Source organism: Polaribacter sp. KT25b (genome assembly GCF_900105145.1).
Taxonomy (GTDB): domain Bacteria; phylum Bacteroidota; class Bacteroidia; order Flavobacteriales; family Flavobacteriaceae; genus Polaribacter.
In genome coordinates this window covers 3,434,214-3,664,899 of record NZ_LT629752.1, presented here as the reverse complement: position 1 = coordinate 3,664,899, position 230,686 = coordinate 3,434,214, and the positions used below count along the sequence as shown (strand labels likewise).

Annotated in this window: 209 protein-coding genes, 3 tRNA genes and 1 pseudogene (2 of these 213 only partly in view); 129 read left to right on the top strand and 84 right to left on the bottom strand. The window is 28.7% G+C overall.

What is annotated here, in order from left to right; translation table 11 throughout:
* The 3 genes in view from BLT70_RS15880 to BLT70_RS15870 are tightly spaced (at most 2 nt apart) and all read left to right on the top strand, a layout consistent with a single transcriptional unit that may run on beyond the window.
* Nucleotides 1–296, top strand: partial view of a hypothetical protein gene (locus tag BLT70_RS15880; RefSeq protein ID WP_172824428.1) — the final stretch only. The gene continues 385 nt to the left of window position 1, outside the view; only the last 296 of its 681 coding nucleotides appear in the window; its start codon lies beyond the left edge, outside the window; its stop codon occupies nucleotides 294–296.
* Between the two features lie 2 nt (nucleotides 297–298).
* Complete coding sequence (locus tag BLT70_RS15875; protein ID WP_172824427.1) at nucleotides 299–868, top strand: hypothetical protein; 570 nt, start codon at nucleotides 299–301, stop codon at nucleotides 866–868.
* A complete protein-coding gene (locus tag BLT70_RS15870) occupies nucleotides 865–1,704 on the top strand; it encodes a S9 family peptidase (RefSeq protein ID WP_091896617.1) in 840 nt (279 codons plus the stop codon). The genes BLT70_RS15875 and BLT70_RS15870 overlap by 4 nt, the downstream gene beginning before the upstream one ends.
* 5 nt (nucleotides 1,705–1,709) lie before the next feature.
* Here BLT70_RS15870 and BLT70_RS15865 read toward each other — a convergent pair whose 3' ends face one another.
* The 3 genes from BLT70_RS15865 to BLT70_RS15855 all read right to left on the bottom strand — a co-directional run bounded on the left by BLT70_RS15865 (nucleotide 1,710) and on the right by BLT70_RS15855 (nucleotide 5,004).
* The gene (locus BLT70_RS15865) at nucleotides 1,710–3,344 is read right to left on the bottom strand and encodes a serine hydrolase (RefSeq protein WP_091896614.1); all 1,635 of its coding nucleotides are present in this window, start codon (nucleotides 3,342–3,344) and stop codon (nucleotides 1,710–1,712) included.
* Nucleotides 3,345–3,598: 254 nt separating this feature from the next.
* On the bottom strand, nucleotides 3,599–4,345 hold the full coding sequence (locus BLT70_RS15860) for a uroporphyrinogen-III synthase (RefSeq protein ID WP_091896612.1): 747 nt from the start codon (nucleotides 4,343–4,345) through the stop codon (nucleotides 3,599–3,601).
* A 17-nt stretch (nucleotides 4,346–4,362) separates the two neighbouring features.
* On the bottom strand, nucleotides 4,363–5,004 hold the full coding sequence (locus tag BLT70_RS15855; RefSeq protein ID WP_091896609.1) for a DUF4271 domain-containing protein: 642 nt from the start codon (nucleotides 5,002–5,004) through the stop codon (nucleotides 4,363–4,365).
* 80 nt (nucleotides 5,005–5,084) lie between these two features.
* Between BLT70_RS15855 and BLT70_RS15850 the strand changes: the two genes are divergently transcribed.
* The 4 genes from BLT70_RS15850 to BLT70_RS15835 all read left to right on the top strand — a co-directional run bounded on the left by BLT70_RS15850 (nucleotide 5,085) and on the right by BLT70_RS15835 (nucleotide 8,143).
* Complete coding sequence (locus BLT70_RS15850; protein ID WP_091896606.1) at nucleotides 5,085–5,804, top strand: polyprenol monophosphomannose synthase; 720 nt, start codon at nucleotides 5,085–5,087, stop codon at nucleotides 5,802–5,804.
* A 1-nt stretch (nucleotide 5,805) separates the two neighbouring features.
* Nucleotides 5,806–6,270 carry a GNAT family N-acetyltransferase gene (locus BLT70_RS15845; RefSeq protein ID WP_091896603.1) on the top strand — a complete coding sequence of 155 codons (465 nt, stop codon included), beginning with the start codon at nucleotides 5,806–5,808 and terminating at the stop codon, nucleotides 6,268–6,270.
* Between the two features lie 72 nt (nucleotides 6,271–6,342).
* On the top strand, nucleotides 6,343–7,683 hold the full coding sequence (locus BLT70_RS15840; protein WP_091896600.1) for a dihydroorotase: 1,341 nt from the start codon (nucleotides 6,343–6,345) through the stop codon (nucleotides 7,681–7,683).
* Nucleotide 7,684: 1 nt separating this feature from the next.
* Entirely contained in the window at nucleotides 7,685–8,143 is a 459-nt protein-coding gene (locus BLT70_RS15835) for a DUF4296 domain-containing protein (RefSeq protein ID WP_091897773.1), read from the top strand.
* Here BLT70_RS15835 and BLT70_RS15830 read toward each other — a convergent pair.
* A complete protein-coding gene (locus BLT70_RS15830; protein WP_091896597.1) occupies nucleotides 8,127–9,134 on the bottom strand; it encodes an SDR family oxidoreductase in 1,008 nt (335 codons plus the stop codon). The two genes, BLT70_RS15835 and BLT70_RS15830, sit on opposite strands and share 17 nt — an antisense overlap.
* A gap of 168 nt (nucleotides 9,135–9,302) precedes the next feature.
* On the opposite strand from BLT70_RS15830, the gene tyrS reads away from it, so the two are divergent.
* On the top strand, nucleotides 9,303–10,595 hold the full coding sequence (tyrS, locus tag BLT70_RS15825) for a tyrosine--tRNA ligase (RefSeq protein ID WP_091896594.1): 1,293 nt from the start codon (nucleotides 9,303–9,305) through the stop codon (nucleotides 10,593–10,595).
* Nucleotides 10,596–10,684: 89 nt separating this feature from the next.
* Here tyrS and BLT70_RS15820 read toward each other — a convergent pair whose 3' ends face one another.
* The 3 genes from BLT70_RS15820 to BLT70_RS15810 are packed head-to-tail and all read right to left on the bottom strand — an operon-like array spanning nucleotide 10,685 to nucleotide 12,613.
* Complete coding sequence (locus BLT70_RS15820) at nucleotides 10,685–11,125, bottom strand: YHS domain-containing (seleno)protein (RefSeq protein ID WP_091896591.1); 441 nt, start codon at nucleotides 11,123–11,125, stop codon at nucleotides 10,685–10,687.
* 40 nt (nucleotides 11,126–11,165) lie between these two features.
* Nucleotides 11,166–11,624, bottom strand: a complete 459-nt coding sequence (gene mscL, locus BLT70_RS15815) for a large conductance mechanosensitive channel protein MscL (protein ID WP_091896588.1) — start codon at nucleotides 11,622–11,624, stop codon at nucleotides 11,166–11,168.
* Nucleotides 11,625–11,638: 14 nt separating this feature from the next.
* Complete coding sequence (locus BLT70_RS15810) at nucleotides 11,639–12,613, bottom strand: acyl transferase (RefSeq protein ID WP_091896585.1); 975 nt, start codon at nucleotides 12,611–12,613, stop codon at nucleotides 11,639–11,641.
* Nucleotides 12,614–12,689: 76 nt separating this feature from the next.
* Here BLT70_RS15810 and BLT70_RS15805 point away from each other — a divergent pair, with 76 nt between their 5' ends.
* From BLT70_RS15805 to BLT70_RS15785, 5 genes are all read left to right on the top strand, one after another.
* A complete protein-coding gene (locus BLT70_RS15805; RefSeq protein WP_091896582.1) occupies nucleotides 12,690–13,403 on the top strand; it encodes a hypothetical protein in 714 nt (237 codons plus the stop codon).
* A gap of 19 nt (nucleotides 13,404–13,422) precedes the next feature.
* Nucleotides 13,423–13,830, top strand: coding sequence for a hypothetical protein (locus BLT70_RS15800; protein ID WP_091896579.1), 408 nt, complete (start codon nucleotides 13,423–13,425; stop codon nucleotides 13,828–13,830).
* Nucleotides 13,826–14,377 (top strand): RNA polymerase sigma factor, encoded by a 552-nt coding sequence (locus BLT70_RS15795; protein WP_368086358.1) that lies wholly within the window; start codon nucleotides 13,826–13,828, stop codon nucleotides 14,375–14,377. Before BLT70_RS15800 ends, BLT70_RS15795 begins: the two co-directional genes overlap by 5 nt.
* Before the next feature lie 3 nt (nucleotides 14,378–14,380).
* The gene (locus BLT70_RS15790) at nucleotides 14,381–15,721 is read left to right on the top strand and encodes an outer membrane beta-barrel protein (protein ID WP_091896572.1); all 1,341 of its coding nucleotides are present in this window, start codon (nucleotides 14,381–14,383) and stop codon (nucleotides 15,719–15,721) included.
* Between the two features lie 188 nt (nucleotides 15,722–15,909).
* The gene (locus tag BLT70_RS15785; RefSeq protein WP_091896569.1) at nucleotides 15,910–16,254 is read left to right on the top strand and encodes a hypothetical protein; all 345 of its coding nucleotides are present in this window, start codon (nucleotides 15,910–15,912) and stop codon (nucleotides 16,252–16,254) included.
* On the opposite strand, the gene BLT70_RS15780 is transcribed toward BLT70_RS15785, so the two are convergent.
* On the bottom strand, nucleotides 16,242–17,300 hold the full coding sequence (locus BLT70_RS15780; protein WP_091896566.1) for an isoaspartyl peptidase/L-asparaginase family protein: 1,059 nt from the start codon (nucleotides 17,298–17,300) through the stop codon (nucleotides 16,242–16,244). The genes BLT70_RS15785 and BLT70_RS15780 overlap by 13 nt on opposite strands.
* 112 nt (nucleotides 17,301–17,412) lie before the next feature.
* On the opposite strand from BLT70_RS15780, the gene BLT70_RS15775 reads away from it, so the two are divergent.
* Nucleotides 17,413–18,954, top strand: a complete 1,542-nt coding sequence (locus BLT70_RS15775) for an aldehyde dehydrogenase family protein (RefSeq protein ID WP_091897771.1) — start codon at nucleotides 17,413–17,415, stop codon at nucleotides 18,952–18,954.
* Between the two features lie 105 nt (nucleotides 18,955–19,059).
* Here BLT70_RS15775 and BLT70_RS15770 read toward each other — a convergent pair whose 3' ends face one another.
* A complete protein-coding gene (locus BLT70_RS15770; protein ID WP_091896563.1) occupies nucleotides 19,060–19,488 on the bottom strand; it encodes a peptidylprolyl isomerase in 429 nt (142 codons plus the stop codon).
* A 406-nt stretch (nucleotides 19,489–19,894) separates the two neighbouring features.
* On the opposite strand from BLT70_RS15770, the gene BLT70_RS15765 reads away from it, so the two are divergent.
* From BLT70_RS15765 to BLT70_RS15750, 4 genes are all read left to right on the top strand, one after another.
* Nucleotides 19,895–21,268, top strand: coding sequence for a DUF1800 family protein (locus BLT70_RS15765; RefSeq protein WP_091896560.1), 1,374 nt, complete (start codon nucleotides 19,895–19,897; stop codon nucleotides 21,266–21,268).
* 12 nt (nucleotides 21,269–21,280) lie between these two features.
* Nucleotides 21,281–22,471: a DUF1501 domain-containing protein gene (locus tag BLT70_RS15760; RefSeq protein ID WP_091896557.1), complete on the top strand. Its 1,191-nt coding sequence runs from the start codon at nucleotides 21,281–21,283 to the stop codon at nucleotides 22,469–22,471.
* 98 nt (nucleotides 22,472–22,569) lie between these two features.
* On the top strand, nucleotides 22,570–23,043 hold the full coding sequence (locus BLT70_RS15755; RefSeq protein WP_172824426.1) for an SRPBCC family protein: 474 nt from the start codon (nucleotides 22,570–22,572) through the stop codon (nucleotides 23,041–23,043).
* On the top strand, nucleotides 23,022–23,579 hold the full coding sequence (locus BLT70_RS15750; protein WP_231962749.1) for a YgcG family protein: 558 nt from the start codon (nucleotides 23,022–23,024) through the stop codon (nucleotides 23,577–23,579). Before BLT70_RS15755 ends, BLT70_RS15750 begins: the two co-directional genes overlap by 22 nt.
* A 149-nt stretch (nucleotides 23,580–23,728) precedes the next feature.
* On the opposite strand, the gene BLT70_RS15745 is transcribed toward BLT70_RS15750, so the two are convergent.
* The 23 genes from BLT70_RS15745 to BLT70_RS15635 form a co-directional block, all read right to left on the bottom strand.
* Nucleotides 23,729–24,868, bottom strand: a complete 1,140-nt coding sequence (locus BLT70_RS15745; protein WP_091896554.1) for an ATP-binding protein — start codon at nucleotides 24,866–24,868, stop codon at nucleotides 23,729–23,731.
* Between the two features lie 3 nt (nucleotides 24,869–24,871).
* Entirely contained in the window at nucleotides 24,872–25,735 is an 864-nt protein-coding gene (locus tag BLT70_RS15740) for an aldo/keto reductase family oxidoreductase (protein WP_091896551.1), read from the bottom strand.
* The gene (locus BLT70_RS15735; RefSeq protein WP_091897762.1) at nucleotides 25,736–26,488 is read right to left on the bottom strand and encodes an SDR family NAD(P)-dependent oxidoreductase; all 753 of its coding nucleotides are present in this window, start codon (nucleotides 26,486–26,488) and stop codon (nucleotides 25,736–25,738) included.
* A 174-nt stretch (nucleotides 26,489–26,662) separates the two neighbouring features.
* Nucleotides 26,663–27,595 carry a hypothetical protein gene (locus BLT70_RS15730; protein WP_091896549.1) on the bottom strand — a complete coding sequence of 311 codons (933 nt, stop codon included), beginning with the start codon at nucleotides 27,593–27,595 and terminating at the stop codon, nucleotides 26,663–26,665.
* Between the two features lie 473 nt (nucleotides 27,596–28,068).
* Entirely contained in the window at nucleotides 28,069–28,935 is an 867-nt protein-coding gene (gene atpG / locus BLT70_RS15725; protein WP_091896546.1) for an ATP synthase F1 subunit gamma, read from the bottom strand.
* Nucleotides 28,936–29,000: 65 nt separating this feature from the next.
* On the bottom strand, nucleotides 29,001–30,578 hold the full coding sequence (gene atpA / locus BLT70_RS15720; protein WP_091896543.1) for a F0F1 ATP synthase subunit alpha: 1,578 nt from the start codon (nucleotides 30,576–30,578) through the stop codon (nucleotides 29,001–29,003).
* A 74-nt stretch (nucleotides 30,579–30,652) separates the two neighbouring features.
* The gene (gene atpH / locus BLT70_RS15715; RefSeq protein ID WP_091896540.1) at nucleotides 30,653–31,210 is read right to left on the bottom strand and encodes an ATP synthase F1 subunit delta; all 558 of its coding nucleotides are present in this window, start codon (nucleotides 31,208–31,210) and stop codon (nucleotides 30,653–30,655) included.
* 7 nt (nucleotides 31,211–31,217) lie between these two features.
* Nucleotides 31,218–31,718 (bottom strand): F0F1 ATP synthase subunit B, encoded by a 501-nt coding sequence (locus BLT70_RS15710; RefSeq protein WP_091896537.1) that lies wholly within the window; start codon nucleotides 31,716–31,718, stop codon nucleotides 31,218–31,220.
* A gap of 99 nt (nucleotides 31,719–31,817) precedes the next feature.
* Nucleotides 31,818–32,009 carry an ATP synthase F0 subunit C gene (gene atpE / locus BLT70_RS15705; RefSeq protein WP_089258428.1) on the bottom strand — a complete coding sequence of 64 codons (192 nt, stop codon included), beginning with the start codon at nucleotides 32,007–32,009 and terminating at the stop codon, nucleotides 31,818–31,820.
* Between the two features lie 35 nt (nucleotides 32,010–32,044).
* Nucleotides 32,045–33,181: a F0F1 ATP synthase subunit A gene (gene atpB, locus BLT70_RS15700; protein WP_091896534.1), complete on the bottom strand. Its 1,137-nt coding sequence runs from the start codon at nucleotides 33,179–33,181 to the stop codon at nucleotides 32,045–32,047.
* Nucleotides 33,182–33,261: 80 nt separating this feature from the next.
* Complete coding sequence (locus BLT70_RS17460) at nucleotides 33,262–33,651, bottom strand: DUF6168 family protein (protein ID WP_091896529.1); 390 nt, start codon at nucleotides 33,649–33,651, stop codon at nucleotides 33,262–33,264.
* Nucleotides 33,644–33,862, bottom strand: a complete 219-nt coding sequence (locus BLT70_RS15690; protein WP_091896527.1) for an AtpZ/AtpI family protein — start codon at nucleotides 33,860–33,862, stop codon at nucleotides 33,644–33,646. Before BLT70_RS15690 ends, BLT70_RS17460 begins: the two co-directional genes overlap by 8 nt.
* Nucleotides 33,825–34,199 carry a polymer-forming cytoskeletal protein gene (locus BLT70_RS15685; protein ID WP_091896524.1) on the bottom strand — a complete coding sequence of 125 codons (375 nt, stop codon included), beginning with the start codon at nucleotides 34,197–34,199 and terminating at the stop codon, nucleotides 33,825–33,827. Before BLT70_RS15685 ends, BLT70_RS15690 begins: the two co-directional genes overlap by 38 nt.
* A 24-nt stretch (nucleotides 34,200–34,223) precedes the next feature.
* Nucleotides 34,224–36,449 carry a hypothetical protein gene (locus BLT70_RS15680; RefSeq protein ID WP_091896522.1) on the bottom strand — a complete coding sequence of 742 codons (2,226 nt, stop codon included), beginning with the start codon at nucleotides 36,447–36,449 and terminating at the stop codon, nucleotides 34,224–34,226.
* A gap of 121 nt (nucleotides 36,450–36,570) precedes the next feature.
* Nucleotides 36,571–37,266 (bottom strand): ABC transporter ATP-binding protein, encoded by a 696-nt coding sequence (locus tag BLT70_RS15675; protein WP_091896520.1) that lies wholly within the window; start codon nucleotides 37,264–37,266, stop codon nucleotides 36,571–36,573.
* A gap of 10 nt (nucleotides 37,267–37,276) precedes the next feature.
* Complete coding sequence (locus BLT70_RS15670) at nucleotides 37,277–38,743, bottom strand: DUF5687 family protein (protein ID WP_091896518.1); 1,467 nt, start codon at nucleotides 38,741–38,743, stop codon at nucleotides 37,277–37,279.
* Nucleotides 38,744–38,795: 52 nt separating this feature from the next.
* The gene (locus BLT70_RS15665) at nucleotides 38,796–39,503 is read right to left on the bottom strand and encodes a hypothetical protein (RefSeq protein ID WP_091896515.1); all 708 of its coding nucleotides are present in this window, start codon (nucleotides 39,501–39,503) and stop codon (nucleotides 38,796–38,798) included.
* 11 nt (nucleotides 39,504–39,514) lie between these two features.
* The gene (locus BLT70_RS15660) at nucleotides 39,515–40,213 is read right to left on the bottom strand and encodes a hypothetical protein (protein WP_091896513.1); all 699 of its coding nucleotides are present in this window, start codon (nucleotides 40,211–40,213) and stop codon (nucleotides 39,515–39,517) included.
* A complete protein-coding gene (locus BLT70_RS15655) occupies nucleotides 40,210–40,908 on the bottom strand; it encodes a hypothetical protein (RefSeq protein ID WP_091896510.1) in 699 nt (232 codons plus the stop codon). The genes BLT70_RS15660 and BLT70_RS15655 overlap by 4 nt, the downstream gene beginning before the upstream one ends.
* Nucleotides 40,909–40,910: 2 nt before the next feature.
* Complete coding sequence (locus BLT70_RS15650) at nucleotides 40,911–41,588, bottom strand: hypothetical protein (protein WP_091896508.1); 678 nt, start codon at nucleotides 41,586–41,588, stop codon at nucleotides 40,911–40,913.
* A 2-nt stretch (nucleotides 41,589–41,590) separates the two neighbouring features.
* Nucleotides 41,591–42,244: a hypothetical protein gene (locus BLT70_RS15645; RefSeq protein ID WP_091896505.1), complete on the bottom strand. Its 654-nt coding sequence runs from the start codon at nucleotides 42,242–42,244 to the stop codon at nucleotides 41,591–41,593.
* A 4-nt stretch (nucleotides 42,245–42,248) separates the two neighbouring features.
* Nucleotides 42,249–42,908 (bottom strand): hypothetical protein, encoded by a 660-nt coding sequence (locus BLT70_RS15640; RefSeq protein ID WP_091896502.1) that lies wholly within the window; start codon nucleotides 42,906–42,908, stop codon nucleotides 42,249–42,251.
* A 1-nt stretch (nucleotide 42,909) separates the two neighbouring features.
* On the bottom strand, nucleotides 42,910–43,248 hold the full coding sequence (locus BLT70_RS15635) for a PadR family transcriptional regulator (protein WP_091896499.1): 339 nt from the start codon (nucleotides 43,246–43,248) through the stop codon (nucleotides 42,910–42,912).
* Between the two features lie 298 nt (nucleotides 43,249–43,546).
* On the opposite strand from BLT70_RS15635, the gene dinB reads away from it, so the two are divergent.
* The 4 genes from dinB to BLT70_RS15615 are packed head-to-tail and all read left to right on the top strand — an operon-like array spanning nucleotide 43,547 to nucleotide 47,174.
* Nucleotides 43,547–44,638, top strand: a complete 1,092-nt coding sequence (dinB, locus tag BLT70_RS15630) for a DNA polymerase IV (protein ID WP_091896496.1) — start codon at nucleotides 43,547–43,549, stop codon at nucleotides 44,636–44,638.
* A gap of 54 nt (nucleotides 44,639–44,692) precedes the next feature.
* On the top strand, nucleotides 44,693–45,814 hold the full coding sequence (locus BLT70_RS15625) for an FAD-binding oxidoreductase (RefSeq protein ID WP_091896493.1): 1,122 nt from the start codon (nucleotides 44,693–44,695) through the stop codon (nucleotides 45,812–45,814).
* On the top strand, nucleotides 45,811–46,260 hold the full coding sequence (locus BLT70_RS15620; RefSeq protein WP_091896490.1) for a 3-oxoacyl-ACP synthase: 450 nt from the start codon (nucleotides 45,811–45,813) through the stop codon (nucleotides 46,258–46,260). Before BLT70_RS15625 ends, BLT70_RS15620 begins: the two co-directional genes overlap by 4 nt.
* Nucleotides 46,261–46,298: 38 nt before the next feature.
* Nucleotides 46,299–47,174, top strand: coding sequence for a helix-turn-helix transcriptional regulator (locus tag BLT70_RS15615; protein WP_091896487.1), 876 nt, complete (start codon nucleotides 46,299–46,301; stop codon nucleotides 47,172–47,174).
* 179 nt (nucleotides 47,175–47,353) lie between these two features.
* Here the strand turns inward: BLT70_RS15615 and BLT70_RS15610 are convergent, their stop codons facing one another.
* From BLT70_RS15610 to BLT70_RS15600, 3 genes are all read right to left on the bottom strand, one after another.
* Nucleotides 47,354–48,292 (bottom strand): ABC transporter ATP-binding protein, encoded by a 939-nt coding sequence (locus tag BLT70_RS15610; protein WP_091896484.1) that lies wholly within the window; start codon nucleotides 48,290–48,292, stop codon nucleotides 47,354–47,356.
* A 6-nt stretch (nucleotides 48,293–48,298) separates the two neighbouring features.
* Nucleotides 48,299–48,781 (bottom strand): ABC transporter ATPase, encoded by a 483-nt coding sequence (locus tag BLT70_RS15605; protein ID WP_091896482.1) that lies wholly within the window; start codon nucleotides 48,779–48,781, stop codon nucleotides 48,299–48,301.
* A gap of 95 nt (nucleotides 48,782–48,876) precedes the next feature.
* A complete protein-coding gene (locus BLT70_RS15600; RefSeq protein ID WP_091896479.1) occupies nucleotides 48,877–49,473 on the bottom strand; it encodes a thioredoxin family protein in 597 nt (198 codons plus the stop codon).
* A 131-nt stretch (nucleotides 49,474–49,604) separates the two neighbouring features.
* On the opposite strand from BLT70_RS15600, the gene BLT70_RS15595 reads away from it, so the two are divergent.
* Together BLT70_RS15595 and BLT70_RS15590 are read left to right on the top strand one after the other, a co-directional pair.
* Nucleotides 49,605–50,219, top strand: coding sequence for a hypothetical protein (locus tag BLT70_RS15595; protein ID WP_091896476.1), 615 nt, complete (start codon nucleotides 49,605–49,607; stop codon nucleotides 50,217–50,219).
* Between the two features lie 10 nt (nucleotides 50,220–50,229).
* Nucleotides 50,230–50,748 (top strand): nuclear transport factor 2 family protein, encoded by a 519-nt coding sequence (locus BLT70_RS15590; protein ID WP_091896473.1) that lies wholly within the window; start codon nucleotides 50,230–50,232, stop codon nucleotides 50,746–50,748.
* On the opposite strand, the gene BLT70_RS15585 is transcribed toward BLT70_RS15590, so the two are convergent.
* The 5 genes from BLT70_RS15585 to BLT70_RS15565 all read right to left on the bottom strand — a co-directional run bounded on the left by BLT70_RS15585 (nucleotide 50,741) and on the right by BLT70_RS15565 (nucleotide 57,901).
* Nucleotides 50,741–51,211, bottom strand: a complete 471-nt coding sequence (locus BLT70_RS15585; protein WP_091896470.1) for a regulatory protein RecX — start codon at nucleotides 51,209–51,211, stop codon at nucleotides 50,741–50,743. The genes BLT70_RS15590 and BLT70_RS15585 overlap by 8 nt on opposite strands.
* Before the next feature lie 91 nt (nucleotides 51,212–51,302).
* Nucleotides 51,303–54,770 carry an efflux RND transporter permease subunit gene (locus BLT70_RS15580; RefSeq protein WP_091896468.1) on the bottom strand — a complete coding sequence of 1,156 codons (3,468 nt, stop codon included), beginning with the start codon at nucleotides 54,768–54,770 and terminating at the stop codon, nucleotides 51,303–51,305.
* 11 nt (nucleotides 54,771–54,781) lie between these two features.
* Complete coding sequence (locus BLT70_RS15575; RefSeq protein WP_091896465.1) at nucleotides 54,782–55,954, bottom strand: efflux RND transporter periplasmic adaptor subunit; 1,173 nt, start codon at nucleotides 55,952–55,954, stop codon at nucleotides 54,782–54,784.
* A gap of 6 nt (nucleotides 55,955–55,960) precedes the next feature.
* Nucleotides 55,961–57,295: a TolC family protein gene (locus tag BLT70_RS15570; protein ID WP_091896462.1), complete on the bottom strand. Its 1,335-nt coding sequence runs from the start codon at nucleotides 57,293–57,295 to the stop codon at nucleotides 55,961–55,963.
* The gene (locus BLT70_RS15565; protein WP_091896459.1) at nucleotides 57,296–57,901 is read right to left on the bottom strand and encodes a TetR/AcrR family transcriptional regulator; all 606 of its coding nucleotides are present in this window, start codon (nucleotides 57,899–57,901) and stop codon (nucleotides 57,296–57,298) included.
* Nucleotides 57,902–58,028: 127 nt separating this feature from the next.
* Here BLT70_RS15565 and BLT70_RS15560 point away from each other — a divergent pair, with 127 nt between their 5' ends.
* The 10 genes from BLT70_RS15560 to BLT70_RS15515 all read left to right on the top strand — a co-directional run bounded on the left by BLT70_RS15560 (nucleotide 58,029) and on the right by BLT70_RS15515 (nucleotide 73,283).
* A complete protein-coding gene (locus tag BLT70_RS15560) occupies nucleotides 58,029–59,000 on the top strand; it encodes a polyprenyl synthetase family protein (RefSeq protein ID WP_172824425.1) in 972 nt (323 codons plus the stop codon).
* Nucleotides 59,001–59,063: 63 nt separating this feature from the next.
* Nucleotides 59,064–59,137: transfer RNA gene (locus tag BLT70_RS15555), tRNA-Ile, on the top strand.
* A gap of 160 nt (nucleotides 59,138–59,297) precedes the next feature.
* Nucleotides 59,298–60,068 carry a LytTR family DNA-binding domain-containing protein gene (locus BLT70_RS15550; protein WP_091896453.1) on the top strand — a complete coding sequence of 257 codons (771 nt, stop codon included), beginning with the start codon at nucleotides 59,298–59,300 and terminating at the stop codon, nucleotides 60,066–60,068.
* A gap of 1 nt (nucleotide 60,069) precedes the next feature.
* Nucleotides 60,070–61,707 (top strand): histidine kinase, encoded by a 1,638-nt coding sequence (locus tag BLT70_RS15545; RefSeq protein ID WP_091896450.1) that lies wholly within the window; start codon nucleotides 60,070–60,072, stop codon nucleotides 61,705–61,707.
* Nucleotides 61,708–61,796: 89 nt separating this feature from the next.
* Complete coding sequence (locus BLT70_RS15540; protein ID WP_091896447.1) at nucleotides 61,797–64,334, top strand: zinc-dependent metalloprotease; 2,538 nt, start codon at nucleotides 61,797–61,799, stop codon at nucleotides 64,332–64,334.
* 3 nt (nucleotides 64,335–64,337) lie between these two features.
* Nucleotides 64,338–67,631, top strand: a complete 3,294-nt coding sequence (locus tag BLT70_RS15535) for a SusC/RagA family TonB-linked outer membrane protein (protein ID WP_091896444.1) — start codon at nucleotides 64,338–64,340, stop codon at nucleotides 67,629–67,631.
* Between the two features lie 12 nt (nucleotides 67,632–67,643).
* The gene (locus tag BLT70_RS15530) at nucleotides 67,644–68,960 is read left to right on the top strand and encodes a RagB/SusD family nutrient uptake outer membrane protein (RefSeq protein ID WP_091896442.1); all 1,317 of its coding nucleotides are present in this window, start codon (nucleotides 67,644–67,646) and stop codon (nucleotides 68,958–68,960) included.
* Between the two features lie 32 nt (nucleotides 68,961–68,992).
* A complete protein-coding gene (locus BLT70_RS15525; RefSeq protein ID WP_091896439.1) occupies nucleotides 68,993–70,018 on the top strand; it encodes a hypothetical protein in 1,026 nt (341 codons plus the stop codon).
* A gap of 91 nt (nucleotides 70,019–70,109) precedes the next feature.
* Entirely contained in the window at nucleotides 70,110–70,751 is a 642-nt protein-coding gene (locus BLT70_RS15520) for a hypothetical protein (RefSeq protein ID WP_157691923.1), read from the top strand.
* Nucleotides 70,752–71,969: 1,218 nt separating this feature from the next.
* Nucleotides 71,970–73,283 (top strand): sugar MFS transporter, encoded by a 1,314-nt coding sequence (locus tag BLT70_RS15515; RefSeq protein ID WP_091896434.1) that lies wholly within the window; start codon nucleotides 71,970–71,972, stop codon nucleotides 73,281–73,283.
* A gap of 109 nt (nucleotides 73,284–73,392) precedes the next feature.
* Here the strand turns inward: BLT70_RS15515 and BLT70_RS15510 are convergent, their stop codons facing one another.
* Together BLT70_RS15510 and BLT70_RS15505 are read right to left on the bottom strand one after the other, a co-directional pair.
* Nucleotides 73,393–75,468 (bottom strand): M13 family metallopeptidase, encoded by a 2,076-nt coding sequence (locus tag BLT70_RS15510; RefSeq protein WP_091896431.1) that lies wholly within the window; start codon nucleotides 75,466–75,468, stop codon nucleotides 73,393–73,395.
* A gap of 76 nt (nucleotides 75,469–75,544) precedes the next feature.
* Nucleotides 75,545–77,652 (bottom strand): annotated as a pseudogene (locus BLT70_RS15505) (prolyl oligopeptidase family protein).
* 801 nt (nucleotides 77,653–78,453) lie between these two features.
* Here BLT70_RS15505 and trxA point away from each other — a divergent pair.
* On the top strand, nucleotides 78,454–78,813 hold the full coding sequence (trxA, locus tag BLT70_RS15500) for a thioredoxin (RefSeq protein ID WP_091896429.1): 360 nt from the start codon (nucleotides 78,454–78,456) through the stop codon (nucleotides 78,811–78,813).
* Between the two features lie 70 nt (nucleotides 78,814–78,883).
* Here trxA and radA read toward each other — a convergent pair whose 3' ends face one another.
* The 5 genes from radA to panC all read right to left on the bottom strand — a co-directional run bounded on the left by radA (nucleotide 78,884) and on the right by panC (nucleotide 82,933).
* Nucleotides 78,884–80,245, bottom strand: a complete 1,362-nt coding sequence (gene radA, locus BLT70_RS15495) for a DNA repair protein RadA (RefSeq protein ID WP_091896426.1) — start codon at nucleotides 80,243–80,245, stop codon at nucleotides 78,884–78,886.
* Between the two features lie 139 nt (nucleotides 80,246–80,384).
* Nucleotides 80,385–80,549: a hypothetical protein gene (locus BLT70_RS17185; RefSeq protein ID WP_157691922.1), complete on the bottom strand. Its 165-nt coding sequence runs from the start codon at nucleotides 80,547–80,549 to the stop codon at nucleotides 80,385–80,387.
* Between the two features lie 207 nt (nucleotides 80,550–80,756).
* A complete protein-coding gene (locus BLT70_RS15490; protein ID WP_091896424.1) occupies nucleotides 80,757–81,701 on the bottom strand; it encodes a lysylphosphatidylglycerol synthase transmembrane domain-containing protein in 945 nt (314 codons plus the stop codon).
* A gap of 5 nt (nucleotides 81,702–81,706) precedes the next feature.
* On the bottom strand, nucleotides 81,707–82,057 hold the full coding sequence (panD, locus tag BLT70_RS15485) for an aspartate 1-decarboxylase (protein ID WP_091896421.1): 351 nt from the start codon (nucleotides 82,055–82,057) through the stop codon (nucleotides 81,707–81,709).
* Between the two features lie 27 nt (nucleotides 82,058–82,084).
* Nucleotides 82,085–82,933, bottom strand: a complete 849-nt coding sequence (gene panC / locus BLT70_RS15480; protein WP_091896418.1) for a pantoate--beta-alanine ligase — start codon at nucleotides 82,931–82,933, stop codon at nucleotides 82,085–82,087.
* 97 nt (nucleotides 82,934–83,030) lie between these two features.
* On the opposite strand from panC, the gene BLT70_RS15475 reads away from it, so the two are divergent.
* The 7 genes from BLT70_RS15475 (at nucleotide 83,031) to BLT70_RS15445 (ending at nucleotide 96,356) form a co-directional block, all read left to right on the top strand.
* Nucleotides 83,031–83,843: a glycogen/starch synthase gene (locus tag BLT70_RS15475; protein ID WP_091896415.1), complete on the top strand. Its 813-nt coding sequence runs from the start codon at nucleotides 83,031–83,033 to the stop codon at nucleotides 83,841–83,843.
* A gap of 11 nt (nucleotides 83,844–83,854) precedes the next feature.
* Entirely contained in the window at nucleotides 83,855–85,453 is a 1,599-nt protein-coding gene (locus tag BLT70_RS15470; RefSeq protein ID WP_091896412.1) for a DUF4270 family protein, read from the top strand.
* 31 nt (nucleotides 85,454–85,484) lie between these two features.
* Nucleotides 85,485–87,341, top strand: coding sequence for a glutamine--fructose-6-phosphate transaminase (isomerizing) (gene glmS, locus BLT70_RS15465; protein ID WP_091896409.1), 1,857 nt, complete (start codon nucleotides 85,485–85,487; stop codon nucleotides 87,339–87,341).
* A gap of 132 nt (nucleotides 87,342–87,473) precedes the next feature.
* Nucleotides 87,474–88,211, top strand: coding sequence for a hypothetical protein (locus BLT70_RS15460; protein ID WP_157691921.1), 738 nt, complete (start codon nucleotides 87,474–87,476; stop codon nucleotides 88,209–88,211).
* Between the two features lie 346 nt (nucleotides 88,212–88,557).
* Nucleotides 88,558–95,214, top strand: coding sequence for a PAS domain-containing protein (locus tag BLT70_RS15455; protein WP_091896403.1), 6,657 nt, complete (start codon nucleotides 88,558–88,560; stop codon nucleotides 95,212–95,214).
* A 9-nt stretch (nucleotides 95,215–95,223) separates the two neighbouring features.
* On the top strand, nucleotides 95,224–95,868 hold the full coding sequence (locus tag BLT70_RS15450) for a response regulator transcription factor (protein ID WP_197678367.1): 645 nt from the start codon (nucleotides 95,224–95,226) through the stop codon (nucleotides 95,866–95,868).
* A 125-nt stretch (nucleotides 95,869–95,993) separates the two neighbouring features.
* Nucleotides 95,994–96,356 carry a response regulator gene (locus tag BLT70_RS15445; RefSeq protein ID WP_157691920.1) on the top strand — a complete coding sequence of 121 codons (363 nt, stop codon included), beginning with the start codon at nucleotides 95,994–95,996 and terminating at the stop codon, nucleotides 96,354–96,356.
* Between the two features lie 999 nt (nucleotides 96,357–97,355).
* Here BLT70_RS15445 and BLT70_RS15440 read toward each other — a convergent pair.
* The 3 genes from BLT70_RS15440 to BLT70_RS15430 all read right to left on the bottom strand — a co-directional run bounded on the left by BLT70_RS15440 (nucleotide 97,356) and on the right by BLT70_RS15430 (nucleotide 99,390).
* Entirely contained in the window at nucleotides 97,356–98,087 is a 732-nt protein-coding gene (locus BLT70_RS15440) for an energy transducer TonB (RefSeq protein ID WP_091896397.1), read from the bottom strand.
* Nucleotides 98,088–98,199: 112 nt separating this feature from the next.
* Nucleotides 98,200–98,805 carry an NAD(P)/FAD-dependent oxidoreductase gene (locus BLT70_RS15435; protein ID WP_091896395.1) on the bottom strand — a complete coding sequence of 202 codons (606 nt, stop codon included), beginning with the start codon at nucleotides 98,803–98,805 and terminating at the stop codon, nucleotides 98,200–98,202.
* Nucleotides 98,806–99,390, bottom strand: coding sequence for a MarC family protein (locus BLT70_RS15430; protein ID WP_091896392.1), 585 nt, complete (start codon nucleotides 99,388–99,390; stop codon nucleotides 98,806–98,808). It abuts the gene before it with no gap.
* 92 nt (nucleotides 99,391–99,482) lie between these two features.
* Here BLT70_RS15430 and BLT70_RS15425 point away from each other — a divergent pair, with 92 nt between their 5' ends.
* The 6 genes from BLT70_RS15425 (at nucleotide 99,483) to BLT70_RS15400 (ending at nucleotide 103,306) form a co-directional block, all read left to right on the top strand.
* The gene (locus BLT70_RS15425) at nucleotides 99,483–100,046 is read left to right on the top strand and encodes a DUF3109 family protein (RefSeq protein WP_091896389.1); all 564 of its coding nucleotides are present in this window, start codon (nucleotides 99,483–99,485) and stop codon (nucleotides 100,044–100,046) included.
* Between the two features lie 112 nt (nucleotides 100,047–100,158).
* A complete protein-coding gene (locus tag BLT70_RS15420) occupies nucleotides 100,159–100,902 on the top strand; it encodes an energy transducer TonB (protein ID WP_091896386.1) in 744 nt (247 codons plus the stop codon).
* 55 nt (nucleotides 100,903–100,957) lie between these two features.
* The gene (gene deoC / locus BLT70_RS15415) at nucleotides 100,958–101,704 is read left to right on the top strand and encodes a deoxyribose-phosphate aldolase (protein WP_091896384.1); all 747 of its coding nucleotides are present in this window, start codon (nucleotides 100,958–100,960) and stop codon (nucleotides 101,702–101,704) included.
* Nucleotides 101,705–101,710: 6 nt separating this feature from the next.
* The gene (locus BLT70_RS15410) at nucleotides 101,711–102,280 is read left to right on the top strand and encodes an acyltransferase (protein WP_091896382.1); all 570 of its coding nucleotides are present in this window, start codon (nucleotides 101,711–101,713) and stop codon (nucleotides 102,278–102,280) included.
* A gap of 9 nt (nucleotides 102,281–102,289) precedes the next feature.
* Nucleotides 102,290–102,472, top strand: a complete 183-nt coding sequence (locus BLT70_RS15405) for a hypothetical protein (RefSeq protein WP_091896380.1) — start codon at nucleotides 102,290–102,292, stop codon at nucleotides 102,470–102,472.
* Nucleotides 102,473–102,538: 66 nt separating this feature from the next.
* Entirely contained in the window at nucleotides 102,539–103,306 is a 768-nt protein-coding gene (locus tag BLT70_RS15400) for a YoaK family protein (RefSeq protein WP_091896377.1), read from the top strand.
* A 72-nt stretch (nucleotides 103,307–103,378) separates the two neighbouring features.
* Here the strand turns inward: BLT70_RS15400 and BLT70_RS15395 are convergent, their stop codons facing one another.
* Complete coding sequence (locus BLT70_RS15395; RefSeq protein ID WP_091896375.1) at nucleotides 103,379–104,419, bottom strand: aldo/keto reductase; 1,041 nt, start codon at nucleotides 104,417–104,419, stop codon at nucleotides 103,379–103,381.
* A gap of 272 nt (nucleotides 104,420–104,691) precedes the next feature.
* Nucleotides 104,692–105,879, bottom strand: a complete 1,188-nt coding sequence (pgk, locus tag BLT70_RS15390; protein WP_091896372.1) for a phosphoglycerate kinase — start codon at nucleotides 105,877–105,879, stop codon at nucleotides 104,692–104,694.
* A 150-nt stretch (nucleotides 105,880–106,029) separates the two neighbouring features.
* Between pgk and BLT70_RS15385 the strand changes: the two genes are divergently transcribed.
* On the top strand, nucleotides 106,030–107,172 hold the full coding sequence (locus BLT70_RS15385; RefSeq protein WP_091896369.1) for a DNA polymerase III subunit delta': 1,143 nt from the start codon (nucleotides 106,030–106,032) through the stop codon (nucleotides 107,170–107,172).
* Between the two features lie 90 nt (nucleotides 107,173–107,262).
* On the opposite strand, the gene BLT70_RS15380 is transcribed toward BLT70_RS15385, so the two are convergent.
* Nucleotides 107,263–107,847: a riboflavin synthase gene (locus BLT70_RS15380; RefSeq protein WP_091896366.1), complete on the bottom strand. Its 585-nt coding sequence runs from the start codon at nucleotides 107,845–107,847 to the stop codon at nucleotides 107,263–107,265.
* A 58-nt stretch (nucleotides 107,848–107,905) separates the two neighbouring features.
* On the opposite strand from BLT70_RS15380, the gene pdxA reads away from it, so the two are divergent.
* The 9 genes from pdxA to BLT70_RS15335 all read left to right on the top strand — a co-directional run bounded on the left by pdxA (nucleotide 107,906) and on the right by BLT70_RS15335 (nucleotide 114,587).
* The gene (gene pdxA, locus BLT70_RS15375; RefSeq protein ID WP_091896363.1) at nucleotides 107,906–108,940 is read left to right on the top strand and encodes a 4-hydroxythreonine-4-phosphate dehydrogenase PdxA; all 1,035 of its coding nucleotides are present in this window, start codon (nucleotides 107,906–107,908) and stop codon (nucleotides 108,938–108,940) included.
* Between the two features lie 84 nt (nucleotides 108,941–109,024).
* Nucleotides 109,025–109,561 (top strand): DUF177 domain-containing protein, encoded by a 537-nt coding sequence (locus BLT70_RS15370; RefSeq protein ID WP_091896360.1) that lies wholly within the window; start codon nucleotides 109,025–109,027, stop codon nucleotides 109,559–109,561.
* Between the two features lies 1 nt (nucleotide 109,562).
* Nucleotides 109,563–109,757 (top strand): 50S ribosomal protein L32, encoded by a 195-nt coding sequence (rpmF, locus tag BLT70_RS15365; RefSeq protein ID WP_091896357.1) that lies wholly within the window; start codon nucleotides 109,563–109,565, stop codon nucleotides 109,755–109,757.
* A gap of 156 nt (nucleotides 109,758–109,913) precedes the next feature.
* A complete protein-coding gene (locus BLT70_RS15360) occupies nucleotides 109,914–110,909 on the top strand; it encodes a beta-ketoacyl-ACP synthase III (protein ID WP_091896354.1) in 996 nt (331 codons plus the stop codon).
* 27 nt (nucleotides 110,910–110,936) lie between these two features.
* Nucleotides 110,937–111,416, top strand: a complete 480-nt coding sequence (gene accB, locus BLT70_RS15355) for an acetyl-CoA carboxylase biotin carboxyl carrier protein (RefSeq protein WP_091896351.1) — start codon at nucleotides 110,937–110,939, stop codon at nucleotides 111,414–111,416.
* A gap of 108 nt (nucleotides 111,417–111,524) precedes the next feature.
* Nucleotides 111,525–112,865, top strand: a complete 1,341-nt coding sequence (gene accC, locus BLT70_RS15350) for an acetyl-CoA carboxylase biotin carboxylase subunit (protein ID WP_091896348.1) — start codon at nucleotides 111,525–111,527, stop codon at nucleotides 112,863–112,865.
* Nucleotides 112,866–112,947: 82 nt separating this feature from the next.
* Nucleotides 112,948–113,397: an Lrp/AsnC ligand binding domain-containing protein gene (locus BLT70_RS15345; RefSeq protein WP_091896345.1), complete on the top strand. Its 450-nt coding sequence runs from the start codon at nucleotides 112,948–112,950 to the stop codon at nucleotides 113,395–113,397.
* 154 nt (nucleotides 113,398–113,551) lie between these two features.
* Entirely contained in the window at nucleotides 113,552–113,866 is a 315-nt protein-coding gene (locus tag BLT70_RS15340; RefSeq protein ID WP_091896342.1) for an Hpt domain-containing protein, read from the top strand.
* Nucleotides 113,867–113,888: 22 nt separating this feature from the next.
* Nucleotides 113,889–114,587: a LytTR family DNA-binding domain-containing protein gene (locus BLT70_RS15335; protein WP_091896339.1), complete on the top strand. Its 699-nt coding sequence runs from the start codon at nucleotides 113,889–113,891 to the stop codon at nucleotides 114,585–114,587.
* A gap of 281 nt (nucleotides 114,588–114,868) precedes the next feature.
* On the opposite strand, the gene BLT70_RS15330 is transcribed toward BLT70_RS15335, so the two are convergent.
* Nucleotides 114,869–115,276 (bottom strand): response regulator, encoded by a 408-nt coding sequence (locus BLT70_RS15330; RefSeq protein ID WP_091896336.1) that lies wholly within the window; start codon nucleotides 115,274–115,276, stop codon nucleotides 114,869–114,871.
* Between the two features lie 390 nt (nucleotides 115,277–115,666).
* Between BLT70_RS15330 and BLT70_RS15325 the strand changes: the two genes are divergently transcribed.
* The 18 genes from BLT70_RS15325 to BLT70_RS15240 all read left to right on the top strand — a co-directional run bounded on the left by BLT70_RS15325 (nucleotide 115,667) and on the right by BLT70_RS15240 (nucleotide 137,835).
* Nucleotides 115,667–117,016, top strand: coding sequence for a UDP-glucose/GDP-mannose dehydrogenase family protein (locus BLT70_RS15325; protein WP_091896333.1), 1,350 nt, complete (start codon nucleotides 115,667–115,669; stop codon nucleotides 117,014–117,016).
* Between the two features lie 21 nt (nucleotides 117,017–117,037).
* Complete coding sequence (locus BLT70_RS15320; protein WP_091896330.1) at nucleotides 117,038–117,961, top strand: UDP-glucuronic acid decarboxylase family protein; 924 nt, start codon at nucleotides 117,038–117,040, stop codon at nucleotides 117,959–117,961.
* A gap of 468 nt (nucleotides 117,962–118,429) precedes the next feature.
* Complete coding sequence (locus tag BLT70_RS15315; protein WP_157691919.1) at nucleotides 118,430–118,813, top strand: hypothetical protein; 384 nt, start codon at nucleotides 118,430–118,432, stop codon at nucleotides 118,811–118,813.
* Between the two features lie 4 nt (nucleotides 118,814–118,817).
* Nucleotides 118,818–119,204, top strand: a complete 387-nt coding sequence (locus BLT70_RS15310) for a response regulator (RefSeq protein ID WP_091897756.1) — start codon at nucleotides 118,818–118,820, stop codon at nucleotides 119,202–119,204.
* A gap of 157 nt (nucleotides 119,205–119,361) precedes the next feature.
* Nucleotides 119,362–120,558, top strand: a complete 1,197-nt coding sequence (locus BLT70_RS15305) for a sugar transferase (protein WP_091896325.1) — start codon at nucleotides 119,362–119,364, stop codon at nucleotides 120,556–120,558.
* A 25-nt stretch (nucleotides 120,559–120,583) separates the two neighbouring features.
* Entirely contained in the window at nucleotides 120,584–121,321 is a 738-nt protein-coding gene (locus tag BLT70_RS15300; RefSeq protein WP_091896322.1) for a TolC family protein, read from the top strand.
* 15 nt (nucleotides 121,322–121,336) lie between these two features.
* Nucleotides 121,337–123,715, top strand: coding sequence for a hypothetical protein (locus BLT70_RS15295; protein ID WP_157691918.1), 2,379 nt, complete (start codon nucleotides 121,337–121,339; stop codon nucleotides 123,713–123,715).
* Between the two features lie 10 nt (nucleotides 123,716–123,725).
* Entirely contained in the window at nucleotides 123,726–125,114 is a 1,389-nt protein-coding gene (locus BLT70_RS15290) for a lipopolysaccharide biosynthesis protein (RefSeq protein ID WP_091896316.1), read from the top strand.
* Entirely contained in the window at nucleotides 125,114–126,595 is a 1,482-nt protein-coding gene (locus BLT70_RS15285; RefSeq protein ID WP_091896313.1) for an O-antigen ligase, read from the top strand. Before BLT70_RS15290 ends, BLT70_RS15285 begins: the two co-directional genes overlap by 1 nt.
* 40 nt (nucleotides 126,596–126,635) lie before the next feature.
* A complete protein-coding gene (locus tag BLT70_RS15280) occupies nucleotides 126,636–127,577 on the top strand; it encodes a phosphoribosyltransferase (protein ID WP_091896310.1) in 942 nt (313 codons plus the stop codon).
* Between the two features lie 175 nt (nucleotides 127,578–127,752).
* The gene (locus tag BLT70_RS15275; RefSeq protein ID WP_157691917.1) at nucleotides 127,753–128,829 is read left to right on the top strand and encodes a glycosyltransferase family 2 protein; all 1,077 of its coding nucleotides are present in this window, start codon (nucleotides 127,753–127,755) and stop codon (nucleotides 128,827–128,829) included.
* Between the two features lie 30 nt (nucleotides 128,830–128,859).
* On the top strand, nucleotides 128,860–129,933 hold the full coding sequence (locus tag BLT70_RS15270; RefSeq protein ID WP_091896305.1) for an acyltransferase: 1,074 nt from the start codon (nucleotides 128,860–128,862) through the stop codon (nucleotides 129,931–129,933).
* An 11-nt stretch (nucleotides 129,934–129,944) separates the two neighbouring features.
* Complete coding sequence (locus BLT70_RS15265) at nucleotides 129,945–131,105, top strand: glycosyltransferase family 1 protein (protein ID WP_091896303.1); 1,161 nt, start codon at nucleotides 129,945–129,947, stop codon at nucleotides 131,103–131,105.
* Nucleotides 131,106–131,111: 6 nt separating this feature from the next.
* Nucleotides 131,112–132,311 (top strand): glycosyltransferase, encoded by a 1,200-nt coding sequence (locus BLT70_RS15260; RefSeq protein ID WP_091896300.1) that lies wholly within the window; start codon nucleotides 131,112–131,114, stop codon nucleotides 132,309–132,311.
* Between the two features lie 10 nt (nucleotides 132,312–132,321).
* Nucleotides 132,322–133,512: a glycosyltransferase family 2 protein gene (locus tag BLT70_RS15255; RefSeq protein WP_091897753.1), complete on the top strand. Its 1,191-nt coding sequence runs from the start codon at nucleotides 132,322–132,324 to the stop codon at nucleotides 133,510–133,512.
* A 175-nt stretch (nucleotides 133,513–133,687) separates the two neighbouring features.
* Entirely contained in the window at nucleotides 133,688–134,728 is a 1,041-nt protein-coding gene (locus BLT70_RS15250) for a YncE family protein (protein WP_091896297.1), read from the top strand.
* A gap of 207 nt (nucleotides 134,729–134,935) precedes the next feature.
* Nucleotides 134,936–136,933, top strand: coding sequence for an LruC domain-containing protein (locus tag BLT70_RS15245; RefSeq protein ID WP_091896294.1), 1,998 nt, complete (start codon nucleotides 134,936–134,938; stop codon nucleotides 136,931–136,933).
* A gap of 281 nt (nucleotides 136,934–137,214) precedes the next feature.
* Nucleotides 137,215–137,835 carry an HAD family phosphatase gene (locus BLT70_RS15240; protein ID WP_091896292.1) on the top strand — a complete coding sequence of 207 codons (621 nt, stop codon included), beginning with the start codon at nucleotides 137,215–137,217 and terminating at the stop codon, nucleotides 137,833–137,835.
* Between the two features lie 86 nt (nucleotides 137,836–137,921).
* Here BLT70_RS15240 and BLT70_RS15235 read toward each other — a convergent pair.
* The 9 genes from BLT70_RS15235 to BLT70_RS15195 all read right to left on the bottom strand — a co-directional run bounded on the left by BLT70_RS15235 (nucleotide 137,922) and on the right by BLT70_RS15195 (nucleotide 144,565).
* Nucleotides 137,922–138,007, bottom strand: a tRNA-Leu gene (locus tag BLT70_RS15235).
* 17 nt (nucleotides 138,008–138,024) lie between these two features.
* A tRNA-Gly gene (locus BLT70_RS15230) sits at nucleotides 138,025–138,096 on the bottom strand.
* Between the two features lie 285 nt (nucleotides 138,097–138,381).
* On the bottom strand, nucleotides 138,382–138,831 hold the full coding sequence (locus BLT70_RS15225; protein ID WP_091896289.1) for a 6-carboxytetrahydropterin synthase: 450 nt from the start codon (nucleotides 138,829–138,831) through the stop codon (nucleotides 138,382–138,384).
* A gap of 100 nt (nucleotides 138,832–138,931) precedes the next feature.
* Nucleotides 138,932–140,428, bottom strand: coding sequence for a GH3 auxin-responsive promoter family protein (locus BLT70_RS15220; protein WP_091896286.1), 1,497 nt, complete (start codon nucleotides 140,426–140,428; stop codon nucleotides 138,932–138,934).
* Between the two features lie 2 nt (nucleotides 140,429–140,430).
* The gene (locus BLT70_RS15215) at nucleotides 140,431–141,291 is read right to left on the bottom strand and encodes a M23 family metallopeptidase (protein WP_091896283.1); all 861 of its coding nucleotides are present in this window, start codon (nucleotides 141,289–141,291) and stop codon (nucleotides 140,431–140,433) included.
* Nucleotides 141,292–141,341: 50 nt separating this feature from the next.
* The gene (nadD, locus tag BLT70_RS15210; RefSeq protein ID WP_091896280.1) at nucleotides 141,342–141,923 is read right to left on the bottom strand and encodes a nicotinate (nicotinamide) nucleotide adenylyltransferase; all 582 of its coding nucleotides are present in this window, start codon (nucleotides 141,921–141,923) and stop codon (nucleotides 141,342–141,344) included.
* A 131-nt stretch (nucleotides 141,924–142,054) separates the two neighbouring features.
* Complete coding sequence (gene gmk / locus BLT70_RS15205; RefSeq protein ID WP_231962747.1) at nucleotides 142,055–142,654, bottom strand: guanylate kinase; 600 nt, start codon at nucleotides 142,652–142,654, stop codon at nucleotides 142,055–142,057.
* A gap of 65 nt (nucleotides 142,655–142,719) precedes the next feature.
* Nucleotides 142,720–143,586, bottom strand: a complete 867-nt coding sequence (locus tag BLT70_RS15200; RefSeq protein WP_231962746.1) for a YicC/YloC family endoribonuclease — start codon at nucleotides 143,584–143,586, stop codon at nucleotides 142,720–142,722.
* Between the two features lie 79 nt (nucleotides 143,587–143,665).
* On the bottom strand, nucleotides 143,666–144,565 hold the full coding sequence (locus BLT70_RS15195) for a DMT family transporter (protein WP_091896278.1): 900 nt from the start codon (nucleotides 144,563–144,565) through the stop codon (nucleotides 143,666–143,668).
* A 272-nt stretch (nucleotides 144,566–144,837) separates the two neighbouring features.
* On the opposite strand from BLT70_RS15195, the gene upp reads away from it, so the two are divergent.
* Nucleotides 144,838–145,491, top strand: a complete 654-nt coding sequence (gene upp, locus BLT70_RS15190; RefSeq protein WP_091897744.1) for a uracil phosphoribosyltransferase — start codon at nucleotides 144,838–144,840, stop codon at nucleotides 145,489–145,491.
* Here upp and BLT70_RS15185 read toward each other — a convergent pair.
* Entirely contained in the window at nucleotides 145,486–146,415 is a 930-nt protein-coding gene (locus tag BLT70_RS15185; protein ID WP_091896275.1) for a DUF6427 family protein, read from the bottom strand. The genes upp and BLT70_RS15185 overlap by 6 nt on opposite strands.
* A gap of 41 nt (nucleotides 146,416–146,456) precedes the next feature.
* Between BLT70_RS15185 and BLT70_RS15180 the strand changes: the two genes are divergently transcribed.
* From BLT70_RS15180 to BLT70_RS15105, 16 genes are all read left to right on the top strand, one after another.
* Nucleotides 146,457–146,678, top strand: a complete 222-nt coding sequence (locus BLT70_RS15180) for a hypothetical protein (protein WP_091896273.1) — start codon at nucleotides 146,457–146,459, stop codon at nucleotides 146,676–146,678.
* 9 nt (nucleotides 146,679–146,687) lie between these two features.
* The gene (gene trmB / locus BLT70_RS15175) at nucleotides 146,688–147,359 is read left to right on the top strand and encodes a tRNA (guanosine(46)-N7)-methyltransferase TrmB (RefSeq protein WP_091896270.1); all 672 of its coding nucleotides are present in this window, start codon (nucleotides 146,688–146,690) and stop codon (nucleotides 147,357–147,359) included.
* A gap of 155 nt (nucleotides 147,360–147,514) precedes the next feature.
* Nucleotides 147,515–147,847 carry an MGMT family protein gene (locus tag BLT70_RS15170; RefSeq protein ID WP_091896267.1) on the top strand — a complete coding sequence of 111 codons (333 nt, stop codon included), beginning with the start codon at nucleotides 147,515–147,517 and terminating at the stop codon, nucleotides 147,845–147,847.
* Between the two features lie 209 nt (nucleotides 147,848–148,056).
* Entirely contained in the window at nucleotides 148,057–149,190 is a 1,134-nt protein-coding gene (locus BLT70_RS15165; protein WP_091896264.1) for an Mrp/NBP35 family ATP-binding protein, read from the top strand.
* Between the two features lie 9 nt (nucleotides 149,191–149,199).
* Entirely contained in the window at nucleotides 149,200–149,436 is a 237-nt protein-coding gene (locus tag BLT70_RS15160; RefSeq protein ID WP_091896261.1) for a NifU family protein, read from the top strand.
* Nucleotides 149,437–150,389: 953 nt separating this feature from the next.
* On the top strand, nucleotides 150,390–151,544 hold the full coding sequence (locus BLT70_RS15155; RefSeq protein ID WP_091896258.1) for a homogentisate 1,2-dioxygenase: 1,155 nt from the start codon (nucleotides 150,390–150,392) through the stop codon (nucleotides 151,542–151,544).
* Nucleotides 151,545–151,852: 308 nt separating this feature from the next.
* Nucleotides 151,853–152,989, top strand: a complete 1,137-nt coding sequence (hppD, locus tag BLT70_RS15150; protein ID WP_091896255.1) for a 4-hydroxyphenylpyruvate dioxygenase — start codon at nucleotides 151,853–151,855, stop codon at nucleotides 152,987–152,989.
* Nucleotides 152,990–153,177: 188 nt separating this feature from the next.
* Nucleotides 153,178–154,095 carry a tryptophan 2,3-dioxygenase family protein gene (locus BLT70_RS15145; RefSeq protein WP_091896252.1) on the top strand — a complete coding sequence of 306 codons (918 nt, stop codon included), beginning with the start codon at nucleotides 153,178–153,180 and terminating at the stop codon, nucleotides 154,093–154,095.
* A 91-nt stretch (nucleotides 154,096–154,186) separates the two neighbouring features.
* Nucleotides 154,187–154,957 (top strand): DUF3108 domain-containing protein, encoded by a 771-nt coding sequence (locus BLT70_RS15140; RefSeq protein WP_091896249.1) that lies wholly within the window; start codon nucleotides 154,187–154,189, stop codon nucleotides 154,955–154,957.
* A 99-nt stretch (nucleotides 154,958–155,056) separates the two neighbouring features.
* On the top strand, nucleotides 155,057–156,334 hold the full coding sequence (locus BLT70_RS15135; protein WP_091896246.1) for a peptidoglycan DD-metalloendopeptidase family protein: 1,278 nt from the start codon (nucleotides 155,057–155,059) through the stop codon (nucleotides 156,332–156,334).
* Nucleotides 156,335–156,337: 3 nt separating this feature from the next.
* On the top strand, nucleotides 156,338–157,906 hold the full coding sequence (gene pgi, locus BLT70_RS15130; protein ID WP_091896244.1) for a glucose-6-phosphate isomerase: 1,569 nt from the start codon (nucleotides 156,338–156,340) through the stop codon (nucleotides 157,904–157,906).
* 204 nt (nucleotides 157,907–158,110) lie between these two features.
* Nucleotides 158,111–160,660: a carboxypeptidase-like regulatory domain-containing protein gene (locus BLT70_RS15125; protein ID WP_091896241.1), complete on the top strand. Its 2,550-nt coding sequence runs from the start codon at nucleotides 158,111–158,113 to the stop codon at nucleotides 160,658–160,660.
* 12 nt (nucleotides 160,661–160,672) lie between these two features.
* Entirely contained in the window at nucleotides 160,673–162,277 is a 1,605-nt protein-coding gene (locus BLT70_RS15120; RefSeq protein ID WP_091896239.1) for a choice-of-anchor J domain-containing protein, read from the top strand.
* Between the two features lie 101 nt (nucleotides 162,278–162,378).
* Nucleotides 162,379–162,801, top strand: a complete 423-nt coding sequence (locus BLT70_RS15115) for a hypothetical protein (RefSeq protein WP_091896236.1) — start codon at nucleotides 162,379–162,381, stop codon at nucleotides 162,799–162,801.
* Between the two features lie 2 nt (nucleotides 162,802–162,803).
* On the top strand, nucleotides 162,804–163,532 hold the full coding sequence (locus BLT70_RS15110) for a 1-acyl-sn-glycerol-3-phosphate acyltransferase (protein ID WP_091896233.1): 729 nt from the start codon (nucleotides 162,804–162,806) through the stop codon (nucleotides 163,530–163,532).
* 7 nt (nucleotides 163,533–163,539) lie between these two features.
* Complete coding sequence (locus tag BLT70_RS15105) at nucleotides 163,540–164,520, top strand: acyl-ACP desaturase (protein ID WP_091896230.1); 981 nt, start codon at nucleotides 163,540–163,542, stop codon at nucleotides 164,518–164,520.
* A gap of 202 nt (nucleotides 164,521–164,722) precedes the next feature.
* On the opposite strand, the gene BLT70_RS15100 is transcribed toward BLT70_RS15105, so the two are convergent.
* Nucleotides 164,723–165,505, bottom strand: coding sequence for an amidohydrolase (locus BLT70_RS15100; RefSeq protein ID WP_091896228.1), 783 nt, complete (start codon nucleotides 165,503–165,505; stop codon nucleotides 164,723–164,725).
* 69 nt (nucleotides 165,506–165,574) lie between these two features.
* Here BLT70_RS15100 and BLT70_RS15095 point away from each other — a divergent pair, with 69 nt between their 5' ends.
* Nucleotides 165,575–168,313 (top strand): PD-(D/E)XK nuclease family protein, encoded by a 2,739-nt coding sequence (locus tag BLT70_RS15095; protein WP_091896225.1) that lies wholly within the window; start codon nucleotides 165,575–165,577, stop codon nucleotides 168,311–168,313.
* 1 nt (nucleotide 168,314) lies between these two features.
* Here BLT70_RS15095 and BLT70_RS15090 read toward each other — a convergent pair whose 3' ends face one another.
* Nucleotides 168,315–169,106, bottom strand: coding sequence for a universal stress protein (locus tag BLT70_RS15090; RefSeq protein WP_091896222.1), 792 nt, complete (start codon nucleotides 169,104–169,106; stop codon nucleotides 168,315–168,317).
* Between the two features lie 95 nt (nucleotides 169,107–169,201).
* Between BLT70_RS15090 and BLT70_RS15085 the strand changes: the two genes are divergently transcribed.
* The 4 genes from BLT70_RS15085 (at nucleotide 169,202) to BLT70_RS15070 (ending at nucleotide 173,351) form a co-directional block, all read left to right on the top strand.
* On the top strand, nucleotides 169,202–170,533 hold the full coding sequence (locus BLT70_RS15085) for an MATE family efflux transporter (protein ID WP_091896201.1): 1,332 nt from the start codon (nucleotides 169,202–169,204) through the stop codon (nucleotides 170,531–170,533).
* A gap of 79 nt (nucleotides 170,534–170,612) precedes the next feature.
* Nucleotides 170,613–171,077 carry a hypothetical protein gene (locus tag BLT70_RS15080; protein ID WP_091896198.1) on the top strand — a complete coding sequence of 155 codons (465 nt, stop codon included), beginning with the start codon at nucleotides 170,613–170,615 and terminating at the stop codon, nucleotides 171,075–171,077.
* A gap of 51 nt (nucleotides 171,078–171,128) precedes the next feature.
* Entirely contained in the window at nucleotides 171,129–172,538 is a 1,410-nt protein-coding gene (locus BLT70_RS15075) for a PAS domain-containing sensor histidine kinase (protein ID WP_091896195.1), read from the top strand.
* A gap of 30 nt (nucleotides 172,539–172,568) precedes the next feature.
* Entirely contained in the window at nucleotides 172,569–173,351 is a 783-nt protein-coding gene (locus tag BLT70_RS15070; protein WP_091896192.1) for an enoyl-CoA hydratase/isomerase family protein, read from the top strand.
* Nucleotides 173,352–173,439: 88 nt separating this feature from the next.
* Here the strand turns inward: BLT70_RS15070 and BLT70_RS15065 are convergent, their stop codons facing one another.
* The 4 genes from BLT70_RS15065 to BLT70_RS15050 form a co-directional block, all read right to left on the bottom strand.
* Nucleotides 173,440–174,027, bottom strand: a complete 588-nt coding sequence (locus BLT70_RS15065; RefSeq protein ID WP_091896189.1) for a hypothetical protein — start codon at nucleotides 174,025–174,027, stop codon at nucleotides 173,440–173,442.
* 329 nt (nucleotides 174,028–174,356) lie between these two features.
* Nucleotides 174,357–174,941 (bottom strand): hypothetical protein, encoded by a 585-nt coding sequence (locus BLT70_RS15060; RefSeq protein WP_091896186.1) that lies wholly within the window; start codon nucleotides 174,939–174,941, stop codon nucleotides 174,357–174,359.
* A gap of 362 nt (nucleotides 174,942–175,303) precedes the next feature.
* The gene (locus BLT70_RS15055; protein WP_091896183.1) at nucleotides 175,304–175,888 is read right to left on the bottom strand and encodes a hypothetical protein; all 585 of its coding nucleotides are present in this window, start codon (nucleotides 175,886–175,888) and stop codon (nucleotides 175,304–175,306) included.
* A 408-nt stretch (nucleotides 175,889–176,296) separates the two neighbouring features.
* Entirely contained in the window at nucleotides 176,297–176,872 is a 576-nt protein-coding gene (locus BLT70_RS15050; RefSeq protein ID WP_231962744.1) for a hypothetical protein, read from the bottom strand.
* A gap of 202 nt (nucleotides 176,873–177,074) precedes the next feature.
* Here BLT70_RS15050 and BLT70_RS15045 point away from each other — a divergent pair, with 202 nt between their 5' ends.
* Both BLT70_RS15045 and BLT70_RS17270 read left to right on the top strand, forming a co-directional pair.
* The gene (locus BLT70_RS15045) at nucleotides 177,075–177,947 is read left to right on the top strand and encodes an AraC family transcriptional regulator (RefSeq protein ID WP_091896177.1); all 873 of its coding nucleotides are present in this window, start codon (nucleotides 177,075–177,077) and stop codon (nucleotides 177,945–177,947) included.
* Nucleotides 177,948–177,952: 5 nt separating this feature from the next.
* On the top strand, nucleotides 177,953–178,126 hold the full coding sequence (locus BLT70_RS17270; RefSeq protein WP_172824424.1) for a hypothetical protein: 174 nt from the start codon (nucleotides 177,953–177,955) through the stop codon (nucleotides 178,124–178,126).
* A gap of 56 nt (nucleotides 178,127–178,182) precedes the next feature.
* Here BLT70_RS17270 and BLT70_RS15040 read toward each other — a convergent pair whose 3' ends face one another.
* From BLT70_RS15040 to BLT70_RS15030, 3 genes are all read right to left on the bottom strand, one after another.
* On the bottom strand, nucleotides 178,183–178,842 hold the full coding sequence (locus BLT70_RS15040; RefSeq protein ID WP_091896174.1) for an HD domain-containing protein: 660 nt from the start codon (nucleotides 178,840–178,842) through the stop codon (nucleotides 178,183–178,185).
* A gap of 1 nt (nucleotide 178,843) precedes the next feature.
* Nucleotides 178,844–179,083, bottom strand: coding sequence for a hypothetical protein (locus BLT70_RS15035; protein WP_091896172.1), 240 nt, complete (start codon nucleotides 179,081–179,083; stop codon nucleotides 178,844–178,846).
* A gap of 97 nt (nucleotides 179,084–179,180) precedes the next feature.
* On the bottom strand, nucleotides 179,181–179,591 hold the full coding sequence (locus BLT70_RS15030) for a BrxA/BrxB family bacilliredoxin (protein ID WP_091896168.1): 411 nt from the start codon (nucleotides 179,589–179,591) through the stop codon (nucleotides 179,181–179,183).
* A gap of 341 nt (nucleotides 179,592–179,932) precedes the next feature.
* Here BLT70_RS15030 and BLT70_RS15025 point away from each other — a divergent pair, with 341 nt between their 5' ends.
* The 9 genes from BLT70_RS15025 (at nucleotide 179,933) to BLT70_RS14985 (ending at nucleotide 194,849) form a co-directional block, all read left to right on the top strand.
* Entirely contained in the window at nucleotides 179,933–180,697 is a 765-nt protein-coding gene (locus BLT70_RS15025) for a TerB family tellurite resistance protein (protein WP_091896165.1), read from the top strand.
* Nucleotides 180,698–180,829: 132 nt separating this feature from the next.
* A complete protein-coding gene (gene ileS / locus BLT70_RS15020) occupies nucleotides 180,830–184,237 on the top strand; it encodes an isoleucine--tRNA ligase (protein WP_091896162.1) in 3,408 nt (1,135 codons plus the stop codon).
* Nucleotides 184,238–184,240: 3 nt separating this feature from the next.
* Nucleotides 184,241–184,618, top strand: a complete 378-nt coding sequence (locus BLT70_RS15015) for a TraR/DksA C4-type zinc finger protein (protein WP_091896159.1) — start codon at nucleotides 184,241–184,243, stop codon at nucleotides 184,616–184,618.
* Nucleotides 184,619–184,741: 123 nt separating this feature from the next.
* Nucleotides 184,742–188,785: a T9SS type A sorting domain-containing protein gene (locus BLT70_RS15010; RefSeq protein ID WP_091896156.1), complete on the top strand. Its 4,044-nt coding sequence runs from the start codon at nucleotides 184,742–184,744 to the stop codon at nucleotides 188,783–188,785.
* 26 nt (nucleotides 188,786–188,811) lie between these two features.
* Entirely contained in the window at nucleotides 188,812–189,465 is a 654-nt protein-coding gene (locus BLT70_RS15005) for a hypothetical protein (protein ID WP_157691916.1), read from the top strand.
* Nucleotides 189,466–189,499: 34 nt separating this feature from the next.
* A complete protein-coding gene (locus BLT70_RS15000) occupies nucleotides 189,500–190,126 on the top strand; it encodes a lipoprotein signal peptidase (RefSeq protein ID WP_091896150.1) in 627 nt (208 codons plus the stop codon).
* A gap of 95 nt (nucleotides 190,127–190,221) precedes the next feature.
* Nucleotides 190,222–190,818 (top strand): DUF4230 domain-containing protein, encoded by a 597-nt coding sequence (locus tag BLT70_RS14995; RefSeq protein ID WP_091896147.1) that lies wholly within the window; start codon nucleotides 190,222–190,224, stop codon nucleotides 190,816–190,818.
* Nucleotides 190,819–190,857: 39 nt separating this feature from the next.
* Nucleotides 190,858–192,654, top strand: coding sequence for an excinuclease ABC subunit UvrC (gene uvrC / locus BLT70_RS14990; RefSeq protein ID WP_091896144.1), 1,797 nt, complete (start codon nucleotides 190,858–190,860; stop codon nucleotides 192,652–192,654).
* Nucleotides 192,651–194,849: a patatin-like phospholipase family protein gene (locus BLT70_RS14985; RefSeq protein ID WP_091896141.1), complete on the top strand. Its 2,199-nt coding sequence runs from the start codon at nucleotides 192,651–192,653 to the stop codon at nucleotides 194,847–194,849. Before uvrC ends, BLT70_RS14985 begins: the two co-directional genes overlap by 4 nt.
* 55 nt (nucleotides 194,850–194,904) lie before the next feature.
* Here the strand turns inward: BLT70_RS14985 and BLT70_RS14980 are convergent, their stop codons facing one another.
* Nucleotides 194,905–197,160: an inorganic phosphate transporter gene (locus tag BLT70_RS14980; RefSeq protein WP_091896138.1), complete on the bottom strand. Its 2,256-nt coding sequence runs from the start codon at nucleotides 197,158–197,160 to the stop codon at nucleotides 194,905–194,907.
* A gap of 79 nt (nucleotides 197,161–197,239) precedes the next feature.
* Nucleotides 197,240–198,436, bottom strand: coding sequence for a porin (locus BLT70_RS14975; protein ID WP_091896135.1), 1,197 nt, complete (start codon nucleotides 198,434–198,436; stop codon nucleotides 197,240–197,242).
* Nucleotides 198,437–198,783: 347 nt separating this feature from the next.
* Between BLT70_RS14975 and BLT70_RS14970 the strand changes: the two genes are divergently transcribed.
* Together BLT70_RS14970 and BLT70_RS14965 are read left to right on the top strand one after the other, a co-directional pair.
* Nucleotides 198,784–201,582 carry a TonB-dependent receptor gene (locus tag BLT70_RS14970; protein ID WP_091896132.1) on the top strand — a complete coding sequence of 933 codons (2,799 nt, stop codon included), beginning with the start codon at nucleotides 198,784–198,786 and terminating at the stop codon, nucleotides 201,580–201,582.
* Between the two features lie 130 nt (nucleotides 201,583–201,712).
* The gene (locus tag BLT70_RS14965) at nucleotides 201,713–203,677 is read left to right on the top strand and encodes a hypothetical protein (protein WP_091896130.1); all 1,965 of its coding nucleotides are present in this window, start codon (nucleotides 201,713–201,715) and stop codon (nucleotides 203,675–203,677) included.
* 67 nt (nucleotides 203,678–203,744) lie between these two features.
* On the opposite strand, the gene BLT70_RS14960 is transcribed toward BLT70_RS14965, so the two are convergent.
* On the bottom strand, nucleotides 203,745–204,023 hold the full coding sequence (locus tag BLT70_RS14960; protein WP_091896127.1) for a hypothetical protein: 279 nt from the start codon (nucleotides 204,021–204,023) through the stop codon (nucleotides 203,745–203,747).
* Between the two features lie 185 nt (nucleotides 204,024–204,208).
* Entirely contained in the window at nucleotides 204,209–204,655 is a 447-nt protein-coding gene (locus tag BLT70_RS14955) for a cation transporter (RefSeq protein WP_091896124.1), read from the bottom strand.
* A 157-nt stretch (nucleotides 204,656–204,812) separates the two neighbouring features.
* Here BLT70_RS14955 and BLT70_RS14950 point away from each other — a divergent pair, with 157 nt between their 5' ends.
* Nucleotides 204,813–205,685 carry a DMT family transporter gene (locus BLT70_RS14950; protein WP_091896121.1) on the top strand — a complete coding sequence of 291 codons (873 nt, stop codon included), beginning with the start codon at nucleotides 204,813–204,815 and terminating at the stop codon, nucleotides 205,683–205,685.
* A gap of 85 nt (nucleotides 205,686–205,770) precedes the next feature.
* On the opposite strand, the gene BLT70_RS14945 is transcribed toward BLT70_RS14950, so the two are convergent.
* Both BLT70_RS14945 and BLT70_RS14940 read right to left on the bottom strand, forming a co-directional pair.
* Complete coding sequence (locus BLT70_RS14945; protein ID WP_091896118.1) at nucleotides 205,771–207,819, bottom strand: pitrilysin family protein; 2,049 nt, start codon at nucleotides 207,817–207,819, stop codon at nucleotides 205,771–205,773.
* A gap of 45 nt (nucleotides 207,820–207,864) precedes the next feature.
* Nucleotides 207,865–209,178 carry a pitrilysin family protein gene (locus tag BLT70_RS14940; RefSeq protein ID WP_091896116.1) on the bottom strand — a complete coding sequence of 438 codons (1,314 nt, stop codon included), beginning with the start codon at nucleotides 209,176–209,178 and terminating at the stop codon, nucleotides 207,865–207,867.
* Nucleotides 209,179–209,449: 271 nt separating this feature from the next.
* Here BLT70_RS14940 and rplU point away from each other — a divergent pair, with 271 nt between their 5' ends.
* From rplU to BLT70_RS14870, 14 genes are all read left to right on the top strand, one after another.
* Complete coding sequence (rplU, locus tag BLT70_RS14935) at nucleotides 209,450–210,079, top strand: 50S ribosomal protein L21 (RefSeq protein ID WP_091896113.1); 630 nt, start codon at nucleotides 209,450–209,452, stop codon at nucleotides 210,077–210,079.
* 43 nt (nucleotides 210,080–210,122) lie between these two features.
* Nucleotides 210,123–210,383, top strand: a complete 261-nt coding sequence (gene rpmA, locus BLT70_RS14930; protein WP_036824185.1) for a 50S ribosomal protein L27 — start codon at nucleotides 210,123–210,125, stop codon at nucleotides 210,381–210,383.
* A 109-nt stretch (nucleotides 210,384–210,492) separates the two neighbouring features.
* The gene (locus BLT70_RS14925; RefSeq protein ID WP_172824423.1) at nucleotides 210,493–212,421 is read left to right on the top strand and encodes a sensor histidine kinase; all 1,929 of its coding nucleotides are present in this window, start codon (nucleotides 210,493–210,495) and stop codon (nucleotides 212,419–212,421) included.
* Between the two features lie 11 nt (nucleotides 212,422–212,432).
* Nucleotides 212,433–213,164 (top strand): LytTR family DNA-binding domain-containing protein, encoded by a 732-nt coding sequence (locus BLT70_RS14920; protein ID WP_091896106.1) that lies wholly within the window; start codon nucleotides 212,433–212,435, stop codon nucleotides 213,162–213,164.
* 196 nt (nucleotides 213,165–213,360) lie between these two features.
* Nucleotides 213,361–214,593: a 3-deoxy-D-manno-octulosonic acid transferase gene (locus tag BLT70_RS14915; protein ID WP_091896103.1), complete on the top strand. Its 1,233-nt coding sequence runs from the start codon at nucleotides 213,361–213,363 to the stop codon at nucleotides 214,591–214,593.
* Between the two features lie 65 nt (nucleotides 214,594–214,658).
* Nucleotides 214,659–215,216: a YeeE/YedE family protein gene (locus tag BLT70_RS14910; protein WP_091896100.1), complete on the top strand. Its 558-nt coding sequence runs from the start codon at nucleotides 214,659–214,661 to the stop codon at nucleotides 215,214–215,216.
* Between the two features lie 92 nt (nucleotides 215,217–215,308).
* Nucleotides 215,309–215,722, top strand: coding sequence for a YeeE/YedE thiosulfate transporter family protein (locus BLT70_RS14905; RefSeq protein WP_091896097.1), 414 nt, complete (start codon nucleotides 215,309–215,311; stop codon nucleotides 215,720–215,722).
* A complete protein-coding gene (gene moaA, locus BLT70_RS14900; RefSeq protein ID WP_091896094.1) occupies nucleotides 215,723–216,715 on the top strand; it encodes a GTP 3',8-cyclase MoaA in 993 nt (330 codons plus the stop codon).
* 182 nt (nucleotides 216,716–216,897) lie between these two features.
* A complete protein-coding gene (locus BLT70_RS14895; protein ID WP_091896091.1) occupies nucleotides 216,898–218,085 on the top strand; it encodes a molybdopterin molybdotransferase MoeA in 1,188 nt (395 codons plus the stop codon).
* A 240-nt stretch (nucleotides 218,086–218,325) separates the two neighbouring features.
* Nucleotides 218,326–218,619 carry a GIY-YIG nuclease family protein gene (locus BLT70_RS14890; RefSeq protein WP_091896088.1) on the top strand — a complete coding sequence of 98 codons (294 nt, stop codon included), beginning with the start codon at nucleotides 218,326–218,328 and terminating at the stop codon, nucleotides 218,617–218,619.
* Nucleotides 218,620–218,760: 141 nt separating this feature from the next.
* Entirely contained in the window at nucleotides 218,761–219,237 is a 477-nt protein-coding gene (gene moaC / locus BLT70_RS14885) for a cyclic pyranopterin monophosphate synthase MoaC (protein ID WP_091896085.1), read from the top strand.
* Entirely contained in the window at nucleotides 219,230–220,363 is a 1,134-nt protein-coding gene (locus tag BLT70_RS14880; protein WP_091896082.1) for an NTP transferase domain-containing protein, read from the top strand. Before moaC ends, BLT70_RS14880 begins: the two co-directional genes overlap by 8 nt.
* A gap of 62 nt (nucleotides 220,364–220,425) precedes the next feature.
* Entirely contained in the window at nucleotides 220,426–221,517 is a 1,092-nt protein-coding gene (locus BLT70_RS14875) for a HesA/MoeB/ThiF family protein (protein WP_091896080.1), read from the top strand.
* Between the two features lie 6 nt (nucleotides 221,518–221,523).
* Entirely contained in the window at nucleotides 221,524–223,293 is a 1,770-nt protein-coding gene (locus BLT70_RS14870; RefSeq protein WP_091896077.1) for a DNA mismatch repair protein MutS, read from the top strand.
* 170 nt (nucleotides 223,294–223,463) lie between these two features.
* Here BLT70_RS14870 and gldD read toward each other — a convergent pair whose 3' ends face one another.
* Genes gldD through mutY form a run of 4 tightly spaced genes read right to left on the bottom strand, consistent with a single transcriptional unit; the run spans nucleotide 223,464 to nucleotide 226,865 of the window.
* Entirely contained in the window at nucleotides 223,464–224,012 is a 549-nt protein-coding gene (gene gldD / locus BLT70_RS14865) for a gliding motility lipoprotein GldD (RefSeq protein ID WP_091896074.1), read from the bottom strand.
* Nucleotides 224,005–225,333: a gliding motility-associated protein GldE gene (gene gldE / locus BLT70_RS14860; RefSeq protein WP_091896071.1), complete on the bottom strand. Its 1,329-nt coding sequence runs from the start codon at nucleotides 225,331–225,333 to the stop codon at nucleotides 224,005–224,007. The genes gldD and gldE overlap by 8 nt, the downstream gene beginning before the upstream one ends.
* An 18-nt stretch (nucleotides 225,334–225,351) precedes the next feature.
* On the bottom strand, nucleotides 225,352–225,783 hold the full coding sequence (locus BLT70_RS14855; RefSeq protein ID WP_091896068.1) for a single-stranded DNA-binding protein: 432 nt from the start codon (nucleotides 225,781–225,783) through the stop codon (nucleotides 225,352–225,354).
* Nucleotides 225,784–225,818: 35 nt separating this feature from the next.
* The gene (mutY, locus tag BLT70_RS14850; RefSeq protein ID WP_091896065.1) at nucleotides 225,819–226,865 is read right to left on the bottom strand and encodes an A/G-specific adenine glycosylase; all 1,047 of its coding nucleotides are present in this window, start codon (nucleotides 226,863–226,865) and stop codon (nucleotides 225,819–225,821) included.
* Between the two features lie 141 nt (nucleotides 226,866–227,006).
* On the opposite strand from mutY, the gene BLT70_RS14845 reads away from it, so the two are divergent.
* Both BLT70_RS14845 and BLT70_RS14840 read left to right on the top strand, forming a co-directional pair.
* Entirely contained in the window at nucleotides 227,007–227,297 is a 291-nt protein-coding gene (locus tag BLT70_RS14845) for an HU family DNA-binding protein (RefSeq protein WP_091896062.1), read from the top strand.
* A gap of 319 nt (nucleotides 227,298–227,616) precedes the next feature.
* A complete protein-coding gene (locus BLT70_RS14840) occupies nucleotides 227,617–229,149 on the top strand; it encodes a ribonuclease E/G (protein WP_091896060.1) in 1,533 nt (510 codons plus the stop codon).
* 115 nt (nucleotides 229,150–229,264) lie between these two features.
* Here BLT70_RS14840 and BLT70_RS14835 read toward each other — a convergent pair whose 3' ends face one another.
* A complete protein-coding gene (locus BLT70_RS14835; protein WP_091896057.1) occupies nucleotides 229,265–230,320 on the bottom strand; it encodes an endonuclease in 1,056 nt (351 codons plus the stop codon).
* A gap of 118 nt (nucleotides 230,321–230,438) precedes the next feature.
* Between BLT70_RS14835 and BLT70_RS14830 the strand changes: the two genes are divergently transcribed.
* Nucleotides 230,439–230,686 carry the 5' portion of a carboxypeptidase-like regulatory domain-containing protein gene (locus tag BLT70_RS14830; RefSeq protein WP_091896054.1) on the top strand. Its footprint extends 2,503 nt past the window's final position, so the window shows 248 of its 2,751 coding nt (coding positions 1–248); it begins with the start codon at nucleotides 230,439–230,441; the stop codon falls past the right edge of the window.

The window sequence follows — 230,686 nt, the reverse complement described above, 5'->3', positions numbered from 1 at the left end:
ATTTAGAAGGAAGAGATTTTTATTCAAATGTTCGTTGTGGATTACTACACGAAACCCAAACAAAAGGTAATTGGATTATAAGGGTTGATACGGAGGATACTAAAAAGTGTTATAAATATGATGATGGTAATTACATAATCTATAGAAATAATTTTCAAGAAAAATTAGAACAACTACTTGAAGAGTATAGAAAAGCCATTGTCGATGGGAAAAAGTTTAAAGAAATAGGAATATCAACAGAAGATTTAAGAGATAATTTTATAGCAAAGTTTAACCATATTTGTGAACAATCGTAATTATGAAAATAGCAGTATTAGGTTGGGGGTCGTTAATTTGGCAACCCAAAGAATTAGCATTTGATAAAGAGTTTAGGTGGAAAGAAGATGGACCAACTTTACCAATAGAATTTGCTAGAATTTCAAAAGATGGTAGATTAACATTAGTAATTACTTCCGAGGGGACAGAAGTACTAACTTTATATACTTTATCAACCTATAAAGTTTTAGAAGAAGCTGTCTTAAATTTGGCTGTAAGAGAAGGTTCAGGTAGAAAAAGCATTGGATATTATGATAAGACGTCAGATGATTTCATGCCAGAAAAATTTCAATTCAAAACAAAGATTAGAGAATGGATTCATAAAACTAATTTCGATGCAGTTATTTGGACAAATTTAGGAGAGAAATGGAAAATAGAAGAAAAAGTAAATGAAAGATTAATTTCCCCAGAAAAAAGAATAGAATATTTACGAGAATTTAAAGGAAACAAAAAGGCTTTAGCTGAAGAATATATTAGAAAAACACCGATACAGATTAGAACTAAATATAGAAAATTAATTGAAAAGGAATTAAACTGGACACCAATTATATGAACATCAGTAAAAACACAATCATTCAGGGGAAACATAACAAACCAATTTTAGTTGATGTTTTTTATAAGGAAACTCACCAACCTAAAAAAGTAATTATTTTTTGTCATGGTTACAAAGGATTTAAAGATTGGGGAGCTTGGAATATGATGGCAGAATCTTTTGCAAATGCAGGATTTTTCTTCATAAAATTTAATTTTTCGCACAATGGAGGAACTGTTGAAAATCCAATAGATTTTCCTGATTTAGAAGCTTTTGGTAATAATAATTACACCAAAGAATTGGATGATTTAGAAACAGTAATTGATTGGATTTCTACAAATTCTGATTTTAAAAATGAAGCAGATAATGAGGAAATTGCTTTGATTGGACATAGTAGAGGAGGAGGTATAGTGTTGTTAAAAGCCAATGAAGATGCCAAAATAAAAAAGGTAATTACACTTGCTGGAGTTTGTGAATTTGAGAAAAGAACAGCTAAAATTGGCAATTTAGAACAATGGAAAAATGACGGTGTAAAATATGTTGAAAACGGAAGAACAAAACAGCAAATGCCTCATTTTTATCAGTTTTATGAAGATTTCATCAAAAATAAAGAACGTTTTAATGTGGAAAAAGCGACTAAGAATTTAAAAATTTCGCAGTTAATACTTCATGGAAATGCTGATACTTCTGTTTTGATTGACGAAGCAGAGAATTTACATAAATGGAATCCAAAAGCTGAGTATCAAATTATTGAAAATGCAAATCATGTCTTTAATACTTCACATCCGTGGAACGAAAAACAATTATCTAAAGAATTAGAAATTACAGTAAATTTTTGTGTTGACTTTTTGAAATAATAGTATTATTTATCCAAAATTGCAGGTAAAATATAATCTGTCATTATTTTATCTGCGTCTGCTTGTGCATTTGGTGAATTATATGCAGAAGAGGTAATTACAATTACGAATGGAATATCTTTAAAGATGAAAATTTTATTTCCTCCATTACCACTGCAAAAAGAGACTTCATATTCTTTGTTATTTACTTTAAATATTTTGTTCCAGAATAAATATCCATAATAACCTTTATCGAGTGATTGTTTTATGTGTTTATCCAAACTTTTTTCTACCCATTGTTTGCTTAAAATTTGTTGTCCGTTCCACAAACCTTTGTTTTTATATAATTGTCCGTATTTAGCAAAATCAAGCGCTCTTAAACGGATTCCACCAGCAGTATTTCCCACTTTTTGAGGTGTGTATTCCCACTTATAATTGGTAATATTTAATGGTTTAAATAGTTTTTTATCTGCGTAAGAAACTAATCCTTCAGGAACAGATTTATCAATAATATCACCTAAAACTACAACTCCAGCTGTAAAATATGCAAAATCTTTACCAATTTCTTTTTCTTTATCCATTGGTAAATCAAGTGTGAATTTTACCCAATTTTCTGTTGGATACATATTTTCTTCATTTCCAGGACTACTAAAATCGCTATCATCACCTAGAAAACCAGAACTCATTGTTACTAATGATTTTAAGGTAACTACTTCTTTTTTATTGCTATAATTAGAAAACTTTTTTAAATCGTAAAAATCTTTAAGCAATTCGTTTTCATTTTTGATGAATTTTTCATCAATAGCAATTCCCAACATTGTAGAAGCAATAGATTTCCCAACAGATCTTGGGTCGTGTAAACTATTTCTATTTTCATCATTAAAATATTCTTCTAATAAAAGTTTATTATCTTTTATAACAACAATTCCGTTAATATTTTCAAACCTATTTTCTGCTATTTTTCTGTTTAAAGCTTCAATTTTATTTTTATCAAAAGTATCTTTAGAAATTTCCCATCCACTATTTTCTTGTATTTTTTGAACAGGAATTAAGTTTTCATCAACAGAAATTTTCGCAACTTCTACTGTAATTTTTCCTTTGGCTAAAAGAGGTCCAACTTTTAGAATATCTTGTTTTATATAAGGTCTCACTTCTATACTTAACAAATGTTTCCCTGTTACAAGCGCATCTTGACCGCCGCCTAATTTCATGAATTTTAACCACATAAACCAACCCCAATAATCTAATTGTTTTGGCGCTACTAAACGTATAGAATGCTGAATTTGTGTTGTTTTTGATTCTTTTAAACCTGCTCCTTTGTTTAAGTTTTCTACATAAATTATTTTACCATCAACTAAAAATGAGAATTGAAAACTTCCTATTTCTAATAGCTGATTTTCCGTTAAATTTGGCGCTAATAATTGTAGATTTTCAACGAGTGGTTTATTTAAAGTAAAATGAATAGTTAAAAATTCGTCTTTGTTTAAAGCAAAATTATTTATGTAGTTTTTTGTTTTTGAGTTATTTTTTTCTACATCTTCTTTAGAGAAGAATAAATTGTTTAATTCTTCTTTGTAGTCGTTTTTTAACTTTAAGTTACTACTGTTTTTACAAGATATTAAGAAACAAGTAATCGCTATTAATAGGTAATTCAATTTCATGTTATTCGTTTTTTTAAAGCAAATTTTCTTTTTGTTATTTCTGTAATTATATAGAATTAACAAAATGATTATTTTAATAAATAAAGCTGTTTTTTTTATATCGACGAATAAATGATAATGTTGTTACATAGAAGAATAATTTACAAGAATATAAAGTGTATGCTTTTTAAAAATAGGATTTTAAATCAATTTTTACAACAAAAAAAAATCGAACATTTCTGCTCGATTTTTATATAGTTTATAAAGGTAAATAGTTACTTTTTATTTACTTCTTTAATATATTTATCTAAAGCCATTGTCATAGAAGGTGTATCTGGCGTTGGCGCTTCAATATCGCACTTTAAACCAGCTTCTGTAACTGCTTTTACTGTAGAATTACCAAAGGCAGCAATTCTTGTTTCATTTTGTTTGAAGTTAGGAAAATTTTGAAATAATGATTCTATTCCCGATGGGCTAAAAAACACTAATACATCATAAAAAACATCTTCTAAATCAGATAAATCACTAACTACAGTTTTGTATAAGTCTGCACGTTGCCAGTTAATACCTAAAGCATCTAATTCTGCAGGGATTAATGGCTTTAATTTATCAGAAGAAGGTAGTAAAAACTTTTCTGTTTTATGTTTTTTAATTAATCTGGTTAAATCTGTAAATGTTCTTGTACCAACATAAATTTTACGTTTTCTATACACAACATATTTTTGTAAATAATAAGCTACAGCTTCAGATTGGCAGAAATATTTCATAGAATCTGGCACTTTAAAGCGCATTTCTTCGGCAACTCTAAAAAAGTGATCTACAGCGTTTCTACTTGTTAAAATAATTGCTGTAAAATTTTTAAAATCAATTTTTTGTAGCCTAACATCTTTAACGGTAATTCCTTCAACATGAATAAAAGAGCGAAAATCAATTTTCACTTTTTGTTTATCAGATAAATCAAAATAAGGATTGGTTTCTGTCTTAGGTGCAGGTTGTGATACTAAAATCGTTTTCACTTTCATATACATTCGTTTTATAATTAAAACATCAGTTTAAACAGTATAAATAGCGGTGCTATTTCAAAGGCGCAAATGTACAAAATAAAATAAAACAACTTATTAAATATCAGCTTTTTGTTACTAACAACATGAATTACAAATCTTACAATAAATAATAAGGCAGCAAAATAGAATAAATAGAGTTTTTTTAAACTAGAGTATTCGGTTAAAACTACTGCTATATATAGTAAAAACGTAATAGTATGTAAATAATTAATTTTTGAAATGATAAAAAAACGAACCTCATTTTTAATTAAAAATAAGTAAAAAAGTAAGTATTCTAAAACTCTTTTAATAATAAAATATGATAACAAACCTAAAAAAATAGGCAAATAGGAAGAGAAATTAACAATATTTGTAGATAAATAGTATGTTTTAAAACTATAAATTACAAGTGATAATACTACTACAGTAAATGTAAAAATCACAAATCGAAAGGGATTAAAAAAGTTTGAATTTTTATCAGATTCGTTCTCTACAAAATGAATATTAAACAAGCTTAATGCATTGCTTTTTAGTCGGTTTGCGTCTAAGATTTTTAATAAAACAATACAGAGGAACAACAGCATTAATACTGCAGTTATCCAACTATTAGTAGCTGTTATTTTTTCTATTGCTTGCAACTAGTTTTTTTTTGAAATGATTAACACAAAATTAGTAATTAAATAATGTATATTTGTTTACTTACCTGTATAATTTATATATGTCAGACGCTTTAGTAATTATTCCTACTTATAACGAAAAAGAAAATATTGAAACCATCATTAGAGCTACCTTTAATCAAAAAAAAGTGTTTCATATTTTAATTGTTGATGATAATTCTCCTGATGGAACATCAGAAATTGTAAAAAAATTAATTACAGAATTTCCCGAACAGCTTTTTTTAGAAAAACGAATTGGAAAAAACGGATTAGGAACAGCTTATATTCATGGTTTTAAATGGGCGCTTTCAAAAAAATATAATTATATTTTAGAAATGGATGCTGATTTTTCTCACAATCCAAAAGATTTAGTTCGTTTATATAATGCTTGCCATAAAGATGGCGCAGATGTTTCTGTTGGTTCAAGATATTCGCAAGGTGTAAATGTTGTAAATTGGCCAATGAAAAGAGTTCTTTTATCTTATTTTGCCTCAAAATATGTGCGTTTTATTACTAGAATTCCTGTTTTTGATACAACTGCAGGTTTTGTTTGTTGGAAAAGAAATGTGCTAGAAACTATTAATCTTGATAAAATTAAATTTGTTGGTTATGCTTTTCAAATTGAAATGAAATTTAAAGCTTGGAAACATAAATTTAATATAAAAGAAGTTTCAGTTATTTTTACTGATAGAACTTTAGGAGCTTCTAAAATGAGTGGAAATATTATTTCTGAAGCACTTTTTGGTGTAATTAAAATGCGTTTAAAAGGATTGCCAAAATAAAATGAATAAATCAATTTCTCTTAGAACTGCAAATCTTGATGATTTAGAAACCTTGCTACAATTTGAGCAAGGAGTTGTTGAGGCAGAAAGACCTTTAGATCCTTTTTTAGCGGATAGAGATATTTGTTATTATAATATTCCCGAGCTAATTACTGCAGAACATATTAATTTTGTCGTTGCAATTTTTAATGAAGAAATTGTAGCTTGTGGATATGTTAGAATAGATAATTCTAAAATATATCAAAAAAATCCTCAACATGGTTATGTTGGTTTTTTATATGTAAAACCAAACTTTAGAGGACAAAAAATTAGTACTATAATTTTAGAATCGTTAAAAGAATGGGCAACCAAAAAAGGTCTTAAAGAATTAAGATTAGATGTCTATAACAATAATATTGCAGCAATAAAACCTTACGAAAAATTTGGATTTACCAAAATTTTAGTAAATATGAGAATGGATATTTAAAAGGTGTATAGTAGTTTATAATAGATAAAATCAAAAAAAACTCTGTGTTTTTGCTGTTAAATAAAAATAAGAATGAAGAAATTAATTTTAATAAAAAACGCAACAATTGTTAACGAAAACAACACTTTTAAAGGTGATGTTTTAATTGAAAACGAAATTATAAAAGAAATTGCATCAGAAATAAAAGCAACAGAAAATACCACTATTATTGATGCTAAAGGTAAATATCTTATCCCTGGTTTTATTGATGATCAAGTGCATTTTAGAGAACCTGGTTTAACGCACAAAGCGAATATTGCAACAGAAAGTAGGGCAGCAGTTGCTGGCGGAATTACTACTTTTATAGAAATGCCAAACACAGTTCCGCAAGCTACAACGCAAGATTTATTAGAAGATAAATTTACAATTGCTAGCAAAGATTCATACGCAAACTATTCTTTTATGTTTGGTGGAACGAACGATAATTTAGAAGAATTATTAAAAACAGATCCTAAAAAAGTAGCTGGAATTAAATTATTCTTGGGTTCATCTACAGGAAATATGTTGGTTGATAATGAAGAAATTTTAGAGAAAATTTTCTCATCAACCAAAATGATAATTTCTGTGCATTGTGAAGATGAAGCAACCATCAGAAAAAATACACAAGAGTTTATTGACAAATATGGCGAAGATATTCCTGTAAAATATCATCCAATTATTAGAAGCGAAGAAGCGTGTTATTTATCGTCTTCAAAAGCAATTGCTTTGGCAAAGAAAACAGGAGCAAGGTTGCATATTTTTCATGTATCAACAGCAAAAGAAACTGAGCTTTTTAGAAACGATATTCCTTTAGAAGAAAAGCAAATTACAGCGGAAGTTTGTGTGCATCATTTATGGTTTTCTGATAAAGATTACGAAGAGAAAGGAACACATATAAAATGGAATCCTGCTGTAAAAACAGAAAAAGACAGATTAGGTTTATGGGAAGCTTTGTTAGATGACAGAATTGATGTTTTAGCAACAGATCATGCGCCGCATACTTTAGAAGAAAAAACAAATGTGTACACAAAAGCACCAAGTGGAGGACCATTGGTACAACATGCTGTAACAGCTATTTTAGAAAAAGTAAAAGAAGGTGTAATTAGCATTGAAAAAGCGGTTGAAAAAATGAGCCATAATCCGGCAAAATTATTTCAAATAGAGAAACGTGGTTTTGTAAAAGAAGGTTTTTATGCCGATTTAGTTTTAATTGATACCAACAAACCGCAAACCGTTTCTAAAGAAAATATTTTGTACAAATGTGGTTGGTCTCCTTTTGAAGGAACTACATTTTCATCAACCATAACTCACACGTTTGTGAATGGAAATTTAATTTATAATAATGGCGTTTTTAATGATGAAATTAAAGGAAAACGCATCACTTTTAATCGTTAAAATGAAGAATATAAGCTACTTACTGATTTTTGTTTTTTTGATTTCTTGTACAAGTAATACTATTTTAGAAAAGCCAAAAGACTTGATTCCTAAAGATACAATGCGTCTTTTAATTCAAGAAATGATGATTGCTTCTTCGGCTAAATATGTGAAAAATAAAAACATGGAAACGAAGATTGAATACATGGCTTTAGTGTACGATGAATTTAAAATTGATAGCACTCGTTTTCAAACTAGCAACTTGTATTATATGTCTAAAATAGACGATTATCAAGAAATTTTTGAAGATGCAAAAGCAGACTTAGAAAAGCAAAAAAAAGTGTATGATGATATAATTGCTATAAAAGATTCTTTAAGAAAAGACTCTATTAATAAGCTAAAAAAAGTTAAGAAAAGAGTAGCAATAGGAGATAGTTTAGATATAAATAAAAAAGAACTTAACTTTAAAAAAAATCGTTAAGATAGTTTTTACAAATTCTTTCTATTGATTTCTCTGTTTTTTCAAATTTAAAAGCAATTGATTTTTCTATTTTTTCTGATGAATATTCAGAAATAGAATGCGCAGATCTTGCAGAATATTTACTTAGTAAAGGTTCTTTTCCTGTAATTTTTGATAGGAGCCAAGCAACTCGCCAAAAGATATTTGTTTGCCAAGGTTTTATTTTTTTTGATGGTCGTTTTTTACTAAAACCATCTGCAATTAAAAAGAAGATTTCTTTGAATATTTTGTTTTCTGATACTAAAATAAAACGTTCGTTTTTTATAGCAGAATTCATCAACAAAATCATTGATTTTACAACATCTTGTTCAGAAACAAAACCGGTAATTCCTTCTGTGTAAAATTGAAAACCGTTATAAACTTGTGAGAATAATTTACCAGAACCAGCGTTCCAAAAACCACTCCCTAAAATAACACCAGGATTTACAATTACTACATCAATTCCTTCTTGACTTGCGCGCCAAACTTCCATTTCTGCGCCAAATTTGGTAATAGAATACCCACTATTATCTAGCTCTTTATTCCATTCATCTTCTTCCGTTGTAAAATTCGAATTTAAAGAATTTCCAACAGCAGCAATAGAACTTACAAAACACAATTTATCAATTTTTGCATCAATACAAAGATTTACAATAATTGCTGTTCCGTGAATATTAACTTTGCGCATTTGTCTATAATCCTTCGGATTAAAAGAAATAAATGCGGCACAATGATACACGTGTTTTACGTTAATAAAAGCAGGAATCATTGCAGGAACATCAGTAATATCAGCTAAAAACCATTCTATTTTATTGAAAAAAGTTTCATCATCAGTATAATAAGAAAAGACATTTTTCACCTTTTCTAAAGATGATTTTGTTCTATAAATAGCTCTAATTGCATCATTTTGTAAACTTAAATGATATAATAAATGCGAACCTACTAAACCTGTGCCTCCAGTAACTAAAATCATGTTGCTAATTTATGATTTTTTCATTGATAAGTTTATCTTTGCCCCGTTAAAAAGCACTTATTTAAACTTGTTTAACATTGTTAAATTCAACTTGTAGAAATTGATTAAAAATTTAGATAAGTACAGTTTAACAAACATTTTTTAAATTGAATTAATTATAGATTTATAATGACAAATTTTGTTGAAGAATTACGCTGGCGTGGATTATTGCATGATATTATGCCAGATACAGAAGAATATTTATTAAAAAATAAAACTGCAGGATATATTGGTTTCGATCCAACAGCAGACTCGCTACATATTGGGAGTTTGGTGCAAATTTTTATTTTAAAACACTTTCAAAATGCAGGGCATAATCCTATTGCTTTAATTGGTGGCGCAACTGGTATGGTTGGCGATCCTTCTGGAAAATCTGCAGAACGTAATTTGTTAGATGAAGCAACTTTAGCTAAAAATATTGCTGGTGTTAGAGAAAATTTAGAACGTTTTTTAGATTTTGATGCATCCGTAGAAAATAAAGCGGAATTGGTAAACAATTACGATTGGATGAAAGATATTTCTTTAATCGATTTTGTTAGAGATACCGGTAAACATATTACTGTAAATTACATGATGGCAAAAGATTCTGTTAAGAAACGTTTGAGTTCTGAATCTTCTGAAGGTATGAGTTTTACAGAATTTACATACCAATTATTTCAAGGCTACGATTTTTATCACTTGTACACAGAAAAGAATTGTAAGTTGCAAATGGGTGGTTCTGATCAGTGGGGAAATATTACAACGGGTACAGAATTAATCCGTAGAAAAGCACAAGGAAAAGCATATGCAATTACAGTTCCTTTGGTTACAAAAGCAGACGGAACAAAATTTGGAAAAACTGAAGGAGGAAATGTTTGGTTAAATGCAGACAGAACATCACCTTATAAATTTTATCAATATTGGTTAAATTCTTCGGATGAAGATGCAGAAAACTTTATTAAAAAGTTTACATTTTTAGACAAAGAAACGATAGAAAATTTAATTACAGAACATTCAGAAAATCCGCATTTACGTTTATTACAAAAGAAATTAGGAGAAGAAGTTACTATTTTAACACATGGTAAAGAAGCTTACGAAAATGCTTTAAAAGCTTCTTCTATTTTATTTGGAAAATCTACAGCTTCTGATTTAAAATCTTTAGACGAACAAACATTTTTAGATGTGTTTGATGGTGTGCCACAAGCTACCGTTTCTATTGCTGATATTGAAGAAGGCTTAGATATGATTGGTGCTTTAGCTGCAAAAAATAACTTTTTGAATTCTAACGGAGAGGCTAGAAGAGCGTTAAAAGAAAATGCAATTTCTGTAAATAAAGAAAAAGTAAAAGATGATTTTACAATTACTAAAGAAGATTTAATTGCAAATAAATATGTGTTATTACAACGTGGTAAAAAAACATATTATTTACTAGTTGTTGAGTAACAATAACTTTATAAAATTAAGAAAGAGCTGAATTAACTAATTCAGCTCTTTTTTTTGTTATGAATTATACGCTCATAACAGTGAGAATATTAATTAGCTATTATTTTTTTCCAGTTTTTATCTGCTTGTTTTTGCAACTTTTCAGGGCCTTCTTTTTGCCAAAGTTCTAAGGTATTTGTTCCCCAAGAATTGTAGAAAAGATATAATTTACCATCTCTAATTTCATAAGTCTTCGGATTTATAGTTACCTTTTCACCTTTTAATCCTATTGCATACGCACAATAACCACCATATTGAGGGGCGTATTTCTTCGGATTTTCTTTAAATTTCGCTAAATTCTCTTTTGATGAAAACTTGAATTTTACACCATCAAATTCTGTGGTAAACTCTTTATTCCCTTTTTCTGCTTTGTTATTAAAATAAGAAACTACATCATAACCTTCTGCAACAAAACCATTTTTAGTATTGTAATTTTGGGCAGAAAAAGTGATTGAAATTAGTAGTAATAATAAGGTAGTATATTGTTTCATCTGTTTTCAGTCGAAAACACACACAAAAAATTACATTAGTTTAAATATCCTTGGAAATAAGTTTCTTTAAATACTCGTTTTGTTTCTCTAGAAGTTCATTGGTTTTATTCATTAATTCAATGTTTTTAGGTGTAACTACTTTTTCATTTTTAGGATCTTCAGCTTTTTTCTTCATTGAATTCATCACTTTTACAACCACAAAAACAGAAAAAGTAATTATTAAAAAATCTACTCCTGTTTCTAAAAATTTACCGTAACCAATAGCTATTTGTTCTAGAGTAATTTTGTTGTCAACAATAACTGCTTCTCTTAAAATAATTTTCTTGCTCTCCCAATTTGAACCATTGGTCATAAAAGATAATGGTGGCATTAAAATTTCTTTTACTAAAACATTTACTACTTTATTAAAAGCTGCGCCAATAATTACACCAATCGCAATATCAATCATGTTTCCTTTAACAGCAAACTCTTTAAAATCTTGTATTAATTTTAATCTCATAATTATTTTAGTTTCTATAACACCATTAAATTACAACCTCTAATATCAGAATCATCAAAACGACCAATAATTTCAAAGGTGTCATTTTTATGTACTTTTCCTAAATCTTGCGTAGCAATAAATGAACAAGAATTATAGTTTGCCAAATCAATTATATTTATGCCGCCTGTTTTTTCTTTAGGCAAAATTGTCAAAGCATCTTCTGTATCTCTGGTTAAAATTTTCATCCAAGGTGGTGTTTCAAAAATTCCGTTTCCTTTAGAATAAGCTTGACTTAACAGTTCTGTCATTCCGTATTCTGAGTGAATTTCATCAACCCCAAAACCGTCTTGTAATAGCTGATGTAATTCGTTTCTTATCAATTCTTTTCTTCTGCCTTTCATACCACCAGTTTCCATAATGATGGTGTTTTTAAGTTTAAATTGATGTTTTTCAATCAAATCTAACAACGCAAAAGAAACGCCAATCAACAATACTTTTTGTCCATTTTTATCAAGATTGATGAGTTTTTGTGCTAATTCATCTAAATTGTTGAGGTAAAATCCACTTTCAGAGTTTTTAGATTTTGCAATTAAATCATCCACCATAAAAACCAAAGAAGAGCCATTTCTTTCTAAATAATTTGGCAATAAAGCGAGTACCACAAAGTCTTCTATGTTTCCATAAAAATGAGAAAATCCGGATAAATAACTTTGTTTATAAAGGTTGATATCGGTTACAAAATGTTTGCTAGTAACACTTCCTGTTGTACCAGAACTTGTAAAAATTTCTTCAACTTTTTCTGTGGATGAAAGTATTTCTCTCAACTTAAAAAACTGAATTGGTAAAAACGGAATTTCATCAATCTTAGTAACATCCGAAGGATGAATGTATAGTAAATCGCAAAAAGAACGATATACTTTATTGTTTTTAAATTGATGTTTAAAAACTTCAAGTGCAGCTTTTGCAAACTGCTCATTAGACTTTATGTTAAAAATAGTTTCTTGCATATATTATTGCAAAAATAAGATTATTAGACGCAACCATCTCAAAGTTTTTGCATCTTGTAAAAAAGAACTCAATATTATGAAAACTAAAACAGCCTTTTTATCATTATTTCTTACGGTTTTTCTTTTTTCTTGCGAAATTAACAATCAAAGCAATGAATTAATTATAGATCCTAACGATAGTTTATTATTTGGCTATTGGGCAGAGACTAGTTATGAAGATGAACAAATAACTTTTACACGAGTAAATTCTTTACCAAATGATTCTTATGGAATATCATTTGTAGAAAAAGGTGTTTTTATAGAACGTTCTTCGGGTTGGTGTGGAACTCCTCCTTTAACATTTACTGATTATACAGGAACTTGGGAATTTGTAGAAGATAGTCTCGTTAAAATTAGCACAACTTCTTTTATAGGAGATTTTCAATGGCGAATTTTAGAAGTATCAGAAGAAAAATTAGTCGTAAAAAGAGAACTTTCAGAAAAAGAATTAGAGCATAGAAGTTTAATGGATTTATTTAATGAAATTCAAAATTTGTCTTATAGTATTTCTTGCTCAGATGCTGCTGATTGGAATTTTGTTGCTTACGGATCAAAAGCTTGTGGAGGTCCTAAAGGTTATATCGCTTATTCATCGAAAATAGATACTACTGCTTTTCTACAGAAAATAGAAACATATACGCAAACAGAAAAAGATTTTAACATTAAATGGGGTGTAATTTCAGATTGTTCAATTACAAATCCTCCAACTTCAGTAGAATGCCAAAACGGATTTCCAAAACTTATTTATTAACTAAAATACATTAAAAAAAATGAAAAAATTTACACTACTTTTATTCGGATTACTTGTTTTTTCCGCTTGTTTAAACACAGATAATGATGAACTAAATTACACTTTTGAGTATTTACCAATTGATGAAGCAATAACGCCAGCAAGTTTTACGTATGGTCAAATAGATACAATTGCAGTAAAATATTCTTTGCCAAATGGATGTTATCATTTTAATCAAATTTATTATGAACCTCAAGACACTACAAGAATTGTTGCTATTTCTGCCTTTGTAGAATTAGATTCTCCTTGTACAGAAGCTATTATACAAGAAGAAAAGAAGATTCCGGTAAAAGCATCACAGCTAGAAGACTATGTTTTTAAGTTTTATAAAGGAAAAGATAGTAATGGCGAAAATATTTTTGAGGAAGTTGTAGTTCCTGTAAATTAGAACCATCAAACTAGAAGAACTCATAAAGGAATGTTGCAAACAAAAAATTGCAGCACAAGCACAGGTTTATCAGCTTTTTTCTGATAAACTGTTTGCTGTTTGTTTAAAATATTCTCGTAATTATCAAGATGCAGAAGATAATTTACAAGATAGTTTTATCACTATTTTCAATAAAATTGAACAATATAAAAATAAAGGTTCTTTTGAAGGTTGGCTAAAACGAATTACGATACATACAGCTTTACAAAAATATAGAGAAAAAGCTCCTTTACAAATTGTAAAAGAAATTTCTGATGAGGATGAGATGGAAGAATTCGATATAGATACTACCATTTTTAGTGTGGATGTTTTGTTAAATTATATTCAGCAATTACCAGATAGATATAGATTGATTTTTAATCTATATGTTTTAGATAATTATACGCATAAAGAAATTGCAGAAATGCTAAATATCTCTGTAGGAACATCCAAATCTAACTTGTCTAGAGCTAGAAAAATTTTAAAAGAACAGTTAGAAAATCATCAGAAAAAAGCACAAAAAAATTAATTAATGGATCATAATAATTTAGATAAATTGTTTCAAGAACAGCTTAAAAATTTGGAGGCAACTCCAAATAAAAGAGTTTGGAACAATATTGAATCTAAACTTAAAAAGAAGAAGAGGAGAGTAGTTCCTGTTTGGTGGTTTGCAAGCGGAATTGCAGCAATGTTACTTTTAGGAATTTTGTTGTTTCCTTTTTCTGATGATAAAGATGTTTTTAATAAAACAGATTCAGACATTATAATTACAGAAAGCCCTAAGAAAGAAATAAAATTGAAAACTATTTATAAGACCAAAATAGATACTATAATTCAGGATGAAAAGAGTGAGGAAAAAATTCTTATTTCTGATAAACAAATAAATAGAAGACCTAGTAATCAACAAAAAATAAACCCTAAAAATACAGATATTATTAAGAAGTTAGTTAGCAAAAAAAACGAGAAAGAAAAGACTTTTTTTGCTGATAATTCTAACAAAGAAAATATAGATTCAATACATAAGAAAGAGATTATTATAATTGATAACACAACGTTTTTTTCTGATAAAAAGAAAGAACTTACTAAAGTTGAAAAAGAATCAATTACAAATAAAGTTGATTTAAACAAGTTTGTAGAAAAAAAAGATAGTCTTTTTTCACCTAAATCATCAAAAGAAAAATGGTCTATTGCACCTGTTTTTGCAGTATTAAATTCTAATTCGTTTTCTAATACATCGCCAATAGATAAAAGTTTATCAAACTCCACAAAAGGGCAAAGTTCGTATTCTTACGGTTTGCAAATCGGATATAAAATAAATAAAAAATGGAGTATTCAATCTGGAATACATTTACAAGAAATGAGTTTTTCAAATCGTCAAGTAACTGCTGTTGTCACAATTTCTACAAGTTCGTCGTCGGTTGCATTTAATAGTGGAGATTCTTTTTCTTTTAATGAAATTAGTACTCAAAGCTCAGATTTTGCTAGTAGTTCAGTAATATCTAGAACTAGTTTAAGTGGAGAGTTAAATCAACAATATGGTTATATAGAAATTCCAATTGAAGTAAAATATAATTTTTTAAGCAGTAAAAAGTTTAATACAGAAATAGTAGCAGGATTTAGTTCTTTGTTTTTAAATAAAAATGAAATTAATTTAGAGAGCCAATTTCTATCTAAATCAGGAAAAGCAAACAATTTAAATACCATTAATTTTAGTGGAAATTTAGGATTTGACTTTAATTATTCATTAAATAAAAAATGGTCTTTAAATTTAAACCCGATGTTAAAAGCTCAACTACATACGTTTAGTGAAAATTCTAATGGTTTTGCTCCTTTTAACTTAGGAATTTATTCAGGAATTAAATATAAATTTTAGTATAATAAGGGCCTTTTTTTTAATTACGTTTAAAGAGTTTTATTGTCATTTAATCGAAATAAAAAATGTAATTAGAATAAATTGATTATTTTTGTAGGCTGTTAATATTTCAATATAAAGGCAGTATATACAAGTAAATTGTGACATTTAATAAAAAAATGTGTCATAATTTATGTAAAATACAAAATATGAAATTTAAACTTTCTACATACAGAACTTTTAGCGGAACCAAACAGGTTGTAGAACTCATAAAAAAGAAGGATACGCAATGGGTTATTTATCAAGATGATAAACCCAAATTTTTTGTAGATTTTTTTGATTTAGAAAAGGAATCTAATGCTATGATGAATAGCTTGGTTTTGTGTGGTAAAAGATCAATAGAAGAAGTATTAGAATTGATAAATAAAAGAAATAACATCAATTTATCAATTCCTAAGATTACTAAATTAGGTTTAAAAAAGAAATTAAAATCAGAAAGTATAGAACTCAATTTAGAGTCTTTACCAGAAGAATGGTTAGATTATTCTTTGTAAATTTTCAGTATTAAATTCCCTTTGTCATCCATCGATGCTCTGTACATTCCTGCAGTATTAAACTCAAAAGACATATTCCCATTTTTGTCTAAAGCAACAACTCCACCAGTTCCACCAAGTTTAGTAAGTTTATTTTGAATAACATCTTTTGTTGCTTCTTTCAACGTTTTTTGCTGATATTCCATTTGTGCAGAAATATCATACGCAACTTGACTTCGTATAAAATATTCTCCCCAACCAGTTGATGAAACTCCACAGGTTTTATTATTTGCATACGTACCAGAACCAATAATTGGTGCATCGCCAATTCTCCCCCAACGTTTGTTAGTCATTCCTCCTGTGGAAGTTCCTGCAGCAATATTTCCATTTTTATCTAAAGCTACACAACCTACTGTTCCAAATTTGCTATTTTTAATGTCGGCATCATAAAAAACTGCTTTTTTATCATCATGATCAAGCGCAGTTTTTTCTTTGTCTTTAATTCTTTGAAGCGATTTAAAACGTTTTTCTGTATAAAAATAACTTGGATCAACAATTTCTAGTCCTTTTTCTTTGGCAAATTCACTAGCTCCTGATCCAGAAAGCATTACATGATCAGAATCTGTCATTATTTTTATAGCTAATTCTATTGGGCTTTTTACGTTTGTAACTCCTGCAACAGCACCAGCATTTAATGTTTTTCCATCCATAAAAGAAGCATCTAATTCATTTTTTTCTTCATGTGTAAAAACAGCTCCTTTTCCAGCGTTAAACAAAGGTGATTCTTCCATAACTTGAATCGTTTTCATCACAGCTTCTTGGCTTGTTCCACCATTTTTTAAAATAGTATAACCAATCTTAATTGCATCTTCTAGTTTAGATTTATAGGCTGCTTCTTTTTCATCAGACATATTTTTCTTTAAAATTGTGCCTGCTCCACCATGAATTATAATTGCAAATTTGTTTTTTTTAATATTAGTTTGTGTTTCTTCGGATGAGTTTTTAGTTTCATTTTTACATCCTAAGAAAACAATTAAAAGGGAAAGAAGAGTTATAATTTTTTTCATAATTAAAGTGTTTAATTTTAAACAAAATACAATGTTTTTGTTTAATTTACAAATTGATAAAAAAATTGTAAATTCGTTCTTCGAATTTAAACAACAAAAACGGAACAACAAAATGATAGACTTTGGAATTAAAGAATCTTTAAAAGAATTAGGAATAAAAGATTTAAACGAAGGAACTTCTACAGGTTCAAATAGTTTTTCTAACGGAGAAATTATTGAAAGCTATTCTCCCGTTGATGGTAAATTGATTGGAAAAGTAAAATCTACTACAAAAGAAGATTACGAAAAAGTGATGGAAACGGCAACTAAAGCTTTTTTATCTTTTAGAAACATGCCAGCTCCACAAAGAGGAGAAATTGTTCGTCAATTCGGAAATAAATTAAGAGATTTAAAAGAACCTTTAGGAAAATTAGTTTCCTATGAAATGGGAAAATCTTTGCAAGAAGGTTATGGAGAAGTACAAGAAATGATAGACATCTGTGATTTTGCTGTAGGTTTATCTCGTCAATTAAACGGACAAACAATTCCGTCTGAAAGACCAGGACATGTAATGAGAGAACAATGGCATCCAATTGGTGTCGTCGGTATAATTTCTGCATTTAATTTTCCTGTTGCAGTTTGGGCTTGGAACACTGCTTTAGCTTGGATTTGTGGCGATGTTTGTGTTTGGAAAGCATCAGAAAAAGCACCTTTATGTTCTATTGCTTGTCAAAATATTATTGCAGAAATTTTAAAAGAAAATAACTTACCAGAAGGAATTTCTTGTATTATAAATGGAGATTATAAAGTTGGTGAAATGATGACTTCTGATATTAGAATTCCGTTAATTTCAGCAACAGGATCTACAAGAATGGGAAGAATTGTTGGCGCAACAGTTGCACAACGTTTTGGAAAATCTTTACTAGAATTAGGAGGAAATAATGCAATTATTATTACACCAACTGCAGATTTAAAAGTAGTTGTACCAGGAGCAGTTTTTGGAGCTATAGGAACTTGCGGACAACGTTGTACATCTACAAGGAGATTAATTATTCATGAATCTGTGTATGATAAAGTTAGAGATGCAATTGTTGGTGCTTACAAACAATTAACTATTGGAAATCCTTTAGATGAAAAAAATCATATTGGTCCTTTAATTGATCATGATTCTGTAAATACATATTTAGCTGCTATTGAAAAAGCAAAAGCTGAAGGTGGAAAAGTTTTAGTTGAAGGTGGCGTTTTAGAAGGAGAAGGTTATGAATCTGGTTGTTATGTAAAACCTGCAATTATTGAAGCAGAAAATCATTTTGAAATTGTACAGCATGAAACTTTTGCACCAATTTTATATGTAATGAAATATGCTGGAGAAGTAGAAAATGCGATTGAAAAACAAAATGGTGTTGCACAAGGATTATCATCTGCAATTATGACAAATGAAATGAAAGAAGCAGAGAAATTCTTGTCTTTTGCTGGTTCAGATTGTGGAATTGCAAACGTAAATATTGGAACTTCTGGTGCAGAAATTGGTGGTGCTTTTGGAGGTGAAAAAGAAACTGGTGGAGGTAGAGAATCTGGTTCTGATGCTTGGAAAGTGTATATGCGTAGACAAACTAATACCATAAATTATTCTGATGAATTACCTTTAGCACAAGGAATAAAGTTTGATATTTAATGAACTAATTATTTTATAAAAATATAAAAACCCAACTTTTTAAAAGTTGGGTTTTTTATGAAATAGTATTTATTTTAATATAAATTTTCTATATAAAAATGCGTTTTATGAAATTTCTAAAACTTCAATATCAAAAACTAAATCTTTACCTGCTAAAGGATGATTACCATCAATAACAATAGTTTCTTCTTTAACTTCAACAACCATTAAGTTCATTTCTTGTCCGTCTGGAGTTTTAGACACTAAGCCCATTCCAACTTTTGGTTCCATGTCTTGTGGAAGATCAGCTTTATTTACTTCTTGAATTAAAGCTTTATTTACTTCTCCGTAAGCTTCTTCTTTGGCGATAGTAATGGTTTTCTTTTCGTTAACCTCCATGTCAATCAACCCTTTTTCAAAACCAGGAATTATCTGTCCTTGACCTAAAGTAAATTGTATTGGTTCTCTTCCTTCTGAAGTATCAAAAATTTGCCCGTCGGTTAATTTACCTGTGTAGTTTACTTTAACTGTATTGTTCTCTTTAACTTGACTCATACTGTATTATTTATTTTAAAAATATTTTTTTGTATAATTTTTACACATCAAATATTTTAATTTTAACTGATGAATTATCAAACCGCGAAAATCAAGCCAAAAGGATAAAAAACTGGTATGAAAATGTATAAACTTATAAATTGAAGAGGATAAAAATTAAAAAATTGTTCTCTATCCCTTTGATGGTAGTGAAACATAACTTTTAAAAATAATTTAAAAAAATATTATCAAAAATAATCCAATCAGTAAAAATGTCAGTTAAAGTATAAAATCTTTGACAAATATGTAATAAAACGTATATAATTAATGAATCTTTATTTTCAAAAATTAAAAATGTATCGTTTTATTTAAAAGTATATTTTTATAATAAAATTAAACTATCTTTAATTATTTTAGTCTAAAGCTCATGAAATCAGCACACATACAGCATTTATATAATAGAGTTGGTTTTGGTATTACGCCAAAAGAACTAGTGCGTTTATCAAAAAAAAGCAAGAAAAATGTGATAAACGAGTTATTTATTTCTTCGGATAAAACAACTCTTTTAACAGTTGATACTTCTTTTTTAAAGAATATAACTCCTAAAGATTATAAGGATCAAAAACAGCGAAGAGAACTACAAAAAATCAGCAGAAAAAAAATACAAGAGTTTTCTATAAATTGGGTTGAGCGTTTAAAAAATCCTAGTGAAATTTTACGTGAAAAAATGACCTTATTTTGGGCTAATCATTTTGTTTGCGAAAGTAAAAATATCTTATTTGTAGAAAATTACAACAATGCTTTGCGTAAAAATGCACTTGGAAACTTTGGCGATTTTACTAAAATTATTGCCAAAGAAGCTGCAATGCTTGGTTATTTAAACAATAAACAGAACAAGAAAAAAAGCCCTAATGAGAATTTTGCTCGTGAATTAATGGAACTTTTTACTTTGGGGCAAGACAATTATACAGAGCAAGATATTAAAGAATCTGCAAGAGCTTTTACCGGATATAATCATAATTTTAAAGGAGAATTTTCATTTAAAGTTAGAAATCATGATGAGAATGAAAAAACATTTTTTGGAAAATCTGGTAATTTTAAAGGAGATGATATTATAGATTTAATTCTAGAGAAAAAGGAATGTGCTAAATTTATATCAGAAAAAATTTATACTTATTTTGTAAATGATAACCTCAATGAAGATCATATAAACGAAATGACAGCAGTTTTCTATAAAGATTATAATATTGAAAACTTAATGCGTTTTGTGTTACTTTCAGATTGGTTTTATGCAGATGAAAATATAGGAACTAAAATAAAATCGCCAATCGAATTTTTAATAGGCATCAACACAATTGTACCTTATACGATAGAAAAATCAAAACAAATTTTATTGTTACAAAAATTATTAGGTCAGGTTTTAATGAGTCCGCCAAATGTTGCAGGTTGGAAAACTGGCAGAAATTGGATTGATAGTAATACAATTGTTACACGTTTGCGTTTACCATCGGTTTTACTAAATAATGCAGAAATTACATATTCTGATAAAGGAGATGAGGAATCTATAGATACTAATTTTGATGAAAAAAAATTACGTAGAAAAGCATTTATAAAAACAAAAACAGATTGGGAAACCTTTAATGAAAACTATAAAAAAAGTTCTCATCAAGAATTGATTAAGCATGTAATTACCACAAAATTAAATCTTGGAACATCAAAAATGTTAATGAATAATATGCAAATGCCAAAGCAAGATTTTTGTGTACAATTAATGAGTTTACCAGAATATCAACTTTGCTAATTTTTATCATTTATGAAACGTAGAGATTTTTTAAAACAAACTACTTTTGCATCCGGAATGTTTTTTGTTCCGCAGTTTCTAAAAGCTTTTGAGAACAATACAATGAAAGCTTTTAGCAATAAAAAAGTAGTAATTATTCAGTTAAAAGGTGGTAATGATGGTTTAAATACTGTTGTACCTTTTAACAACGATATTTATTATCAGCAAAGAAATAATATTGCTCTAAAGCAAAACGATTTATTTAGAATTTCTGATGAAGTTGGGCTTCATAAAAGCTTAAAACCATTACAAGATTTATACAATAAAGGTTTTGTAAGTATTATAAATAATGTTGGATATCCGAACCCAAATTTGTCTCATTTTAGAGCTACAGATATTTGGCAAACTGCCAGTGATAGCAATGAATATTTGCAAAATGGTTGGGTTGGCAGATATTTAGATTACACAAAAGGAAACCCTTATAATGCCATTGAAGTTGATGAAAGTTTGTCTTTAATGCTAAAAGGAAAAACCCAAAATGGCTTGGCAATAACAGATCCTAATTTGTTTTATAAATCGATGCGCGAACCATTTTTTAATAATGTTATAAAGAGTTATTCTGATGCGCATTTAAATGAACATAATTTAGGATATTTATACAATACTATGATTGATGCAAAATCATCTGCAAAACATATTTTCGAAAAAAGTAAAACAAAATCTTCTAGTTCAGATTATCCTAAAAATATTTTTGGTAGACAGCTAAAAACGATTGCTGAGTTTATAAATTCTGGCTTAGAAACGCAAGTGTATTATGCAGGTTTAAGCGGCTTTGATACACACGCAAATCAAGCAGGAACACAAGAAAGATTATTAAAAATTTATGCAGAAAGCATGGAGGTTTTTGTAAACGATTTAGAAAAAAATAATGCTTTTGATGATGTTATTATTCTTACTTTTTCTGAGTTTGGTAGACGTGTAAAACAAAATGAATCTAAAGGTACAGATCACGGAACCGCAAATAATGTGTTTGTGATGGGAAATAACTTAAAGAAACAAGGTTTGTATAATAACTTACCAAATTTAGGAGATTTAGATAAAAATGGAAACCTAAAATACGAGATAGATTTTAGAGAAATTTATGCAACCATTTTAGATAAATGGTTGCAAGTTGATGATGTTTCTATTCTAAATAAATCTTTTTCTAAGTTGAGTTTTGTGTAAACTTGACCTTCTCAAAAAAAACCGCTAACTTCGTTTAACTTATGATAAAATAAATTAAAACTTAGCTTATCATTATAGTTGTACACAATACCCGAAAAATGCCGAGAATTGAACTTCAAACTGAAATAAAAGCTGATAGAAATATCGTGTTTGACCTATCTCGAAGTATCGATTTGCACAAAATATCGACCGAACAAACTAATGAAGAAGCAATCGCTGGAAAAACAAGTGGATTAATTGGAATAGATGAAAGCGTAACTTGGCGAGCAAAACACTTTGGAATCTATCAAAAACTAACTTCCAAAATAACGGAATTTGATAAACCGAATTACTTTGCGGACGAAATGGTTAAAGGAGCATTTGCGGAATTTAAACACGAACATCACTTTGCTGAATCGAATGGTGGAACTTTGATGACCGACTTTTTCGATTATAAATCACCTTTTGGAATTTTAGGAAAGTTAGCGGACAAACTCTTTCTGGAAAAATATATGACTGAATTACTAACTGAAAGAAACCGAATTGTAAAAGAGTTTGCGGAATCTGACAAATGGAAAGAAGTGATAAAATGAAAATCGGAACTAAAATATTAATCCTATTTCTAACCTTGAATTTTCTTTCTTGTAAGGGTTCAGCACAGGAAATAGAAACTAAAGAATCAAAAACTGAAGTTGAATCTTCAGGAACGATAAAAAGTACTTTTCCTAAACCAATTGGAATTATAAACGATTATGGGAAAGTATTCACAGAATTACAGCGTACTGAATTATCGAAATTGCTTTATTACTATGATATTGAAACTACGAGACAAATCGTTATCATAACAATTGACAGCATAAAACCATATCAAAATATCCAAAAATATGCTGTTGACATAGGAAACGAATGGGGAATTGGAAATGCGGAAAAAAATAACGGATTGACAATAGTTGTATGCAATCCTTGTCGACAAATCGGAATTGCAACTGGAACAGGAACGGAACTGATTTTGACGGACGAAATCTGTAAAAACGTAATTGAAGAAACCATAATTCCCGAATTTAAAAATGGAGACTTTTATGACGGAATTAAAAAAGGTGTGACTGAATTAATAAAAAAATGGAAATAAAAGTACTGTGTACAACAATGTGTATAATTCATTGCTAGTTAAAGCCTACTTACGAAAGTCCTCGCGGACTTTCTATCGGTGATTTATTTGCTAACTTTAGTGCTTAAACATGCAACGAAATCATACACTATACCGTTAAACGAACTTCTCTAACCATACTTCACTTTTCTAATTACTCTCAGTGCCTCTTTATAAGAGATATAAGTTGTTTTATCATCTAAGTTTTTGATGTAGTCTTTGGCATTTTTTAGCAGATCTGCAGCATCTAAAAAACCATATAAAAAACAGATTAAAGAATTGGTTGGTAATCGTAAAACATCTTCATGTTCTGTTACAGAAAGTGGAATTCCTTTTTCAATTTTTTTGATGATTGCCTTATTATTTAAAAAAATATGCTGAATTATTGTTCCATCAAATTTTGGTGGTTGAAACAAGAATTCTTTAATAATATCATGCTTTCCATTATTTTTAAAATTGATAATCGTTTTTTCTAACGGATACAATTTCTCTTGCTTTTCTAGACCTAAATAAATGAATTCTGTTACAATAAATGAATGGTTATTAAAACTAATTTGAACATCATCTAAAGCAGAAAAAAATAGTTTTACTTGCTCGTTTATCAATTCAATATCTACTCTAGAAAAGAATTCTTCACCATTTAAAACTTTCTTTTCTCCTGCCCAACACAACACAAACTGTTCATTAAAAACTTTGTATTTTGGGTTGTATTCTGTTTTGTGATTATTAATAAAATCGAAAACGCCATCTAAAGTTAATTCGATATTATTACGTGCATTTTTTTCTATAGCAGCAACAATTTCTTTGTTGGTGTTTAGTAACTCAAAATTTGAATTTGCTGGTATTGAGTTGCTTCCTCGTCTATAAAAAGTGGTTCCTTTTCTATATTTCCAAGCATTTTTTAAAAGTGATGTTATTTTATTATTTGGATGAATAGTTACCAAACCAATTACTTTATGACGAGGTAATCTTGGAAAAGGAACATTTTCATACTCAATTTTTGGTGGATTTTTTAAATATGCATTTACCAAATTTTGAATTTTGCTATCATCATAAAAATCTACACCAATAATCTTGTTTTCCTCGTCTTCAATACCAATTACGATGTAAGAATTATTTTCTGGATTTGAATTTGAAAGCGCACAAATATGCTTTAAAAACTTTGCTTTTCCATCTTTTGTACTTAATGATAATTTTTGCTTTTTATCATAAAAACTGTTCTCATCATTGTGAGAAAGTAGATTTTTAATAAGTAAGCGTTTGTTAATCATTTTTTATGGCATTTCTTCTCCTTTACTTGCTTCTAAAAGTAAAAACCAATCTTGTAAATCTAAATCAATTTCTAAAGCTTTATTTGCATTTAAGATTCGTTCTTTATTTGTAGTACCAATAACTGGATAAATTTTTGCTGGATGTTTTAAAATCCAAGCCAATAAAAGCACATCATTAGAAACTGCATATTTTTTTGATAAAATGTTTAGAATTTTTCTTATTCTAAAAGATTGAGGAGTTTCATTTTTAAAAACATTTCCTAAAGGACTCCAACACATTGGCTGAATTTGTTTCTGTAACATTTGATCTAAACTGCCATTTTGCATTGCAGCATAATGTGTTAAAGAAAATTCTATTTGATTTATAGAAACCGGAATTTTATCAGCAATTAAATCAACCTGAGAAGGTGTAAAGTTTGAAACTCCAAAATTTATTATTTTACCACTTTCTTTCAATTCAGAAATAGCTTCTGCAATTTCATCAGGTTGCATTAACGGACTTGGTCTGTGCAATAAAAGCGTGTCTAAATAATCAGTTTTAAAATTTTGTAAAGAATTTTCTACACTCCAAATAATATATTCTTTAGCATAATTATAATGCTTTAATTTATTGTTTCTAGCTTCGCCAACAAGTTGGATACCACATTTAGAAATTAACTGAATATCTTCACGAGCAATTCCACTTTCCACAAACGCTTTTCCAAATTCGGCTTCCGTAGAATAATCGCCATAAATATCTGCATGATCAAAAGTTGAATTCCCGTTTTCTAAACAAAACTGAATTAGTTCAACTTGTTCTTTGGTAGAAAATTGTTTTCCCCATTTTCCCCAAGACATACATCCAATTATTATTTCTGATGTTGGCATTTAATTTCTATTTAAAATTGTTGCTGTTGCTTGTGCTGTTGGATACACCACTAAATCTTCAATATTTACGTGATAAGGTCTTGTTACCACAAAATGAATGATATCTGCAATATCTTCTGCTTGCAAAGCTTTATAACCCGCATAAACGGTTTTTGCTTTTTCTGTGTCACCTTTAAAACGAACATCAGAAAACTCAGTTTCTACAGCACCTGGATGAATTGCAGAAACACGAATGTTATGTTTGTTTAAATCAATTCTCATGGCTTTATTTAAAGCATCTACAGCATGTTTTGATGCACAATATACATTTCCATTAGGATATACAGCTTTTGCAGCAATTGAGCCAATATTTACAATAAATCCGTTATTATTTGAAACCATTTTTGGAATGATTGCTTTAGAAACATACAACAAACCTTTTACGTTAATATCTAACATTGCATCCCAATCATCTAAATGGCCATCTTGAATACTTGATAAGCCATGTGCATTTCCTGCATTATTAATCAAAATATCTATTTCCTTAAAGTTTTCTGGAAGTGAATTGATTGCAGTTGCAACTTCTTCTCTTTTAGAAACATCAAATTGCAGTGTTATTACTTTTGTAAGTTTACTTAATTCTTCTTTGAGTTTTTCTAACCGTGCTGACCTTCTTCCACAAAGAATTAATCTGATATTATTTTTGGCAAACAATTCTGCGGTAGCTTTACCAATTCCTGAAGTTGCGCCAGTTATAAATGCTGTTTTTTTCATTAATTTTAGTATTGTTTTTCTAGTGCTTAAAATTATGAAAACTAGCGGTTTATTTTGTTTATAAATCAATATTTTTTCATCAATAATAAGCAAAGAAAAAACCGTCCTCCTCAGGACGGTTCTCCTTTCAATTGGTTATTGAGAAATAACCAACCAAAAATCAACTAACCAAACTTATTTTAAATTTCTTCTAATCTTTGTCTTTCTTTCTACTTTAGTACGTTTTCTGTTGTTGTTTCTTACAGTTGGTGTTTCAGTTTTAACATTTTTTTCACCTTTTAAATACTGTACAAATCCTCTACCAGAAAAATCGTATGTCGTGTCTGAGTTTATATGATACAAACGAATCTTACTATCATTGATAACGCTCAATTCAAATTCTTCTATATCTCCGCCATCATAATTAAGTGTTAAAAATTTTAGGTCTTCATAACCAGTAACATCATACACTTCATATCCACCTATATAATCCCAATTAATATAATCAACTTGTGTGCCAAAGTTATCTTGAGAACTATAAAACGTTGTTATATTTTCTGGAGTAAAAGCTAAAAAATGTTCATTATCAAAAGCATTTGGAGTTCCGCCAAATACATCTGTATTTTCCCAAGCAATGTATTCTTGTAAAAAATATTCTATGTTTTCATAGAACAATTTATCATAATCAAAATTGTTAATATTGTAGCCTATTAAATAATAGTTCACATTTTGTCTTTGGTTGTATAATCTAATTTCGTTGTTAGATAGAATGGTAACTTCAAAATTATTTACACCATCTAGATCATGATTCGTTTTTAGTAAACCACTAAAAGTATTGTATGTTCCAACATCAATTCCTAAACCATTTCCCGTTTTTCCAATATCAACAATGTTATTATTAGCGTATAAAACTCCGTTGATAAATGATAAAGTAAATGCTCTAGAAACATAAGGAATATCTCCATTTCCAGATGTTCTATGATAATCTACATACCATAAATCATATTCTGAAACAACTTCTTCTAATGTTGGTTCGTATTCATAATAAGAATCTTGATATACTGTTGTACACGAATTAAGAAGAGTTCCTGTAATAATAATTGCGAAAAGTAATTTTAGAGTCTTCATAAGCTTTCAATTTAATGGTTATGCTTATGAATATTCAAATTGCGTGCCAAAAAATATGTTCTGAATAACTATTGTTAACTAAATAATAATGAGGTTTTTAGATTTTTGGGTAAAATACAGAATTCTATTTTTTGATAGATTATATTTTGAAGTATTTTGTTTTTCCTTTTACAATGTAACTAATTAATGCTTCATTTGTTTTCAAGTCAAAAGTAAATTTTTTTAATTTCTGATGACCTTAAGTCTAATTATTATTGATTGCTGATGTAATTATAAATGGTAGAATTCTTCAAACTTTATATTTTCAAATTTATAAAATAGAATCATAATTACAAATATTGATATAATTTTTAGGGTTTAATTTTTACAGGTTCTTAAATAATTTTAAATGTTAAGATATAAAAAAAGAGCTTATCAAAATTTTGATAAGCTCTTTGTACTTTATAAGATTCTGTGTTTACAGAAGTATAAATCTAATTATTTAATGCTTCTGCACCACCAACAATCTCTAAGATTTCGTTGGTAATTGCCGCTTGACGTGCTTTGTTGTAAGTTAACAGTAAATCGTCTCTTAAATCTTGTGCGTTATCAGTTGCTTTATGCATTGCTGTCATACGAGCACCATGTTCTGAAGCAAAACTATCTCTAATTGCTTTATATAATTGAGTTTTTAAAGATTTAGGAATTAATGCTAAAACTATTTCTTCTTTAGATGGCTCAAAGATATAATCAGAATTTACAGCTGATGTTTCAATATCATCAATAGGTTTAATAGGTAAAAATTGCTCAACTTGTGTAATTTGAGTTGCCGCATTTTTAAATTGATTATAAACTAATTCAATTCTATCGTAAGTACCGTTAGTAAAAAGACTCATTAACTTTTCTGCAATTACAGAAATATTATCAAAAGTTAAATTATCATAAACATCATTTCTGCTTTCAATAATATTAAATTTTCTACCTAAAATATCTGCTCCTTTTTTACCAATAGATAATATGTCAACATTAACATCACTGTATTTCTCTTGAACAGTGTTAATAACTTCTTTAGTTATTGACGAGTTAAAACCACCACATAAACCTCTGTTAGAAGTTATAGCTACAATTAAAACTTTAGAAATTTCTTTTTGATTAGAATATGCTCCACTAGCATCACTATCTAAAGTTGCACTTAAACTTTGCAATAATTCAGTTAGTTTAGATGAATAAGGGCGCATTGCCGTAATTGCATCTTGTGCTTTTTTCAACTTTGCAGCAGATACCATTTTCATGGCAGATGTAATCTGCATAGTTGATTTTATAGAAGTAATTCTATTACGTATTTCTTTTAAGTTTGCCATTTCTTAGTTGTTAGTTAATAGTTACTAGTCGTTAGTTTTATTTTTTAACGTCTACAAACTAATTTCTAATTAAAATGTTTAGAAATTTCTTCAGCTGCTGATTCTAATGTTGCAGTAACTTCAGGTGTTAATTTACCTGATTTTAAAATATCTAAAGCATCTCTATGCTTTGCGTTTAAATAATCGATATAATCTTTCTCGAATTTCTTAACTTGATTTACAGGAACATCCTTTAATAAGTTTTTAGAACCTGCATAAATAATAGCAACTTGATCTTCTACTGTAAATGGATCATTTTGAGCTTGTTTTAAGATTTCAACGTTACGCTGTCCTTTAGATATTACACTCATAGTAGCTGCATCTAAATCAGAACCAAATTTAGCAAATGCTTCTAATTCACGAAACTGTGCTTGATCTAGTTTTAAAGTACCAGATACTTTTTTCATAGATTTAATCTGTGCATTACCACCAACACGAGATACAGAAATACCTACGTTAATTGCTGGACGAACACCAGAGTTAAATAAATCTCCATCTAAGAAAATTTGACCATCTGTAATCGAAATTACGTTTGTTGGAATATATGCAGAAACGTCTCCTGCTTGAGTTTCAATAATTGGTAATGCAGTTAAAGAACCTCCACCTTTTACAATTCCTTTTAAAGAATCTGGTAAATCGTTCATTTCACTTGCAATTTTATCATCATTAATAACTTTTGCAGCACGCTCTAATAATCTTGAGTGTAAGTAAAATACATCTCCAGGATATGCCTCACGTCCTGGTGGTCTTCTTAATAATAAAGAAATTTCACGGTAGGCAACTGCTTGTTTAGATAAATCATCAAAAACAATTAAAGCTGGTCTTCCAGAATCTCTAAAATATTCTCCAATTGCAGCTCCAGCAAATGGTGCATAAACTTGCATTGCAGCAGGATCTGATGCATTTGCAGCAACAATTGTTGTGTAAGCTAATGCGCCTCTTTCTTCTAACATGTTTGCAATTGCAGCAACAGTAGAAGCTTTTTGACCAATAGCTACATATATACAATATACTGGGTTACCAGCATCGTAAAATTCTTTTTGATTTAAAATAGTATCTAAAGCAACTGTAGATTTACCTGTTTGTCTATCTCCAATTATCAACTCACGTTGACCTCTACCAACAGGAATCATTGCATCAATAGATTTAATACCAGTTTGTAATGGCTCTGTAACTGGCTCTCTATAAATAACTCCAGGAGCTCTACGCTCTAAAGGCATTTCGTAAGTTTTACCTGTAATTGGTCCTTTACCATCAATTGGGCTTCCTAAAGTATCTACAACTCTACCAACAATTCCTTCTCCTGCTTTTAGAGAAGCAATACGATCTGTACGTTTTACATTAGAACCTTCTCTAATAGAAGTAGAAGCTCCTAATAATACAACACCTACGTTGTCTTCTTCTAAATTTAATACGATACCTTCTAATCCGTTATCGAATTCTACTAATTCACCATATTGAACATTAGAAAGACCGTAAACACGAGCAATTCCATCTCCTACTTGTAAAACAGTTCCTACTTCATTTAAAGTAGCTTTAGCTTCAAAACTTGTTAACTGTTGCTTTAAAATTGCTGATACTTCAGCTGGTTTAATACTTGCCATCTTTTTAAAATTTGCTTTAGGCTTTGGGCTTTAAGCTTTATGCACAACACATAGAGCTTATAGCTTACTGCTACTTATATTTTTGGAATATAATGACTATTGTCAAATTCCTTTTTCAATTCGTTTAAATAATTAGAGATACTTGCATCGTATTGCATATCTCCTACACGCAAAATAAATCCGCCTAATATATTTGGATTAACTTCGTTTTCTAGGTTTGCTTTATCGCCAGTTAAAGTAACGATTTTTGCTAAAACTTTTGTTTCAATTTCTTTTGTTAAAGGCACTGCTGTAGTAACCTTAGCAACTTGCATATGCTTATCAAAATCATAAATTATTGCATATTGTTTTGCAATAGAATATAACATTGATATTCTTTTATTGTCTTGTAATAAATGAAATAGGCCAAGAGTAATATTGTTTACTTTTCCTTTAAATATTGCATTTAAAATATTTATTTTATCAGAAATTTTAACAATAGGGCTATTTAACATCACCTCAAATTCATCATTTTCAGAAATTGTTTTGCTAATAAATAACATATCGTCATTTACCGCAGTTTCTTCTTTAGAATCTTTAGCTAGATTTAAAATTGCTTTTGCATAACGTATTGCTGCTCTTGCGTCTTTCATACTCTACTTAGTTTAAAGTAACATCTTTTAAGATTCCTTCAACTAAGTCTAGTTGATCTTTCTTGTTAGATAATTCTTTTTTAATTACTGATTCTGCAATACTAATAGATAATTCTGCAACGCTCTTTTTAATTTCAGCTAATGCAGCTTGCTTTTCTTGCTGAATAGAAGCTTGTGCTTTTTCAATTAATGTAGCTGTAACTTCTTTTGCATCTTCTTTAGCTTCTGCAATCATATTATCGCTAATATGTCTAGCTTCTTTCATCATTGCGTCTCTTTCTTCTCTTGCTTCTTTTAATAATCTTTCGTTGTCTGCATTTAAGTTTTGCATTTCTTTACGTGCATTTTCTGCAGCAGCCAATGCGTCTTCAATTCCAGACTCTCTTTCTTCTAAAGAATTCATAATTGGTTTCCAAGCAAACTTTACCATTAAACCAATTAAGATTAACAATAAGATTGTTTGAACTATAAATAACCCAGGTGAAAAATCGTTTAACAATGCTTCCATACTATTAAATAATTACTTTTTATTTTTTTGATTTGTTTAATTTTAAAACACAATTTATAACCAACCGTTATAAATTGTGTTTTTTTTCTTTTGATTCTATTAACCTTTTCCTAAGATTAACGCACCAAATGCTAACCCTTCTAAAAGTGCTGCAACAATAATCATAGCTGTTTGGATTTTTCCAGTCGCTTCTGGCTGACGAGCAATACCTTCCATTGCTTTTCCACCAATTTGACCTAATCCAATTCCTGCTCCAATTACTACTAATCCTGCTCCAATTAAATTGTACATAATGATTGTATTTATATTAAATTAAACAAATTTGATTAATGAGCCTCTTCATGTTCTTCTACTGCCATACCAATAAATAATGCTGAAAGCATTGTAAAGATATATGCTTGCAAGAAAGCCACTAAAATCTCAATTAATATTATTAAAAATGATAACACTACAGAAAGGAATGTTGCTCCTGCAACTCCCATAGTTTCTTTTAGTGTAAACATTATTGCTATTAAACTCATAACCACAATGTGACCTGCAGTAATATTTGCGAACAAACGCACTAATAATGAAAATGGTTTGATTAATAATGCTCCAGCCAATTCTATAATTGCTAAAACTGGACGAATTAACACAGGAACCCCTGGCATCCATAGCATATGCATCCAATATCCTTTATTTCCACTAAACGAATAAATTACTAAAGTAAAAATAGCTAAGGCTGCTGTAATTGCTATTTGACCAGTAATATTAAAACCAAATGGCATTAAACCCAATAAATTTGAAGCCCAAATAAAGAAAAATACAGTTAGTAAATATCCAGTGAATCTTCTATAATGTTTATTTCCAATATTAGGTCTAGCAATCTCATCTCTAACGTATAAGACCAAAGGCTCTAGAACTCTTGCAAAACCGGTTGGTATTTGTTTTGTTTTGTATTGTTTTGCTAATCTAACAAAACCTAAAAACATTAACAAACCGATTAGTAAGACACCTACAACACTTTTGGTAATTGAAAAATCCAAAACCTTGTGTGCGTTTATTGGATGATGCGTTTCATCAAAAGAAACACTTGCTGCACCTTCATCTAATTCTAATATTTTACTATGAACTTTTACGAATTTCAATCCTTTTTTCTCTACGATTACGTGACCATCATCATTGTGATGAAACTCTGAAGACATAAATGTTACTAAACCTTCGCTTGTCCATAAAATAACTGGTAAAGGAAAACCTTTATGATGTCTTTCTCCATCATCACCTGTATATGAATACAGAGAAAAGTCGTGAGAATCTTTTACGTGATGTTTTATGTAGGCATCAACTTTCTCTTTCGTATTTACACGCCCACCATCGTTTTGCTTGTCGTGTTTCTTGTCTGTTCCACTAGCAAAGCTCGTAGCCGTAAAGAGGGCTATTGCTGCAATTGTAAGGAATTTGATTGTTTTTTGTGCAATCTTCATTGTTAAAATACGCTTTCTAAATTCGGCGCAAAAATACGTAATTAATCAAAACTACAAACCCTTTTTTAATATATTTTTTATTATTGCTTATTATTCAAAATTTTAGAAACAAAAATCGCTTCTGTTAATAAAAAAATAATCATCGGAATAAATAGTGATATTCTAGCTGTTTGAGATAGGTTGTCTCCCGTAAATATTGATGTATAGAAGAAAGCGCTAAATAGCACAATTTTTAAAAAAATGGTCCCTAAATAGATAAAACCAAGTTGTGGAAAGATTTTATCAACAGAAGAAAACACTTTAAAGTTAATACAAATTAGTAGCGAAAATCCTAAGTGAAAAAGGTAGATTTTACGTAAAGAAAAAGGTAAAATAATTGCTGCTTTTTCAATGTAATTTTCATGTAGAAAAAAGCTTATAAAAAAAAGAGAAAAGAAAATTACGGTATACAGAAAAATTGTTTTAATCATTAATTCTGTTTGCTTGTTTTATTAACGAATACATAGCTAAAAAAATAGCAAGGAGTGTAACTGTTTCTTTTAAAAAAGCAGTTTCAAAAATTTTATCTAGCCATTTTCCTAAAAGAAAACCAAGATAAATAGTTAACCCCATTTGTAAACCCGCTCCAGAAAGTTGAATAGCTTTATTTAAAGGTTTTTTTGATTTTGGATTCTTTTCCATCAATGCTTTCCGTTTTATTTATATCTCCTTTCATAACACAACTTGCGTTAAAATCTGCACCTGGTTCTATAGAAAGTTTTCCTACAATAACATTTCCAGAAATTTTTGCAATAGCTTTTACTGTTAAGGTTTTTTCTATAATTAAGTTTCCAGAACTTGTACCTTCTATATTTGCAGTAGTTGCTGTAAGATCTCCTTTCACAATACCTGTAGCGCCAATAATAATTTTTCCTTTAGTTGTTAAATTACCTTCTAAAGTGCCATCAATTCTAAAATCTCCATCAGATTTTATTTCTCCAACAATAACGGTATTTTTAGCTATTACATTTCTTTCCATAGTTTTCGGTTCGTTTTATTAAAACTATTTTCCTATCTGAATTATAATTTCTTTTGCTTTTTTGCCCTCTTCTGTGTTACCATAACTTACAGCAACAAACTCTAATGCAGTTTTATAAGTTTTTATGTCTTTAAATTTACCAATTGCGTATGCTTTTAAAAGTTCAAACTTAGGAACTAAATTAGAATTTGGTATGGTAATAATAAACGCATCAATATTTAAAACTGCTTCTTCAAATTTACCTTCTTTGTACAAATAGTACATTTCTTTGTAAGTTTTTTCTATTTCATTAATGGCAGTTTTTTCTTCTTGTTCAACGTTTTTATTCGGATTTAAAATTATTTGTGCAAACTTAGTATCTGGATATTTTGTAAGAATTACATTTTTATAAATTTCAGATGTTTCTGTATCACCTAAATTGTTATAAATTTGATATAAATGCCAGTTTATGGGTAAAATTAATTCTTCCTTCGGATTTAAAGTTGCCAATCTTTCTAATCGTAATCTTGCTAAATTCTGATTTTTAAATTGTTCTTTATAAATTAAACCGAGTTCATATAAAGCTTGATTTCTATCAATTTTTAAACTGTCTATAGTTTCTTTTTTATCAGGAATGGTGCTTAAATAGGTATCTAAATCGTATCTTAAATTTACTGCATTAGTTTGCGCAGCATCTTCTACGGATGTTTTACCAGAAGTTGCTTTTTCGGACCATCTCCAATTATCTTCTAATCTTCTGTTTCCCCAAACTTTTTTAAATTCGGTTTTACCAAAAGATAACGATTGATTATTGTAAAAATACCAGTTTCCTTTTTTGCCAGATTGTAAACCAATAGCAGCATTACCAAATGCCATTTGATTTAAACGTAGTTGTGCAGCATCTTCATCAATCTTCTTTAACTTTTTTATATAGTTTTCAAAGTATTGTTTTTGTTCGTCTTTAGATAAAGATGCAATTTTTACAATACTATCGTTTATAGTAACAATTTCTTCGAACTTAATTAAGGATGCTAAGTTTCTGTGTTTTCTTTTAATTCGTCTAATTCTAATATCTAAACTATCTTTAGAGACTTGTAAAACGCTATCATAATAAGCACTTGCATATTGATATTCTGAATTTTTAAAATACAAATCACCTAAATTTTCATAAGTAAATGTTTTCTGTTTATCACTTCCGTTATTTGCTCTTAACGAATTATTATAATTCTCTAAAGCCAACGTAATACTATCATTATTTTGATGTAAAACAGCTGTTTGATAATACAATTCGTCTAAATAAGGTCTATTATCTCTGTTTTTAATCAACTTTTGCATTCTTTCTAATAAAGTTGTTGATAAAGAATCTTTAGAGAAATTTTTTGCCAATTCTATATTTGCGTGAATTTTATATTTGTAAGGTGCTTTTTTAAAGTTTGCCAACTTATTAAAAACATAAAAAGCAGAATCTTTTTTATTTTCATCACTAAACATTTGCCCTAAAACAAAAAGGTTTCTTGCGCCTTGATCTCTATCTTTTAAAGTTCTAGTTGCTAATTGTAAGTGTTTTTTAGCTTTTTGCATACTATCGCTTTTTACATATGCCATTGCTAAAGTTGTATGCGCTTGTTCTTTAATTCTATCTGGCAAATTAGCTTCAAAAGTGTCTCTAACAAACAACAATAATTTCATTGCTTCAATAGCGGTTTCTTCATTATCAATTCTTGTATTTGCTTTTGCTCTCCATATTTTAGTTTCTGCAATTAAATCCGCTTGCGGATAATTTGCAATTACATAATTAAAAGCATCAATTGCCGGAACAAAACGTTGAGAATAATAGCGAGATTTACCTAACAATAAATAAGCGTTGTCTATTTGTCTATTATGTTCTGTTCCGTTAATATTCATGCCATGTTTTTGAATGGCTTTTACGGCTTTTTCTTCGGCTCTTTCAAAGGTGGTTAGTTCTTTTTCTTCTTTTGGCGCTCCGCCAAAACCAGCTCCAGGCCCAGAATTAAAAGAAGCCATTACAATTTTGTCTTCTTCAAAAACAATTGGTTCTATTGGTAAACGGCTAAACCAATCGTCTTTATAATTATTGTTAATATTTTCAATACCTTTATTAAACGACTCTTGGCCATTGAATAAAACATTGTATTTTGTGGTTATAGCATGAAAATTTCTGCTGATAACAGTATCTTTTTTTGTACTACAAGAATAAGCAGCAACAAAAATAAAAAGGATGACAATTATTTTTTGAATGTATTTTTTCACGCAGATAAATCTAAATTAAAAAATTCTTTAAAGTAACTAAAAACTCTTATCTAAAACTATTTTCTAAAGAAAAAAGTATACATAAGAGTGTAAAAATAGTAATAAAATAAGAATAGTTTCTTTAAACTGAAAAATAGCTTTCTAATTCTTTTAAAGTTTCTGCAGATGTTTGGATATCTTTTACCACATTTCCTTTATCTAAAACCACAATTCTTTCGCAAACTTCTGTTACGTGTGTTAAATCGTGACTAGAAATTAAAACGGTAATTTCTTTATTTTCAGTTAATTCTTTAATTAATGTTTTTAATCTAATTTGTGTTGTTGGATCTAAATTTGCAAAAGGTTCATCTAAAATAACCAATTTTGGCTTTCCCATCATTGCAGCAACAATTCCTGCCTTTTTCTGATTTCCTTTACTTAAATCTCTTAAATATTTTTTCTTTCCTATAATTTCTCCGTTAAAAAATTCATCGAACTGACCTAAATATTTTGCAACATCGGCTTTGTTCATTCCTCTTAAATCGCCCACAAACTCAAAATATTCTTCTGGGGTTAAGTAACCAATTAAAAAAGATTCATCAATAAAAGAACCTGTAAAAGATTTCCATTCTTCGCTTCTATTTACTTGAATATTATGATTTATAATTGATCCAGAAGTTGGTCTTACCAAATCTAATAGAATATTAAAATAGGTTGTTTTTCCTGCTCCGTTATTACCAACCAAACCAAAACTTTGACCTGTAGGAATTTCTAAAGAATCTATATGTAAAACTTCCGTTTTTCCGTATTTTTTTGAAAGTTGTTTTGTTACTATCATTGTGTAAAGTTTAGTTTTCTTGATTAAATGCGTGAATCATTACATATTTGTTTGTAATGTATTTTTTGGTGATAAAAGCCATTAATTTTTGATGAAAAGCAATACCGATAAAGCCTAAAATTGCTAAAACTAATGTTGCAATTTCGAAACTTACCAACCAATTTACGAGTGCAAAAATAGCCATTGGTAATAGCATTAAAGGCAAACCAATTAGCCATTGTACAGCGCCAGTTCCTTGAAGATTAAAGGCGGCTTTTTCATCTAAATTTATTTTTTTTCTATTAAAAGTTCCGCCATATAAAATAACATGAGCGTTTACACCAATATTGTAAATCATGGCAGCAAAATGAACTGCCAAAACTTTCCAGCCAAAATAAACATACGGAATTCCTAATACAAAAAGTGCCACTACAGTAATTGCCATCATGGTAAATTTAGATTCTAAATAACGATGATATTTAAAATTCTGACTCATAAACATTTTGTAATAACCAGAATCCCAAGCAGGAATAAATTGTCCAAAATTGATTAAAAAAGTTCCTGTAGAAAATATACCAACTAAAACATACATAAAAACCATGTCTTTATACATTGGTTGCGGATAGAAAAACAGACCATAACCTAAACCCATTAAAATCATCCAAGTAGACGATTTTGTTCGTTTATTACGCCAAATTAATCGTAAATCGTTTTTAATAAAAGGCGCTAAATCTCCTAATTTATCTGCAAAAGATAAGTCTGATGCATTTGCTTCTTTTGTTTTTTCTGATATTAATGCATCTAAATATACTTCGTTTCTTAATTGTTTATAATTTAATAGATAAAGTGCAATCAGAACTATTAAAAATGCAACAGCAGTTATTGGGTTTTGATAAATAAAATCAAAACCTTCGCCAACAAAACCTGCTAAATTAAAAATATCGAAATGTTGTACAAGATAACCACCAACTAAAAGTGTTATCAATCCGCCAAAGGCGATATTATTTTTATTGATTAAAAAGTTTAAAAAATTAGCAGATTGAATCAATAAAATCATGGTTGCTAACCAACCTAAAACACCTGTAACATTATAACCTTCTTTGATTAAAACTATCGAAAACGGAATGTAAAAAAACAAGCTCATAATATTAAAAAATGAGAACGACGATTTTACCAAAATAAAGTGTACAATTTTATTTCTAGGAATGTTTAAGGTTAGTAATGGTTTTATGTTCATTACTGGTAATTTTTGCATAATGTATCTAAAAATTAGATCGCCAACTATTGCAAAAAGTAAAAACGAATTAACTAAAAAGAGTGGGTCTTTATCTGGAAATTGTTCTTTTAGAATGAAGAAACCTCCAATACCAATTGCTAAAAAAGAAAGCATAAAATAGAGTGCAAATAAGACCAAAAGAATATTTAAGAAAATACTTTTTTGCCAATTTGCAGATCTAAAATATTGTTTCCATTCTAATTTTAAAAAATGTGAAATCATAAGTTTGGTAAATTAGTTAGATAATTTATAAGTAGTTGTACAATTGTTTTTGTTACAGTTTTTTTACTAATTTATATTCTGGGTAGGTTTCTTGTAGTAATTCTTCTGCTTTTTGTGGAATAACTTTATTGTTGATATAGATAGAAATTACTGCAATTGTAAAAAAGAGTGCTAATAAAAGAAGCCAATGAAAAGCTAAATCATTAAAATGATATCTAAAAATAAAACTCATATTAAGGATGTTTAGCAGATTTAGTCCTGTAAAATTAGATCGAGTATCTCTAATCATAGCTTCTAACAAAAATATTTTCTCCTGTTTTTCTATCTTTTTTTTATTTCTTTTTCTTGCTCTTGCTAAATAAAATAGATCATACAAAATGTAAATAAATGTAATGCCTAAAATAAAATAAATAGCAATAGTGTTTTTTAAAATAATGATAAAAGCAAGAAATAAAGAAATCGTTAAAAGAATTTTAGGAACTGTAAACCATTCTTTAAAAAACCGCCAGTAGATTTTTCGATACCGTTTATTCATTTGTTTTTGTTTGGCTTCAATCACATCCATAAAACCAAATATTCCGAATTTTTTAAATGATTTTTCACGAGCTTGTTCAAAAGATAAATTAGAATATTCTACCCAAATTTCTTCAATATCGTTTGCCAAATGATCTACCAATTCGCTTTGTACATCATAATGATATACATAATGTTGGCGCGTAAATTTGTAAAGCTCGTCTATTTGGATTTCTGATAATTTCATCAAAAAATAATTTATGATAATTTAAATTCTGGATACGTTTCTTGTAATAATTTGTCTGCTTTTTTTGGTATAACAATTAAAGTGATATAACCAATAATTACCAAAAAAGTAATTAATAATGCTGAAAATACTTTTCTAAAATCGCCCATTACTAAAAAATCTTGGGTGTGGGAAAAAGGAAAATCAAAAAAGTAAAAAAACAGTAGTGCATTACTCCCTAAACCTTGAATATTAATAACGTTTTCGAACAACCATTTTTTCTTAGTTATTTTGAATTTCTTTTTTAGTTTTCTACTATTAATTATTAGTAAAATTATTTGGGATAAAAGAGTACATACAAAAACACCATTGTAAATTACATCTGCATTTGGTATGTTTTGCAATTGATAAAACCCAACAAAAAGTACTATTGTTAATATAATTTTAGGCAATTGAAACCATTGTTTTGTAAACTTTAAAATGAGTTTAAAATACTTTTTGGTCATTTGAGATTCTTTTGAATTTACAACATCCATAAAGCCAAAAATGCCAAATTTTTTGAAAGATTTATTACGAGCTTCATCAAAAGATAAGTTTGGATATTCTTCCCAAATGCTTTCTATATCATTAGCTAAATGATCTACCAATTCTGTTTGCACATCATAATATTCTACATAATGTTTACGTGTAAAAATGTAAAGTTCTTCTATTTGTGCTTTGGTTAGTTTCATGATAGTAATTCTTTACGCATTTGTTCAAGTTCTCTAATTGACTTTTTATAAACCTGATAACCAGAAAAAGATAGTATTAAATGAAATGGTATTGTAAAAAGAAGTATAGTTTTATGATACTCTATTGGCATTTCAAATAAACTATCATTTGTAACACTTTGTATTATAAAATTAAATATCAGAAAAGACATTGTTAAATAAGTTACACCAAAATCTCTATGAATTGATTTCCCGTATTTATTTCTACTTGTTTTAAATAATTCAAAAAGACTACCAATTAAAGGTAAAATAAAAAAAACAATACTAACTCTTTTAAATGTCTTTAAATTTAGAAACTCTGATAAACTAAAAAGTATCAAACAGAATAATGTAAATAAAAAAAAGTTTAAAGGTTTTTTAAAAAAGTTAATAAATCCTTGAAGATACATTTTTCTGTATTCGTTATTTACGTTTTTGAAAGTATCTTTATCGTTATTTGGAAAACTACTTCCGTTAAAATTTTCTTTCCAACCTAAAGTAACAAATGCGTTTTGCACTAATTCTTTAAATTGATAATCTGTGTTTTCTGGTTGTAAGTTTTTCTCAACATCAGAAACAATATGATCTAACATTTCTATTCTAATTTCCCAGTATTTTACGCCATCATTTTCTAAACGATGGTCTATATATTGTATTTGCTCTTTTGATAATTCCATAGTTACACAATTACATTTGGGTATTGTTCTTTTACTTGTTTTTTATTTTGATAAAACACATTAGAAGCAGACCATAAAAACAATATAAATAATACAAAAAAAGTTAATTGAATAATATTATGTATCGGATTAAAAAAACTTTCTGAAGTTCTGAGAGACGTAATAACGTTTAACCAAATAACGGTATTGTTAATAATATTAAAAAAATTAGTATTCATATCTAAAACTAAAAAGAGCTCTTTCTTTTTTTTCTTTTTGATAAATAGACTAAAGAAGAAAATAAAAATGTATAAGAAACCAAATCCAGTTAAAACCTGAAAAAAAAATTCTTTATCCTCAAATAAATTCATTATTAAAAATAAAGTATAAAACAACGCGCCAGAAATAATAATTTTAGGAAGTTTAAAAAACGTAATTAAATGTTTTAAAGACTGTTTGTAAAACTTTTTCTGAACAGATTTTGTTTTCTCTTTTAGTAATTTGCTAAAACCTCTATCAGAAAAATTTCTATGGATATTTTCTATTTCTTTTTTAAAATCTAAATCAGGATTTTTAATCAGTTTTTGCTCTAAGATATTTGCAAAATGATCTACAATTTCTGCACGTACATCATAAAATTTTATGCCACAAGCAGAAATGTAATTGTCTATTTGTAAAAGTTGTTCTTTTGATAATTCCATAATTATGAAATTTTATATTTTTTGATCGCTTCTTCGTGCTTTTTATAGAAATAATGACAGATATACGTTACTGCAAAACCGGCCAAAAGAAAACCTGTAAAAACTGGATTTAACTTTTTATCATCATCAAAATGATTTCCCGTCAATAAAGGAATAATCAGAAAAATGATACCTAAGTATTGCGTTTTTAAAATAAAACGATAGGTTGTTTTTACTTTGGATGTGATCACTTTTACAATTATAAAAATCAAATAGCATAAAAAAGTGATTGTAAATCCGTTTAAGAATCCGTTAATTATATTTATGGAAGTTTCAGAAAATACAAATGAAAAATTCATCAAAATAATTACAGGTAAAATATAAGACGCTAAATACAAAAAGTAAAAAGGTTTAAAAATTTTTACTGCTTTTTTTACCACAATTTTAGAATCTGAATACATCAACCCAAAAAAGAAACTAGATGTTTCCCTAAAATGAGTATTCCATTTTAAAATGGTCATTTTAAGAGCGTTTTCGAAAGAGATATTTTTACTGATTAAGCTTTCAATATCAGAAATCATATGATCTAAAACTTCTACTTTTAAATCAATAAAATCGAATCTTTTATTTTTAAGATAGCTTTCTACTTGTTGTATTTGTGTTTTTGTTAATTCCATAGCGTTAGTTTAACAAGTGTTTGTATTTTTCTGTTATTATGTTTTTCTTTTTATGCATTACTATTAAAGCAGCAATACTTAATGAAAATGCAAAAAACCAGTAAAATGAAAATAAAATACTATTTTCTAATAGTACAGTTTTAATATCAGGAAAAAAGATAACCATGCACATTAAATAAGGAATTCCCATTGTAATTCCTTTACCTAACAACTGCAATTCTGGAAGTTTTCTTATTTCTATAGGGATTTTACTTGTTTGTGCAAATAATGAATAACCATAAACTCCAAAAACTGAAAAGAAAAAGCTCAACCAAACAAACTTATTATTTAAGTTTACAGATAAAAAGTAAATTAAAAAGTAAGTAAATATAGAAATTGGTACCTTTTTTATACTTGTATAATAACTTAAATATTCTTGCCATACATCTCTATTATAATTAACTCCAAGTAATTTAACTCTAGTAGATACAAACTTTCTTATAAACTCTAATTCATTAGATAAATATTGAGATAAATTTCCGTTTTCTGTAGTTGCTTCAAAGTCAGAAATTAAATGATCTGTTAATTCAATTTTAGTTTCGTCAGTAATACTTGGGTATTTTCTTTTTAGAAAACCTTCTAAGAAATCCAACTGTTTTTCTGTTATTTCATAGGACTTTTCCATATTACTCCAAACTAAATTTAGGATTCACCAAATGTTGCATTGTTTTTAAAAACTCTTGCATTTCTTCCAATTTATTGGCAGTTTCTTTGGTTCCGCTTTCTGTTAATTTGTAATATTTTCGAAGTCTGTTACCCACTTTTGCAACTTCAACATCTAGCAAACCATCAGCTTCTAATTTGTGCAAAGCAGGATACAAAGCGCCTTCTGTAATTTGTAATTCGCCTTTGGTTAATTCTTTAACTTTTTGCGTAATTTCGTAACCATACATTTTATCATTCGTTTCTAATAATTTTAAAATGATGGTTTGTAAAGAACCTTTGTATAATTTCTGATTTCCCATATTTTGATGTGTAATCGGTTATGTGTTTAATTTTGAAACTGAACCTAAACTATTTGACTGTCACTTCGAGTAATTTCGATTTTTCATCGAAATTGTATCGAGAAGTCAATTTTTTATCGATTCAAATTAAAAAATATGTAATTGCTATTTTCTGAAAAATCAAATATACATAATTTTTTGATGCATAGAATTCTTAGGTATAAATATTTTTCTTTTCATTTGATTTTATACGATTTTTAAAAAATTACAAAACGACGAAAAGTTATGTAATTCGAGTGTCATTTTGTAATTTCGGAAGATGGAATTACAACCTCCTTTTCGAAAAATAATTCATGTAGATATGGATGCTTTTTATGCATCTGTAGCGCAATTAGACAATCCTGAACTTGTAGGAAAAGCAATTGCTGTTGGTGGAAACGAAATAAGAGGTGTTATTTCTGCAGCAAGTTACGAAGCACGAAAATTCGGAGTAAAATCTGCCATGAGTGGCGTTTTAGCAAAACAAAAATGTCCACATTTAATTTTTGTAAAAACCGATTTTGCGCGATACAAAGAAATATCAGCAAAAATTAGAGCCATTTTTTTCGATTATACAGATTTGGTAGAACCACTATCTTTGGATGAAGCGTATTTAGATGTCACAGAAAATAAAAAAGGAAATCCGTCTGCTAATGATATTGCTAGAGAAATTAGACAACGCATTTTTGATGAAATTGGGTTAAGAGCATCCGCAGGAATTTCTATAAACAAATTTATTGCAAAAGTTGCTTCGGATATTAACAAACCAAACGGACAAAAAACAGTGCATCCCAATGAAGTTCTTCAGTTTTTAGAAGAATTACCGGTCAATAAATTTTACGGAGTAGGTAAAGTTACAGCAGCAAAAATGTATAATTTGGGTATTTTTATTGGGAATGATTTAAAGAAAAAAACTTTAGAAGAATTGGTAAAACTCTTTGGTAAATCTGGCGTTCATTATTATAATATTGTTCGTGGCGTTCATAATAGCAAGGTAAAACCTAACAGAATTAGAAAATCTGTTGCGGCAGAAAGAACGTTTGAGGAAAATATTTCTTCAGAAATTTTTATGCTAGAAAAATTAGAAAAGATTGCTGATGAATTGGAAAGACGCATGAAAAAAAGCGATACCAAAGGAAAAACCATCACCTTAAAAATTAAATATTCAGATTTTACACAACAAACAAGAAGCAAAACAACTGCGAAGTTTATGCAGAAAAAAAGTGAGTTTTTTCCTGTTGTAAAAGAGTTGCTATATCAAGATGAAATTGTAAATTCTGTGCGTTTATTAGGTTTGTCTTTTGGTAATTTAAATACAATACTAAAAGAACCAGTTTGGGTGCAATTACAATTTGAGTTTAATAAGATTTAAAAGACGTTACAGGTTTTAAAAAACGGTAAGGTCTAATTAATTCATAAAAAAATAATGAACTATAGTTATTGGGAATTGAAAGAATGGTTTACAAATATCGATTTTACAATTGTTGGTAGTGGAATTGTAGGTTTAAATTGTGCTTTAGAATTAAAAAAAATACATCCAAAGGCAAAAATCTTAATTCTCGAAAAAGGAATGTTACCACAAGGTGCAAGCACAAAAAATGCTGGTTTTGCGTGTTTTGGAAGTTTATCAGAAATTATTGATGATTTAAATACACATTCAGAAGAAGAAGTTTTTAATTTGGTTGATAAACGCTGGAAAGGATTACAATTATTGCGTAAAAATTTAGGCGATAAAAATATCGATTATCAGCAAAATAAAGGTTTTGAACTTTGTAAAGACCTGTCTTTTTTTGAAGAATGTGTATCAAAAAAAACAAAAATAAATCAGCTTTTAAAACCAATTTTTAAAGAAGATGTTTTTTTGGTAGTACCTGATAAATTTGGGTTTAAAAAAGTGGTTTCTAACCATTTTGTAAATTCTTTTGAAGGTCAAATAAATACTGGCAAAATGGTGGTTTCATTAATTGGTAAAGTTCAAAAATTAGGAGTTAAAATTTTATACAATATTTCGGTTGAAAATTTTGTAGAATTAGGAAATAAAGTAGAAGTTAAAACAGATAAAATTACCTTTAAAACAAGTAAGCTTTTTATTGCAACAAATGGTTTTGCAAATCAGCTTTTAAATATAAATGTAAAACCTGCAAGAGCACAGGTTTTAATTACAAAACCTATTACAAACTTACATATAAAAGGAACATTTCATCTAGAAAATGGCTATTATTATTTTAGAAACATTGATCATAGAATTTTGTTTGGAGGTGGAAGAAATTTAGACTTTAAATCCGAAGAAACTACAAAGTTTGGCGAAACAGCAATTATTCAAAATCAATTAGAAAAAATATTAAAAGAAACTATTTTGCCAAATACAAATTTTGAAATTGAACATAGATGGAGTGGAATTATGGGTGTTGGCTTTAAAAATTTTTCTGGGCAGAAAAAAGCAATTGTAAAACAAGTATCAGAAAATGTTTTTTGTGGAGTTCGTTTAGGCGGAATGGGAATTGCAATTGGTAGTATTGTTGGTAAAGATTTAGCAGATTTAGTATGAATATAAAAGAAGAACTTTTTAAACAGTGTGAAATATTTGTGAATAAACGTGCACAAACTGTAACAGAAATTATTTCGTCTAATCAAAAAGCATTGAATTCAGAAACTAAAAGTTCTGCTGGTGATAAACACGAAACCGGTAGAGCAATGTTGCAATTAGAAATGGAAAAAGCGAGTCAGCAACTTTCTGGAATTCAAGAAATGAAAGAAATTTTATCAAAAATAAATATTTCTAAAAAATCAACTATTGCACATTTAGGAAGCATTATCGAAACAGATTCTGTAAATTATTTTTTGTCTATTTCTGCAGGTCAATTAACTGTTAATGGTAAAGTGTATTTTGCTGTTTCAGTTTCATCGCCAATTGGTAAATTATTGTTAGGAAAAACACTTGGTAATGAGTTGGTTTTTAATAAAATAAAGAAAATAATTAGGAATATTAATTAATAAATTTTATTTTGTGGAGCTAAAATTGCTAGAATTAGATGCCGAATAATTTTTTTAAAACCCATAATTACTTAAAACTAGAACAATCAAATTTTGATATTGTAAATTTTCAAGATTTAGTTAGGTTCGAGGAAGAAGAAATATTAACAATAAACCATAAAGTAAATTTTTACGCCTTTATTTTTATTACAAAAGGTTTTGGTAAACACTCAATTGATTTTACAGATTTTGAATATAGTAAAGGAACTATACTTGCAATTAGAAAAAATCAAATGCATAAATTCTATTTAAACAAAGAAAGAGAAGGCTTTTTATTATGTTTTAAAGAAGAGTTTTTAAATAGTTATTTAAATGAAATTGAAGTAGCATCTGCAATACAGATGTTTAATGAGTTGCTGGTATCTCCTAAAACGCAATTAATAGATGCAGATTTTGGTGGTATTTTTCAATTGGTTAAAGGTATAGAAAAAGAGGTTTTAGAAATTAATGATATGTATTCTTTTAAGTTGATAAGGAGTCTTTTACATATTTTAATTACATTAATTTACAGGTTAAAATCTAAAGAACACAATCATATTACACAAAGTAAATATTTAAAAGAGTTTATTAGGTTTCAAAATATGTTAGAAGAAGATTATTATAAAACCAGAAAAGTGTATGATTATGCTACTAATCTAGGTTTTTCAACCAAAAAACTAAATACAGTAGTAAGATTTATTGCAAACAAACCTGCTAAAGAATTTATAGACGAGACCGTTATTATAAAAGTTAAAAGATTACTTTTAGAATATGATCTTTCTATAAAAGAAATTGCTTTTAAAGTGGGGTATAAGGACCCAACTAATTTATATAAGTATTTTAAAAAGCATACTAAATCTACACCAGAAGAGTTTAGAAAGCAATTTATAAATTAATTTTTCCCATTTCTACAGTTTTAAGTCTAAAAACTACCTTTTTTACATGTAAATTACACCTAGATTTGTTTACTGATATTTTACAGATGAAAATTGTTCCCCCTCCCTTCTTTTTCATGGGATTAAGAATTTATTTTTTTTATGAAAAAGTCTATAATTAATCACCTTAATTTTAAAATTTAGGTGATTTCTTTTTTTAAAATATCAAGAGATATTTCATTCTTTTTTTCTAAAAAATGAGGATGTTTTAAAAAGATAACTTGATTCTCAAATTCTACTTCAATTAGCCAAAAAGAACCTTTAAAATAAGAGTTTAGCACAACTGCTTTAAGGTTAGATTTTTCAATAATTTTTAGTTGATGAGGATATAATAAATATTCTTTATTATTGATGGTAATTTCGTTTACATCATCAAACAAAGCTGCAATATATTTTTCTTTTGGATTTTTATAGATTTCTTTAGGAGAATTATTTACCAAAATTTTATTATTTCTGATAACAATTAATTTATCAGCAAATGAAAGTGCATCATTTTTATCGTGAGTAGCAACAATGCAAGCAATATTTTTTTCTTTTAAATAACGAAATAATTTTCTTCTTAAAGAGTTTTTTTTAAAATTATCAATTTGACCAAAAGGTTCATCTAACAATAATAATTCTGGTTCTTTTGCTAATGCTCTTGCAATAGCAACTCTTTGTTGTTGGCCACCACTAAGGTTCTTAACTTTAGTATGTTCAAAAGGTTTCATTTCTATAACATCAAGCAATTCTTGAGTTCGTTTTTCACTTTCTTCTGGATAAAAGCGAGATAAGAATTTTTTAATATTTTCAGACACAGAAGTGTAAGGCATTAAATCGAAATCTTGCGCAACATATTTAAAAAAATCCATTCCTGGAACCAAATGATGTTTAGGTCCTAAAACTTTGTTTCCTTTCCAAAAAATTGAGCCTTCATGTAGGTCTATTAAACCGTAAATGGCTTTTAGTAAGGTAGATTTTCCACAACCACTTTCGCCCATCAAACAAAGATGTTCTCCTTCATACAAAGTAAAATTGAAGTTATTTAAAACAATTTTCTTTTTAGAATATCCAAAAGTAATGTTGTTTACTTGTAGCATAAAAATTTATAAATACCTGTTATACCAACTATCTTCAAGAGCAATTTGCCAAAAATTTTCAAAATCTTCTTTATTATTTATCAGATTGTCAAAAATGATCGTTTTTCCTGTTAACGCTTTGTTTTTAATCAGTTTTTTTAAATCTTTTAGTTCTTTGTATTGTATAAATTCTCCTTGTTTAAAACAAATATTCATTTTGTCTAAAAGTTCTACTTTATACGTTTCTTGTAATTCTAAAATAAAAGATACAGAAGCATCGATATCTGTATTTGAAATTGTAGTTTCTGAAACATCAGCAATAAAAACAATAAATCTATTATGTAAAAACTGATAAGAAACTTTAAAATTTTCGTCTTCAGCTTTCCAGTTTTCTGTAAAAGTTTTTATTTTTTCTTCAATTTCTTCAATTTCTGTTGGATAAAATTTTCTACTAGATGGATATACCCAAACTTTAGCGTCTTCTGCAATTGTATTGTACTCTACAAACATTATTTACATTTTATACTGCAAATATACTGAAAGAAAAACCGCAAACTTGAATTTCAAATTTGCGGTTTTAAAAAAGTAATATTTAAAACTTTATTTTAATTATTTTTTATCAAATTGATAAAATCTTCTTGTGTGCTTTTTCCTTTGTCTTTATTGTACCAAACTTGTAAATCTTGTTTAAATTCAGCATCTAAAGCGCCATGTTTTGCTTTGTAATCAGCAACCATTTTTGTTGCCACAGTTGGTCTTGGTCCCCAAGTATTTATTACATTATTCTCTTGGTCTAAAATAATTAATTTAGGAATTGCTTTTCCGCCATTTGTTAAAAAAAGATCTATTAAGTCTTCATTTTCATCACGCAAAACCAATTTTAAACTAATATTACTGTTTAAATCTGCCATTTTATTGATAATTGGTAAATTTTGAGCAGCGTCTCCACACCAACCTTCTGTAATTAATAACCATGTTTGTGGTGTCGTAATTTGTTGAATTTCTTTAGTTGTTTCATCAGAAATTTTAATGGTTTTGTCTAAACGTTTCATCCTTGTTGCATTTAACAAACTATAATTTGTTAATTCTTCTGATTGATTTGGTCCTGTAGATTTATTTTCTGCTAATAAGTTAGTAACTAAATCTCGATATTCTTGATAAGAGATACTTTGCTTTAAACTTTTTTCTAGGGTATTTTTCATAATTGATAAAACTAAAATTCAATATTATGACGAAAATAAAGAAAGTAACTTACATTATTTTTAAGTTGTTGATTTTTCTTTAACAGAATTAAGAAATAAAAAAGTGTATTTTTACAAACTAATTTTATATCGTGAAAAATAGTTTCCTTTTTTTAGTTTTAGTAGTCTTTTTTTCTTGTGATAAAAAGAAAGATGAGGTTGTTGAGGTACAAGAAACAAAATCAGTTTTAAGTGTTGTTAAAAATTATGGTGTTGCACAAAAAGTAGATACAACTTTTTTAAAAGATATAGAAGATTGGCAAGAATTAAAAGCTGTTGATCTTTTTTTATCAAGATTTAAAAAGGCTTCGCCAAACGAAATTTTAAGTAATGCTTTAGAGTTAAAAGAATTGGTAAAATCTTTAAAAGATAGTGTAAAACCAGCATTGTTTGAAAATCCTTCTTTTAATACAAGGATAGATATTTTAGATAATGAAGTTTTGCGTTTATCAGATATGACATTTATTCCTGCAATTAAAGCAGATGAGGTTTCTAAGCAAACAGAGAAAATTATTAATGCTTTTTCTGCTGTTAATTCTAAAGTAAATTCAATTTTATTAAAAGAACGATTTCAAGATGAAATAGAATTAGATCTAGATTTTATAGGTTTAGATTCTACAAAAATTGATAGTGTTTCTAGAAAATCTATCAATAATAAATTGAAAGATAAAAGGCTTAACAGAAAAAAAATGATTGAAGGATCTTAAAAATATAATTATGAAAAAAGCAGTTTTACTTTTTGTGTTTTTAATGATTTTGGTTTCTTGTAAAAGTACTTTAAAACCAATTTCTTTTAAGAATCAGCAAGAAATTAAAAAAGCAGTAAATACTGTTTTAGACGATTGGCATTTGGCTGCAACTGAAGCAAATTTTGAAAACTACTTTAATAAAATGGATAGTATTTCTATCTTTATAGGAACAGATGCTACAGAAAATTGGACTAAAAAACAATTTATGAGTTTTAGTAAGCCTTTTTTTGATAAAGGCAAAGCGTGGGATTTTAAAACCTTAGAACGTACTATTTATGTAAATGCTTCAGGAGATTTTGTTTGGTTTGATGAGCTTTTAAATACTTGGATGGGCACTTGTAGAGGTTCTGGCGTTTTAGAAAAATCAAATAATGAATGGAAGATTAAACAGTATGTGTTGTCCGTTTCTATACCTAATGACGATGTGCAAGCTGTAATTGCTGCTAAGAAAAAGAATGATGCTATCTTTTTAAAGAAATTTAACTAACCACATCATTTACAGTTTTATAAATCAAATCATTTTCAAAACCTTTTCGCATTAAAAAATCAATCAGTTTTTTCTTTCTTTTGTATATATTAGGTTCAGAAATTACTTCGTTTCTGTTTTCTGTAATTCTGTAAATAGTTTTTAAATATTCGTCTTCATCAATTTCTTTAAGTGCTGTTTTAATGTTGTAAGCAGAAATATCTCTAAACTTTAACTCTCTAACAATTCGCTGTTTTCCCCAGCTTTTAATTCTGAATTTACCTCTTGCAAAACTCTTAGAAAAACGTTCTTCATTTAAAAAGTTGTCTTTCATCAAACTTAATAAAATGAGTTCTCTTGCTTCCGGAATTAAGCGAAACTCTCTCATTTTTTGCTCTACTTCTTTATGACAACGATCTTGATACACACAATAGTTTTCTAATTTGCGTTTAATTTCATCAACAGTAAAAACCTTTTTAGTCATTTAGCAAACATACAAAAAGACTTGAGTTTAAAGTAAACAAAAAAGGCTGAAATCATTACAATTTCAACCCTTTTCTAGTTAACATTTTTTTTTAAGCAAACTTAATTTTCAACCACATTTTAAATTGTGTAATTAAATAAAATAAAATAGGCACTACAATTAAAGTTAAGAAAGTAGCAATTAACAATCCATAAATAACAGTCCAAGCTAAAGGACCCCAAAAGGCAACATTATCTCCACCAAAATAAATATGTGGATTATATTCTGTGAACAAAGTAAAGAAGTTAATATTTAAACCAATTGCTAAAGGAATTAAACCTAAAATAGTGGTAATTGCTGTTAATAAAACAGGTCTTAAACGTGCTCCACCGGCTTTTACAATTGCTTCATATAAAGATTTTTTGTCTAAATAATCTTCATGATCTAAATCTAATTCGTCTTTTTTTCTATCTATTAATAATTGCGCGTAATCTAGTAATACAACTCCGTTATTTACAACAATACCAGCAAGTGAAATAATTCCCATCATGGTCATCATAATAACAAAAGAACTGCCCGAAATAACGATTCCGCCAAAGACTCCGATAAAGCTTAAGAAAATGGCTAACATGATAATTCCTGGTTTAGAAATAGAGTTAAATTGGAAAATTAAAATAAAGAAAATTAAAGCCAAACCAGTAAAAAATGCACCTACTAAAAATGCCATTTGTTTATTTTGTTCTTCAATTTGTCCTGTATAATCAATTTTAATCCCTTTAGGTAAATTCTTAAAGTTTTCCATTTCTGCCTGAATTTTACCAACAACAGCTGCTGCATCTGTTTCTCCAGGCGTTAACGCAGAATATACAGTTACCACTCTTTTTACGTCTTTGTGTTTAATTGCACTAAAACCAGAGTTGTTTTTTTGAGTTGCTACCGTAGAAACCGGAATTTCTTTTACTTTACCAGAAGCCATGTCTCTAAAGATAATATTCTGATTAAAAAGGGCACTTGTATTATATCTATCTTCTTTATTAAAACGTACATAAATATCATAATCTTCTCCATCTTCTTTATAAACTCCCGCTTTATTACCAAAGATAGAAGCTCTTAGTTGAGAGCCCACTTGCCCTGTAGAAATGCCTAATTCTCCAGCTTTTTTTCTATCAACTAAAACTTGCATTCCAGGTTTGTCTCGATTTACATCAATCTTTAATTCATCTATACCAGCAATACTTTTTGTATTTATAAAATCGCGCATTCTTTGTGCTGTATGTATCAATTCTGCATAATCATTACCTTTAATTTCTATATTAATTGGCGATCCTGCAGGTGGACCGTTAGCATCTTTTTCTACAGAAATTAAAACTCCAGGGTAAATACCAACCAAAGCAGTTTGCACTTTTTGACGCATTAATTCACTATCTAAACCACGTCTATATTTGTATTCTCTCATAGAAGCAGTTACTTTTCCTTTATGTGGCATTTCTGCAGCAGAACCCCCATCTGTTTGTGGGTTTCCTGCACCTTCACCAACTTGAGAAACTAAACTTTCTACCATAAAGTTATAGTCGCCATCCATATATTCATCACTATATAAAACGCTTTCTACTTTTTGTTCTATTTGTTTTGTAATGTCGTTTGTTTTCTGAATGTCTGTACCTTCCGGATACTCTATATAAACAATAATTTGGTTTGGTTTGTTGTCTGGAAAAAATTCAACTTTAGTTCTTTGTGTTCCTAAAGACCATCCAAAGGCCATAAAAGAAATAATTAAAAGAACTGTTGTGCTAATCACGATAACGTAAGGCATTTTACCAGATAAAGCAAAACGTAAGCTATTTTCGTACCATCCTTCTAATATTGGTAATACTTTATTTTGAAAAGTATTTGCCCAACCTCTTAAAAATAATCGATACACCCAAAGCATAATTGCAACAAAAATCATTAAAGCACCCAAAGCGCTGTAAGATCCTCCTATAAATAAAATAATAATTCCTATTACAGTCATAACTCCTGTAAGAATGGCAATCTTTTTAATTGGCATATCTACATCTTCTACACTCATAAATTGAGAAACCAAAACTGAGTTAAAGAAAATAGCAACTAACAAAGATGACCCTAAAACGGTAGATAATGTTATTGGTAGTAATACCATAAAGTCTCCCATAATTCCTGGCCAAAGTCCTAAAGGTATGAATGCGGCAACTGTTGTTGCTGTAGAAATAATAATAGGGTATGCAATTTCACTAATCCCTTTTTTAGCAGCATCAATTCTATTCATTCCTTCTTCGTCCATTAAACGATACACGTTTTCTACAACTACAATTCCGTTATCTACTAACATCCCGAGTCCCATAATTAACCCGAAAAGAATCATGGTGTTCATGGTGTAGCCTAATAAGTTTAAGATCATTAAAGACATAAACATAGACATTGGTATTGCAAAACCAACAAAAACTGCGTTTTTAAATCCTAAGAAAAACATTAATACGGTTACAACTAAAATAACTCCAAAAATAATGTTGTTTACTAAATCATCTACCTGACCAATTGTTTTATCTGATTGATCGTTAGTAATAGTAACTTTTAAATCTTTAGGGAAATAGTTTTTGATAGCTTCGTTTACAATTACTTGTATTTGTTCTGAAGCGGCAACCATGTTTTCTCCTGCTCTCTTTTTAACATCAAGCATTACAACTTCTTGCCCTCTTTCTCTAGCAAAAGTGGTTTTGTCTTTATCTTTAAAAGAAACCGTTGCCACATCTTTTAAATAAATAGGATTATCGAATTCTGATTTTATGACAAAATTCTCTAAAGCTTTTGGCTCTTCAATTTCACCAATAATTCTTACCGTTCTTCTTTGTCCGCTTGTTATAAAGTTACCTGCAGACATGGTTACGTTTCCGTTGTTAATGGCAGAAGTTATGTCGTTAAAGCTAACTTTTGCAGCCATCATTTTATAAATGTCTACAGCAACTTCTACTTCTTTTTCTTGAGCTCCACGAATATCTGCTTGTTTTATTTCTGATAAATCTTCGATATCGTCTTGTAAATACTCTGCAAACTCTTTTAGTTTATAAACAGGATAATCACCAGAGATATTAACATTTAAAATAGCAATTTCTTCAGATAAACTTAAATCGAACACATTAGGTTCTATTTTTGCGCCATTAAATGTTGGCCAATCTTCACTTGCTGTTTCTGTAGCTAACTCGTCTTTAACTTTCTGTTTTGCTAATTCTACAGAAATATTTTCATCAAACTCTACAACTACAATTGAGTAGTCTTCTTGAGATGTTGAGGTAACTTCTACTACATTACTAACCGTTTTTACTTGGTCTTCTATAGGATCTGTAATTAGTTTTTCTATATCCTCTGCAGTATTACCAGGATATGCAGTGCTAATGTAAATTTTAGTTTCTTTTACTTCCGGAAAATTTTCTCTGGCCATGCTTAAATAAGCAGAAATACCATAGAAAAATAATACAGCCATTAAAGTATAAATGGTTGTTTTATTATGAATTGCCCAAGCAGATAATTTAAACTCTTTATCTACTTGTTTTTTTTGTTTTGTCATCCTTAATTTTTTTATTTATTGATAACTTTTACCGTTTGCCCATTGTTTACACTACGCGCTCCTTCTTTTATAATTTCTGCTCCAACAGGTAAGTTCTCTAAAACTTCTATAAAATTACCTTGTGTTTTACCGGTTTTAATAACTAGTCTTTCTGCAATAGCTTCATTTTCTGAAGTTTTGTTTTTTATAACATAGACAAATTGCTCACCACTTGCATTTTCAGAAATAATACTTTGCGGAATTAAAATTGCAGTATCATCTGTATAATCATTAATTTGAAGTTTTGCAGTTAAATTTGGTTTTACATGTCCGTTTTTATTAGCAACAGGAACTTCAATTTTAAAAGATCTATTATTTGGGTTTATAAAACTACCAACTTGTCTTACAGAACTGTTTATGTTTGTGCCAAGAACAGGAAATTCTATTTTAACTTCTTTATTTTTTTGAATGCTAGTAATGTATCTTTCTGGTACTTCTGCTTCAATATACATATTATTTAGGTTTACAATTCTAAAAATTTCTGAACCAATTCCTGGAGCAACAACATTACCAGATTCTTTTATTACATCGTCTATAACACCAGAAAAAGGTGCTTTTATTGTTGATTTACCTAGTTGAGTTTTAAGTTGCTTAAGGGTGTTTTGTTGCGCATCGTAATTTGTTTTTGTTTGTAAAAACTGAATTTCAGATCCAATTTTTTGTTCCCATAAACGTTTTTGACGTTCGTAAGTGGTTTTTGCCAATTGGGTTGTAGCTTCTAATTGTGCCACTTGGTTACTTAAACCACCATCATCTATAGTTGCTAATACTTGTCCTTTGGTAACTTTTTGCCCTTCTTTTACGTAAACAGATTTTAAAATACCTGCCATTTCTGGATAAATTAAAATGTTTTGTTTTGTTTTTACGCTTCCTTGAATTTCTAAATAATGTTTAAAAACCTCTTCTTTAGCAACGAATGTTGTTATTAAAGGTAATTTTTTTACTGTATCTTTTATGGCAATTGCGTTATTTATTGCTTCTAAATCTGCATTTATTGCTTCTAAATTGGTGGTAATTTCTTTCTTTTTAGCTGTTAACTCTGTTAAGGTTCCAGAAGAAATTAAACTTTCTATAGATGTTGTTTTTTTCTCTCCGCAAGAGATTAAAACAGTTGTTATTACTAATAATGAATATATTTTTCTCATGCCTGGTTATTGTTTAATTGGTAAGTTTAATGCGTTTTCTAATGCCGCTTTTTTAGAAATTACATCTAACATAGATTGTATGTAATTTTGTTGTTGTGTGTATAATTGATTTTGAGCTTGTAATAAATCGAAACTAGAAGAAATACCTTCAAAAAATTTAATGCGTTGTTTCTTTTCTATTCTTTCTGATAAACCTAGATTTTTTTGAGCTGTAGTATAATTTTCAATACTTAATTGATATTCGCTTTTTGCTGTTTCTGCTAATAAGTTTAAACGTTGTTTGGTTTCTTCTAAACGTAAATTGGCATTTTCTAATGCTATTTTTGCTTGCGCTGTTTTAGATTTTCTACTAAAACTACTAAAAATGGGTACATTTAAGCTAATACCTAAAAGAGAAGAAGCAAACCATTCTTGACTGCCTTTAAAGAACGAAAAAGAGTCAGAATAAGCTTGGCTACCATAATTAACAAATGCACTTAAAGTAGGTAAAGCTTTACTTTGTTCTAATTTTACTGTTAAACGTTTTGTTTCTCTGTCGTTTTCAGAAATTTTAAAATCAATATGATTGTTCACATCAAAATCTTCAGAAATTAAAGCAAGTTCTATATTGGTTTTTACTAAAGAATCTAAGTTATCAGTTAAAATTAGTGTTGTATTTATATCATTACCAAGTGAAAGATTTAACATTTGGTAAGCTATTTTTTTCATTCTGATAACACTATTTAATTGATTTTTTAAATTTCCTAAAGTAATTTCTAATTGCTCTACATCTTCTTCTTCATTCAATCCATTTTCATAGATTTTTTTAGCGTCATCATAATTTTTTTGAAGAATTTTAATATTACTTTCTAATATAGCAATGCTACTTTCTGTAATTAAAACGTTACCATAAGCGTTAATAATTGCTTCTCTAGTAGTTAGTTCTGTTTTTTCTTCTGCTTGTTTAGATATTTTTAAATAGGTTTTAGAAGCTTGTAAGCCTACTAAATAAGAACCATCAAACAATAATTGAGTTAAAGTTACAGAAGCGTTTAAACTTTGTTTTTGAACAAATACAAATTCTTCGTTTGTGCCATCGCCATCAAAATCTATTAAAGTAATAGGTAGTTTTAAATATTGCTGGTAATCTACAGCTCCATTAATTTGAGGTAAACCAATAGCTGTTGTTTCCCAAACTTTATCCTTTGCAGATTTAATATCGTTTCTTGCTACTTTTGTGTTGTAACTATTTTCTATACCAAAGCTTATTGCTTCTTTTAGAGATAATTCCATTGTTTTTTCTTGTGCTTTTAAAGAGATTGTAAAAGCAAAAAAAGAAAATATGTATATATATTTCTTCATTTATAAATTATTGTTTTTTAATTGTTGTTCTAATTCTTGTACTCCTTTTTCTGTTGATATTCCTCTAATATGATATTCTAAGTAATTATTTAATAACGTGTTCATCGAATATTTTATTACCGGAAATAACTGTTGATCTTTAATACCAATCATTCCACTAAAGTAAATTCTACTAATAAATTCGATGTCTATTTCTGTCCTAAATAAGCCAGAATCGATTCCTCTTTGCAAATTATCTTGCACAGTTTCTTGCATTACATGAAATTGTTTCTGTGTTAAAGAGGCATATATTTTAGGATAATATTTTTGAAGCTGATAAAAAGGTGAAGATTTTTCGTCTTTTAGATGAGACATTATTATACGTTTAATGTGGTATAACTCATCGATAGGATTCATTTTTTCTTCACAAACAGTATCTATACTACAACAAATAGTTTCAAACATATTATCTGTAACAGCAGCTATCAAAGCGGTTTTATTACTAAAATATTTGTAAATTGTTTTTTTAGAAACCCCTAATGCATTTGCAATTTCATCCATAGTAACACTCTTAAAACCTAGGTTTAAGAAGAGTTCGTTCGATTTTTCTAAAATTTTTTCTTTCATAATTCGAGTGCAAATATACATATGGAAACTTTAGAAACAAATAAAGTTTCCAAAGTTTTAATGATTTTTTAACAATAACATTAAAAAGAAGAATTTCTTTACATTATTTTTACAAAAAATTACAGATTTGAACATTTTACAATATCAACAAGAGTTTTTGCAGTATTTAGAATCTAAAGTATGGATTCATGAGCCTAAAAACTTATATGAACCCATCGATTATATATTGCAATTAGGAGGTAAGAGAATACGTCCTGTTTTAACATTAATGGCTGCAGATATTTTTTCTTCGGATTATAAAAAAGCAATGCCAGCAGCTTTAGCAGTTGAAGTTTTTCATAATTTTACGTTAATTCATGACGATATTATGGATGATGCGCCTTTAAGAAGAGGTAAAGTTACCGTTCATGAAAAATGGAATATAAATACAGGCATACTTTCTGGAGATGCCATGTTAATTTTAGCATATCAGTATTTCGAAAATTATGAACCAATTGTTTTTCAGAAATTAGCAAAATTATTTAGTAAAACTGCCTTAGAAGTTTGCGACGGACAGCAATTAGATGTAGATTTTGAAACTAGAAATGATGTAACTATCGACGAATATATAAATATGATTCGTTTAAAAACATCAGTTTTAGTTGCAGCTGCTTTAAAAATGGGGGCAATTGTAGCCAAAACAGATGAAGAAAATGCTAATTTAATTTACGATTTCGGTTTAAATTTAGGTTTGGCTTTTCAATTACAAGATGACTATTTAGACACCTTTGGAGATCCAGAAACCTTTGGGAAACAAGTTGGTGGAGATATTATAGAAAACAAAAAAACATTTTTGTATTTAAAATGTTTAGAAGTTGCGAATGAGAAAGATAGAAATAAGCTAAAGCATTATTACAATCTAAAACTAGACGATAATTCTATTAAAATTGAAGAAATAAGAAGAATTTTTGATTTAAATGATATTCCTGTATTAATTAAACATCAAATAGAACATTATACCCAAAAGGCATTTAACACTTTAGCAAAAATGAATATCACAAAAAGTAATAAAGAGGGCTTAAGAGAGTTTGGTTTATGGTTAATGAATAGAACTGTGTAATTATTCTTTAATTTTATTTGCAAATAATTTAAAAATTATAGTACATTTGCAGCCTTAATTATCGGTCCTATAGCTCAGTTGGTTAGAGCACCTGACTCATAATCAGGTGGTCCATGGTTCGAGTCCATGTGGGACCACTTTAATTATCTAAAGCCTTTCGAAATATCGAAAGGCTTTATTGTTTTATTAGTATAGCAATTAGATGTTAAATATGTTGATTTATAGTAGGTTATGTTTATTTTTGCACATCTTATTATATTTTATACTACAGCCTAAACAGAACTTAAAAATACAAGAATGGATATTGTTATTATTGAAGATGAAGATTTAGCTGCAAATTCTTTAGAAAAAATGCTTTTAAAAATGGAGTATCCTATAACCATAAAAAAGCGTTTAGAAAGTGTTGAGCAATCTATAGAATGGTTTAAGAATAATACTTGCGATCTTATTTTAAGCGATATTCATTTAGGTGATGGAGAAAGTTTTGAGATTTTTGATTCCTTAAAAATAAAAACCCCTATAATTTTTACAACTGCCTTCGATCAATATGCCATACAATCATTCCAGTTTTTTGCTATCGATTATTTATTAAAACCTTATGATACGGTTCGGTTAGAAAACGCTATAAAAAAGCACATTAATTTTAATAAAAACACAGCAGTAGATTTTAAACAGCTAGATAAATACATTTTAGAGTTAAAAGATTCTAACGAAAAAAAAGAAGAACAAAAACGTTTTTTGGTATCTATTGGAGAAAATTTTCGATCTATAGAAAGTAACCAAATTGCCTATTTTATGGCAGAAAATAAATCACTTTTTATATTTACAATTTCTGGTGAAAGTTATTTATATGCAGACACCATTTCTAGTTTAGAGCATAAATTATCTAAAGATCAATTTTTTAAAATAAACCGAAAATATATTATTAGTCATTTAGCCATTAAAAAAATTGCAAAATACAGTCACAATAGATTGAAAATAGAATTACAACCACAAATAAATGCAAGAGATCTTATTTTTGTAAGTTCTAATCGTATCACTGCTTTTAAAGATTGGTTAAATCGTTAATATGGCTTCAAATAATTTATTCTTAAAATTTAAGCAACACAGGCAATACTTTTTTATTAGTTTCTTATTTATTGCTATTTACTTTATAGGAAGTGCTTTAATAACACCAAAAATTACCTCTGTTACAGAAAATTTAGTAGAAGATTTAATTCAAGGTAATTTAAAGGATAAGGAAAACGTGGTATTTTTCGAGTTTAATCAATTGAATAGTTATTTAAATGATGCTGAGCAAATTATTAAATATTCTAATAAAACATCCACCAAAGAATTAAAAGAAAAGCTAGTTTTTACAGCTGGTTTGGCTTTAGAAAATCAAAATATTTCTAATACGTTTATCGTATTTTCTAAAAATGATACAGTAGATTTTTATAGTCCCAATAAGAATGCTTTATACACTAAAGAAATACATAATTATCTCAGTAAAAAAAATGTATCAGAAACAAAAAATACTAGAGATACCATACTAACTAGTAAAAATAAAGTACTCTATAGAAAAACATATGCTATAAAATTAAAAAACGATACTACTGTTACTTTTGGTTATGATGTTGATTTATTAAACTTTTGGAACTATTTTTCTGAAAAATATAAAGGAGATGGTGGATATACGGTGGTAACCAACAAAGACGGGGTTTGTATTTTGCATCCAGACACAACATATATAGGAAAAAAGTTAGAAGGTTATTTCGATACTATTTCTATAGAAAAAGTGTTGCAAAGTACAATTAAGATAAATGGTTATTATGTACCTAGAAATAAAAATATTTTAACATCTAAAGCTGTTTCAGAATTTTTAGATTTAGAGGTGCTAAGATATTATCAAACCATAAAAATAAGCAATACATCATTAATAACTGTTGTTAGTTTTCCTGTTCAAATTCATTTAAAAGAAACCACACAAAGCATACAACGTTATTTTTCTTGGATCAGTTCTTTAGCATTTGCTACATTCATGCTTATTTTAATTGTTTACAGATTGCAATTAAAAAAAGAATTTGTTGAAAATCTTAGGGTTTTAGAAGAAAAAGAACAGTTAATTTATGCAAATGAAAAATATCAAAAAGAAAATGCAGTACTTCAATTAAATCAGTTAAAGAAAAAAATGAATCCTCATTTTCTATTTAATAGTTTAAATTCTTTACATGTTTTAATTGATTTAAATCCAGAATTATCTCAGCAATTTGTTATAAAGTTAGCAGACGTATACAGATATCTTTTAGAGGAAAGAGATGGTAATTTAATATCTGTAAAAAAAGAGATTACCTTTTTACAACAATATGTGTTTTTGCAAGAAATACGGTTTAATAATAGTTTAAATGTTTCTATAATTAACAAAAGTGATGCTAAAGTATTGCAAAATAAAATACCTTTTTTGTCTTTAGAAACCTTGGTAGAAAATGCTATAAAACACAATAACATTACAAAACAAAATCCATTATTTATAGAAGTTATAATTTTAAACGATAAGATAAAAGTTATAAATAATTATATGCCAAGAAAGCAAAAAGACGAGAATAGTCATCAAATTGGGCTAACTTATTTAGAGAATACGTACCAATATTATCAAATTAAAAACTTTAATACAGCCATTTTAGATGGTAAATTTATCTGCACACTACCCTTTATTAATGTAAAATAGCATTTCACTCCTTATTTTACTTCGTTCACTCCTTTTCGTTTTAATAACTTTAGTATTTAATCAAAATTTGGAGCTCAATTTATATTTTCATGAAATACACTTCATTTAAGGATAAAGCCTTGATTCGTTATACTGTTTTTTGCATGCTGTTTTTTATTTGCAGCACAAATTTTGCGCAAGAAAAAGAAGATGAAACAAAAAAAGACAGCAACAATATATCAGATACAAAAAAGCTGAATTATCAAAAATTTTTAAAAGAGGCTAAAGTTAAAAAAGGTGTTTTTAATCTTTATACTCTAAAGGATGAGTATTACTTCGAAATTCCAGACTCGCTACTTTCTAGAGATTTTCTTATCGTAAATAAAGTATCTAGTGTGCCTTATGCTTTAAACGGTCATGGTTTAAATAAAGGAATGACCTTCGAAACCAAAATGGTTCGTTTTTATAAAGATACATTAGCAAATAAAGTTTGGGTTAAAACCATAAATCCAAGAGTGCAATCTCCTACAAATGATGCAATTTCATTATCCGTTAAAGATAATTTTAGAGAATCGATTATAGAAGAATTTGATATTGAGGCGAACAATACAGATTCTACATCAGTATTTATAAAAGTGAATAAAGTTTTTAACGGAAAAGAGAAGAGTTTTAGCGATGTGCTTACAAATATTGGCTTAGGTGGAAGTGTAAAAACCAAACTTTCTAAAATAGAAACAATTAAATCTTTTCCAGAAAATATTGTAGTTAAATCAATAGTAACTACAGGTGTAAAAGAAGCTGGCAGTGCAGAATTACCACTAACAATTGGGGTAACAATAAACATTGTATTATTGCCGACTAAAATTATGAAACCACGGTTTGATGATCATCGTATTGGTTTTTTTAGTATTCCAATGGAATATTATTCAGACAGTCAGCATGAGGTAGAAATCAGACACATGATTACACGTTGGAATTTAGAGCCAAAAGATAAAGACATAGCAGCTTATAGCAGAGGTGAATTAGTAGAACCTAAAAAACCAATAGTATATTATATAGACCCAGCAACACCAAAACAATGGAGATCTTATATAGAAAAGGGTGTTTATGATTGGAGTGTAGCTTTTGAAGCTGCCGGATTTAAAAATGCTGTTAAAGTTAAATTTCCTTCGGATAATGATATAGATTTTGATGCAGATGATGTTCGTTATTCTGTAATTACGTACGCAGCATCAGAAAAGCAAAATGCTATGGGACCGTCTGTTGTAGATCCTAGAAGTGGTCAAATTTTAGAAGCAGATATTATTTGGTGGCACAATTTAATGAAAGGTTTACATGCTTGGATTCGTGTACAAACAGGCCCAATAGACGCTAAAGCTAGAGGTAATAAGTTTTCTGATACACATATGGGAGAAGCAATTCGTTTTGTGTCTTCTCATGAAGTTGGGCATACCTTTGGATTAAAACACAATATGGGCGCTTCTTTTAGTTATCCTGTAGATTCTTTAAGATCGAGAACATTTACTTCTAAAATGGGCGGTACAGCACCATCTATTATGGATTATGCTAGATTTAACTATGTAGCTCAGCCAGAAGATAATGTAGTAGATATTACTCCTAAAATAGGTGTTTACGATACTTATGCAATCAATTGGGGATATAGATGGATACAAAATAAAACCGCTCATGAAGAGTTACCTATTTTAAACCAATGGATTCGTAAACATGAAAACGATCCCCTGTATTTTTATGGAGCGCAACAAAATAGTATTGTAGATCCAAGATCTCAAAGCGAAGATTTAGGCGATAATGCTATTAAAGCAAGTGAATATGGTTTAAAAAACTTAAAAAGGATAATGCCTAATATTTTAAAATGGACAAACGAAGAAGGGCAAGATTATTACAAAGCATCAAAATTATATAAATCTGTAATTGATCAGTGGGAGCTTTATAATAATCATGTTATGGCAAATATTGGGGGTGTTTATGTAAACAATACTGTTTCTGGCGATGGCAAAGATACTTTTAAACCAGTATCTGGTGCGTTTCAAAAAAAGGCGCTTAATTATTTAATTAACAATGCAATAATGCCTCAAAAGTGGCTGTTTACACCACAAATAACAAATAAGATATTTGCGGTAAGAGATGCGCCAGATGGCGAGCGTTACTACTCTCCCGTATCTATGCTGCGTATTTATCAAACAAATGTAATTTATGCTTTGGTTAAAACAGATCGTTTAATGCGTATTACAGAGAATCAAGTTTTATCAAATGATAAAGAAGAAGCTTTTACAGAAGAATATTTATTTGATACTCTTTTTGATGCGATATTTAAGAAAACAAAAAAAGGACTGTCTTTAGATATGTTCGATCGTATTACCCAGAAAAATTATATCGATGTTTTAACCGTAGATAGAAATAAACTTTTAGAAAAAACGAAAGAAAACACCATTTCTAACGACACTAATAAGTTTAAAAACATTCATTTCTCTTATTTACCTAGAGTTGCGGATATCGGAACAAATAAAAGAGCTGCTTTAGAGAAAGCATTAAGGTTATTAGAAAAAAAGAAAAGAAAAGGAGACAGAGCAACCAAAGAGCATTATAGCGATTTGATTGCAAGAATAACTTATAATTTGAAAAACTAAAACATGAAAAGGTTAATATATTTATTAATTTTTATTCCAGCGATACTTATGGGGCAAAACCAAAAAGTAATTACTGGTCAAGTCGTAGATAAAACTACCAAAACACCTATTATAGGCGCTTCAGTCTATGTGTCATCTGCAATTATCGGAAGCAAATCTAATACAGAAGGTGTTATAGATGGTAGAATGTTAGGTACAACTACCAATTTTGATGGAGAATTTAAGCTAACTATCCGTCAAGATATAAAATACTTTTTAGTTTCTTATATCGGTTACGAAACAGAAAAAATTGCTGTTTCTGCTGAAAAAACAAATTACACTATTGTATTAAAAGAAAGCGATGAAGTTTTAGACGAAATTATTATAACGGGTTATCAAAAAATTGAAAAACGTAAAATAACATCGGCTTACGAGAAAATTAAGGTGGCAGAAATAGAGCAATCAGGGGTTTCAAGTATAGATCATATGTTAACGGGTCAAATAGCAGGTGTTGTAGTTCAGCCTACTAGTGGAGCTCCAGGAGCACCCGCTAAAATAGTAATTCGTGGTAGTGCAACCTTAAATGGTTCTTCTGATCCTCTTTGGGTTTTAGACGGAATTCCTTTAGACGGAAGCGATATACCCGAAGATTTTAGAGATAAAGACAATATAGATAATTTAGAATCTTATCCTATTGCAGGTTTAAATCCAGAAGATATAGAAAGTATTACTGTTTTAAAAGATGCCTCTGCTACTTCTATTTATGGAGCAAGAGCAGCCAATGGAGTTATTGTTATTACAAGTAAAAGTGGTAAAAAAGGGTCTATGCGTATACAGGCTAATGGAAATTTTTTCGTTACACAAAAGCCTAATTTTAGTAAATTAAATTTAATGAATTCTAGCCAAAAAGTAGATTTCGAATTGTATTTGGCAGGTCGTTCAGACTTAACTTATCAGCAAGATAGAGGTAGTGTTGCTAGAATTTTAAATTATTATGGGGAATATGATAACTTTCAAAATAATGGTTTTGAAAGTCTTTCACTAAATACACAAAACGAAATAAATAATTTAAAACAAACCAACACTAATTGGGGAGATCAGTTATACCAAACTGCCGTTAATCAACAGTACAGTGTAAGTATTTCTGGAGGAGATGATCAGAATAACTATTATTTTTCTACAGGTTTATTTGATCAGAAAGGTACAACTACGGGCACAGGGCAACAACGTTATAATGTTACACTTAAAGATAAGTTTTCTATTAATGATAAATTAAAAGTTGGTGTCTCTCTTTTTGGTAGTCAAACAAAAACAAGTTCTTACATTACAGGTGCAGATGCCTACACAAATCCTTCTTATTATTCAAGAACTGCAAACCCGTATTTATCACTTACAGATGAAAATGGAGATTATGTTTATGATCCTGATTTAGTTGAAAGATCTGATCTAAATTTAAATTATAATGTTTTAGAAGAAAGAGAAAACACAAACTACGAATTAATATCTAACTCTTTAAAAGCTATTTTAGATGTAAATTATAAGATTGCAAAAGACTTTGAAATTAATAGTCAATTAGGTTTACAGTTAGATTTTGATAAAACAGAAAAATTTAGTGACGAAGAAAGTTATTATACAAGAAAATACGAACAAAGATCTCAGTATAATACCTCAAGTGGTTCTGCATATTACATGCCAAAAGGCGGAATAATTCAAAATTGGAATTCTGATGTATTTCAATATAATTGGAAAACCACAGCAAACTACAGCACAATATTTAACAATAGGCATGAGCTAGATGTTATGATTGGTACAGAATTCAGAAGGAATAAAAAAACGGAAATCCATGCAAAAGGCTTTGGTTTTAATGCAAATACACTAACAACAATTGCCATAACAGACGAAAGAGCTTTAACAAATTCTTTATTCGATACGTACAGTAAATCGTATTATGAAAACGCATATGCTTCATTTTTTGGAACAGCATCTTATACTTTAGATAAAAAATATACTTTTTTTACGAGTTTAAGATACGATGGTTCTAACCTTTTTGGGGTAAATCCTAAATATAGATATTTACCTTTATGGTCTGTTGCTGGGTCGTGGAATGTGTTTAGAGAAGATTTTATATCTGATATAGATTTTATTAGCGATTTTAAAATACGTGCTTCTTATGGTGTACAAGGTAATATTGATAAATCTACATCTCCATATGTAATTGGTGAGTATTATACAGAGACTATTTTACCAGGTACAAGCGAAGAGATTATTAGAGCAACTAGTGCACCAAATGCAAATCTTAGATGGGAAAAAACGGTATCGTCTAATATTGGATTCAATTTAGGATTACTTGATAATCGAATTCATATAACAAGTGATTATTATACCAGAACAAGTACAGATTTAATAGGCTTACAATCTGTTCCTTTAGAAAGTGGTTTTAGTTTTATAAATACCAACTGGGCAAGTGTTAGTAACAAAGGGTTCGAATTTTTATTACATACTGTTAATATTAAAAAAGATGATTTTAAATGGTCGTCAAGTTTCAACATCTCTCATAACAAAAGTATTGTAGAAGATATAGAAATTAGAGAAGAAGATTTTAAACCCTCTTTAAAAGGGTATAGTTCTACAGCTATTTTTGGTATTAAAACAGCAGGATTAGACAGTAATGGTCTTCCATTATTTTGGAGAGATGGTGTAAAAGTATCAGCAGTAGATTTTTATAATTTAGAAGAAGGTACAGATGGTAGTCAACTAACAAGAGAAGAACACAGAAATTTATATTCTTATATTGGTGATGCTACTCCAAAATTTAGTGGTGGTTTTAATAATAGTTTTACATACAAGCAATTTGGCTTACGTATTTTAACCAACTTTAATCTTAAGCAAACTGTAAAAGCCACACCAAGTTATAATTTAACTCAAGCACAACCAGGCAATAATTATAGTACCGATATTTTAAAAGCAGGTAAAGGTAACCTACCTGCCTTAATTGGTTTTAATACACCAGGTTTTGATACTGATTTAGTATATAATTGGTTTAACTCTTCTGATGATGGTAGAACTTACGATGATTTAGATATTTGGATTAAAGACATCTCTTATTTACGTATTAGCAGCATTAAGTTTAGCTATTCATTCCCTAAAAAAGCCGTCGAAAAATTAAATTTCTCTAGTTTAAATTTTAACATAGAAGGGCGCAATTTATTTGTTATTGGTACTAATTACGATGGTTTCTTCGATCCAGAAACTTATGGTAGTATTTACGCTCAACCAATACCTAAAATTATTTCTGTAGGATTTAACCTTACGTTTTAAAAAATAATATTCATGAAAAAAATAATATATATACTGGTTTTTTCACTAAGTTTTATTGCTTGTGATGACTATTTAGATATAGAGCCAACAGGCCAAATTATACCTAAAAGTGTAAATGATTACAGAAGTTTTTTAACTGCAGCTTATGCCATTACAAAAAACTCTAAAGTATTAACAACTTACAGATCAGATGAATTAAGTTTAAGTACTAGTTCTGTAGGTATAGAACAGTACGAAGATCTTTTTATTTGGAACGATTTAAACCCAAGTCCGTTAACTACTGCATATCCTTATGCTACAATTTATAACATCATATTTTACACCAATCATGTTATAAATAATGCAGATACTATGATAGGTGATACTTTAGAAAAAGAACAATTATTAGGAGAAGCTTATGCTTTAAGAGCCTTGCAATATTTCGATTTAATTAATTTATATGCAAAACCTTTTAATGCTGCAACTGCAAGTAAAGATGCTGGTGTGCCTATAACTACAGTATACGATTCTGAAAAAGAATACACTAGAGCAACAGTACAAGAGGTTTATAATTTAATTTTAAACGATCTTAATGAGGCGGAAATACTCATAAATACAGATACTCAAGAATCTGGGTATAAGTACCGTTTTTCTACACTAGCTGTTAAAGCTTTTAAAGCTCGTGTTTATCTATACCAAAAAGAATGGGAAAAGGCAATAACATCTTCTTCAGAAGCTTTATCGATTAATAGTGGTCTACAAAATTTAAATTCTGATAATTCTATAATGCCATCAGAATATAACTCGGTAGAAGCAATTTTAGCACTAGAAAAAGTATCTTCTTTCGATATTACATCTAATGCAAGTATTTCAGAGAATTTATTATCTATTTATAATCAAGCAGAAGATTTACGTTTTGCAAGTTATTTTTATAAAGATAGTGATGGTACTTATCATTCTAATAAAAGTGCCGAAACCAAATTTAAAAGTTCTTTTAGAACAGCAGAAATGTATTTAATTCAGGCAGAAAGTTACGCTCAACTAAATGCATCAACAGAAGCAAAAGAAAAACTACTTGAGTTAGCAGTAAACAGATATACATCAGATGGGATGGCGGCTTATACACTAAAAGTTAATGCATTAAATGCAGGTGATCTACTAACAGAAATTTTAGAAGAACGTAGAAGAGAATTTGCAATTGAAGGGCATAGATGGAACGATTTAAGAAGAACTACACAGCCTTTACTTACAAAAACTTACGATGGTGAAACCTATCAATTAGATAAAAATGATGCTAGGTATACAATTCCATTTCCTGATGATGCCACCATTAATAATCCGAATTTATAAAAATAAAAGTATAACAAATAAATAAATAAATAATGAAGAAAATTTTTTCGATTTTAAGTCTTTTTGTAGCATTCGCTATCACAACAGTTTCATGTTCTAATGATGATGATCCTATATCTTTATCAACACTAGCAACAATTACCGATTTTACAATTTCTATAAACGATGTAGATGCAGATGACATTACTTATGATTTAGGAAGTGCAATTACTATAGATGTTCCTTTTGGTACAGATATTTCTGCTGTAACACCAACAATGGTTATTTCAGACGGTGCAACAATTACACCAGCATCAGGCGAAGTTATTTCTTTTGTAGACGGTGAAGCGATGTCGTTTGTGGTAACTGCAGAAGATGGCGTTACAACAAAAGAATATAGCGTAACTATTAATATTAAAGGAGAAGTTGGTAGTGGTTCTCAATTGCTTACGTACCAAATTGCAGATTTATTTGGAGAAAACTCAATAACAACGTATACGTATAACGAATCAAATTTTGTAAGCTCTTATTCTGTAGAATTAGACGATTGGGGTACACTAATTACTGCTGAGTATACCATAATTTACGATGATAAAAACCAAGTTATCGAAAAAAAGAGTACAGAAGCTAAAGAAAGCACTGTATACGAGTATAATGATGCAGGTCAAATTGTAGAAGCACTTTACTCTAATGACGGTACATTAACGTATACTTACGCATATAGTTATGATGCAGCTGGAAATTTAAGTAAAGAAGTTAGAACAGATCATACAGATGCAGACGCTACTACAGAAGTAGCTTTTACAATTGTTGATGGTAATGTAACTGTAGAAACAAGATATGGAGATGATTATGTTGCAACATACGATGATAAAAACAACCCATTTAAAGGTCAATATCCAGCAGCATATTCAGCTATACATGCAGCAATTCAGTTAGTAAACACCAACAACCCAGTTTCTGGAACTTTAGCAGACGATGCTATTACTTACGAGTATAATACAGATAATTACCCAACAAAATCATCTTATACTTATTTTGATGGTTTAGCTACAGTAGAAAAAACATTTACATACTAAGAAATAGTTAATGTAAATAGAACTAAATATTATACCCTTTAAAGGAACACTTTTTAATTAGAGTGTTCCTTTTTTTATAAAAATTATACCTATGAAAAAATACATATATTTTGTGCTGTTGTTACTATGTTGTATGTGTAGTAATGATTTAAAAGAAAATAAAACAGATATATTTGATGATGAAGAAACTACTGTTTTAGATAATGAAGCAAAGTTAAAACAATTGTATAACGATACCATAATTCCATTATTCTCAGATTATAATGCAATAGATATACCTATAGAATTTCAAATTATAAAAGATGATATGGGTATAAATGCAGGTGCTTCTTTTGGGTATGTAGAGGTAAGTATGGGGTTGGTAAATTTATCAAAAAAAAGTATACAGTTATTTGCTTTAACGCACGAAGTTGCCCATATTGCTACGTTACCTCAAGCGCGTTTGTTTCATTTAGAAGGGTATGTTACTAATGGGGCGTTTGTAAATGAATATCAAAAATCAGAATATTTAGCAGATTTAATTGCCATTCACCTTATCAAAACAAAAGCACCTATTTATTTTGAAGCTTTAAAAGAAGACTTAGCTTATTTAAAGCTAATTTTAGGTGGTGAAACATTTACACATCCTTCTGGTGCAAATCGCCTTAAAGAAATAAACAAATACATCACCTTAAGTAATACAAAAACGAGTGCTATCGCTTTTAAAGAGTTGTATGTAGAAATTTGGTTCTGATTTTAAACTATTTTTTGCTATATTTGAGAATAGGATTAAATTCTTAAAAATCTAATTCTAATATGTTAACGTACATACTTTTGGTAATAGTCCCCCCCCAAAAAAAAACTCTTTTAAACAAATGGTTTATAAGAGTTTTTTTTACTCACTTTTTTTAATGGCAAACAATGCATGTTATAATGTGGTAATACTGTATTTTTTTTAGTTGATGTAGTATAATACATCAATAAAATTTACTTTAATTTTTATACGTAAGTTCATTGTAAAATTCAATTGTTTTTCTGGTAGTTAGTATACATAGGTTTATGGTCTTAAATGCGGGCTGATCTTGTGTTTTTATTAAAAAGCAATACATAAATATGTTTTTTTGTTGCTTTTTTACCCCTTTTTTGGTCAAATTGCATCCTGATGCAATTTTCAACCTCTTTTTTAGTGGTTTTAGCTTTGTTTTTCGCTTCAAAAAAGGTGTTTTTGAATTCTAAAAGGGGCTATTTTAGACATTTTTTTCTTTTTTAAACCTCTAATTCTTGCGCTAGAAGCTTTTTTCTTGCATCAAAAAGTATCTTTTAAGCGCATATATCAACTAAAAATAACAGCCTAAATCTATTAGAAAATCTTTTTTTAGGGGAATAAATTGTACATTCTTTGTATTGCTGCATGTTTAGAATATAGATAAAAATTGAAATTTTTATGCATTCGATACCAAAATATGTAATGGTTTTTTAAAAGATTGTTGCATTTGTAGAGAAGTTTAAAGGTGTTGGTGGTTATGTATAAAGCTACATTAATTGAGCAAAGGTTTATATTAAAATACAAATAGGCTTCATAGTTTATCATTTTTGATAATTTTATGTACATCAAAAAGAACAATCATAGAACAAGATATAATTAATTTTATGCTTAAAAAGTAGTATACTGTACTTGCTTTTCATTAGTTATGATGAGTAACATGGTGAAATGTAATTAGATGTTATCTATATGGAAAAGGAAAAGTTATAAGCTATAAAAGTTTGATAAAATATATGTGTCTACCTAATAATTTTAAGAATACTTCCAATATTCTTTTGTAATTTGCGGTAAAGTTTATGGGTGTGTATTACTTTCAAATTGTGTAATATTTTGAATGTTATTTAGCATTAAGACGAAAGAAGTGGTCTCAAAGGGATGCATAAAAAAAATTGTAAGTATAACAATATCAATAAGACAAAAAAATAATACATGACACAAAATCAACAAAAAAACACCTTAGTACCCATTCTTATTATTGCGGGATTATTTTTTATTTTCGGGTTTGTTACTTGGGTAAACAGTGCGTTAATTCCGTTTATGAAAACCATTAACGAGTTAACAGACGCACAGTCTTACCTTGTTGCCTCTGCATCGTATATTTCTTTTGTGGTTATGGCGTTGCCTGCATCTTATATCATTAATAAAATAGGGTATAAAAAAGGAATGTCTTTAGGATTAATTACTATGGCAATTGGCGCATTAATTTTTATTCCTGCAGCAGAAGCAAGAACCTATTGGCTTTTTTTATTAGCAATTTTTATTCAAGGCGCTGGTATGACTTTATTACAAACCGCTTCAAATCCATATATAACCATTTTAGGCCCAATGGAAAGCGCTGCAAAACGAATTGCTATTATGGGAATTGCGAATAAAGTTGCAGGATCTTTAGGGTCTGTAATTTTTGGAACTCTTTTACTCTCTGGTATAGGCAGTATTAAAGAAAAATTATTGGTGGTTGATGAGGCAGAGAAAGCAAATGTATTAAACACCATGGCAGATAGCGTGGTTGCACCTTATATTGTAATGGCTGTAGTGTTATTTTTATTAGGAATTTTAATAAGAAAAGCACCTTTACCAAATGTAGAAGCGCAACCTATTAAAGTTTCTGAAATCGGCAAAAAAGCGAAAACAAGTATTTTTCAGTTTCCACATTTATGGTTAGGCGTATTGGCGTTATTTTTATACGTTGGTGTAGAGGTAGTTGCGGGTGATACAATTATTTCCTACGGAATCTCTTTAAACATTCCGGTTGAGGAGGCGAAGTTCTTTACCTTATTTACGCTTATGGCAATGGTGGTAACTTATGCTTTGGGGGTCTTTTTAATTCCAAAATATATCAGTCAGTCTTTTGCATTAAAGGCAAGTGCTATTTTAGGAATCATTTTATCGTTTTGTATTGTTTTAACTACCGGATTTACCTCTGTGCTTTTTGTGGCAGCTTTAGGTATTGCAAATGCGTTAGTTTGGCCAGCAATTTGGCCTTTAGCATTAACAGGTTTAGGTAAATTTACTAAAACAGGATCGGCTTTGTTAATTATGGCAATTTCTGGAGGTGCAATTATTCCGCCTTTATATGGTGCGTTGGTAGATCATAAAAAAGTAGCATTAATTACATCAGGAATACTAGAACCAAGTGCTTTAGCAGAAGCTTCTTCTTTTGGATATTGGATTCTATTACCGTGTTATTTGGTAATTTTATATTATGCCTTCTTTGGTCATAAAGTTGGGTTGAAAAAAGAATAATTTAACTGCTCTTACATGTGAACAAACAAAAAAGCATTCAAGAATTTTCTTGAATGCTTTTTCTAAGCATAATTTTTAGCAGAGAAAATTAGCATATAAGTTTTTAATCTTACCAGATTCTAACTCTGTCTTTTGGTTTTAAATACATATTATCTCCTTCTTTAACGTCGAACGCTTTGTAAAATGCATCTACATTTTTAAGTGGCATGTATGCTCTGTACATTCCTGGTGAATGAGGATTTGTCATAATTAAATTCTTTAAAGCTTCATCACGCATTTTTGTTCTCCAAATGGTTCCCCAAGAAAGGAAAAAACGTTGTTCTGGAGTATAACCATCAATATTTTCTGGTCTTCCGTTTTTGTTTAAGAAAATTTGTAAACCTTCGTAAGCAGCTTGTACACCACCTAAATCTCCAATATTTTCTCCTAATGTATATTCACCATTTAAGTGCATAGAATCTATAGCAATAATGTCTGAATATTGTTTAATTAATTGCCCGCCAATTTCTTTAAACTTTATAGAATCATCTTCTGTCCACCAGTTTTTTAAATTTCCATCGCCATCAAAACGAGCACCAGAATCATCGAAACTATGTGAAATTTCATGCCCAATAACAGCTCCTATTCCACCATAATTTACAGCTTCATCAGCTTTATAATCATAAAAAGGCGGTTGTAAAATTGCCGCAGGAAAAACAATTTCATTATTCACAGGATTAAAGTAGGCGTTTACGGTTTGTGGTGACATTCCCCATTCAGTTCTATCTACTTCTTTACCTAATTTATCCATATTTTTATTGTAATTCCATTTGGTGACGTTTATTGCATTTTCAAAATAAGAACCACCTTCTTTTAAGCCTTTTACCTGCAATTCAGAATAATCTTTCCAAACATCAGGGTAAGCAATTTTAACCGTTAATTTGTGTAATTTTTCTAAAGCTTTTTCTTTAGTAACTGCACTCATCCATGGCAATTGTGCAATTCTAGCTTCGAAACCAAGCATTACATTGTCTATCATTTCTTTGGCTTTTTCTTTAGCTTCTGGCGGAAACATTTTTTCTACATATAGTTTTCCTAAAGCTTCACCAACAGCACCGTTTAAGCTACCCAAAGCACGTTCATCTCTTGGGCGTTGTTTTTTAGCACCACGCATTTCTTTAGAATAAAACTCCCAATTTGCAGTTTCTAAATCTGTAGATAAAGAACCTAAAGAACTATTAATAGTGTTCCAGCGTAATAATAATTTAATATCTGCTACAGAGGTTTTTGCAAAAATAGCACCTAAAGCTTTAAAGTATCCAGGATCTGTTACAATTACAGTTTCTAAATTTGTAACGCCAATTCCGTTTAAATGTGCTTGCCAATCTATTGAAGGCGCTAGTTTTTGTAATTCTGCAACCGTCATTGGATTGTAGATTTTACGAATATCTCTACTTTCTTCTTTAGACATCATTGGTGTTGCCAAACTAGTTTCTAAAGCAACAATAGTAGCGGCATTTTTTTTAGCCGTAGTTGCATCATCACCAAATTCTTGTAACATTTTTGCTACAAAAACCTCGTATTTTTCTAGCTTGTCTTTTACTTTAGCATCAACATAATAATCTCTAGACAAACCTAAGCCACCACTGCTCATATAACCTGCGTATTGACTACTATTTTTTAGATCATTAAAAACACCAAAACCATAAAAACCACCACCGCCATAAGGAGCCATGTTTGTTAAATAGGTTTCTATATCTTTTTTTGTTTTAAGTTCATCTACTTTTGCTAAATAAGGCATTACAGGTGCTTTGCCTTGTGTGTTTCTAGCAACGGTATCCATTATGGTTTGGTAATAGTTTACTGCTTTTTCTTGATCTGAATCTATTTCGTTTCCTTTAGCATCTTTTATTTTAGGAAAATTACTATTTTCTATGGCTTTATTTAAAATAGTTAAAACATCTGCATCTGTTTTTTTACGTAATTGATTAAAACCACCCCAAGAAGTTTGATCGTCTGGAATTTCTGTTTTGTCTAACCAAGTTCCGTTTACATGTCTAAAAAAGTCATCGGTAGGTTTTACGGTTTTATCCATATTTTCTAGGGCAATTCCAGGAGTTTTTTCTTCTGGCTTGTCTGTTTTACAAGACATAAACGCTATAAAAACTACTGCAGTAGTATAAAAAGCTTTTTTAATGTTTCTCATTTTGTGTGTATTTGATTGATTAACTGAATTATATGTTAGTAGATTTTACTGTATCAATGTTACATATTTTAACTTTTTATTTTTTAGCCTTTGTCGGATTTGGTAATTGTTTAAAACCCATATTAAATAACGTAAAACCAAATATATCTGCATATTGTTCTATTGTTTTTGCAACTGGTGTTCCTGCTCCATGCCCCGCGTTGGTTTCTATTCTGATTAAAGTAGGATTTTCTCCACACTGTTTATCTTGCAATTCAGCCGCAAATTTAAAACTATGTGATGGCACAACTCTGTCATCATGATCGCCAGTTGTTATTAATATTGCAGGATATTCTATACCTTTTTTCACAGTATGCACTGGCGAATATCCTTTTAAATATTCAAACATTTCTTTGCTGTCTTCTGCGGTTCCGTAATCATAAGCCCATCCTGCGCCAGCAGTAAATGTATGATAACGCAACATATCTAAAACGCCAACAGCAGGTAAAGCAACTTTTGCTAAAGTTGGTTTTTGTGTTAAAACTGCTCCAACTAATAATCCGCCATTAGAGCCGCCTCGAATTGCTAAAAATTTTGATGAAGTATATTTTTTTGATATTAAAAATTTTGCAGCTGTAATAAAATCATCAAAGACATTTTGTTTTTTAAATTGCGTTCCTGCGTCATGCCATTTTTTTCCATATTCTCCTCCACCTCTTAAATTAGGAACCGCATAAATTCCACCTTGTTCCATCCAAACAGCGTTTGCAATGCTAAAAGCAGGCGTTAAACTTACATTAAAACCTCCATAACCATATAAAATAGTAGGATTTTTCCCATTCAATTCTAGCCCTTTTTTATGCGTAATAATCATTGGAATTTTCGTACCATCTTTTGAGGTGTAAAAAACTTGTTTACTTTCAAAAGCATCCAAATTAAAAGCAATTGAAGGTTTCCAATAAGAAGTATACGTGCCGTTTGTTGGATTTAATTGAAAAGAAGATACAGGCGTATTGTAATTTGTAAATGAAAAATACAAGTCTTTAGCAGTTGTTTTTCCGCTAAAACCACCTGCAGAACCAACACCTGGTAATTTAATTTCTCTAAGTAAGTTTCCATCCAAATCGTATTGTAAAACTTTTGAAACTGCATCAACCATATAATTTGCAAATAAAAATCCTGCGCCGGTGGAAATGCTTAACACATTTTCTGTTTCTGGAATAAAATCTTTCCAGTTTTCTGATGTAGGATTTGTAGTATCCACAGTAATAATTTTTTTATTTGGCGCATTTAAATTTGTAATTAAATACAATTTACTTCCTCTGTTGTCAATAACGTGTGTATCACTTTCTACATGATCTAAAATTGTAATTAATGTACTATTTGGATTTGATAAATCTTTGATAAATAATTTATTTCCTGATGTAGAGACTTGTGCAGAAATCACTAAATACTTATAATCCTCTGTTAAAGATCCAAAAACATATCTATGTTTTTCTGATGGAATTCCGCCAAAAATAACGACATCTTCTTTTTGTGGTGTTCCTAATTTGTGATAATATAATTTGTGTTCATCTGTTTTTGCTGATAATTCACTTCCTTTTGGTTTATCGTAACTTGAGTAGTAGAAACCTTCATTTTTGTACCAAGAAACGCCAGAAAATTTAATATCAACTAAAGTATCTTCTGTAATCATTTTAGATTCGGTATCAATAATGATTATTTTTCTCCAATCAGAACCACCTTCAGAAATAGAATACGCAGCTGTTTTACTATCTTCAGAAAAACTTAAAGAACCTAAAGAAGTAGTTGCATCCTCAGAAAAAGTATTTGGATCTAAAAATACTTCTGGTTCACCATCACCTTTTTTTCTGTAGATAACACTCTGGTTTTGCAATCCGTTATTTTTAGAAAAATACGTGTAATCGCCTTCAATAAATGGAGTTCCTATTTTTTCGTAATTCCATAATTCTGATAATCGATCTTTTAATTGTTCTCTGTAAGGAATTTTGCTTAAATAGTTGTTAGTAACTTCATTTTCGGTTTTAACCCAAGCTTTTGTTGCTGCACTTTTATCGTCTTCTAGCCATCTATAATTATCGACAACTGTAGTTTCGAAAAAATTTTCTATGACTGGTTTTTTATTTGTTTTTGGGTACTTCAAATCTATATTTCTTTGTTTTCTTCTTTACAAGAAACAAAAATTTAGCTTGTAAACAAAGCGGGAGTGATTAATTTATTCGACATAGATTCTAAAATTTAATATCACTTAAAACTAGAAGTTATTAAATAGTTTTTAATTGAAGAACGTTTTAAAACAATTACTTTTTTGTATAAACAATGTTTATAATCTACATTTTTATTTACTTTATCTAAAAACAATTTAAATGTACGATAATTAAATTATTTGTTAACTTTTCAGTGTTTATATATTTTTAGTTGTATGATAAACAGTATTTTACATGTTTTTATTGAAATATCTATGATAATTTATAGAGGTACATGAAGTATATTTGTTGAATAACCACAAAATTATTTTTATGACCTATTGATTAAAAAAAAACTTATATCTATAAGTTTTATCTCTCTTATTCAGGGAGTAGCGCATTCTTTAATGCAAATAACAAAAAAAAAAGCCGAAAAAGAATTGGCGTTCTAATTAAGCTTTTGTTTAATCTTAAATTTTATTTTCAATGAAGAAAAAAAAATTAAACCGAATTTACCTTATCGTACTTATCTTGAGCGAGTTGTTGAAATAGGTAATACTTCTTTATGAAGTTCTTATTTAAATTAAGACCCTTCTGCTGAAACAGGAGGGTTTTATATTTTACAAATATAAAGAAAACGAATAATTAATCTATTAGAAAAATAAAAGGATTTTTTCATCTTTGTAAAAGGTTTATATAATTACTTTTAATGTTTCAGATTTTTATTCTGTGATTTTTGTAATTTGTGAAGCATAAAAACGACTATTTTCACATAAAAGAAGAAAAATAATATTAAAAGATGACAGAAAATTTAACGAAAGAAACCTTTTTAAAAAAGGTTTTTAATTTTGAAGAAAATAAAGATTGGAAATTTGAAGGAAAAAGACCCGCTTTAATCGATTTTTATGCAGATTGGTGTGGACCTTGTAAAATGATAGCGCCAATTTTAGAACAACTTTCAGAAGAATATGGAGACAAATTGGATATTTATAAAATAGATACGGAAGCTGAGCAAGAATTAGCTGCTGCATTCGGAATTAGAAGTATTCCTTCTATGTTATTTTGTCCTGCAGAAGGGCAGCCACAAATGGCAAACGGAGCGTTACCAAAACCAGAATTAGAGCGCATTATTGCGGATGTTTTAAAAGTTACAAAATAAATTTTTTGTGATTTATAAGTTTACAGAAAAAACATGTTATGATTTTGATTCGGTTGTTAAATGCAAAAAGCTAAGCGAATAAAGTAGCAAAAGCTTCTTCTATTTTACCAACTAAAATCAGTTTTATAGCATGTTTTTTTGAAGTTATTTTATTGTATTTCGATGCAACAAAGGTTTTATAACCCAGTTTTTCGGCTTCTAAAATTCGTTGATCAATTTTAGAAACTGGCCTAATTTCGCCAGCCAAACCAACTTCTGCCGCAAAACATACATTTGGATTGATGGCAATATCTTGATTGGATGATAAAATTGCAGCTACAACTGCTAAATCAATTGCAGGATCATCTACATTTATACCTCCAGTAATATTTAAAAATACATCTTTTGCACCTAATTTAAAACCTGCTCTTTTTTCAAGAACAGCCAAAATCATGTGTAAACGTTTTAAGTTGTAACCTGTTGTAGAGCGCTGTGGCGTTCCATAAACTGCCGTAGAAACTAACGCTTGAATTTCTATCATTAAAGGGCGAATGCCTTCTAAAGTTGATGCAATTGCCGTTCCGCTTAAATCTGCGTCTTTTTTAGAAATTAATATTTCTGACGGATTTGAAATTTCTCGTAATCCGTTGGAAAGCATTTCGTAAATTCCTAATTCTGATGTAGAGCCAAACCTGTTTTTTTGAGATCTTAAAATTCTATAGGTATGATTTCTGTCGCCTTCAAATTGCAAAACAACATCTACCATGTGTTCTAAAATTTTTGGACCAGCAATATTTCCTTCTTTGTTAATATGACCAATTAATAAAACTGGAGTGGCAGTTTCTTTGGCAAATTTGATGAGTTCTGCAGCAGTTTCTCTAATTTGAGAAATACTTCCTGGAGAAGCTTCAATCGAGCTTGTGTGTAGTGTTTGAATAGAATCGATAACCAAAACTTCTGGTTCTGTTTCTTCAATATTTTTGAAGATATTTTGAGTGTTCGTTTCTGTTAAAATTAAGCAATTAGAGTTTTTACCTTCTAATCTTTCTGCTCTCATTTTTATTTGAGATTGACTTTCTTCACCAGAAACATACAATACTTTTTGACTGATGTTTAAAGCAACTTGCAGTAATAAAGTTGATTTTCCAATTCCTGGTTCACCACCTAAAAGTGTAACAGAACCTTTTACCAATCCACCACCTAAAACGGTGTCTAATTCGTTGTTATTTGTAACAACCCGTTCTTCGGGATTTAACTGAATATCGGCAATTTTTAAAGGTTTGTTTACGCTTTGTTTTGCTGTTGTAGATTGTTTCCAAACGCGTTTTTCTTCTTTGTGAATTACTTCTTCTACAATGGTATTCCATTCTTTACAAGCGCCACATTGCCCAACCCATTTTGCATGTTGCGTTCCACAATTTTGACAGAAAAAAGTTGTTTTGATTTTTGACATTTAAAAAGAGTTTCTAAAGTTTGAAAGTTGGTAAAGTTACAAGTTTCTACAATCTCATAAAATAAAGTTTAGCTATTTTATTAAAAATAAAAAGACCTCACAGGAATTAAATACCTGTGAGGTCTTGAAAGTTATTAACTTACCAAGATTGCATCTCTTTTAATAAATCTTCATGAGTTGTAAAATGCCCTTCTTCCATTCGTTTTTCTGCTTCTTTTACTTTTTGAATATACTTTTCTTTGGTTAATGCTTCTCTACTAACAGTATATGCAACAATTTTAGTGTCAGTTTCTTCTGTGTTCATGGAAGTTGCTTTTTATCAAAGATACCAATTTATAAATAACTTTTAAAGTTGATAAAATATTCTAAAAGCTGGCAAATAGTTGCGTTAGCGATTGAACGGTTTGTTTGAGCTCTTTTTTGTTTTTTACAAAAAAAGCGAGTAGAGAAAGCGCGACCTTTAGGGAACGCCCAAGTTCTCGATACAATTTTTCTAAAAAATTACTCGAAATTATTTATTCTTATTGTAAATAGGTAAAAGTAGAAATGCTAAACCTCCAAAAACGATAATCATTGCAGTTTGCGCGGTCCACATAATCCAGCCAAAAGCGGTTGCGGGTTCTGTAGGAATATTAAACAAAGCCAACGCGCCAGCAACCGCAATTGGGTATAAACCGATGCCGCCATTTGTTGCTGCTATTGAAAATCCGCCAGCAATAAAGCCGATTAAAATTCCGCCAAAAGGCACGTTTAAACCTTCAATTGCTGGTACTGTTGCCCAAAACATAGCAACATACATAACCCAAATAAAAACGGTATGAAAGATAAAAGCCCATTTGTTTTTCATTTTAAAGATGCTTGTAACACCTTCTATTAAACCAGAAACAAAGGTTTTAATTTTTAATAAAAAGCCAGATGTTGCTTTTTTTACAAAGGATGAAAAAATATAGAATCCAATAATTAAAACGACGATAGCAATACTAATTTTTATTGGATTAAAGTTTTTTGTAAGTAGATTGTAAATAAAATCGAATTGAACAAAGAGTGTAATTGCTACAATAGAAAGCATCATAATTAAGTCTGCAATACGTTCTGCTACAATGGTTCCAAATCCTTTTTCGAATGGGATTTTCTCGTAGTTTGCCATAACTGTTGCTCTAGAAATTTCACCAGCTCTTGGCAATGCTAAATTTACTAAATAACCTACTAAAACGGCTAAAACACTGTTGGTAAACTTTGGTTTGTAGCCTAGAGGTTCTAGCATAAATTTCCATCGGTAAGCTCTAGAAAGGTGACTTAAAATACCGAAAAATAGACCAAGAAAAATCCAGCTATAGTTAGCTTCTTTAAAATAACCTATTAAAACATCAATAGAAATTTTGGAGATTGAATACCAAACTAAAAAACCTCCCAAAACGAGAGGTAATATTATTTTTAAAATTTTTTTTATGCTCAAGATCTTTATGTAAGTGTGTTGTCTTTTTCATTTGGAAAAACTAAACAAGGTTTAAATTTCTTAGCTTCTTCGAAGTCCATAAAAGCATACACAATTAAGATTAAAACATCGCCTACAGCAACTAAACGAGAAGCAGCACCGTTTAAAGTGATTTCTCCACTACCTCTTGGTCCTGGAATTGCATAGGTTTCTAAACGGTTACCATTATTGTTGTTTACAATTTGAACGCGTTCTCCTTCTATAATATTGGCTGCATCCATTAAATCTTCATCGATGGTAATGCTTCCTATATAATTTAAATCTGCACCTGTAACTTTTACTCGGTGGATTTTAGATTTTACTACTTGTACTAACATGCTGCAAAAATACTATTTTTTTGTTTACTAATTTTTTAATCGGATGTTATCAATTAATCTTACATCTTCTGCGAAAACTGCTATAAAAGCACGGTATTTTTTGCCAAATTCTTTGTCTTTTATGGTTTCTAATGTTTTTTCATCAGCAATTGTAAAGTACTCTAATTTAAACAAAGGATGTTTTTTAAAGCGATTTTCTACCCATTTTGTAATTATATCAGCATTTTCTGTGCCAAATTTTTTGCGAGCTGTTTTTAGTGTTTTGTATATAAAAGGAGCGGCTTCCCTTTGTTCTTGAGTAAGTCTAGTATTTCTAGAACTCATTGCTAAACCATCATCTTCTCTATAAATAGCACATCCTTTAATTTTTACATTTATACGATGTTTTTTTACCATTTTTTTGATGATTTGCAATTGCTGAAAATCTTTTTGTCCAAAATAAGCTCTATTAGGCGTTACAATTTCGAACAAGGTTTTTACAATTGTGCCTACTCCGTTAAAATGCCCTTCTCTAAACTTACCCTCCATTTGATGTTCTAATCCGTCAAAATCAAAAGCGTCAGACACCACATTTTTATTATAAATTTCTTCTACGGATGGGTAAAAAAGTACATCACAATCTACACTTTCTAATAATTTAGAGTCGTTTTCTAATGTTTTTGGATACTTTATTAAATCTTCTTTTTTGTCAAATTGAGTAGGATTTACAAAAATACTTACAATGACAATGTCGTTTTTTTTCTTTGCTTTTTGTATTAGAGATAAATGTCCTTTATGCAAAGCGCCCATTGTTGGCACAAAACCAATAGTTCTTTTGTAGGCTTTTATATTTTGCAAATAAATTTTTAGTTCGCTTTTTTTCTTGAAAATTATCATTCTACAAGTTTATGAAATGTGTGCAAACTTACCATTTTAACACGATATTAGCATAAAAATTCGTATTTTTGCGAATCTTATAAAAGAGTTTGAATTAATGAAGGACAAGAGAATCTTATTTGTATCATCTGAAGTGGTGCCTTATTTGCCAGAAACAGAACTATCTTCAACAGCTTTTATTTCGGCAAAAAACGCTCATTCTAAAGGAGTTCAAACCCGTATTTTTATGCCTAGGTATGGTGTAATTAATGAGCGAAGACATCAATTACACGAGGTAATTCGCTTATCTGGAATGAACTTAGTTGTTAATGACATCGACATGCCGTTAATTATAAAAGTAGCTTCTATTCCTAAAGAAAGAATGCAGGTTTATTTTATTGATAATGAAGAATATTTTAAAAGAAAAGCAGTTTTTACAGATGAAGACGATGAGTTGTTTTCTGATAATGATGAACGAGCAATTTTCTTTGCAAAAGGTGTTGTAGAAACAGTTAAAAAATTAAATTGGGCACCAGATATTATTCATGTTCATGGATGGATGGCTTCTTTATTGCCTCTTTATTTAAGAGAGTTTTACAAAGAAGAGCCTTTGTTTACAGAAAGTAAAATTGTTACCTCTCTATATAATAGTGGTTTTGAAGGTGAATTAAATACAAACTTAGCAGAAAAAGTAAAGTTTGATTTATCTGAAACTAATAAACTAGAAACAATACAAACACCAAACCATACTAATATTTTAAAAAGTGCAATAGAAAATTCTGATGCAATAATTCAAGGAAGTGAAACTGTTTCTGAAGAATTAAGTTCTTTTATTGAAGAAAAAGAATTGCCAGTTTTAGAATATGAATCGGAGAATTTAAAAGAATCTTATTTAAATTTTTACGCTGAATTATTAGCAGCGAATAAATAATTGTTTATAAAGTGAGGAAAATTATTATAAAGAGTGTTTATGTAGGTGTTTTGTTGTCTTTTATTTCAACAATTATATCATGTGAAGAAGATTTTACAGACATTAGATCTAATGTTATAAGTAATACAAAATTTGATAAAGCAACAGCATCTATAGAAATTACTGCAAAAAATAGTACTATAGAAAAAGTTAAGTCTGATAATATTACCACAGAACCTGGGCAGTATTTATTAGGGGTTTACAAAAGCACAGATTATGAAAAAATAGAAGCTTCTATAGTTTCTCAATTAGCAATAAATACTAGTTTGTCTTTAATTGAAGCCGATACAATTACAAAATATGAAACAAGTACTACGTCTATCTTAACAACGATAGATACTGTTTTTATAAAGCTACCATATCAAGCAACTTTAACAGATAATACATCAACAGGACCTGTATATACATTAGATTCTATTATTGGTGATCAAACAAAGGCTTTTAAACTTAACGCCTATGAAACAAGTACTTATTTAAATAAATTAAACCCTTTAGATCCTTCAAAATTAAACACATATTTTTCTAATGATGTTTTTGATACAACAGGAGATGCATTAAATGCTGTACCTGATTTTGAATTTACTCCCAATGTAAAAGATACAGTAATAATGATTAAAAGATGGGCAAGTAATAAAACTCTTGTTCAAACAGATGAAGTAAAATATTCTACTTCAACAACAACAGTTGTTCCTTTGCCATTTGCTACAATTCCTTTAAATGAAGAAAAATTTAAGCAACTTTTTTTAGATAAATATGGTTCTTCAGATTTTGATTCTCAAGAAGCATTTAATGATTATTTTAGAGGAATTATTTTAGAAGCATCAGGAGATCAAGGTTCATTAATCTCTTTTAATTTTAATAATTCAGTTACAGCTTTAAATCCATCGATAGAAGTGTATTATACAAATACAGTTATAAACACACAATCTAACGATACAATTAAAACATTTAGAAAAAATAATTCTTTTTTATTATCTGGAGTTAGAAGCGCTATTTATAAAATGGACGAAAAAGTTTATCCTGAAAATAACGAAATTAAATTACAAGGAACCGCAGGAAGTGAAGCAACTATTGATCTTTTTGGAGCGGAAGATTTAGATAATAATGGAATTGCTGATAAGATTGATGATTTAAGAGCTAATGATTGGTTAATTAACGATGCGTCTTTAACATTTTATATAAATCAATCTGCAGATACAACTGCAATTCCTTATAAGTTGTATATGTATAAAACTGCTGATGATTCTACTATAAGTGAAAATTTAACACAAATAAAAGACTCTTATTCTGAGGTTACTTTTGGAGGGGTGTTAGAAAGAGATGCTAACGGAAAAGTAGAAAAATATACTTTTAATATAACAGATTATATTTCTGATCTTTCTAGTGGAGAAGAAGAAACATCACCAATTTTAAAATTAAAAGTTCATAATATAACAGATGACCCTGTTTCTAGTACTGTTTTTACAAATTACAGCTGGAGTCCTAAAGCTATAACACTTTTTAATGAAGATGTTATGAATGGAGATAAAAGAGCAGTTTTAAAGATATCATATTCAGAAAGAAAAAATTAACTAACTTATCCCCAGAAAATAATAAATATTTATGTGTGGCATATCAGCATATATAGGTTTTAGAGAAGCCTATCCAATCGTAATTAACGGTTTAAAAAGATTAGAATACAGAGGTTACGATAGCGCAGGTGTAATGATCTATGATGGAGATCAAATGCAATTATCAAAAATAAGGGGGAAGGTCTCAGACTTAGAAGGTGTTACCAATAAGGATGAAGCTAGAAAAAAAGGAAATATTGGTATTGGCCATACACGTTGGGCTACCCATGGTGTTCCTAATGATATAAATTCTCATCCTCATTTATCTCAATCTGGAGATTTAGCGATTGTTCATAATGGAATTATAGAAAACTATGATACTATTAAAAAAGAATTAATATCTAGAGGTTATACTTTTAAAAGTGATACAGACACAGAAGTATTAATAAATTTAATTGAAGAAGTAAAAATAAACGAAGGTTGTAAATTAGGTAAGGCCGTGCAATTAGCTTTAACGAATGTTGTTGGTGCTTATGCAATTGCTGTTTTTGATAAAACTAAACCAGACGAAATAATCGTTGCTCGTTTAGGAAGCCCGATTGCTATTGGAGTAGGAGACGAGTTTAAAGAGTTTTTTATAGCTTCGGATGCTTCGCCATTCGTAGAATATACTAAGAATGCTATTTATTTAGAAGATGAAGAAATGGCAATCATAAAATTAGGAAAAAAAGTAAAAGTTCATAAAATTAATGATGACTCTAAAGTAGAACCAACAGTTCTAAAGCTTCAAATGAGTTTGGATCAAATAGAAAAAGGTGGTTATGATCACTTTATGTTAAAAGAGATTCACGAGCAACCTAAAGCAATTACAGATACTTTTAGAGGTAGATTATTGGCAGAAGAAAATATGATTAGAATGTCTAGTATAGAAGATAATCTTGATCGTTTTTTAAATGCAAATAGAATTATTATAGTAGCTTGTGGTACTTCTTGGCATGCAGGTTTGGTTGGAGAATATCTTTTTGAGGATTTAGCAAGAATTCCTGTTGAAGTAGAATATGCATCAGAATTTAGATACAGAAACCCTGTTGTAACAGACAAAGATGTTGTAATTGCAATATCGCAATCTGGTGAAACTGCAGATACACTTGCAGCTATAAAATTAGCAAAATCTAATGGAGCTTTTGTTTATGGTATTTGTAATGTTGTAGGTTCTTCTATAGCTAGAGAAACAGATTCAGGTGCTTATACTCATGCTGGCCCAGAAATTGGTGTAGCATCCACAAAAGCTTTTACTACACAAATTACGGTGTTAACTTTAATTGCTTTAAAATTAGGTAGAGCAAATAAATCTTTATCAGAAGAAATTTTTAAAAACTATCTAGATAAAATGCAATTAATACCAGAGCAGGTTGAACAATTATTAAAAATTGACGAACATGTAAAATCGATTGCAGCTGTTTATAAAGATGCTAAAAACTGTTTATATTTAGGTAGAGGTTTTAATTTTCCTGTTGCACTTGAAGGCGCTTTAAAGTTAAAAGAAATTTCTTATATTCATGCAGAAGGGTATCCTGCAGCAGAAATGAAACACGGCCCAATTGCTTTGATTGATGAAAATATGCCAATTTTTGTAATTGCTACAAATAAGGGTCATTATGAAAAAGTAGTAAGCAACATTCAAGAAATAAAAGCAAGAGCAGGAAAAATTATAGCAATAGTTACAGATGGCGATACGCAGGTTAGAGATATTGCAGATCATGTAATTGAAATTCCAGATACAGAAGAAGCTTTAACACCATTATTAACTACAATTCCTTTTCAGTTATTATCGTATCATATAGCTGTAATGTTAGGAAAAAATGTAGATCAACCTAGAAATTTAGCAAAATCGGTTACTGTAGAGTAATTTATTTTTAACACAATAAAAAAATCCAGCTTAAAAAGTTGGATTTTTTTTATTATAAAGACTAAAACTATAATCAGATATTAGAATATTAACATAAATTAATTGTATAGTCTAAATTTTAGACATTAAGATATGAATTACAGTCAAATAGCCCTTTTGTTATTGCAAGGTACAATTGTTGCTTTTCTTATACTTTTATTATTTCGACTTAGAAAAAAATTAGGTATTGGAGTGTTATTTGCTTGCTTAGGATTGTTTCAATTTGTGCAAGTATTTTTATCTAGTACTTTGTATGTTTCAATTGCTAATAATTTTATAGTTTCACCAGGATCTTCGGTTTTATTTACGGCAACACTTTTTGTTTTACTAATTATATATATAAAGGAAGATTCCTTTGAAACTGAGAAAGTAATCTATACTTTACTTATTGTAAACGTTGTAATGTCGATCCTTTTACTAACTTTTGGTTTAAATTTTAAAGAAGAATCAGCATTAAACCCTTTAAACATATCAATAAATCTTTTTGATATTAGTGCATGGGTTTTATTTGTTGGTACAATAACACTGTTTTTAGATTCATTATTAATTATAATAATTTTCGAATTTATATCTAAGAAAATAAAGTACTTATTCTTACAAATTTGTTTAACAATGTTAATCGTTGTTATTTTCGATTCTATATTTTTTTCAATTATAGCATTTTGGAACTTCAATAATTTAAGTTCAATTTTAGTATCAGGAATTATATCAAAAGGGGTTTTTGCTATCTTTTACAGCATTATTTTTTATATCTACTTAAGATACTCTAATTCAGTCAATAACCTATCAAAAACTTTTAAAATAAAGAATTTTATAAATCGCAACGGATAAAATAAAATTTGAGTCTTTTAAATAAGAAATTAAAAAAAGATAAACAATTTAGTTAGGTTAAACTTAACTTTTTAAAAAAGATTATCAGAAAGTAGAAAAACAATCTTTAAGTTTTTTGATTATTCCTTTTTATAATAATGATAAAGAGCGACTTATTTAGTTAAAATTTAAAGGACCACTTTTTTAGTTTTATCAATTACATTTTTAAAACATAAGGTTATTTAAGCATAAATATTGAAAAAAAATATATTTTAGATTTAAAAAATAGAATATAGTTTGTAGATTATAGCTTTTAAAGTTAAAAGCTAATCTTAGCTATGCTTTATGATAATAAGACAAAAAATTAATGAGAATTCGAAAAAAATTTCAAATTGCTTTTATTTTAACCTCTATTATATTTATAGCAGGTATAATTACTATTTTTTATTTTACTTTGATGAACGATTTTGAAGAAGTAGAAGGAAATCGGCTTAATCAAAGAGTAGAAAATTCTGCAAAAGCGATAGATAACTTTATGTTAACTAGAATAGCAGATTTTAATGTTTTAAGTAATAATCCGTTATTTAGTTCAAGTTCTAGCGAAATTACTTCAGAATATTTAACAAGAGTAGAAAATCAATATCCCTTTTACAACAAACTTTTATTTGTAAATAAAGAAGGAATCATTCTATCTTCATCTGATAAGAAATTTATTGGTGAGAATTTGTTACAATTAGAGCCTGATTTAGAAGATGAATTTAAAAAAACAATAAATGGTGGCAATGATGATGTGTTTGTTTCAAATTTATCTATAACATCAAAAGATGAGATTAAAAAAAATCAATCATTTAACCTTAAATTATTTAGTGATGTTATTGATTTAGAAGGAAATGTTGTAGGTGTTTTAGTCGGTTTTATGAATATGAAGCCTCTAAACGAATTAATACTTTATATTGATAATATATCAACGGGTTATAAACGCACTTATTTATTAAACAATGAAGGAGTAGTACTTGTATCTGGAAATAAAGAAGTAAAAATTTATCAAAAACATCCAGATTTCTTGATAAATGAATTACAACAAAAATTTGAAAAGGCCGAAAAAGGTTTTTATTTTAATGAAAATTCTAAGGGTATAAAATTTCTATCAGGATTTACAACTCTTTCAAAATACGGAACTGAAAGTGTTAATAATTGGTATCTTCTTAGAATTGTACCTTTTAATGAAATAATGAAACCATTCTATAAAACAGTTTACATAGTTGTTTTCATTATTTTATTTATAATATCATTATTTATAATATTTCTTATTTATTCAAATACAAAAAGGGTTAAAAATTCTTTATTAGCAGCAGAAAGTAGGGAATATTCCTTAAAAGAAGTAAGTAAAGTAGCTAAAATAGGATATCAAGAATATGATATTGCTACTAATACTTTTATCTGGTCTGATTATGTGTATGAAATTTTTGGACTTGACCCAAAAGACGGAATGCCATCACCTGAAGAAATTGTGTCAGTTTTTGATAAAGAATCTCAAAAAAAGATTGCAGAAGCTGATCAAAATATTGATTATAATGGGATTCATTGTGATATTGAATTAAAATTAATAAATAAAAGAGAACAAGAAGTTTGGGTTCGTTATGTAGCTCAGCCGGTTGTTAACCAAAAGAACAAAATTGTTGGAAGAAGAGGTGTTTTACAAGATATTACAGTTTCTAAAAATGCACAATTAGAATTGCAACACTCCAAACAACAGATTCAAGATTCTTTAGACTTATTAGAAAAAAGTGAATTTGCTAAAGACGAGGCAAGTAAAGTAGGAAAAATAGGATATTGGAATTATGATGCAGCAACTGGTGATACTGTATGGTCTGATTATGTGTATGAAATTTTTGGTCTAAAACCCCAAAAGATTGCCCCAGTAATTACTGAAACTGCTAAGTTTTTTAATAAAGAGTATCAAATAAAAATTGCCCAAGTAACATCAGACCTTGCTACAAAAGGAATCCCTTACGATATTGAGTTAAAATTTATTAATAAAGATAATAAAGAAGTTTGGATACGAACTAAAGGTCAGCCAATTTATAACGAACAAAACGAAATTATAGGTAGAGGTGGTATAACACAAGATATTACAGAATCTAAAATTGCACAATTAGAACTAGAACTTTCTAAACAAAAAATTCAAGCCACTTTAGAACTCCTAGAAAAAAGTGAATTCGCCAAAAGTGAGGGGAATAAAATGGCTAAAATAGGATATTTAGAACATGATCTTGCAACGAATGTTTTTGTATGGTCTGATATTGTTTATCAGTTTTTTGGTTTAGAACCAAGCGATGAAATACCATCAAGAGATGAAATTATGAAACTTTATGATAAAGAATCTCAAGAAAAGTTAGCACAAGCAAACTTAAAACTTATAACTAAGGGTATTTCTTATGATGTAGATTTAAGAATTATCAATTTTAAAAAAGAAGAAGTATGGGTACGAAATGCTGTTCAGGCAGTTTATAACCAAGATAATAAAATTGTTGGTAGAAGAGGTGTAATGCAAGATATTACAGCTTCTAAAAAAGTACAATTAGAGTTACAATTCTCCAAACAAAAGATTCAAGAGTCTTTAAAGTTATTAGAAAAAAGCGAATACTCTAAAAATGAGGGTAGTAAAATTGCTAAAATAGGGTATTGGGATCATGATTTGATAACCAATACGATTATATGGTCTGATTATTTGTATCAGATTTTTGAATCAAATCCAAAAAATGGAATTCCGCCTCAAAATGAGATTATGGAAAAGTTTGATAAAGAATCTCAAGAAAAATTAGCGCAGGCAACGTTAGATATTATTTCTAAAGGTATTAGTTATGATATTGAGTTGAAATTTATTAATAAACAAAATGAAGAAGTTTGGTTAAGAAATGTGGCGCAACCTATATATAACAAAGAAAATGAAATTGTAGGTAAAAGAGGTGTAATGCAAAACATTACGGCATCTAAAAAAGCACAATTAGAATTAGAGTTGTCTAAACAAAAAATTCAAATTTCATTAGATCAGTTAGAAGAAAGTGAATATTCTTTAAAAGAAACTAGTAAAATAGCTAAAATAGGGTTTTGGGAATATGATTTATCAACCAAAGTGTTTATCTGGTCTGATTATATATATCATATTTATGCAATAGATCCTAAAGATGAAATTCCATCACGAAAAGAACTAATAGCATTTTACGATTTAGAATCTCAGAAAAAAATACAACAATCTATTCAAGATATAAGTATAAAAGGTATTAGTTATGATATAGAATTAAAATTAATTAATCTAAAAAAGAAAGAGATTTGGGTAAGAACAGTAGTTCAACCTATTTACGATAAAGAAAATAATATTATAGGTAGAAGAGGTGTAATGCAAGATATTACAGCTTCTAAAAAAGTACAACAAGAATTAGAGTTGTCTAAACAAGAGATTCAAGAGTCTTTAAATTTATTAGAACAGAGTAAATATTCTATGGATGAGGCAAGTAAAGTTGCTAAAATAGGGTATTTTGAACAAGATATTGCTACAGATACTTTTAAATGGTCAGATTATCTTTTTAACATTCATGGTTTTGATCCTGTAAAAAAAATACCTTCAAAAGAAGAATTTTTTAAAAATATAGATAAAGAATCTCTAGAAATATTAAATGAAGCTACCTCAAACCTTTATGCCAAAGGTGTTTCTTATGATATTGAAATGAAAATTTTTAATCAAATTAAAAATAAAAATGTTTGGGTAAGAAGTGTAGCACAGCCTATTTATAATGAAAAAAATGAAATTATAGGTAGAAGAGGAGTAACACAAGATATTACAGCATCTAAAAAAGCGCAACAAGAATTAGAGTTGTCTAAACAAGAGATTCAAGAGTCTTTAAATTTATTAGAACAGAGTAAATATTCTATGGACGAGGCAAGTAAAGTTGCTAAAATTGGGTATCATGATTATGATATTGCAACAGATACTTTTATTTGGTCTGAGTATCTTTATTATATTTTTGGTATAGATCCAAAAGAAACTATTACACGCAATAAGGCAATAACTTATTTTGATGAAGCATCTAAAGAAAAGGTAATACAAGCCACTTTAGATTTAGATTCTACAGGGACTCCCTATGATTTAGAGTTAAAAATAATAAATGGAAGAAATGAAGAGGTTTGGGTAAGAAATGTAGCGGAACCTATCTTTAATGAACAAAATGAAGTTATTGGTAGAAGAGGAGTTAGTCAAGATATAACTATCGCTAAAAAAGCACAACTTGAATTAGAAGTTTCTAAACAAGAAATTGAAACAGCTTTAGAATTGTTAGAAAAAAGTGAATACTCTAAAAATGAAGCTAGTAAGGTTGCTAAAATTGGTTTTATGGAGTATGATAATGCAACAGATGTTTTTAAATGGTCTGAGTATCTTTATAATTTATATGGCCTTGATCCCACCAAAAAAGTGCCACCAATAAAAGAAATTATACCATATTTTGATGAAGAATCAAAACAGAAAATGAAAGTCGCTACTACAGCGCTTGAAAGAGACGGCGTTCCTTATGATCTAGAGTTAAAATTATTCAATCAAAAAAAGAAAACAGTTTGGATGAGACTTGTTGTACAGCCAGTGTACAACGAACAACAAGAAGTTGTTGGTAGAAGAGGTGTTGCTCAAGATATTACACAAAGAAAATTAATACAAAATGAATTAGATCGTCAAAATAAACGATTATTTGAATTAAATAATTCGTTAAATCTAGCACAGAAATTAAGCCATGTTGGTAGTTGGCAATGGGATATGGTTACAGATACAGCAGAATGGTCTGATGAAATGTATAATATTTATGGGGTATCAAAAGAAAATTTTTGCCCAACAAATGAAAATGTTAAAAAGACAGTTTTACCAGAAGACCTGTATAAATTAGAACAAGGTGTTTCTTCGTTGCTAATAAACAAAACGTTTGTTCCGTTTGATTTTAGAATACAGCGCCCATCTGGAGAAGTTAGAACTGTGTTTATTATGGCTTTAGAAAAAGCTGATAATGAAAAAGTATTTGGTGTTACCAAGGATATTACAGAACGAGTACAAATTGAAAAAGAGAATTTAAGGATAAAAAATAATTTTAGGAGGCTATTTGATAATGCAACTATTTCTATTTGGAATGAAGATTTATCACAGGTTTTTAAAGAAATAGAAGTACTTAGAAGACTTGATATACCTAATATTAAACTATACTTAGAAGCACATCCAGATATAACAAATTCTTTGCTTGATAAGATAAAAATAAATAGTGTAAATAGAGCTACTTTAAAATTATTTAAAGCAAAAAGTCATCAAGAATTTTTAAATAATTTTCGAGATACTCTGGGTATAGGATCAAAGAAAGTATTTATAAGGTTTATAGAAGCAATATGGAATAATGAAAAAGCATTTACATCTGAGGTTACATATAAAACTTTAGCAGGAGATGAGTTTGCGACTTTATTATCTGTTGGTATTCCAAAAACTCTAACAGAACAACAAACGGTTCCTGTGAGTGTACAAAGTATTCAAAGTATAAAAGATGCACAATTAGAAAAAAAAGAGTCTATAAGGAGATTAAAAGAAGCGCAAGAATTAGCTCATGTTGGTAGCTGGTTATTTAATATTTCAAGTAAAAAAACAGAATGGTCTGATGAAACTTTTCGTATTTGGGGTTATGATTTAGATAAATCAGTACCAAGTCATGCTGAAATTATAAATCGAATTCATATCGATGACCAAGAAATGTTTAAAAATTCTGGAGATTTAGCTTCTACTATTGGAGAACCTTACGATATCGAATTTCGAATTTACATACCAAATCAAGAACAAAAAATATTAAGATCTATTTGCCAACCTATATTTGATGAAAACGGCAAAGTAGTTACTTTAAGAGGTACAAATCAAGATATTACTGCACAAAAACTTGCCATGCAAGAAATTGAAAAAGCAGAAGAAATGTATCGTATCTTAACAGATAACTCTAATGATTTAATTTCTTTACAGGAAAAAGACAGTACTTTTAAATATGTTAGTCCTTCTGTAAAAACACTATTAGGTTATGAACCATCAAGTTTTATAGGTAAAAAAGTTTTTAATTTAGTTCATAAACAAGATGTAGAGAAATTAAAAGAAGATATTCAAAATAGACTTTCTACGGATAAATATAATGAAGCGCTAACTTTTAGAGTTCGTCATAAAGAAGGACATTATATTTGGTTAGAGTATTTATCATCTCCTGTTTATGAAGGTAAAGAAATTAGCCATTTTGTTACCACTTCTAGAGATATTACAATGTGGGTAAAAGCGAAAAAAGAAATAGAAGAATATCAAAAGTCACTTCAGAAAATGACTACAGAGATTACAATGATAGAAGAAAAGCAAAAAAAGGAAATAGCTTCAAATATTCACGACCACTTAAGTCAATCTTTAGTAATTTCAAAAATGAGAATAAATCAGCTTAAAAAAAATCCGCAATTACAAGTTATTGATGATGATTTAAAATTTATTGAAACGCATATTTCTGAAGCTTTAGAAAATAGTCGTAAAATTACTTACGAACTATCACCACCAGTATTATATCAACTTGGTATTATTGATGCTTTAAATTGGTTACTTGATGATGTAGAAGCTACACATAAAATAACATGTCAATTTAATAGTAATGTAAATAATGTTAAACTTGATGATGTAAAATCGATTTTATTGTTTAGAAGTATACAAGAAGTGATAAAAAACACCATAAAATACGCAAATGCTTCTCTAATAACTTTAAATTTTGATAGAAACGATTTTGGTATATACATTCTAATATATGATGATGGAATAGGTTTTAATACTGATAAATTAAAAAATATTAATAATCATTCAGGATCTGGTTTTGGTTTGTTTACAGTTCAAGAACGTATTCAAAACATAAAGGGAAAATTTAGTATAGAATCACAAAAAAATGTTGGGACTTTTGTTAAAATTTTTATACCTTTAGCTACATGACCTGTATAAATGAATGTAATTAAATTAATATTAGTTGATGATCATAAATTATTGAGAGATGGTTTACGCAACATTATAGAGCAAAGATCTAATATGCATATAATTGGCGAGGCTTCTGATGGTAGAGAAGCAATAAAAGTATGCACTAAATTAATGCCAGATGTTGTGGTTATGGATGTTGCTATGCCTGGTTTAAATGGTATAGAAGCTGCTAGTCAAATACATAAAATAAATCCTAAAATAAAAATTATTGGTCTGTCTATGCATTCTTCTAAACAATTTATTCAAGGTATGTTTAAGGCAGGAGCTTTTGGTTACTTATTAAAAGATGGAGATTCCGACGAGTTAATTATTGCTATAACTACAGTGGTTGAGAATAAAAAATACTTGTCAAAAGACATTAACCAAGAGTTTCTTACTTTATTAAAGCAGGGTGAAAATTTACAGAAAGCAAAATTGAGTACAAGAGAGAAAGAGGTATTACAATTAATTGCAGAAGGTAAATCATCTAAAGAAATAGGAGAAGTATTATTTTTAAGTTCAAAGACTGTAGATGTTCATAGAAATAATATTATGAAAAAACTAGACTTACACACTATTCCCGAACTAACAAAATATGCTATTCAAAAAGGTTTAACTTCTTTAGATGTTTGATTTATAGTATTTTATTATTTGAAATAAGGTTAAAATGGGACAAATGTTAAGCATTTTGCTTATTTCAATGTACCTAAAAACTATCTAACTTACACCTTCCTTAAATTAAGGTTTACAATCTTATTTTGAAATTAAAATTAAAGAATTTATTAATAGTAGAAGACAACCTTTTTATTGGAAAGAGTGTCGTTAATATGGCTAAAGAAGTTAGTAGTATTGGAGATATACGCTTAATAAATTCCTTACAAGAAGCAATGTCTATTTTAATTGAAACGAATTTTGACTTATTAATACTTGATTTGAAATTACCTGATGGAAATGGTATAGAGCTACTAAAATGGCTTAAAGAGAAAAAAATAGACACAAAAGTCTTTGTTTTTTCTATAAGTAAAGAGTTAAAAAAAACGGCATTAAGATACGGCGCTTACGCCTTTTTTGATAAAGCAAAAGATGCTGATGAATTAATAGAAGCACTTAAAAAAGCTTAACTTAAAACTAATTTATCATTAGGAATAGATTCCTAAATATTTTCTGATTTTAAAAATTTTTAGCAAAAAAAAGCTAAACTTTGGGGGATAGTTTAGCTTTTTTGTAAAGTAAAAACGGGGGAATTTATATACTTTATAATTGGGGATTTATTTTTTTTTCAATAATATATTAAATATGGATTAATAATACACTACAAAGATAAGGCAGAGATTCATACTATTTTATAGGTAGATTCCTTAATTTTTAGCATAAAAAAAAAGCTAAACTTTGGGGGATAGTTTAGCTTTTTTATGAAGTAAAAACGGGGGAATTTATATACTTTATAATTGGGAAATTTTATTTTTTTTCAATAATATATTAAATATGATTAATAATACACTACAAAGATAAGGCAGAGATTCATATTATTTTATAGGTAGATTCCTTAATTTTTAGCACAAAAAAAAAGCTAAACTTTGGGGGATAGTTTAGCTTTTTTATGAAGTAAAAACGGGGGAATTTATATACTTTATAATTGGGAAATTTTATTTTTTTTCAATAATATATTAAATATGATTAATAATACACTACAAAGATAAGGCAGAGATTCATACTATTTTATAGGTAGATTCCTTAATTTTTAGCACAAAAAAAAAGCTAAACTTTGGGGGGTAGTTTAGCTTTTTTGTGAAGTAAAAACGGGGGAATTTATATACTTTACAATAGGGAATTTATTTTTTGATATTACTACATATAGTTAATAGTACACTACAAAGATAAAGCAGGTATTTATATTATTTTATAGGTAGATTTCTTAATTTTTCTTTATTAATAGCAACAAAAGTTTATTTAAGAGTTTTTTTTAAAAATAAAATGTTTTTTAACTTACTTCTCTAAACATTTTAAGAGATTAGGTTAAGATGATATTTAAAATTTTAAGCACAAAAAAGCTAAACTTTTTTAAAGTTTAGCTTTTAATATTTAAACTAAAGGGGAATTATTTTTTAATATCAAGAGTATTATCTAACCTCAAAGGTAATTGGTATGCTATAACTAACACCTACAGGCATTCCTCTTTGTTTACCAGGTGTCATTTTTGGTAAAGCACCAATAATTTCACCAACTTCTTTTTCTAAAACAGGGTGTGGTCCTCTAGATCTTACATTTGTTATTTTTCCGTTTTTATTAATTGTAAAAACAACGAATAATTTTTTCTTACCAGGTTGTAAGCCTAATTCTGTAGCTAAATTTACATCAAACCTTTTACCAAAAAATTCAGTTACTTTTTTAGTAAAACAATCTTTAAGTTCTTTGTTATTTCCTTTACAACCAGGGTAAACAGGAACATCTTCAATTAAAATAAAAGGAATATCTTCTACAACTTCTTCAACTTCCTCAACTTCAACAATGTCTTGTGTATTTACTACAACAGCTTGTCCTTCATCAGTTTCTGTAGATTCTATAATAGTTTCTTCTACTTTTAAATCATCTTCTACAACTTTAATTTTTTCAATTGTTGGTGGTGGATCATTTTGTTTTGGTGGCTCAACTTTTTTAATCTCTACTATAGGAATATCTTCTTGCATTTCATCAATCATATTTACAACTCCTAAGTTTGATGTGTTATCCATATCATAAGTCTTGTATTCCATACAAGCATAGGTAATATATAAAGTAAGAACTAAACCTATTTGCATGAAAATTTTACTATAATTTTCTAACTGTTGTTTTGGGTTTTTTTTAATTTCCATGATGGAATTTTTTAAATTATTTTAAATAGTCTGTTTAGATTATCAAATTCTTAATATTTTGATATCTGATTGTAAAATTAGAAGTTTTACGCTATTTAAAATATGATTTTCCTCATACTTTGTCGTGCACCTTGGTGGGGATGTTTTCGTTCCAGATTGTAAGAATATCTGTAGCTACAGATGCACCACTTCCTGCAGCAATTGAAAATTGACTTCTACAGCCAGCAATTGTACCACAACAATAGAGCCTTTTTTTAATAAGATAATCATCATTTTTTAATTGAATTCTATCTTTATTAGGGTTTGCTTTTTTATGAGGAATAATAAAAAGATCTAAACCTTTTATTAAAAAAGGTTTTGCATAATTTAAAGCCAGTACTACAATTTTAGATTGATATTTTTTCTTATTAGTTACAATAGTATAAAGACCATTTATTTCTTTTACTGATAAAACTTTCTCACTGTCAATTTGAGAAATGTGCGGATATAATGTTGATAAATGTTCTTTTCCGTTTGTTAAAATATCTTTTCCTAATGTTTTAGGTTGTAGACCTAAAACATTATTAAACAAGGCGTTTTCTAAATGAGAAGATTTTTGATGCATAATAATTGCAATTTTTTTATCAGCAGCAAAAGCTTTGTTTTTGGCAGAACCTAAAACCAATGCACATTGCATTCCAGAAACACCACCACCAATAATTATTGCATCAAAAGACATTTATATAAAAAGCATTTTTATGTTTTGAGTAAAAAGTTTTACAGAAATTGCTAATAAAATTACTCCAAAAACTTTGCGTATAATTAATATGCCAGTAGCACCAATTAAACGTTCTATTTTAGAAGAAGTTTTTAAAACAATATATAAAAAAATAACATTTAAAATTACAGCTATTATAATGTTTTGTATTGCAAATTCTGCACGTAAAGAAAGTAAAGTTGTTAAACTTCCTGGGCCAGCAATTAAAGGAAAAGCCAAAGGAAAAACCGTTGCAGTTACAACTCCATGATTGCCATCATCTTTATACAAAGTAATTCCTAAAATCATTTCTAAGGCAATAAAAAACAGAATAAACGAACCTGCTACAGCAAAAGAATGCACATCAATACCAATAAATTTTAGTAAACTTTGTCCTAAAAACAAGAATACAATCATAATTAAACCAGAAATTAAAGAGGCTTTTTCCGATTGAATATGACCTACTTTTTTACGTAAATCTATGATGATTGGTATGTTACCAATAATATCTATTACTGCAAACAAAACCATAAAAGCAGTAATAATTTCTTTGTAGCTAAAAGTCATTATAATAATGTATTTAATTTTTGTGCAAAATTAGTTAACTAACTTTACGAAATTGTTAAAAAGTAGAAAAAAATAATCTTATTTTTGCGGATATGTTTCAACTAGGAAAAACAATCGTTTCAGAAGATATTATCGAAAAAAATTTTGTGTGTAATTTATCTGCTTGTAAAGGAGCTTGCTGTATAGATGGAGATGCTGGTGCACCTTTAGAAAAAGAAGAAACCAAAATTTTAGAAAAAATTTATCCGAAGGTAGAACCTTATTTAAGTGAAAAAAGTAAAGCAGTTATCGAAAAAGAAGGTACTTGGGTTACAAGTGAATGGGGCGAATTAGAAACGCCTTTAATTGATGGCGCAGATTGTGCCTATGTAATTTTTGATAAAAATAAAACTGCACTTTGTGCAATTGAAGAGGCTTATAATCAAGGAGAAATCGGTTGGAAAAAACCAGTTTCGTGTCATTTATACCCTATTAGAGTAAAAGATTATAGCGAATTTTCTGCTGTAAATTACGATAAATGGGATATTTGCGATGATGCTTGTACGTTAGGAAAAGAGTTGCAAGTGCCAGTTTACAAGTTTGTTAAGCAAGCTTTAGTTCGTAAATTTGGGCAAAATTGGTACGACGAATTAGAAAAAGTAGCCGAAAACATGTAAATTTTATTTTACACCATTATAAATAGAGCAGTATCAATTTTTTTTGATGCTGCTTTTTTTTTGGCACATTCTTTGGTTTAACAAAGTCTTAACATTTAAAAACTTTCTAATTATGAAAAACTTAAAAAAATTACCAACCAAACAATTAGAAAAATTCTCTAACATTTTTACACAGTTAGGTCTTGTAGTAGTGCTTTTTGTCGTTTACCTAACGCTAGAGCACAAAACCGAACAAAAACAATTTGCCGTTGTAGATTTTGATCCGCCAGAAATTGTTATTTTTAATCCTGATGAAATTATTGAGTTTCGAAGAGAGGTGCAAAAAGCACCAAAAATTCCAGAAGTTAGCGTTGTGGATGTTTTTATTCCTGATGAACCAATTAAAAAAGGCGATAATAATGTTGTTGAAACAGTAATTAATTTACCTAAGGATAAAATTGTACATATAAATCCTGATGATATTGTTGTTATTGATGAAACATGGGAAACTCCAATTGAAACTGTACCTTTTATTAATATAGAATTTGCACCGGTTTTTAAAGGTTGTGAAGGTTTATCAAAAGAAGAAAATAAGGTATGTTTTGATAAAAAAATGAAAAAATTTGTACAACGTAATTTTGATATAGAATTAGCAAGCGAATTAGGTTTACAATCTGGTAAATATAAAATTCAGACGCAGTTTATTATTGATAATCAAGGAAACGTTGTTGATATACAAATTAGAGCGCCACATGATAAATTAAAAAACGAAACACAACAATTAATAGAAAAGCTTCCAAAATTTACGCCAGGTAAACAAAGAGACAAATCGGTAAAAGTTAAATATACAATGCCCATTTCTTTTCAAGTAGATTAAAAATTAAACCCAACTTTAAAGTTGGGTTTTTTTATTATTTCGTATTTTTGAGTTTATGAAAATCAATCAATTTTTAGATGCTACATATTTAAAAACGGCATCGCAGGCAAATATTACCGAAGAAGAAAATCAACAAAATGTAGTTGATTTAATAAACGAAGCTATTTTGTATAATTATAAGTTAGTTATGATTCGTGCAAAATATATTCCTTTAGCAAAAGAAATGCTCTTAAAAGCAAATGTTGATGTTTTAATAGGAACAGTTATCGATTTTCCAGAAGGAAATTCATCTAAAGAAATAAAGTTAGAAGAAGCCCAAAAAGCAATTGCTTTAGAAGCAGATGAACTAGATTTTGTAGTTAATTATACCGCTTTTAAAGAAGGTAAAATCAATTTAGTAAAAGCAGAGGTTTTTGCAGCAACTAAATTAGGTTTAGAAAATAATAAAGTTGTAAAGTGGATTATAGAAGTTGCAGCCTTAACATCAGAAGAAATTATTACAATTACACAATTAATAAAAGAAGTTGTACTTACAAATTTTGATGAAAATGCAGCTAAAAAAGTGTTTGTAAAATCGTCTACTGGTTTTTATAAAACCGAAAATAATTTACCAAACGGCGCTACTTTCGAAACTATGAAGTTAATTGCAGAAAATGCAAAACCGCTGCAAATAAAAGCTGCTGGCGGAGTTAGAGATTATGGTACAGCTTTAAAAATGATTACTTTAGGCGTTGATAGAATTGGTACATCATCTGCTAAAGAAATTTGTACAAAACAAGAAGGTAACAACGCTGGATATTAATTTTTCATGGATTATTTTGCACACGAAACAGCAATTATAGACGATAATTGTATTATTGGCAAGGATACAAAAATTTGGCATTTTAGTCATATTATGTCTAATTGTGTTATTGGCGAATCTTGTAATTTGGGTCAAAATGTGGTAATTTCTCCGGATGTTATTTTGGGTAGAAATGTAAAAGTGCAAAATAACGTTTCTATTTACACAGGTGTTATTTGCGAAGATGATGTTTTTTTAGGTCCATCAATGGTTTTTACAAATGTAATTAATCCTAGAAGTGCTGTTATCAGAAAAAATGAATATCAAAAAACGATTGTAAAAAAAGGAGCAAGTATTGGCGCAAATGCAACAATTGTTTGTGGTAAAACAATTGGTGAATTTGCTTTAATTGGCGCGGGAACAGTTGTTACAAAAGAAGTTTTGCCTTATGCTTTAGTTGTTGGTAATCCGTCAAAACAAATTGGTTGGGTTAGCGAATTTGGTCATAAATTAGAATTTAATGAACTCGGTTTTGCTATTTGTAAAGAAAGTGGAGAAGAATATAATTTGACAAATAATAGTGTAACTAAAATTTAAAATAAAACGATGAAAACAAAAGAAAGTGATTTTTTTATTGATAAATTAATTGTAAAATATCAAGCATTTACGCATAAAGAAAAAACAATTTTAAATTTAAGTATTGCATTATTTTTTGTTCTTTTTATAATTGGATCGTTCTATAATGGTGGCGAAGTTTTAGGAAAGTTTTTATATAATATTAGTCATTAACTTTTTCTTACTACTTAAAAAAAACTTCATTTCTCCGCTTAAAATATCGAAATAAATTGAATTTAAATGTTTAGACATCAAGGTAAAAGTAGAACTTTAAAACATAATTTAAGAATTGCTTCTATTTTGTCTTTTGTAGCCGGAGTTGTAAATGTTTCAGGTTTTTTAGCTTTTAAACAATTGGCAACAAATGTAACGGGGCATTTTGCGTTGTTTATTAATGATGTTGCACATTTTAAATTTTGGAAAGGAACTATTTATTTTCTTTATATTTTTTCATTTCTTTTGGGGTCTTTTTCTTCAAGTTTTTTAATAGAGATATTTAAAGAAAACAAAAAATTAAACGTTTTTGTAATACCAACAATAATTGAATCTTTAGTTTTAATATCGATTGCAATTATAAGTGATGTAGTTGTTATACAATACCCCAATTTAATTATTTGCTTACTTCTTTTTTCTATGGGAATGCAAAACTCTTTTGTAACCAAAATTTCGGATGCAATTGTTAGAACTACGCATTTAACGGGGTTATTTACAGATTTAGGAATTGAATTATCTCAATTGTTTTTTCCGGAAACACATCCACATAGAGAAGAAATTAAATCAACTATAAAACTAAGAATTTTTATAATCTGTTTCTTTTTTATGGGCGGATTAATAGGTGGATTTATCTATTCTAAACTCGATTTTAAATTAAACACACTTATTTTTGGAGCAATAATTTTATTAATAAGTTTGTTTTTTGATGATTTTAGATATAAAGTTATAAGAACTAGAAGAAAATATAAACATAAAAAAAACGTGAAAGGGAATATTATTACATCTTTAGAATAAAAAAAATCTGAAGTAATTATTTTACTTCAGATTTTTTTTAACTGTCTATTAAAATCAAAATTGTCAACTAAATTAAGGCGCAGGATTAGGAATTAAAGCATGAACTGCATTTATTTCATCTATAATTTCATCAGATAAATGAACATAAATAGACGCTATATTTTCTTTTAATTGACTTATTTTTGTTGCTCCTATAATATTACTTGTTACAAATGGCAACTGATTTATAAACGCTAAAGACATTTGTATTAAAGATAAATTATGCTTTTTTGCAATTTCTAAATATTTTAGAACTGCTTTTTCTGATCCGTCATTTTTATATCTAGAAATAAACCTTGGATACAAAGTTCCTCTAGCACCTTCTGGTAAATTGCCATCTAAATATTTGCCAGATAAAACTCCTTGTGCTAATGGAGAATACGCTAATAAACCAATGTTTTCTCTCATAGAAACTTCGCTTAATCCAATTTCGTAAGGTCTATGAATTAAAGAATATGAATTCTGAATTGTTACAGGTCTAGGTAAATTATTTTCTGTAGAAGTTTGTAAATATTTTAGCGTTCCCCAAGGTGTTTCATTAGATAAACCAATGTGTTTTATTTTTCCTTGTTTTATAAAATCTTGCAAAGTTTCTAATATTTCTAAATGTTTTTCTACTTCTTTAGAAAATGTTTTATACGGGTATTCTCTTGATCCGAAGCAATTTACACCACGATCTGGCCAATGCAACTGATACAAATCTAAATAATCTGTTTTTAAACGTTTTAAGCTTCCTTCAATTGCTTCTGTAATGTTTTGTTTGTTGAATCCGCCAGTTCTAATATGTTTTGTATAGTCGCCAGTTCCAGCAATTTTACTTGCTAAAACAACTTTATCTCTATTACCTGTTTTTTGAAACCAATTTCCAATAATTCTTTCTGTTTCTCCATATGTTTCTGCATTTGCAGGTACAGGATATAACTCTGCGGCATCAAAGAAATTTACACCTTTTTCTAAAGCATAATCCATTTGTTCATGCGCTTCTGCTTCTGTATTTTGATTTCCCCAAGTCATGGTTCCTAAACATATTTTAGAAACTTTTGTATCTGTATTTGGTAGTTTTGTGTATTTCATTTTTGATGTGTTATTGTTGATTTGTTTAAATGTAAAACAGATTGCTAAATTAAAAACTATTATTTTAATCAAAAAAAGAAAGCGTGTAATAGTTAAAATTACACGCTTTCACATTTTTATTTAATTGTAGGGCGATAGCCAAGGTTTAATTCCTCAAGACTTACCTTGAATTGTAAGATATTTTTTTCTGAAGCATACCTTGCATCCTTGGGTCGAGGTTGTTGATTTAGTAATAGTTAAGATTTACACACTTAAACAGTTACGCAATTAACTTATTTTAAAATAGCTTCAATTCCTGGTAAAGTTTTACCTTCTAACATTTCTAACATTGCGCCACCACCAGTAGAAACATAGCTTACTTTATCTGCAAAGCCAAATTGTTTAACAGCAGCAACAGAATCTCCACCACCAACTAAAGAAAACGATCCGTTTTTAGTAGCTTTTTCAATAGAATTTCCAAGTGCAATTGTACCACCAGCAAAAGTTTCCATTTCAAAAACACCTAAAGGTCCGTTCCATAAAATGGTTTTACATTTATTTACAATTTCGTCAAAAATTTCTCTTGATTTTGGTCCTGCATCTAAACCTTGCCATCCATCAGGAATTTTAGTGATATCGCAAATTTGTGTATTTGCATCATTGCTAAAATCATCAGCAGCAATAACATCAACAGGTATATGAACTTCTACGCCTTTTTCTTTTGCTTGTTTTAAAATGTCTAAAGCCAATTCCATTTTATCATCTTCACAAATAGAATCTCCAACAGTACCTCCTTGTGCTTTGATAAATGTAAAACTCATTCCACCACCAATAATTAAATGGTTTACTTTGTCTAAAATATTTTCAATAACAGTAATTTTTGAAGATACTTTTGCGCCTCCTAAAATTGCTAAAACTGGTTTTTCAGAATTATTTAAAACTTTATCGATGCTTTCAATTTCTCTAGCTAATAAGTTTCCAAAACATTTATTGCCTTCAAAAAATTGGGCAATAATTGTTGTTGATGCATGCGCTCTATGAGCAGTACCAAACGCATCATTTACATAAATATCTCCTAATTTAGAAAGTTGTTCTGCAAAAGCAACGTCTCCTTTTTTCTCTTCATCATAAAAACGTAAGTTTTCTAATAATAAAATTTCTCCATTTTCTAAATTTGCTGCAGCTTCTTCAACTTTTGGTCCAACACAATCATCAACAAATTTTACATTTACTCCAATAATATTAGTGATATCATCAACTATATGACGTAAAGAAAATTGATCTTGTTTCCCTTTTGGACGACCCAAATGTGACATTAAAACGCAGCTTCCTCCGCCTTCTAAAACCTCTATAATGGTAGATTTTGCAGCTTCAATTCTTGTAGCGTCTGTTACCTCAAATTTATCATTTAAAGGCACGTTAAAATCTACACGTATAATTGCTTTTTTATTTTCGAAATTAAAATCTTTTAGTGTTTTCATTTTTGTTGATATTTTTAACAAAAATACTCTATTATTTACGGTTATTAAAATTGATAACTTAAAAATTAAGATAACGTTTGCGTAATTTAATTAGTTTAAAATTTGCCGTAAATTCTAGAATTTGTGAGCAACAAATTTTTATATTTGTAGATGCTTTTTAACCAAATAATAGGCCAAGAACATATTAAAAAACATTTGCAAAAATCTGCCGAAAACGGTAGAGTGCCGCACGCACAATTATTTGTTGGTAAAGAAGGTTGTGGTACGTTGCCAATGGCTATTGCGTATGCACAATTTTTACTCTGTAATTTTTCTGATGATGTAGATTCTTGTAACATAAAATGTAATAAACTGCAACATCCAGATTTGCATTTTGCATTTCCTGTAACAACGAGCGATGCGGTAAAAAAACATCCTGTAAGTGATTTGTATTTAGAGGATTGGCGAAGTTTTATTGCAGATCAGCCTTATGGAAGTTTGTTTAATTGGTTGCAACATATTGGTGTAGAAAACAAACAAGGGTTAATTGGAGTTGATGAAGCAGAAGCTGTTGTAAAAAAATTACAATTAAAAAGTTACGAAGGTGGTTTTAAAGTAATGATTATTTGGATGGCAGAAAAGATGAATATTGCTGCTGCTAATAAATTATTAAAATTAATAGAAGAACCGCCAAATAAAACTGTTTTTTTACTGATAACAGAAAACGAAGAGCAGATTATAAACACTATAAGGTCTCGTTGCCAAGCCTTGCACTTTTCTGCTTTAAGTGAGCAAGATATCGAGAATGCATTGATTGTAAATCATCAAGTTGAAGATAAAGAAGCTGCAAATATTGCACATCAAGCAGAAGGAAATTTAAATAAAGCCTTGCATTTAATGGATAAAGATGCTGCTGATTTAGTTTTTGAAGAATGGTTTATAACTTGGATTAGAACTGCTTTTAAAGCAAAAGGAAACGCAGCAGTTGTACAGCAATTAATTGCTTGGTCTGATACGATAGCAAAATCTGGAAGAGAAACTCAAAAACGATTTTTAGAATATTGTTTGCAGTTTTTTAGACAAGCACTTTTACTAAATTATAAGTCTGATCAATTAGTTTTTATGGAAACAAAATCTGGTTTTAATTTATCTAAATTTGCGCCTTTTGTACATTCTGGAAATATTCTAGATATAGAAAAAGAACTAAATGATGCTATGTATCATGTTGAAAGAAATGGGAATGCAAAAATTATTCTGTTAGATCTTTCTATGAAGCTTACTCGTTTTTTACATAAAAAAGAAGAGAAGATTTAGTATTTCTGTCATTGCGAGTTTACGAAGCAATCTCTTAAATTAGAACTAAAAAGTTACAAATTAATTCGTCTTTCATTCTTATATCACAAATTATAAATTCGTTAATCTAGCAACATATTTACCAATTACATCAAATTCTAAGTTTACAACATCATCAATTTGTAATGTTTTAAAAGTAGTATTTTCTTTTGTATACGGAATAATTGCAACACTAAATTCATCTTTTTTAGAGTTGACAACTGTTAAACTTATACCATTTATAGTAATAGAACCTTTTTCTATGGTGATGTTATTTTTATCAGAATTATAATGAAAAGTATATACTGTACTTCCGTTTTCGTCTTTTATGTTTTTGCAAATTCCAGTTTCATCAACATGACCTTGTACTATATGACCGTCTAAACGATCACCTAATTTCATGGCGCGTTCGAGATTAATAATATCGGCTTTTTTTAATTTTCCAAGATTAGTTTTATCAAGCGTTTCTTTGATTGCTGTTACTGTGTATTCATTATTATTAATAGCAACAACCGTTAAACAAACACCATTATGAGCCACACTTTGATCTACTTTAAGTTCGTTTGTAATGTTGCTTTCTATTGTTAAATGAACATTTTCTTGTTCTTTTACAACGTTTGTTACTAATCCAAGTGTTTCTATAATTCCTGTAAACATATCACTAAAATTTCGTTACTTTTGTACACATCAAAAATAGCAATATTACAAGAGTTATATGGATAAATCTGATAAAATAATCGTTGGAATTTCAATTGGAGATTTAAATGGAATTGGCATTGAGGTAATTTTAAAAACATTTGAAGACAAAAGAATGTTAGATTTTTGTACTCCAGTACTTTTTGGAGCAACAAAAGTAATTTCATATCACAAAAAAGCTTTAAGAATTGAAACTCCTGTTCACGGAATTACATCAATAAACCAAATAAATCATTCTAAAATAAATGTTCTAAATATTTGGAAAGAAGAAGTTGCAATTGAATTTGGTACAGCAACTAAGGTTTCTGGCGAATATGCTGCAAAATCTTTAGCGGCTGCGGTAGAGCATTTAAAAGATAAAAAGATTGATGTGCTTTTAACAGCGCCAATTAATAAAGAAAATATACAATCAGAAACATTTAATTTTCCTGGTCATACAGAATATCTAGAAGCTAATTTAGAAGGAAAAAGTTTAATGATTTTAATGACGAATGAATTGCGAATTGGTTTGATAACCGGCCATATTCCTATATCTAAGGTAGCAGAATCTCTTACTCCAGAATTGATTAAGAGTAAAGTAGAAACAATGCATATGTCTTTAATGCAAGATTTTGGAATTGATAAGCCAAAAATTGCAGTTTTATCTTTGAATCCGCATTGTGGAGATAAAGGCGTAATTGGTACAGAAGATGACGAAATTATAAAGCCAACAATCGAAAAAATTAGAGAAACTGGCAAATTAGTTTTTGGGCCTTATGCTGCAGATGGCTTTTTTGGTTCTGAAACTTACAAACAATTTGATGGTGTTTTGGCAACTTATCACGATCAAGGTTTAGCACCTTTTAAAGCGTTGTCTTTTGGTAAAGGAGTTAATTTTACAGCAGGCTTAAATGCAGTTAGAACCTCACCAGACCACGGAACGGGTTATGATATTGCCGGAAAAAATATGGCAAATCCATCTTCTTTTGTAGAGGCATTATTTACTGGAATTGAGGTTTTTAAAACAAGAAAAGAGTATTTAGAACTTACTCATAATCCGCTAATTGTAAAATAAAAATAAAGATTTTTCTTTTTTTGATATAAAATATTGCAGAAATACATTTTTTTGTATCTTTGCCCGCTCAATTGATGTTTGATAATGAAAGGTTTGAAAGATTTCACGATACCATTTGTAGGGTTAAAAGAAGGAAAACATCTCTTCGAGTATATAATTGATAGTAAGTTCTTTGAAGCTTTTAATTTTGATGAGTTTAGTAGTTCATCAGTAAAAGTTTTATTAACATTCGTAAAAAAAAGCACATTATTTGAGCTAAATTTTACTGCCGAAGGTACTGTAGAAGTTCCTTGTGATGTATCAAATGAGTTATATCATCAAGAAATAAATACAAAATTGCCAATAGTAGTAAATTTTGGACCAGAATATAATGATGATAATGAGGAAATTTTAATATTACCTCATGAGGCTTATGAAATTGATGTGTCTCAATATATATATGAGATGATTGTTTTAGCGGTTCCAAATAAAAGAGTTCATCCAAAAGTATTAGATGGCACAATGGAATCTGAAGCATTAAACAAATTAAAAGAATTACAAATAAAAGAAGTAAAAACTGTAGATAATACAGACCCAAGGTGGGATAAATTAAAGAATTTAATAACAGAAAAAAAGACATAAAATGGCACATCCTAAGAGAAAAATATCTAAAACTAGAAGAGATAAAAGGAGAACACATTATAAAGCAGCTGATCAACAAATTGCAACAGATCCAACAACAGGAGAAGCTCATTTATATCATAGAGCTCATTGGCACGAAGGTAAATTATATTACAGAGGTCAAGTTGTTTTAGAATCTGCAGCAGCAGAAGCTTAAAAACATCCTTTTAAAAACACACGAAAACCCTCAAATTTGAGGGTTTTTTTACGTTTTTCACATAAAAACTATCTCTTTGGATAATTTTTAACCAAAAAGGTGAAATATTTTTCACTACTTTTGACTATTCTAAATTTTAGAAACTAAACCTTACTTATGACTAAAATCACTGCTGCAATTACAGCTGTAGGAAAATACGTTCCTGATTATATTCTAACAAATAAAGAGTTAGAGGAGTATGTAGATACTAATGATGAATGGATTACTTCAAGAACTGGAATTAAAGAAAGAAGAATTCTAAAAGGCGAAGGATTAGGTACGTCTTATATGGCAATAAAAGCTGTTGAGGATTTATTAAAAAAATCTAAAGTAAATCCAGAAGAAATAGATTTGGTTATTGTTGGTACAGCAACGCCAGATTTACCAGTAGCATCAACAGCTGCTTATGTAGCTTCAGAAGTTGGTGCAGTAAATGCATTTGCTTACGATTTACAAGCTGCTTGTTCTAGTTTTTTATACGGTATGTCTACTGCTGCTAGTTATATAGAGTCTGGTCGATATAAAAAAGTGTTATTAATAGGTGCAGATAAAATGTCGTCGATTATAGATTATAATGACAGAGCAACTTGTATAATATTTGGTGATGGAGCAGGAGCAGCATTATTTGAACCTAATAATGAAGGTTTAGGCTTGCAAGATGAGTATTTAAGAAGTGACGGAATTGGTAGAGATTTTCTAAGAATAGAAGCTGGTGGATCTATTATGCCTACTACAGCGCAAACGGTAAATGATAATAAGCATTTTGTTTATCAAGAAGGTAAAACTGTATTTAAATATGCAGTTTCTAATATGGCAGATGTTGCAGAGAAAATGTTAACTAGAAATAATTTAACAGAACCAGATATTCAATGGTTAGTGGCGCATCAAGCAAATAAAAGAATAATTGAAGCCACTGCAAATAGAGTTGGTGTTGCATCAGAGAAAGTAATGATGAATATTCATAGATATGGTAATACAACATCAGCAACTTTACCTCTTTTATTAGCAGATTATGAAAATCAATTAAAAAAAGGAGACAATTTAATTTTTGCAGCATTTGGTGGCGGCTTCACTTGGGGAGCTATCTATTTAAAATGGGCTTATAATTCATAAATAAAAAATAACTAAACAATAAGAATCATGGATATTAAAGAAATTCAAAATCTTATAAAATTTGTAGCTAAATCTGGCGCTAGCGAGGTAAAGTTAGAAATGGAAGATATAAAGATTACTATTAAAACGGGTACAGAAAAAACAGAAACGACAATAGTACAAGCTGCTCCATATGCAAATGTACCTCCCGTTGCCGCCGCCGCTCCAGTAGCTGGTAATTCTGTTGCAGAAATAGTTACAGCTGTTAAAGCAGATGATGAATCTAAATACCTTGTTGTAAAATCGCCAATAATTGGTACTTTTTACAGAAAACCAGCTCCAGATAAACCAAACTTTGTAGAAGTTGGTACAGAAGTAAGTGTTGGTGATACTGTTTGTGTTATTGAGGCAATGAAATTATTTAACGAAATTGAATCTGAAGTATCAGGTAAAATCGTTAAAATTTTAGTAGATGATTCTTCTCCGGTTGAATATGATCAACCATTATTTTTAGTAGATCCATCTTAGTTAGTGAGAAGCTTAATATTTAAAGTTAGAAATTTATTCTAACTTTTTGTTTGATGTTAAATATTGAACTTCTTAAGTTTAACTTATAATAACTAAAATTGAAACAAGATGTTTAAAAAAATATTAATTGCCAATAGGGGAGAAATAGCATTACGTGTTATTAGAACCTGTAAAGAAATGGGTATAAAAACTGTTGCTGTATATTCTACAGCAGATGCAGAAAGTTTGCACGTTAGATTTGCGGATGAAGCTGTTTGTATTGGCCCACCTTCTAGCTCAGAGTCTTATTTAAAAATGTCTAATATTATTGCAGCTGCAGAAATTACAAATGCAGATGCAATTCATCCTGGATATGGTTTTTTATCAGAAAACGCTAAATTTTCGAATTTATGTGAAGAGCATAATATTAAATTTATTGGTGCTACTGGTAAAATGATAGATCAAATGGGAGATAAAGCAAATGCAAAATCTACCATGATAGCTGCTGGTGTACCTTGTGTGCCAGGAAGTGAAGGTGTAATTAAAGACTTTGAAGATTGTGAAAAAATTGCAATAGAAACAGGTTATCCGGTAATGTTAAAAGCTTCTGCTGGTGGAGGAGGTAAAGGAATGCGTGCTGTTTGGAAATCTGAAGATTTAAAAGATGCTTGGGAATCTGCAAGGCAAGAAAGTAAAGCTGCTTTTGGTAATGATGATATGTACATGGAGAAGCTTATTGAAGAGCCAAGACATATTGAAATTCAGATTGTTGGAGATTCTTATGGTAAAGCGTGTCATTTATCAGAAAGAGATTGTTCTGTTCAAAGACGTCATCAAAAGTTAACAGAAGAAACGCCTTCTCCTTTTATGACAGATGAATTAAGAGAAAAAATGGGAGATGCAGCTGTTAAAGCTGCTGAATATATAGGTTATGAAGGTGCAGGTACAGTAGAGTTTTTAGTTGATAAACATAGAAATTTCTATTTTATGGAGATGAATACTCGTATTCAAGTAGAACACCCAATAACAGAAGAAGTTGTAAATTACGATTTAATTCGCGAACAAATTTTAGTTGCTGCTGGTGTGCCAATTTCTGGTAGAAATTATTATCCACAATTGCATGCTATTGAATGTAGAATTAATGCGGAAGACCCGTATAATAATTTTAGACCATCTCCTGGAAAAATAGTAACATTACATACGCCAGGAGGTCACGGAGTAAGAATGGACACACATGTGTATGCAGGTTATACGATACCACCCAATTACGACTCTATGATTGCTAAATTAATTGTTACTGCTCAAACTAGAGAAGAAGCAATTAATAAAATGAAAAGAGCATTAGATGAATTTGTAATCGAAGGCATTAAAACAACAATACCTTTTCATAGACAATTAATGGATCATCCAGATTATGTAGCTGGTAATTATACTACTAAATTTATGGAAGATTTTGTAATGGAATCTTAAAATATTTTAGAATCAAATATTTAAAATAGAGAATACATTTGTGTGTTCTCTATTTTTTTTATCTTTATCTAAAAGTATCTCTATGAAAATTGACGGAATTGATAAAATAATTATTAAAAGTTTAGTAAATGATGCAAGAACTCCTATTCTTAGTATAGCAAGAGAAGTAGGTGTTTCTGGTGCTGCTATTCATCAACGTTTAAGAAAGTTAGAAAAATCTAAATTAATAGATGGTTATAAAATGGTTATAAATCCAAAAATTTTAGGATATTCTACCACTGCTTTTATAGGTGTTTTTTTAGATTCTTCTAGTTTATACTCATCAGCAATAAAAAGGTTAAAAGAGATTCCAGAAATTATAGAAAGCCATTATACAACAGGAAATTATGCTATCTTTATAAAGGTTTTGTGTAAAAATAATGAAGATTTAATGCATCTTTTAAATAAAGATATTCAAAATATAAAAGGTGTTTCTAGAACAGAAACCTTTATTTCATTAGATCAACAGATTGATAGACAAATATCTATTTAATTTTAAAAGACGTCTTAACTGTTGATTTTCACTCTTTAAAGAGTTTTGTTAACGATTTATCAAATAAATTAAAATGTGCGTTTTTTTTATTTCATTTTTGTATATATCAAGAATTTAATGAGAATTACATATATCTTAGTAAATAAAAGACAAAATGGAGCAACCTAATTTAGTATTTATAAAAGAAATTGTAGGTGATGATGCCGCTTTTCAAGAGAGTCTTTTAGAAATAATAAAAAAAGAATTTCCAGAAGAGGTTAAGTTGTTTATAAAAAATTTTTCACAAAAAAAGTATGAAGAAGCTTCAAATAACGTACATAAATTAAAACATAAAATTAGTTTGTTAGGGTTAAAAGAAGGTTTTGATATGGCAACAGATTTTGAAAATGAATTAAAAGAAGGTAAAACCACACTACATTCTAGTTTTTTAGAAATTTTAAACAAAATTGGCTTATATTTACATCTATAAATAACTACATAGATGTTATAATATGGTTTGTATAATTATTGATGATGACGCTACAGCTAGACTAATTATAAAACAACATTGTCTTAAATCACAATCAATTAATGTTCTTGAAGAATTTTCTTCTGCAATTGATGCTATAAAATATTTAAATAATAATAAGGTAGATTTAGTCTATTTAGATATTCATATGCCTACTTTTTCTGGATTCGATTTTATTGAGACTTTAAAAAATCCGCCAAAAATTGTTTTAACTACTTCGGATAAAAACCTTGCTTTAGAAGCTTTTGAGTATAAAAGTGTGGTAGATTATTTAGTAAAACCAATATCTAAGGAAAGATTTGAAAAATCCTTAGAAAAGTTAGTCGCTATTTCTATAGTGGACAAACCTTTGTTAACTGATGAAAAATTATCAGAATTTATTTATGTTAATGTTGATAAAAGGTTAGTAAAAGTAGATATAGCAAGTATTTATTTAATTGAAGCAAAAGGAGATTATATAAATATTAAAACGAATGATAAAAATTACTTGGTGCATTCTACATTAAAAAAGATAGAAGACAAACTTCCATCAAATATGTTTTTTAAAGTACATAGATCTTTTATTATTAATTTTTCTGAAATAATAGATATTGAAGATAATACGGTTTTAATAAGACAGGTTGTTGTGCCAGTGAGTAGGTCTAATAAGAGTGAATTAATGAAAAAATTAAACCTTTTATAAATTACTCGATTTCTTTTATCGTTATTTTCTGTTCATTCGTCGTTACTTATTTACCATTGAACGACATTTGTGCAATGTTTTAACAAAGTTGTTGTTTCTTTGAAATATGTAATTTTATAATTACAAATAAGCAATTATAAGTTGGGGGATTTATAAATTGATATAAGAAGGACTGATTTTTCAGTCCTTTTTTAATTATAAAAACTATCAATTTTTTCTTTATTATTTTTTTTAATGGTCTAATAAATAATTAAGTAGGTTAATTTTATATTCGCAAAAAATTAATTATTTATCCATTTAATAATAATTTTAATAAACTGATTTTTATTAAAGGGTTTAAAGAGATAATCATTCATTCCAACTTCAAAACACTTTTCCTTTTCTTCTTGAATATCACTTGCTGTTAAAGCTATAATAGGTGTTTCTAACTTTAGCTCTTGTCTAATTATTTCTGATGCTTTGAAACCGTCTAATACAGGCATTTGAAGATCCATTAAAACTAAATCACAACTGTTGTCTTTTAGGTAATTTACAGCTTCGTCACCATCAGCAGCTTCTAAAACTGTTACCTCAAATTCTTGTAAAATAACATTTGCTACCATTCTATTCATAATATTATCATCAACAACAAGTATTTTTTTACCTTTTAAACTAAAAGAAGTTGTATTTGTGTTTTCTTTTGTATTCATTTTTTGCTGTATTATTCTTAATGTAGTTTTTAACTATAATCACGTAGATTTTCAAAATTACTAAAATATAAATTTAATAATCAAAAAGGTCGACTTAAATGAAACTAATATTTTCTGAAATTAATTGTTAGTAAATTATTTTTTAAGATTTAATCAACTGAATTATAGTATTTTGATTTTTTTAAGTGACTGAAATTTATAATTATTGCTATTGTTTATTTTAAAAAAATGGAAAGAAAATTAATTTACTAATAATTAGTGTTTTATAAAATAGTAAATAGTGAAGTTTAAATAAAACAGATAAAGGCTCATATTTTTTATTTTTCATAAACTTATTTTAAGATAAATATGTATATTTAAAAGATCTTAAAAAACCCCAAAATTAAAATTATGAAAGTTACAATTGTGGGAAGCGGTTATGTTGGTCTTGTTACCGGCGCTTGTTTCTCTGAAGTAGGTATTGACGTTACTTGTGTTGATATTGACCAAAAGAAGATTGAAAACCTTAAAGAAGGAATTATACCTATTTATGAGCCTGGTTTAGAAGAAATGATTACCAGAAACATGAAGAAAGGAAGGCTTAGTTTTACAACAAGTATAAAAGAAGCTTTAGAAGAATCTGAAGTTTTATTTATTTCTGTTGGAACACCACCAGATGAAGATGGTAGTGCCGATCTTAAATATGTGCTTGCAGTTGCTAGAGATTGTGGTAAACATATGAATGATTATATGCTTGTGGTAACAAAAAGTACTGTACCTGTTGGAACATCAAAAAAGGTAAAAAAAGCACTACAAGAAGAGTTAGATAAAAGAAATGTTGATATAGAATTTGATGTTGCTTCTAATCCAGAATTTTTAAAAGAAGGAGCTGCTATTGATGATTTTTTAAAACCAGATAGAATTGTAGTTGGTTTAGATAGTCAGAGAGCAGAAGACTTAATGAAAAGTTTATATAATCCATTTACGCTAAATGGTCATCCAGTTATTTTTATGGATATAGTTTCTGCAGAAATGACAAAATATGCTGCAAACTCAATGCTTGCAACAAAAATTAGTTTTATAAACGATATTGCTAATTTATGTGAAATTGTTGGTGCAGATATTAATAAAGTAAGAAAAGGTATTGGATCCGATTCTAGAATTGGACCTAAATTTATTTATCCAGGAATTGGTTATGGAGGTTCTTGTTTCCCAAAAGATGTGCAAGCCTTAATTAGAACAGCTAGCGAAAATAATTACGAATTACAGGTGCTTAAAGCAGTAGAGGCTGTTAATAAGTATCAAAAGCTAGTTTTGTTTAATAAAATAAATGCTTACTTTAAAGGAGATTTAAAAGGTAAAACGATAGGTGTTTGGGGGCTTTCTTTTAAACCTCAAACAGATGACATGCGTGAAGCACCGTCATTATACATTATAGATAGTCTTTTAAAAGCAGGAGCAAACGTTAAAGCTTACGATCCAGTTGCTATAGAAGAAGCAAAACATCATTTTGGAGATACAATTACTTATTGTGAAGAACAATATGAGGCTCTAATCGATGCAGATTGTATGGCAATATTAACAGAATGGCCAGAATTTAAATTTCCAAGTTTTAAAATCATTAAAAAATTATTAAACAATAAAGTTATTTTTGATGGTAGAAACATTTATGATAGAGATCAAATTAAAAGAAATGGTTTTGAGTATTTCTGTATTGGTGTAGATACTGCAGAAAGTAACAAATCCCTTACCGTAAATTAAAAATATTATGATTAGAAAAAAATTCTTGTAACTGGCGGAGCTGGTTTTGTTGGTTCGCACTTGTGTGAGCGTTTGTTAAATGAAGGTAATGAAGTATATTGTTTAGACAATTACTTTACAGGCCAAAAACAAAATATTATTCATCTTTTAAAGAACCCTTATTTTGAATTAATTCGTCATGATGTTACCGAGCCTTTTTATATTGAAGTAGATCAAATTTACAATTTAGCGTGTCCGGCTTCTCCAGTACATTATCAATACAACCCAATAAAAACAATGAAAACATCTGTTATGGGGGCTATTAATATGTTAGGATTGGCAAAACGAGTAAATGCAAAAATATTACAAGCTTCTACAAGTGAAGTTTATGGAGATCCATTAGTACATCCACAAACAGAATCTTATTGGGGACATGTAAATCCTATTGGAGAACGTGCTTGTTATGATGAAGGAAAAAGATCTGCAGAAACTTTGTTTGTAAATTATCATCAGCAAAACAATGTTGATATTAAAATTATTAGAATTTTTAATACTTATGGCCCTAATATGCATCCTCATGATGGTCGTGTAGTTTCAAATTTTATTGTTCAAGCATTACAAAATCAGGATATTACTGTTTATGGGGAAGGAAATCAAACACGTAGCTTTCAGTATGTAGATGATTTAGTGGAAGGTATGATTAGGTTAATGAACTCTAGAGACGGTTTTACAGGTCCTGTAAATGTTGGTAACCCTAATGAATTTACAATTCTTGAGTTAGCTCAAAAAGTAATAAAATTAACAGGCTCTACATCTAAAATTATTTATAAACCTTTACCTTCGGATGATCCTATGCAAAGACAACCAGATATTTCTCTTGCTAAAAAAGAATTAGATTGGTCGCCAAAAGTGCAGTTAGATGATGGTTTAATAAAGACGATTGATTTTTTTAAGACAATTATCTAATTCTACAACTAAATAATTTTAATCTACTAGAAAAAAATGATTAAAAATATATTTTAGTGTATACACAAAGTGTGTATTTATAATCATTCCGATATTTTTACAGATCAGCTTTTAGGTGTTCAGTATAAATATCGGAATAAGTTTATTGTTTTGTTAGTAAAAAAGAGATTTTAGTTATAAAGTGTTAATATAATTTTGTTATTGATGTTAATAGTTTAAATATATTGATAATCAGTAAACTATGTGTATGTCTTCTGTTTTAAAATGGAAATTAGTATAAAAATGAATCATTAATGTATTTATATAGATAATAAATAGTTAGTGATGAGTGAATTAGAGAATTTTTTTCTTTTTGTTTTTTTAAAAAAATAGTATTTTGCATATTTTAGTACATTAATATTTAAATCTGTTTTAATTTTGAATTTTAAATTGTACATTTATAAAATGTAGTGCCAAATAAATACTATTATGAATTTACCCCCAAACTCTAATCTTTCAAAGATTAAATTATACGACCTTCAGTTAGTCGACCAAATGTGTCGAGGCAATCAAGAACAGGTTTTGAACATGGTTGAAGTTTTTATAGGACAAATTTCACAATCAATAAAAGATATTAAAATAGCCTATTCTGAAAACGACTTTTTGAAAATTAAAAGTTTGGCTCATAAAATAAAACCTCTTTTAACTTATTTTGGAACATCTAAATTAGAGAAAGAATTTCTTTTGGCTGAAGATTTGATTTCGAAAGAAACCACATCTTTAGAGTTAGATTCAAAAATTGAAAATCTTGATTTGATGATAAATGAAGTTATTAGTGAATTAAAAATTGATTTTAACCTAATTGATAAATAAAATTATGAAGAAAAAGATACTAGTTGTAGATGACGAGATAAGTATATGTATGTTATTACAGAATTTTCTTTCTAAAGACTATGAGGTTGTTACAATTTATAGTGCTCTAGAAGCTCTAGAATGGTTAGAAGATAATCTTCCAGATCTTATTATCTCTGATATTCAAATGTCTGAAATGGATGGTTATGAGTTTTTGACCAAGGTTCGTACGCGAGGTTTTACAAAACACACACCAGTAGTTATGTTGTCTGGAAGGGCAGAAAGTAAAGAACGTATAAAATGTTATAGGCTAGGTGCGCAAGATTATCTTACCAAACCATTTAATCCAGAAGAGCTTGAAGAATTGGTTAAGAAGAATCTATATCCAATTCATTATGCAATAGAATGGTAATGAAAATAATTTTTGAGGTAGAATAACAAGATGTTCTTGTTAAGTAAATATATTTTTGAACTGAAATATGTTTTTTTAAACTTCTTTATAAATTATAAGCTAAAGAGTTGGTAAATTCTAACTATAAATACAAAATTGCAAATTAAAAAGTGTCCCAATGAGTTCAAATATTAACATTTTATATATTGGTAATTTAAGAGATTACTTTAATCTAGATAATAAAAATTGTACAATAACAAATTTAGAAAACAGTATTAAGGCTACTAAATATCTGCAATCTAATCAAAAAATTGATGCTATAATTTGCGATTATTATTTACCTGGAAACACTGGGGTATTTCTATATGACTGGATTAGAGCTCAGAGCGAATATAACTCCATTCCGTTTGTATTAATAGCTAAAGAGTTTAATGTAGATGTTTACAAAAGAGCATTTAAAAAACAAATAGATGATTTTTATGTATCTACAGTTACAAATCCAGAAGATATTTTAAAGAGGGTAGAGTTTCTATGTACTCATAAAAAACCTATTAGTAAAAAGGAAGTACCAAAAATTAAAGAAGAAGGTTATAAAATGCCAATTTCTAAACGTCTTTTTGATATTTTTGTAGCTTCTTCTGTGTTGCTTTTAGCTTCACCATTTTTATTGCTTATTCTTTTAGCTATAAGATTAGAATCTAAAGGTAAGGTATATTACATTTCTAAAAGAGTTGGTAGAAAAACATTCGATTTTTATAAGCTAAGATCTATGCGAACTGGATCTGATGAGTTACTAAAAAAATTAGCTGCAGAAAAAAATCAGTATAAAAAGGAAGAAATAAAATCAGAAGATAGCACTCTAGAAATTCCTTGTCCAAGATGTAGTGCTTTACCAGATGGCGAAACATGCTCTCCTCTTATGTACATAGACACACATCAAATTTGTGATTATTGGTTTAATGTTCAAAAACGAGAATCGGCTAAAAACAATTCTACGTTTGTAAAAATTGTTGACGATCCTAGGATTACTAGGGTTGGTAAGTTTATAAGAAATACCAGTATAGATGAATTGCCACAATTAATAAATGTTTTAAAAGGAGATATGTCTATTGTTGGTAATAGACCTTTGCCAGTTTATGAAGCAGAAATGTTAACTGGAGATGATTTATCAAAAAGATTTTTAGCGCCTCCAGGAATTACCGGTTTATGGCAAGTAGAACTTAGAGGTAAAGGAGGAAAGATGTCTGAAGAAGAACGTATGCGATTAGATAATGAATACGCAGATCAGTTTATTGGCGATAATTATTCTTTTTGGTATGATATTAAACTTATTTTAAGAACAGTACCAGCTTTATTTCAATCTGATACCGTTTAAATCTTAAATTTATAGCCTAATAAAAATGAATAAATTTTTTCATCTACTATCAATATGTTGTTTAATTGCTATTTCTTTAAATACAATTCAAGCTCAAACATCTCAAATTGACGATAATTCATTAGAAGGAAGTGAATTTGGTCTACCTCCGCTTAATGTAGTTTTAGATTCTGTTTTGAAGCGTAGTGCTGGTTTAAATTTTAGAAAGCATCATATTGGTGTTAAGGAATCTACACTTAAAACTGAAAAAATATATTGGACAAGAAATTTTGGGTTTCAAGCAGAAACAAAGTTTGGAAATCTTAACAGTTTTTCTACAGATAGTGATGGTGCAATTAGTTCTTCATCTTTAGTGACAACTCAACAAGCCACTTACTTTGTTGGAGCTTATATTAAGTTTCCTGTGTTTGATTTATTAAATAGAAAAAACCAAGTTAAATTGGCTAAATTAGAAATTGATGAAGCCAAGAGTATGGCTCAATCTATAGAAGATGAAATTCGTCAAACAGTAATTAAAATGTACCAAAATTTAATTTTAAAACAAAAAATACTTAAAATTAAATCTAAAGCTTTTGGAGATGGAAAAGTGAATATGCAAATGGTTGAAAAGGAATTTCGTAATGGTGTAGTTCCGGTTTCTGAATATGTAAGAATCACAAGTATTACTTCTAATGTAGAGGTAGATTATGAATTTGCTAAATCTGAATTTATAACTGCAAAGAAACTTTTAGAAGATATGGCTGGGTTTACATTTTACCAATAAGCTTAAAATAAAAATATGAAAATAGTTGATTTTATACGATTGATATTAAGGCATTTGGGTGTTTTAATTTTTGTGCCATTTTTGCTTGCTTTATTGGTTTTGATTCTTACTCTTAAACCAAACCTTGAATATACTTCTCAAACGGTATTGTATACAGGTCTTGCTACAGGTTCTTCTATTGAAATGGATAAAACATTCAATTATTTTGCTACCAATATAGCTTTTGATAATTTAATTAATATTATTAATTCAAGAGAAACCCAAGAAGAAGTAGCTGTACGATTATTAGCTACACACCTTATGTTACCTGAAGCTAATCCAAAATATATTTCAAAAAAGATTTTTGATGAACTAAGTTTAAAAGTTCCTAAAGATATCTATAACTACATTGAAAAGGGAGAGAATAAAGCAGGTTTACAAATAGATTCACTTGCTGTCTATAATTTTCTTCCGCCTGAAATAAATAGATATAATTATGAAAAAACGGTTGAAAATTTGTTAACCTTGATGAAGAGTAGTAGTGGTAATTATATTTATGAATTGCTAAATTATGAAGAAGATTTGCACTATTCGCTTAAAGCTTTATCAACTATAAAAGCGTCTAGAATTAATAGTAGTGATTTAGTTAAAATAAGTTATACTGTTGATGATCCTGGCATTTGTCAACAAACACTTGAAATATACAATGCAGTATGTATAAAAAATTATAAAAAGATAAAAGAAAACAGATCAGATGCTGTTGTTAAATATTTTGAAGAACAATTAAGCCTAGCTAATAAAAGTTTAAAAAAGGCCGAAGAGAAACTTTTAGAGTTCAATAAAACTCATAATATTATAAACTATTACGAACAGAGTAAGGCTGTTGCTGTAGTTAAAGAAGATATGGAGGTTGATTATAATAATAAAAAGGCGCAATTGGCTGGAACCATAGCATCAACCAAAAGACTTGAAGAAAAGCTAAAAGTACAAGATAAAATTCAAAAAGAAACTTATAAAATTCTTGAAAACAAGAAGTTATTAGGAGATATTAATTACCAAATAGCATTTCATGAAGGGAGTTTAGAATCTAAAGCAAACGAATTACTTTTATCTAAAATAAATGACTTAGAAAAACAAAAAGAAGTTATAAATAATGAACTTAGAGAAAGTGTTGATAATATATATAGTTATCAAAATTCTGTTGAAGGTGTTCAATTATCTAAAGTGCTTCCAGATTGGATGAATAGTGTTGTTGAGGCAGATAATCTTAAGGCTAAGATAGGTGTTATGGATCAGCAAAATAGAAAATTTCTGGAGCAATACGCAACTTATGCTCCAGCAGGTGCTACAATTAAAAGATTGGAACGAGAAATTTCGGTTTCAGAACAAGGCTATTTAGAATTACTTCATGGATTAAATTTAGCAAAATTAAAATTACAAGACAACGAAATGTCTTCTAATATAAAATCTATTGACCCACCATATTACCCATTATCGGCCAATCCAACTAAAAGAGGATTATTTATTATTGCAGCAGCTTTTTTAGGTGGTATTTTAACTTTAGGAATTATTTTATTAATGGAGTATTTTGATAATACTCTAAGAAACACTAGTAGAGCAAGTAAAAAATTAGGTTTAAAATCATTAGGAATGCTACCTAAAATGGTTGTAGACACATTAGGTGTTGATATAGCATTTATACAAAAAAGGGTGATAGGAATAATTACTCAAAATATAGTACAATATTTGGATAAAAATGCTTCTAAAAAGGCAGTAAAAACAATTATAGTTTTTAGTACTCGTAAAAAAGAAGGTAAAACAGTTGTAGCTGGCAATATTGCTAGAACATTGAAGGCAGAAGGTAAAAAAGTAGTATTGTTAAATTATGATAGTGAACCAGAGCCTATTAATCAGCAAATAAAATACCCGTTTCTTAATAAAATTTTAGGTTATCCAGATTCACGAATAGACCGTACTAACCCTTTTTTATCCGAAGTTTCTAGTTATCTTGATAATTCTGAATATTTTTCTTATACTATAAATAATCAATTTATTGATGCAAAGGATTATTCAGAAATGCTAGAACAAAACAATATTTCTCTTAATTATAATCCTGATTTTGTAATTATTGAGTTGCCAGCTTTAATATATAATAATTATCCTTTGTCTTTGATAGATAATGCAGATTTGGGTATTTTAGTTTGTCGTTCTAATCGTGTATGGTCAGATGCAGATAAGTCTGCTATGAGTAACTTATTAACTACATCTGCATCAAAAATTAATTTTATTTTAAATGGAGTTCATATAGATGAAATGGAATCGGTTTTAGGAGAATTACCTAAAGAACGAAGTAAATTTAGAGCCAGATTAAAAACGATTTTTAAATTTCAATTTTTTTCTAATTCCCAAATTTAATTTAGTACAAATGAAAAAACTAAAAAAAATAGTGAGTGAGGATAATTTCCTGTCTTTATCAGGAAATGTTGTAATTGCTATTTTAGGTATTAGTGGTTTTGCTTTACTTGCAAGAAGTTTATCGTTAGAAGTTTTTGGTGAATGGGTTTTGTTTATTGCTGCAGGATCATTAGTCGAAATGTTTAGATTTGGGATTACGAATACTGGTTTGATAAGATATCTTTCTGGAGCTGATGATAACTCTAGAGTGAAACTTATAGGTTCTAATGCTTTAATTAGCTTATGTGCAACCGTTTTAGTGGCATTAGTACTAATTTTTTGTAAATTATTTTTTCCTGAAGCCATTCAGAATTCTGGATATAACATGTTTTTTACTTGGTATCCTTTACTGGCATTTTTAAACCTTCCTTGGAATATTGCTTTGGTTGTATTACAAGCAGATAGAAAGTATATGCAAATTTTAGCACTTAAATCTATTAATAGTGGAGTTTTTTTTATAATAATTTTAATACATTTTTTAATTTTAAAATTAACACTGAATCAATTAGTTATAGGTTTAATTATAGTAAATGCAGCTACATCAATATTAAGTTTTGTTCTAGGCTGGGACGGCATACTTCTTATAAAAAAAGCTAGTGTAGAAACTAATAAAGTTTTATTACATTTTGGTAAATACACAACATTTACGCTAATTGGTACTAATTTATTACGTAGTGTAGATACGTTAATTATAAGCTTAAGTCCTTTAGGTAGTGCTGCAGTTGCTCTCTACAGTATTCCTTTAAAGCTTACAGAATTACAACAAATACCTTTGCGAAGTTTTGTTGCAACTGCTTTTCCTAAGATGTCTAAAGCTAGTTTACACAATAAAATAGATGAAGTAAAAAGTTTGTTTTACACATATTCGGGAGCGTTAACATATCTTTTTGTAGGAATTAGTTTAGTTACATTTGTGTTTGCTGAATTCTTTGTTATTGTAATAAGTGGACATCAATATTTAACAACAGATCCAGTAACAGGTTTTAATGTTGTTGATATTGTTAGAGTTTTTTCTATTTATGGATTATTATTACCCATTGATAGAATGACGGGCGTTGGTTTAGATAGTGTTAATAAACCTAAAATTAATGCTATTAAGGTTTTTGTTATGCTAATAGCAAATGTAATTGGAGATTTAGTAGCAATTTTTATATTTAAATCATTAATTGTTGTGGCAATTGCTTCTATCTTTTTCACCATTCTTGGTATTTGGATGGGAATGTACTTTTTAGATAAAGAGTTATCATTATCATTTAAAGAAATTTTTAGAAAAGGTATGCTATTTTATGTTTCACTTTTTAATAAAGCTACACATAATCATTACGAACGCCTTGTTAAAATTGAAAATAAAAACAAGTAATGAGCGAACATAATAACATAAATTCCTTTGAAAATTATTCAGGCTCAATGAATATATCAAAACCTGGGTATTTATTGTTGCTTTTTGCGCTGCTTTCTATTTTAGCGGTAGTTGTTGTTAAATTTGGAGTAATTGGTATTGTTTTAGTACTGGCTCTAATGTTCGGATCTGTATTTATATATTATTTATTCTGCTACCCAATTCTAGGTTTTTATACCGCTGTTGGATTAAACTTTTTATTAATTGGTTTAGGACGTTATATAAAAGGCCTTCCTTTAGGTTTTGGAATAGATGCTATACTTCTTTTAACTTATTTAGCTTTATTTATGAATAAGTTTAGAGAGAAAATAGATTGGTCTCCAGCAAATAAAAGTATTACATTCTTGTGCATTATATGGTTTGGATATTCCCTTTTTGAAATCATTAACCCAGAAGCACGCAGTATACAAGCATGGATTTCAGGGCGTGGTATTGCTTTCTACCCATTACTCTTTGTTCCATTGACATTGCTATTTATAAATACAAATAAAAAATTAGAATGGCTTTTATATGTTTGGGGTGTTTTTTCTATACTCGCCACATTAAAGGGGATATTACAGATGGTTTTTGGAGTAGACGCTGCAGAACAAGAATGGTTGAACGAAGGCAGTTACAAAACACATATTCTCTTTGGAAAACTAAGAGTGTTTTCTTTTTATAGTGATGCAGGACAATTTGGAGCAAATCAAGGCTATACAGGTGTTGTATTTCTGATTTATTCTATGTCTCAAAAAAAAATATTATCTAAGCTATTTTTCATTTTTGTTGGTGTTTTAGGAATCTATGGTTTGGTTATTTCTGGTACTCGTGGGGCTTTAAGTGTTCCTATAGTAGGTTTTATGACTTATTTTATATTAAGCAAAAATATAAAAGTGATTATTACGGGAATTGCCTTTTTAGCTATAATTTTTGTATTTTTTAAATACACAACTATTGCTCAGGGCAATGCCCAAGTGCGAAGAATGCGAACTGCATTTGACCCTAATAATGCCTCTTTGCAAGTAAGATTAGATAATCAAAAAATACTTAAAAACTATCTAGCATCAAGACCTTTTGGAGGTGGTATAGGGCATGGTGGTACAAAAGCTCAAAGATATTTGCCAAATGCTTTCCTTTCTAACGTGGCAACAGATAGTTGGTATGTTTTAATTTGGGTAGAACAAGGTATAGTTGGCTTATTGCTTCATTTAGGAATCCTTTTTTATGTGATGATAAAAGCAAGTTTAATAGTGATGTTCAAAATAAAAGACCCTATTTTAAAATATAAAATATCTGCACTAATAGCAGGAATGGCTGGTGTTATGGTAGCATCTTATGGAAATGCTATTTTAGGACAAATGCCAACGGCTCTATTAATTTATGCTACTATGGCAATAGTTTTAAATACGGAAGTATTTGAAAAGGAAAATGAAATGAATCAAAACGCATTAAACAAATTATAGCATAAAGAAGTTATTAAAATGAACTCTTAAACCTAATATTATGAATTACAGAAACATAAAAGATTTAAACAATACAATACTTCAAAGATTAAGTATTATTCCTCGAGATTTTGATTTAATTGTTGGTGTACCAAGAAGTGGAATGCTACCTGCAAATTTATTATCACTCTATCTTAATAGACCTTATACTGATATTGATTCGTTTTTAAATGGTCATATTTATAAAGCAGGAGCAAGAAGTCAGTTTTTTGATTCAGATGGAGCTCATAAAAAAGTTTTAGTAGTAGAAGATAGTATTGCATCTGGTTCTGCTATGATAGAGGTTAAAGAAAGTTTAAAACACTTAGAAGATAAATTTGATCTTAAATATTGTGCTATTTATGTAGTTCCTGGTAAAGAAAAAATGGTAGACTATTTCTTTGAATTGGTTCCTTTGCCAAGATATTTTCAATGGAATATATTAAACCATACAACCTTAGAAAAAGCTTGTTTTGATATTGATGGTGTGTTATGTGCAGATCCATTACCAGAACAAAATGATGATGGCGAAAAGTATATAGATTTTATTTTAAATGCACCACCATTGTTTATTCCTGGTAGTAAAATAGGAACAATTGTTACATCTCGACTAGAAAAATATAGAAAAGAAACAGTAACCTGGTTAGCTGCTAATAATATTAAATATAATGATTTAGTAATGCTAGATTTGCCAAATATGGCAGCAAGACAAAAAGCGAATAATCATGGAGATCATAAGGCAAAAGCGTACATGTCTAAACCTTATGTGTTATTTATTGAAAGCGAATTAAATCAAGCAATTGAAATTAATAGAATATCAAAAAAACCTGTTTTATGTACAGCTAATTTTGAAATGATTTTTGAATCAGAATCATTTATGTACAATCTAAAAAGTGGAAAACACCTTCCTTTTCTAAGAGAATTTGGATTAAAAGTGAGAAATAAACTAAGGAGTTTTAAATAGTGTTTTTATAAATATTAAGCCTAAATCATATTAATTTCAACTATTTATTATGTTACTATTTAATATCATACAAATCATTTTGCTAATTCTTTTAGGTTTGGCAACGCTGTATATTTTTGTATTTTCAATAGCAAGTCTTTTTTACAAACAGAAAACATATTCTGATAACGGTAATATGAAAACTATAGCTGTTCTTGTACCAGGTTATAAAGAAGACCAAGTAATTATTGAAGTTGCAAAATTAGCTTTAGAACAAGACTATAATTCAAATCTTTTTGATGTTGTAATTATTGCTGATTCTTTTAAAGAAGAAACTTTAGCGGCTTTAAAATTGTTACCAATAAAATTAATTGAAGTAAGTTTTGATAAGAGTACAAAATCTAAAGCTTTAAATAAAGCCATGGAAACTTTAGATAGAGAGTATGATATTGCAGTAGTTTTAGATGCTGATAATGTAATGGCACCAGATTTTTTAAAGAAAATAAATGCAGCATTCGAACATGATTTTATTGCAGTTCAAGGGCATCGTACAGCAAAAAACACAAATAATTCTTGGGCAATTTTAGATGCAATTAGCGAGGAAATAAACAATAATATTTTTAGAAAAGGACATAGAGTTTTAGGGCTTTCATCAGCAATTATTGGATCTGGAATGGCGTTTAGATATAATTATTTTAAATCATTGATGTCAACAGTTACGGCTATTGGTGGTTTTGATAAAGAGATTGAATTAAAAATGCTAAAAGAAGGTCGTAAAATTGTTTATTTGGATGATGCACTTGTTTTTGATGAAAAAATTCAAAAATCAGAAGTATTTGGTAATCAACGTCGTCGTTGGTTGTCTGCACAATTTCATTATTTTAGAAAAGATTTTTTAAATGCATTAAAAGATTTAATTTTAAAAGGAAATGTAGATTATTTTGATAAAGCTATTCAATTTATACAACCACCTAGAATATTATTATTAGGATCTGTGCTTTTCTTTAGTGTTGGTTTTGTTTTAGCAAACTACTTTTTAGATGGTCAAATTCTATATTCTAGGTATTGGATTATTGTTGCTATCGCTTGTATTTTGTCATTTATTTTTTCTGTACCTAGATCATTTTATAATTTAAAAACATTAGGTGCTTTGGCTAGTTTACCAAAAGGCATGTTTATGATGTTACTTTCTTTACTTAAAATAAAAGGAGCAAATAAAACATTTATTCACACTCAACACACCTCTAATACAGAAGAAATAAGTTCTAAATAATCACTCAAATAATCCCCCAATCAAGAATTAATGAATAATAAAAAACTACAAAAATTAGAAGCCATTCGTGGGTTTTCTGCATTATATGTAGTGTTTTTTCACATGCTTCCTCAAAAAATATTTTTTTTAGGAATTAATGTGGGATTTCTCTTTCGTTTTGGTTCTGAGGCAGTAATTATGTTTTTTATCTTAAGTGGTTTTGTTATAAAATATTCTTGGGGAAAATCAGAAAATAAAAGATTTAAGCATTACTTTTTTAAACGATTTATAAGAATTTACATTCCGCTTTTCTTTATTTTTATATTAGCTTATTGTGCAAAAAGTTATACAGAGGGTGGTTTAGCAAATCCAGATTGGGCAACACTTTTAGGAAATATTTTTATGCTTCAAGATGTAATTTCTCTTAAGCCAAATGTAATTTCTGCAACTTATATGGCAAATAGCGTGCTTTGGTCGCTATCTTACGAATGGTGGTTTTATATGTTGTTTATTCTTTTAGTAAAAAAAATATCGTCATCTAAACTTAATACTTGGGTTAATATTCTTACTATTTCGACTACCGTGTCTTATCTTATTTATCCGTTTTTCTTAAATAGAATTATTATGTATTTTGCTATTTGGTGGATTGGTGTAAGGTTGGCAGATATTTACCTAAAAGGAGAAACTTTTACGTTTAAATCGATTAAAAAGTATAGCTATGTTTTACTCTCTATTATTGCGCTTTTAGGAATCAATCTTTTTATGAATTTTGAGTACACAAAAGTGTATGATTATCCTTTAGTGGCTTATCCATTTGTAGAATTAAGACATTTTGTTTTTGCTTTTTTGGCAATGTTTGGCGGTATTATTTGGAACAAGTTAAATTGGTTTGGATTTGATAAAATTTTCGGAATTTTTAGATATTTAGCACCTTTTTCTTACGTGATTTATATTTCGCATTATTATTTGGTTACAAAAGCATCTTATTTAAAATTTATCGACAATAAAATAATTGAATACACACTATATGTTTTTATAATGTTGCTTTTTTCCTATCTTATAGAGGTAGTTATTTATGGTAAAATTAAAAAACAAATTATTAGTTATTTCTCAATTAACTATTAAAATAACGAATTATGAAAATAGGTATAGAAGGACAAAGACTCTTTAGAAAAAAGAAACATGGTATGGACATGGTTGCTTTAGAGCTTATTAAAAACCTTCAAATCATAGACAAAGAAAATGAATATTTTATCTTTGTAAAACCAGATGAAGATAGTTCTGTACTTCAAGAAACATCAAATTTTAAAATCATAGAATTAAATGGTGGTTCTTACCCAACTTGGGAACAAATTGCATTACCAAAAGCGGCAAAAGAATACGGTTGTGATATTTTACATTGTACAAGTAATACAGCACCATTTTTTACAGACATTCCTTTAATCACTATTTTACATGATATTATTTATATGGAAAGTAGTTATCTAAAAATTCTAAAAAGTAGTGCAAGTTCTTATCAGAAATTTGGAAATATTTACCGAAAATTAGTAGTGCCTCGCGTTGTAAAAAAGAGTAAAAAAGTAATTACAGTATCTCATTTTGAGAAAAATAGAATAGGAGAATTCTTTGGGATTAAAGGCGACAATAAATTGGATGCTATTTATAATGGCGTAAGTGAGCATTTTAAACCAGTTACCAATAAAGAAGAGCTTAAACGAGTTAAAGAAAGATATAATTTACCAGATAAATATTTCTTTTTCTTAGGAAATACAGATCCTAAAAAAAATACAAAAGGAACTTTAAAAGCATTTTCAGATTTTTTAAAACAAACAGGATCAAATCACAAATTGGTAATGTTAGATTATGATAAAATTGAGCTTCATAAACTTTTAGCAGAAATTAATGACACTAATCTTATTAACAATATCGTTTTAACTGGTTATGTTATTAATACAGATTTACCAGCTATTTATGCACAATGCGATGTCTTTTTGTATCCATCACTTAGAGAAAGTTTTGGAATTCCGATGTTAGAAGCCATGTCTTGTAATGTGCCAGTAATTACATCAAATACTTCATCAATGCCAGAAGTTTCTGGTGATGCTGCTCATATTATTGATCCGTTTAAATCCGAAGAAATTACACAAGGAATCATTAAAATTTTAAATAATGATGCGTATCGAAAATCGCTTTGTGAAAAAGGTTTAGAACGTAGCAAACAGTTTTCTTGGAAAAATATGGCAAAAGATTATTTGAAACAATATGAATTAATTCATTTAGAGAATTCAAAAAAATAACAGATTATGATAGAAGGTAAAAATATTATTTGCATTTCTCAAACCACATGGCATGGAGAATTCACCAAGTCTACAGTGCAATTATTATCGCTTTTAGCAGAAAAAAACACTGTTGTTTTTGTTGAATATCCTTTTACTTTAAAAGATGTTGTAATGTCTTTATTAGGAAAACAAAGAGCGCAAGTTTCTAGAATGCTCGGTTTTAAAAAAAGAATAGTAGACGAGAAAACAGATAACGATGCTATTGTTAAACATTTAGTAATGCCCCCTGTTTTACCCGTGGATTTTATTAGTAATGAATCTGTTTTTAAAAAAGTTTTTAGTATCAATGCTTTTATTTATAAAAATCAACTTCGAAAAACGATAAAAAAATTAAAATTAGATGATCCAATAATTATTACGGCATACAATCCCATGTACGGCTTGCCAATGATTGGGAAATTGAACGAATTTTTGAATGTTTATTACTGTTATGACGGTATGGATACACAAAGACATAAATCAAGAATTTATAATATTGAGCAACAATTTTGTAAAGAAGTTGATGGTATAATAACCACTTCGGATTATTTAAATTCTAAAAAAAAGAAATTAAACCCACAAAGCTATGTGGTTAAAAATGGCGTGGATTTTAAATTGTTTGTACCTCATGCAAAAAAAATAGTTTCAAGTCAATCAAGTATAAAAAAAGTAGGCTATATAGGTACTTTAGATTTTAGGTTTGATATAGATATTATGGAATATGCTATTAAGGAATTATCTCAGGTTCTTTTTGAATTTACAGGTTATTTGTTAAACCATAACATAAAAGAACGTTTATCAGTATATAAAAATGTTTCCTTTTTTAAATCGGTAAAGCCTCATGAAGTTCCTGAATTATTATCGAAATATGATTTAGGAATTATACCTTATAAGATGAATGAAGTCAATAAAAATATTTATCCATTAAAAATTAATGAATATTTAGCTGTTGGAGTTCCTGTGGTTATGACAGCCTTTGCTAATTTAACCGATTTTAAATCGATGGTGCAATCTGCAGAAAATAAAAACATGTTTAAATCCTATATTGAAAATGAATTAAAGAATGATAATAATTCATTAATTAAAAAAAGAATCGAGTTTGCTAAGCTTAACTCTTGGGAAGGTAGAGCTTTAGAATTTGAAAATGTACTTGGGAAATTTATTAAAGATAAATACTCATCTTAAATTAAAACTTATGATTGGATTAAAAATTATATTCTGGTTTCTATTATTTGTAATCGTCTACACATACGTTGGATACGGTGTTTTATTATATATAATTATCAAAATTAGACGCGCTTTTATCATTGGTAATAAAATAGAAATTGATTCATCTTATGAGCCAGAGGTAACACTGTTTATCGCTGCTTATAATGAAAAGGATTATGTAGAAGCAAAAATGGAAAATACATTAGCGCTCGATTATCCGAAGGAAAAATTAAAAATTATTTGGATTACAGATGGTTCGGATGATGGTACGCCAAATTTATTAAAAGGTTACCCAAATACAACTGTACATCATTTAGATGCAAGAAATGGTAAGATTGGTGCTATGAATAGAGGTATGGAGTTTGTGAAAACACCTATTGTAATTTTTAGTGATGCCAATACAAATCTTGGTAAAGAATCGATTAGACGTATTGTTAATTTATTTAGTATTCCTAAAGTAGGTTGTGTATCTGGAGAAAAACGAATTATAGATAAAGAAAGTGATGTGGCATCTGGTGCTGGAGAAGGTATATATTGGAAATATGAATCTACATTAAAAAAATGGGATGCCGAGTTGTATTCTGTTGTTGGTGCAGCTGGTGAATTGTTTGCTATTAGAACAGAATTATATCGTCATGTTGAAAAAGACACTTTATTGGATGATTTTATGATTTCATTACGAGTTGCTCAAGATGGATACACTATTCAATACGATCCTGAAGCCTACGCCATAGAATCTGCTTCAGCAAATGTTAAAGAAGAATTAAAGCGAAAAATAAGAATTTCTGCTGGAGGTATTCAATCTGTAGTACGACTACGTTCATTATTAAATATATTTAAGTATGGAACTCTTTCTTTTCAGTACATATCGCATCGTGTGTTGCGTTGGACTTTAACTCCGCTTAGTTTAGTGCTCTTAATTCCAATCTTATTTGTACTGGCTTTTAATGAAGGTCTTTTAGATTTTGGTATTTATTCTATATTGTTTTGGCTGCAAATGCTTTTTTATGCTGCAGCATTGTTAGGGTGGTTTTTAGAAAATAAATCAATAAAAATAAAATTATTGTTTGTCCCCTATTATTTTTTCATCATGAATTTATCTGTAGTACTAGGTTTTTTTAGGTATATGAAAAATTCTCAATCAGTAAATTGGGAACGCTCTAAACGCGCTAGTTAGTTAAGGGGAGATGTGAAAAAGTGTTTTCAAAAAAATAGCATATTAAACAGGGAGTAGTTTCCTAATAATTTAAATTTAATTACAGAATTAGTTATTGTTAAAATGACTACTAAAGAAACGCTATAATTAAAACAAACAAAAATCAAGAATTTCATGATTTATTTTTAAGGTATTTATGAAGCGTTTAAAATATATTTTAATATTATTTGTAGTACTTTGTTCAGTATTATTTTTATCAATTATAGTTGTTAGATTACCATCTTACTCTATACAAACAAGTGGTAAATTGTATATTGTAAGTAAAGTAAGTAGAGAGGTTCAGGTCTTTGATTTGTTTACAGGCAAGAATATAGCAGAAATTCCTATTGATATGTTTTCTCATGAAGCAATAACTACTTTAGATAAAAATAATGTTGTACTTACAAATTACGGGTCTACTAATGGAAATACTGTTAAAGTTGTAAATACAAAGACGAATATACTTGAAAAGACGATAGAATTAAAAGAAAATATAAGAGCAAATGGGATTGTTGCTTATCCAGAACCAAATAAAGTTGGTGTTATTGATTATGTTAGAAACACTTTTTTTGTGCTAAATGTTAAAACGGATAGTATTGAAAAACGAATACAAACTAAACAAGAAAAGAGCCACCTTGTAGTTATTCATCCTTATAAATTAATTGCTTATGTAACCAATATTAATTCAGGCTCAATAAGTGTTATTGATTTAAAGAACAATAGAGTAATAAAAATTATTTATTGCGGAGTGGGAAGAAAAGGAATTGATATTACACCTGATGGATCAGAAATATGGGTTACAAATACCAAAGAAAATTCAATGAAAATTATTAATACAAACACTTATGAAATTCTAGATACTTTTAGTACAGGAGATGAGCCTTTAAAACTTAAATTCTCTATTGATGGTAAGTTTTGTTTAGTTACAAATGCTCATGAAGGCTCTATCTATGTCTATGATCAGCAATCTAAAAAGAAAATAAAATCAATAATGCTTCATGGTAAAAACACACTATTAGAAAGAATATTGTATCATACGCCTAGACCAGTTAATATTTTAATGCATCCCAATGGATTGTATGCATTTGTGTCTAATTCTAATGCGAATAAAATAGAAGTTATAGACATGAAAACATTTAAAGTTGTTAGTACTATTGGTACAGAAAAGGTTCCAGATGCCTTGGTGTTTGTAGAATAGATAGTTATTTAATCTTTAGTTGAGTTCCATTAATCTATAGATAAAATGAAATCATCTAATTTTAGTCCGTTAAGTTTTAATGTCATCATATATTTGCATCAGAAATAATACATTAATTGTTTAAAATTGTAATTATAAGCTCAGTTTTTTAAAGCCAAACAATTAAATTAATTAAAAGTTTCTAATTAATTCTAATACCTCAAAACCATGAAAAGTACAATAAATAATTTTTTAAAAATCAGTTTTTCTATATTATTACTATATGGATGTAATAATTTCTCTGAACCAGAAGTAATTGTGGCTGTAGATGAAGATTCTAATGTTTTATCGATACCTGCAGGATTTGATTTTAGTACTTATCATGATGTAACGATTAGTATTACAGAAAATGATGAGTATGCTAAATATGATATTTATGCTTATTCTGATGAATTATACGATGCAGGAACAGAGACTTTTGAGAATGAATCAGGAGAAACAGTTACTGAAACCGTTTATAAATCTGATATGTTAGAGAATCTAATTTTTTCGGGTGTTGCAAAAAATGGAGGTTTAATACAAACAATTAACTTACCTAAATTCTATACTAAAGTATATATCCGTAGAAATGAACAATTAAGTTTTTCATCATCAATTAAAGATATTGTAGATCAAAAAGTAGCTTATAATTCTATTGAAGCTAAAAATAATTTACAATCTAAATCTACTAGCGATGTTACCGATTATTTATATTCTGTAAATGGATCTGGACAATTATTTCAAGTAGATCCTTTAACAGGTACACTTACAGATTTATCAACTATGCCTATAGGTAGTTGGACTTGTGCAATTGATCAAGAAAATAAAACATTATATTCAATTGGAAGAAGCAGTCCATTTCCTTTAATGAAATATTCTATTCTTAATGATACTTGGGAAACAGTTGCAAACCTTGGAATTGGAGGCCCTAGATTAGATTTTAATACTGCTGATGGTTTATTATATTTTTCTAATAGAGATAAGCTTTATACTTTTAATCCGTCTACTGGTGCTTTATTAAACACTTGGAAAATTAATGGTCTTCATGATGTAGGTGGAGGAGATTTAGCTTTTGCAGATGATGGAACATTATTTGTATGTACATTTTCGGGACTTTATAAATTAAATTTAGACACAAACAACGAGTATCAAAGTACTAGAATAAGTTCAGATAATTTACCCTTTAAACCAACTTCTATGACTTTTGATTCTAATCAAGAATTATGGTTGGCAGACAGTTCTAGTAGTGCAGATTTAATTATAATGGATACACAAACAGGTGGTTGGAAATACCAATATGGAGCAAGTGCTAATAATAATACAGATTTTGGAAGATCTATAAATGATTTAACAACTTTTAGAGTATATGCAGATGTAAAAGATGAAACTGATTCAGATGGAGATGGTATTTTTGATCAAGATGATGCGTTTCCAAATGATGCAGAGGCAGCTTTTGAATCTTTTACGCCAAGTAAATATGGTAAAGGAACTATTGCTTTCGAAGATCTATGGCCGTCTACAGGAGATTATGATTTTAATGATGCCGCTTTAAGTTACCAAGCAATTGCAGTTTTAAATTCAGATAATTTAGCTGTGAGATTAGATTTTATCTGTAACATAAAAGCAAATGGAGCTGGTTTTACAAACGGTATTGGTTTTGAAATTGAAGGGTTAGATCCTTCTAAAATAGAAAGTGTTACAGGAACTGTTTTTACTCAAAATTTTATAAGTTTAAATGCAAATGGTACAGAAGCAAATCAAGAGAATGCTGTTATTATTTTAACAGATGATGTTGATAATATTTTAAACGAAACCACTATTTCTATCAAGTTTGTAACTCCAATTAGTACAGCAGATTTAGGTGTTGCACCTTTTAATCCTTTTATAATTGCTAATAAAGTTAGATCAAAAGAAATTCATTTACCATATAGAAAAGTAACTAGTTTAGGAGTTAGCGGTATTGAAATAGATGGAGTAAATAAAGATGCTGATGGTAACTTTATTTCTGATAATGGTTTCCCTTGGGCAATAAGTATCATTCATGATTTTAAAGTTCCAAAAGAAAAAATAGATATTACAGATGCTTATAACTTTTTTAGTACATGGGCAGAATCAGGAGGAACAACAAATGTAGATTGGTATAAAGATAATCCAGGAAATAGAAACGAAGATCTAATTGATAACTAATTGTTTTAAGTTAGTTTATTAAATTTTTATTTAGTTAATTTTATAATAAATAGCCCCGAGGTTTAACCTCGGGGCTATTTATTATTAGCTAAAGCAAGAAACGTTAGGTTTTTACTTAGTTATTATAAATGAAAAATGTTTGTAGCAGAGATTTTTTATATTCTCTACAAAACCCATCCGCAATACAAAATATTTTAGTAATTTTAGAGTAGATAATCATAAGTGTATTTTGTATTAAAATCTATTTAAATAGAAATCGAACTCAAGTAAATACTTTAAAAATGAAGAAGATAAAAAATATAGTTTTCGACTTAGGAGGTGTAATTATGAATTTAGATGTTCCTAGAACGATTAAAGCTTTTAAAGAATTAGGTATTACTAATATTGTTAACAATACTGGTCATAATTACCAACATTCATTTTTCTACGAATTAGAAGTTGGTAAAATATCTGAAGACACTTTTCTAGAATCACTTCTTAAATTATCTAGTAAATCTCCAAGTTATCTAGAAATTAAAAAAGCTTGGAATCAAATGATATTAGATATGCCAAAAGATCGCGTTGATTTTTTACATGATATAAAAAAGACTTATAATATTTTTCTTTTAAGCAACACTAACGGTATACATCAAAAAAAATATTTAGATGATTTTAAAGATGATTATAAAACATCTTTTAATAAAATATTTAAAAAAGCATATTATTCTCATGAAATCGGAATAAGAAAACCAGATGTAGAGATATTTAATTACATTTTAAATGACAGTAATTTAAAAGCCGAAGAAACGTTGTTTATGGATGATTCCTTTAGCAATATTGAAGGAGCTCAAAAAGCAGGTATAAAAACTTTTCATGTGCAAAACTATAATACAATTGATGTTTTAAAACTCTTAAATGAATAATTTTTATTAAGAATTTTGATAAAAATGTGATGAGAATTTAAAACAAAAAAAACCGTTGAAAATCATAAGATTAACAACGGTTATTGTACTGAAGATGGGACTTGAACCCATACGGCCATTACTGACCACTGGATTTTAAGTCCAGCGTGTCTACCAATTCCACCACTTCAGCATTGGTATTTTGAATAGAGCGAAAGACGGGATTTGAACCCGCGACCCCCACCTTGGCAAGGTGATGCTCTACCCCTGAGCTACTTTCGCAGTCTTTATGTTAAAGAACTTAAGCTTGATAGCTTAATCTACTCTTTTTTCGGTTATTTAAAACCTTAAATAATTGAATATTAAAAATTCTAATTGAAAAGATAATATTGTTCTTATTAAGAGCGGTGCAAATATAACATGTTTTAGTGATCTGACAAACAAATTTTCATTTTTTTTATCATTTTTTCCGCCTTTTACATGTAAAATTTTAACTTAAAATAATATCTATTTGCAACTAGTTAATATTTAATAATTTAGATAATTATTCAAAAAAACTATTTTATTTTAATTCTCACTTGCAAACCATTCTGCAAAACTTGAATCTGTTTCTTGTAGCTTTACAGAATATAATTTGATGTTTTCTGGTAATCTGCTTTTAATTTTTTTAGCAAAATCAATCACCATCATTTCGCTTGTTGGTTGGTAGTCTACCAAAATAACATGATGGTCCCTTGCTATTAATTCTTTTGCTAACTCAATATGAGGTGTATTCTTATTAAACACAGTTGCATGATCAAAAACATCTACAACTTCTTCATTTACAATTTTCTTTAAATCTCCAAAGTCAATTACCATCCCAAATTTTACATTGGTATTGTCTTTTATTGGCTTTCCAGAAACCGTTACAGAAAGTTTATAAGAATGCCCGTGAACATTTTTACATTTACCATCATAACCATATAAAGCGTGTCCTGTTTCAAAATTAAACAGTTTTGTAATTCTAATTGTGCTCATTAACGTCTTCTTCTATATTTGTTGTAAAAATAAACAATAACTAAACCTAGTGCTAAAACTAGAAATAAATAATCTCCTCCCATTTTGTAATATTATGTTGTTAGTCTACTAAAAAATCTTTTAAAACATCTGCAATCTTTCTATTGTCTGATAATTGCGGAATCTTATTTTGTCCTCCAAATTTACCAATAGATTTCATATATTCATGAAAACCACCTTTTTTAACTTTTCTAATTATTAAAGGACGCAAAACTTTACCTGTAATTAAATCGAAATAATAAATGTTTTGTGCTTGCATAGAAGCATCAATTTTTGATGCAAATTCTTCTAAATTTTCTGGTTCATTTTCAAATTCTATAAACCACTCATGATAAGGTAAACCCTTTTTTGGTTCTACTTGTGGTGCAACTGTAAATTCGCTAATATTTATATTTGTACCTGAAATAGCATCGTTTAAAGCTTTCTCAACTTCTTTACCAATAACGTGTTCGCCAAAGGCGGATATAAAGTGTTTAATTCTACCAGTAACTTTAATTCTATAAGGTTTTGTTGATGTAAATTCTACAGTATCACCAATATTATAGCCCCATAGACCGGCAGTTGTATTTAAAATGATAGCGTAATTTACCCCCATTTTTACATCCTTTAAAGAAATTCTTGTAGGGTTTTCATCAAAAAATTCAGTTGCGGGAATAAATTCATAAAACATTCCTGAGTTTAATTGCAACAACATTCCTTTTTCTGTTTGACTATCTTGATATGCAATAAATCCTTCGGATGCAGGATATAATTCTATATAATCTATCTTTTTACCAATTAAGCTTTCAAACTTATTCTTATAAGGTTCAAAATTTACGCCTCCATAAATAAAGAAGTTAAAATTAGGAAACAATTCTGAAACCGATTTCCCTGTTTTTTCAATTAATTTTTCAAAATACATTTGTACCCAAGAAGGAATTCCGCTAATTACAGACATATCTTCGTTAATGGTTTCTTCTACAATTGCATTTACTTTAGTGTCCCAATCTTCAATACAATTAGTTTCCCAACTTGGTAATCTATTTTTTAATAAATATTTAGGTACATAATGAGCTACAATTCCGCTTAAACGTCCAAGTTTAACGCCATTTTTATTAGTTAAAACTGGGCTTCCTTGTAAAAAAATCATTTTACCATTTACAAAACTGGCATCTTTCTTTTCTGCTATATAAAATAACAAAGCATTTCTTGCAGCTTTAATATGCGTTGGCATCGATTCTTTTGTAATCGGTATATATTTTGCACCAGAAGTTGTGCCAGAAGTTTTGGCAAAATAGAGCGGTTTTCCTATCCAAAGAACATCAGATTCGCCAGCAACAACTCTGTCTACATAACTTCGTAAACCTTCGTAATCAGTAACTTTTACACGTTTTTTAAAGTCATCATAAGAAACAATATTTTTAAAATCATGATCTTTTCCAAAAGCGGTATTTTTTGCTTTTGAAATTAATTTTTGAAATACTTTTTCTTGAGTTTTATGCGGATTATTTGCCCACTTAAAAACTCTTTTTGTGGCAATTTTAGCAAACGGAATTGCAAATACAGACTTTATGCTCATAATTAAAAATCGATCAAGTTTGTAGGATTAATAGCATAACCACCGCTCCAGAGTTCAAAATGTAAATGTGGACCCGTAGAGAGTTCTCCTGTAGAACCAACGCTGGCAATTACTTCTCCAGATTTTACAAGATCTCCTTGTTGTTTTAGTAGGTTTCCATTGTGTTTATAAACAGAAATATAATCGTAAGCATGTTTTAAAATAATTACATAACCCGTTTCTGTTGTCCAGCCAGAAAAAATAACTGTTCCGTCTGCAATAGCTTTTACAGCTGTATTTTTTTTAGCAACAATATCTACCGCTAAATGATTTTTTTTAATATCAAAACCTTGAGAAATTGTACCTGTTAAAGGAGCAAAAAAGACAATTTTTACATTTGATAATGCGTTATTCTGAATAGGAAAACGATCTTCTATATCTATCTTCTCTCTAAAAATAGAATCTTCTTTAGAAGCATTTAATAAACTGTCTTGAACGTGAATTCTGTCTAATAATTGTAAAGAATCTAGTTGTTCTGCTTCAATTTCTCCAGTTAAAATAGGTTGTAAAGCTTTTGTAAAATCTTGTAAAATGGTTAACCTTCTTTTTAAAGAATCTGTTTGAATTGCTAATTTTGTAGCTTTTATTTTTAATTCTGTAGATGAGTAACCAGGAATATATTGTTTTATAGGCGTAAATGTGATGAAAAAAGTAGTGACTAAAATTAATAAAAAAGAAAGAACACCTCCAAAAACAAAAATATTTAACATAGATAATTTTAAAGAAAATCGTTCTTCGAAAGTGCCTTCATTTAAAACAACTAACCTGTATTTATTGGTAAGTCTTTGTTTTAATTTACCTTTTTTCTTTTTTTGTTTTCCCACAAAATGGTGTTTTTATTGATATGTCTAAATACAACGTAAAAGTAACGAAACTATTTTTTATAAAAATTCATTTCATCTATATATTTCCAAACTTCTTTAGTTAATAATGGTTTTACGTTCTTTTTATTTTTAATTCCGTTTCTAATCATTGTAGATGAAATTTGCACAATTGGCGCAGCAACTACATGAATTTTTGGATGATTTTTAAACTGATGCTCAACAATTCCTTCTGCAATTCTTGGGTACACATAAATGTGATGATGTTCTAAAATAGTTTCATAATTCTTCCATTTATGAAAACTTTTTAAATTGTCTTCGCCCATAATCAAGCAAAATTCTTTATCAGGATAATTTTCTGTAATATGTGCTAAAGTAAAAACGGTATAATTTGGTTGCGGTAACTTAAACTCAATGTCTGTTGGTTTAATTTTATCATAACCTTCTGTTGCTCTGTAAACTAATTCGAATCTATGATAATTTTCTAATAAAGAGCTTTTCTTTTTAAACGGATTATGAGGCGTTACAACCATCCAAATTTCATCTAAATCAGAATATTCAACCATGTGATTTGCAATGATTAAATGCCCAACATGAATTGGATTGAAAGTACCAAAATATAATCCTATTTTCATTTTTTAAATTAAATTGTTCTCGATATAAATTTTTTATTCTTCAAATTTCACTCGAACTGAGAATACGTTTTGTCACTTAGAGAGAAATTCTTTTTCAAGAATTTTGTATCAAAAAGTTTTTAAAAGTTTTATTACTGTTTCTTTAAAAAGTCACTTACCAAATCTTCTGCCTCTTTTAAAGCAACTTCTAGCTCGTAATTTTTAATAATTTTATCAAATTGCGGTGCAGTTGCTAATTCTACAGAAGCTTTTGCAATACGCATATTAATTTTTGCTTCACTTTCTGTTTTACGTTTTTTTAAACGTATTTTTAATTCGTCTACACTAGGTGGTTTTACAAAAACAGCTAATGTTTCTTCTGGATATTTCTTTTTAATTCGCAAACCTCCAACAACATCAATATCAAAAATAACGTGTTTTTTTAGTGCCCAAATTCTTTCAATTTCAGTTTTTAAAGTTCCGTAAAAATTATCTCTGTACACTTCTTCCCATTCTAAAAATTCATCATTTTTAATGTGGTTTTTAAACTCTTTTAACGAAATAAAATAATAATCAATTCCGTCTTTTTCCAAACCTCTTGCTTCTCTAGAAGTTGCTGATATAGAGAATTCTAGATTTAATTCTTCTTGTTTTAATAAATGGCGAACTATAGTTGTTTTACCAGATCCTGAAGGTGCGGAAAACACAATTAATTTTCCTTTAAAATCACTCATAATTTTTTTGGTTTTCATTCTAAAAATTCTATTGAATTTTCTATGTTGAACCAGAAATAAAATTAATTTATTTCTGTATTATTTTAAAGTACATTTAAAATTTGTTCTTTAATTTGCTCTAGTTCGTTTTTCATTTGAATTACCGCTTTTTGCATGGGTGCAAAATTAGCTTTAGAACCAGTTGTATTTATTTCTCGTCCCATTTCTTGAACAATAAAACCTAGTTTTTTTCCATTAGAATCTGGAGTTTCTAGAGTTTGCAAAAAGTATTCTAAATGATTTGCTAAACGTACTTTTTCTTCATTAATATCTAGTTTTTCTAGATAATAAATCAACTCTTGTTCAAAACGATTTTGATCTGTTTCTACTTTTAAATCGTCAATAGCTTTTTGCAAACGCGCTTTTACGTTTTCAATTCTATCGGCATCAAAAGAATATACTTCTTCTAAATATTTTTTGATGTTGGTAATTCTTTCTCTAAAATCTATTTCTAAAGAAGCAGCTTCATCAATTCTATATTGTACAATTTCTTTAATGGCTACATCTATATTTTGGTTGATGAGATTCCATTCGTTTTCATCTAATTCTTCACGTTCTGTACTTAAAGAATCTGGCATTGTAATTGCCATTTTTAGCAATTCAACATCATCAGAAGAACCAGTTTGAACAACGTTTCTTAATTGTTGCATGTATTGTTTTACAACTCCAGGATTTACTTTTGTAGAAGTTTCATCCGCAGTCATTTCAACATAAATAGAAAAATCTATTTTTCCTCTAACTAAAGCATTTGCTAGTTTTTTACGAACATTTAATTCTTTTTCTTTATAATAAGACGGAATTCGAACGTTTAAATCTAAATTTTTACTGTTTAAGGATTTTATTTCTATGGTTACTTTTTTTGTTGGCAGTTGCAACACAGATTTTCCATAACCTGTCATAGATTGAATCATACAATCGTAGTTTTAAATGAGGGGCAAATATAAGTTTTATTTTGTGGAATTTATAAGTGTAAAGAACTGTATGCTATTTTTAAGATGTAATTCTAATTTTCGCTTTTTTTGTAACTAAATATACTCCAAAAAAGATAACAATGGTTGCAGAAACTTTTACTAGATTTAAAGAATCACTACCAACAATTAATGCGTAAATAGTAGTTAAAACTGGTTGCAAATAAATAAAAATACTTACAGTTGTTGGTTTTAATTTTGATAAACCATAAAGGTTAAAAAGATAAGTTATACAGGATGTAAAGAGTACAACATAGCCAATATTCCAATACATTTTTATTGGTATTGTTTGCCATGAAACTTCTATTAATTCGTTATAAGAAAACGGAATAACGAAAATTAGCCCAAATAAATACAACCATTTTACGAACACAATTGGATGATATTTTACAATTAGATTTTTTGCCAAAACCAAGTATAATCCATAGGAGGCGGCATTAATAAAAACTAAAAAGTTACCTAAGTTACTATTTATGGCATTTCCTGTATTAGAATTACCATAAGTTATTAATAAAATTGCACCAATTAATCCGATAAGAATTCCTAAAACTTGTTGTCTTTCAATTGGTTTCTTAATTAATATACTCGAAAAAATAAGCACCATTATTGGTGAAGTTACCATAATTACAGATGCACTTATTGGCGTTGTTAGGCTTAATCCTTTAAAAAAAGTAAGCATATTTAAGGCTGTACCAAAAAAGGCTGCTAATAATATTTTCTTATAATCTTCTTTCTCTATTTTTTGTTGTTTTATAAATAAACCAATAGTCCAAAAAAAGATTGTTGCACCAGCAACTCTTAAAAAAATAAATGCAAAAGGTTTAATATGTAAAGGCATTACTTCTTTGGCAATTGTGTAATTAATTGCGTAAATTAAAGAAGCAATAAAAACGGCTATTAGCGCTACTATTCTTTTATTCATTTGGCAAATAAATTCTAAAATTAAAGTGCAAAGTTGCTAATAAATTTAAAATTAAAGCATAAAAAAGAGTTTCAATAATTTTGAAACTCTTTTACTTTGGTTATCTAACTTTTGGTTAGTCCACCAAAGGTGGAATTGTTATTTCTAATTTAGAACTTATAATATCTCTAGATTTACTAATAAATAAAAATTTTATTTATTAGTAGTAAGATTTTTTTCTTTTGCAATATACAAATTTTATAATACTATATTTGTTATTAGAAATTATTAGAATGGAAATACATTATATAGGAGAATCAAATTCAATCTTAAACACATTTATTTCGGAAATTAGAGATAAAGAGATTCAAAAAGATTCTTTACGTTTTAGAAGAAATATAGAAAGAATTGGTGAAATTTTAAGCTATGAATTAAGTAAAACACTTTCTTATTCAACTACTTCAATTAATACTCCTTTAGCTAAAAAGGAAGTGCGATTACCAAGTAACAATCTAGTTTTATGCTCTATATTAAGAGCTGGACTACCTTTACATCAAGGACTTTTAAATTATTTTGATAAAGCAGAAAATGCTTTTATTTCGGCATTTAGACATCACCCAAATAATGATGCTGAGTTTGAAATTGTAGTAGAATATTTTGCATCACCAGAAATAGAAAATAAAACCTTGTTATTGGCAGATCCAATGTTAGCTACAGGTCAATCTTTAGTTGCAGTTTATGAAGCAATAAAAAAATATGGTACTCCAAAAGAATTACATATTATAGTTGTTATTGCGTCAAAAGAAGGAGTTGAGCTTATTGAACAATATTTTCCAGAAAACACACATTTATGGATTGCTGCTCTTGATGATGAACTTAATAGCAAAGGATATATTGTTCCTGGTTTAGGTGATGCTGGAGATTTGGCTTTTGGAGAAAAATTATAGAAAGAAACAAAAGAAAATACTACCAATTAAAAAGCTATATAAAATTAAATTTTGTATAATTTTATTATTGATTAATTCTATTCCGTTTGCAATAATAACAGAAACAGGAAACAGTATAAATATAATTTCTGATCCGTTTTTTGCAGGTAAAAATGGTAAATAAAGAAAAACTATAAGAAAATTTATTATTAATAAAGTCCAACTTCGTCTAAAAGTATTACTTACACCTAACGTTTCTGCAGATTTAAAAATAATAGAAAGTAATGAGCATATAACTATGCAAACAAAAAACCAAATGAATTTTGTCTGTGTGTAAAAATGTACATCAAAATTAGTGTTAAAATTAAATAGTTTTGTAAATTCTTCAGTTTTATCAAACCAAAAAAAGTAGGTAAAATAAATGAATAATGGTGTTATAAAACCTATAATTGCTGTTAAAAGTGTGTGTAAAGTTATTTTTAAATTTAAAATAATTGCAGAAAAAACAAGTATAAAAAACAGCATAGAAATAGGTTCTAAAATAAACAGAATTCCTAGCCAAAAACCACTATCAAACAGTTTTTGAATTACTTTTTTAGACGAACGTAAACTGTATAATTTTCGTAAAAAAAAGAAGTAAATTGTATCTGAAATTAAAATTTTGTAAGTAGTTAATTCTGGTAAAATACAAATTATTAAAAGTGTAAACAGAAAATATGCATACGAGTTATCAAAGGTTAATCTGTTCTTATTAAGTATAAAATTATAGAAGAAAAAAACACTTAAAAAAAGTAGTAGTAAATTAAAATTTTGAAGTAGCTTGTTCGTAGAGAAACCATTGCTCAAAAAACTAGAGCTAACAGTTATAATAAAACAAATTATAAAGAAAACAAGTATTCCTATAAAATTAATAGGTTTAGATTTGTTTAAAAAATTGGCTAGCATTGTTTCTTTTGTTATTTTTGCAGCGTAAAGATAATTAAGTTATGATAGCAAGCAATATTTTTAAGTGGATAGGTAGTTTATTTACTGATTTTTTATTTGTTCCTTTTAAGTGGTTACGTTTAGATGTGGCCTTATCAGATTCAGGTTGGTGGACTTCAAATGCAATAAACTGGGGCTTTTTAGTAGTGCTTTTAGTTTTATTTGCATATTGGATGAAAGAATCTAAAAAGTTCTTAAATGAAGGAACAGAAGATAGAGCTTAAATTTATATATTGGGAAGCAAAAATAAATTAAAACGTTTCGAAGAAAATGAAACGTTTAAAAATGTCATTCAACCAACTAGAGAAGAGGTTACTACCAACTTTTCTTTAAAAGGAAAATGGCATTCTTTTTTTGGAAACAACAATCCTATTGTTGTTGAGTTAGGCTGTGGTAAAGGTGAATACACAATTGCTTTGGCTAGAAAAAATCCGAATAAAAACTATATTGGTATCGATATAAAAGGCGCTCGTTTTTGGCGAGGAGCAAAAACTGCATTAGAGGAAAATCTAGAAAATGTAGCTTTTGTAAGAACTCAAATTGAGTTGGTCGATTTTATTTTTTCAGAAAATGAAGTATCAGAAATCTGGATTACTTTTCCAGATCCGCAAATAAAATTTCAACGTACAAAACATAGAATGACAAATTCTAGTTTTATGAAAAAATACCATCATATATTAAACGAAGAAGGAATCATGAACTTAAAAACAGATTCTGAATTTATGCATGGTTACACTTTAGGTTTGTTGCATGGTGAAGGTCATGAAGTTTTATACGCAAATCACACAGTTTATAAAAACGAAGGAGCTCCAAAAGAAGTTACAGAAACTCAAACTTTTTACGAAAATCAATATTTAGAAGTTGGTAAACCTATTACGTACATCAAGTTTCGATTAAATTATTAAGCTGTGTCATTACGAGGAAGCGAAGCAATTTGTTTTTTGTTTTACAAAGTGTTTCCTTAATTGTTTTCTTTGTTAAAGACAATGTATTTAAATAGTACTCAGTGAATCTCTGTTGTTTTCTCTGAAACTTTGTGTAATAATGTTATCTTCACTTGATGAAAGAATCCGACAATTTTTTTGATAAAGTTTACCAAGTTGCACGCTTAATTCCCTTTGGTCGAGTTACAAGTTACGGCGCAATTGGCACTTATTTAGGCGCAGCAAAATCAGCAAGAATGGTTGGTTGGGCAATGAATAAAGCACATAATTTAGAAGATGTTCCTGCACATAGAGTTGTTAATAAAAAAGGATTATTAACAGGTAAACACCATTTTGATGGCACAAACCTTATGCAACAATTGTTAGAAAACGAAGGAATTGTTGTTGTTGAAAACCAAATTCAAAACTTAGAAAAAGTTTTTTGGAATCCTACGGATGAATTATCTTAATATTTCATAATTCATCAAAAATTTACATATTAATTACAAAAACAGATTGTTAGTTCAAGTGTTTTTTTTAGAATATATTAAAGAGAATTTTCTGTTTAAAATAACGCTATAAAATCTCTTCATCAATAAATAAAAAATCGCAATCTAATCACTTTAATTTCTTAATACTAAGCCGTATCTTTGCAATCAAGATTAAATAAAAATAAGACGTGAGTTTTACAAAGCAAGATATATACAAGGCATTAGAAACTATTACAGCTCCTGGAGAAGGTAAAAGTTTAATTGAGAACAATAATGTTACAAATATTGTAACTTTTGGAAATGAAGTAATTGTTGATGTTACTATTAGCAACCCAACTTTACAGGCGAAAAAGAAAATTGAAACTGAAATTACGAAAGTAATTCAGACAAATGTTGATGAGAAAATTGATGTAAAAATTAATTTAAAAGTTGTTGCAGCTGCACCAAAAGAAAATCCGAATCAAATTAGAGGAAAAGAAATTCCTAATATTAAAAACATTATTGCAATTGCATCTGGTAAAGGTGGCGTTGGTAAATCTACAATTACAGCAAATACAGCAATTTCTTTAGCTAAAATGGGCTTTAATGTTGGGGTTTTAGATGCAGATGTTTATGGACCATCGCAACATATAATGTTTGATGTAGAAAAAGCAAAACCACTTTCTGTAAATGTAGAAGGGCGTTCTAAAATGAAACCAGTAGAAAATTACGGAGTTAAATTATTGTCTTTAGGGTTTTTTACAAATCCAGATCAAGCAGTAATCTGGCGTGGACCAATGGCTTCAAAAGCATTAAACCAATTAATTTTTGATGCAGATTGGGGCGAATTAGATTTTCTTTTAATTGATTTACCTCCAGGAACTGGTGATGTACATTTATCAATAGTACAAGCATTACCAATTAATGGCGCAGTTGTAGTAAGTACACCACAAAATATTGCATTAGCAGATGCTAAAAAAGGAGTAGCAATGTTTCAGCAAGAAAATATTAACGTTCCTGTTTTAGGAATCGTAGAAAACATGGCATACTTTACACCAGAAGAATTGCCAGACAATAAATACTATATCTTTGGACAAGATGGAGCAAAAAATTTAGCAGAAGACATTAAGACAAAGTTTTTAGGCGAAATTCCATTAGTACAAAGTATTAGAGAATCTGGCGATGTTGGTCACCCAGTAGCTTTACAAGAAGGCACAATTTTAGAAAAAGCATTTAATGATATTACTAAAGAAATGGTTGCCGAATTATTAAAAAGAAATGCAAATTTACCACCAACAGAAGTAGTTAGAATTACAACAATGAGTGGTTGTAGCACAAAATAAAATAAGATTATGACAGAGCAAGAAACATTAAACAATGTAGAAAAAGCATTAGACGAAATTCGTCCGTTTTTAATGAGCGATGGAGGTAATATTAAGCTTTTATCTATAGAGAATTCTATTGTAAAAGTTCAGTTAGAAGGCGCTTGTACAGGTTGTTCTGTAAATCAAATGACTTTAAAAAATGGTGTGGAAGCAACAATTAAAAAATATGCGCCAAAAATTGAAAAAGTTATTAATGTAGCTTAAAATATTTTGGGCGTTACCTAAAGGTCGGGCTTTTCGCACTCGCTTTTTTTACTTGAAAAAAGTAAAAAAGAGCTCAAACAAATGCTTTAATCCCTAACGCGCTCATCAGTATAAAAAAAGCCTCACAGATTTTAAAATTTGTGAGGTTTTTCTATCAAAAAATAATAATGAAATTAAATTTCATATTTTAGATAAAAATTAGCATCATGATTTTAGTAATAAATTGTTTTGGTTATCAAAAGATCCCAATGGATTTGATTTGTTAATGTTTGCATTAGGTTCTTTTGTTGTAATTTAAATTTTTATTACAATAGAATTCTAAAAAGCAACTTTAAAGAAAATAATATTCAAACTAAAAAGATAATTTCTCGTTGGCCAAAATTGTTAGTTTATCTTCTATTTATAATTCCTAGTATAATTCTGTTAGTTGAATTTTAAAATTTTGAAAAACTCTTCACTAATTTAGATATATTTATGTTAAGCTCTTTGGCTACACTGATATTGTATTTAAATATGATTCCAGAGATTAGAAAAATAGTTAAAAGACCAAGATTAGATAATCCAATTTATCAAACTAAAATATTTTATTACAAGCTAACAGTGCAGAGGTTAACTTTGCAATATCAGAAACAAAAACTTCTGTTATGGTAAAAGTTTTAGCATTCGTATTAATACTATTTTTAGCATTTACACCTTTTCAAGAATTTCTAGCACTTTAGTTTTAGTTGTTGTATAACAATCTTTTACTATATTTGTAGAACAACGAAATCGATTGCGATGTTTTCAGATTTACTTACATTTCTAAAATTTTTAATAAAACGCAACCCCGAGTAAGGCTTTTTTCTGACGATAAAACCTATTCAGAAAACTCGGCATTAAAATCTTTCTCCTTTTTAATAGAAGTAAAAGGTTTTAATCTTCCTATTTTTTAATCCTTTAAAACATTAAAAAAAATGCCTTTTTATCATAAATTAGGAGAAATTCCACCTAAAAGACACACACAATTTCGTAAAAAAGACGGCAGTTTGTATTACGAACAACTCTTTGGTACAATTGGTTTCGACGGAATGTCTACCAACTCGTATCACGAGCACAGACCAACAATGGTAAAAGAAATCAGAAAACAATACTCTGTAAAACCAAAAATTGCCAAAGCAAATAATATCCAATCTTACAGATTTCGCGGATTTCAAGTTCCGCCAGAAAACGATTATTTAGAAAGTAGAAAAATCATTTTAACAAATACAGATTGTAACATTATTTTATCAGCACCAAGAAAATCAACTACAGATTATTTTTATAAAAATACAGATGCAGATGAGGTGATTTTTATCCATAAAGGAACTGGAAAACTTCGAACCCATCTTGGAAACATCGACTTTAAATACGGAGATTATTTAGTAATTCCACGTGGAATTATTTACAAATTAGATTTTGATGATGAAAATAACAGGCTTTTTATTGTAGAATCTTATTCGCCAGTTTACACACCAAAAAGGTACAGAAACTATTTTGGTCAGTTGTTAGAACATTCGCCATTTTGTGAGCGAGATTTAAGAAGACCTTACGAATTAGAAACACATAATGAATTAGGAGATTTCTTAATCAAAGTAAAAAAACAAGGCGAAATTATAGAAATGATTTACGCTTCACATCCTTTTGATGTTGTTGGTTACGATGGTTATAATTTTCCATATGCATTTTCAATTCACGATTTCGAACCAATCACTGGGCGAATTCATCAGCCACCACCAGTGCATCAAACTTTCGAAACCAATGCATTTGTAATTTGCAGTTTTGTGCCGCGTTTGTACGATTATCATCCAAACGCAATTCCGGCGCCATACAATCACAGTAACATCGATTCCGATGAGGTTTTATATTATGTCGATGGAGATTTTATGAGCAGAAATGATATCGACCAAGGTCATATTTCATTGCATCCAGCAGGCATTCCTCATGGTCCACACCCAGGAACCACAGAAAAAAGTATCGGCAAAATAAAAACCGAAGAATTAGCAGTTATGGTAGACACTTTTAAGCCTTTAATGGTAACAGAAGAAGCTATGAAAATTGCAGATGAAGAGTATTATAAATCTTGGTTATAAAAGCCCATCCCAGCCTTCCCAAAGGGAAGAAGTTAGCAACATACTCAAAAAACTATGTTTTCTATGTTGCTATGTGGTCAAAAAAAGTTCATTAAAATAATTATTAGAAGCTATTTCCAGCTTTCGCTACTCGCTTTTTTTATTCAAAAAAGAATAAAAAAGAGCTCAAACAAACCGCTCAATCTGGGCTAAACTTGTTTGTAAACGAATTGCCTTAATGAGAGAAATAGCTAACTTAAAATAACAAGACTCTCAACGCCCAGTTAAGAGTTCCCTCCCTTTGGGAGGGTTAGGGTGGGCTATAGTTTATGTATACATTAGAAAAAATATTTGAAGGAGCACAAGATTTCCTTCCATTGTTAGGAACAGATTATGTAGAGTTTTACGTTGGTAATGCAAAACAAGCTGCACATTTTTATAAAACAGCTTTTGGTTTTCAATCATATGCATATAAAGGACTAGAAACAGGTTCTAAAGATGTTGTGAGTTATGTGTTAACGCAAGATAAAATCAAATTAGTTTTAACAACTCCGTTAAATAGTAAATCACCAATAAATGATCATATTGTAAAACATGGCGATGGTGTAAAAGTAGTTGCGCTTTGGGTAGAAGATGCAAGAAAAGCCTATGAAGAAACAACTTCTAGAGGAGCAAAGTCTTACATGGAACCAAGGGTTGAAACAGATGAAAACGGAGAAGTTGTAAGAGCAGGAATCTATACATATGGAGAAACGGTGCATATGTTTGTAGAACGCAAGAATTACAGAGGAACTTTTTTACCCGGTTTTAAAAAATGGGAATCAAGTTACAATCCACCAATTGCAGGTTTAAAATACATAGATCACATGGTTGGTAATGTTGGTTGGAATCAAATGAATGTTTGGGTAAAATGGTATGAGGATGTTATGGGATTTGAAAACTTTTTATCTTTCGATGACAAACAAATTCATACAGAATACTCTGCATTAATGAGTAAAGTAATGTCTAACGGAAATGGAAGAATTAAATTTCCTATTAACGAACCAGCAGAAGGGAAAAAACGTTCTCAAATAGAAGAATATTTAGATTTTTATGAAGGAGCAGGAGTACAGCATATTGCTGTTGCAACTGATGATATTATTGCGACTGTAACTCAATTACGTTTTAGCGGCGTAGAATTCTTATCAACTCCGCCAGAAGAATATTACAGAGCAGTTCCTGGTAGATTAGAAGAATATAGCCATGAATTAAGAGAGGATATCGAAAGTTTAAAAAAGTTAGGTATCATGATTGATGCTGATGAAGAAGGTTATTTATTACAAATATTTACAAAACCAGTAGAAGACAGACCAACGTTGTTTTTCGAAATCATTCAAAGAATGGGGGCAAAAGGTTTTGGAGCAGGAAATTTTAAGGCATTATTTGAATCTATTGAAAGAGAACAAGAAAAAAGAGGAACTTTGTAAAAGGTGACAAGACAAAAAAGGAGCCAAGAATCAAGATTTAACATCTTATTTCTTGGTTTTTTATTTTAATAAAACTTCAATAGAAAGGTGAAATAATCTTTAATTTTTATATTAAATTGCATCCATAAAGTCCAAAAATCAAAAATTATCTTGATTCTTGGCTCAAATTATCTTGATTCTTAAAATATATGAACAGAGACGAAATTTTAAAAGCAATAGAAGAAAAGTACGATAAATTAGGTGTTCCAGTAGATGCAATGTTAGAAGGTTTGTTGCACAGTACACCAATTACATATTGGGATTATATTCAAACAGATGCACTTTTAGGTCTGCAAATACCAAGAACTACGCAGCCAGATGAAATGGTTTTTATCATGTATCATCAGGTAAATGAGCTGTTGTTTAAAATGGTTTTGTGGGAAATTGATCAAGTGGCAAAAACAATAGAAATTACTGCAGATAAATTTTCTATGCATTTAGGTAGAATTAGCAGGTATTTTGATATGCTTTGCAGTTCTTTTACGGTGATGGCAGATGGAATGGAACGTGAACAATATCTAAAATTTAGAAATACATTAACTCCTGCAAGTGGTTTTCAAAGTGCTCAATACAGAAAAATAGAATTTGCATCCACAGAGTTAATTAATTTAATTGATGTGCGTTATAGAGATACAATTGATAGAAATTCTTCATTTAAAAATGCTTACAACCATTTGTATTGGCAAGCTGCTGGTAAGAATTATACAACTGGTCAAAAATCAACATTATTAAATCTTTTTGAGAAAAAATATATTGGAGATTTTATAGATTTTATGGAAGATTATAATGATATAAACTTGTCTTTAAAATTTAAACAATTGCCAAAAGAAGTGCAAGAAAATCAAGATTTAATAAAAGCAATGCGTCATTACGATTATACAGTAAACGTAAAGTGGGTGATGGCTCATTACAATGCTGCAGCAAAATATATTGGAGGAAATGACTCTGAGTTAAAAGCTACTGGCGGTAGTAATTGGCGAAAATATATGCATCCAAAATATCAACGAAGAATTTTTTATCCTTATTTATGGAGTGAAGAAGAACTAAAAAATTGGGGAACCTTTTAAAAACTTATGTTTTTAGTAAATAATTGATAAAATAATCTTTTTTCATTTTGGAACGGTTATTGTCAATCCTTTTTTATAAGTTTGGTTTTCTATGAAAAAATATATTCTATCACTTTTTATCTTATTCTTTTTGACAACTACTTTTAGTCAAGAAAAGCCACTTGCTTTTAAAAGTGGAGAATGGTTGCGTTATAAAATGAGTTACAGTGGTTTTCTAAGAGCAGGAACTGCAATTTTAGAAGTTGATGAAAAAGAATTTAATGGAAAAAAAGTTTTTTATTCTAAAGGAAAAGGTTGGACATCTGGTATGATAAAATGGTTTTTTGAAGTTGATGATACTTATGAATCATTTTTTGATAAGGATTCTGTAAAACCTTATTTGTTTAAAAGAAAAATAGATGAAGGTGGTTATAAAAAGCATAGAATAACATCATTTAATTATGATTCTAAAAAAGCATATGTTCAAGATTTTACGTTACAGAAAGATACTTTGGTAGGTTTTACAAATGTACAAGATATGATGTCTTCATTTTATTTTTTAAGAAATACAGAAACATCAGGTTTAAAGATAGGAGATGAAATAAAATTAGATATGTTTTTAGATGCTCAAATATATCCTTTTAAGCTTCGTTTTCTAGGAAGAGAAGTTTTAAAAACAAATTTTGGAAAAGTTAATTCTTTAATTTTTAGACCTTTGGTTCAGTCTGGTAGAATTTTTAAAGAACAAGAAAGTGTTACGCTCTGGATTACTGATGATGCAAATAAAATTCCGATAAAAATGATGGCTTCTTTGGCTGTTGGTTCTTTACGAGCAGAATTGGAAGGTTATAAAGGTTTGGCAAATCCTTTTCATAGTTTTTAATAAAATTTAACAAATTAGATTAGTTAACTTCTACTTTTTGTTTCTATATAAATCAATTTTATTTGTACTTTTGAAATCTATCCAGAAAAGTATATATTTTTGAAAAAAATAGCCATTTTATTAGCTCTAATATTGTGTTTCTCATCTTGTAAAAAAGAAGAAAAGAAACCAGAAATTAAGATTGAAAAACCAGAACCAAAAACAGAAATTAGATTTGGTTATAAATTAGATGACTATAAAGTTATACAAGATACCATTAAAAAAGGAGAAAGTTTTGGAGCCATTTTAGACAGACATCATGTTTATTATCCAAAAATAAACCAAATTGCAACTTCAATTACAGATATTTTTGATGTTAGAAGAGTTAGAGCTGGTAAACCTTACACTATTTTAGCTAGCAAAGATTCTACAGAGCAAGCCCAAATTTTTATTTACAAACACGATAAAATAAATGCTACTGTCGTAGATTTTAAAGATTCTTTGGTTACTGCAACACTTTTTAAAAAACCTATAAAAATTTTAGAAAAAGAAGTATCAGGAGTTATTAACTCTAGTCTTTCTGTTACTATGGATAGCTTAGGGTTAAAGCCAAATCTAACTTGGTCAATTGCAGATATTTATGCTTGGACCTTAGATTTTTATGCACTTCAAAAAGGAGATTCTTTTAAGTTTGTGTATGAAGAAAAGTTTATAGATGATACTATTTTTGCTGGATATGGAGATGTGAAATCTGCAGTTTTTAAACATAAAGGGAAAGATTTATTTGCTTTTAGATTTATTGCAGATTCTATAAATGGAATTCCAGAGTATTATGACGAAGCAGGAAATATGTTGCGTAGTCAGTTTTTAAAATCTCCAATTAAATTTCAATATAGAATTTCTTCAAGATATAACTTAAAAAGAAGAATTGCCTATTATGGTAACAAAATAAGACCTCATAGAGGTACAGATTTTGCAGCAAAAATAGGTACGCCAATTATTGCAACTGCAAGCGGAACAGTTATAGAGTCTACTAGAAGAGGTGGTAACGGTAAATTTGTTAAAATTAAACACAACAGTACATATTCTACTCAATATTTACATATGAGTAAAAGAAAAGTAAATAAAGGAGATTATGTAAAACAAGGAGATGTTATTGGTTGGGTAGGAATGACAGGAAATACTGGAGGACCACACGTGTGTTATCGTTTTTGGAAAAATGGAAAAGAAGTAGATCCTTTAAGTCCTAAAACAAAATTACCTGAAGCAGAACCTTTAAAAGAAAGTATTAAACCAAAGTATAATAAGTTTATTCAACCTCTAAAATATCGATTAGAGAACAAAAAAGTTCCTATAACAAAACCTCAAATAATTACCGAAATTATTGCAAAAAAATAATAAATGGCTTTAAAAAACATCAACCCAACCACAACAAAATCTTGGAAAGAATTAACAAATCATTTTAATGATATCAAGAATATCAAAATTAAAGATTTGTTGAAAGATCAAAATAGAAAAGAAGATTTTTCTATTGAATTTGATGATTTATTAGTAGATTTTTCTAAAAACAGAATTACAAAAGAAACAATAGGTTTATTAGTAGAATTAGCAAAAGAAGTTGATTTAAAAGGAGCTATTGAAAGTCAGTTTACTGGTGAAAAAATAAATGTTACAGAAGATAGAGCAGTTTTACATACAGCACTAAGAAGCACTTCTGATGAGCCAGTTTTGGTTGACGGGAAAAATATTAAACCTCAAATACAAGCAGCTTTAAGAAAAATAAAAAGTTTTTCTAACAAAGTTATTTCAGGAAAATGGAAAGGATATACAGGGAAATCTATTACTGATATTGTAAATATTGGTATTGGTGGTTCTGATCTTGGTCCAGATATGATTGTAGAATCTTTACAGTTTTACAAAAATCAATTAACAACACATTTTGTTTCTAATGTAGATGGAGATCATGTTTCTGAAGTTATGAAGAAATTAAATCCAGAAACTACATTATTTGTAATTGTATCTAAAACTTTTACAACGCAAGAAACGATTACAAATGCAGAAACTCTTAAAAACTGGTTTTTAAAATCAGCAACAATTTTTGATATTCCAAAACACTTTGTCGCAGTTTCTACAAACTTAGAAGCAGTTGATAGTTTCGGAATTGATAAAAACAACGTTTTTCCAATGTGGGATTGGGTTGGAGGTCGTTTCTCTTTATGGTCTGCAGTAGGTCTGTCAATCAGTTTATCTGTTGGTTTTGATAACTATAAAGCGCTTTTAGAAGGTGCGGAAGAAATGGATATCCATTATAGAAACACAGATTTCGAAGAAAATATTCCTGTTGTTTTAGCATTGATAAGTATTTGGTATAATAATTTTTACTTAGCAGAAACAGAAGCAGTTTTACCTTATACACAATACTTAAAGAAACTTCCAGATTATTTGCAACAAGCAACTATGGAGAGTAATGGTAAAGGTGTTGATAGAAATGGTGATAAAGTAGATTATCAAACAGGAACTATTGTTTGGGGAAGCACAGGTACAAATATGCAACATGCTTTTATGCAATTAGTACATCAAGGTACAAAGTTAATTCCTGCAGATTTTATTGGATATAAAGAGTCATTATATGGTTTAAAAGATCATCACAAAAAATTAATGGCAAATTATTACGGACAAATGGAAGCTTTAGCTTTTGGAAAAACTAAAGAAGAGGTTCATTTAGAGTTAAAATTTTCTGGAGACGAAGATAAAATTGCTACTCTTTTACCTTTTAAAGTTTTTGAAGGAAACAGACCTAGTAATGCTATCCTTTTTGATAAATTAACACCAAGATCTTTAGGTAAATTAGTTGCCATGTATGAGCATAAAATTTATACACAAGGTATTTTATGGAACATTTATAGTTTTGATCAATTTGGTGTTGAATTAGGAAAAGAATTAGCTAAAAAATTATTGAATAATCAATAGAATTGAGTTTTGTAAATTAATAATTTAACGATTCTGCATTTTTGTAGTAAATTTATTAATGTTTTGTTGTTGATTTACTTTTTTTAATTTTTTTTATATATATTGCGAGCTTATTAATGTTATGTTAAACTTAACATTCTATTAACATTTAGACTCTGCAAAAGTGTCAATTTTGCAGAATATTTTAAAACATAAAATTAAACAATGAAAAATTTTAAAAACTTATTATTTCTAGCTTTGTTTTTTGTAACGGCTACAGTTTTAGGACAGACTAAAATTACGGGTACAATCGTTGATGATACAAATCAACCTTTACCAGGAGCAAGTGTTGTTGTAAAGGGTACAACAAACGGAACATCAACAGATTTTGATGGAAAATTTACGTTAAAAGCAGATTCTAGTTCTGGTGTTATCGTTATCTCCTTTATTGGGTTTAAAAAAAGAGAGGTATCTTTTTCTTCTTCTAAATCAAATTTAAAATTAATTAAATTAGAGGAAGATGCTGGTGCTTTAGATGAAATAATTGTTACTGCTACTTCATTTGCAATTGATAGAAAAACGCCAGTTGCGGTTTCTACTATTAAAGCTGCAGATATTGAAGCTAAATTAAGTAACCAAGAATTTCCAGAAATTTTAAAATCTACACCTGGTGTTTACGCAACAAAATCTGGTGGTGGTTATGGAGATGGAGAAATTAATTTACGTGGTTTTAGAACTCAAAACATTGCTGTAATGATTAATGGTATTCCTGTTAATGATATGGAAAACGGTGCAGTGTATTGGTCTAACTGGGCAGGTTTGTCTGATGTTACTTCTGCAATGCAGGTTCAAAGAGGTTTAGGAGCTTCTAAAGTTGCAGTGCCTTCTATTGGAGGAACAATAAATATTATTTCTAAATCTACTGATGCTGTTAAAGGTGGATCAATAGTAATGAGTACAGGTAATGATGGTTACCAAAAATATGGAATGACTTTATCTACAGGAATGATGGATAACGGTTTTGCTGTTACAGCTTCTGCTTCTAAAGTTTCTGGAGAAGGATATGTAGATGGTTTACAATTTGAAGGTGTAAACTATTTTTTAAATGTTTCTAATCAAATTAATGATAGTCATAAATTATCTTTTAATGCAATTGGTACAATTCAAGAGCACGGACAAAGATATAATAGAAGAACTATTGCAGAATATGAAGCAACAGAACAAGGAGGAAAAAGATTTAATCCAGATTGGGGTTATAGAAATGGTAAGGTAGAAAATAGTTCATTTAACTTTTATCATAAACCACAGATTTCTTTAAATCATGATTGGACAATTTCTGATAAAACATTTTTAACAACTTCGGTTTATGCTTCTTTTGGTTCAGGAGGAGGAAGAAGAACTCAAGGAACAAAATTCACTTCAGATTCTTATAGATTAGGAGACTTCGATCAGCCTATTAACTTTGATCAAATTGTAGCAGAAAATGTTGCAAGTGGTGCAAATGGAGCAACTGATATATTTGCAGCTTCTAAAAACTCTCATGAGTGGTATGGTGTTTTATCAACATTAAAAACTGATTTATCAGAAACCTTAACTTTATCAGGAGGTATAGATGCTAGATCTTATGTTGGTTCTCACTGGTATGAGGTAACAGATCTTTTAGGAGGTCAGTATTTCTATAATGATGATCTTGAAGAAAAAACAGGTGGTCAAGCTTTAAAAGTAGGAGACAAGTTTAACAAAGATTATGATGGTAAAGTAGGTAGATATGGTTTATTTGCACAATTAGAATATAGTAAAGATGATTTATCGGTATTTTTCTCATCTTCTGTATCTAACTCAGTATATAGTAAGGTAGATAGAATGTCTTACGGTGCTGAAGATAGAGAGTCAGAATCTGCTAGTTTTATGGGATATAGTACTAAAGGTGGTGCAAACTACAATTTAGATGAAAAACAAAAAGTATTTGCTAATATTGGGTATTTTTCTAGAGCTCCAATTTTTGACAATGTATTTGATAGCGATTATAGTGTAGATTTATACGACGGTGCATTAAATGAAAAAGTATTTAGTTTAGAGTTAGGTTATGGTTTTAAAACTCAAGTTTTCTCTGCAAATGTTAACTTATATAACACATCTTGGATAGATAGATTTATGACATTTAGCCTTCCTGGAGCTGATGGAGAATTTATTACATCAAACGTTACAGGCTTAGATGCTTTACACCAAGGTATAGAAGTAGATTTCTTATTTAGACCAATCGAAAAATTAGCTATTACTGGTATGGCTTCTTTAGGTAATTGGAGATGGAAAGATGATGCATCTGCAAATACTTTTAATGACACTACAGGTGAGTTAATAAGTAGTGAAACAATTTATGCAAAAGACTTAAAAGTTTCTGATGCAGCACAAACTACTTTTGCATTTGGTATTAAATATGATGTATTAGATAAAACTAGTATCTCATTAGATTACAATTATGCAGGAGATAATTATGCAACTATGAATGTTACTGGTAGAACAGCAGATTCACCAGAAGAGGCAGATAGAACTAACACTTGGAAACTACCTAACTATCATTTATTTGATTTAGGATTAAGACATGGTTTCGAAATTGCTGGTTTAAATTCTACATTATCAGCAAACATGAATAATATTTTTGATGTAGAATATATTTCAGATGCAAATAACGGTTCTAATTCAAGTTATGATACTGCTCAAGTTTATTATGGAGCAGGTAGAACATTTAGTTTAGGTTTAAAAGTTAAATTTTAGAAAAATAAAAAGATGAAAAAAATACTTTTATTATTAACAGTTTTTTCAATGGTATTCACTTCATGTGATCCATTAGAAGATATTTACGAAAAAGTTGAAGGAAGAGATATTGCTGGTGAAGTTACTTATACGCTTACTGATGATGATTATGAGTCATTAGGATTTGATAATCGTTACTTTAGTTCAGAAGATGAGGCAAAATCTTTATTGCCAAGTTTTTTATCTGAAAAATACCCACTTTGGGGTAGTGGATCTACAGCTTCAGTTTTATATAAGATAGAAACTTTAGGAGATTATACTGGTGCAGTAGAATACTCTTTAGCAATTACAGATTATCCATCAAATTTTACAGATAACGCTGTAGCTTTTTATGAAAATGAAAACACAAGTGATGTTTTATCTTCTATTTTAGAAGCTAACTTTACAACAGCTGTTGAAGGTGATGTTGTTTTAGCTAAATATAACCAATATGTTGGTGAAACAGAAAATGGAATTTCAGAATTTTATTCTAGAGATTTTGCAAGTGAAAAATCTTTATTAGATTTTGAAGCTGTGAGTGTTATTGGGGACCAAACATGGGTAGCTACTCAATATGGAATAGAAATGTCAGGTTACGATGGTGGGAGATTTGAAAATGAAGATTGGTTAATTTCAACAGATATTGATTTATCTAGTTTCCCAAACTCAACGTTGCAAGTAAATCAAACTTTTAACTATGGAGATCCTTCAGGATTTAGCGTTTTAATTTCAACTGATTATACAGACGATATTGCAACAGCTACTTGGGATGTTATTAATTTAGTTAACGTACCAGACGGGACTACTTGGGATGATATAGTATCTGATGAATATAGTTTAGCTGCTTATAATGGAAAAACTATCAATATTGCGTTTAAATACACATCTACAGGTTCTAATACAGAAACAGGTACTTATCAAGTAAATTATGTTTCTTTAAAAGCAGCAGGTGTAGAAGGCGAAACAGAAGGTGTTTCAGAATTTTATACTTTTGATGGTAGTGCTTGGGAATTATCTGAAGGTGTTTATTATATAAGTGATGCAGACTTTGATTCTATGGGAGAAGCTTCTGGTCAACCAGGTAGATATAATAATTTTAGTAGTTCAACTGCTCCTAATGATTATTTACCTACTTTTCTTAAAAGTAAATTGCCTTACGCACAAGAAGGAGATGTATATTCTTTAGTATATAGATATTACGATGGTGCTGCTATATTAAAAGGAAGTACTTATTCTTATTCTAATGGTGTTTGGGGAGATTTCAATTACACAATAGATTTTTCACATGATGGAATTACTTGGGCTCCAGCAACTAAATACGAACTTATTCCTGAAGATTACACATTAATTGCAGATACTTATAGAACTGTAGAAGGTTTTGAAGCTCCAGTTGCTAACTTAGAAAGCTATGGAAACATTAGTACTTTTAACTGGGAAGATGAACAAATAGATGCAGCAATTGGTACGGTTTTAAAAACTCGTTTCCCAGATGCACAAGAAGGGCAAAATTTTGATGTTATAGTATTCGTTTATAACGGTTCTTCTCAAAATATGACTTTTAATTATACCCTTTCATCAGGCGTTTATATTAGAAGATAATATTATTGTTTTTAATAAAATAAAAAAACCACCTCGAACGAGGTGGTTTTTTTATTTATAAAATTAGTAACTTTACATCGTTAAAATACAACATTAAATTTATGAAAGACATACATTCTTATTGGGCTTATTTAGTTTTAGCAATTTTAATTTTTGCTGTAGTAAACGCTATTATTGGGTTTACTCAAAAAAAACAATTTACAGATAAAGATTTACGCATTGGTTTATTTACTTTAATAGTATCTCATATTCAATTATTAATTGGGTTAGGATGGTATTTTATGTCACCTTGGTACAAAGCACTAAAGGAAAATGGAGCTGAAGTTATGGGCGATAAAGCAATTAGATTATTAGCTGTAGAACATCCAATAATGATGATTTTAGCAATTGTATTTATAACAATTGGTTGGTCTAAGCACAAAAAGAAAATAGAAGATGCTGCAAAATTTAAAACATTTGCAATATTTTACGGAATAGGTTTATTATTAATACTCTCTAGAATTCCTTGGAGTAATTGGTTTTAAGTATGAAAATTATAAGTTATATATTATCATCTATTTTTGCTATAGTATTTTATTTATTTCTAATTATCTTTCATCCTTTGCAATGGCTGGGTTTAAAAATTTTTGGTTATAAAGGTCACAAATTTGTTGTAGATTATATGAATTGGTTTTTAACCAAATCACTATTAATACTTGGAACATCAGTAACTGTAAGAAATAAACAAAAATTACCAGAAAATACAACTCTAATTTTTGTTTCAAATCATCAAGGTATGTTTGATATTCCTCCAATAATTTGGGCGTTTAGAAAGTATCATCCAAAATTTGTATCTAAAATAGAATTAGGAAAAGGAATACCAAGTATTTCTTTTAATTTAAGACATGGTGGCGCAGCCTTAATAGATAGAAAAGATGCAAAACAAGCAATTAGTACATTAGCTAGTTTTGCTAAAAAAATTAATAAAAATAATTGGTCTGCAGTTATTTTTCCAGAAGGAACAAGAAGTAGAAACGGGCAACCTAAATCTTTTGCAACAAACGGCTTAAAAGTGCTGGCAAAATATAATAAAGAAGGTTATATTGTGCCTTTAACAATTAATAATTCTTGGAAAGTGTTTAGGTATGGTAAATTTCCGTTAGGAATTTTTAGCCCAATTAAAATTACAACACACCAACCAATTAAAATAGATTCACTACCTTTTGATGAATTAATTGCACAAACAGAAAAAGTTATAAAAGAACACATAAAATAATACAATTATGTCTATAAAAAACATCAGAATAGAAGTAATGCAAACACTAGAAAAGAATATTGATAGTTTTGTAGAAAAATTTCTAATTCCGGCAGAAAAAATCTGGCAACCAACAGATTTTTTACCGAACTCTCAAAAAGATACTTTTATTTCAGAAGTAGAAGAAATAAGAGAACTTTCTAAAGAATTACACGACGATTTTTGGGTGGTTTTAGTTGGAGACACAATTACAGAAGAAGCTTTGCCAACATACGAATCTTGGTTGTTAGATTTAGATGGTGTTACACAACAACCAGATAATGGTTGGGCAAAATGGGTAAGAACTTGGACCGCAGAAGAAAATAGACATGGTGATGTTTTAAATAAATACCTATATTTATCAGGGAGAGTAAATATGAGAGAAGTAGAAATTACAACGCAACATTTAATTTCTGATGGTTTTGATATTGGTACAGCATCAGACCCATATAAAAACTTTGTGTATACAAGTTTTCAAGAATTAGCAACTTACATTTCGCATAACAATGTTGCTAAAATTGCAAGACAAAAAGGGCACAAATCATTAGCAAAAATGTCTAAAATTATTGCAGGTGATGAAATGCGTCATCACATTGCGTATTCAGAATTTGTAAAAGAAATTTTCAAAATAGATCCAAGCGAAATGATGTTGGCTTTTCAACACATGATGAAACATAAAATAGTAATGCCAGCAATGCATTTAAGAGAATCTTTTGGTGCAAAAGGTAGTTTATTCGATGATTTTTCTACAGTAGCACAAAGGATTGGCGTTTACACAGGTTTCGATTATGTAGATATTCTTAAAAAACTTACAGTAAATTGGGAAATAGATAAAATATCAAACCTTACTCCAGAAGCAGAAAAGGCAAGAGATTATCTAATGAAACTTCCAGATAGAATGTACAGAATTACAGAAAGAATTACTGTTCCAGATACAAATTTTCAGTTTAAATGGATGATTCCTGCTTAAAATATTTTAAAAAAGTATTAGAAGCTATTTCCAGCTTTCAACTATATCTTTTTGCTGAAAAAGCAAAAAGGATGCCGTTTCAATCTGGGCTAAGTCTATTTGTTAGCTTTTAGTTACAACTATAAAATCCTTCAGTTTTTAAAAGCTGAAGGATTTTTTTTTAATACTAATAGTGATATTATTTTAATGAGTTTTAAAATAATTAAAAACGGATTTCAAAAGAATCCATATCATTCAAAAAGCCCAATTTTTCTCTTACTTTTTGCTGATGTTTTTTACTAATAATTGCAGAAACAATTCCGACTTCATTTTTAGATAACTTAGAAAGATTTTCTCCTAAATAATCAATAACTAAGGAATTTCCTGAATATTCATACTTATTAGCATCTATTCCTGTTCTATTTACGCCAATTACATAACTCATATTTTCAATTGCACGAGCTTTTAAAAGTGTTTTCCAAGCTTTAATTCTTATCACTGGCCAATTTGCCATAAAAATTAAAAGATCGTAATTCTCAGTATTTCTAGCCCAAACAGGAAAACGTAAATCATAACAAATTAAAGGGCAAATTTTCCAACCTTTAAAAGTAACAATCAATTTTTCTTTACCAGAAGTATATACTTTATCTTCGCCAGCCAATGAAAAAGAATGACGTTTGTCATACGTTTCTATTTTTCCTGATGGATGTACAAAAACCAATCTATTATAATAATTATTGTCATGATTAATAACCAAACTACCTGTAATTGCAAACTGGTTTTCAGTAGCCATTTTTACCATCCATGAAACGGCATTTCCATTCATTTTTTCAGCTACAATTTCTGGTTTCATTGTAAAACCCGATGTAAACATTTCTGGCAACACAATTAAATCTGTATTTTTTGGTAGACTGTTTATTTTTTCTTCAAAAGAAGCTATGTTTTTAGTCGGATTTTCCCAAAATAAATCAGTCTGAATACCAACAATATGTAATTCATCAGTCATTAAAATAAATTTAAAGATTAGAGACATATAAATGTAAGATTTTGTAATTTAGAAATCCAAAAAAAAGCGATGCAATCTTTTATTTCTGAAACTTTAGATGATATTTTACAAACTACAAAATCGTTTGAAGATGTTGTTTTTATATTGCCTTCTCAAAGAGCAAAGGTGTTTGTAAAACAAGCGTTTAAAGATAAAATAGCTGTAGGTTTTTTGCCAGAAATGCTAAATATAGAGCAATTTATTCAGCAAATATCTGGCGTACAAAAAGCAGATAATATTCAGTTATTATTTCATTTTTATACCATTTATAAAAGCGTAGAGAAGAATCCGGATTCTTTTGATGCCTTTTCTTCTTGGGCGTTAACTGTTTTACAAGATTTTAATGAAATTGATCAGCATTTAATAAATACCAAAGAGATTTTCACGTACTTAAGAGATATAGAACGTTTAAGAAAATGGTCTGTAAATGGTACTTTTAAAGAAACTGAATTGATAAAAGGTCATTATTCTTTTTTAGAAAAACTGAATAATTATTACAATGCTTTTTATCAGTTTTTATTGGATAAAAATATCGGTTATCAAGGATTAATGTACAGAGAAGCTGCTAAAAAAGTAGATACTTTTCTAGATAAGAATACAGCTAAAAAGTTCTTTTTTATTGGTTTTAATGCGCTTAATAAAGCAGAGGAATTATTGTTTCAAAAAGTTTTAGAAAATGGAAATTCAGAAATTTATTGGGATATTGATGAATCGTTTTTCAACTCAAATCATCAAGCAGGAAAATTCATCAGAAAATATAAAAAAGAGTGGAGATATTATGAAAAAAACCAACTTAAATCTTTAGGAAATTCATTTTCATCACCAAAAAAAATACAAGTTATTGGTGCTGCTAAAAATAATACTCAAATAAAATATATTGGTGAAATTTTAGAAGAAAACGCTCAATTTAAAAATACTGCTTTGGTTTTAGCAGATGAAACTTTACTGCCTATTACGCTAAATTCTTTACCTAAAAACATTAACGCAATAAATATTACAATGGGCTATCCTTTAAAAGATATACCAACAACAAGTTTATTGTTTGCTGTTTTTCAGTTGTTTGTTTCTCAAGATAAATTCCAGAAAAATAGTTTAAATGAGTTTTATTATAAAGATGTAATTCGTTTTTTTAAACATCAATCTATTTATGGACTTATTTCTAATATTGACAATTTCACATCAGAAATAGCAAAAGATAATCAAACATTTATCAATGAAAAATTGCTTGAAAAGTTTTTAGAAAATCAGGAATCCGAAGTTAAAAATGTTATTTTAAACCTCTTTAAAAATTTTGATTCTGTTTCTAATTTTATGGATAGAATTTTAGATCTAATCAATATCTTAAAAGAAAAAGTTGATGCGTTAGAAAAAGAATATTTGTTTCGTTTTTACACTGTTTTTACACAATTAAAAACATTGCAAAATGAGTTTGAATATTTTACTGATTTAAAAACATTATCGCTCTTTTTTAGACAATTAATAGGTTCAGAAAGTTTGTCTTTTCAAGGAGAACCATTAAAAGGTTTACAATTAATGGGAATGTTAGAAACGCGTGTTTTAGATTTTGAAAACATCATTCTAGCGTCTGCAAACGAAGGAGTTTTACCAGCAAGTAGCCAACAAAATTCTTTTATTCCTTTTGATGTAAAAGTTGAATTTGGCTTGCCAACTTACAGAGAAAAAGATGCTATTTTTTCGTATCATTTCTTTCGATTAATTCAAAGAGCTAAAAATGTTTTTATTTTATACAATACAGAACATGATGTTTTTGGAAGCGGAGAAAAAAGCAGATTTGTAACACAATTAGAAATGATGAGAACAGATATTGTTCATAAAATTGTTTCGCCCAAAGTGGTTTCTCAAAAAACAAATTTAAAACAAATTACTAAAAATGAGCAGGTTTTTGAGCGATTAAAAGAATTGGCAAAGCAAGGTTTTTCTCCTTCATCATTAACCAATTATTTATACAATCCAGTTGCGTTTTACAAACAGAAAATTTTACGGATTAAGGAATTTGATGATGTTGAAGAAACAGTTGCATTTAATACCTTAGGAACTGTTGTACATGAAACTTTAGATGAATTATATAAACCTTTTATTGGTAAATTTTTAACTGTGGATGCCATTTTAGACATGGAAAAAATAGCTAAAGATTTGGTGGTAAAACATTTTAAAATCCATTTTAAAAATGGCGATTTATCAACAGGTAAAAATCGTTTAATTTTTGAAGTTGCCAATAGATTTGTAACTAATTTTTTATCGCAAGAAAAGACATTGTTAAAAGATAAAAATAATCAATTAAAAATTATTGCAACAGAAGAAAATTTATCCGCAGAAATAGAAATCGACGGAATTAATTTCCCAATAAAAATTCATGGAAATGTAGATAGAGTTGATGAGTTAAATGGAGAAATTAGAATTATTGATTATAAATCTGGAATGGTACAAAGTGCAGAATTAAAAGTACTAGATTTTGAACAATTAAGAGAAAAACAGCAATACAAAGCTATTCAGGTTTTATTGTATGCTTATTTATATTCAAAGAATAAAAAACATGATTTTTCAAAAAATTTAAAAGGTGGAATTTATTCTTTTAAAAATTTAAATAACGGATTTTTAGCTATTAAATTTTCATCAAATTATAGAAATCCTGATCATAATATATCATCAGAAAAACTAGAAGAATTTATTACTGAATTAAAAGAATATATTAAAGAAATTTATAATCCAGCAATTGATTTTATTGAACCAGCAGATTTAAAATATTAATTTATTTTCCTTTTAAAACTAACAAAGGAATATTTGTATGAAACTCTTCTTTTAAAACAGTACTTTTTTCCCATAATTTTTTAAAGAAACCTCTTTTACGTCTAAAAACGCACAACATATCTGGGTTGAATTTTTGAAAATGTTCTAAAACTCCTTGAAAAGCTGTTGCATTTTCTGTTATAGTTAAAGAAGTTTTTAGCTTTTCTAAATCTTTATCTAACACCAAGTCTTCGTCTGTATAATCGGCAGTTTTTACTTGTAGTAAATTTATTTCAGGATTAAATTTCTTAGCAATTAATTGCAATGGTATTAAAACTGTTTTACTTTTTACAATTCCAGAGTTAAATGCCATTAAAATGTTTTTAATAGGCACGTATTTATATCCATCAGGAACCGTTAAGAGAGGTATATCTGTTTGTTTAACAAGTTTTCCTGCAGTTTTTCCTAAAAAAACTTCTTCTTTTATAGAATTACTTTTTGCACCAACAATTATTAAATCGATGTCTAATTTGCTATCAATAGATTCTACACTATCTACCAAAGTACCTTTTGCAGAAATTAATTTTACAGCTACATTTTTTCTATCCACAGAATTTACAATTGCTCGTAAATACAAATTTGTTTCACGTTCAATAATTGAGTTCACATTTTTCATAATTCCTGCTTTAGTTTGTGCGCTGTAAGCTCTAAAAACAAGAACATTTGCATTTACTTCTGATGCAAAATCGATGGCATATTGTAAAGTGTTTTGTGCACTTTCTGTAGATCCAATTGGTACTAAAATGTTTTTCATAATACAAGTTTATAGGTTGCAAAGTTACTCATTTTTCAGAAAGTAAAACAATTTAGAACTTTTTAGATATGTACCTTTGTTAAAAATATATTTTTGTGAAAACAGACATTAGCTTTAAACGTATAAATAAACTGGCAATTCCGGCTTTAATTGCAGGTATTGCAGAACCTTTATTATCTATTACAGACACCGCAATTATTGGTAATATGGATAAAAACGCAACAGAAAGTTTGGCGGCTGTTGGCATTGTTGGCGCATTTATTTCTATGCTTGTTTGGGTTTTTGGACAAATTAGAAGTGCAATTTCTTCTATTATTTCTCAATATGTTGGCGCCAATAAATTGGATGAAATAAATACGTTGCCAGCACAAGCAATTGCAATTGTAGTTGTTGGAAGTTTACTAATTTTGGCAATTTCTTATCCTTTTGCAGCTCAAATTTTTCAATTTTATAATGCATCTGGATCAGTTTTAGAAGCTTGTGTTATTTACTTTAAAATTAGAATTTTTGGCTTTCCTTTTTCGCTTTTCGTATTTTCTATATTTGGAATTTTTAGAGGTTTACAAAACACCTTTTATCCAATGATAATTGCAATTTGCGGAGCTTTATTAAACATTTTTTTAGACATTATTTTTGTTTACGGTATAGAAGGTTTTATTCCTGCAATGCATATTGAAGGTGCTGCGTATGCAAGTGTAATAGCTCAAATAACAATGGCAATAATTGCATTGGTTTTATTGATGAAAAAAACATCGATTTCATTAAAAATAAGTTTACCTTTTCATAAAGAAATTCCCAATTTAATGGGTATGATTGGCAACTTATTTATAAGAACAATTGCTTTAAATACAGCTTTGTATTTTGCAACTGCATTTGCTACAGGTTATGGTAAAGAATATATTGCTGCTTATACAATTGGTTTAAATCTTTGGTTGTTAGGTGCTTTTATGATTGATGGATATTCAAGCGCTGGTAATATTTTAGCTGGTAAATTATTAGGTGCAAAAGATTACAAAACGTTACTTAAATTAAGTAATAAGTTAACAAAATATGGTCTTGCTACTGGTGTTTTTATAGCATTATTAAGTACTGTTTTTTATAATTTTATTGGGCAGGTTTTTACTAAAGAATCTTTAGTTTTAGAACAGTTTTATCATGTTTTTTGGATTGTAATTTTAACGCAACCCATAAGTGCAATAACATTTATTTTTGACGGAATGTTTAAAGGAATGGGAGAAATGAAATATTTAAGAAATGTATTAATTTTATCTACAGGACTCGTTTTTATACCCACAATTTTCTTTTTTGATTGGCTAGATTATAAATTAGTTGCTATCTGGATTGCTTTTACACTTTGGATTTTAGCAAGAGGAGTTCCGTTAATTATTAAATTTAGAAGTAAATTTTTACCATTATCGCAATTGTAATTTTATGTTTTTATTATACTATTCAATTTTGAAATCACTTTTTAATTTAGTTATCTTGTAACATTAAATTTTATACGAAATGAAAGTTGTTAAATTTCTAGTAATTATCCTTTTTGGAATACTTATTGTGTCTTGTAAAAAAGAAAAAATGTTGCAAGATTTTATGGTAGATTCCTGGCAAACAACCTATTTAAAAATAGAAATGCCAACAGCAAATAAAACTGATTCTTTATCTGTTTATGAAGATGAATTTGATAATAATCCTGATAGAATTGCGCAATCTAAATACAATGCAGATGGTACTTTTTCTGCCTGGTTTATTAATAAGCAAGGAGTAAAAGATTCTAAATCTAACGGAACATGGTCTGTAAACAAAGATACTTTACATATAGAATACTTCTATTTAGGAAGAAATGTAAAAGTAAATTATATAGTTACTAAAGCAGAAGAAGGCTTTATTGCAAAAAGTGTTTATGATTGGGACGACGATGGTGAATTTGATGATACTTTAATAATGAAAACAAAACGTATAAAATCAGAATAAATAGTGTTCAATTTTAAAAATATTTCCCTTAGAATACGTATCTTTTTGTCTATGATTTTATTGGTGTTGTTAGCATCAATATTAATTTTGGGTGTAACTGTTTATCAATACGACGAGCAAACAAAAGATTATAATATTCAGCGTTTTGAGCGTAAAGAAGCTACAACTCAAGAAACTATTGAGTTAGAATTAACAAATAAAACAACATATTTAGTTAACACAGAAAATTTACCAAAAATATTTCAAGAACGTATTTATGAAATATCATCTATAAATAAATTAAATATTTCATTTTTCGATTTAAAGGGTAATTTTCTAATTTCATCTAAAACAAATGCGTTTGAAGAAACAGATATAAAACCTTTAAATCATCTTATTTTAAATGAATTATCTCAAAACTCTAATCATAAAATATTAAAAAGTAGAGAAGAAGATGGTGTTGGGTATCAAACTTCATATTCGTATATAAACGACCCTAAGTTTAAAAGAATAGGAATTTTAGAAATGCAGTTTACGCAAGATAATTCTGAAATTGAAAGTGAATTAAGAGAGTTTATTTACAGATTAGGTTTGGTGTATTTACTAATGTTTATAATTGCTATTGCGCTTGCCTATTTGTTATCTAGTTATATTACAAGATCAATACAAACTATTTCTGATAAAATGCATCAAACACGATTGCATGAACGAAATGAAAAAATAATTTTAAATGCAGCAAGTTCAGAAATTGAAGTTTTAGTAGAAGCTTATAATAATATGATTGATCAGCTTGAAGAAAGTGCTGTAAAATTAGCAAAAAGCGAACGTGAACAAGCTTGGCGAGAAATGGCAAAACAAGTTGCGCACGAAATTAAAAATCCGTTAACACCAATGCGTTTATCTGTGCAAAGTTTTGAGCGTAAATTTAATCCTGCGGATGAAAATATTAGAGAAAAATTAGCAGAATATAGTAAAACATTAATTCAACAAATAGATGTAATGAGCTCTATTGCTTCTGCTTTTTCTGATTTTGCTAAAATGCCAACTCAAAAAAGAGAAAAAGTTGAAATAATAAGTGTTGTTAAATTAGCGTTAGATATTTTTGGTGAAGATTTTATCAACTATTATCCAAAAGAAGAAGAATTATTTGCCTATTTAGATAAAACTCAATTGATTAGAATTGTTACTAATTTGGTTAAAAATGCCATTCAAGCTACAGAAAATAAAGAAACTCCTATAATTGATGTTACTGTTTTATCAGAAAATAATAACGTAAAAATTACGGTTACAGATAACGGAAGAGGAATTCAAGAAAAAGTAAAAGATTTAATTTTCGAACCAAAATTTACTACAAAATCTAGTGGAATGGGACTTGGTTTGGCAATGATAAAAAATATTATAGAAGCGTATGATGGTACAATTTCTTTTACATCAGAAGAAGGAATTGGTACTGTTTTTACAGTGGTTTTACCAAAAATATAAAAAACAAACTTTTATTTTAAACTATAGAATATGAAATTTGATAACATTTTAGTAGAAAAAAATAACAAAATTGCTCAAGTAACAATTAACAGACCTAATAAACTAAACGCTTTAAACAAGGCAATAATTCATGAATTAAGTGAGGCTTTTAAAGCTTTAGAAGGTGATAATGACATAAAAGTTATTGTGCTTACAGGTAGTGGCGATAAAGCTTTTGTTGCAGGTGCAGATATTTCTGAATTCTCGCATTTTTCTGTTGATGAAGGCGGAACTTTAGCAAAAAAAGGACAAGAAATATTATTTAATTTAATAGAAAATTTATCAACGCCAGTAATTGCCGCAATTAATGGTTTTGCTTTAGGTGGCGGTTTAGAATTGGCAATGGCGTGTCATTTTAGAATTGCATCAAATAATGCAAAAATGGGTTTGCCAGAAGTTTCTTTAGGTGTAATTCCTGGTTATGGCGGTACACAACGTTTGCCGCAATTAGTTGGTAAAGGTAAAGCTATGGAAATGATTATGACTGCAACAATGATTCCTGCAGATGAAGCTTTTAATTGTGGTTTGGTAAATCATGTAACTACTCAAGAAGAATTATTACCATTAGCAGAAAAAATTGCTAGTAAAATTATGCGAAACTCATCTGTAGCAATTTCTGCTGCAATTAGAGCTGTAAATGCAAATTTTGAAGATGGTGTAAATGGTTTTGATGTAGAAATTGAAGAATTTGGAAATTGTTTTGGTACCAATGATTTTAAAGAAGGAACAACTGCTTTTTTAGAAAAAAGGAAACCTAATTTTCCTGGAGAATAAAAACGATTTAACATGTTTATAAATAAAAAAACGAGCCAATTACGGCTCGTTTTTTTATTAACACACTCTAATTTGAACAATTACTTACTTATAATTTAAATTCTTTGGTATAATTATTATCATCATCAAAATTAACAGTTATTTTATAATCACCTGCTATTTCATCATCTAATCTTAATACTCTATTTAAGAATTCTTGATTTTTTACTGTTTCAGAATAAACAATTTCACCATTAAAATATAAATCAATTTTTAAAGGTTTTTTATCAAAATTTATTTTAGAAATAAAAATTCTGTTTTCTTCATTTCTGATAAGAGGTTTGAAGATTACTTTTTCTGAATCTTTAATAAAAACCACTTTTTTATCTTTAACTTCCAGAGATTTAATGATAACTTCAAACTCTTTGTGTAATTCTATAGTGTATAAACCATCATTTAAAGGAGATAAATCGAAAAATTTAATTAGTTTTCCTTTTGTATAAATAGTTTCAGAATGAAGTTGAACTCCATTTTTATCGTTAACAGTTAATTGCTGTCCTTTTTTAACGTTTTCAAATACTATTTTTACTTTACTAGCATTTATAGTTTTGTTAATTTCATTGTCGTTGTTTGCGTAGTTTAATAATGTTCCTAACATAAAAACTACTACTAATATTCTTCTTTTGATTGTTTTCATAATATAAATCTTTACTAATTTATACTGCAAATTTATGGTAGAACTTTAGTTTTAAAAACAACACAATTGGCATATTTGTATTTTATTTTAACTGTAAATTTAATGTTAATAACTCTTAAAGTTAAAATAACATATGTTTTGGTTAATATTATAATTATTTATAATAGTTTGATTTATAAATGAATAAAAATGATAAAATAGTAAAGATTATTCTTGCTGATGAAACTCTAAGTTTTTTGCTCTAAAATTAGAGCAAAAAAAACGAGCCAATTAAGACCCGCTTTTTTGTTAAATTCAGAGTTTAACATAACATCAACTAAAACTATTTTTTAAATTTTAAAATCTTTGGTATAATTGTAATCATTGTAATAAACAATAACTGTATAATCTCCTTTTATTTCATTGTCTAATCTGTAAGCTCTCTTTAAATATTCTTCATTTTTTATTACTTCAGAATAAATAAGTTTACCATTAAAGTACAAAGTAATTTTTAAAGGTTCTTTATTAAAATTTATTTTAGAAATTAAAACCAGATTTTCTTCATTTCTAATAACTGGTTTAAATATTTTTTCTTCTGATTCTTTAATAAAAACCACTTTTTTATCTATAACTTCTAGAGATTTAATGATAACTTCAAATTCTTTATGTAATTCTATAGTGTATAAACCATTATTTAAAGGCGATAAATCAAAAAATTTAATTAGTGATCCTTCTGTAGAAATAGTTTCAGAATGAAGTTGAATTCCATTTTGATCGTTAACAGTTAATTGTTGTCCTTTTTTAACATTTTCAAATACTACTTTTACTTTAGTAACATTTACAATTTTGTTAAAATCATTTTCATTGTTTGCGTAGTTTAATAATGTTCCCAACATAAAAACTACTACTAATACTTTTCTTTTAATTGTTTTCATAATATAAATTTTTAATAATTTATACTGCAAAGTTATAGTAGGAGTTTGGTTTTAAAAACAACACAATTGGTATTTTTGTGTTTTATTTTAACTGTAAATTTAATGTTAACAAATATGTTGGTTAAAATAGAATATATAATTTTATAATTCTTTGCTATAATAATCATTAGAGAGAAACTTAATGTTATTATTTTAAGAAAGTATAGTTATTTAATAAATGGATTTGTTTTTTGAGGAAAAGGAAGGCTAATATGTATTGATGCTTAAGTTGTTTTATTTAAAATTAGAGCAAAAAAAACGAGTCAATTAAGACTCGTTTTTTCGTTAAATCCACATTTAACCAATAATCTAATCAACTAAAACTAAATTTTAAATTTTTTTGTGTAATTATTATCATTGCTAGAAACAATAATTTTATAATCTCCTTTTATTTCATTGTCTAATCTGTAAGCTCTCTTTAAATATTCTTCATTTTTTACTATTTCAGAATAAATAACTTTACCATTAAAGTATAAATCAATTTTTAAAGGCTTTTTATCAAAATTTATTTTAGAAATTAAAACCAGATTTTCTTCATTTCTAATAACTGGTTTAAATATTTTCTTTTCTGATTCTTTAATAAAAACCACTTTTTTATCTTTAACTTCAAGAGATTTAATAATAACTTCAAATTCTTTATGTAATTCTATAGTGTATAAACCATTATTTAAAGGCGATAAATCAAAAAATTTAATTAGTGATCCTTCTGTAGAAATAGTTTCAGAATGAAGTTGAATTCCATTTTGATCGTTAACAGTTAATTGTTGTCCTTTTTTAACATTTTCAAATACTACTTTTACTTTAGTAACATTTACAATTTTGTTAAAATCACTTTCATTGTTTGCGTAGTTTAATAATGTTCCCAACATAAAAACTACTACTAATACTTTTCTTTTAATTGTTTTCATAATATAAATCTTTACTAATTTATACTGCAAAGTTATAGTAGAGGTTTAGTTTTAAAAACAACACAATTGGCATGTTTGTGTTTTATTTTAACTGTAAATTTAATGTTAATAAAACAGTGGGTTAAAATAGCGTATAAATAGGGTAATTTTATAATTCTTTGCTATAATAATCATTAGAGTTAAGGTATTAGAAATATTATGATAATAGCAATATTTCTTTAGAGAGAAACATAATGTTATTATTTTAAGAAAGTATAGTTATTTAATAAATGTATTTTTTTGTAGAAAAGGAAGGCTAATATTTATTGAAGCTTAAGTTGTTTGATTTTAAAATTAGAGCAAAAAAAAACGAGCCAATTAAGGCTCGTTGTTCCGTTAAATCCACATTTAACTAATAATCAACTAAAACTAATATTTAAATTCATTTGAGTAACTTTTATTATTGCTAGAAACAATAACTTTATAATTACCTTTTAATTTTTCATCTAATCTGTAAGCTCTTTTTAACATTGTTTCATTATCAATAGTTTCAGCTAAAATAACTTCACTATTGTAAAATATAGTAACCTTTATAAGTTCTTTATGAAAACCTATTTTAGATATAAGAACTAAATTTTCTTCGTTTCTAATAAAAGGTTTAAAAAATACTTTATCAGAACCCTTAATAAAAGATACTTTATTGTCTTTAACCTCAAGAGATTTAATAACAATAATAAATTCTTTATTTAATTCAACTGTGTATAAACCATTATTTAATGATGATAAATCAAAAAATTTAGTTAATTCACCTGTTGTAGAAACTGTTTCTGCATGAAGTTGAATTCCGTTTTCATCGTTAACAGTTAATAATTGTCCTTTTGTAACATCATTAAATACTACTTTAACTTTGTTAGCATTTACAGTTTTGTTAAAATCATTTTCATTATTAGCATAGTTAAATAATGACACTAACATTAACATTATAACTAATACTCTTTTCTTCATTGTTTTCATAAAATAAATTATTACTTACTTACACTGCAAATTTATGGTAGAAGTTTAGTTTAGAAAACAACAAAATTGGCATATTTGTATCTTATTTTAACTGTAAAATTAATGTTAAATTCATGTAAGGTTAAAATATTACACAATAAAGATAATTTTATATAGGTTATAATATTGTTCTTTCGTATTTTTGCAAAAATATATGATGCAAATAAAACCTACTCTCGAAAAAATTACCCCCAATTTTGGTAGTTCTCTATTAGTAAAGAAACATTTAGAGTTTTTAAAGACAGATAAACCCTTTTGGCATTTTCATCCAGAAATTGAATTAGTGTATGTAAATAAAGGAAAAGGGAAAAGACATATAGGTAACCATATTAGTTACTTTAATAATAGTCAATTAGTGTTAATAGGATCTAATTTACCACATGTTGGTTATATGGATCGTTTAACAACAAATGGTTCTGAAACCTTAATACAGTTTAAACCAGATTTTTTAGGAAGTGAATTTTTTAAAATTCCAGAAATGATTGCTGTTGAAGCACTTTTTGAACGCGCTAAAAAAGGAATTCGTTTTAATATAGAAATTAAACAACGAATTGGTGCTAAAATTGAAGCTTTGGTAGAATTAGAAGGTGTACAAAGAATAGCTTCTTTTTTAGAGATTTTAAATGATTTAGCAACTACAGACGATTATACATTATTAAATGCAAATGGTTTTGCTTTCGAAACCATACCACAAGACAGTAATAAAATCGAAGTTATCTACAATCATATTAATAATCATTTTAGAGAACATATAAGTTTAGATGAAGTTTCTGAATTGGTTAGTATGACTGTACCTGCTTTTTGTAGATATTTTAAAAAATCTACAGGAAAAACATTTACTAAATTGGTAAATGAATATAGAGTTGTACATGCAACTAAATTATTAGCAGAAAGTAATTCTAGTATAACAGATGTTAGTTTTGAGTGCGGATTTAATAATTTTTCTCACTTTAATAAACTATTTAAAAACTTTACAGGAAAAAGTGCTTCTAAATATAGAAGTGAAATGAAAAATTTAATTCAGTAAATACGATGGAAGATAAAATTGAAAAAGCTATTGAGTATTATACTTTTAAAAGTAAAGAAATTTTAAATTTCATCAATTCTAAAGATAATTTAACTGTAGAAGAAATAATAGAAAAAGGAGAAGAATTAGCCGTTTTAGAATCAAAAATTACAGCATTAGAAGTAGCAAAAGAAAATTAGATTTATTTTAAATATTTAATTTTATATTTTTCTGATAAAGGCACATCAAAAAAAGATTATAGTTTGCCATTCCATTCATTATAAAATTGTGATAGAAAAGTTTCCATAAATTGGTGTCTTTCTGTTGCAATTTTTTTTCCAGTAGCTGTATTCATTTTATCCTTTAAAAGCAATAGTTTTTCATAAAAATGATTAATTGTTGGCGAATCTGTTTTTTTATATTCCTCTTTGGTCATGTTTAAATTTGGTAAAATATCAGGATTGTAAAGCGCTCTATTTTTAAATCCACCATAATTAAAACAACGTGCAATACCAATTGCGCCAATAGCATCTAATCTATCTGCATCTTGCACAACTTCTAATTCTTTAGAGTTAAATTTTTCTCTATTAGTTTCTAAAGAGTTTTTAAAAGAAATATATTTTATAATGTTAATAACATGTGTAATTATTTTGGCGTCTACTTTTTGGTTTTTCAGAAAATCAGCAGCCATTTTAGGTCCAATAGTTTCATCGCCATCATAAAATTTTGGATCTGCAATATCGTGCAATAAAGCACCTAAAGAAACAATAAAAATATCTGCTTTTTCATCCTTAGAGATTAAAATAGCATTTTTAAAAACACGCTCAATATGAAACCAATCGTGTCCACCTTCTGCATATTTTAATTCGGTTTTAACAAACTTAATAGTATTTTGTATTATTTTTTCTTGATTCATTTTATTTTCTTAAAATAAGTTCTTTTTTAATATTTTTTATTTCAAAAAGCATAACAAATAACATTGGTGCAAAAAATAAAGGTAAAAATGTTTGAAAAGAAAGCCCGTTTTCTATAGTTGAAAATACCGCAAAAACAATCATCAAAAAGAGTACTACACTTTGAATAATCAACATAGTTTTTTGTTTCTTTAATTTCTTTTTTAACTCTTCTATTGTGTAAGTAGATAATATGGAAGCCATAATTTTAAATTTTGGATAAAAATAAAAAATCCACGTAAATAAACGTGGATTTTTGTATTGATTCTTGAATCAAAAAAGTCTTGTTACTTTATTTATACTAACAAAACTCTTCGTAAGCTTGTGCTAAATTTTGTGCAATCATTTGTGCAGAACGACCTTCAATATGATGACGCTCTAACATATGTACTAAATTACCATCTTTAAACAATGCAATTGCAGGAGAAGATGGAGGAAACGGAATCATAAATTCTCTTGCTTTTTGTGTAGATTCTTTTTCTACACCAGCAAAAACAGTTGTTAAGTTTGTAGGCGTTTTTTCTGCACCTAAAGAAGCTACCGCTCCTGGTCTAGCTGTACCAGCTGCACAACCACAAACCGAGTTTACTACCACTAAAGTTGTTCCTTCTTTAGACATCGCGTTCTCAACGTCTTCACTTGTATATAATGCTTCAAAACCTGCGTTAATTAACTCATCACGCATTGGTTTTACTAATTCTTCTGGATACATATTTTCTAAATTTAAAATGCAAAGATAGGTATTTGTTTATCAAAATTCAACAAACTTAAAAATGGTAGTTTCAATAGAAATATCAATAAAATTGATTCTTTTTATTTTGGGCATGCCCATTTTTACCTAAAAGTATCGTTATACTTTTACTTTTAGGTAAAAATCGTCAGGCTTTCCGCACTCGCTTTTTTTATGAAAAATAAAAAAGAGCTCAAACAATTGCTTCAATCCTTCATGCAAATTCGGTCTAACTATTTTATAAATTTCGAAAAATCCAACAATCTAAGTGACAAACAATCTATTTTAAACTTTGTAACTTTGCTGCTTTAAAAAAATAAAAAATGGGTAGTTTTACAAAATGGTTAGGAGCGGGTTTAGGTTTTTCATTAGGAGGGCCAATAGGAGCCGCAATTGGTTTTGCACTTGGTAGCTTTGTAGATGGTTTTTCTGAAAAAGATTTAAAACAAGAACAAATAGATTACGATAGAGCTAACCAATCTGGACAAAGAAGAGGTTCTGTAGATACAGAATCTGGAGATTTTGAGATGAGTCTTTTAGTATTAGCATCCATTGTAATAAAATCTGATGGAAAAGTAGATAAAAGAGAATTAGACTTTGTTCGCAACCAATTTGTTAGTATGTATGGCAAAGAAAGAGCAAATAGCGCTTTTAAACTTTTTAAAGGAATTATTAAAAAAGAAGTTTCTGCACGTCAAGTTTGTATGCAAATTAGAGCACACATGTCACATTCTTCACGTTTACAATTATTACACTTTTTATTTGGTATCGCTAAAGCAGATGGTTTTGTAATTCAATCAGAAATAGAAGAAATCAGAAAAATTGCTGGATATTTATACATCAATCAAAATGATTTTGATTCTATTAAAGCCATGTTTTATGATGAATCTAATGCTTCATATAAAATTTTAGAGATATCAAAAGAAGCCACAGATGATGAGGTAAAAACTGCGTACAGAAAAATGGTAAAAAAATATCATCCAGATAAATTACAAGGTTTGGGAGAAGAGCATTTAAAAGGCGCAAACGAAAAGTTTCAAAGCATACAAGCTGCTTATGAGAAAATAAAAAATGAAAGAGGACTTTAAAAATAATCACAAAGTTTTAAAGTAGCAGAGTTACAAAGTTTAATCACTTGTACTTTGAAACTTTGCTACTTTCAACTGTATAAATTTCCAAGAAAATCTGTATTTTCGCATTCTTATTAGAAAAGACAGAAAATGAAAGCGAAATTTCCTGAGTATAAAGGGCTTGACTTACCAAAAGTAGCAGAAGAAATTCTAAACTATTGGCAAGAAAATAACATATTCGAAAAGAGTGTAACTTCTAGAGAAAATGCAAAACCTTTTGTGTTTTTTGAAGGGCCTCCTTCTGCAAACGGACTTCCAGGAGTTCACCACGTTTTAGCAAGAGCAATTAAAGATATTTTTCCACGATATAAAACCATGAAAGGTTACCAAGTAAAGCGTAAAGCGGGTTGGGATACGCATGGTTTGCCAATAGAATTGGGTGTTGAAAAAGAATTAGGAATTACTAAAGAAGATATTGGTAATAAAATTTCTGTAGAAGATTATAACGCAGCTTGTAGAAAAGCAGTAATGCGTTATACTGATATTTGGAACGATTTAACCAATAAAATGGGATACTGGGTAGATATGGAAGATCCATACATTACCTACGAACCAAAATATATGGAGTCTGTTTGGTGGTTATTAAAACAGATTTACAACAAAGAATTAATTTACAAAGGGTATACAATTCAGCCTTATTCGCCAAAAGCGGGTACAGGTTTAAGTTCTCACGAGTTAAATCAACCAGGAACTTACCAAGATGTAACAGATACAACTGTTGTTGCACAATTTAAAGCGATAGAAAATACACTTCCAGATTTTTTACAAAATGAAGGAACTGTTTATTTTATAGCTTGGACAACAACTCCTTGGACTTTGCCAAGTAATACAGCATTAACTGTAGGGCCAAAAATTGAATATGTTTTAGTAGAAACTTTTAATCAATATACATTTGAGCCAATTAAAGTTGTTTTAGCTAAAAATTTAGTTAGTAAGCAATTTGCAGGTAAAAACAATGTACAAGTTGAAACTTCAGAAGAATTAAGTACTTACAATGCTGGTGATAAAAAAATTCCTTATCACGTAATTAAAGAATTTATTGGTAAAGATTTAGTTGGTATTAAATACGAGCAATTATTAGATTACTGTTTACCAAATGACAATCCTCAGGATGCTTTTAGAATAATTGCTGGAGATTTTGTTACTATAGATGATGGAACAGGAATTGTACATACAGCGCCAACTTTTGGAGCAGATGATGCTATGGTTGCTAAACAAGCAACACCAGAAATTCCACCAATGTTGGTAAAAGATAAAAATGATAATTTAGTTCCTTTAGTAGATTTACAGGGTAAATTTAGACCAGAAATGGGCGAGTTTGCGGGTAAATATGTAAAGAACGAATATTACGCAGATGGTGAAGCCCCAGAAAGATCTATTGATGTTGAATTGGCTATTAAACTTAAAACAGAAAACAAGGCTTTTAAGGTTGAAAAATACAAACACAGTTACCCAAATTGTTGGCGTACAGATAAACCAATTTTATATTATCCATTAGATTCTTGGTTTATTAAAGTAACTGATGTTAAAGATAGAATGCACGAGTTAAACAAAACCATTAACTGGAAACCAGAATCTACAGGAACTGGACGTTTTGGTAACTGGTTAGCAAATGCAAACGACTGGAATTTATCTCGTTCTCGTTATTGGGGAATTCCATTGCCAATCTGGAGATCAGAAGATGGTAAAGAAGAAATTTGCATTGGTTCTGTTAAAGAATTAAAGCAAGAAATGGCAAAAGCTGTTGAGGCTGGAGTTTTAGCAGAAGATATTTTTGCAGATTTTGAAGTTGATAACAACTCAGAAGAAAACTATGCAAAATTAGATTTACATAAAAATATTGTTGATGAAATTGTATTAGTTTCAGCATCTGGACAACCAATGAAACGCGAAAGTGATTTAATTGATGTTTGGTTCGATTCTGGTTCTATGCCTTATGCACAATGGCATTATCCGTTTGAAAATAAACAAAAAATTGATGGAAACGAATCTTTTCCTGCAGATTTTATTGCAGAAGGAGTAGACCAAACACGTGGTTGGTTTTATACGTTACATGCAATTGCAACAATGGTTTTTGATTCTGTTGCTTACAAAAATGTAGTTTCTAACGGTTTAGTTTTAGATAAAAACGGACATAAAATGTCTAAGCGTTTAGGAAATGCTACAGATCCGTTTACAACATTATCAACATATGGAGCAGATGCAACACGTTGGTACATGATTTCTAACGCAAATCCTTGGGATAATTTAAAATTCGATTTAGAAGGAATTGAAGAAGTAAAACGTAAGTTTTTCGGAACTTTATATAACACCTATTCGTTCTTTACTTTATATTCAAATCTTGATGGGTTTTCTTATAAAGAAGCAGATATTCCTTTAGAAGAAAGACCAGAAATAGACAGATGGATTTTATCAGAATTAAATACTTTAATCAATAAAGTTGATAAATTCTATGAAGAATACGAGCCAACGAGAGCTGCAAGAGCAATATCAGATTTTACACAAGATTATTTAAGTAACTGGTATGTGCGTTTAAGTAGAAGACGTTTTTGGAAAGGAGATTATCAAACAGATAAAATTTCTGCGTATCAAACTTTGTATACATGTATGATTACAATTGCGAAATTAAGTTCGCCAATTGCGCCATTTTTTATGGACAGATTGTATCAAGATTTAAATTCTGTAACGGGTAAAGAAACATCAGAAAGTATTCATTTATCTAATTTTCCTGTTTACGATGCTAGTTTTGTTAATAAAAGCTTAGAGCGTAAAATGGAAAATGCACAAATTATATCATCTTTAGTTTTATCATTAAGAGCAAAAGAAAAAATAAAAGTGCGTCAGCCATTGCAAAAAATTATGATTCCTGTAGATAATCCTCAGCAAAAGGAAGAAATTTTAGCGGTAGAAAATCTTATTAAACACGAAGTTAATATTAAAGAAATTCAAATTTTAGATGATGCTTCAGATATTTTAATCAAACAAATTAAGCCTAATTTTAAAGCTTTAGGTCCAAAATTTGGAAAAGATATGCGTTTTATTGCATCAGAAGTGCAAAAATTTACTCAAGAAGATATTAACAAAATAGAAAAAGATAAAAACATTTCTATAGAAATTAATGGAAAAAATATTATTTTGGACGCTTCAGATGTAGAAATATCATCAAAAGATATAGAAGGTTGGTTAGTTGCAAATGAAGGCGCGTTAACAGTTGCTTTAGATGTTACCATTACAGAAGAATTACGTAAAGAAGGTGTTGCAAGAGAGTTGGTAAACAGAATACAGAATGCACGTAAAGATTCTGGTTTAGAAGTAACAGATAGAATTAAATTAACGGTTTTAAACAATCAAAACTTACAACAATCTATTGCTGATAATAAAGAATACATTATGAGTGAAACATTAACCACTGAACTGGTTTTTGTTGATGAGTTAGAAGATGGTACAGAGATTGAATTTGATACCATAATAAGTAAAATATTAATTGAAAAAGCTTAGGAAATGTCAGGTGTTAAGGTAAAATATTCAGAAGAAGACTTGTTAGAATTTAAAGAAATTATTAACAAGAAAATTACAAGAGCTCAAGAAGATTTAGAAATGTTAGAAGGTGCATATAAAAATAATGCAGATAATGGTACAGATGATACATCGCCATCATTTAAATCTTTTGATGAAGGTTCTGAAGTAATGAACAAAGAAGCAAACGTGCAATTAGCAATTAGACAAGAAAAGTTTATTAGAGACTTAAAAAATGCCTTAATGCGCATAGAAAATGGTACTTATGGTATTTGTAGAGTTACTGGTAAATTAATACAAAAAGAGCGTTTAAAATTAGTGCCTCATGCTACTTTAAGTATTGAAGCAAAAAGAGCTCAATAACTAGTTTATAATAGTATAATTTTAATCCAATTTTTAATACTAATCGTGTTAAAAATTGGATTTTCTATTTGTAAATTAACCTTATCTACTTTTAAATAAGAATATTATCATATTTTTGTAAATATGAAAAAGAAATTGTTTTTAATAGTTTTTCTTTTTTGTGGCTTTTTGTTTTATAAATCTTTTGGAAAGAAAAATAAAATAGAAAAAGTACAAGAAAGTTATGCCAAACTTATAAAAAATCATCCCTTTAATAATGCTTTAAATTTTACAAAAGAAGAAAGAGTTGCTTTCGGAATTCCGCCAAATAAGTATTTTGAGGAAAAATATTTGTTAGAAATAAATCCATACACAGGTAAAACGCATCCAGAAAATATTTATAATCTTCAACAAGAATTAAAATTAAAAAGAGCATATGAACAAAGAGCTCCAGGAGACGCAATAAACAATCAATGGCAAGAGCGTGGCCCAAATAATGTTGGCGGAAGAACACGAATGCTACTTTTTGACCCAAATGATGTAAATAATAAAAGAGTTTTTGCTGGCGGTGTAAGTGGTGGTCTTTGGGTAAATAATGATATTACAGATGAAAACTCTTCGTGGATTAGCGTAGGTATTGATGAGAATCTGTCTGTAACTTGTATGGCAGTAGATCCTAATAACTCTCAAATAATGTATATAGGAACTGGTGAATTATACGTTCCGCAACAAGCTTTAGGAAACGGAATTTGGAAATCTATCGATGGAGGAGCAACATGGACAAATATTTACAAAGTTAGAGGAACAACTTCTTCTGGTTACGTTCCTGGTACTTATTATATAACAGATATAATTGTTAGAGATGCCGATGGCGATAGTTTAACCACAAACGATTCTGAAGTTTTTGCAAGTATTGGTGCAACTTTTTATACAACAAATCCTATTAATACATATGTTGGTCTTAACGAATATGGGCTTTATAAATCTTCTGATGAAGGCGAAAATTGGTCTAAAATTAGTTTAGATGTTGATGGAAATAGTGTAGCAGGTAATGATTTTGAAATAAGTTTAGATAATAAACTTTGGTTAGGAACAGTAAGTAATCTTTATGGTAAAGGTGGCGGAAGAGTATATAATAGTTCTGATGGTAATACATTTACTTTAAAACATACAATTGCAAATGCAAGACGAACAGAAATATCAGTTTCTAAAAAAAATGCAAACGCTTTGTACGTTTTAGCACGAGTAAGAACATATGATGAAGATAACAACTTAATAGCTCCGTTTGTATCTCTTTTAAAAACAGATGATGCATTTGGTACTTTACCAACTTTATTAACGTTGCCTAATGATGCAGATACAGATATTCCTGCAAATGATTTTGCTAGAGGTCAAGCTTATTATAATTTAATGTTAGAAATAGATCCAACAGATGATGATATTGCTTATGTTGGTGGAATTGATTTATTTAGAACAACAAATAGTGGAACTTCTTGGGATCAAATATCTAAATGGTCTGAGAATAATAACTTGGCTGCATTAAATGTTTCGTATGTTCATGCAGATCAACATGCAATGGCTTTTTATCCTTCGGATGCTAATGTTGCAATTTTTGGAAACGACGGAGGTGTTTTTTATACTTCGTCATTATCAACTGCGAATTCAAGTACAACTGCAATAAAATCTAGAAATAAAGATTATAATATTGTACAATTTTATAGCAGTGCAATTGGTCAAAGTATAGATTCAGAATATATTCTTGGTGGCTCTCAAGATAATGGAACACAATTTTTTAATAATCCATCCGAAGGTATAAATTCATCAATAAAAATCTCAGGTGGTGATGGTGCAAGATGTTTCGTTGATAAAGATAACTCGTATTTAATAGTAACTAATTCATATAATAAAATTAGTAGGTTTAATTTGCCATACATTGGTAATGAATTTGTTATTTCATCAAGTGAAAGTTCATCTAGTTTTTTAAACGCAATGGCACTAGATGAAAACTTAGATATTCTTTACTCAAATGGTGCAGATCATCTATCTCGTTTTTCTGATATTACAACAAATACACCTATTAGAACAAATATTACAAATGCACTTTTAAATAATATTACCGCACTAAAAGTATCGCCATTTACAACTACTTCTTCAAGTGTTTTTGCAGGAACAAGAACAGGGAAATTAGTTAAAATTGAAAATGCAAATACAGCAACACAAACAATTACGGATATTTCTTCAGGTTCTTTTTTAGGTAGTATTTCTTCTATTGAGTTTGGCGTATCTGAAAATGAAATTATGGTTACTTTTTACAATTTTGGCGTGGAAAGTATTTGGTTTACAGATGATGGTGGCGTAAATTGGATGAATAAAGAAGGTGATTTTCCTGATATAAATGTAAGAAGTATTTTAATGAATCCTTTAAATAATGATGAGGTTATTGTTGGAACTGAATTAGGGGTTTGGAATACCAGTAATTTTAAAGATGCTTCGCCAGTTTGGAATCAATCTTACAACGGAATGTCTAATGTTGCTGTTACTTCTTTAAGTTTAAGAACAGTAGATAACACAATACTTGCCTCAACTTTTGGAAGAGGAATGTTTACAGGTAAGTTTACAGGAAACCCGTTAACAATTTGGACCGGAATTATAGATTCTGATTGGACAAACGCTGGCAATTGGTCTAACGGTTTACCAGCTATAAATATGGATGTAAAAATACCAAATACAACAATAAAACCGATTTTAAATTCTGCTGTAATTGTTGATAATATTGCTATTGAAACAGGTGCTTTGCTAACTTTAAATGCGCAAGCTGCTTTAACTGTAAACGAGAGTTTAACAAATAATGGAACTCTAAAGATCAATTCAAATTCAACAAATTCTGGTAGTTTAATTATTGATGAAAATGCGATAGGAAATGTAACCTACAATAGATCTGTAACTGCAAATTGGCATTTAGTAAGTTCGCCTGTAAAAGGTCAAATTTATAATGATGCATGGATTTTAGATAATTCAATTATATCTAGTTCTAGTAATGCAAATAGAAAAGGTTTAGGAGTTTATGATAATTCTGATGGATGGCAATATTTTTTAGCAGGAAATTCATCAACATTTAACCAAGGAGAAGGATTTACTATTTTAAGGTCTGAAGCAGGAAATTTATCATTTACAGGAAGTTTATTAACAATAAACAAAAATGTTACTATTTCTGATGGATCAAATAATGCGTATAATCTTTTAGGAAACGTTTTTACTTCTTACATTCCAATAAATGCAGATGCAGACGCAAGTAATAATTTTTTAACTGTAAATAGTAGTTCGTTAAGCGAGCAAACTTTATGGTTATGGAATGGAACATCTTATATTACAGTTAATCATGCGTCTTCATCACAATTTTTATCGCCAGGACAAGCTTTTTTTGTTGCTTCAAAAATTGGAAATAATACGGTTAGTTTTACAAAAGAAATGCAAAGTCATCAAACAACTAATTTTTTAAAAACTAAGGAACAAAAGTCAGAAATTACGCTTACAGTTAGTTTAGAAAAAGAAAACAGAACAACTAAAATATTTTATATTGATGGTGCTTCTACTGATTTTGATAATGGTTATGATAGTTCTATTTATAACGAAACTTCTAATAATTTAGAGATTTATACAAAACTGATAAACCAAAAAGATAAACGAAATTTAGCCATTCAATCTTTGCCAAAAGAATATTCAAATATAATTCCTGTTGGCGTTGTTTTACCAGCTAATTCTAGGGTCGAATTTAGTATTTCGTCAAAAAATATTGCTGAAGATGTAAACATTTATTTAGAGGATAAAAAACTTGGAATATTCACCTTATTAGAAAATGAAGGCGGTTCATATATCTTTACATCCAAAGAAAAAATTAATAATTCTGATAGATTTTATCTTCACACATTAAAAGAAACGTTACATGTAATTGATGAAGATTTATCAAGAATTAAAATTTATACATCAAATAAAAAAGTATATTTTTCTGGTTTACCTAAAGGTGAAAATGTGGTAGAAATATATAATTTAATTGGAAAAAAAATAATACAGAAATCAATAGAAAAAAGTGAAGATTATATTTCGATAGAAAAAATAGTAAAAGGTCTTTATATTGTAGATCTCAAAACTGAAAAAGGGACTAAAAGTAAAAAAATAATTATTCAGTAAAAACAGTTAAAGTTATTTTTAATTTAATGAAATACATTTATTTAGTATCATTTTTATTCTTTTCGACGATAGTTTTTTCTCAAAAGAAAGTGATTAAAAAGTTTGAAACTAATTTACAAGAAGTTGAAATTTCAACAATTGGTTTAGATAATTTTGTGCTTGAAAATTCACCTTCAGGTTTTATTGAAATTATCTTATTTGCAGAAAATCCTAATGAAAAACATATTCTGTTTAAAGAAGAAAATAATGTAATACAGTTAGAATTTATTATTGAAGAACTACAATCCGAAGAAACAATTTTTAGAAAATTTATTACTAAAAGATTGCAAAGAGCATCTGTAGTTGTAAAAATTCCTAAAGGAAAAAAAGTAACTATTTTTGGTGAAAATATAAATATTGAATCTAAAAATTATCAAGGAGATTTAGCTGTTTTTATTGATGAAGGAATTGTTAAATTCAACGAGGTAAAGGCAAATACATCTGTAAAATTATATGAAGGCAATATTTATGCAACTCTTAAAAATACAAATATTAATGTAACTTCAAACACTGGTAAGATTCAAATTGATAACATTTTGCATGAAAAAAGGTATCAAAAAGAGTCAGAAAAAAATCAGAAAAATTTTACGGTAACAAGCTTAAAAGCTAATATTTACTTAACTACACAAAAACCACAATAATATTCTTATTTTTGTGCGCACAAATTCAATAAAAATGTCCAAAAGGAACCTCGCAATTTTTACTATATTATTTACTATAATATTAGATCAAGTTATAAAAATCTATGTAAAAACAAACTTTGTTTTAGGAGAAGAAGTAGTGGTTTTCGATTGGTTTAAAATCCATTTTGTAGAAAATAACGGAATGGCAATGGGTTTTGAGTTTGGTGGTAAAGCAGGTAAACTTTTTTTAACCGTTTTTAGATTAGTTGCTGTAACTGCAATAATGTACTGGCTAGTTGGCAATATAAAAACGAAAGTTCATAATGCAGTAATTATTGCAATTTCATTAATTTTTTCTGGTGCAGTTGGTAATATTGTAGATTCTGTTTTTTACGGCGCAATTTTTGACGATTCTAGCCATAAAGTAGCAACTCTTTTTGCTGATGAGCCTTATGGAACTTTTTTTCATGGTAAAGTAGTAGATATGTTTTATTTTCCACTTTGGACTGGAGATTTACCAAGTTGGATTCCTTTTGTTGGTGGAGAACAATATACTTTTTTTCAATATATTTTTAATCCTGCAGATGCTTACATAACAATTGGTGTAGTTTTACTTTTTATTTTTAGCAAACAAGCTTTTCCAAAAGAAGAAAAAAATTCTGAGAATAAAGTAGCTTAAAGAGCATCAGAAATTTAATTTTTTCTTAAAATAAAGTCTCGTATTTTTCACTAACTTGTGTAAAGATTAGATTTTAAATTCTAACTTACTCAAGTATGAAGATTTCAAGATATATTCTCGTTTTTTTTATTGGTTTTTTCATTGCCAAATATTGGTATCAAAAAGATAATAAACATCAGCAAAAAGAAGAAATTCAAGTAGTTGTAAACTCAATTAAAAATATGAGTAAGCTAGTTGTGTCAAATGCAAACTTTTCTGAAATTTATAATTATTCTGATTCTAAAAAGTACTTTTACGAAACTATTTCTTTTGATAAAAAAGCCATTGTTACTGTAAATGCAACAGTTGAGGTTGGTTATGATTTATCAAAATTAGACATTCAAATAGATTCTTTACAGAAAAAAATTTACATCAATAAAATGCCTGATGAGGAAATTACAATTTCTCCGGATGTAAAATATTTTGATTTACAACAAAGTCAATTTAATACTTTTTCGAAAACAGATTTGAATAAAATCAACCAAAAAAGTATTGATAAAATTAAGGAATCAATAAAATTAACAAATTTAAAAACGGCTGCTAAAACACGTTTTTTCGAGGAAATTTCTAAAATTTATCAATTATCTGCTATTTATGGTTGGCAAGTTGTAGATAATACAAACGCTGGTTTTTTAGAAAATATAGCATACTAATTAAACCAATTTATTTCTGTAAAAATAGTATTTTTGACTATGTCTGCATCTTTAGAACTACAAGTACAAACCTTACCAAATGAGCCCGGAGTTTATCAATATTTTGATAAAGACGATGTAATTATTTACATTGGTAAAGCTAAAAACTTAAAAAAAAGAGTTTCATCTTACTTTAATAAAAACCACGAAAATGGTAAAACTAGAGTTTTAGTAAAGAAAATTGTAAACATAAAACACATTGTTGTAAATACAGAAACAGACGCACTTTTATTAGAAAATAACTTAATTAAAAAGTACAGACCAAAGTATAATGTTCTTTTAAAAGATGATAAAAGTTACCCTTGGCTTTGTATTAAAAACGAGCGTTTTCCAAGATTATTTATGACAAGAAGAGTTATAAAAGATGGCTCAGAATATTTTGGTCCTTATACTTCTGTAAGAACGGTTCGCGTTTTGTTAGATTTGATAAAAGAACTCTATCCTTTAAGAACCTGTGCTTTCGATTTAAGTAAGAAAAACATAAACGAAGGTAAATATAAAGTCTGTTTAGAATATCATTTAAAGAACTGTAAAGGCGCTTGTGAAGGATTAGAAACAGAGGCAAATTACAATGATTCTATCAGAGAAATTAGAAATATTATTAAAGGAAATTTTAAAGAAAGTTTAGAGAAGTTTCAAGAAATGATGTTAGATTTTGCTGAAAAGATGGAGTTTGAAGAGGCGCAAAAAATCAAAGAAAAACTTAGCTTATTAGGTAATTATCAAGCAAAATCTACTATTATAAATCCGTCAATAAATAATGTAGATGTTTTTTCAATTATTTCTGATGAAACTCACGGATATGCAAACTTTTTAAAGATTTCTAACGGATCAATTATCCAGTCTAATACAACAGAAATTAAGAAAAAATTAGACGAAACAGACAAAGAACTATTAGAACTTTTTATTGTTGAAATTAGACAACGGTTCAACTCACAATCACCAGAAATTTATGTTCCTTTTAAAGTAGATTTGGGCGAAAGTGTAAAAGTTACAATTCCTAAATTGGGTGATAAAAAACGTATTGTAGAATTATCAGAAAGAAATGCAAAATATTACAGACAAGAACAATTTAAGCAGATTAAAATTGTTGATCCAGACAGGCATGTAAAAAGAATTATGGCGCAAATGAAAAAGGATTTACGCCTTTCTGTAGAGCCAAGACATATAGAGTGTTTCGATAATTCTAACATTCAAGGTACAAATCCTGTTGCTGCTTGTGTGGTTTTTAAAGATGGGAAACCAAGTAAAAAAGATTACAGACATTACAATATAAAAACGGTAGAAGGTCCTGATGATTTTGCATCTATGGAAGAGGTTGTGTACAGAAGATACAAGCGTTTATTAGAAGAGGAGCAACCTTTGCCACAACTAATTATTATTGATGGAGGAAAAGGACAATTATCATCCGCTTTAAAAAGTTTAGATGTTTTAGGATTGCGTGGCAAAATTGCCATTATCGGAATTGCAAAACGTTTAGAAGAAATATATTATCCAGATGATCCAATTCCTTTGTATTTAGATAAAAAGTCTGAAACTTTAAAAATTACGCAGTATTTAAGAAACGAAGCGCATAGATTCGGAATTACTTTTCACAGAAATAAACGTAGTAAAAGTGCTATAAAAAGTGAGTTAGAACAAATTCCTGATATTGGTAAACAGACTATTACAACTTTATTGCGTAAATTTAAATCGGCAAAACGCGTAAAAGAAGCTTCTTTACCAGATTTAGTTGAAGTTATTGGCAATGCAAGAGCTACAAAAGTATATCAATTTTATCATCCTCAAAAAACATGAAAAATTATACAACAATTTTTTTTTTACTGATTACAGCTGTTTTTTTTAGTCAACAAAAACAACCAAAAATAGGTTTGGTTTTAAGTGGTGGTGGGGCAAAAGGTTTTGCACATGTAGGTGTTTTAAAAGAAATTGACAAAGCAGGTATTAAGTTAGATTATATTGGCGGTACAAGTATGGGTGCAATTATTGGTGGTTTATATGCTGCTGGTTATTCTGCAGATCAAATAGAAACTATTATAATTGAAACCGATTTTTTTGCTCTAGTAAGAGATTTATTGCCAAGAAGTTCAGAAACTTTTTTTGAAAAAGAATATGGCGAAAATACTATGATAACTTTACCTGTAAAAAAAGGTGTTATTGGGTTTCCAAAAGCAATTTCTAAAGGTCAAAATGTACTTAATCTATTGTTAGAATTATTCGATTCTTTAGATGGTAATCAAGATTTTACTAAATTATCAGTCCCTTTTTATTGTATTGGAACAGATGTTGAAACTGGTGGTGAAGTATTGATCGAAAAAGGTTCTTTACCTTTGGCGTTAAGAGCAAGTGGTTCTTTTCCTACGTTGCTAAATCCTGTTGTTTTAGACGGTAAATTATTGGTTGATGGCGGAATTGCAAATAATTTTCCTGTTAGTGTAATGAAGGCAAAAGGAATAGATATTGTAATAGGATCTGATGTAGAAGGTAAATTGTATAAGAAAGATAAGTTAAACTCTGCAATATCTATTTTAAATCAGATAATGAGTTATCAAATGTATAGCAAAACAGAAAAGGAGAAAGAAAAAATTGATGTTTATATTCATCCTGATATTTCTAAATTTGGTGTAGTTGATTTTGATAAAAAAGATGAAATTTTAAAAATAGGAATTGATGAAGCAATAAAATATAGAAAGGTCTTTAAAGAACTTGCAGTAAAACAAAAAAATAAAAAGAAAAGAGCTCCATTAAAATTAAATAACGAAAAGTTAACAATTTCTAGTATCTCTATTGATGGTATAAAGGATTATACGAGAGCTTTTGTACTTGGAAAATTAAAATTAAAAGAAGGTGATAGTGTTACAAGAAGAGAAATAACAAAAAAGATTTACTTATTATCTGCAACAAGAAATTATGATCGTATTGAATATAATTTAATTAAGAAGGTAGATAACACTTATTTATTAAGTTTTTACTTGAAAGAAACGAACGAAAATGCAAGTTTAAAACTTGGCGTTCATTACGATCTTTTATACAAATCTAGCGTATTAGCAAATTACAGTCAGAAACATCTATTACTTGATAATGACTTGCTTTCTGTAGATATGATTTTAGGAGATAATTTAAGGTATAACCTAAACTATTTTGTAGATAATGGTTTTTATATTAGTTATGGCTTTCGATCTAGATATAATCATTTTACTTCAAGCACAAAGGTTAATCCGTTAGTTTCTACATTTCCTAATATTGATAATATTAATTTAAAATATATAGATTTTACCAATCAGTTTTTTGTTCAAACTACTTTTGATAGAAAATTTGCTATTGGTTTAGGTGCAGAACATAAATATATAAAAGCAACAACAGCAACAATTACCACAAATAATGAAGAAACTATTTTAGATAAAAGTCATTATTTTAACACTTTTGGATATTTAAAGCTAGATACTTATAATAAAAACTATTTTCCTACAAAAGGGTATTTTGCAGATCTAAATTTTAGATTTAATATGGCTTCTTCTGATTATAATGGCGATTTTGAAACTTTTGGGCAAGCAAAAGGAACTCTAGGTTTTGCTAAAACATTTTGGAATAAGTTAACCTTTCAGTTTACAAATGAAGCTGGTTTTACTTTGAAGAACCCAGAGTCAGGAATTTTTGATTTTTATTTAGGAGGCTATAATCAGAATTATATAAACACCTTTATTTCTTTTTACGGATATGATTTTGCAGAACTTTCTGATAATTCTTTTGTAAAATCTGAATTTAACTTTAGATATGCTATTACAGATAAACATAATGCAATTTTTATTGCAAATTATGGAAGATTAGGAGACAATGTTTTTAGAGATATAGAACTATTTAAAGATGTTATATCTGGTTATGCTTTAGGTTATAGTTATGGTAGTTTAGTTGGGCCTTTAGAAATTAAATACAGTTGGTCTCCAGAAACCAATCAAAGTTTTTGGTTGTTTAATTTAGGATTTTGGTTCTAATAAAAAAAACCATGAATCTTTTCATGGTTTTTTTTAAATTATAAGAAATAAAATTTTATTTCTTCATCTGTTTTGTACTTAAATAAAACTCCTCATAGGTTTGTAGTAAATTTATTAAAGCAGATATTAAATCTTTTGTTTCTAATAAAATACTAAAATACAAGGTTGTGTTTTTCGGGCTTGTTTCATCTGTTCTAATTCTTGCAACTTGCTTTTCTATTGAAACAGAAACACTTTTTAGTAATTGATTTTTTTCTTTTAAAAGATTATTAAGATCATCTAAATTTCTATTACCAAAAATAGAAGCTTCTTTAGTTAATAAATCAGATAATTCAATATCAATTTCTTTTAAATCTTTTATTTGAGCTTTCTTAAGATTTTTATGATTGTTATTAACGTGTTTAAAACTAGCTCTAGAGATATAGCTAATAGATTGTGCAACATCTTGTAAATAACCTAATACCATTATGTAAAATCTACTAGCTTGTACAGAGGTATCATCTAAAGATTTAATAAAATAAAACACACCATCTTTTAAATTATCTATTTCATTATTTAACTTTTCTACGTGTTTATCTGTTTTACGTAATTTATTTAAATCATGGCTAGATAAATCATCAACAACATTTGTATATAATTTATTTACACGGTTTATTACTTCAGAAATATGATCTGCACTTTCTTCAATTACACCATTTATTGTAATTAATTCTTCTCTTTCTATATATTGTTGTTTTTTTACTTCTTTCGTTTCCTTTCTAAGAAGTAAAGTGTTTCTACCCATTAAAATAGCAACTACTGCTAATAAAACAGGAATCATAACCATGTCCCAACTAATTAAATAAGCAACTAAAGCAGCTGCGAAAAAAGCTACAATTGCAGTTAGAAACCACCCACCAATAACATTAAGAACACCTGCAACTCTATAAACAGCACTTTCACGTCCCCAAGCTCTATCTGCTAAAGATGTACCCATTGCTACCATAAATGTAACATAAGTTGTAGATAAAGGCAGTTTCATAGAAGTAGCTATAGAAATTAAAATTCCGGCAACAATTAAGTTAACAGAAGCTCTAATTAAATCAAAAGCTGGTAATTCATATTTTTTGTCTTTAGGTAATTTTACAACAGGTTTTTGAAATTTAGAATCGATAAAAGCTAATGTAGATTTAGGAATTATATAACTAATTCCGGTATTAAGAGTCATGGCAGCTCTAACAACAATTCTAGACACCCCATTTGGTTGAAATTTTTCATGACCATCTCCTTGACGAGATAAATCGATTCCTGTTTTTATTACATTTTGTGCTTTACTAGAGGTCCATAAAGTAACAACCATAATTGTACCAGCTAATAATAGTAACCAAACATTAGATGGTACTTTTTTTGCTAAGATGCCCATAGAAAAAGAATCTGCTGCAACGCCAGAAACAGACCATGCTTCATAAGAATTCCAAGCAGCAATTGGCACACCAACAAAGTTTACCAAATCGTTTCCAGAAAATGCCATTGCTAAAGAAAATGTACCAATACCAATAATTAGTTTTAAAACATTTACTTTTAAAAATTGTATTAATATTTGAGAAATAGCAGACCAGGCAATAAAGCTTCCGGCAATAATAGTAAGAGTATTTCCTTCAATTAAATGTTTTACATCACTATAAAAAGGAGTTCCTTTTAAACCTTTTATAATTATAAAATAGGTAATTGCAGTAATTGCAAAACCACCAAAAAGTGCATTTACATAAGTGGCTCTTTTTTCAAAATTGAAAGAGTAAATTAATCTTGATGCAAATTGAACGAGGGCTCCAACAGAAAAGGCTACAACAACAGAGAGTAGAATTCCGTTAATAATATCTAATGCTTTTTCATGGTTGATGTAGCTCCAGATATCTGAAATTGAATGAGCATCGTTTGCAGAAATTTTAAGTAATGAAATACAAACTGCAGCACCTAATAATTCAAAAACAATAGAAACTGTAGTTGATGTTGGCATTCCAAGCGAATTAAAAATATCTAATAAAAGAATATCTGTAATCATTACAGCCATAAAAATGATCATAATGTCTTGAAACATAAACATATTAGGGTTAAAAATTCCTTTACGAGCAACTTCCATCATTCCACTAGAGGTAACTGCACCAAAGAATACACCTAAACTAGCAATAATCATGATTTTCTTTACAGGAATTGCCTTAGAGCCAATTGCTGAATTTAAGAAATTTACAGCATCATTACTAACTCCTACAACTAAATCTACTATAGCTAAAATAGCTAAAGCAACAAGCATTAAAATATATGGATCTCCCATTTTTATATAAAATTTTAGTTTTGCAAAGTTACAAACACAAAAAATTGTGAATGTTACGTTTATGTTATGTTAATATGCGTTAAAAATGAATATCTACCTGTAATCTATACAATAATTTATTTGTGCTAAAACCAATATCTGTATAGCTTACATCTGTTTGAACTTTTAATTTATGACCTGCAATATATTTAGATAAACCTAATGTATATTGGTTTTCTGCACCTTCTCCAGTAATGTTTTTATTTAAAGAAATGTTGGTATAACGAGCAGAAACTTCTACCGTTTTAGAAAGTAAATATCCTGTTTGCAGATTTAAACCATTACCAACTTGAACCTCATCGCCTGTTAAAGTATCATCAGAATTTTTTGCTAAAGGATCTTTTGCGTCTCTATTTGCATATTCTGCCATAAAAGAAAAACCTTTGTACTTATACATTGCATCGATAAAAATGTTAGAAATATCTGTTGCGTATAATCCATTATTATTGATCATGTAAGCACCTTGATTCCCTCTAGTTCTTACAGCATTTTTATTTAGATTATAACCAAATGCAAACGAAAGTTTATGATTTTGTTCAAATTTGAGATCACTTCCTCTATAATCTCCTTTGCTTTCAAAATCTCCAAAAGGTAATAATTCAATTCTTCCTGTAAATTGATGTCCACCTTCATTTCCTGTAGTAACATTTCTTCCCTCACCTTGAGAAATAGAGAAGATTTCTTTCATTAAAAATTTTTCAGAAAGTTTGGTCTTGTGTCTTAGTTGAACGCCAGTATCTCTATCAATATTAAATCTGCTGTTTAGTAAAGAACGGTCTACCATTTGTAAATCGCCAGACGAAATAACTCGTTCTCTGTTGCCTGGTAATTTTGTTTGTCCAAACCAGAGAACAAAGTTTCTAGAAAAATTCCATTTTAAAACGGCATCCATTATATATCTAGGTGCATCACTTGTATATTCTGATGCTCCAGATTGATCTCTATTTGATAATCCTAATTCTAATTTATATTTTAATTTTGGTGAAAACGCAAAACCATCAAATTTTAAACGAGATCTTCTAATTAACATAGATGAAGAAGGATTAGAAAGTCCGTTTTCTACATCCCAACTAGAAATAGCTAGCGTTTGAAACCTTAAACCAACTTTCATAGTCCAGGTACTGTCTTCGCCAATTAAATTAAATAATCCTTTCCCAAATTTAGGTGCATTTGTTTCTTGTGCATTTATGCTTAAAAAAACACTTATACATGCAAAGGTTACTACATTTTGTAGCATTGAGGAATTTATCATTATTAGTTTTTGTCATTACAAAATAACTAAAAATAATCTTAATTTAACGTTGTTTTAACATTTATTAATAGAAAAAAACTGCCTTGATCAAAGGCAGTAAGTCATATAAATAGTTGACAAAAACTAATGTATTATGATGACATTTAATCTCAAGAGATAATTACAAAAATGCAACCAACAGTTGAATTTTATGTTTATCTAAAATTAAAAAACTGTTAACTTTTTATTTGTCTTAACCTTAATTTAATATTACAGTAATGAAATCATAATTTACAACTAACATAGAGTTTACAAAGCGGGTAGACTTTTGCAGAAGTAATTAAACACTAAAAATGAAGAAAATTTTATTTATTACTTTGCTAGTTTTGAGTCAGTTTATGAACGCTCAAGACCAAGGAACATTAAAGGGAACATTAAAAGATAAAGAAGCAAATAACGAATCTTTACCGTTTGCAAACGTACTTATTAAAGGTACAACAATAGGTGCAACTACAGATTTTGATGGTAACTACTCTATAAAAGTTCCTGCTGGAAATCATATTGTAGTTTTTAGTTTCTTAGGTTATAAGGCAATTGAAAAATCGTTTGCTATTAAAGTAGGAGAAACAGTTGTAATTAATGAAATATTATCTGCAGAAGAAGGTGTTGCTTTAGATGATATTATAATAAAAACAAGTTCAAATAAAGAATCTGTGAGTGCACTTTTATTAGAGCAGAAAAAAGCAACTGTCATTAAAGAAAGTATTGGCGCACAAACATTATCTAAAGTTGGTGTTTCTGATGCTGCAAATGCAACTACTAAAATATCTGGAGTTACTAAAAGTGAAAGTTCTGGAGATATTTATATTAGAGGTTTAGGAGATAGATATTTATCAACAACAATGAATGGATTGCCAATTCCTTCTGATGATGTAAATAATAAAAATATAAACCTTAATTTGTTTTCTACCAACATTATTAAAAATGTAGGAATTAGCAAAACATACACAACTTCTAGTTATGCAGATCAAGGTTCTGGTAATGTAGATGTAAACTCTAAAGAATACTCAGGTAAAGAATTTACTATTTCGTTATCTGGTGGTGCAAATACAAATGTTTTAAATCTTTCTGATGATTTTAGAACTACAATAATTAACAACGATGTTACTTTAGGCTTTCATAAAAAGCAATACGCACTTCAAGATGCAATTACCTATCAAGGTTGGGATACAGAAACTATTTCTACTCCTATTAACTTTAGTGGTTCTTTTTCTGCCGGAAGAAAATTTGAAATCTTTGGTAAAGACCTTTCAATATTTGTAGCAGGTTCTCACTCTAAATCATTTGAGTATAGAGAAGGCGTTTTTAATTCTTACAGATTAAATGTTTTAAACACCTCTTTTCCAGGTGTAACAAGACAAGTTAATATTGATAGAGGAATAAGTGCTGATGAAACTGATGTTGAGCAATATATCTCAACCACAAATACAACAGGTTATATAAATGTTGGTTTTAAATTTAATGAGAATAATAAGCTTAAATACAATACACTATTTGTTAATAATGGAATTGATAACTTATACGAACAAGGTAGAAAAGGTTATGGATATGTGTATGATCAAGATCCACAAGATGATGGCGCATTTGTAAGAGATCAAAACTTTAAACAAACAACACTTTTTATCAATCAATTATTAGGTGAGCATAAATGGAATGAAAACAATACTTTAAATTGGGCAGCTGGTTATAATTTTGTATTGGCAGAAGAACCAAATAGAATTAGAAACGAAGTAAATATTTTAAATATTGATGTTTCTCCAACAATTCAATATGCACACGTTGGCGATTATCAACAAAGAAAATCTAGCCAAAAAATTGAAGATATAGAATACAATGCACTTGTAGAAAATAAATGGGCTTTGGGTTTACCTGATGAAAATGATGATAAACCGTTTGCTTTAAACTACGGCTTTAATTATAGACATAAAGAAAGAACCTTTAAATCGTTATTTGTTGGTGTTAAAGCAAAAGATTTTACTGCACCTTCTATAGATCAATTATCAACAACTTTTACATCTACAGGTTTTAATAATGGATTAACATTAACAACACAACCTACAGATAGATATGAAGCAGATTTAGATATTATGGCAGGTTTTGTAAACTTCGATTTTTCTTTGGATAAATTATCTGGTAATCTAGGTTTTCGTTATGAAAAAGATGAAATAAAAGTACTTTGGGATGTTGGAAATTACGTAGGTAGAATAGGCTCTTTAGATAAAACATACGAAAGTTTTTACCCAAGTGTAAACTTAAAGTTTGAGGTAAATGAAAATCAATATTTACGTTTTGCGTCTAGTATTACACAAACGTTACCAGAGTTTAAAGAATTGGCTCCTTTCGAATATGTTTCTCCAACTGGTCGTGTAACGAAAGGAAATCCAGATTTAGAAAAATCAGAAATTTATAATTGGGATTTAAAATATGAAATGTTTCCAAATAGAGGACAGTTATTTTCTGCAACTGCATTTTACAAGCAAATTAATAATCCTATCAATTTAGCGTTAACAAGAGGTTCATCAGGGTATTTTTTCTACGCAAATACTGGAGATAAAGCTACTGTTTATGGTTTTGAATTAGAAGCAAAAACAGATTTAATTAAAAATAGTGATGATGAAGGGATTTTAAACATAACTGGTAACATTACTAAAATGTGGTTAAATCAAGATTTATTTGAAAACTTTCAATATAAAGATGCTACAGAATCTAGCTTACAAGGTGCATCAGATTTTATTGTTAATAGTTCTTTAAGCTTCAGCAACAAAAAAGAAAAAGAATTTTTAGCAACCTTAACAGGTAATTATTCTTCGGATAAAATATTTTCTTTAGGAGGTGCAGAAGGGTATGCAAACAGAGCTACAGAATTTAATGATCAAATTATAGAAAAAGGTTTTGTTACGTTAGATTTAGTGATGAGTAAAGAGTTAACAAAGAATTTACAAATAAAACTAGTTGGTAGAAACTTAATGAACCCAGAAATTAAGCAAACGCAAGACATTAAAGACATTATAACAGGTGTTGAAACTAATGAAACTGTGCTTTCTTACAAAAAAGGAAGTCAGTTAACATTAGGGTTTAAATATGATTTTTAAGTAATTAACAATTACTTAACAAAACAACAAAAAGAATATAAAAGCTAACGTATTATTAATATTTAGGTAAAGATAATTAGAAAATAAGTCGATTTCTTTGTAGAAAATTAATAACCATATTATACTAAAAATGAAAAAATCAGTTTTTAAAATTTTAAACATCGTAGCTTTTTCTATTGCTACTTTATCATTCACAAATTGTGGTAGTGATGAGCCAGGTATTATTATTACTGAGCCAGAATCTGAAGTTATACAAAGCTTACAATCTGGAGTTATGAGTGGAAACTTAGAAGAGGATTTCACATTAAGTTCTAGTACAATTTATAATTTAAGTTCTTCATTTATTGTTCAATCAGGTGTAACATTAACAATTCCTGCAGGAACAAGAATTCAAGCAGCAAATGGAGGAACTAATGTTTACATTGCAGTTTTAAAAGGTGGTAAAATAGATATTCAAGGTACTTCTTCAAACCCTGTGTTTATGACTTCTGCTTCTGGAAATCCAGGAGATTGGGGTGGATTAACAATTTGTGGAGATGCAACTACAACTGCGGGCGTAGATGCAGAAGCAGAAGTTGGTGGTTTTATCTATGGAGGAACAAATGATACAGACAATTCTGGATCAATCAATTATTTAATTATTAAAGGAACAGGAGCTCAAATTAATGCAGATTCTCAATATAATGGAGTTTCTTTATATGCAGTTGGTTCTGGAACAACAATTAGTAATGTTGCTGTAATTAATGGTTCTGATGATGGTTTTGAATTTTTTGGAGGAACTGTTTCTGCAAGTAATTTATACTTAGAAAACAATGAAGATGATTCAATTGATTGGACTGAAGGATGGAGTGGAACTGTAGATAATGCTTACATTTCTCATACAGTTTCTGGATTTTCAACTGTTTTTGAAGGAGACAAGCAAAATAACAATCCTAAATTTAATAATATTACTGCAGTTTCTACTGTTGGTGGTACAGCTTTACAATTTAAATTACAATCTGGAGGTACAATTACAGGTTTATCTTTAACAGGTTATGATGTGTCAATCGATATGAAAGATGATGGGCCATTAACAAATGTTTTAATTGATGGTGTTGCTGCAAACCCATTATTATCTTATACAAATGCACCAAGTGTTACTGCTTCAGATTTTACTTGGGTAAATTCTAGTGTTTCAATTCCTACTTCAATTTTACAAGGTACTGTAACTGGTACTGTAACTTTAGACGCTTCTGTAAGCTATAAATTAAATTCATCTTACATTGTTCAAGATGGTGGAGAATTAGTAATTCCTGCAGGAACAAAAATTGAAGCTAGAAATGGTGGTACAGGTGTTTACATTGCAGTTTTAAAAGGTGGTAAAATAGATATTCAAGGAACAGCTACTAATCCAGTTGTATTTTCTTCTGCTGCTGGAACAGCTGGAGATTGGGGTGGATTAACAATTTGTGGAGATGCAACTACTACTGCTGGTGAAGATGCAGAAGCAGAAGTTGGTGGTTTTATTTATGGTGGAACTAATAATGCAGATAGCTCTGGGTCTATTAAATACTTAGTAATTAAAGGAACAGGTGCTCAAATTAATGCAGATTCTCAATACAATGGAATTTCTTTTTACGCAGTTGGTTCTGGAACTACAATAGAAAACATTTCTGTAATTAATGGAGCAGATGATGGAGTTGAGTTTTTTGGAGGAACTGTTTCTGCATCAAATATTTACTTAGAAAATAACGAAGATGATTCTGTAGATTGGACAGAAGGTTGGAATGGTACTTTAACAAATACGTATATTTCTCATACTGTATCTGGTTTTTCTACTGCTTTTGAAGGCGATAAAGATAATTTGAATCCTAAATTTGTAAACTTAACAGCAATTTCTACAGTTGGTGGAACAGGGTTACAGTTTAAGAAAAATTCTGGAGGAACTATTACAAATATCTGGTTAGAAGGTTATGATCTTGATATAGATATGGTAGATGGAGGTTCATTAGACAATGTTATTATTGATGATGTTTCTGCTTCAACTACTGCAGATTACAAAACAGGAACTAAAGTTGATGTTAGTACTTGGTCTTGGAAAAGTGCAGGTTTATAATCACTAGTTTTTAGAAATAAAAAAAGCAGGCTTTTAAAGCCTGCTTTTTTGGTTATATAAATTTTATTTAGGCTTTATTATCAGCGCAACAAGCCATTTTACAATCTTCTTTACAAGCTGGTTTATCAGCTTTCATGTCACAACTTTCTTTGCGAGCATCAGAACAAGTATGCGCCTTTTTAGAAGTATTCATTTTGTTTGAAGCTTCTGAAGCTTTGTATAATTCGCCTCCAGCAATTCCGCTTACAAAAGCAATTAAATCTTCTTTGAATGCTTTATTAGCATCAAACTCAATGATTGATATACTGTCTAATATGGATATAAAAAATGGTGGTCTATTGTACAATATAATTATTAATAACGTTGCTATTTCAACTACTGCAGATTACAAAACATGAACTAAAGTTGATGTAAGTACTTGAGTTGATGTAAGTACTTGGTTTTGGAAAAGTATAAGTTTATAATCACTAGTTTTTAGACATAAAAAAAGCAGGCTTTTAAAGCCTGCTTTTTTGGTTATATGAATTTTATTTAGGCTTTATTATCAGCGCAACAAGCCATTTTACAATCTTCTTTACAAGCTGGTTTATCAGCTTTCATGTCACAACTTTCTTTGCAAGCATCAGAACAAGCATGCGTCTTTTTAGAAGTATTCATTTTGTTTGAAGCTTCTGAAGCTTTGTATAATTCGCCTCCAGCAATTCCGCTTACAAAAGCAATTAAATCTTCTTTGGATGTTTTATTAGCATCAAACTCAATGTTTGCAATACTATCAGTAAAAACAACTTTAGCATCTAAAACACCTTCTTTTTTAGATAATTTAGATTGAATAGTTTTTGCGCAACCAATTTCGCAAGTCATACCAGAAATTGCTAAAGACACATTTTCTTTTTTCACTTCTTTAGGTGCTTCATTTTTACATCCTGTTAAAATAAAACAAGCAATTGCTATCGAGAATATTATTTTTTGAACTTTCATTAGATAAAATTTAAAGATTTTTATTGATTTTTTAATAAGAGATAATTCCTAAAAAAGGATTATCAGATGTTGTTATTGAATTATTTTACAAATTTATCAATAAAAAGTATTGTATTTAAATAAATATCAGACTTTTGTGAAAAATTTAATCAAGCTTATGAATATTCAACAAAAAAAGTGGTTGTATTTGGGTTTACTTTCATTGGTTTGGGGAAGTTCTTTTATTTTGATGAAAAAAGCATTAATTGGTTTAACTCCAATTCAATTAGGTGCTTTACGTATTTTAATTGCTGGTTTATTTCTTTTGATGATTGGTTCTAAGAGTCTAAAAGAAATCAAGAAAAAACATTATAAATACATTGTTTCTACAGCACTTTTAGGTACTTTTTTTCCAGTATTTCTATTTGCTTATGCTGTTTCTGGTATTGATAGTTCTATTACTTCCATTTTAAATTCCTTAACGCCTTTTAATACATTTATTGTTGGTGCTTTGGCTTTTGGATTTACATTTAAAAAGCAACAATTTATCGGAATTGTTATTGGCTTAATTGGAACAATCTTATTGATTCTACAAGGCGCTGATTTAAATCCGAATCAAAATTATTGGTTTTCGATATTAGTTGTAATTGCTTCTGTTGGATACGCTTTTAATGTAAATATTGTAAAGAAACATTTATCAGATATTAGTGCGATAAGTATTGTGGCTGGCAATTTTTTGTTGTTGGTAATTCCGGCTTTTGTAGTTTTGGTTTTTACTGATTTTTTTAGCACTTTTGAGTATACAGAAACCAAAATGTCAGCGTTAGGTTATATTACTATTCTAGCGGTTTTAGGAACAGGAATTGCAAAAATATTTTATAATAATTTAGTGCATTTAGCATCGCCAATTTTTGCATCATCAGTAACTTATTTAATTCCTATTGTTGCTATTTCTTGGGGAATTTTAGATGGAGAAAAGCTTGATTTAATTCAGTTTTTTGCTGGTGTAATTATTTTATTTGGTGTGTATTTGGTAAATAAGAAAAAGTAGACTTAAAGCTCAAAAGTTGAGAATAAAAAAGAGCCAAACCCGAAGTCTTGACTCTTTTATAATAGTATTATTTTCTAAAAGAAAATTATTTAAAATCAGCATCAGTAACTCCTTCATTTACTTTAAAATCAGTTACTTCAAATTTTAAATCCATTGGTCCAGATTTTATACCTATTGCAAACGGAAATTTAACACCTTTTACTTCTTTGTAATTGCTAAAAGTAGTTGGTACTTTTGCTTCAGAACCGTCTGGTGCTTTTGTGGTTCTTATTTCTTGAGCTTTTAAGCCGGTTTCCATATCATAAAAAGCTTCTACATCATTGTAAATTATAACAAAATAGTTTTTTCCGTCGATAGGTTCAATTCTGTCCAGTTTACCATTAGTATAATTTAAATCGCTAATAATTGAAGCATCTTTTTTAGCTTTTTCTAAATCATCACCTTCTAAATTTGTACGTTGACCTCTAGCTTCTTTATAACCTGTTGTACCATCAAAAACAGATTTTTGCATCACATTACCCATAACAGCAATTTCTTGCGATGTTTTGTTTGGTGCAGAAGATTTCTTAGTCATTACCAAAGGAGTACCTTGAATTGTAGCATTTGCAACCATCATTGTGGTTTTAATTGCCATAACTTTATCTTTTCCGCCAATTGCAGTTATGTACTTGTCAATTACATTTGCAGTTGTCATTCCTTCAGGAATTGGTAAAGTCATTGCTGGTTTTTCTGTAGGATTACCATATTTATCAAAATACTTAATTACGTAATCTGTTTTTTCAAGATTTTTAAGCACATCAATTCCTTTCCCTGTAATAATAATTCTAGCTTTATCTCCTCTAAAATATTTTATTGCAGCATTTTGAACATCATCTAGAGTAACTGCTTTAATATTTTTAATATAGTTTGCATAGAAGTCTTTTGGTAAATTATAACGTTCTATATTTAAAGCAAAGTTAGCAACAGTTCTAGGTTTTTGCACATCCATAACAAAGCCACCAATATATTCTTCTTTAGAATTTTCTAATTCTTCTGGCGTAACTTTTTGATATCTAATTTTATTAATTTCTTTTTGTATTTCTACTACAGAACTATCAGTAACCATATTTCTAACACTTGCAGTTGCTCTAAAAGAACCTGCATATCTGTTTTGTCTTAAACTAGCGTAAGAACCATAAGTGTATCCTTTATCTTCACGTAAATTCATAAATAAACGTGCAGTTCCGCCACCACCAAGAATATTACTAGCCATTAATGCAGCGTAATAATCTTTATCGCCTAAAGTTAAATCTACATTGTTAATTACAGCAATTTCTGATTGTACAGCATTTTGCATATTAATAAAATTAATTTCTGTAGTTGCTACACTTTCAGTTGCTGGTATTGTATAAGCAGGAATTTCTCCTTGCTCCCAATCAGAAAACAAGCTTTTAACTAATTTTTCTATTTCTTTTGTGTTAATATCACCTTCTATAACTAAATATGCATTGTTTGGTTTGTAGTAGGTATTGTAGTTGTTTTTAACATCATCTAAAGTAATTTTACTTACACTTTCTTTTGATGTAAATTCTCCAAAAGGATGATTTTTACCAAAAGTTAATACATTTTCTACACGTCTTGCAGCAGAAGTAACATTTTTTTCATTAGATTTTAAACCATCTAAAGTAATTTGTACTTCTTTATCAAATTCTTCTTGTGTAAATTGAGAGTTTTTAACTCCATCTGCCATTAATCCTAAAATTTCTGGAAAATATTTTTTTAATGAAGAAGCATATGCTCCAGAACTAAAAAAGGATACATTAGCTCCAAGAAAATCTACTTTTTCATTAAACTCATCTTTACTGATGTTTGTAGTTCCACGACCTAATAAACTTCCCATCATGCTAGAAACTCCAGCAATTTCACCTTCAAAATAAGGTTTATTGTCAATAGTTAAACTAGCAGATGCTCTTGGTAGTTTATTGTTTTCTACCATAATTACCTTTAAACCATTCTTTAATGTAAAGGTTTTTGGTGTGCCTAATTTAATTTCAGGATCTGGCCCTGGTTTTGGCATTGTACTTCTATCTATCTGTGCATTAACAGCAACAGATACTAGAAGAAATGCTATTAATGATAAAATTTTTGTTTTCATAATTTGTGTCTTATTTTAAGAAATCAATCAATGATTGTATCTATATTATTTTTTTTCTGGTAAATATTCTAAAATTAATCGTTGATTAGGATTCAAATATTTCTTTGCAACTGCTAGAATATCGTCTCTTGTAATTGATCTGTAAATATCAATTTCTGTATTAATTAAATTTGTATCTCCATATAACACATTGTATCGAGCTAAAGAGTTTGCAATACCTTCTACACTAGAGTTTGAGTTTACAAAGTCATTTTCAAATTTGTTTTGTAGTTTTTGATAATCTCTTTCTGATATTAATTCAGTTTGTATTTTAACAATCTCTTCATCAATTTCTTTAATAATGTCTTCTAATTTAGTTTCACCTTGTGGTAAGCCGTATAAGATGTAAGTACCATAATCTTCTTGACTAGCATTAATTGCACCTGCTTGTAAAGCCATTTTTTTCTCATCAACTAACTTTTTGTACAAAACAGAACTTCTACCAGTACTTAAGTATGATGAAATCATATCTAAAACTCTAGAATCTTTTGTTTTCATAGAAGGTGTTCTGTATGCAGCCATAATAGCAGGAATCTGAATATTTGGGTCATATCCTTTAGCATACATTGCTTCTGTAATTGGATCTTCCATTGGGAAATCTTTAGTGATTTCTGCTCCTTTTGGAATTGGTCCAAAATAATCCTGAATCATTTTTTTTGCAGAAGCAATATCAATATCACCAGCAACTACTAAAGTTGCATTATTTGGTACGTAAAACTTTTTGTTAAATGCTAAAAACTCTTCTAAAGTTGCTGCATCTAAGTCTTCCATTTTACCAATGGTTGTACCTTTATAAGGGTGTTTTTTAAAAATGTTTTCTTTTACATATTCTAAAAAATGAGAATAAGGTTGATTATCTACTCGTAATCTTTTTTCTTCTTTTACAACTTCATTTTGTGTGTCAACACCATCTTGCCCAATAATAGGGTGCAATAAACGTTCAGATTCCATCCAAAGACCTAACTCAAGTTTATTTGACGGAAAAATTTCGTAATAATAAGTTCTGTCGTCTGTGGTATTGGCGTTATTTCTACCACCATTAGAAGAAACCAATTTAAACCATTCTCCTTTTTTAATATTTTTTGTTCCTTCAAATAATAAATGTTCAAAAAAGTGTGCCATTCCAGTTCTTCCTGGTTGTTCATCTTTAGCACCAACATGATACATTACAGAGGTTACTACTACAGGTGCAGAAGTGTCTTTGTGTAAAATAACGTGCATTCCGTTATCTAAATTGTACTCTTCAAACTCTACTTTTTGTGCATTTGCAGAAAAAACAAATAGCATAGCAGAAGCAAGAGATAAAATACTTTTCTTCATTGATCTTTTTTTAGTTAATAATATGTGTTTAAATTTGACGCAAAGTCTACTATTTTGTTACAAAATAAAAAAAAGTAGAAGTGGCTTGCATCAAAAATACCAAACAAAAAATTAAATATCCTTTAAAAACTATAATAAAAGTGAGTTTTTTCTGATATAATTATTTTATAATAAAACAATATTGTCCAATGTTAAAAAATATGTATATTTGCATCCGCATTTTCAGTATTGATAATGTGTTAATTAAGTATAAATACGCAAAACAAAAAGTATGTACGCAATCGTAGAGATAGCAGGGCAGCAGTTTAAAGTAGCAAAAGACCAAAAAGTATACGTTCATCGTTTACAAGGAGAGGCAGGATCAAAAGTAACTTTTGATAACGTTCTTTTACTTGATAACGCTGGTAATGTAACAATTGGCGCCCCAGCTATAGAAGGAGCTTCTGTAACAGCTCAAATTTTAAGTCACTTAAAAGGTGATAAAGTAATCGTTTTCAAAAAGAAAAGAAGAAAAGGATTCAAAAAGAAAAATGGACACAGACAGTATTTAAGCGAGATTCAAATTGAATCTATTGCTGCTACTGGTGGTGCAAAAGCAACTCCTAAAAAGGAAACTGCAAAAGCTGCTCCTAAAAAAGCTGCAAAAGCAGATGATTTAAAGAAAATTGAAGGTGCAGGACCTAAAGCAGCAGAAGCTTTAGTAAATGCAGGTTTAGATACTTTTGCAAAAGTAGCAAAAGCTGATCCAGCAAAATTGAGTGAAATCTTAACTGAAGCAAGTTCTAGATTATCTCATTTAGTAACAACTACTTGGCCAAAACAAGCAGGTTTAGCTGCTGATGGTAAGTGGGATGAATTAAAAGAATTACAAGATAGATTAGACGGAGGTATTGAAAAATAATTCCTAAAAATTTAACTTTTATAACCTATAAAAACTCAATAACATGGCACATAAAAAAGGTGTAGGTAGTTCAAAGAATGGTAGAGAATCAGAATCAAAACGTTTAGGTGTTAAGATTTTTGGTGGTCAAGCAGCAATTGCTGGTAACATTATCGTTCGTCAAAGAGGAACAACTCATAATCCAGGAGAAAACGTTTACATGGGTAAAGATCATACTTTACATGCAAAGGTTGATGGAGTAGTAGAATTTAGAAAGAAAAAAGATAATAGATCTTATGTATCTATAACTCCTTTTGAAGTTTAAGAAGCTAAGACTTTTAAAATTATTATAAAACGCTCAAACAATTAATTGTTTGAGCGTTTTTTTTTGATATGATTTTATGGTATATTTCTCATTTATCCCCAATATATATATGAGAAGTACACTGTTTACATTATTATTCTATTTTATTTTTTTATTGAGTTTTACAGCTCAAGAAAATCAAATATCTCAAAAAGAGTTTATTAAGAAAGTAGAAGGTTATATTTTAGATAAAAAATTAGATTCTGCATCTATTTTTTTACGTCAACTAGAAAATAACGATTACACTTCAATTTTAACTAGAATTAAAAATAGAGAAGAACTCTCTTATTCAGAATATGATAGGTTTTTAAAATCAGTAAGTAGAAGAAAACCTCTTAATTATTTTTCTATTCATTCTTTTATAAATGAGTTTATAAAAGAACCAAATAATTATAAAAATATAAATTCTGATTATGTTTATATAAAATGGAGTCAAATAAGTAATTTAAGAGATGAGGTTACGCTAGAGGCTGCTAATGTTGAACAAGAAAAATTAGAAGCCTATGTAAATAAATTTGATGATGCAGATGATCAAGTTTTGGCATTAAAAACTCAAATTACTAGTCATCCTATTATAATGTATAATATTAAGCAAGACTTAAAAGGAAAAGAGTTATGTTTAAAAAGTATTGAAGCTGCCAGAAAATTAAAGGATATTAAACTTGAAATAATTTTTTTATACTACTTAACAGATTTCTTAGTTCAAGAAGATAAACTACAAGAATATATTGATGTTAGCGAACAAAGTTTAGAGTTAGAAAAAAAGTTACCAGAACAAACAGCATTTCATCATGCAATATTAGAACATTTAGTAGATGCTTATATTTATAAAGGTGGTAATCATCTAAGAATAAGGGATTTATTAGATGAGATTTATGATAATGAAAACTCAAGGGCCAATTCTTATGAGTTTTATGTTAAGTTTATTGCAAAACTCGATGAGAATTCAACTGAAAAAAGAGCGATTTTAAATAAGTTTGAAGTTAAAAATGTATTTGAGCTTACAGAAAAGTTTACCGAATTAGGTAAAGATTTAAATCAGCATGAATTTACTAAATTAATTGCCGCTAGTGCAGATGCGCTTGTTGCTCATGGTTTTTATGAGGAAAGTATTAGGTATAAAAAACATGAAATATTTTTAATAAAAAATATTTATTCTAAAGAATTATCAGAAACTCTGTCTAATTATAAAACAGAAGCTGCTGTTAAAGAAAAAGAAGTTGAAATTGAAAGTGAAAAAGAGAGAACAAAAATATTTATAGTAATTGCAGCTTTAATCGGTGTTTTTTTGTTGATTTCTCTTTTTACGATAAGAAAAATAAGAAAACAATCTAAAGAATTAAGTGAAAAAAATAAATTGATTAACAAGTCTTTAAAAGAGAAAGAATTGTTAGTTAAAGAAGTGCATCATAGAGTAAAAAATAATTTTCAAATTGTATCGAGTTTATTAGAATTGCAAAGCAAAGGTATTGAAGATGAAAAAGCTTTAGAATTAGCAAATGAAGGTAAAAATAGAGTAAAATCTATGGCTTTAATCCATCAGAAATTATATCAAAATGAAAGCGGTTTAGTCGATTTTGATGAATACATACAATTACTTGTAAAAGAACTTTCATCACTTTTTAAATCAGATAATAAAATAGACACATCAATTACATCAAAAGATATGAGTTTTGATATAGATACAGCAATTCCTTTAGGTTTAATAATTAACGAGATAATTACTAATTCTTATAAATACGCTTTTAAACAAGGAAAAGAGAATACATTATCAATCTCTATAAATAAAGAAATTGATAACAATTTTAAACTAATTATAGAAGATAATGGGCCTGGTTTGTATAGTAATTTTGATGTAAAAAAAGCAAAAAGTTTAGGTTTGCGTTTGGTAAATAGATTGGTAAAACAATTACATGGTACTTTAAGTTTAACAAATGAAAAAGGAGCTCGATTTGAAATTATATTTAAAGATTTACATGCAAGACAATTGGTTGATTAACATTTTTTTTGATGGACAAAGTAAAAATTTTAGTAGTAGAAGATGAAATGATTATTGCAGATAACATCTGCGATGCATTAGAAGAATTAGGTTATCAAGCTTTAGAACCAGCAATAAGTTATACAGAAGCAATTGGAAGAATTGAAGAAGAAAAGCCAGATATTGCTATTTTAGATATTCAATTATCAGGTAAAAAAACAGGAATAGATATTGCTAAAAAAATAAGAGAAAGTTATCATTTTCCTTTTATTTTTCTAACTTCAAATGCAGATTCTTTAACTCTAAATCAGGCTAAAGAGGTTATGCCACCTGCATATTTAATAAAACCTTTTTCTAAAGAAGAATTATATACTTCTATTGAAATTGCGCTTTCAAATTATTCAATTATTCATAAAAATAAGGAAGATGAAGCTGATGATAGTCATGTAATAAAGGATGCATTTTTTATTAAAAACAAAGGTTCTTTTCTAAAAATTTATTTTGATGATATTTTGTATTTAAAAAGTGATCACGTTTATGTTGAATTACATTTAAAGAATACTCAGCAGTTTTTAGTAAGAAGAAGTTTAAATGATATTCTTTCAAGTTTAGATGCTAGGTTTGTAAGAATTCAAAGAAGTTTTGTTGTAAATGTAAAGTATATATCCGAAGTTAAAACTGCTTCAGTAATTATTAATAATTCAGAAATTCCAATAGGTAAAACATACAAAGAAGAATTAATAAAATTCATTAAGTTAATTTAGAGTGAATTTCAGAACAAATAACATAAGGTTTAGAACATTTTTAAACTCTACACTAATATTTATATCTATATTTATACAGAAATATTGCGTTGGGGGACATATATGTTTTTTAATAAGTTACTCTTTTTTAGAGTAACTTTTTTTATGCTTGTAATTTTGAGTACTTAACTAACTTCTATTTTGTATTTTTACCCCTATGAATTTTTTGTACAACATACTTGTTTTTAAAGCAACGATGCTACTTTCAATACTAGCTTTTTTTAGTAAAAAATTAAAGCTTTTTGTTGATGGAAGAAAAGAAACTTTTTCTAAAATAAGTGCATTAAAAAATGAAGAAACTATTTGGATTCATGCTGCATCTTTAGGCGAATTTGAACAAGCAAGGCCAATTATAGAAGAATTAAAAAAAGACTATAAACAATATAAGATTTTAGTTACTTTTTTTTCGCCTTCTGGATATGAGATTCGTAAAAATTATAATTTAGCAGATGTTGTTTGTTACATGCCTTTAGACAGTAGAACAAATGCAAGAAAGTTTATTGAAACTGTAAATCCAAAGTTTGCCATTTTTATAAAATATGAATTCTGGCCAAACTTTTTAAACGAATTAAAAAAGAAAGAAATCCCAACAATTTTAGTGTCAGGAATTTTAAGAAAAAATCAAATTTTCTTTAAGTTTTATGGCGGCTTTATGCGAAAATCTTTACAAGCTTTCAATCATTTTTTTGTGCAAAATCAAATATCAAAAGAGTTATTAAATTCCATTAGTTTTAATAATGTTACAATTGCTGGCGACACACGTTTTGATAGAGTTTCTAAAATATTAGAACAAGACAATTCGCTAGATTTTATCAATCAGTTTAAAGATCATAAATACACAGTTGTTGCAGGAAGTACATGGCAAGAAGGAGAGGAATTGTTGGTAAATTACATCAATAATAATGCATCCGAAGACGAAAAATTTATTATTGCGCCTCATAATATTAAGCAAGAAGCAATTTTAGAATTACAGAAATCTATCAACAAAAAAACTGTTTTATTTTCTGATAAATCTGATAAAAATTTATCAGAATATCAAGTTTTTATAATTGATACGATTGGGATTTTAACCAAAATTTACGCAGCTGCAGATATTGCCTATGTTGGTGGAGGTTTAAATACGGGCTTACATAATATTTTAGAACCAGCAACTTTCGGAATTCCTGTTATCATTGGAAATAAATACGACAAATTTAAAGAAGCTTTAGATTTGGTTAAAATTGGCGGTTGTATTTCAATTAAAAATCAAGAAGAATTTACAAATAATCTTATCCATTTAAAAAAGGATGGAAATTTTAGAAAATTAACGGGAGTTATCAATAAAAGGTATATTAAAGACAACCTTGGAGCAACAAAATTAGTTATGAATTATTTAAAGGATAAACTTTAAATTAATGTCAGTTCGAGTAATTTTGGTTTTTATCAGAATTGTGTCGAGAATAAATTAAACAAATTATGGATTTTATATTACAACCTTGGGCTTGGTATGTTGGTGGTCCACTAATTGCAATTTCGCTGTTATTGTATTTTTATTTTGGTAGAAATTTTGGAGCTTCTACAAATTTTGACACGCTTTGTTCAATGGCTGGGGCAGGAAAAGTTTCAGATTATTTTAAGAAAGATTGGAAAGATCGAGATTTTGCTTTGATGTTTGTGGTTGGTTTAATTATTGGTGGATTTATTTCTGCTAAATATTTAATTCCAGATCAAACAATAGATTTGAATCCAAAAACAGTTCACGAACTTACAGATTTAAGATTTTCAAATGTTGGAAATCAGTATTTTCCTGATGAAATTTTTGGAGAAGATATTTCCACCTCTTTAAAAGGTTTTTTAATTCTTTTAGTTTCTGGAGTTCTTGTTGGTTTTGGAACTCGTTATGCTGGCGGTTGTACTTCTGGTCATGCAATTACAGGTTTAAGTAATTTAGAATTACCTTCTTTATTGGCTGTAATAGGATTTTTTATTGGTGGTGTTATTGCTACATGGTTTATAATTCCAATTTTATTTTAGCCAATAATTGGCATTAAACAAAAATAATTATGTTCAATTTGTCTCTTCGAGCGCAGTCGAGAAGTTAATTGAAAATTTAAAACATATTCAAAATGAAAAACATCAAATTTTTAATATTAGGAATCTTTTTTGCCATTGTATTAAGTAAAACTGAAGCCATTTCTTGGTATCGTTTTTATGAAATGTTTAAGTTTCAATCTTTTCATATGTTTGGAGTCATTGGTTCGGCAGTTGTAATTTCGATGCTTTTTATGCAGTTATTTAAAAACGGAAAAATAAAAGATATTAATGGAAATAAAATTATACCACAACCAAAAGAAAAAGGTTTTATCAGAACTATTTTAGGAGGAACATTTTTTGGTTTAGGTTGGGGTATTTCTGGAGCTTGTGCTGCACCAATTTTTGTAATTCTTGGATTTAAATTAATTCCTGCTTTAATTTTATTGATTGGTGCACTTTTAGGAGCATTTATCTACGGAATCTTAAGTAAAAAATTACCAAATTAAATGAGCAAATTAATAGACAATTTTGGGCGACAAATGGAATATGTGCGATTAGCAGTTACTGATCGTTGTAATTTGCGTTGCCAATATTGTATGCCTGCTCATGGTATTGATATTGTTCCAAGACAAGAATTACTTACATTTAAAGAAATGTATCGCTTAATTAGAGTTTTAACAGAATTGGGCGTAAATAAAGTGCGTTTAACTGGTGGAGAACCTTTTGTACGTAAAGATTTTGTTGGGTTTTTAGAAATGTTGTCTTATAATGATTTGTTGGATGCAATTAATATTACAACAAATGGCGCGTTGATTTCTCATCATATTTCTAGAATTGAACAATTAGAAAAAGTTAAAAACATCAATTTAAGTATTGATAGTTTAGATAGAGAAAAATTTGCGAAAATTACACGAAGAGATGTTTTTCCTGAAGTTTATAAAACGTTTGAATTGCTTGAAAAAAGTAGTTTAAACTTAAAACTGAATGTAGTTGTACAATCGGGTTTTAATACTGATGAGATAGTCGATTTTGTAAGATTGACAAAAGATAAAAATGTTTCTGTACGTTTTATTGAGGAAATGCCTTTTAACGGAAAAGGACAAAGAGAAATGCAAGAGAATTGGACTTTTAATAAAATTTTAAATGAGGTAAAAACTGAGTTTGATGTTGCAGAAGTTCAATCAGAAAAATCATCAACTTCTAGAAATTATAAAGTTGATAATCATTTAGGAACTTTCGGAATTATTCCTGCATTTACAAGAACTATTTGTAACGATTGTAATCGAATTAGAATAACATCAACAGGAACATTTAAAAATTGTTTGTTTGATGATGGCGTTTTTAATCTTCGAGATTTTATCAGAAAAGGAGCTTCAAATGATGATTTAAAAGAACTCTTTTTAGGTTTAGTAAAACAGAAACCAGAAAATGGTTTTATAGCAGAAGTAAACCGTAAAGATGGTGGCGCTTCTGAAAGTATGAGTACAATAGGAGGGTAGAAAAGAGCCCATCTTAATCTTCCCAAAGGGAAGAAATACTCATGTCAAAAGTTTGGTTAAAATTAAAGATGCTTATTAAAAACAATAATAGATTTTAAAAATTGGTAAACTTTTATGCCCAATTTGGGTTTCCCTCCCTTTGGGAGGGTTAGGGTGGGCTTATTAATACACATTTTAAATAAATGATTTCAGTAAAAGAAGCAAAAAATATAGTTTTAAATTCACCTCAAGACTTTGGAGTTGAAGAAATTCCGTTTATAAAATCTGTAGGTAGAATTTTAAAAGAAAAGATTGTTGCAGATAGAGACTTTCCACCGTTTAACAGGGTTTCTATGGATGGAATTGCAATTGATTTTCAATCATTCAAAAACGGACAAAGAAGTTTTAAAATTGAAGGAATCCAAGCTGCAGGAAGTGAGCAAATCACATTAAATAATTCAGCGAATTGTATTGAAGTAATGACTGGAGCAGTTTTACCAAACAAGGCAAATACGGTTATTAGGTATGAAGATGTTTCTACAGAAAACGGAATAGCGACAATTAATATAGAAACGGTCTGCGACCGTCAAAATGTGCATCAAAAAGGAAAAGACGGAAAAATAGGAGATTTATTAATTGAAGAAAACACAATTATTTCCGCCGCAGAAATAGGAGTTTTAGCAACTGTTGGTAAATCGTTGGTAAAAGTTGCAAAACAGCCAAAAGTAATGATTGTTTCTACAGGTGATGAGTTGGTTGGTGTTGATGAAATTCCGTTAGAACATCAAATAAGAAGAAGCAATGTTTTTACATTAGTTTCTTTGTTAGAAAGACTACATATTTCTTCAGAAACTGCACATATTACAGATGATAAACCAATTTTAAAATCTAAAATTGAAGCGTATTTACAAGAATATGATGTGTTGCTTTTTAGTGGAGCAGTAAGCAAAGGTAAATATGATTTTTTACCAGAAGTTTTTGATGAATTAGGAGTTGAAAAATTGTTTCATAAAGTAACCCAAAGACCAGGAAAACCTTTTTTCTACGGAAAAACGAGTGGTTGTAATATCTTCGGATTTCCTGGGAATCCGATTTCAACTTTTGTAAATTGTTTAGCATATTTTTATCCTTGGTATTACAAATCTGTAGGAGTAGAAACCAAAGAAGAAACTGCAATTTTAAATGCAGATGCAACTTTTAAACCTAATTTAACCTACTTTTTACAAGTAAAATTAGAAAGTAAATTCGGACATTTAGTTGCGTTTCCAATTTCTGGAAATGGTTCTGGAGATTTAGCAAGTTTGGTGAAAACAGATGCTTTTATTCAATTACCAAATGATAAAACTGAGTTTAAAAAAGGAGAAAGTTTTCCTATTATTAGATATAGATAAACGCACTGTCAGTTCGAGTGGTTTTTCTGACAGAGGAAGAAAAATTGTATCGAGAACATTTTTAATGTCGAAAAAGAAAACTTCTCGATACAAAATTTCTGAAAAAGAAATTTCACTCGAAGTGACATTGATTTATTAATTATGAATAATTGTAATAACATGCTGTCAGTTCGAGTGATTTCGCTTTTTTGCGAAATTGTATCGAGAACACGTCATAATTAACATTCTAAAAATTCAAATATGAAAACCTATTATGTTTACATTTTAAAATGTTCTGATAATACTTATTACACAGGAATAACTTCTAATTTAGAAAAAAGATTCTTTGAACATCAACAAGGAAAACATCAAGAAAGTTATACTTACAAAAGAAGACCACTTGAATTAGTTTTTTATGCTGAATTTTCTGAAGTTGGATTTGCTATTGACACAGAAAAGCGAATAAAAAAATGGTCGAAAGCTAAAAAGGAAGCTTTAATTAATGATGAGTATGAAAAACTTCCTAATTTAGCAAAGAAGAAATTTAAAAAGTAAAAAAAACTTCTCGATACAAAATTCTTGAAAAAAGAATTTCACTCGAAGTGATATTGTGTTATCTAGTTTGAACCTAGTGATTGTCAGTTCGAGTGATTTCGATTTTTCATCGAAATTGTATCGAGAACACTTAAAGAAAATATGAATGATTTTTCACACATCAATAAAAAAAACAATCCTAAAATGGTAAATGTTTCTGATAAGAAAATTACCAAAAGAACAGCGATTGCAAAAGCAACGATGTTTTTAGGAAAAGAAGTTATAGCTCATTTTACAAATGATGAGTTAATTACCAAAAAAGGACCTGTTTTTCAAACGGCAATTATTGCAGGAATTCAAGGTGTAAAAAAAACATCAGATTTAATACCAATGTGTCATCCATTATTAATTAATGGAGTAGATATTGATATTAATATTATAGATTCAGAAAATGTTGAAGTTCTTTGTGAAGTTACAATTACAGGAAAAACTGGCGTAGAAATGGAAGCGTTAACGGGTGCAAATATTACATGTTTAACCATTTATGATATGTGCAAAAGTATCAGTCAAAAAATGGTGATTAAAGAAGTGAAATTGTTAGAAAAAACAGGAGGAAAATCTGATATTAAAAATGGCTAAACACAAAAAACATACAAACCTAGAAAAAAGAAATAACGATAATTTTGCACCCAATGAAATTGCAATTCTAGGTGCAAATTGTGGTGTTATTTCTGATTTAGTTCATAAAGTCTCTAAAAAATTTTCTAATTATAAGTTAGCTTATTTTGATGCTTCGCATGCAAAAGATGTTGAACAAATTAGTTTGTCAGAATATTTTTTTCATCACGAAGGAAATTTACAAATCACAACTTCTGAAAACGTAAATAAATTTCAGCAACGTTTAGATTTTGCGAAATTCGATTTTGTTTTTATCAACGGGAATCATTATCAAGGAACAAAACAAATCTTAATTTTAGATGAAGCAAAAGAAGCTTCAGTTTTAAAAAGATTGGATCAGTTAGATAATATTCAGTTTGTAGTAAAATTGAAATCAGAAACTGAATATTTTGATTTTTTAGAAGAAAAATATCCGCAGATAAAAAACCTGAATTGCTATACAATTGATGCCGTTGATGCTATTTCAAATCACATAAATAGTTTAATTCAAGAAAAAATTGCATCAGTTAAAGGATTGGTTTTAATTGGAGGGAAAAGTACAAGAATGGGAACAGATAAATCTGAGCTCAATTATTTTGGAAAATCACAAAAAAAGTATGTTAAAATATTGCTTGAAAACCAAAATTTAGAAACGTTTTATTCTGTTAAAAATCAATCAGATAAAAGCTTTGAAATTGCTGACGAATTTTACAATCTAGGACCTTTTGGCGGAATTTGTTCTGCGTTTCAAAAAGATCCAAATTCGGCTTGGTTTGTGTTGGCAACAGATGTTCCTTTTGTTAATGAAGAAGTTATTCAGTTGTTATTAAAACATAGAAATCCAAGTAAAGTTGCTACTGCAATTAAAGGAAAAAACAAAGATTTCCCTGAGCCGTTAATTACTATTTATGAACCAAAAGCGTATGCTATTTTGTTGCAATATTTAGCACAAGGATATTCTTGTCCGCGTAAAATGTTAATAAATTCTGATGTTGAAATTGTAGAAATTGATGATTCTTTTATTAGAAATATAAATACTCCTGAAGAATTTGAGGTTGCAAAAAGTGAGATCTCATCGACGTCATTACGAGGAAGAATGACGAAGTAATCTGTTTAATAATTTATGAATGTTGAATGGAGAGATTGCTTCGTTCCTCGCAATGACAAAAAATGAAACCAACAAAAAACCAACTTTTTAAACGTCAAATAACTTTATCAGAAATTGGTGAAGTTGGGCAACAGAAATTACAAAACGCTTCTGTTTTGGTAGTTGGTTGTGGAGGTTTAGGAAGCCCCGTTGCGGTTTATTTAGCGTCAAGTGGCGTTGGAAAAATCCATTTGGTAGATTTTGATACGGTTGATATTACCAATTTACACCGACAAGTTTTTTATTCTTTAGAAGATGTGAATCAACCAAAAGCAAAAGTTTTATCAGAATTTATAAAAAAAAGAGCACCATTTACAGAAGTCAGTTTTACGAATAATCCAATTACAAAAGAAAACGTTTTTGAGTTGATTGAAAATATTGATATTGTTGTTGATGGAACAGATTCTTTACCAACAAAATACTTGTTGAATGATGCTTGCGTTATCAAAAATAAGCCATTAGTATATGGTTCTTTGTATAAGTTTGATGGTTATGTTGCTACTTTTAATGTTTTGCAAAAAGACGGAAATTATTCAGCAAATTTAAGAGATGCGTTTCCAGAAATGGCAACAGATATTCCTAATTGTGAAGAAGCAGGAACTTTAAATGCTGTTGTTGGTATGATTGCAACACAACAAGTTAATGAGGTTTTAAAGCTGATTACAGGAATTGGAAAACCATTAATTAATGAATTATTGATTTATAATTCCCTTCAAAATACACAGCTTAAAATGAAGTTGAAACCTAGATTTTTAAAAGACAAAATTGCTAAAATTTTTAAAGTACAAACGTATTTTGATATTGTTTGTGCTACTCAAAATCCAGATTGGCAAATATCAGCTAAAGAATTAAAACAAATTTTGTCACATCGAGTGCAGTCGAGAAATATAGAAATTATTGCTGTTTTAAATGATTTAAAATTGCCTTTTGATGTCAATAAAACAATTCATATCAATAAATTTGATGCTGATAAAATTGAGGTTGATTATGATAAAACTTATATTATGGTTTGCCAACGTGGATTAAATAGTTACAAGGCAACTGAAAAAATGAAAAAGAAATATCCAGGTTTAAAAGTGTTGAATTTAACTGGCGGAATTTCTAACTACAAATAATTTTTAATGAAAAAACCTTTAGATTTTTATGTTCAGCAAAAAGCTGAATTAGAGAGTAAAGCAGCTGCTTTAAAAAAGAAATTAATTAATTTGGGCATTTTTAGATTCGCCGTTTTTTTAGGAGTTGCATTTTTAATTTATCTTACTTTAGGTAAATATCCAGATGTTTTTATAGTCGCCTTTTTAGGGATTTCACTTTTTACTTTTTTGGTGTTACAATTTATTAAATTAAAGAGAAAAAAAGAGATTTTAGATGCAAAAATTAAGATCAATAAAATAGAAATTAAAGTTTTAAGTCGTGATTTTCATCACTTAGAAACTGGTAAAGAATTTATAAATCCGTTACATTATTATAGCAATGATATTGATTTATTTGGCACAGGTTCTTTTTTTCAATATCTAAATAGAACAGCGACAAACGATGGAAAAAATCTTTTAGCAAATACATTTACAGAAAATAAAACAATAGCTATTTTAGAGAAACAAAATGTTTTAAAAGAGCTTTCTAAAAAGGTAATTTGGCGTCAACATTTTTCTGCTTTAGCAAGTTTGGTTTCTGTTAAAAACACCTCTAAATCTATTGTAAGTTGGATTTCTAATTATACTTCGGTTTTTTCTAAACATTTATCAAAAATACAAATTGTATTTTCTTTAATTTCTGTGGTTTTAATTGGTTTAATTTCTTTCGGAATTATACCTTTTACAATTATCATTATATGGTTTTTTATAGGGCTTTCTGTTACAGGTAGCTTTATTAAAAAAACGAGTCATTTATACTCAGAAACCGATAAAGTTAGAGAGACTTTTAAGCAATATCATCAATTATTAGATGAAATAGAAAATGAAGAATTTACATCAAAAATATTAAAAGAAAAACAAGAGATTATAAAATCTGAAGAGAAAAAAGCATCAACAATTTTTAAAGAATTTTCTAAAACTTTAGATGGTTTTGATCAAAGAAATAACATCGTTATTTCTGTGCTTGGAAATGGGTTATTTTTATCAGAAATATTTAATGCTTGTAAAGTAGAAAAATGGATTTTAAAGTACAAACATACTGTGCAAAAATGGTTTGAAGTTGTTGCTTTTTTTGATGCTCAAAATTCGTTAGCAAATTTTAAATTTAATCATCCAAAGTTTGTGTTTCCGGAAATTTTATCAGAAAAAGAAATTATAAAAGCAACTAATTTAGGGCATCCATTGTTAAAAGTTGATAAGAGAATTGATAATGATTTCACGATTGATGATGAGCAGTTTTTTATAATTACAGGTGCAAATATGGCAGGGAAAAGTACGTTTTTAAGAACGGTTTCTTTATCAATTGTAATGGCAAATTGTGGGTTACCTGTTTGTGCAGAACGTTTTAAATATCAGCCAATAAAACTGATTACAAGTATGAGAACTACAGATTCTTTAACAGAAGATGAGTCTTATTTTTATTCAGAATTAAAGCGTTTAAAATTTATTGTTGATGAAATCAAATCAGAAAAATACTTTATTATTTTAGATGAAATTTTAAAAGGAACAAACAGTAAAGACAAAGCAATTGGCTCTAAAAAGTTTGTAGAAAAATTATCAAAATCTAAATCAACAGGAATTATTGCAACGCATGATGTGAGTTTGTGTGAATTAGAAAACGAGTTTTCAGGAATCAAAAATTATTATTTTGATGCAGAAATTATCAATAACGAATTACATTTTGATTACACTTTAAAAAACGGAATTTGTAAAAATATGAATGCTTCTTTTCTATTACATAAAATGGAAATTGTTTAAAATCCTGAAATTCTAAAAGTTAAAAGTAAAAGAGAAAAAACAAGAACAATAAAAAAGAGTCAAGACGGATTTGAGATTTCTCAATCGCCTAAAAAGGCTTATTTTGAAATAACATCCTTATCTTTAAATATTAGAATATTTCTTCCCTTTGGGAAGATTAAGATGGGCTTTTATTTCCATTCTAAAGTTTCTATCAGATGTAAAATATCTTCTTTTACATAAGCAACTGCTGGTAAAATGGAGTCGTAATTTGGTTTTACGTAAAAATATAAAGAACCTTTTATAAAATTATTTGTGCTATCAGTTACATGAAACTGAATTTGAGAAGCTGCATTTCCTGTAATTTCATATAAACTTCCGAATACTCTTTTTTTAGGGTTTACAAAGTCTTTTGGTATAATTTGTTCTGCTTTTACAGCGTGTTTAAAAACCAATTTTTCAGACTCTGTTAAAAGCTCTTTTAAATTATTTTTAACAGGTCTGTAAGTAATATCTATTGACGCTTTTAAATTAGGATATTCAATTTTTAACCAATTATTTTCGTCATCAATAATCTTTGTGCTTTTTAAAACTTCAAAAGAATAAGGTCTTTCTAAAGTTAAATATGAATATTCTTTTTTAGGATATTCTAAACTCAAATACGCTTTTGGTTTTGGTAAAATATCTGAATTACAAGAAATAAAAATTAGTAAAAATAAGAGAATAAAAATATTACGCATTTCTGGTTGCTTTTATTTGTTTGATGCGTTTTTTATCTAACGCTTCAATAGTAAACGTATAATTCTTGAAGTTTATTTTCTCTCCTTTTTTAGGGAATTTACCAGAAATTTCTAAAATAAAACCTGCAATCGTTTCACTTTCACCTTTTTCCTCTTCAAAAATCTCTTCGTCTTCATCATCTAAAACTCTACAAAAATCTTTAATACTTGTTTTACCTTCAAAGATGTAGTTATTTTCATCAATTTTAGAATAGGCTAAATCATCATCATCAAACTCATCATTAATATCGCCTACAATTTCTTCGATAACATCCTCAAGAGTAACTATTCCGCTTGTGCCTCCATATTCATCAACAACAATTGCTAAGTGGTTTTTACGTGCTCTAAAGTTGTCTAATAAATCATCTAATTTTTTGTTTTCTGGGACAAAAAAAGCTTCACGAACTAAATTTTGCCATTTAAAATCTTTCTTATTTAAATGAGCTAATAAATCTTTTGCGTACAAAACACCTACAATATTGTCTATATTTTCTTTGTAAACAGGGTTTCTAGAATAGCCATTTTCTAAAATTTTAGTCAACACGTTTTCATACGTTTCTGTATCAGAAAGTGCAAAAAGATCTATTCTAGGTTTCATAATTTGCACAGTTTCAGTGTTTCCGAAATTTACAATTCCTTCTAAAATTTTTTGTTCATCTTTGGTTGTTGCTCCATCCGAAGTTAATTCTAAAGCTTGCGACAATGTTTCAACAGAAAAATTAGTGTTTCTGCTACCTAATTTTTTTTCAACAAATTTTGTTAACGAAATTAGAGGTGTGCTAAAAGGAGTTAGCAAAATATTTATTACATGAATAAATTTCGACATTTTTTTTGAAAAAGGCAATGCATTTCTAGAAGCATACACTTTAGGTAAAACCTCGCCAAACAATAGTATTAAAAAGGTTACTAGTATAACTTCAATTAAAAAACGAATAGGAACAGAAATAAAATGAAGATTTAGTTGATAATCAAAATCACCAAATAAATTTTCTGCTAAAGAAGCAAATAGCAAAACAATTAAAATATTAATAAAGTTATTGGTAATTAAAATTGTTGCTAATAATTTTCTAGGTCTTTCTAATAATTTTACAATAATATTATCTTCTTTTCCGTCGTTAGAAAGTACGTTTAAATCTGTTTGAGAAAGCGAGAAAAAAGCAACTTCTGTTCCGGATATTAATGCAGAACTTATTAATAAGGCAATAAAAGCAATAAGATTAATTCCGGTTAAGAAATTAATTGAAGTAAAAAATATAAAAAAAAGTTCGGGATCTGGGTCCAATTTTTAAAGTTTTATAAATTAAAAAGGTAAATCGTCATTCTTTTCTGAAGCAACAGATGTTGGTTTTGCAGCAGATTGTTGGTTTTGTTTTGAATTATTTGCAGAATCAAGGCTCTTTTTAGTCGTTAAAAAGGTCATTTCATGAACATGAACTTCTGTTGAATAGCGTTTAACGCCATCTTGCTCCCATTGTCTATTTTTAAGTTTTCCTTCAACATACACTTTATCGCCCTTAGATAAATATTTTTCGCAAATTTCTGCTAATTTATTTCTAACAACAATATTGTGCCAATCTGTAGTTGTAATTTTTTCGCCAGTTTGCTTATTTGTGTAATTTTCGCTAGTAGCAATAGGGAATCTTCCAATAGAATTTCCTCCATCAAAATAATGCATTTTTACATCATCGCCTAAATTACCAATTAAAATTACCTTGTTTACTGTGCTTGCCATTACTTTTTAATTACAAATCAAATGTACTAAAAATATCAATTACTTTTAGATAGAAATTCTTCAATAAAATTGGCAATTAAAACAGGAACAGGATGCTCTTTAATGTCTTTCCAATTTATTTTTGCTTTAGATGAAGTTGCTGTTTCTATAATCCAGAACTGAGTATAAAGATGTTGGTGAGATAATTTATGAACTATTTCTTTTTTATTAAATAAAGAAATAGTGGTTTCATCAGGAAATAAATTAATGAAATTTTCTGATGAAACAAGTTCGTCTTTATTAATGTTATAATCACTTTCAATTAAAGGAAATTGATACAAACCTTGCCAAATGCCTTTTCCTTTTCTTTCTGATAAAATGGTTTTATTGTCATCTGTAATTATTACAAGAAAATTAAAATAACGATTTTTAACTTTAATTTTCTTCTCCTTTATAGGTAATTCTTTTGTTAATTTTTGTTTTAAAGCTACGCAACTATTAGAAAAAGGACAGGTTTCGCAAAGCGGGTTTTGAGGTTTGCAGTGCAATGCGCCAAAATCCATTAATGCTTGGTTATGCGTTCCTGGTTGTGTTGTATCTAATAATGTTTGTGCTAAAGCTTTAAATTCTTTAATTCCTGCGGATGAATTTATAGGAGTTTTAATACCAAAATATCTCGATAAAACTCTGTAAACATTGCCATCTACAACAGCAGTTGGTTCATTAAAACAAATAGATGCAATTGCAGAAGCTGTATAATCGCCAATTCCTTTAAGCTTTATAATCTCTTTATATGTTGATGGAAATTTGCCATTAAATTCGTTTGCAATTTGTTTTGCTGTAAAATGTAGATTTCTTGCACGAGAATAATATCCTAAACCTTGCCACATTTTTAAAACGGTGCTTTCATCCGCTTTAGCGAGGTCGAAAACAGAGGGAAAATGTGCTGTAAATTTTAGATAATATGCCATTCCTTGAGCAACTCTTGTTTGTTGTAGCATGATTTCTGACAACCAAATAAAATATGGATTCTTAGTTTTGCGCCAAGGTAATTCTCGGTTGTTTTGTAACTGCCAGTATATTAAAGTATTAGAAAATTTCATCGATTAAAAATAGAATTGCAATATTACATTTTAAAATTAAGATAAAATTAAGTCTTAATCTTTTTGGAATTGATTAATTATCATATATTTGCATCCGCATTTTTGAAAGTAATTTAACAAATAAATAGTAAAAATAGAATCATGACGAAAGCAGATATCGTATCAAAAATTTCAGACAAATCTGGTATAGAAAAAACAGATGTTTTAGCAACTGTTGAAGCATTTATGGCTGAAGTGAAGGGTGCATTAGAAAATGGTGATAACGTTTATTTAAGAGGTTTTGGTAGTTTTATTATCAAAACAAGAGCAGAGAAAACTGGTAGAAATATTTCTAAGAATACAACTATTAAGATTCCAGCTCACAATATTCCAGCTTTTAAACCGGCTAAAACTTTTACTGAAGGAGTAAAAAACAAAGTAGCAGTAAAGTAACACAATATTAATCTAAACCTTAAGGGTTTAATAACACCAGAACATTATGCCAAGTGGTAAAAAAAGAAAGAGAGCTAAGATCTCTACACACAAAAGAAAGAAAAGAGCTAGAGCAAATAGACACAAGAAAAAGTAAGCATTCGCTTACTTTTTCGTTTATTATTTAGCGAAAAAGAATTAAATTTTTTTTAAAAAAAAGTTCATTGACATTTGAAGGTTTGCTAGTTGTGTAAGGCAGTAAATCTTCTCACGGTATTATAAAATACCTGACAATATTAATCCATCTACACAATTAAGTGTAGTTTAAAACCATTTCAGTATGAAAACAGAATTGATAATTCGTTCAAATTCATCTGATATTGATTTTGCCTTATTAAGAGATGGAAAACTTATTGAATTAAATAATGAAACAACTGGTAATAAATTTTCTGTTGGCGATATTTTTTTAGCCAAAATAGGAAAAGTATTAACTGGTTTAAATGCTGCCTTTGTAAATGTAGGTTATCCAAAAGATGGATTTTTACATTATCATGATTTAGGTGCACAAGTAAACTCATTAAATTCATTCATTAAGAAAGTAGGCACAGGTAAGTATAAAGAATTCACTTTAAAAAACTTCCAAAAAGAAGTTGACATTAACAAAGACGGTAGTATTAACAATGTACTAAAAACAGGACAAAACCTATTAGTACAAATTGTAAAAGAACCAATTTCTACAAAAGGTCCAAGATTAAGCTCAGAGCTTTCTATTGCTGGTAGATTTTTGGTTTTAGTTCCTTTTTCTAACCGAGTTTCTGTATCTCAAAAGATAGAAGACCCAGCAGAAAAAGAACGTTTAAAAAGATTGGCAAAAAGCATAAAACCTAAAGGTTTTGGCGTTATTTTAAGAACTGTTGCTGAAGGAAAAAAAGTAGCAGAATTAGATAAAGATTTGCAAAACTCATTAGATCGTTGGAAAACCATGTGTAAGAGAATACCTAACACAAACACACCAACTAAAATATTAAGTGAGTTAAATAGAGCATCTTCTATTTTAAGAGATGTTATGAATGAAACTTTTACAAACATTGTAACTAATGACGAAACTTTGAAAGTAGAAATTAAAGAATATCTGCAAGAAATTTATCCCGAAAAGGAAAAAATTGTAAAGTTGCACAGGTCTGAAACTCCAATTTTTGAAAAATATGGAATAGAAAGGCAAATTAAAACTTCGTTTGGAAAAACAGTTTCTATGAGTAAAGGTGCGTATCTAGTTATAGAGCACACAGAAGCTTTACACGTTATTGATGTAAATAGCGGAAATCGTTCTAATAAAGCTGGCTCTCAAGAAGAGACAGCGTTAGAAGTTAATTTAATTGCTGCAGCAGAAATAGCACGTCAATTACAATTGCGTGATATGGGAGGCATTATCGTAGTTGATTTTATTGATATGCATAAAGTTGAAAACAGAAATAAACTGTTTCAATATTTAAAAGAACAAATGTCTTTTGATAGGACAAAACACAAAATATTACCTCCAAGTAAATTTGGGTTAGTACAAATTACAAGACAAAGGGTTAGACCTGAGTTAAGTATAAAGACTACCGAAGCCGACCCAAATATAAATGGACAAGTAGAAGCTCCAATAGTTTTATTGGATAAAATTGAATCAGATTTAGAAAAATTTATTTTAAATTCTAAATCAAACAATAAAAAGATACAATTACACATTCATCCTTTTATTGCTTCCTATTTAACAAAAGGAGTAAATTCAATTCGTTTTAAATGGTATTTAAAACACAAAAAGTGGATTACAATTATACCTAGAGATGCTTACACATATTTGTATTATAAATTTCAAGCTAGTAAATAGTTGTTTGTAATATAAATAAGGCAATAATTTTTTATCAAAAAACCCCGTAACTTTTAAGTTGCGGGGTTTTGTGGTTTTAAGTAGTTTTTTAAATGTAAATTTTATCTATCTAAAATTATTTTTTCTCTTTTATTAAATACATATAAACAGGATAATGATCTGAGTATCCACTAGTATAACTACCGTTAGCAAAGCTTCTAAAAGGATAACCTTTATATTTGCCTTTTTTAATTGTTAAAAAGCGTTTGTTAAAAATCATAGCTTTAAACATTTTATAGTTAGAAAAATCTTTTTTACCTTTATCTAACAAGGGGTCAGAAATTAATATTTGATCAAATAAATTAATATTATCTCTATAAGTTAACGTGCCAAAGCCTCTTCTAAACATATCTTCATAAGGATTGTAAATATCTGTTTCACCAACTTCACTTTTTTTACTTTTCGTTTTTAAAACTTCTTTAAAACTAGTATTTATTGGGTCGTCATTAAAATCGCCCATTATAAAAATTTTAGCTTTTGGGTCTTTCTCTCTAATTTGGGCAATAATTTTTGTGTTTTGATATGCAGCTTTTTCTCGTAAAGGTCTGCTTTTTGCTTCGCCACCTCTTCTAGATGGCCAGTGGTTTACTATAACATTAATCAGTTCATCATCTAAATAACCAGAAACTAATAATTGATCTCTTGTATAGACTTTAAAGTTGTCTTTAAAGATATTTGGATTATAAACTTCATGAAAAATTGGTTTAAAATATTTTTTCTGATACAGTAAAGCTACATCAATTCCGCGTTTGTCTGGAGAATCGTAATGAATAATGCCGTAATCTTTTTTTATTAAATGTTTAGATTTTACCAAATCTTCTAGCACATTTATGTTTTCTACTTCAGAAACACCAATTATTGCAGGACTTGTTTTTGCTTCATCTAAGCCAATTTGTGCAATTGTGCTACTAAGTTTGTCAATTTTATCCCAATAAACTGCAGATCTATTTGCTTTTAACTCCATCATTGGACTTGCTTCATCATTTTTAGTAACATCATTAATGGTGTCAAATAAATTTTCTAAATTGTAAAAAGCGATGGTTCTAATAGCATATTTTTTTTCTTTATTTTGAGCTATAGCAACGGTTATAGAAAATAATAAGATAAATAATAGATATGTTTTTTGCTTCATTTTTTTATTACTAAAATACAAAATTATTTAGGTAAAAAAATTAAAAATCAGTGCTTTTTAATGTTTTTTAATTTAAAAATTGTAACTTGATAGGAAAATTTGCTAGAAAAAGATATTTATGAAAAGAATTATTTCATCAATATGTATGCTGCTATTTCTAATTTTGGGAGTAAATGCACAAAATATTGTACGCGGAATTATTATAGACAATGATTCCAAAAAGCCATTAAAGGATGTTTATATTTTACTTAAAAAAACATCGAAAAAAGTAGTAACAAAAGAAGATGGTTCTTTTGTATTGAGAAATCTTAAAAATGGAAATTTCATTTTAGAGATTAAGCAACTTGGTTACGAAACTCAAAATTT

Coding starts and splice junctions, on each gene's coding strand:
- BLT70_RS15405 (WP_091896380.1), top strand. CDS start 102,290: ATGAAAACAAAAGAAAGTGATTTTTTTATTGATAAATTAATTGTAAAA.
- BLT70_RS15670 (WP_091896518.1), bottom strand. CDS start 38,743: ATGATTTCACATTTTTTAAAATTAGAATGGAAACAATATTTTAGATCT.
- BLT70_RS15565 (WP_091896459.1), bottom strand. CDS start 57,901: ATGAAAGAAAAAATTTTAGAAAAATCGAACGAACTCTTCTTAAACCTA.
- BLT70_RS15435 (WP_091896395.1), bottom strand. CDS start 98,805: ATGTCTTTTGATGCAATAATTATTGGTGGTGGTGTTTCTGGAATGCAA.
- BLT70_RS15195 (WP_091896278.1), bottom strand. CDS start 144,565: ATGAATAAAAGAATAGTAGCGCTAATAGCCGTTTTTATTGCTTCTTTA.
- atpH (WP_091896540.1), bottom strand. CDS start 31,210: ATGAAAGACGCAAGAGCAGCAATACGTTATGCAAAAGCAATTTTAAAT.
- BLT70_RS15830 (WP_091896597.1), bottom strand. CDS start 9,134: ATGATTTTAGTTACTGGAGGCACAGGTTTAGTAGGTTCGCATTTATTA.
- BLT70_RS15265 (WP_091896303.1), top strand. CDS start 129,945: ATGAAAATAGGTATAGAAGGACAAAGACTCTTTAGAAAAAAGAAACAT.
- BLT70_RS15790 (WP_091896572.1), top strand. CDS start 14,381: ATGGATCATAATAATTTAGATAAATTGTTTCAAGAACAGCTTAAAAAT.
- BLT70_RS15105 (WP_091896230.1), top strand. CDS start 163,540: ATGTCTATAAAAAACATCAGAATAGAAGTAATGCAAACACTAGAAAAG.
- BLT70_RS15835 (WP_091897773.1), top strand. CDS start 7,685: ATGAAGAATATAAGCTACTTACTGATTTTTGTTTTTTTGATTTCTTGT.
- atpG (WP_091896546.1), bottom strand. CDS start 28,935: ATGGCAAACTTAAAAGAAATACGTAATAGAATTACTTCTATAAAATCA.
- radA (WP_091896426.1), bottom strand. CDS start 80,245: ATGTCAAAAATCAAAACAACTTTTTTCTGTCAAAATTGTGGAACGCAA.
- BLT70_RS15610 (WP_091896484.1), bottom strand. CDS start 48,292: ATGCTACAAGTAAACAACATTACTTTTGGATATTCTAAAAAGAAAATT.
- BLT70_RS15270 (WP_091896305.1), top strand. CDS start 128,860: ATGAATAATAAAAAACTACAAAAATTAGAAGCCATTCGTGGGTTTTCT.
- BLT70_RS15180 (WP_091896273.1), top strand. CDS start 146,457: ATGATAGCAAGCAATATTTTTAAGTGGATAGGTAGTTTATTTACTGAT.
- BLT70_RS15600 (WP_091896479.1), bottom strand. CDS start 49,473: ATGAAAAATACCCTAGAAAAAAGTTTAAAGCAAAGTATCTCTTATCAA.
- trxA (WP_091896429.1), top strand. CDS start 78,454: ATGACAGAAAATTTAACGAAAGAAACCTTTTTAAAAAAGGTTTTTAAT.
- BLT70_RS15655 (WP_091896510.1), bottom strand. CDS start 40,908: ATGGAATTATCAAAAGAGCAAATACAATATATAGACCATCGTTTAGAA.
- BLT70_RS15055 (WP_091896183.1), bottom strand. CDS start 175,888: ATGAAAACAATTAAAAGAAAAGTATTAGTAGTAGTTTTTATGTTGGGA.
- BLT70_RS15545 (WP_091896450.1), top strand. CDS start 60,070: ATGGCTTCAAATAATTTATTCTTAAAATTTAAGCAACACAGGCAATAC.
- gmk (WP_231962747.1), bottom strand. CDS start 142,654: ATGAAAACCAAAAAAATTATGAGTGATTTTAAAGGAAAATTAATTGTG.
- BLT70_RS15315 (WP_157691919.1), top strand. CDS start 118,430: ATGAATTTACCCCCAAACTCTAATCTTTCAAAGATTAAATTATACGAC.
- BLT70_RS14870 (WP_091896077.1), top strand. CDS start 221,524: ATGAAAAAACCTTTAGATTTTTATGTTCAGCAAAAAGCTGAATTAGAG.
- BLT70_RS15800 (WP_091896579.1), top strand. CDS start 13,423: ATGAAAAAATTTACACTACTTTTATTCGGATTACTTGTTTTTTCCGCT.
- pgk (WP_091896372.1), bottom strand. CDS start 105,879: ATGAAAACACTAAAAGATTTTAATTTCGAAAATAAAAAAGCAATTATA.
- rpmF (WP_091896357.1), top strand. CDS start 109,563: ATGGCACATCCTAAGAGAAAAATATCTAAAACTAGAAGAGATAAAAGG.
- pgi (WP_091896244.1), top strand. CDS start 156,338: ATGGCTTTAAAAAACATCAACCCAACCACAACAAAATCTTGGAAAGAA.
- BLT70_RS15865 (WP_091896614.1), bottom strand. CDS start 3,344: ATGAAATTGAATTACCTATTAATAGCGATTACTTGTTTCTTAATATCT.
- BLT70_RS15090 (WP_091896222.1), bottom strand. CDS start 169,106: ATGAAAAACATTTTAGTACCAATTGGATCTACAGAAAGTGCACAAAAC.
- BLT70_RS15430 (WP_091896392.1), bottom strand. CDS start 99,390: ATGACTTTTAGCTACAAAGAAATTATTACTGCTTTTATGGTTTTGTTT.
- BLT70_RS15440 (WP_091896397.1), bottom strand. CDS start 98,087: ATGGAAATTAAAAAAAACCCAAAACAACAGTTAGAAAATTATAGTAAA.
- BLT70_RS14895 (WP_091896091.1), top strand. CDS start 216,898: ATGATTTCAGTAAAAGAAGCAAAAAATATAGTTTTAAATTCACCTCAA.
- BLT70_RS15810 (WP_091896585.1), bottom strand. CDS start 12,613: ATGCAAGAAACTATTTTTAACATAAAGTCTAATGAGCAGTTTGCAAAA.
- BLT70_RS15075 (WP_091896195.1), top strand. CDS start 171,129: ATGATTTTATTGGTGTTGTTAGCATCAATATTAATTTTGGGTGTAACT.
- BLT70_RS15380 (WP_091896366.1), bottom strand. CDS start 107,847: ATGTTTACAGGAATTATAGAAACACTTGGATTAGTAACAAACGTTGTA.
- BLT70_RS15520 (WP_157691923.1), top strand. CDS start 70,110: ATGAAAAAATACATATATTTTGTGCTGTTGTTACTATGTTGTATGTGT.
- BLT70_RS14915 (WP_091896103.1), top strand. CDS start 213,361: ATGAATTTTTTGTACAACATACTTGTTTTTAAAGCAACGATGCTACTT.
- BLT70_RS15820 (WP_091896591.1), bottom strand. CDS start 11,125: ATGAAACAATATACTACCTTATTATTACTACTAATTTCAATCACTTTT.
- BLT70_RS15290 (WP_091896316.1), top strand. CDS start 123,726: ATGAAAAAACTAAAAAAAATAGTGAGTGAGGATAATTTCCTGTCTTTA.
- BLT70_RS15420 (WP_091896386.1), top strand. CDS start 100,159: ATGAAAAACTTAAAAAAATTACCAACCAAACAATTAGAAAAATTCTCT.
- glmS (WP_091896409.1), top strand. CDS start 85,485: ATGTGTGGCATATCAGCATATATAGGTTTTAGAGAAGCCTATCCAATC.
- BLT70_RS15615 (WP_091896487.1), top strand. CDS start 46,299: ATGCCGAATAATTTTTTTAAAACCCATAATTACTTAAAACTAGAACAA.
- BLT70_RS15305 (WP_091896325.1), top strand. CDS start 119,362: ATGAGTTCAAATATTAACATTTTATATATTGGTAATTTAAGAGATTAC.
- BLT70_RS15535 (WP_091896444.1), top strand. CDS start 64,338: ATGAAAAGGTTAATATATTTATTAATTTTTATTCCAGCGATACTTATG.
- BLT70_RS15310 (WP_091897756.1), top strand. CDS start 118,818: ATGAAGAAAAAGATACTAGTTGTAGATGACGAGATAAGTATATGTATG.
- BLT70_RS15360 (WP_091896354.1), top strand. CDS start 109,914: ATGACTAAAATCACTGCTGCAATTACAGCTGTAGGAAAATACGTTCCT.
- BLT70_RS14920 (WP_091896106.1), top strand. CDS start 212,433: ATGGACAAAGTAAAAATTTTAGTAGTAGAAGATGAAATGATTATTGCA.
- BLT70_RS15780 (WP_091896566.1), bottom strand. CDS start 17,300: ATGAAAAAAATTATAACTCTTCTTTCCCTTTTAATTGTTTTCTTAGGA.
- BLT70_RS14835 (WP_091896057.1), bottom strand. CDS start 230,320: ATGAAGCAAAAAACATATCTATTATTTATCTTATTATTTTCTATAACC.
- BLT70_RS15110 (WP_091896233.1), top strand. CDS start 162,804: ATGAAAATTATAAGTTATATATTATCATCTATTTTTGCTATAGTATTT.
- BLT70_RS15690 (WP_091896527.1), bottom strand. CDS start 33,862: ATGGAAAAGAATCCAAAATCAAAAAAACCTTTAAATAAAGCTATTCAA.
- BLT70_RS15010 (WP_091896156.1), top strand. CDS start 184,742: ATGAAAAAGAAATTGTTTTTAATAGTTTTTCTTTTTTGTGGCTTTTTG.
- atpE (WP_089258428.1), bottom strand. CDS start 32,009: ATGTACAATTTAATTGGAGCAGGATTAGTAGTAATTGGAGCAGGAATT.
- BLT70_RS15345 (WP_091896345.1), top strand. CDS start 112,948: ATGAAAATTGACGGAATTGATAAAATAATTATTAAAAGTTTAGTAAAT.
- BLT70_RS15015 (WP_091896159.1), top strand. CDS start 184,241: ATGTCAGGTGTTAAGGTAAAATATTCAGAAGAAGACTTGTTAGAATTT.
- BLT70_RS15005 (WP_157691916.1), top strand. CDS start 188,812: ATGAAATACATTTATTTAGTATCATTTTTATTCTTTTCGACGATAGTT.
- moaC (WP_091896085.1), top strand. CDS start 218,761: ATGAATGATTTTTCACACATCAATAAAAAAAACAATCCTAAAATGGTA.
- BLT70_RS15650 (WP_091896508.1), bottom strand. CDS start 41,588: ATGGAATTATCAAAAGAACAACTTTTACAAATAGACAATTACATTTCT.
- BLT70_RS15330 (WP_091896336.1), bottom strand. CDS start 115,276: ATGAATACAAAAGAAAACACAAATACAACTTCTTTTAGTTTAAAAGGT.
- BLT70_RS15775 (WP_091897771.1), top strand. CDS start 17,413: ATGATAGACTTTGGAATTAAAGAATCTTTAAAAGAATTAGGAATAAAA.
- mscL (WP_091896588.1), bottom strand. CDS start 11,624: ATGAGATTAAAATTAATACAAGATTTTAAAGAGTTTGCTGTTAAAGGA.
- BLT70_RS15155 (WP_091896258.1), top strand. CDS start 150,390: ATGCCTTTTTATCATAAATTAGGAGAAATTCCACCTAAAAGACACACA.
- BLT70_RS14875 (WP_091896080.1), top strand. CDS start 220,426: ATGAAACCAACAAAAAACCAACTTTTTAAACGTCAAATAACTTTATCA.
- BLT70_RS15370 (WP_091896360.1), top strand. CDS start 109,025: ATGAAAGGTTTGAAAGATTTCACGATACCATTTGTAGGGTTAAAAGAA.
- nadD (WP_091896280.1), bottom strand. CDS start 141,923: ATGAAAATAGGATTATATTTTGGTACTTTCAATCCAATTCATGTTGGG.
- BLT70_RS15640 (WP_091896502.1), bottom strand. CDS start 42,908: ATGGAAAAGTCCTATGAAATAACAGAAAAACAGTTGGATTTCTTAGAA.
- BLT70_RS15000 (WP_091896150.1), top strand. CDS start 189,500: ATGTCCAAAAGGAACCTCGCAATTTTTACTATATTATTTACTATAATA.
- BLT70_RS15250 (WP_091896297.1), top strand. CDS start 133,688: ATGAAGCGTTTAAAATATATTTTAATATTATTTGTAGTACTTTGTTCA.
- BLT70_RS15410 (WP_091896382.1), top strand. CDS start 101,711: ATGGATTATTTTGCACACGAAACAGCAATTATAGACGATAATTGTATT.
- BLT70_RS14950 (WP_091896121.1), top strand. CDS start 204,813: ATGAATATTCAACAAAAAAAGTGGTTGTATTTGGGTTTACTTTCATTG.
- BLT70_RS15530 (WP_091896442.1), top strand. CDS start 67,644: ATGAAAAAAATAATATATATACTGGTTTTTTCACTAAGTTTTATTGCT.
- BLT70_RS15280 (WP_091896310.1), top strand. CDS start 126,636: ATGAATTACAGAAACATAAAAGATTTAAACAATACAATACTTCAAAGA.
- BLT70_RS14970 (WP_091896132.1), top strand. CDS start 198,784: ATGAAGAAAATTTTATTTATTACTTTGCTAGTTTTGAGTCAGTTTATG.
- BLT70_RS15625 (WP_091896493.1), top strand. CDS start 44,693: ATGAACTATAGTTATTGGGAATTGAAAGAATGGTTTACAAATATCGAT.
- BLT70_RS17185 (WP_157691922.1), bottom strand. CDS start 80,549: ATGAACACAGAAGAAACTGACACTAAAATTGTTGCATATACTGTTAGT.
- BLT70_RS15255 (WP_091897753.1), top strand. CDS start 132,322: ATGATTGGATTAAAAATTATATTCTGGTTTCTATTATTTGTAATCGTC.
- BLT70_RS14980 (WP_091896138.1), bottom strand. CDS start 197,160: ATGGGAGATCCATATATTTTAATGCTTGTTGCTTTAGCTATTTTAGCT.
- BLT70_RS15120 (WP_091896239.1), top strand. CDS start 160,673: ATGAAAAAAATACTTTTATTATTAACAGTTTTTTCAATGGTATTCACT.
- BLT70_RS14905 (WP_091896097.1), top strand. CDS start 215,309: ATGAAAAACATCAAATTTTTAATATTAGGAATCTTTTTTGCCATTGTA.
- BLT70_RS15080 (WP_091896198.1), top strand. CDS start 170,613: ATGAAAGTTGTTAAATTTCTAGTAATTATCCTTTTTGGAATACTTATT.
- BLT70_RS15295 (WP_157691918.1), top strand. CDS start 121,337: ATGAAAATAGTTGATTTTATACGATTGATATTAAGGCATTTGGGTGTT.
- BLT70_RS15540 (WP_091896447.1), top strand. CDS start 61,797: ATGAAATACACTTCATTTAAGGATAAAGCCTTGATTCGTTATACTGTT.
- BLT70_RS15850 (WP_091896606.1), top strand. CDS start 5,085: ATGTCAGACGCTTTAGTAATTATTCCTACTTATAACGAAAAAGAAAAT.
- BLT70_RS15220 (WP_091896286.1), bottom strand. CDS start 140,428: ATGAGCATAAAGTCTGTATTTGCAATTCCGTTTGCTAAAATTGCCACA.
- pdxA (WP_091896363.1), top strand. CDS start 107,906: ATGGATAAATCTGATAAAATAATCGTTGGAATTTCAATTGGAGATTTA.
- BLT70_RS15200 (WP_231962746.1), bottom strand. CDS start 143,586: ATGATTCAATCTATGACAGGTTATGGAAAATCTGTGTTGCAACTGCCA.
- BLT70_RS15060 (WP_091896186.1), bottom strand. CDS start 174,941: ATGAAAACAATTAAAAGAAAAGTATTAGTAGTAGTTTTTATGTTGGGA.
- BLT70_RS15840 (WP_091896600.1), top strand. CDS start 6,343: ATGAAGAAATTAATTTTAATAAAAAACGCAACAATTGTTAACGAAAAC.
- BLT70_RS15805 (WP_091896582.1), top strand. CDS start 12,690: ATGAAAACTAAAACAGCCTTTTTATCATTATTTCTTACGGTTTTTCTT.
- mutY (WP_091896065.1), bottom strand. CDS start 226,865: ATGAAATTTTCTAATACTTTAATATACTGGCAGTTACAAAACAACCGA.
- BLT70_RS15160 (WP_091896261.1), top strand. CDS start 149,200: ATGACAGAGCAAGAAACATTAAACAATGTAGAAAAAGCATTAGACGAA.
- BLT70_RS15425 (WP_091896389.1), top strand. CDS start 99,483: ATGTTTCAACTAGGAAAAACAATCGTTTCAGAAGATATTATCGAAAAA.
- BLT70_RS15300 (WP_091896322.1), top strand. CDS start 120,584: ATGAATAAATTTTTTCATCTACTATCAATATGTTGTTTAATTGCTATT.
- BLT70_RS15510 (WP_091896431.1), bottom strand. CDS start 75,468: ATGAGAAACATTAAAAAAGCTTTTTATACTACTGCAGTAGTTTTTATA.
- BLT70_RS15550 (WP_091896453.1), top strand. CDS start 59,298: ATGGATATTGTTATTATTGAAGATGAAGATTTAGCTGCAAATTCTTTA.
- BLT70_RS15710 (WP_091896537.1), bottom strand. CDS start 31,718: ATGGAAGCATTGTTAAACGATTTTTCACCTGGGTTATTTATAGTTCAA.
- BLT70_RS15570 (WP_091896462.1), bottom strand. CDS start 57,295: ATGAAGAAATATATATACATATTTTCTTTTTTTGCTTTTACAATCTCT.
- BLT70_RS15845 (WP_091896603.1), top strand. CDS start 5,806: ATGAATAAATCAATTTCTCTTAGAACTGCAAATCTTGATGATTTAGAA.
- BLT70_RS15755 (WP_172824426.1), top strand. CDS start 22,570: ATGCCGAGAATTGAACTTCAAACTGAAATAAAAGCTGATAGAAATATC.
- BLT70_RS15760 (WP_091896557.1), top strand. CDS start 21,281: ATGAAACGTAGAGATTTTTTAAAACAAACTACTTTTGCATCCGGAATG.
- rplU (WP_091896113.1), top strand. CDS start 209,450: ATGTACGCAATCGTAGAGATAGCAGGGCAGCAGTTTAAAGTAGCAAAA.
- BLT70_RS15240 (WP_091896292.1), top strand. CDS start 137,215: ATGAAGAAGATAAAAAATATAGTTTTCGACTTAGGAGGTGTAATTATG.
- BLT70_RS14855 (WP_091896068.1), bottom strand. CDS start 225,783: ATGGCAAGCACAGTAAACAAGGTAATTTTAATTGGTAATTTAGGCGAT.
- BLT70_RS15115 (WP_091896236.1), top strand. CDS start 162,379: ATGAAAGACATACATTCTTATTGGGCTTATTTAGTTTTAGCAATTTTA.
- BLT70_RS14910 (WP_091896100.1), top strand. CDS start 214,659: ATGGATTTTATATTACAACCTTGGGCTTGGTATGTTGGTGGTCCACTA.
- atpB (WP_091896534.1), bottom strand. CDS start 33,181: ATGAAGATTGCACAAAAAACAATCAAATTCCTTACAATTGCAGCAATA.
- BLT70_RS15620 (WP_091896490.1), top strand. CDS start 45,811: ATGAATATAAAAGAAGAACTTTTTAAACAGTGTGAAATATTTGTGAAT.
- accB (WP_091896351.1), top strand. CDS start 110,937: ATGGATATTAAAGAAATTCAAAATCTTATAAAATTTGTAGCTAAATCT.
- BLT70_RS15515 (WP_091896434.1), top strand. CDS start 71,970: ATGACACAAAATCAACAAAAAAACACCTTAGTACCCATTCTTATTATT.
- BLT70_RS15340 (WP_091896342.1), top strand. CDS start 113,552: ATGGAGCAACCTAATTTAGTATTTATAAAAGAAATTGTAGGTGATGAT.
- BLT70_RS15275 (WP_157691917.1), top strand. CDS start 127,753: ATGAAAACTATAGCTGTTCTTGTACCAGGTTATAAAGAAGACCAAGTA.
- BLT70_RS15785 (WP_091896569.1), top strand. CDS start 15,910: ATGAAATTTAAACTTTCTACATACAGAACTTTTAGCGGAACCAAACAG.
- BLT70_RS15095 (WP_091896225.1), top strand. CDS start 165,575: ATGCAATCTTTTATTTCTGAAACTTTAGATGATATTTTACAAACTACA.
- BLT70_RS15025 (WP_091896165.1), top strand. CDS start 179,933: ATGGGTAGTTTTACAAAATGGTTAGGAGCGGGTTTAGGTTTTTCATTA.
- BLT70_RS17270 (WP_172824424.1), top strand. CDS start 177,953: ATGGAAGATAAAATTGAAAAAGCTATTGAGTATTATACTTTTAAAAGT.
- deoC (WP_091896384.1), top strand. CDS start 100,958: ATGAAAATCAATCAATTTTTAGATGCTACATATTTAAAAACGGCATCG.
- BLT70_RS15035 (WP_091896172.1), bottom strand. CDS start 179,083: ATGGCTTCCATATTATCTACTTACACAATAGAAGAGTTAAAAAAGAAA.
- BLT70_RS15045 (WP_091896177.1), top strand. CDS start 177,075: ATGATGCAAATAAAACCTACTCTCGAAAAAATTACCCCCAATTTTGGT.
- dinB (WP_091896496.1), top strand. CDS start 43,547: ATGGAATTACAACCTCCTTTTCGAAAAATAATTCATGTAGATATGGAT.
- BLT70_RS15770 (WP_091896563.1), bottom strand. CDS start 19,488: ATGAGTCAAGTTAAAGAGAACAATACAGTTAAAGTAAACTACACAGGT.
- BLT70_RS17460 (WP_091896529.1), bottom strand. CDS start 33,651: ATGATTAAAACAATTTTTCTGTATACCGTAATTTTCTTTTCTCTTTTT.
- BLT70_RS15385 (WP_091896369.1), top strand. CDS start 106,030: ATGCTTTTTAACCAAATAATAGGCCAAGAACATATTAAAAAACATTTG.
- accC (WP_091896348.1), top strand. CDS start 111,525: ATGTTTAAAAAAATATTAATTGCCAATAGGGGAGAAATAGCATTACGT.
- BLT70_RS15475 (WP_091896415.1), top strand. CDS start 83,031: ATGAAGGACAAGAGAATCTTATTTGTATCATCTGAAGTGGTGCCTTAT.
- BLT70_RS15605 (WP_091896482.1), bottom strand. CDS start 48,781: ATGTTTGTAGAGTACAATACAATTGCAGAAGACGCTAAAGTTTGGGTA.
- BLT70_RS15580 (WP_091896468.1), bottom strand. CDS start 54,770: ATGACAAAACAAAAAAAACAAGTAGATAAAGAGTTTAAATTATCTGCT.
- BLT70_RS15125 (WP_091896241.1), top strand. CDS start 158,111: ATGAAAAATTTTAAAAACTTATTATTTCTAGCTTTGTTTTTTGTAACG.
- BLT70_RS15735 (WP_091897762.1), bottom strand. CDS start 26,488: ATGAAAAAAACAGCATTTATAACTGGCGCAACTTCAGGAATTGGTAAA.
- rpmA (WP_036824185.1), top strand. CDS start 210,123: ATGGCACATAAAAAAGGTGTAGGTAGTTCAAAGAATGGTAGAGAATCA.
- BLT70_RS14840 (WP_091896060.1), top strand. CDS start 227,617: ATGAAAACAGAATTGATAATTCGTTCAAATTCATCTGATATTGATTTT.
- upp (WP_091897744.1), top strand. CDS start 144,838: ATGGAAATACATTATATAGGAGAATCAAATTCAATCTTAAACACATTT.
- BLT70_RS15030 (WP_091896168.1), bottom strand. CDS start 179,591: ATGTATCCAGAAGAATTAGTAAAACCAATGCGTGATGAGTTAATTAAC.
- BLT70_RS15460 (WP_157691921.1), top strand. CDS start 87,474: ATGAATTACAGTCAAATAGCCCTTTTGTTATTGCAAGGTACAATTGTT.
- BLT70_RS15245 (WP_091896294.1), top strand. CDS start 134,936: ATGAAAAGTACAATAAATAATTTTTTAAAAATCAGTTTTTCTATATTA.
- BLT70_RS15050 (WP_231962744.1), bottom strand. CDS start 176,872: ATGAAGAAAAGAGTATTAGTTATAATGTTAATGTTAGTGTCATTATTT.
- BLT70_RS15140 (WP_091896249.1), top strand. CDS start 154,187: ATGAAAAAATATATTCTATCACTTTTTATCTTATTCTTTTTGACAACT.
- BLT70_RS15740 (WP_091896551.1), bottom strand. CDS start 25,735: ATGCCAACATCAGAAATAATAATTGGATGTATGTCTTGGGGAAAATGG.
- BLT70_RS15575 (WP_091896465.1), bottom strand. CDS start 55,954: ATGAGAAAAATATATTCATTATTAGTAATAACAACTGTTTTAATCTCT.
- BLT70_RS15660 (WP_091896513.1), bottom strand. CDS start 40,213: ATGAAACTAACCAAAGCACAAATAGAAGAACTTTACATTTTTACACGT.
- BLT70_RS15875 (WP_172824427.1), top strand. CDS start 299: ATGAAAATAGCAGTATTAGGTTGGGGGTCGTTAATTTGGCAACCCAAA.
- uvrC (WP_091896144.1), top strand. CDS start 190,858: ATGTCTGCATCTTTAGAACTACAAGTACAAACCTTACCAAATGAGCCC.
- BLT70_RS14965 (WP_091896130.1), top strand. CDS start 201,713: ATGAAAAAATCAGTTTTTAAAATTTTAAACATCGTAGCTTTTTCTATT.
- panD (WP_091896421.1), bottom strand. CDS start 82,057: ATGTTAGTACAAGTAGTAAAATCTAAAATCCACCGAGTAAAAGTTACA.
- BLT70_RS15750 (WP_231962749.1), top strand. CDS start 23,022: ATGGAAAGAAGTGATAAAATGAAAATCGGAACTAAAATATTAATCCTA.
- gldD (WP_091896074.1), bottom strand. CDS start 224,012: ATGCGTAATATTTTTATTCTCTTATTTTTACTAATTTTTATTTCTTGT.
- ileS (WP_091896162.1), top strand. CDS start 180,830: ATGAAAGCGAAATTTCCTGAGTATAAAGGGCTTGACTTACCAAAAGTA.
- BLT70_RS15665 (WP_091896515.1), bottom strand. CDS start 39,503: ATGAAATTATCAGAAATCCAAATAGACGAGCTTTACAAATTTACGCGC.
- BLT70_RS15450 (WP_197678367.1), top strand. CDS start 95,224: ATGAATGTAATTAAATTAATATTAGTTGATGATCATAAATTATTGAGA.
- BLT70_RS15730 (WP_091896549.1), bottom strand. CDS start 27,595: ATGAAGACTCTAAAATTACTTTTCGCAATTATTATTACAGGAACTCTT.
- BLT70_RS14845 (WP_091896062.1), top strand. CDS start 227,007: ATGACGAAAGCAGATATCGTATCAAAAATTTCAGACAAATCTGGTATA.
- BLT70_RS15455 (WP_091896403.1), top strand. CDS start 88,558: ATGAGAATTCGAAAAAAATTTCAAATTGCTTTTATTTTAACCTCTATT.
- BLT70_RS15860 (WP_091896612.1), bottom strand. CDS start 4,345: ATGAAAGTGAAAACGATTTTAGTATCACAACCTGCACCTAAGACAGAA.
- BLT70_RS15285 (WP_091896313.1), top strand. CDS start 125,114: ATGAGCGAACATAATAACATAAATTCCTTTGAAAATTATTCAGGCTCA.
- BLT70_RS15685 (WP_091896524.1), bottom strand. CDS start 34,199: ATGGAAAGAAATGTAATAGCTAAAAATACCGTTATTGTTGGAGAAATA.
- panC (WP_091896418.1), bottom strand. CDS start 82,933: ATGATAATTTTCAAGAAAAAAAGCGAACTAAAAATTTATTTGCAAAAT.
- BLT70_RS14945 (WP_091896118.1), bottom strand. CDS start 207,819: ATGAAAACAAAAATTTTATCATTAATAGCATTTCTTCTAGTATCTGTT.
- BLT70_RS15870 (WP_091896617.1), top strand. CDS start 865: ATGAACATCAGTAAAAACACAATCATTCAGGGGAAACATAACAAACCA.
- BLT70_RS14890 (WP_091896088.1), top strand. CDS start 218,326: ATGAAAACCTATTATGTTTACATTTTAAAATGTTCTGATAATACTTAT.
- BLT70_RS15590 (WP_091896473.1), top strand. CDS start 50,230: ATGAAAAAAGCAGTTTTACTTTTTGTGTTTTTAATGATTTTGGTTTCT.
- hppD (WP_091896255.1), top strand. CDS start 151,853: ATGTATACATTAGAAAAAATATTTGAAGGAGCACAAGATTTCCTTCCA.
- BLT70_RS15585 (WP_091896470.1), bottom strand. CDS start 51,211: ATGACTAAAAAGGTTTTTACTGTTGATGAAATTAAACGCAAATTAGAA.
- BLT70_RS15225 (WP_091896289.1), bottom strand. CDS start 138,831: ATGAGCACAATTAGAATTACAAAACTGTTTAATTTTGAAACAGGACAC.
- BLT70_RS15645 (WP_091896505.1), bottom strand. CDS start 42,244: ATGGAATTAACAAAAACACAAATACAACAAGTAGAAAGCTATCTTAAA.
- BLT70_RS14985 (WP_091896141.1), top strand. CDS start 192,651: ATGAAAAATTATACAACAATTTTTTTTTTACTGATTACAGCTGTTTTT.
- BLT70_RS15675 (WP_091896520.1), bottom strand. CDS start 37,266: ATGATAGTAACAAAACAACTTTCAAAAAAATACGGAAAAACGGAAGTT.
- BLT70_RS15335 (WP_091896339.1), top strand. CDS start 113,889: ATGGTTTGTATAATTATTGATGATGACGCTACAGCTAGACTAATTATA.
- tyrS (WP_091896594.1), top strand. CDS start 9,303: ATGACAAATTTTGTTGAAGAATTACGCTGGCGTGGATTATTGCATGAT.
- BLT70_RS14995 (WP_091896147.1), top strand. CDS start 190,222: ATGAAGATTTCAAGATATATTCTCGTTTTTTTTATTGGTTTTTTCATT.
- BLT70_RS14940 (WP_091896116.1), bottom strand. CDS start 209,178: ATGAAGAAAAGTATTTTATCTCTTGCTTCTGCTATGCTATTTGTTTTT.
- BLT70_RS14955 (WP_091896124.1), bottom strand. CDS start 204,655: ATGAAAGTTCAAAAAATAATATTCTCGATAGCAATTGCTTGTTTTATT.
- BLT70_RS15065 (WP_091896189.1), bottom strand. CDS start 174,027: ATGAAAACAATCAAAAGAAGAATATTAGTAGTAGTTTTTATGTTAGGA.
- BLT70_RS14925 (WP_172824423.1), top strand. CDS start 210,493: ATGAGAAGTACACTGTTTACATTATTATTCTATTTTATTTTTTTATTG.
- BLT70_RS15635 (WP_091896499.1), bottom strand. CDS start 43,248: ATGGGAAATCAGAAATTATACAAAGGTTCTTTACAAACCATCATTTTA.
- BLT70_RS15145 (WP_091896252.1), top strand. CDS start 153,178: ATGAACAGAGACGAAATTTTAAAAGCAATAGAAGAAAAGTACGATAAA.
- BLT70_RS15185 (WP_091896275.1), bottom strand. CDS start 146,415: ATGCTAGCCAATTTTTTAAACAAATCTAAACCTATTAATTTTATAGGA.
- BLT70_RS15325 (WP_091896333.1), top strand. CDS start 115,667: ATGAAAGTTACAATTGTGGGAAGCGGTTATGTTGGTCTTGTTACCGGC.
- BLT70_RS15260 (WP_091896300.1), top strand. CDS start 131,112: ATGATAGAAGGTAAAAATATTATTTGCATTTCTCAAACCACATGGCAT.
- atpA (WP_091896543.1), bottom strand. CDS start 30,578: ATGGCAAGTATTAAACCAGCTGAAGTATCAGCAATTTTAAAGCAACAG.
- BLT70_RS15525 (WP_091896439.1), top strand. CDS start 68,993: ATGAAGAAAATTTTTTCGATTTTAAGTCTTTTTGTAGCATTCGCTATC.
- BLT70_RS15765 (WP_091896560.1), top strand. CDS start 19,895: ATGAAATCAGCACACATACAGCATTTATATAATAGAGTTGGTTTTGGT.
- moaA (WP_091896094.1), top strand. CDS start 215,723: ATGAGCAAATTAATAGACAATTTTGGGCGACAAATGGAATATGTGCGA.
- BLT70_RS15100 (WP_091896228.1), bottom strand. CDS start 165,505: ATGACTGATGAATTACATATTGTTGGTATTCAGACTGATTTATTTTGG.
- BLT70_RS15170 (WP_091896267.1), top strand. CDS start 147,515: ATGAAAGAATCCGACAATTTTTTTGATAAAGTTTACCAAGTTGCACGC.
- BLT70_RS15040 (WP_091896174.1), bottom strand. CDS start 178,842: ATGAATCAAGAAAAAATAATACAAAATACTATTAAGTTTGTTAAAACC.
- BLT70_RS15400 (WP_091896377.1), top strand. CDS start 102,539: ATGTTTAGACATCAAGGTAAAAGTAGAACTTTAAAACATAATTTAAGA.
- BLT70_RS15745 (WP_091896554.1), bottom strand. CDS start 24,868: ATGATTAACAAACGCTTACTTATTAAAAATCTACTTTCTCACAATGAT.
- BLT70_RS15070 (WP_091896192.1), top strand. CDS start 172,569: ATGAAATTTGATAACATTTTAGTAGAAAAAAATAACAAAATTGCTCAA.
- BLT70_RS14975 (WP_091896135.1), bottom strand. CDS start 198,436: ATGCTACAAAATGTAGTAACCTTTGCATGTATAAGTGTTTTTTTAAGC.
- BLT70_RS15395 (WP_091896375.1), bottom strand. CDS start 104,419: ATGAAATACACAAAACTACCAAATACAGATACAAAAGTTTCTAAAATA.
- BLT70_RS14880 (WP_091896082.1), top strand. CDS start 219,230: ATGGCTAAACACAAAAAACATACAAACCTAGAAAAAAGAAATAACGAT.